Source organism: Kaistella yananensis (assembly GCF_026107505.2).
In the GTDB taxonomy this organism is placed as follows: domain Bacteria; phylum Bacteroidota; class Bacteroidia; order Flavobacteriales; family Weeksellaceae; genus Kaistella; species Kaistella yananensis.
Genome location: NZ_JAPCHZ010000001.1, coordinates 230686 through 461371, shown reverse-complemented (window position 1 = coordinate 461371; position 230686 = coordinate 230686). Strand labels below are relative to the sequence as shown.

General features: G+C 40.0%; 198 protein-coding genes, 5 tRNA genes and 1 pseudogene (2 of these 204 running past the window's edge). 72 read left to right on the top strand and 132 right to left on the bottom strand.

Annotated features, from left to right (window positions below; translation table 11 throughout):
* Positions 1-578, top strand: partial view of a tRNA (adenosine(37)-N6)-threonylcarbamoyltransferase complex transferase subunit TsaD gene (gene tsaD, locus OK344_RS02045; protein ID WP_265143206.1) — the 3' portion only. 466 nt of this gene lie to the left of the window's left edge; the window shows 578 of its 1044 coding nt (coding positions 467-1044); the start codon falls outside the window, past its left edge; its stop codon occupies positions 576-578.
* Position 579: 1 nt separating this feature from the next.
* Complete coding sequence (locus OK344_RS02040) at positions 580-1272, top strand: RsmE family RNA methyltransferase (protein WP_265143205.1); 693 nt, start codon at positions 580-582, stop codon at positions 1270-1272.
* A gap of 8 nt (positions 1273-1280) precedes the next feature.
* Here OK344_RS02040 and OK344_RS02035 read toward each other — a convergent pair whose 3' ends face one another.
* The gene (locus tag OK344_RS02035) at positions 1281-1634 is read right to left on the bottom strand and encodes an SdpI family protein (RefSeq protein WP_265143204.1); all 354 of its coding nucleotides are present in this window, start codon (positions 1632-1634) and stop codon (positions 1281-1283) included.
* On the bottom strand, positions 1634-2296 hold the full coding sequence (locus tag OK344_RS02030) for a TrmH family RNA methyltransferase (RefSeq protein ID WP_265143203.1): 663 nt from the start codon (positions 2294-2296) through the stop codon (positions 1634-1636). Before OK344_RS02030 ends, OK344_RS02035 begins: the two co-directional genes overlap by 1 nt.
* Before the next feature lie 284 nt (positions 2297-2580).
* Here OK344_RS02030 and OK344_RS02025 point away from each other — a divergent pair, with 284 nt between their 5' ends.
* The gene (locus OK344_RS02025; protein WP_265143202.1) at positions 2581-3600 is read left to right on the top strand and encodes an asparaginase; all 1020 of its coding nucleotides are present in this window, start codon (positions 2581-2583) and stop codon (positions 3598-3600) included.
* A gap of 66 nt (positions 3601-3666) precedes the next feature.
* A tRNA-Ser gene (locus tag OK344_RS02020) sits at positions 3667-3753 on the top strand.
* A gap of 35 nt (positions 3754-3788) precedes the next feature.
* Here the strand turns inward: OK344_RS02020 and OK344_RS02015 are convergent.
* From OK344_RS02015 to OK344_RS01980, 8 genes are all read right to left on the bottom strand, one after another.
* Positions 3789-4820: an NAD(P)/FAD-dependent oxidoreductase gene (locus tag OK344_RS02015; protein WP_265143201.1), complete on the bottom strand. Its 1032-nt coding sequence runs from the start codon at positions 4818-4820 to the stop codon at positions 3789-3791.
* A gap of 80 nt (positions 4821-4900) precedes the next feature.
* Entirely contained in the window at positions 4901-5833 is a 933-nt protein-coding gene (gene porN / locus OK344_RS02010) for a type IX secretion system ring subunit PorN/GldN (protein WP_088467823.1), read from the bottom strand.
* A 30-nt stretch (positions 5834-5863) separates the two neighbouring features.
* Positions 5864-7174 (bottom strand): GldM family protein, encoded by a 1311-nt coding sequence (locus OK344_RS02005; protein ID WP_265143200.1) that lies wholly within the window; start codon positions 7172-7174, stop codon positions 5864-5866.
* A 52-nt stretch (positions 7175-7226) separates the two neighbouring features.
* The gene (gene porL, locus OK344_RS02000) at positions 7227-7913 is read right to left on the bottom strand and encodes a type IX secretion system motor protein PorL/GldL (protein WP_088467825.1); all 687 of its coding nucleotides are present in this window, start codon (positions 7911-7913) and stop codon (positions 7227-7229) included.
* A 53-nt stretch (positions 7914-7966) separates the two neighbouring features.
* Positions 7967-9382 (bottom strand): T9SS ring complex lipoprotein PorK/GldK, encoded by a 1416-nt coding sequence (porK, locus tag OK344_RS01995; protein WP_265143199.1) that lies wholly within the window; start codon positions 9380-9382, stop codon positions 7967-7969.
* A gap of 113 nt (positions 9383-9495) precedes the next feature.
* Positions 9496-11349, bottom strand: coding sequence for a glutamine--fructose-6-phosphate transaminase (isomerizing) (gene glmS / locus OK344_RS01990; RefSeq protein ID WP_088467827.1), 1854 nt, complete (start codon positions 11347-11349; stop codon positions 9496-9498).
* Positions 11350-11378: 29 nt separating this feature from the next.
* Complete coding sequence (locus OK344_RS01985) at positions 11379-12926, bottom strand: DUF4270 family protein (RefSeq protein ID WP_265143198.1); 1548 nt, start codon at positions 12924-12926, stop codon at positions 11379-11381.
* A gap of 15 nt (positions 12927-12941) precedes the next feature.
* Positions 12942-13712, bottom strand: a complete 771-nt coding sequence (locus OK344_RS01980; protein WP_265143605.1) for a glycogen/starch synthase — start codon at positions 13710-13712, stop codon at positions 12942-12944.
* Between the two features lie 196 nt (positions 13713-13908).
* On the opposite strand from OK344_RS01980, the gene panC reads away from it, so the two are divergent.
* Positions 13909-14757, top strand: a complete 849-nt coding sequence (gene panC / locus OK344_RS01975) for a pantoate--beta-alanine ligase (protein ID WP_265143197.1) — start codon at positions 13909-13911, stop codon at positions 14755-14757.
* 93 nt (positions 14758-14850) lie between these two features.
* Here the strand turns inward: panC and OK344_RS01970 are convergent.
* From OK344_RS01970 to OK344_RS01960, 3 genes are all read right to left on the bottom strand, one after another.
* Positions 14851-14923 (bottom strand) — tRNA-Lys (locus tag OK344_RS01970).
* Between the two features lie 47 nt (positions 14924-14970).
* Positions 14971-15053: transfer RNA gene (locus tag OK344_RS01965), tRNA-Leu, on the bottom strand.
* A 37-nt stretch (positions 15054-15090) separates the two neighbouring features.
* Positions 15091-15163 (bottom strand) — tRNA-Lys (locus OK344_RS01960).
* Between the two features lie 126 nt (positions 15164-15289).
* Here OK344_RS01960 and OK344_RS01955 point away from each other — a divergent pair.
* Complete coding sequence (locus tag OK344_RS01955) at positions 15290-15826, top strand: shikimate kinase (RefSeq protein WP_265143196.1); 537 nt, start codon at positions 15290-15292, stop codon at positions 15824-15826.
* On the opposite strand, the gene OK344_RS01950 is transcribed toward OK344_RS01955, so the two are convergent.
* Positions 15795-16232 (bottom strand): RNA-binding S4 domain-containing protein, encoded by a 438-nt coding sequence (locus tag OK344_RS01950; protein ID WP_265143195.1) that lies wholly within the window; start codon positions 16230-16232, stop codon positions 15795-15797. The two genes, OK344_RS01955 and OK344_RS01950, sit on opposite strands and share 32 nt — an antisense overlap.
* Positions 16233-16290: 58 nt before the next feature.
* Here OK344_RS01950 and OK344_RS01945 point away from each other — a divergent pair, with 58 nt between their 5' ends.
* Complete coding sequence (locus OK344_RS01945; RefSeq protein WP_265143194.1) at positions 16291-17013, top strand: hypothetical protein; 723 nt, start codon at positions 16291-16293, stop codon at positions 17011-17013.
* 55 nt (positions 17014-17068) lie between these two features.
* Here the strand turns inward: OK344_RS01945 and recO are convergent, their stop codons facing one another.
* The 4 genes from recO to OK344_RS01925 are packed head-to-tail and all read right to left on the bottom strand — an operon-like array spanning position 17069 to position 21757.
* On the bottom strand, positions 17069-17758 hold the full coding sequence (gene recO / locus OK344_RS01940; RefSeq protein WP_265143193.1) for a DNA repair protein RecO: 690 nt from the start codon (positions 17756-17758) through the stop codon (positions 17069-17071).
* Positions 17758-19992, bottom strand: coding sequence for a type IX secretion system anionic LPS delivery protein PorZ (gene porZ, locus OK344_RS01935; protein WP_265143192.1), 2235 nt, complete (start codon positions 19990-19992; stop codon positions 17758-17760). Before porZ ends, recO begins: the two co-directional genes overlap by 1 nt.
* 51 nt (positions 19993-20043) lie before the next feature.
* The gene (locus tag OK344_RS01930; protein ID WP_265143191.1) at positions 20044-20994 is read right to left on the bottom strand and encodes a bifunctional metallophosphatase/5'-nucleotidase; all 951 of its coding nucleotides are present in this window, start codon (positions 20992-20994) and stop codon (positions 20044-20046) included.
* A complete protein-coding gene (locus tag OK344_RS01925; RefSeq protein WP_265143190.1) occupies positions 20987-21757 on the bottom strand; it encodes a 5'-nucleotidase C-terminal domain-containing protein in 771 nt (256 codons plus the stop codon). Before OK344_RS01925 ends, OK344_RS01930 begins: the two co-directional genes overlap by 8 nt.
* A 109-nt stretch (positions 21758-21866) precedes the next feature.
* On the opposite strand from OK344_RS01925, the gene dapA reads away from it, so the two are divergent.
* Complete coding sequence (dapA, locus tag OK344_RS01920) at positions 21867-22739, top strand: 4-hydroxy-tetrahydrodipicolinate synthase (protein ID WP_265143189.1); 873 nt, start codon at positions 21867-21869, stop codon at positions 22737-22739.
* A 48-nt stretch (positions 22740-22787) separates the two neighbouring features.
* Here dapA and OK344_RS01915 read toward each other — a convergent pair whose 3' ends face one another.
* The 3 genes from OK344_RS01915 to OK344_RS01905 all read right to left on the bottom strand — a co-directional run bounded on the left by OK344_RS01915 (position 22788) and on the right by OK344_RS01905 (position 25496).
* Positions 22788-23513, bottom strand: coding sequence for an ABC transporter substrate-binding protein (locus tag OK344_RS01915; protein ID WP_265143188.1), 726 nt, complete (start codon positions 23511-23513; stop codon positions 22788-22790).
* Between the two features lie 8 nt (positions 23514-23521).
* Entirely contained in the window at positions 23522-24841 is a 1320-nt protein-coding gene (mgtE, locus tag OK344_RS01910; RefSeq protein WP_265143187.1) for a magnesium transporter, read from the bottom strand.
* An 85-nt stretch (positions 24842-24926) separates the two neighbouring features.
* On the bottom strand, positions 24927-25496 hold the full coding sequence (locus OK344_RS01905) for a pyruvate decarboxylase (RefSeq protein WP_265143186.1): 570 nt from the start codon (positions 25494-25496) through the stop codon (positions 24927-24929).
* A gap of 174 nt (positions 25497-25670) precedes the next feature.
* Here OK344_RS01905 and rpsO point away from each other — a divergent pair, with 174 nt between their 5' ends.
* Positions 25671-25940 (top strand): 30S ribosomal protein S15, encoded by a 270-nt coding sequence (rpsO, locus tag OK344_RS01900; protein ID WP_088467840.1) that lies wholly within the window; start codon positions 25671-25673, stop codon positions 25938-25940.
* Between the two features lie 69 nt (positions 25941-26009).
* Here the strand turns inward: rpsO and OK344_RS01895 are convergent, their stop codons facing one another.
* Complete coding sequence (locus OK344_RS01895) at positions 26010-26252, bottom strand: GlsB/YeaQ/YmgE family stress response membrane protein (protein ID WP_088467841.1); 243 nt, start codon at positions 26250-26252, stop codon at positions 26010-26012.
* Between the two features lie 476 nt (positions 26253-26728).
* On the opposite strand from OK344_RS01895, the gene OK344_RS01890 reads away from it, so the two are divergent.
* Positions 26729-29071, top strand: a complete 2343-nt coding sequence (locus OK344_RS01890) for a polyribonucleotide nucleotidyltransferase (protein ID WP_265143185.1) — start codon at positions 26729-26731, stop codon at positions 29069-29071.
* Positions 29072-29493: 422 nt separating this feature from the next.
* Here OK344_RS01890 and OK344_RS01885 read toward each other — a convergent pair whose 3' ends face one another.
* Positions 29494-33585, bottom strand: coding sequence for a PGAP1-like alpha/beta domain-containing protein (locus OK344_RS01885; RefSeq protein WP_265143184.1), 4092 nt, complete (start codon positions 33583-33585; stop codon positions 29494-29496).
* A 177-nt stretch (positions 33586-33762) separates the two neighbouring features.
* Here OK344_RS01885 and OK344_RS01880 point away from each other — a divergent pair, with 177 nt between their 5' ends.
* The 3 genes from OK344_RS01880 (at position 33763) to OK344_RS01870 (ending at position 36125) form a co-directional block, all read left to right on the top strand.
* Positions 33763-34098: a HopJ type III effector protein gene (locus OK344_RS01880; RefSeq protein ID WP_265143183.1), complete on the top strand. Its 336-nt coding sequence runs from the start codon at positions 33763-33765 to the stop codon at positions 34096-34098.
* Positions 34099-34155: 57 nt separating this feature from the next.
* Positions 34156-34281, top strand: a complete 126-nt coding sequence (locus OK344_RS01875; RefSeq protein WP_262484627.1) for a hypothetical protein — start codon at positions 34156-34158, stop codon at positions 34279-34281.
* 164 nt (positions 34282-34445) lie between these two features.
* Positions 34446-36125, top strand: a complete 1680-nt coding sequence (locus tag OK344_RS01870; protein ID WP_265143182.1) for a formate--tetrahydrofolate ligase — start codon at positions 34446-34448, stop codon at positions 36123-36125.
* A 3-nt stretch (positions 36126-36128) separates the two neighbouring features.
* Here the strand turns inward: OK344_RS01870 and OK344_RS01865 are convergent, their stop codons facing one another.
* From OK344_RS01865 to mutY, 6 genes are all read right to left on the bottom strand, one after another.
* A complete protein-coding gene (locus tag OK344_RS01865; protein WP_265143181.1) occupies positions 36129-37112 on the bottom strand; it encodes an NAD(P)H-dependent flavin oxidoreductase in 984 nt (327 codons plus the stop codon).
* A 204-nt stretch (positions 37113-37316) separates the two neighbouring features.
* Positions 37317-38684 carry a peptidylprolyl isomerase gene (locus OK344_RS01860; protein WP_407936693.1) on the bottom strand — a complete coding sequence of 456 codons (1368 nt, stop codon included), beginning with the start codon at positions 38682-38684 and terminating at the stop codon, positions 37317-37319.
* A 65-nt stretch (positions 38685-38749) separates the two neighbouring features.
* Complete coding sequence (locus tag OK344_RS01855) at positions 38750-40579, bottom strand: peptidylprolyl isomerase (protein ID WP_265143180.1); 1830 nt, start codon at positions 40577-40579, stop codon at positions 38750-38752.
* A gap of 56 nt (positions 40580-40635) precedes the next feature.
* The gene (locus OK344_RS01850; RefSeq protein WP_265143179.1) at positions 40636-41556 is read right to left on the bottom strand and encodes a PfkB family carbohydrate kinase; all 921 of its coding nucleotides are present in this window, start codon (positions 41554-41556) and stop codon (positions 40636-40638) included.
* A gap of 40 nt (positions 41557-41596) precedes the next feature.
* Entirely contained in the window at positions 41597-42151 is a 555-nt protein-coding gene (gldD, locus tag OK344_RS01845) for a gliding motility lipoprotein GldD (RefSeq protein WP_088467850.1), read from the bottom strand.
* A 227-nt stretch (positions 42152-42378) separates the two neighbouring features.
* Positions 42379-43419: an A/G-specific adenine glycosylase gene (gene mutY / locus OK344_RS01840; RefSeq protein WP_265143178.1), complete on the bottom strand. Its 1041-nt coding sequence runs from the start codon at positions 43417-43419 to the stop codon at positions 42379-42381.
* 47 nt (positions 43420-43466) lie between these two features.
* On the opposite strand from mutY, the gene OK344_RS01835 reads away from it, so the two are divergent.
* The 15 genes from OK344_RS01835 (at position 43467) to OK344_RS01765 (ending at position 57537) form a co-directional block, all read left to right on the top strand.
* Positions 43467-43757 carry an HU family DNA-binding protein gene (locus tag OK344_RS01835; RefSeq protein ID WP_088467852.1) on the top strand — a complete coding sequence of 97 codons (291 nt, stop codon included), beginning with the start codon at positions 43467-43469 and terminating at the stop codon, positions 43755-43757.
* A gap of 404 nt (positions 43758-44161) precedes the next feature.
* A complete protein-coding gene (locus tag OK344_RS01830) occupies positions 44162-45721 on the top strand; it encodes an Rne/Rng family ribonuclease (RefSeq protein WP_265143177.1) in 1560 nt (519 codons plus the stop codon).
* Between the two features lie 163 nt (positions 45722-45884).
* Positions 45885-45995: a cation-transporting P-type ATPase gene (locus OK344_RS01825; RefSeq protein ID WP_306400406.1), complete on the top strand. Its 111-nt coding sequence runs from the start codon at positions 45885-45887 to the stop codon at positions 45993-45995.
* Between the two features lie 29 nt (positions 45996-46024).
* The gene (locus tag OK344_RS01820; protein ID WP_306400405.1) at positions 46025-46465 is read left to right on the top strand and encodes a P-type ATPase actuator domain-containing protein; all 441 of its coding nucleotides are present in this window, start codon (positions 46025-46027) and stop codon (positions 46463-46465) included.
* Positions 46431-48245 carry a cation-translocating P-type ATPase gene (locus tag OK344_RS01815; RefSeq protein ID WP_306400404.1) on the top strand — a complete coding sequence of 605 codons (1815 nt, stop codon included), beginning with the start codon at positions 46431-46433 and terminating at the stop codon, positions 48243-48245. Before OK344_RS01820 ends, OK344_RS01815 begins: the two co-directional genes overlap by 35 nt.
* 115 nt (positions 48246-48360) lie before the next feature.
* Positions 48361-48990, top strand: coding sequence for an NUDIX hydrolase (locus OK344_RS01810; RefSeq protein ID WP_088467855.1), 630 nt, complete (start codon positions 48361-48363; stop codon positions 48988-48990).
* A 24-nt stretch (positions 48991-49014) separates the two neighbouring features.
* On the top strand, positions 49015-49824 hold the full coding sequence (locus tag OK344_RS01805; RefSeq protein WP_265143176.1) for a lysophospholipid acyltransferase family protein: 810 nt from the start codon (positions 49015-49017) through the stop codon (positions 49822-49824).
* A 10-nt stretch (positions 49825-49834) separates the two neighbouring features.
* Positions 49835-50272, top strand: coding sequence for a hypothetical protein (locus tag OK344_RS01800; protein ID WP_265143175.1), 438 nt, complete (start codon positions 49835-49837; stop codon positions 50270-50272).
* Positions 50273-50284: 12 nt separating this feature from the next.
* Complete coding sequence (locus OK344_RS01795; RefSeq protein ID WP_265143174.1) at positions 50285-50830, top strand: hypothetical protein; 546 nt, start codon at positions 50285-50287, stop codon at positions 50828-50830.
* A 90-nt stretch (positions 50831-50920) separates the two neighbouring features.
* A complete protein-coding gene (locus OK344_RS01790; RefSeq protein ID WP_265143173.1) occupies positions 50921-52108 on the top strand; it encodes a homogentisate 1,2-dioxygenase in 1188 nt (395 codons plus the stop codon).
* 221 nt (positions 52109-52329) lie between these two features.
* Positions 52330-53607, top strand: coding sequence for an acetyl-CoA hydrolase/transferase family protein (locus tag OK344_RS01785; protein WP_265143172.1), 1278 nt, complete (start codon positions 52330-52332; stop codon positions 53605-53607).
* Between the two features lie 135 nt (positions 53608-53742).
* Positions 53743-54873, top strand: a complete 1131-nt coding sequence (gene hppD / locus OK344_RS01780) for a 4-hydroxyphenylpyruvate dioxygenase (RefSeq protein WP_265143171.1) — start codon at positions 53743-53745, stop codon at positions 54871-54873.
* The gene (locus tag OK344_RS01775; protein ID WP_306400403.1) at positions 54830-55366 is read left to right on the top strand and encodes a hypothetical protein; all 537 of its coding nucleotides are present in this window, start codon (positions 54830-54832) and stop codon (positions 55364-55366) included. The genes hppD and OK344_RS01775 overlap by 44 nt, the downstream gene beginning before the upstream one ends.
* Before the next feature lie 78 nt (positions 55367-55444).
* Positions 55445-56695 (top strand): fumarylacetoacetase, encoded by a 1251-nt coding sequence (gene fahA / locus OK344_RS01770; RefSeq protein ID WP_265143170.1) that lies wholly within the window; start codon positions 55445-55447, stop codon positions 56693-56695.
* Between the two features lie 20 nt (positions 56696-56715).
* Entirely contained in the window at positions 56716-57537 is an 822-nt protein-coding gene (locus OK344_RS01765; RefSeq protein ID WP_265143169.1) for a flavin reductase family protein, read from the top strand.
* A gap of 43 nt (positions 57538-57580) precedes the next feature.
* On the opposite strand, the gene OK344_RS01760 is transcribed toward OK344_RS01765, so the two are convergent.
* The 11 genes from OK344_RS01760 to OK344_RS01710 all read right to left on the bottom strand — a co-directional run bounded on the left by OK344_RS01760 (position 57581) and on the right by OK344_RS01710 (position 71389).
* Positions 57581-58405: a TerC family protein gene (locus OK344_RS01760; protein WP_265143168.1), complete on the bottom strand. Its 825-nt coding sequence runs from the start codon at positions 58403-58405 to the stop codon at positions 57581-57583.
* A gap of 44 nt (positions 58406-58449) precedes the next feature.
* Positions 58450-59295 (bottom strand): alpha/beta hydrolase family protein, encoded by an 846-nt coding sequence (locus OK344_RS01755; protein WP_265143602.1) that lies wholly within the window; start codon positions 59293-59295, stop codon positions 58450-58452.
* A gap of 238 nt (positions 59296-59533) precedes the next feature.
* Positions 59534-61624 carry a M13 family metallopeptidase gene (locus tag OK344_RS01750; RefSeq protein ID WP_265143167.1) on the bottom strand — a complete coding sequence of 697 codons (2091 nt, stop codon included), beginning with the start codon at positions 61622-61624 and terminating at the stop codon, positions 59534-59536.
* A gap of 76 nt (positions 61625-61700) precedes the next feature.
* On the bottom strand, positions 61701-62363 hold the full coding sequence (locus tag OK344_RS01745; RefSeq protein ID WP_265143166.1) for a head GIN domain-containing protein: 663 nt from the start codon (positions 62361-62363) through the stop codon (positions 61701-61703).
* A gap of 66 nt (positions 62364-62429) precedes the next feature.
* Positions 62430-63683, bottom strand: coding sequence for a CinA family nicotinamide mononucleotide deamidase-related protein (locus OK344_RS01740; RefSeq protein WP_265143165.1), 1254 nt, complete (start codon positions 63681-63683; stop codon positions 62430-62432).
* A gap of 134 nt (positions 63684-63817) precedes the next feature.
* Positions 63818-64357: a lipocalin family protein gene (locus tag OK344_RS01735; protein WP_265143164.1), complete on the bottom strand. Its 540-nt coding sequence runs from the start codon at positions 64355-64357 to the stop codon at positions 63818-63820.
* A gap of 16 nt (positions 64358-64373) precedes the next feature.
* The gene (pdeM, locus tag OK344_RS01730; RefSeq protein ID WP_265143163.1) at positions 64374-65018 is read right to left on the bottom strand and encodes a ligase-associated DNA damage response endonuclease PdeM; all 645 of its coding nucleotides are present in this window, start codon (positions 65016-65018) and stop codon (positions 64374-64376) included.
* A 37-nt stretch (positions 65019-65055) separates the two neighbouring features.
* Positions 65056-67512, bottom strand: coding sequence for a ligase-associated DNA damage response DEXH box helicase (locus tag OK344_RS01725; RefSeq protein ID WP_265143162.1), 2457 nt, complete (start codon positions 67510-67512; stop codon positions 65056-65058).
* Positions 67512-69092: an ATP-dependent DNA ligase gene (locus OK344_RS01720; protein WP_265143161.1), complete on the bottom strand. Its 1581-nt coding sequence runs from the start codon at positions 69090-69092 to the stop codon at positions 67512-67514. Before OK344_RS01720 ends, OK344_RS01725 begins: the two co-directional genes overlap by 1 nt.
* The gene (locus OK344_RS01715) at positions 69089-70111 is read right to left on the bottom strand and encodes a ligase-associated DNA damage response exonuclease (RefSeq protein ID WP_265143160.1); all 1023 of its coding nucleotides are present in this window, start codon (positions 70109-70111) and stop codon (positions 69089-69091) included. Before OK344_RS01715 ends, OK344_RS01720 begins: the two co-directional genes overlap by 4 nt.
* A gap of 15 nt (positions 70112-70126) precedes the next feature.
* Positions 70127-71389, bottom strand: coding sequence for an NAD(P)/FAD-dependent oxidoreductase (locus OK344_RS01710; protein WP_265143159.1), 1263 nt, complete (start codon positions 71387-71389; stop codon positions 70127-70129).
* A gap of 289 nt (positions 71390-71678) precedes the next feature.
* Between OK344_RS01710 and OK344_RS01705 the strand changes: the two genes are divergently transcribed.
* Together OK344_RS01705 and OK344_RS01700 are read left to right on the top strand one after the other, a co-directional pair.
* A complete protein-coding gene (locus tag OK344_RS01705; RefSeq protein ID WP_265143158.1) occupies positions 71679-72188 on the top strand; it encodes a pyridoxamine 5'-phosphate oxidase family protein in 510 nt (169 codons plus the stop codon).
* Between the two features lie 21 nt (positions 72189-72209).
* Positions 72210-72689, top strand: a complete 480-nt coding sequence (locus OK344_RS01700) for a Dps family protein (protein WP_265143157.1) — start codon at positions 72210-72212, stop codon at positions 72687-72689.
* A 70-nt stretch (positions 72690-72759) separates the two neighbouring features.
* Here OK344_RS01700 and OK344_RS01695 read toward each other — a convergent pair whose 3' ends face one another.
* From OK344_RS01695 to OK344_RS01685, 3 genes are all read right to left on the bottom strand, one after another.
* A complete protein-coding gene (locus tag OK344_RS01695) occupies positions 72760-73596 on the bottom strand; it encodes a dienelactone hydrolase family protein (protein WP_265143156.1) in 837 nt (278 codons plus the stop codon).
* Between the two features lie 115 nt (positions 73597-73711).
* Positions 73712-74578, bottom strand: coding sequence for a lipoyl synthase (gene lipA / locus OK344_RS01690; RefSeq protein WP_265143155.1), 867 nt, complete (start codon positions 74576-74578; stop codon positions 73712-73714).
* 45 nt (positions 74579-74623) lie between these two features.
* Positions 74624-75181 carry an RNA polymerase sigma factor gene (locus OK344_RS01685; protein ID WP_265143154.1) on the bottom strand — a complete coding sequence of 186 codons (558 nt, stop codon included), beginning with the start codon at positions 75179-75181 and terminating at the stop codon, positions 74624-74626.
* A gap of 112 nt (positions 75182-75293) precedes the next feature.
* Between OK344_RS01685 and OK344_RS01680 the strand changes: the two genes are divergently transcribed.
* On the top strand, positions 75294-75590 hold the full coding sequence (locus tag OK344_RS01680; protein ID WP_265143153.1) for a hypothetical protein: 297 nt from the start codon (positions 75294-75296) through the stop codon (positions 75588-75590).
* 295 nt (positions 75591-75885) lie between these two features.
* Complete coding sequence (locus OK344_RS01675; RefSeq protein WP_265143152.1) at positions 75886-76770, top strand: DUF72 domain-containing protein; 885 nt, start codon at positions 75886-75888, stop codon at positions 76768-76770.
* A 53-nt stretch (positions 76771-76823) separates the two neighbouring features.
* Here the strand turns inward: OK344_RS01675 and OK344_RS01670 are convergent, their stop codons facing one another.
* Both OK344_RS01670 and OK344_RS01665 read right to left on the bottom strand, forming a co-directional pair.
* Complete coding sequence (locus tag OK344_RS01670) at positions 76824-78479, bottom strand: ribonucleoside-diphosphate reductase subunit alpha (protein ID WP_265143151.1); 1656 nt, start codon at positions 78477-78479, stop codon at positions 76824-76826.
* Positions 78480-78803: 324 nt separating this feature from the next.
* Positions 78804-79778: a ribonucleotide-diphosphate reductase subunit beta gene (locus OK344_RS01665; RefSeq protein WP_265143150.1), complete on the bottom strand. Its 975-nt coding sequence runs from the start codon at positions 79776-79778 to the stop codon at positions 78804-78806.
* Between the two features lie 422 nt (positions 79779-80200).
* Between OK344_RS01665 and OK344_RS01660 the strand changes: the two genes are divergently transcribed.
* Genes OK344_RS01660 through OK344_RS01645 form a run of 4 tightly spaced genes read left to right on the top strand, consistent with a single transcriptional unit; the run spans position 80201 to position 84674 of the window.
* Positions 80201-80893: an ABC transporter ATP-binding protein gene (locus OK344_RS01660; RefSeq protein ID WP_088467883.1), complete on the top strand. Its 693-nt coding sequence runs from the start codon at positions 80201-80203 to the stop codon at positions 80891-80893.
* 23 nt (positions 80894-80916) lie between these two features.
* The gene (locus OK344_RS01655; protein WP_265143149.1) at positions 80917-82146 is read left to right on the top strand and encodes an ABC transporter permease; all 1230 of its coding nucleotides are present in this window, start codon (positions 80917-80919) and stop codon (positions 82144-82146) included.
* A 20-nt stretch (positions 82147-82166) separates the two neighbouring features.
* The gene (locus OK344_RS01650; RefSeq protein WP_265143148.1) at positions 82167-83435 is read left to right on the top strand and encodes an ABC transporter permease; all 1269 of its coding nucleotides are present in this window, start codon (positions 82167-82169) and stop codon (positions 83433-83435) included.
* 42 nt (positions 83436-83477) lie between these two features.
* Positions 83478-84674: an efflux RND transporter periplasmic adaptor subunit gene (locus OK344_RS01645; protein ID WP_088467886.1), complete on the top strand. Its 1197-nt coding sequence runs from the start codon at positions 83478-83480 to the stop codon at positions 84672-84674.
* A 15-nt stretch (positions 84675-84689) separates the two neighbouring features.
* Here OK344_RS01645 and OK344_RS01640 read toward each other — a convergent pair whose 3' ends face one another.
* The 5 genes and pseudogenes from OK344_RS01640 to lptB form a co-directional block, all read right to left on the bottom strand.
* The gene (locus tag OK344_RS01640; RefSeq protein WP_265143146.1) at positions 84690-85232 is read right to left on the bottom strand and encodes a hypothetical protein; all 543 of its coding nucleotides are present in this window, start codon (positions 85230-85232) and stop codon (positions 84690-84692) included.
* 182 nt (positions 85233-85414) lie between these two features.
* Positions 85415-86059 (bottom strand): HD domain-containing protein, encoded by a 645-nt coding sequence (locus OK344_RS01635; protein ID WP_265143145.1) that lies wholly within the window; start codon positions 86057-86059, stop codon positions 85415-85417.
* Between the two features lie 9 nt (positions 86060-86068).
* Positions 86069-86644: a hypothetical protein gene (locus tag OK344_RS01630; RefSeq protein WP_265143144.1), complete on the bottom strand. Its 576-nt coding sequence runs from the start codon at positions 86642-86644 to the stop codon at positions 86069-86071.
* Positions 86645-86704: 60 nt separating this feature from the next.
* Positions 86705-88432, bottom strand: coding sequence for an ABC transporter ATP-binding protein (locus OK344_RS01625; RefSeq protein ID WP_265143601.1), 1728 nt, complete (start codon positions 88430-88432; stop codon positions 86705-86707).
* A gap of 466 nt (positions 88433-88898) precedes the next feature.
* Positions 88899-89624: pseudogene (lptB, locus tag OK344_RS01620) on the bottom strand (LPS export ABC transporter ATP-binding protein); the annotation flags it as partial.
* A gap of 119 nt (positions 89625-89743) precedes the next feature.
* Between lptB and OK344_RS01615 the strand changes: the two are divergent.
* On the top strand, positions 89744-90238 hold the full coding sequence (locus tag OK344_RS01615; RefSeq protein ID WP_088467891.1) for an RNA polymerase sigma factor: 495 nt from the start codon (positions 89744-89746) through the stop codon (positions 90236-90238).
* Complete coding sequence (locus tag OK344_RS01610) at positions 90231-90905, top strand: DUF8845 family protein (protein ID WP_265143142.1); 675 nt, start codon at positions 90231-90233, stop codon at positions 90903-90905. Before OK344_RS01615 ends, OK344_RS01610 begins: the two co-directional genes overlap by 8 nt.
* A gap of 47 nt (positions 90906-90952) precedes the next feature.
* Here OK344_RS01610 and rpoN read toward each other — a convergent pair whose 3' ends face one another.
* From rpoN to OK344_RS01535, 15 genes are all read right to left on the bottom strand, one after another.
* Complete coding sequence (gene rpoN, locus OK344_RS01605; protein ID WP_265143141.1) at positions 90953-92431, bottom strand: RNA polymerase factor sigma-54; 1479 nt, start codon at positions 92429-92431, stop codon at positions 90953-90955.
* A gap of 59 nt (positions 92432-92490) precedes the next feature.
* Complete coding sequence (gene asnS, locus OK344_RS01600) at positions 92491-93936, bottom strand: asparagine--tRNA ligase (protein ID WP_265143140.1); 1446 nt, start codon at positions 93934-93936, stop codon at positions 92491-92493.
* 250 nt (positions 93937-94186) lie between these two features.
* Positions 94187-94729, bottom strand: a complete 543-nt coding sequence (gene rimM, locus OK344_RS01595) for a ribosome maturation factor RimM (protein ID WP_265143139.1) — start codon at positions 94727-94729, stop codon at positions 94187-94189.
* Positions 94730-94858: 129 nt separating this feature from the next.
* Positions 94859-95461: a 30S ribosomal protein S16 gene (locus OK344_RS01590; protein ID WP_265143138.1), complete on the bottom strand. Its 603-nt coding sequence runs from the start codon at positions 95459-95461 to the stop codon at positions 94859-94861.
* A 130-nt stretch (positions 95462-95591) separates the two neighbouring features.
* Positions 95592-96110 carry a hypothetical protein gene (locus tag OK344_RS01585; RefSeq protein WP_265143137.1) on the bottom strand — a complete coding sequence of 173 codons (519 nt, stop codon included), beginning with the start codon at positions 96108-96110 and terminating at the stop codon, positions 95592-95594.
* 87 nt (positions 96111-96197) lie between these two features.
* Positions 96198-98411: a TonB-dependent siderophore receptor gene (locus OK344_RS01580; protein WP_265143136.1), complete on the bottom strand. Its 2214-nt coding sequence runs from the start codon at positions 98409-98411 to the stop codon at positions 96198-96200.
* A 141-nt stretch (positions 98412-98552) separates the two neighbouring features.
* Positions 98553-99944, bottom strand: coding sequence for an APC family permease (locus OK344_RS01575; RefSeq protein WP_265143135.1), 1392 nt, complete (start codon positions 99942-99944; stop codon positions 98553-98555).
* 33 nt (positions 99945-99977) lie between these two features.
* On the bottom strand, positions 99978-101867 hold the full coding sequence (locus tag OK344_RS01570; protein ID WP_265143134.1) for an ABC-F family ATP-binding cassette domain-containing protein: 1890 nt from the start codon (positions 101865-101867) through the stop codon (positions 99978-99980).
* 59 nt (positions 101868-101926) lie between these two features.
* Positions 101927-102790, bottom strand: a complete 864-nt coding sequence (locus OK344_RS01565) for a glycoside hydrolase family 25 protein (RefSeq protein ID WP_265143133.1) — start codon at positions 102788-102790, stop codon at positions 101927-101929.
* Positions 102791-102867: 77 nt separating this feature from the next.
* Positions 102868-103611, bottom strand: a complete 744-nt coding sequence (gene deoC, locus OK344_RS01560; RefSeq protein ID WP_265143132.1) for a deoxyribose-phosphate aldolase — start codon at positions 103609-103611, stop codon at positions 102868-102870.
* 5 nt (positions 103612-103616) lie between these two features.
* The gene (locus OK344_RS01555) at positions 103617-104087 is read right to left on the bottom strand and encodes an Lrp/AsnC ligand binding domain-containing protein (protein ID WP_088467903.1); all 471 of its coding nucleotides are present in this window, start codon (positions 104085-104087) and stop codon (positions 103617-103619) included.
* Between the two features lie 18 nt (positions 104088-104105).
* Positions 104106-105062, bottom strand: coding sequence for an endonuclease/exonuclease/phosphatase family protein (locus OK344_RS01550; RefSeq protein WP_265143131.1), 957 nt, complete (start codon positions 105060-105062; stop codon positions 104106-104108).
* Between the two features lie 65 nt (positions 105063-105127).
* Positions 105128-105802: a tRNA (guanosine(37)-N1)-methyltransferase TrmD gene (gene trmD / locus OK344_RS01545; RefSeq protein ID WP_265143130.1), complete on the bottom strand. Its 675-nt coding sequence runs from the start codon at positions 105800-105802 to the stop codon at positions 105128-105130.
* Positions 105799-107061: an NAD(P)/FAD-dependent oxidoreductase gene (locus OK344_RS01540; RefSeq protein WP_265143129.1), complete on the bottom strand. Its 1263-nt coding sequence runs from the start codon at positions 107059-107061 to the stop codon at positions 105799-105801. The genes trmD and OK344_RS01540 overlap by 4 nt, the downstream gene beginning before the upstream one ends.
* Before the next feature lie 95 nt (positions 107062-107156).
* A complete protein-coding gene (locus tag OK344_RS01535) occupies positions 107157-107513 on the bottom strand; it encodes a T9SS type A sorting domain-containing protein (RefSeq protein ID WP_265143128.1) in 357 nt (118 codons plus the stop codon).
* A 122-nt stretch (positions 107514-107635) separates the two neighbouring features.
* On the opposite strand from OK344_RS01535, the gene hemB reads away from it, so the two are divergent.
* The gene (gene hemB / locus OK344_RS01530) at positions 107636-108628 is read left to right on the top strand and encodes a porphobilinogen synthase (RefSeq protein WP_265143127.1); all 993 of its coding nucleotides are present in this window, start codon (positions 107636-107638) and stop codon (positions 108626-108628) included.
* Between the two features lie 86 nt (positions 108629-108714).
* Here the strand turns inward: hemB and OK344_RS01525 are convergent, their stop codons facing one another.
* The 5 genes from OK344_RS01525 to OK344_RS01505 form a co-directional block, all read right to left on the bottom strand.
* Positions 108715-109008 carry a TM2 domain-containing protein gene (locus tag OK344_RS01525; protein WP_088467908.1) on the bottom strand — a complete coding sequence of 98 codons (294 nt, stop codon included), beginning with the start codon at positions 109006-109008 and terminating at the stop codon, positions 108715-108717.
* A 71-nt stretch (positions 109009-109079) separates the two neighbouring features.
* The gene (locus tag OK344_RS01520) at positions 109080-109589 is read right to left on the bottom strand and encodes a nitroreductase family protein (protein ID WP_265143126.1); all 510 of its coding nucleotides are present in this window, start codon (positions 109587-109589) and stop codon (positions 109080-109082) included.
* A gap of 33 nt (positions 109590-109622) precedes the next feature.
* Positions 109623-110072, bottom strand: a complete 450-nt coding sequence (locus OK344_RS01515; protein ID WP_265143125.1) for a GreA/GreB family elongation factor — start codon at positions 110070-110072, stop codon at positions 109623-109625.
* A 91-nt stretch (positions 110073-110163) separates the two neighbouring features.
* Positions 110164-110907, bottom strand: a complete 744-nt coding sequence (rlmB, locus tag OK344_RS01510; RefSeq protein ID WP_265143124.1) for a 23S rRNA (guanosine(2251)-2'-O)-methyltransferase RlmB — start codon at positions 110905-110907, stop codon at positions 110164-110166.
* 52 nt (positions 110908-110959) lie between these two features.
* A complete protein-coding gene (locus tag OK344_RS01505) occupies positions 110960-111430 on the bottom strand; it encodes a DinB family protein (protein WP_265143123.1) in 471 nt (156 codons plus the stop codon).
* Positions 111431-111693: 263 nt separating this feature from the next.
* On the opposite strand from OK344_RS01505, the gene OK344_RS01500 reads away from it, so the two are divergent.
* The 9 genes from OK344_RS01500 to OK344_RS01460 all read left to right on the top strand — a co-directional run bounded on the left by OK344_RS01500 (position 111694) and on the right by OK344_RS01460 (position 120093).
* The gene (locus tag OK344_RS01500; RefSeq protein WP_265143122.1) at positions 111694-112698 is read left to right on the top strand and encodes an AAA family ATPase; all 1005 of its coding nucleotides are present in this window, start codon (positions 111694-111696) and stop codon (positions 112696-112698) included.
* Between the two features lie 145 nt (positions 112699-112843).
* Positions 112844-113707 carry a DUF58 domain-containing protein gene (locus OK344_RS01495; protein WP_088467914.1) on the top strand — a complete coding sequence of 288 codons (864 nt, stop codon included), beginning with the start codon at positions 112844-112846 and terminating at the stop codon, positions 113705-113707.
* Positions 113708-113745: 38 nt separating this feature from the next.
* A complete protein-coding gene (locus tag OK344_RS01490; protein ID WP_265143121.1) occupies positions 113746-114642 on the top strand; it encodes a BatD family protein in 897 nt (298 codons plus the stop codon).
* Complete coding sequence (locus tag OK344_RS01485; protein ID WP_265143120.1) at positions 114642-115646, top strand: vWA domain-containing protein; 1005 nt, start codon at positions 114642-114644, stop codon at positions 115644-115646. The genes OK344_RS01490 and OK344_RS01485 overlap by 1 nt, the downstream gene beginning before the upstream one ends.
* A gap of 24 nt (positions 115647-115670) precedes the next feature.
* Positions 115671-116678, top strand: coding sequence for a vWA domain-containing protein (locus tag OK344_RS01480; RefSeq protein ID WP_265143119.1), 1008 nt, complete (start codon positions 115671-115673; stop codon positions 116676-116678).
* An 89-nt stretch (positions 116679-116767) separates the two neighbouring features.
* Positions 116768-117511, top strand: coding sequence for a tetratricopeptide repeat protein (locus OK344_RS01475; protein WP_265143118.1), 744 nt, complete (start codon positions 116768-116770; stop codon positions 117509-117511).
* Entirely contained in the window at positions 117511-119247 is a 1737-nt protein-coding gene (locus OK344_RS01470; RefSeq protein WP_265143117.1) for a BatD family protein, read from the top strand. Before OK344_RS01475 ends, OK344_RS01470 begins: the two co-directional genes overlap by 1 nt.
* Positions 119248-119290: 43 nt before the next feature.
* A complete protein-coding gene (locus tag OK344_RS01465) occupies positions 119291-119887 on the top strand; it encodes a MarC family protein (protein WP_265143116.1) in 597 nt (198 codons plus the stop codon).
* Positions 119888-119898: 11 nt separating this feature from the next.
* On the top strand, positions 119899-120093 hold the full coding sequence (locus tag OK344_RS01460; protein ID WP_265143115.1) for a hypothetical protein: 195 nt from the start codon (positions 119899-119901) through the stop codon (positions 120091-120093).
* An 11-nt stretch (positions 120094-120104) separates the two neighbouring features.
* On the opposite strand, the gene OK344_RS01455 is transcribed toward OK344_RS01460, so the two are convergent.
* From OK344_RS01455 to OK344_RS01420, 8 genes are all read right to left on the bottom strand, one after another.
* A complete protein-coding gene (locus OK344_RS01455; protein ID WP_265143114.1) occupies positions 120105-121157 on the bottom strand; it encodes a diphosphomevalonate decarboxylase in 1053 nt (350 codons plus the stop codon).
* A 21-nt stretch (positions 121158-121178) separates the two neighbouring features.
* A complete protein-coding gene (locus OK344_RS01450; protein WP_265143113.1) occupies positions 121179-122942 on the bottom strand; it encodes an AMP-dependent synthetase/ligase in 1764 nt (587 codons plus the stop codon).
* A 1-nt stretch (position 122943) separates the two neighbouring features.
* Positions 122944-123957: an NAD-dependent epimerase/dehydratase family protein gene (locus tag OK344_RS01445; RefSeq protein ID WP_265143112.1), complete on the bottom strand. Its 1014-nt coding sequence runs from the start codon at positions 123955-123957 to the stop codon at positions 122944-122946.
* Between the two features lie 125 nt (positions 123958-124082).
* Positions 124083-125120 carry a phytase gene (locus OK344_RS01440; RefSeq protein ID WP_265143111.1) on the bottom strand — a complete coding sequence of 346 codons (1038 nt, stop codon included), beginning with the start codon at positions 125118-125120 and terminating at the stop codon, positions 124083-124085.
* 62 nt (positions 125121-125182) lie between these two features.
* On the bottom strand, positions 125183-127999 hold the full coding sequence (locus OK344_RS01435; protein WP_265143110.1) for a TonB-dependent receptor: 2817 nt from the start codon (positions 127997-127999) through the stop codon (positions 125183-125185).
* A 107-nt stretch (positions 128000-128106) separates the two neighbouring features.
* On the bottom strand, positions 128107-128895 hold the full coding sequence (locus OK344_RS01430; protein ID WP_265143109.1) for an alpha/beta fold hydrolase: 789 nt from the start codon (positions 128893-128895) through the stop codon (positions 128107-128109).
* A 97-nt stretch (positions 128896-128992) separates the two neighbouring features.
* Positions 128993-129712, bottom strand: coding sequence for a pyridoxine 5'-phosphate synthase (locus OK344_RS01425; RefSeq protein ID WP_265143108.1), 720 nt, complete (start codon positions 129710-129712; stop codon positions 128993-128995).
* Between the two features lie 2 nt (positions 129713-129714).
* The gene (locus tag OK344_RS01420) at positions 129715-130980 is read right to left on the bottom strand and encodes a mechanosensitive ion channel family protein (RefSeq protein WP_265143600.1); all 1266 of its coding nucleotides are present in this window, start codon (positions 130978-130980) and stop codon (positions 129715-129717) included.
* A gap of 69 nt (positions 130981-131049) precedes the next feature.
* On the opposite strand from OK344_RS01420, the gene OK344_RS01415 reads away from it, so the two are divergent.
* Both OK344_RS01415 and OK344_RS01410 read left to right on the top strand, forming a co-directional pair.
* Positions 131050-131535: a DUF456 domain-containing protein gene (locus OK344_RS01415; protein ID WP_265143107.1), complete on the top strand. Its 486-nt coding sequence runs from the start codon at positions 131050-131052 to the stop codon at positions 131533-131535.
* A gap of 10 nt (positions 131536-131545) precedes the next feature.
* Positions 131546-132199, top strand: a complete 654-nt coding sequence (locus tag OK344_RS01410) for a hypothetical protein (RefSeq protein ID WP_265143106.1) — start codon at positions 131546-131548, stop codon at positions 132197-132199.
* On the opposite strand, the gene OK344_RS01405 is transcribed toward OK344_RS01410, so the two are convergent.
* On the bottom strand, positions 132186-132827 hold the full coding sequence (locus tag OK344_RS01405; RefSeq protein ID WP_265143105.1) for a uracil-DNA glycosylase: 642 nt from the start codon (positions 132825-132827) through the stop codon (positions 132186-132188). The genes OK344_RS01410 and OK344_RS01405 overlap by 14 nt on opposite strands.
* Positions 132828-132921: 94 nt before the next feature.
* Between OK344_RS01405 and OK344_RS01400 the strand changes: the two genes are divergently transcribed.
* Together OK344_RS01400 and OK344_RS01395 are read left to right on the top strand one after the other, a co-directional pair.
* Positions 132922-135072 (top strand): endonuclease MutS2, encoded by a 2151-nt coding sequence (locus OK344_RS01400; RefSeq protein WP_265143104.1) that lies wholly within the window; start codon positions 132922-132924, stop codon positions 135070-135072.
* A gap of 266 nt (positions 135073-135338) precedes the next feature.
* On the top strand, positions 135339-136004 hold the full coding sequence (locus OK344_RS01395; protein ID WP_265143103.1) for an ATP-binding cassette domain-containing protein: 666 nt from the start codon (positions 135339-135341) through the stop codon (positions 136002-136004).
* Between the two features lie 212 nt (positions 136005-136216).
* On the opposite strand, the gene OK344_RS01390 is transcribed toward OK344_RS01395, so the two are convergent.
* The 3 genes from OK344_RS01390 to OK344_RS01380 all read right to left on the bottom strand — a co-directional run bounded on the left by OK344_RS01390 (position 136217) and on the right by OK344_RS01380 (position 139459).
* Positions 136217-136289 (bottom strand) — tRNA-Phe (locus OK344_RS01390).
* Positions 136290-136375: 86 nt separating this feature from the next.
* Positions 136376-138214 (bottom strand): bifunctional lysophospholipid acyltransferase family protein/GNAT family N-acetyltransferase, encoded by a 1839-nt coding sequence (locus OK344_RS01385; RefSeq protein ID WP_265143102.1) that lies wholly within the window; start codon positions 138212-138214, stop codon positions 136376-136378.
* Positions 138215-138220: 6 nt separating this feature from the next.
* The gene (locus OK344_RS01380) at positions 138221-139459 is read right to left on the bottom strand and encodes an aspartate kinase (RefSeq protein WP_265143101.1); all 1239 of its coding nucleotides are present in this window, start codon (positions 139457-139459) and stop codon (positions 138221-138223) included.
* A gap of 230 nt (positions 139460-139689) precedes the next feature.
* Here OK344_RS01380 and fbp point away from each other — a divergent pair, with 230 nt between their 5' ends.
* The 9 genes from fbp (at position 139690) to OK344_RS01335 (ending at position 149584) form a co-directional block, all read left to right on the top strand.
* On the top strand, positions 139690-140703 hold the full coding sequence (fbp, locus tag OK344_RS01375) for a class 1 fructose-bisphosphatase (RefSeq protein ID WP_265143100.1): 1014 nt from the start codon (positions 139690-139692) through the stop codon (positions 140701-140703).
* Between the two features lie 21 nt (positions 140704-140724).
* A complete protein-coding gene (menC, locus tag OK344_RS01370) occupies positions 140725-141732 on the top strand; it encodes an o-succinylbenzoate synthase (RefSeq protein ID WP_265143099.1) in 1008 nt (335 codons plus the stop codon).
* Between the two features lie 457 nt (positions 141733-142189).
* Positions 142190-143863, top strand: a complete 1674-nt coding sequence (locus OK344_RS01365; protein WP_265143098.1) for a glutamine--tRNA ligase/YqeY domain fusion protein — start codon at positions 142190-142192, stop codon at positions 143861-143863.
* 107 nt (positions 143864-143970) lie between these two features.
* Entirely contained in the window at positions 143971-145143 is a 1173-nt protein-coding gene (locus OK344_RS01360; RefSeq protein WP_265143097.1) for a thioredoxin family protein, read from the top strand.
* Between the two features lie 8 nt (positions 145144-145151).
* Complete coding sequence (locus OK344_RS01355; protein ID WP_265143096.1) at positions 145152-145775, top strand: DUF3575 domain-containing protein; 624 nt, start codon at positions 145152-145154, stop codon at positions 145773-145775.
* Positions 145775-145978: a hypothetical protein gene (locus OK344_RS01350; protein WP_088467961.1), complete on the top strand. Its 204-nt coding sequence runs from the start codon at positions 145775-145777 to the stop codon at positions 145976-145978. Before OK344_RS01355 ends, OK344_RS01350 begins: the two co-directional genes overlap by 1 nt.
* 94 nt (positions 145979-146072) lie before the next feature.
* Positions 146073-147071, top strand: a complete 999-nt coding sequence (gene dusB, locus OK344_RS01345; RefSeq protein ID WP_265143095.1) for a tRNA dihydrouridine synthase DusB — start codon at positions 146073-146075, stop codon at positions 147069-147071.
* 239 nt (positions 147072-147310) lie between these two features.
* The gene (locus OK344_RS01340) at positions 147311-148225 is read left to right on the top strand and encodes an ABC transporter ATP-binding protein (protein ID WP_265143094.1); all 915 of its coding nucleotides are present in this window, start codon (positions 147311-147313) and stop codon (positions 148223-148225) included.
* 42 nt (positions 148226-148267) lie between these two features.
* Complete coding sequence (locus tag OK344_RS01335) at positions 148268-149584, top strand: ABC transporter permease (RefSeq protein ID WP_265143093.1); 1317 nt, start codon at positions 148268-148270, stop codon at positions 149582-149584.
* 93 nt (positions 149585-149677) lie between these two features.
* Here OK344_RS01335 and OK344_RS01330 read toward each other — a convergent pair whose 3' ends face one another.
* The 10 genes from OK344_RS01330 to OK344_RS01285 form a co-directional block, all read right to left on the bottom strand.
* Positions 149678-150343, bottom strand: a complete 666-nt coding sequence (locus OK344_RS01330) for a porin family protein (RefSeq protein WP_265143092.1) — start codon at positions 150341-150343, stop codon at positions 149678-149680.
* 90 nt (positions 150344-150433) lie between these two features.
* Positions 150434-151306, bottom strand: a complete 873-nt coding sequence (gene sucD, locus OK344_RS01325) for a succinate--CoA ligase subunit alpha (protein ID WP_088467966.1) — start codon at positions 151304-151306, stop codon at positions 150434-150436.
* Positions 151307-151333: 27 nt separating this feature from the next.
* A complete protein-coding gene (locus tag OK344_RS01320; protein WP_265143091.1) occupies positions 151334-151939 on the bottom strand; it encodes a hypothetical protein in 606 nt (201 codons plus the stop codon).
* A gap of 50 nt (positions 151940-151989) precedes the next feature.
* Positions 151990-152895, bottom strand: coding sequence for an LpxD N-terminal domain-containing protein (locus OK344_RS01315; protein ID WP_265143090.1), 906 nt, complete (start codon positions 152893-152895; stop codon positions 151990-151992).
* A gap of 42 nt (positions 152896-152937) precedes the next feature.
* Positions 152938-153501, bottom strand: a complete 564-nt coding sequence (gene efp / locus OK344_RS01310; RefSeq protein WP_088467969.1) for an elongation factor P — start codon at positions 153499-153501, stop codon at positions 152938-152940.
* Between the two features lie 76 nt (positions 153502-153577).
* Positions 153578-154366 (bottom strand): acyl-ACP--UDP-N-acetylglucosamine O-acyltransferase, encoded by a 789-nt coding sequence (gene lpxA, locus OK344_RS01305; protein ID WP_088467970.1) that lies wholly within the window; start codon positions 154364-154366, stop codon positions 153578-153580.
* Complete coding sequence (locus OK344_RS01300; protein WP_265143089.1) at positions 154367-155764, bottom strand: bifunctional UDP-3-O-[3-hydroxymyristoyl] N-acetylglucosamine deacetylase/3-hydroxyacyl-ACP dehydratase; 1398 nt, start codon at positions 155762-155764, stop codon at positions 154367-154369.
* On the bottom strand, positions 155757-156788 hold the full coding sequence (lpxD, locus tag OK344_RS01295; RefSeq protein ID WP_265143088.1) for a UDP-3-O-(3-hydroxymyristoyl)glucosamine N-acyltransferase: 1032 nt from the start codon (positions 156786-156788) through the stop codon (positions 155757-155759). Before lpxD ends, OK344_RS01300 begins: the two co-directional genes overlap by 8 nt.
* Positions 156789-156862: 74 nt before the next feature.
* Complete coding sequence (locus tag OK344_RS01290) at positions 156863-157537, bottom strand: hypothetical protein (protein ID WP_265143087.1); 675 nt, start codon at positions 157535-157537, stop codon at positions 156863-156865.
* A 50-nt stretch (positions 157538-157587) separates the two neighbouring features.
* Positions 157588-158799 carry an HD domain-containing protein gene (locus OK344_RS01285; RefSeq protein ID WP_265143086.1) on the bottom strand — a complete coding sequence of 404 codons (1212 nt, stop codon included), beginning with the start codon at positions 158797-158799 and terminating at the stop codon, positions 157588-157590.
* A gap of 222 nt (positions 158800-159021) precedes the next feature.
* Here OK344_RS01285 and porX point away from each other — a divergent pair, with 222 nt between their 5' ends.
* From porX to OK344_RS01250, 7 genes are all read left to right on the top strand, one after another.
* The gene (gene porX / locus OK344_RS01280; RefSeq protein ID WP_265143085.1) at positions 159022-160563 is read left to right on the top strand and encodes a T9SS response regulator signal transducer PorX; all 1542 of its coding nucleotides are present in this window, start codon (positions 159022-159024) and stop codon (positions 160561-160563) included.
* A gap of 137 nt (positions 160564-160700) precedes the next feature.
* Positions 160701-161465, top strand: a complete 765-nt coding sequence (locus OK344_RS01275; RefSeq protein ID WP_265143084.1) for an exodeoxyribonuclease III — start codon at positions 160701-160703, stop codon at positions 161463-161465.
* 258 nt (positions 161466-161723) lie between these two features.
* Positions 161724-162803 (top strand): glycosyltransferase, encoded by a 1080-nt coding sequence (locus tag OK344_RS01270; protein WP_265143083.1) that lies wholly within the window; start codon positions 161724-161726, stop codon positions 162801-162803.
* Positions 162800-163942, top strand: a complete 1143-nt coding sequence (glf, locus tag OK344_RS01265) for a UDP-galactopyranose mutase (RefSeq protein ID WP_265143082.1) — start codon at positions 162800-162802, stop codon at positions 163940-163942. Before OK344_RS01270 ends, glf begins: the two co-directional genes overlap by 4 nt.
* Positions 163920-165044: a glycoside hydrolase family protein gene (locus tag OK344_RS01260; RefSeq protein WP_265143081.1), complete on the top strand. Its 1125-nt coding sequence runs from the start codon at positions 163920-163922 to the stop codon at positions 165042-165044. The genes glf and OK344_RS01260 overlap by 23 nt, the downstream gene beginning before the upstream one ends.
* 19 nt (positions 165045-165063) lie before the next feature.
* The gene (locus tag OK344_RS01255) at positions 165064-165537 is read left to right on the top strand and encodes an adenylyltransferase/cytidyltransferase family protein (RefSeq protein WP_265143599.1); all 474 of its coding nucleotides are present in this window, start codon (positions 165064-165066) and stop codon (positions 165535-165537) included.
* Positions 165538-165619: 82 nt separating this feature from the next.
* Positions 165620-166309: a YciE/YciF ferroxidase family protein gene (locus OK344_RS01250; RefSeq protein ID WP_265143080.1), complete on the top strand. Its 690-nt coding sequence runs from the start codon at positions 165620-165622 to the stop codon at positions 166307-166309.
* Between the two features lie 63 nt (positions 166310-166372).
* On the opposite strand, the gene OK344_RS01245 is transcribed toward OK344_RS01250, so the two are convergent.
* The 30 genes from OK344_RS01245 to OK344_RS01100 all read right to left on the bottom strand — a co-directional run bounded on the left by OK344_RS01245 (position 166373) and on the right by OK344_RS01100 (position 214745).
* Entirely contained in the window at positions 166373-166744 is a 372-nt protein-coding gene (locus OK344_RS01245) for a septal ring lytic transglycosylase RlpA family protein (RefSeq protein ID WP_265143079.1), read from the bottom strand.
* Positions 166745-167266: 522 nt separating this feature from the next.
* Entirely contained in the window at positions 167267-168568 is a 1302-nt protein-coding gene (rimO, locus tag OK344_RS01240) for a 30S ribosomal protein S12 methylthiotransferase RimO (RefSeq protein ID WP_265143078.1), read from the bottom strand.
* Between the two features lie 115 nt (positions 168569-168683).
* Positions 168684-169541, bottom strand: a complete 858-nt coding sequence (rfbA, locus tag OK344_RS01235; protein WP_265143077.1) for a glucose-1-phosphate thymidylyltransferase RfbA — start codon at positions 169539-169541, stop codon at positions 168684-168686.
* Position 169542: 1 nt separating this feature from the next.
* A complete protein-coding gene (gene rfbB, locus OK344_RS01230) occupies positions 169543-170622 on the bottom strand; it encodes a dTDP-glucose 4,6-dehydratase (RefSeq protein ID WP_265143076.1) in 1080 nt (359 codons plus the stop codon).
* Between the two features lie 95 nt (positions 170623-170717).
* Complete coding sequence (rfbC, locus tag OK344_RS01225; protein ID WP_265143075.1) at positions 170718-171263, bottom strand: dTDP-4-dehydrorhamnose 3,5-epimerase; 546 nt, start codon at positions 171261-171263, stop codon at positions 170718-170720.
* Complete coding sequence (locus OK344_RS01220) at positions 171263-172270, bottom strand: MraY family glycosyltransferase (protein ID WP_265143074.1); 1008 nt, start codon at positions 172268-172270, stop codon at positions 171263-171265. The genes rfbC and OK344_RS01220 overlap by 1 nt, the downstream gene beginning before the upstream one ends.
* Positions 172270-173175, bottom strand: a complete 906-nt coding sequence (locus OK344_RS01215; protein ID WP_265143073.1) for an NAD-dependent epimerase/dehydratase family protein — start codon at positions 173173-173175, stop codon at positions 172270-172272. The genes OK344_RS01220 and OK344_RS01215 overlap by 1 nt, the downstream gene beginning before the upstream one ends.
* 152 nt (positions 173176-173327) lie before the next feature.
* Entirely contained in the window at positions 173328-174380 is a 1053-nt protein-coding gene (locus tag OK344_RS01210; protein ID WP_265143072.1) for a glycosyltransferase, read from the bottom strand.
* Between the two features lie 80 nt (positions 174381-174460).
* The gene (locus OK344_RS01205; protein ID WP_265143071.1) at positions 174461-175711 is read right to left on the bottom strand and encodes a glycoside hydrolase family protein; all 1251 of its coding nucleotides are present in this window, start codon (positions 175709-175711) and stop codon (positions 174461-174463) included.
* Positions 175690-176496: a glycosyltransferase family 2 protein gene (locus tag OK344_RS01200; RefSeq protein WP_265143070.1), complete on the bottom strand. Its 807-nt coding sequence runs from the start codon at positions 176494-176496 to the stop codon at positions 175690-175692. The genes OK344_RS01205 and OK344_RS01200 overlap by 22 nt, the downstream gene beginning before the upstream one ends.
* Positions 176474-177511, bottom strand: coding sequence for an EpsG family protein (locus tag OK344_RS01195; protein ID WP_265143069.1), 1038 nt, complete (start codon positions 177509-177511; stop codon positions 176474-176476). Before OK344_RS01195 ends, OK344_RS01200 begins: the two co-directional genes overlap by 23 nt.
* Positions 177511-178659: a glycosyltransferase family 2 protein gene (locus OK344_RS01190; protein WP_265143068.1), complete on the bottom strand. Its 1149-nt coding sequence runs from the start codon at positions 178657-178659 to the stop codon at positions 177511-177513. Before OK344_RS01190 ends, OK344_RS01195 begins: the two co-directional genes overlap by 1 nt.
* Positions 178660-178672: 13 nt before the next feature.
* A complete protein-coding gene (locus tag OK344_RS01185) occupies positions 178673-180166 on the bottom strand; it encodes a lipopolysaccharide biosynthesis protein (protein ID WP_265143067.1) in 1494 nt (497 codons plus the stop codon).
* Entirely contained in the window at positions 180166-180678 is a 513-nt protein-coding gene (locus tag OK344_RS01180) for an acyltransferase (RefSeq protein WP_265143066.1), read from the bottom strand. The genes OK344_RS01185 and OK344_RS01180 overlap by 1 nt, the downstream gene beginning before the upstream one ends.
* 84 nt (positions 180679-180762) lie before the next feature.
* Positions 180763-181266 (bottom strand): GNAT family N-acetyltransferase, encoded by a 504-nt coding sequence (locus tag OK344_RS01175; protein ID WP_265143065.1) that lies wholly within the window; start codon positions 181264-181266, stop codon positions 180763-180765.
* Between the two features lie 5 nt (positions 181267-181271).
* Complete coding sequence (locus OK344_RS01170; protein WP_265143064.1) at positions 181272-182333, bottom strand: DegT/DnrJ/EryC1/StrS family aminotransferase; 1062 nt, start codon at positions 182331-182333, stop codon at positions 181272-181274.
* Positions 182333-183421 (bottom strand): DegT/DnrJ/EryC1/StrS family aminotransferase, encoded by a 1089-nt coding sequence (locus OK344_RS01165; RefSeq protein ID WP_265143063.1) that lies wholly within the window; start codon positions 183419-183421, stop codon positions 182333-182335. The genes OK344_RS01170 and OK344_RS01165 overlap by 1 nt, the downstream gene beginning before the upstream one ends.
* Before the next feature lie 6 nt (positions 183422-183427).
* Positions 183428-184450 carry a polysaccharide biosynthesis protein gene (locus tag OK344_RS01160; protein ID WP_265143062.1) on the bottom strand — a complete coding sequence of 341 codons (1023 nt, stop codon included), beginning with the start codon at positions 184448-184450 and terminating at the stop codon, positions 183428-183430.
* A gap of 327 nt (positions 184451-184777) precedes the next feature.
* Entirely contained in the window at positions 184778-187147 is a 2370-nt protein-coding gene (locus tag OK344_RS01155; RefSeq protein WP_265143061.1) for a GumC family protein, read from the bottom strand.
* 15 nt (positions 187148-187162) lie between these two features.
* Positions 187163-187951 (bottom strand): polysaccharide biosynthesis/export family protein, encoded by a 789-nt coding sequence (locus tag OK344_RS01150; RefSeq protein ID WP_265143060.1) that lies wholly within the window; start codon positions 187949-187951, stop codon positions 187163-187165.
* 44 nt (positions 187952-187995) lie between these two features.
* The gene (locus OK344_RS01145; RefSeq protein WP_265143059.1) at positions 187996-189936 is read right to left on the bottom strand and encodes a polysaccharide biosynthesis protein; all 1941 of its coding nucleotides are present in this window, start codon (positions 189934-189936) and stop codon (positions 187996-187998) included.
* Positions 189937-190027: 91 nt separating this feature from the next.
* Positions 190028-191170 carry a DegT/DnrJ/EryC1/StrS family aminotransferase gene (locus OK344_RS01140; RefSeq protein WP_265143058.1) on the bottom strand — a complete coding sequence of 381 codons (1143 nt, stop codon included), beginning with the start codon at positions 191168-191170 and terminating at the stop codon, positions 190028-190030.
* Positions 191157-191774, bottom strand: a complete 618-nt coding sequence (locus OK344_RS01135) for an acetyltransferase (protein ID WP_265143057.1) — start codon at positions 191772-191774, stop codon at positions 191157-191159. The genes OK344_RS01140 and OK344_RS01135 overlap by 14 nt, the downstream gene beginning before the upstream one ends.
* A complete protein-coding gene (locus tag OK344_RS01130; RefSeq protein WP_265143598.1) occupies positions 191771-192379 on the bottom strand; it encodes a sugar transferase in 609 nt (202 codons plus the stop codon). Before OK344_RS01130 ends, OK344_RS01135 begins: the two co-directional genes overlap by 4 nt.
* Before the next feature lie 57 nt (positions 192380-192436).
* Positions 192437-192721, bottom strand: a complete 285-nt coding sequence (locus OK344_RS01125; protein WP_265143056.1) for a hypothetical protein — start codon at positions 192719-192721, stop codon at positions 192437-192439.
* 766 nt (positions 192722-193487) lie between these two features.
* Entirely contained in the window at positions 193488-193697 is a 210-nt protein-coding gene (locus OK344_RS01120; protein WP_265143055.1) for a hypothetical protein, read from the bottom strand.
* A gap of 11 nt (positions 193698-193708) precedes the next feature.
* Positions 193709-197155 (bottom strand): RemA C-terminal-like gliding motility protein, encoded by a 3447-nt coding sequence (locus OK344_RS01115; protein ID WP_265143054.1) that lies wholly within the window; start codon positions 197153-197155, stop codon positions 193709-193711.
* Positions 197156-197547: 392 nt separating this feature from the next.
* Entirely contained in the window at positions 197548-201981 is a 4434-nt protein-coding gene (locus OK344_RS01110) for a RemA C-terminal-like gliding motility protein (protein ID WP_265143053.1), read from the bottom strand.
* Between the two features lie 451 nt (positions 201982-202432).
* Positions 202433-209362, bottom strand: coding sequence for a RemA C-terminal-like gliding motility protein (locus tag OK344_RS01105; RefSeq protein ID WP_265143052.1), 6930 nt, complete (start codon positions 209360-209362; stop codon positions 202433-202435).
* An 838-nt stretch (positions 209363-210200) separates the two neighbouring features.
* Positions 210201-214745, bottom strand: a complete 4545-nt coding sequence (locus OK344_RS01100; RefSeq protein WP_265143051.1) for a RemA C-terminal-like gliding motility protein — start codon at positions 214743-214745, stop codon at positions 210201-210203.
* A gap of 490 nt (positions 214746-215235) precedes the next feature.
* Here OK344_RS01100 and lplA point away from each other — a divergent pair, with 490 nt between their 5' ends.
* Complete coding sequence (gene lplA / locus OK344_RS01095; RefSeq protein ID WP_265143050.1) at positions 215236-216219, top strand: lipoate--protein ligase; 984 nt, start codon at positions 215236-215238, stop codon at positions 216217-216219.
* Between the two features lie 369 nt (positions 216220-216588).
* Here lplA and OK344_RS01090 read toward each other — a convergent pair whose 3' ends face one another.
* The 4 genes from OK344_RS01090 to OK344_RS01075 form a co-directional block, all read right to left on the bottom strand.
* On the bottom strand, positions 216589-216993 hold the full coding sequence (locus OK344_RS01090; RefSeq protein ID WP_265143049.1) for an endonuclease domain-containing protein: 405 nt from the start codon (positions 216991-216993) through the stop codon (positions 216589-216591).
* 884 nt (positions 216994-217877) lie between these two features.
* Positions 217878-219185 carry a glycosyltransferase family 4 protein gene (locus OK344_RS01085; RefSeq protein ID WP_265143048.1) on the bottom strand — a complete coding sequence of 436 codons (1308 nt, stop codon included), beginning with the start codon at positions 219183-219185 and terminating at the stop codon, positions 217878-217880.
* A gap of 99 nt (positions 219186-219284) precedes the next feature.
* Positions 219285-220355: a hypothetical protein gene (locus OK344_RS01080; RefSeq protein ID WP_265143047.1), complete on the bottom strand. Its 1071-nt coding sequence runs from the start codon at positions 220353-220355 to the stop codon at positions 219285-219287.
* Between the two features lie 268 nt (positions 220356-220623).
* Complete coding sequence (locus tag OK344_RS01075; RefSeq protein WP_265143045.1) at positions 220624-221421, bottom strand: helix-turn-helix domain-containing protein; 798 nt, start codon at positions 221419-221421, stop codon at positions 220624-220626.
* 249 nt (positions 221422-221670) lie between these two features.
* Here OK344_RS01075 and OK344_RS01070 point away from each other — a divergent pair, with 249 nt between their 5' ends.
* The 3 genes from OK344_RS01070 to OK344_RS01060 all read left to right on the top strand — a co-directional run bounded on the left by OK344_RS01070 (position 221671) and on the right by OK344_RS01060 (position 224085).
* On the top strand, positions 221671-222057 hold the full coding sequence (locus OK344_RS01070; RefSeq protein ID WP_265143044.1) for an HU family DNA-binding protein: 387 nt from the start codon (positions 221671-221673) through the stop codon (positions 222055-222057).
* 764 nt (positions 222058-222821) lie between these two features.
* A complete protein-coding gene (locus OK344_RS01065) occupies positions 222822-223265 on the top strand; it encodes an endonuclease domain-containing protein (RefSeq protein ID WP_265143043.1) in 444 nt (147 codons plus the stop codon).
* Positions 223266-223641: 376 nt separating this feature from the next.
* Complete coding sequence (locus OK344_RS01060) at positions 223642-224085, top strand: endonuclease domain-containing protein (protein ID WP_265143042.1); 444 nt, start codon at positions 223642-223644, stop codon at positions 224083-224085.
* 357 nt (positions 224086-224442) lie between these two features.
* On the opposite strand, the gene OK344_RS01055 is transcribed toward OK344_RS01060, so the two are convergent.
* The 6 genes in view from OK344_RS01055 to OK344_RS01030 are tightly spaced (at most 24 nt apart) and all read right to left on the bottom strand, a layout consistent with a single transcriptional unit that may run on beyond the window.
* Positions 224443-225657 carry a hypothetical protein gene (locus OK344_RS01055; RefSeq protein ID WP_265143041.1) on the bottom strand — a complete coding sequence of 405 codons (1215 nt, stop codon included), beginning with the start codon at positions 225655-225657 and terminating at the stop codon, positions 224443-224445.
* A gap of 24 nt (positions 225658-225681) precedes the next feature.
* On the bottom strand, positions 225682-226737 hold the full coding sequence (locus tag OK344_RS01050; protein ID WP_265143040.1) for a glycosyltransferase family 4 protein: 1056 nt from the start codon (positions 226735-226737) through the stop codon (positions 225682-225684).
* 20 nt (positions 226738-226757) lie between these two features.
* Positions 226758-227942 (bottom strand): glycosyltransferase family protein, encoded by a 1185-nt coding sequence (locus OK344_RS01045; protein ID WP_265143039.1) that lies wholly within the window; start codon positions 227940-227942, stop codon positions 226758-226760.
* Positions 227939-229054: a glycosyltransferase family 4 protein gene (locus tag OK344_RS01040; protein ID WP_265143038.1), complete on the bottom strand. Its 1116-nt coding sequence runs from the start codon at positions 229052-229054 to the stop codon at positions 227939-227941. The genes OK344_RS01045 and OK344_RS01040 overlap by 4 nt, the downstream gene beginning before the upstream one ends.
* Before the next feature lie 18 nt (positions 229055-229072).
* Positions 229073-230143 carry a glycosyltransferase gene (locus tag OK344_RS01035; RefSeq protein ID WP_265143037.1) on the bottom strand — a complete coding sequence of 357 codons (1071 nt, stop codon included), beginning with the start codon at positions 230141-230143 and terminating at the stop codon, positions 229073-229075.
* Positions 230140-230686: the 3' portion of a glycosyltransferase family 2 protein gene (locus OK344_RS01030; protein ID WP_265143036.1), read on the bottom strand. Its footprint extends 395 nt past the window's final position; the window shows 547 of its 942 coding nt (coding positions 396-942); its start codon lies off the right edge, out of view; it ends in the stop codon at positions 230140-230142. The genes OK344_RS01035 and OK344_RS01030 overlap by 4 nt, the downstream gene beginning before the upstream one ends.

The window sequence follows — 230686 nt, the reverse complement described above, 5'->3', positions numbered from 1 at the left end:
AAATTATCGGAAAAACAATTGATGATGCTGCAGGAGAAGCATTCGACAAAATTGGAAAAATATTTAATCTTGATTATCCGGCTGGACCTATTGTTGACCGGCTTGCAAAAACAGGTGATAAAAATTCATTTAAATTTAATAAACCGAAACTTGAGCAATACGATTATTCTTTCAGCGGTATAAAAACGTCTGTACTTTATTTTATTCAAAAAGAAGTGAAAAAAAATCCGGATTTTATTAAAGAAAATCTTGCAGATCTTTGCGCTTCTGTACAGAAATCTATTGTTGAAATTTTAATGGATAAACTTGAAAAAGCTTCAAAAGAATTAAATATCAACGAAGTGGCAATCGCAGGTGGCGTTTCAGCAAATTCCGGACTTCGGGAAGCAATGCAGCAAAACGCCGAAAAACTGGGCTGGAATATTTACATCCCAAAATTCGAATACACCACAGACAACGCAGCAATGATCGCTATGGTTGCCAAACTGAAATTCGACCGGGGTGAATTTGCTGACCTTTCGGTTTCTGCTACTGCAAGATATGATATTGAAGAAGGTTTTAAACAAAAATCCGAATGAAATGAAGCTATTTTTTGGTGAAATTTTCCCTGCCGTTCACATCAATGAAGAAGAACAGCAACATATCGTAAAAGTCCTGAGAATGCGCGATGGCGAAGAAATTTCCGTAACCGACGGAAAAGGAAATCTTGCCTACGGAAAATTGGTTTTTGAAGGCAAAAAAGCTTCTTTAAACATCGATGAAATCAAAGAAAATATTCCGGAATTTTCGCCAAAACTTCATATCGCAATTGCGCCTACCAAAAACATCGACAGAATCGAGTTTTTTTTGGAGAAAGCTACCGAAATGGCAGTTTCCGAAGTGAGTTTTATTCATACCGAAAAAACGGAACGAAAAAATCTAAATATCGATAAACTCAGAAAGCAGAGTATCGCTGCGTCGAAACAAAGTCTGAGATTTCATTTCCCGGTGGTTAATGATTTGGTGAGATTCTCAGATTTCATAAAAAAGCTTGATCCGGAAACGACATTTGTTGCACACTGTAATGAAAATCTGGAACGAATTGATTTAAAAGAAATCAATCCTCAGAAAAACATCACCTTTTTAATCGGTCCTGAAGGTGATTTCTCGGATAAAGAAATCCAACTTTTGGCAGAACGCGGAATTAAAGCAGTTTCGCTGGGAAGTCAAAGACTGCGAACGGAAACAGCCGGTGTTTTTGTCGCGGCGTGGAATTATTTTAAGATGATGTAAAACGTTTATTACACGGAAAAACGTTTCTTAATCGCCTTTTCAACTCTTACCAGAAGAACTATAACTGCCAAACCAACCATTACCAGACCAACCAGAAGCTTTACGGAAGTTGCAAAATCTGTAATTAATGTAAGCAGGCCGCTTGTTGCTAATACAATTCCGGTCAACATCATTTCCTTGGCTGCATAGCTCTGCGCGAAATCCCACTGATCCTGATTTTTCATAGACGCACTTGTTCTATAGCCGTATAGATAATTTATTTTCTTTGGTGGAAATTTCAACATAATAAATCCTGCGACTACAAAAACTCCTCCTACAAGTGCCGTTATAGTGAAAAACGGATCGTCAAAAAGCTGATTCATTATATTTTCTGTTCTTTTAAATATTTCGCTAAAATCTGCGGACCGCTGGGAATAGAATTCACCGCCCATCTTACTTTCATCTTCCCTATTTTCTCTTCAGAAAGTTTGTAGTCGAGTCCGGATTTGATCAGTTTCTGCTTCAGTTCATAAAAACAAATTGCGGCAGCAACCGAAACATTAAAACTCCGGGTAAATCCATACATGGGAATTGCTAACGTTTCATCAGCAAATTCCACAATTTCTTCCGTAACGCCTTCTTTTTCCGTCCCGAAGACCAACGCTACAGGTTCTTTGACCTCGTAATCCGGAAGCATCGTCGCATTTTTTTCGGGTGAAACCGCCAGAATTTTGTAACCACGGTTTTTTATTTCCATCAAACTCTCCAGGTTATGCGGAAGTTTTTCAACTTCCACCCAGGTTTCAGCTCCTTTTGTTACACGAAGATTTGGGTTGAACTCGTTCTCGCTTTCCATCGCTACAATCTTATGAAATCCGCACGCTTCTACCGACCTTACAATCGCAGCGGCATTGCGGAACTGAAAAATATCTTCCATTACCGGCAATACAAAATCTGAACTTTCCGGTGCAAAATGTTCGATTTTTGCGAGTCTTTCATCGGTTAAAAATTGTTTGAGATAGTTGAAAGTATGCTGATGATTCATATTTCAAAAATAAGAATTTTTGCAGGAGGCGCGAGCCAAGCGAGCGCCAAAAAGTGTTGAAAGGTGCAATTAATAAATTTTGAATAATTGGTAAATCGAATGATTTTTAAAACTTTACCGCGCCCCGGCTTGAACGGAGCTCTTTTTGTGTAGCGAAGCGGAGCAAAAAAGCGGGAGTGGAAGACGGAAACTGGCGCCCAAAAAAAAATTAATTTCAATGGCCTCGTTCTGAAACAAACTTTCAAACAAAAGAAATTAGCTTGAAAAGATGTATTTTTGAAGCTATGAAAAGAAAAGTACTCCTGATCTACACCGGTGGAACCATCGGCATGGAAAAAGATTATGAAACAGGCAGCCTGCGGGCTTTCGACTTCGGAAATATCTTTCAAAAACTTCCGGAAATGAAACTTATTGAATGTGAAGTTTCTGTGCATCCTTTCAAAAAGCCACTGGATTCATCGGATATGGGGCCCCAGGAGTGGAAAATTATCGCGAACTATATCGGTAAAAATTACGATCATTACGACGGATTTTTGATTCTTCACGGCACCGACACCATGTCTTATACGGCTTCTGCTCTGAGTTTTATGCTGAAAAATCTCCGAAAACCCGTTGTGCTTACAGGATCGCAACTACCAATTGGTGACTTACGAACTGATGCGAAAGAAAATCTCCTCACAAGTCTTTATTATGCAAGTCTGTACGAAAACAACGAAGCGGTAATACAGGAAGTTACCATTTATTTTGAATATAAACTGCTGCGGGGAAACAGAACCTTGAAATATTCTGCGGAATATTTTGATGCTTACCAAACGCCAAACTATCCTGTTTTGGGACAATCGGGCGTTCATTTGAATATCGAGAAAGATTTCCTGTGGCGTTCTGAAACCGAAGAAAATTTCAGCGTTGATGACCACATCTCAACGGATGTATTGTTCTGGAGGATTTTTCCCGGAATGCATCTTGAGCATTTGTTACAGATGCCCAAAATGAAAGTATTGATTCTGCAGGTTTTTGGCTCGGGAACGATTTTTAACACCGAGAAAACACAACAGACGCTACAGCTGCTTCGCGACCGGGGAACCGAAATTGTGGTGGTATCGCAATGTGTTTCGGGTGGAATAAGTTTTGGCAAGTACTCAAATTCCAATATTTTTACTAAAATAGGGGCCATCAGCGGGCATGACATGACTGCTGAAAGTGCCATTACCAAAGCAATGCATTTGCTGGACAACCCAAAATTTGAGGGTAATTTTGCAGAAATATTTTCCAGAAATATCTGTGGTGAAGTTTCTGTGAATTAAACTTCAAAAAAATGAGTTTCAATTTTCAGTTCTCGATTAAATATTCTATTTTTGCAGTCTTCAATTAGAGAGGTGTCCGAGTGGTTGAAGGAGCTAGCCTGGAAAGCTAGTATACGGGTAACTGTATCGAGGGTTCGAATCCCTTCCTCTCTGCTAAAAAATCTCTGAAGTTTTCTTCAGAGATTTTTTTATTTACTAAACCTATTTAAATCTACTTCAGGCATTAAAGGTTTTTGATTTTCAATATGTTCATATAATTCTTTTGAAAAGAAACATCCGTTTAAAATTCCACGTGCGCCCAAGCCATTGAAAACGTAAAAATTGGGATGTTCGGGATGACTTCCCAAAATGGGTCTTCGGTCTCTTACGGTGGGCCGGAACCCAAAGTTTACTTCATTAATTTCGAAGTCGTGAGGATAGAATTCCGAAAGTCCTTCTATTAGCTGCTGCTTTGCGAAATCATCAATTTCGTTCGTCCTTTCGTTGGGGTCGTAAGTTCCGCCGTAATAATAGCTATCTCCGTTTAAAGGAAAAAGAAAATGTTTTTTCTTCAGCGTAAATGAGTTTGTGAGTGGTTTTGATAGCTGCACTTTCAGGTGATGCCCTTTATTTGCCATTACAGGAATTTCGGAAAAAAATGGATTATTTTTCACTCCTATACCTTCACAAAAAACAATATGTTTAAAACTGATTTGTTCATATGAATTATCCGCAATTATTGAATAATCAAAATGTTGCTCCCTTAGATGATTATTTTCCTTGAGAAAAGCTTTAAAATCATTAAAAAATTCTTCCACATTAAGCCTGGCAGATAAATTTACAGATCCAGCCGCAAACGGGTTCAGAACAGTCTCCAGATTCTTAAATTCTGGGTTTAAGAAAGGCTCCAGTTGTTCTGTTTCAGATTTTGATAGCCAGAGTTCCTGCTCTTTTTTATCGTGAAAAATCCGGTGAATATTTTCGTTGATTAAGTAGTTTTTACCAGTATATTCTTCAATTTCTTTTAATGTACTTTTCAGAAAACTGATCTGTTCCTGAGCAAGCCAAAAGGTGGTAAATTTCTTTAAAACAACAGGATTCACGATGCCTGCAGAAACCTGAGACGCACTTTTACCGTTTTCAGAAAAAATGAGGAAAGTTTTATTGTTCTGTATTAACTGATGGGCGAAAAAAAATCCTGCATATCCGCCCCCAACAATGATATAATCTACATTTTTCATCCTGATATATTCTTACAATTAAAGCTTAAAAAAACCTGAGTAAAAATACTCAGGTTTTAGTATATATTCAAAGGAAATGATTAGTAATTCCACATATCATTTTCCATCTGAAGAATCTGTGCTTTGATTCGCTCGCTCTCTTCAAGCTGTGCGTCAGCATCACGTGGGATATAATCTTTGATTACACCGTTTCCTAAACCATTGTCAGATTTGTAGATAATCGATGAAAATCTCCTTGCATTCATCACATCATCATAAGTAATATCCGAGGAAAGGTTTTTACCGTTGAATACGACGTAATTGGCTAAAAGTGGCCGTACATTTGGGTAATATACCCAAAATAAGTCGATATAGTCGTCACCAGAATCCACCAGTTCTCCATCACCACCAATTACGCCCATTGTCTGTGGATCTTTCCCCATTGCCGCGATTCCCAGCAAGCGGTATTTCATTTGGGAATCTCTTTTGTCAATATACCACATTCCCTTAATCTTGAGGAGTTTCACATCCTCAGACTTGGTTTCGTACACGTCGGTACCGGCTGCTCTATCTGCTTCTGTCACTTTAGCTCCGGAATTAATTTTATCAATCAGATCATCAGAAATTACCAATTTACTGGTTCTCTTCTTGATTTCTTCCGGCTCTAATCGTGTGGTAAAATATTCGTCATCATACACTTCGCTGATTTTACCTGAGTTAATTCCATCTATTAAAATTTGGAAAAGCGACTTGTTCTGGGTAACGAGACCGTCGGAATTATGGTATAATTGCTGGTTGAGTTTATCATTCATATCAATGATTTCCCAAACTACGATACTTTTCAGCACGTCTTTCTCATCGATATACCCGTAAGAAAGCGGTACCACTTCTTTGGAGATGATGCTGTCTCCTTTCATCATCTTATTTTCTTCGCGCAGTTGCCGGAACTCTTCGGGAGACTTCGAATTAAGAATGGTTTGTGCCTGCGAGAAACCTACTGATGCGAGGAATATACTTACTATTAACTTTTTCATTATGGTAGATGAATTTAATTTTATCTCATATTAATTCGTCACATTTATTGTAACGTTGCTTGGCGTTTTCGGAATGCTGTTCCCCATTCCGGTTGCAGTAACCTCGATGTCGTGGATGGTCACTTTATCACCAGCTCTCAGGTTCGCAAATAAGTTAGCCACTTCAGCTAAAGAATTACCTGTTACCGATACCGATGGTTTATTTGGAACTTTCACTTTAAAACCGTTTACCGCAAAACTTACCGGATATACAAATCCTGGCATATCTACCGCTACAGTTTGATTTTTGATAGACGTTGCAGGCATTGCTACTGCACTTTTGCCTCTAACTGTTCCTACCACTGGCGGTAATTTCTTAACCATATATTTGGTTGATTTACCTCCCACTGTAAGGGTTACCTCATCCACCGGACCAGGAGTTACTGTCCATTTGCCACCGCCACCTGATACCGTAGCACCTGATGCCGAAATGGAAGTTGAGGAAGTCGCACCGTCAACATTAACCGGGTTCGGAAAGCCCTGATATAATACAGTTCCAGAGGTAATTGTTGCGGTAAAATCTTCTTTTTTATCTTCCTGATGAGTAGAATTGGAAATCATCGGAGGAACTGTTTTAGGCGTATCAGTTACTAGAGTTGCGTTAGGATCAGCCATGACACTTTTCCCCTGCAGATAAACGGATAAAACGTCTGACTGGATGTTCCGTATCTCGGTTTCTAATACTTCTAAATTTGCCAGTGCAGCTACCATAGGTTGGTTGTAGAACTTGTGAACCAGCCATGATTTGCCGTTCTTCTTCTTTGGATATTCTGTAATGATATTCTGCTTAGCGCGGGCTACTACGTTTTGGAAATTTTCTTCTCCCTCAAATTTCTGAACAATAAAATTTCGAAGTACATCAATCTTTGACATCATTGATTTTGCTTCGGCTGAAGGTTTAGACTCTTCCCCTCCCTGGAAAAAAAGAGAGGTAGCAGGATCTGCACTGTTTAAAGTGTTGTAATCAAAATCTGTTTCACTATACTTAAAGCCGGAGAGTGCGACCATTTTCTGTTTTTTACCTTCGATATCACCAATGAGATCGTCGCCGAGCTGCTTAAGCTGCATATAATTGTCGTAAGATGCTTTATCTTCAGGTGAAATTTGTGCTTTTTCCGAGAGATTATATTCAAATAACTGGTTTTTTGCATCTGTTAATTTACGGGTTTCGGTAAGTGAAACCTGTGTATCATAAAATGATCTCACGATTTCCTGATCGATCTGCAGTGCAAGCATTGCAATAAAGACCAGGTACATCAGGTTAATCATCTTCTGACGAGGGGTCTGTTTTCCTTGTGCCATTTTAGTAAATTTTGTTAATAATCTTAAATTTTAATTATAAATGGTTAGAAAACTATGATTTCATTGCACTAAGCATGCCGCCGTAAACTCTGTTAAGACTGTTAAGGTTTGCTGTTAATCCTGTTAATTCTTCATTGAATTTTTCTGAATGTGCTGCAGATTTCTGCATATCTTCAACATATTTTTTGCTGTACTCAGTTTGCGTTTTACCATGCTCTAACTGAAGTGCATATAAAGCGTTCATACTTTCTAAGTGACTTGCAGCTAAAGTTAACTGATCGTTATATTTCTGCGTAGAAGTGGTAACATCAACAGTTTGATTGATCTGATCAACTGAGCTTGAAAACTTATCAATACCGGTTCTTAATCTTTCGAATAAGTTTACATCTAATTTTGCATCAGCAAGCATTTGATCTAATTTATCGGATAGAGAAACTTCCAGTTCTTTAACTTCTGCAGATTGAATGCCTAATGTAGAGTGTTTAGGGTTTGGGTTTGCATCTTTGTCTAATAATTCAGGATATACATTTTCCCATGCATAAGATTCTTCAGTTTTCGGCGGATCGAATGCGAAAATAATAAAGATAATCGCTTCCGTAATAAGTCCTATTGCCAATAAAGTATTGCCGGAAAGTGGACCTAAACTCCAGTGCGTGATTTTAAATAGTGCACCAAAAATTACGATTGCAGCTCCTATGGAGTAAATAAAATTATAAATAGCTTCTTTAGTCTTAAACATGTCAGTTGAATTTTTAGTAGTTAATTATTTGTTTAGTTTTTTTATCGCTGAATTTAGTTTGTTCTTTTCTTGAATTTTGCAGTTCCCTCCGGAATATCCTGAACCGTTCTGAAGCCAATATAACTTCTCGCCGAATCTTTTCTTTCGTAATCTCTGGCGCCCGTCATCAGGAGGTATCCTACATCTTTCCAGGAACCGCCACGTACAGATTTTCTTGGCTCTTTGTAAGCTTCATTTGATAAATAAGGATTTAAAGTTGAAGCAAACTGATAAGTTGAATTGTTGTAAGGAGACTCGGTCCATTCAGCAACGTTACCAGCCATGTCATAAAGACCAAAACCATTCTTCTGGAACTGTTTTACAGGTGCTGTATAAGTATAGGTTCCTTTCTTCTCGTCTTCAATGTAATTACCACGTTTTGGTTTAAAGTTGGCGAGGTAACATCCTCTGTCATCCTGAAGGTACGGACCACCCCACGGATATGTTGCATTTTCTCTACCTCCTCTCGCGGCGTACTCCCATTCCGCTTCTGTAGGCAGACGGAAGGCCATTGGTTTTTGTTTTTTCTTTTTCAGTGCTTCATTATAATCAGATTTCAGTTTTGATCTGAAGTCACAGAATGCTCTTGCCTGATCCCAAGTTACCCCAACAACAGGATAGTTTTTGTAAGCACTGTGCCAGAAATATCCATCATATAACGGTTCGTTATAAGCGTAGTTGAAATCTTTGATCCAAACAGTAGTGTCCGGATATACAGCAATACTTTCTTTCTTAAGATAGTTTGCACCTCTCGATTTATCTTTAACCGCTGATTCTATATCTTCCCAGGTGTAAGCATAAAGAAGTTTTCTACTATCTAAAATTCTTTCATTATTAATTCTTTCAGCTGGTGGAAGATACATAGATTCCAGAATCTCTGCATACTGTGCATCCGGATAGTCAGAAGTTTTCCAGCGGAGAGGCACAGACCAGTCGAGTTTTTTAGATTCATCATAACCTTCTCTCCCGCCCTGAGATTCCATAAATTCCTGATAAGCATTCTTCTCGTCAGCTGCTTTTTTTGAAGCATAGGCAAAATCTGCTATCGACGTTCCGTCACCATCAGAACCACCTTCTCCAGCAGCTTCTGCTAGAAGAGAACGAGCAATAGAGTCTCTTACATAATTAATGAAAACACGATATTCCGCATTGGTAATTTCTGTTTCATCCATAAAAAATGAAGAAACGGTAACTGTTTTAAGAGTTGCTTTTTCCGGAGTATTGGTAAAGTCCTGATCAGCCATACCCATCACATAGGAACCTGCCGGCACAGCTACCATTCCGTAAGGTCTTTCGGCTACGAAAGATTTAGATTTTCCCTTTGGGACAAGTTCTCCTTTTATTCCGGGCTTACCTGCAGAGGCACCACCACCTTTGGAACAAGAGATTACTACAGATGCTGATATTAATATAAGAAATATTCTTTTCATGCTATTTTTTAGAAATTAAGCGGTAAATATATATAATTTTTTAGAAAACAATTATGATTTTTTTTGCAGAACGTAAAATTGCTTGGATTATTTTACAAAAATTAACATTTATTTTACTCTACAGTCACAGATTTTGCAAGATTTCTCGGCTGATCAACATTTGCTCCCCTGTAAACAGCAATGTAGTAAGCCAGTAACTGTAATGGAACTGACGCAATAATTGGAGAGAAACATTCTGAAGTTTCGGGAAACTCGATAACATAGTCTGCCATGGAAGCTACCTGGGTATCTCCTTTGTTAACTACCGCGATTACTTTCCCCTTTCGTGCCTTAATTTCCTGTACGTTGCTTACAATTTTATCATAATGTCCTTGTTTTGGCGCAATGATCACAATCGGCATGTTTTCGTCGATCAGTGCAATTGGTCCGTGTTTCATTTCAGCAGCCGGATATCCCTCCGCATGAATATAAGAGATTTCCTTAAGCTTCAGAGCTCCTTCCAACGCTGCCGGAAAATTGTATCCTCTTCCTAAATAAAGGAAGTTTTGTGCGTCAACAAAATTCTTAGCAATATTCTGGGTAATTTCATTGGTAGATTCAAGGACTTCTTCAACTTTTTTCGGAATAGCATCTAGCTCAGTAATAAGTTTCATGAATTCCTGATTGCTCAAATGTCCGTTGTGTTTACCTAATTTCAAAGCGATAAGCGAAAGTATCGTAAGCTGGGCTGTGAATGCTTTTGTAGAAGCCACACCAATTTCAGGTCCAGCATGAGTATAAGATCCTGCATCGGTAATTCTTGCGATTGAAGAATCTACTACATTACAGATTCCGTAAATGAAAGCACCTTTTTCTCTCGCCATTTTAATGGCTGCCATGGTATCTGCCGTTTCACCGGACTGGGAAATTGCAATAACCACATCTTTTTCGGAGATAATTGGATTTCTGTAACGGAATTCTGATGCGTATTCTACCTCTACCGGAATCCTTGCAAACTCCTCTATTAAATATTCACCAATTAAACCTGCATGCCAAGAAGTACCGCACGCAATAATCGTAATTTTCTGTGCCTGGCTGATTCTGTCAAGGTGATCCCAGATTCCGGCCATTTTAATGATTCCTTCATCAACAAGTAATCTTCCTCTTAAAGTATCATGAATAGATTTAGGCTGTTCGAAAATTTCTTTAAGCATAAAATGCTCGTATCCACCTTTCTCAATTTGCTCCAGACTTAATTTTAGTTCCTGAACTTCAGGGATAACTTTTTCATTGTCTTTAATGTTTCTAATGTCAACTCCTTTTTCCAAAGAGATTGTTGCCATATGACCTTCTTCAAGATAAACAGCTTCCTTGGTAAATTCTACGAAAGGTGAAGCATCTGAAGCAATAAAATACTCTTTTTCGCCAAGACCAATCGCCAACGGAGAACCTAATCTTGCTACTACAAGTACACCTGGGAAATCATCGTGCATTACCGTGATTGCATAGGCACCATAAACTTCATTCAAAGCGAAACGTACTGCCGTAGGAAAATCGATTTCCGAATTGGTATCCATAAAATACTGGATCAGGTTTACCAAAATTTCAGTATCGGTTTCTGACTGAAAAGTGAAGCCTTTATCGGTAAGCATAATTTTAATGGTATCGTAATTTTCGATAATCCCATTATGAACTAATGCTATTTTGCCGTTATTTGAAACATGCGGATGCGAATTTCTGTCACTCGGCACGCCATGGGTTGCCCATCTTGTATGGCCCATTCCTACATTTGCCTTGCCGGAAAGATCTTTGGAAATGGCAACTAAATCATCAACCTTGCCTTTGGTTTTAGCTACAGCGAAATCTGAATTTTCACTGTCGAGTACAATCCCTGCACTGTCGTATCCGCGGTATTCTAAACGGCGAAGACCGTTGATTACCACTTCATATGCATCCTGAAAACCGGTGTATCCTACAATACCACACATATAATTATATTTTATTTAAAATTCTTAATCTATTTTTTTCCGTAAGTAATAATGAGCTGCGCACTTCTGGCATTACCAGGATCTGTTCCTACGAATACAGCTCTGTGAGGTGTATAAGACCTCGTATTGAAGTTTTGCGCTCCAAGATCCGCATAAAATGAACCCAACAAAGCACCGGTCTGATCATAGGTATAATTACCTACGTTCAGGATGAAATGGCGGGACTTAGCTTCTTTCTCGACAATATTTTTCAAAGTCTGCGTAATACCAATCTCGTACTTAGCCGGATTTTTATCTAGATCATAAGACTTCACTAGATTATAAACTCCAGTATAGGCAAGCATGCTCATATCCTCAAGATAGGTGTTAAGATCTTTTTGTTTTACTACAAAATAAGAAGGTTTCTGGTAATTATTGCTCCAGCTCGCTACATCGGTGTAAAGCCTTAATTTTGCTGAAATAATTCCTGCTTTTTCGTTGTTATATAAATCTTTAATCGTTGCAATCGTAGTTTCAGGAATTTTAATTCCGATTCCCGGACCTCCCATTCCCTGCGCATATAGTTTTGGCATTCCATTGATAGTATCCTGAACTGAAACTACAGATGCGGACGGAGTATTCGTCCTGTCATATACAATTTGGTTAAAGTGGGTGTTTGCAGAGCCTAAATCAAGAGGAAACACACCTTCTTCTCTCGTTATGGTGCCGTTTTCAACTTTATCCTTCTTATAATAAAGATTGATTACAACACTGTTGGGATCGAAATTGAAAATATACCCATCGTTCTGTTCCACAGATAATCTTACTCCTTTAAAATATCTGATAAAGGATGCAGCGTCAGCAAGTTCAGGTGAAGAAGCTTTGGCAATAATTTTATTCTGAAAAAAAGCACTGTCTAAAGAAATTCTAAGGGAAGCCTCGCGTATATAAAGATCTGAATTATCTGAATCTTTTGTAATTTTAATAGAGTTAATCGTACCGTTGAAAACCTTATTTGCCAATAAATTCCCGGTCGTAACAGCTTTGTTTGAAAAAATCTTATCGGTATTAGAGCCTAAAAAGTCGTTAACTTCATTAACTTTTATATTAAACAATGTTTTTCCATCGATTTTGGTTTTGCCGTATTTGGTCACCGGATAAGTCACAACCACCTTTTTTGCAGGCACTGCTCCCACAGGATAAATATAATCATCTGCAGTTGTAGTGGTAGCAGAATCTGAAGCATAAGACGGCTTAATAACCAAAACAGCTGAATCCAGAACGGCGTTTGTCCCAAAATCCGGGCTGTAAGAAGAAAGTCTGACCTGCGAAACGTAAGCTGATTTTTGAAGACCGAACTGTGGCTCATTGAAAGCTCCTAAAGTAGCGCTTTGGAGTCTTGTCGCATCTGTACGTATGGTGTCGTTATTATTTACGCTATAAGCAATTACGCTATATGTTGAATCTATCCCCTGAGCTCCGTTCTGAAAAAACTGTGAACCCAGTTGATCTGCATCGGGTTCACAATTCCATAAAATTAAACTTCCAATTACCAGCGAAGCTGTAATATTGAAGAATTTCTTAATATTTTTTGTCATTAAATTTTAAATTGATTAGTATAATTTTGCGATTGATTCAGCGTCTAAATATTCAGATTTTGCAGTTTTTGTCTTATTGAAGGCCGCATCCAGTTCATCCTGCAGAAATTCATCACCTTTTACCACGACATCTACCATGTCCATGCTTTCGATAACGAACTGCTGAAAACTAGGCTTCTTAAACGCTTTTAGTGAAGTAATATTGTCGAAATTCAATTTTTGTTCTACAGAGGGTGAAAGCGCTGCATCTTCCTCGTTATAAACAGAAAGTACAAGCTTTGAATCTTTAAAATAAGAATCGTTCTTGTAAAAAGTTTTTAAATAAACCGGGATGAAAGAAGCCATCCAGCCATTAAGATGAATTACATCCGGAACCCAGTTGAGCTTTTTGATGGTTTCAATTACGCCTCTGGCAAAAAAGATCGCACGCTCATCATTATCCGGAAAATAATTTCCTTCATCATCTGCGTAAAATTGCTTTCTCTTAAAATACTCATCGTTATCTATAAAATAAACCTGAAGTCTTTCGCCCGGCAGAGAAGCCACTTTAATAATCAGCGGTTGATCCAGATCATTAATAATAATGTTCATCCCAGAAAGGCGGATAACCTCATGGAGCTGAAACTTCCGTTCGCTGATCTGGCCAAATCTTGGCATAAAAACGCGTACATCGTTGCCTTCCTGGTGCATCTTTAGCGACATTTTGTTAACCATGGCGGCCATATTGCTGTCTTCCTGGTACGGAAACATTTCTGTAGTGACGTATAATATTTTTTGGTTCGGCATAAAATCTATCGTTTCTTCAATTATCAAGCAGAATATTCTGTCGGGCAAAATTACGAAATTTTAAGCTAATATTTTTCAATTAACAAATTTTAATAATTATAATTGAATTTGCTCTGTTTATGCGTAAAAAACATTTTTTTACAAGTGTATTATTTTTTCTCAGAAATAACTATTTTTACCATTACATTAATAAACTATGGAAATTTTTAAAACAAAGAAAACACTTCTGGATTATATAGAAAGGCAGAAAGAGATGGGTAAAAAAGTGGGTTTTGCTCCAACTATGGGCGCATTACATGATGGACACATCTCTCTGTACGAAGCCGCAAGAAAAGAAAACGACTTGGTAATCTCCTCGATCTTTGTTAATCCCACCCAATTCAACAACGCATCAGATCTTGAAAAATATCCGCGTACAATTGAAAAGGACATAGAAATTCTGGAAAAATCCGCATTCGTAGATGCTGTTTACATCCCTGAAGTCACTGATATTTATCCCGAAGGACTAAAAAGCAAGGAATATAACTTCGATGGTTTAGAAAATGAAATGGAAGGCAAATTTCGTCCAGGACATTTCAATGGTGTCGGCACTGTGGTAGAAGAACTCTTCCGCCAGGTAAAACCCGACAACGCTTACTTCGGAGACAAAGATTACCAACAGCTCGCCATCATAAAAAAACTTGTTGAGAAACTCAATTTACCAATAAAAATCCATGGCGTACCGATCTACCGTGAAAAAAACGGGCTCGCGATGAGTTCCAGAAACAAAAGATTAGATCATGAGCAGTGCGAAGCCGCAAAAGTTATTTATGAAACACTGGTAAAAGTAAACGACTGGTTCCGGATCATCACCGTTTCTGAAATATACCAAAGGGTTAAAGATATATTCGAAGATCAGCGGGGAATGGTTTTAGAATATTTTGAAATTGCGGACGAAGCCACCCTGAAAGAAACGGACTTTTTTTATAAAGACCGCAATTACCGCGCATTCATCGTCGTATTTGTTGGCGACGTACGGTTGATAGACAATATGCACCTGGATTAATAAAACGTCAAAAGTCTTCCTTGAGGGAAGACTTTTGATCACCAAATCACAAAATATTAATATGAAAAAAATTTACTCCTAAGAGTAAAATTGTGACCCGGCTGGGATTCGAACCCAGGACCCATACATTAAAAGTGTATTGCTCTACCAGCTGAGCTACCGAGTCTTAGAAAATGTAAACAATAAAATTTACTTTCTAATAAATTTAACTTGTGCCTGCGACTGGACTCGAACCAGCACATCCTTAGGAAACCACCCCCTCAAGATGGCGTGTCTACCAATTTCACCACGCAGGCAAAAAAAATCCGTAACAGTTACGGAATTTTTAGCTAGTGACCCGGCTGGGATTCGAACCCAGGACCCATACATTAAAAGTGTATTGCTCTACCAGCTGAGCTACCGAGTCGGCCACTCTCTAAAACGAATAATTAAAAACCGAAGTCTGTAATTATTTTCCCTTTTTGAGTGGTGCAAAGATAGGCCTTTTTTTAAAATCTCAAAATTTTTTTAGTAATTTGTACAAAATTCAAAAATGATTATTTCACTCATAGGATACATGGGAAGTGGTAAATCTCACATTTCCAAAGTTTTGAGCCAAAAGCTACATTTAAAATTAATTGATCTCGACAAAGAAATTTCTTTGAAAAATAATTTATCCATTCACGAAATCTTTCAAAAAAAGGGTGAAATCTACTTTAGAAAGCAGGAACGGGAATTACTTGAAGAGATTTTAGCAACTTCTGAACACTGTATTTTAAGTCTCGGTGGCGGCACACCAGCTTACTATAACAATATGCAACTTATCAATAAGCATACGCAAAGTATTTTCCTCCGAACTTCTGTAAAAACACTTGCTGAGAGACTTTTAAAACAGAAACAGAAAAGACCGCTTATTGCTTCGCAAAACGATGAAGATCTCCCCGAATTTATCGCCAAACATCTTTTTGAAAGAAACGTTTATTATTCACAGGCAAAATTTACTGTAGATACCGATGGTAAAGAACCAGAACAGATTGCCGATGAGATTGCTGCGTTTTTTAATCCGCAGGATTTTCGTTCACATCACTGAAAAATAAATCCCAGTCATCATCAGCCATTTCGGAATTTGCATCTCCGGCTACATATTCATCCATATCCCGGCGGTCTTTTTTCGTAGGTCTTCCCTCGCCTTTTCCTCGGTAGTAATCCTGGGTAAGCTTACGTAGTTTAAGGATTTCGTATTGTTCTTTATCTGTTTTGTCTTCAATATGAAGGGGAACCAACTTCGCACCTAACCTGCTTTTCGGGATCTCAAGAACCTTAAGCTGATAATCGATTTGATTTTTGCGAATTTTTATCACATCTCCCGGATTCACCTCTTTGGATGATTTCACCACATTATTTCCCACAGAAACTCTGTTTTTCTTGATTTCATCGGCCGCAATACTTCTTGTTTTGTAAAACCGTACACACCATAAAAATTTATCGATTCTCATATTTTATTTATACTTTTGCTGGATTGAAAATTTTAGCAATTTAATGATAATATTAAAAATGAAGAAAACATTCTTATATCTCGCATTAGCATCTATAGCCCTTATATCTTGCAGAAACGATGATGATCCCGAGACAATAGAGGAAGTAAGCATACAAACGCAGAATACATATGATGACCAGGCAGCACAACACTTTCTGGAGACTCATTACCTTGATGCGAAAGGAAATATAAAGGATTTTGTTGCTACAGATACGGTAAACGTAAAGTTAGCAGATTTGAACCCTGTAACATTGCCGTCCGGTGTTATTTATATCGTAAGACCCGGTGCACAGCCAACCGCTGGAGCAAATGTCGGCCAATATGATTTGCTTAGATTAATGAGTAAATCGACAACTTATGTTGCTACAAATACCGATAATAAGGTTACTTTTACATCACCATCAACCTTCAGAAATACCATCGACGGTGCTGGGGTTCCGGAAGTAGATCCTTCTTATTTCTACGTGAAGAAATCTGTTCTCACAAGTGCAACAGTTGCCGCTGCCAAAGAGAGAAGTTATTATGAAATTGAAGGATTTCAGGAAGCGATTAAAAAATTTCAGGCATTTGATATGCCCGATGACAGCAATTATAATCTTCAGGGTGTGATCATTGTTCCTTCCAGAGCAGCTTTTGCAAGAGATGTACATTTCAATTATACCGGTCTTGCATACAGAAACAGGAGTTTTGTATTTAATTTCCAAATTTACAAAACAACACATTTTGATGCAGAAAGATAATATCTGAGCATAAATTATAAAGTTCCTCAAAAATGAGGAACTTTTTTTTATCCCGTTATTCGTAAATCTGTCGCAAAACAGCCAAAGAATTAGGGGTATAGAATCCCGAAAAATGCAAGTGATAATAAACCATCAGCGAATCGAGAAAAGCATTTCTTTCTGCTCGCTGAAGCTTAATTGAGTAGGTTTGGGGCGCAGTTAAAAAACGCTTCCAAAGCTGTGAAATTTCTTCAGTAAAAAGTGGATGAGAAATTTGGTCTCTGAAAACTCCTGATTCGGGGTCCAAATATTTTTCGTCTTTAAAAAGCGGTGCAATTCCAGAAATTTTTAAAAAATTAAAAATTAACGATATATGCGAATTATGGTTATTGAGGGCAATTTCATGCATGAACTCTTCTATTTCATTAAAAGCCAAGTCATTCTGATCTTCTTCCCTTAAAATCTGATGAAGAAAATCTGCAGTAAAGAACAGGACTGAGTTGATCTTCACATCATTAAAATCGTGGATACCGGCAGAAAGTTCGATTTTTGATGCCGTTGAAATTCCTTTTTGAGCATTGGGTTTTGAGACCGTGATGTTTAGAAGATTTAATGGAAGAAGATAAGGTTTCTTTTTATTTTTTGAAGAATAAATGCCCCGTGCAAAAAAACTCTGGTAGCCTGTATCTGCCGAAAAACAATGCAGCACAGCACCATTATCTCCATATTTCACATACGAAAGTAAGTAGCAGGTTTGGGTAAACATTAATTTACTACAGCAATTTTTGCAGTCGCAGTATCGGTTCCGTCTGCATTGGTCATCAGGACAAAATAAATCCCGGACGCTACCCGAACTCCCCGATGGTTATTGAGATTCCATTCGTAATATCCTCCTCTGGAAACAGCCTGATGAACAAGGTTTCCCGCAGCATCTGTAATCCGGATATTGGTTTTTTCAGCCAAACCTCTAATCCGTACATTACCTTTATATTTGGAATAAACCACAGGATTCGGATACACCAATACATCCCCGAAATCTGAAGTGACATTCAGTACATCACCCTGATAAACCATCACTCCATCGAGCGTTACAAAATATACTTTTCCGGTTTTATTGTCAACTTTTATATCGGTTACGCTGTTACTTGGGAGAGGTGAATTTTCTTTTGTAAAATGCATCAGCGTCTGTTCGCCGGTTGAACTCAGATAAAAAACACCGCCATCATCAATTGAAATCCATTTTTGGTTTCCGGCATCCACCTCGATCTGCAAAATGCTGCTGTCGCGGAACAGTTCTTCACCAAGACCGTTTTCTTCAATAATCACAGGTTCTGTCTGTGGATTTTCTTCACTGATAAATGAAGATGGGTTACTGATGATACGGAGACCTATTCTTGTCCCAATCCAGATATCATCATTTTTATCAATATTCGCAGACACCACTCCATCCGCAGGAAGATTATTGTTTTTTCTAAGGATTTTAAAACGGTCATCGCCTGTAACTGCAGGTGTATTTTTGTAGTCGTAAACCAGTAAACCACCTGATGAAAAGAAAGGAGCCGGAATATATAAAATTCCTCCTTTTGCAAATGGCTTCTGCACGAGTCCTGCGGTTACAGAAGAAACGAAGCCAAACTGGTCTGTAGTGGGATTATAGTGATAAAATCCAATTTCCCCGGAACTTCCCTTGGCACTCCACTGTGAAATAAGGAGCTGATTATTTTCGTCGAAAACACAGCCCACAACCCGGTTGTATGCACCACCGGTGTTTGCGTAAATTTTTGCAAACTGATTATCATCCATCCGGTAAATCCCTTTGCTTCCATCTTGAAAAGTATAATTAGTGAAGAAGATTTCTGTAGGTTTTGAAGGATTGATCACGGCATCCAAAACATTGAAAGGAACAGTAGAGTTTCTGAACAGTTCAGGATATACCCAACTCGTTCCGTTAAAGTGATAATATCCTAAATTCCTGTAAATTGGTGTATTAAAACCATCCCGACCTCCGGTAGAAATTACGATCTGGTTTTCGTGAAGATTGATTTTATACGAGGTATTGCTATATGGTCCGTCTGGTTTTAAACTTTCTCCCGCTTCATTTTTTATTCCTGAAATCCTTGTTCCTGCATAAATTTTTGAATCTGCATAAATTGCGGAATTCAGTAGTTCACCGGCATCATAGGATTTAATAAAATTTCCCGCAGTGCTAAAAAGAGAAACTGACGAAATATCTGTAACCACAATATGTTCCGGGGTTACCAAAACATCCTGTATATTAGAAAAACTCCTCGGTAGATTTGAAAATGTAGTACCGTTTCCATATCTCACCGTATTTGTATTAGAATACGCAATAACGCTTCCATTGCTGATATGGCTGTAACTTTCTCCCACTATGGTGTTCCATGTTGAATAGATGGGGAAGGTTACATTTATTTCGTGCGATTTTAAACCGGTTGCGGTAACAGCGTACACCACATTATCTTTAATCACAGCTTCGCGGGCGGCCTCGTATACACCTCCACTGGTGAAAAAGGCAGAGTCACCGAATTCTTTTCTGTCTAAACGGAAAATCGAAACACCATATCCCACAGAAATTACTGCCAAATTTCCTGTAATCGAAATATGATTAATTTTTTTATCTCCAGCGTATCCTGTAGCAATCGGAATATCGACTACATAAGTTATCCCTTCCGGTGTAATTACGTCCATCGAACCATTTTGATAACCTACTAAACCTATTTTGGTTTGTGGATTATAATCAAAAGCAGAAATCTTCACTTCATGCAAACCATTTGCTTTCGAAAGTTTGCTAAGTTCGCCGCTTGCAGGGGTGTAAAAAAATATCCCGTTTTCTGTAGCCGCGATCAGTCTATTTCCATCTTCCCGGATCGCCAAAACATTGTTATAGGAAAACAAATCGCTCCACTTACTGCTCGAAATTACCTGTGCAGAAATTTGTAGCGTACATAAAAGGATTAAAAACGGTAATATCTTTTTCATCGTTCAATTCGTGTTGTAATTTAAGGTCTCGCCTTTTCTTAATATCTCTTATCAGACCAGAATGCTGTCATCTATAACTTGATTATTCCAGGAAATATTTTTTACATTCTTATTTTTGTCGAAATAAAAATTAATTTTCCCTAAAAGCAGTCCGGCCCAACCTACCTGATTTACAAGTACATTCTTGCCGGATTTATTAATAAATGACTGTGGTTCGGGTAAAAAAGTATGGGTATGTCCGCCCAAAATCAGATCAATACCATCGGTCTTTGCAGCCAGAATTTTGTCTGAAATCTTCTTAGGATCATCTTTGTAATCATAACCGATGTGCGAGAGGCAAATGATCATATCACATTTTTTTTCTTTCCGCAAAAATGTAGCATAATGCTGTGCAGTTTCCACAGGATCAAGATAAAGGGTTTCGCCATAGCTCTTTTTGCCAACCAAACCTGAAAGTTCAATACCTACGCCGAAAATCCCGACTTTTATTCCATTTTTATTAAAAATTTTGTACGGTAATGTATGCCCGTCCAGAATGGTATTTTTAAAATCGTAGTTGGAGCACAGAAACGGGAATTTAGCATTTGGCTGAACTTTTTTAAAACCTTCCAGACCATTATCAAAATCATGATTGCCCATCGTCGCGGCATCATAACCCATCATCGACATGAGTTTAAACTCCAGTTCACCGCCAAAAAAATTGAAATACGGTGTTCCTTGAAAAATATCACCGGAATCCAGTAAAAGCACATTTTTTTCTTCACCGCGGATTTTCTGAATTAAAGCTGCCCTTCTTGCAAAACCTCCCTGATTGGGATTTCGGCTGTAGCTGGAATCAAACGGCTCAATCCGGCTGTGCTGGTCATTGGTATGGAGAATTGTAAGTTTATAGTCTGAATTCTGCTCTAAAAATTTAAAGTTTTCCGCCAGCAGCAGATTCGGAGCAAGGGTGAGCGCCAAAGTTCCACCTCCTATCGTTTTCAGAAATTTCTTTCTATCCATCGGTTCTGTTTTTTTTATTTTTAAAGTTTAAGCGGATGTCTTTTGGGGCTGTAATCTCAGGATTTGCCTTGAATTTGTCCAAAAATAAATCCCGAAGCCTTAAACCTGTAGAAATCACTTCTCCCTTCCCGAAAAAAGCCATATTATCTCCGCCCAAAGCCAAATAATCCGAAGTTGCGATATAATAATCCTGCGTCTCGATTACCTCTTTTCCTTTTACAAGGCCTTTGATAACTTTGTCATTATCAGTTTCAATATAGAGATGAGAAACGGGGTTGTTTTTCTGGGTTTTCAGATAATAATCAAAAAGTTCCTGCAGATCCGAACCTTTCATCTTTACAATTACCACTTCGTTTTCGAAAGGCATTACTTCGTACACATGTTTGGTAAGGATATCTCCTGCGCCAATGCTGGATCGTATTCCACCAACATTAATCACCGCGGCGTCAACACCGGCGGGGATTCCGTTTTTTTTCGCCCAGTCATCAGCACCTTCAAAAGTATAATCTGCCAGAAGATTCCCCAGATTGCTGTTATCGCCCTGTTTGTTGAGATCTACCGCAGTGTGCGAAATCTTTGTGTTCATTTTACCTTCCACTTCCTGTTTGTAAGGCTCAATAAAATCTTTAAAATTTTGAGCTTCCGGTAAATCTTTGGAAAGTGAAATATTTTTTTCGGGGCTTACTTTGGCAATATTCAGCGGTGTTTTGCAGGCTGTAAAAGACAAAAACGCTGATGCTATAAGCAGGAATTTAATTTTCATGAAAATAAAATCTAGTGTTGCAAATATAAAGATATGAATATAAACTTATGATTGTTTTTCATAAATTCTTGTTTTAAATTTTGTAATTTTGACTGATAATTATACAACAATGAGCAATTTAAAAGGAGTTGGTGTTGCTTTGGTTACACCTTTTAATGAAGATTTATCCGTAGATTTCGATTCACTTACCAAACTGGTAGATTACAACATCGAAAACGGAACCAACTATCTTGTGGTTTTGGGAACTACCGCTGAGGCCGCAACGCTTTCGTCCGAAGAAAAAAACCAAGTTATCAACCACATTATAAAGGTTAATAACAAACGCGTTCCGCTTGTTCTGGGAATTGGTGGAAACAACACAATGGAAGTAAAAAAGCAAATCGAGGCAACCGATCTTTCAGAATTCGATGCGGTTCTTTCTGTCTCTCCTTACTACAATAAACCGAATCAGGAAGGGCTTTACCAACATTATAAAGTTTTAGCCGAAACGGGAAAAAAAATCATCATTTACAACGTACCTTCCCGGACAGGACAGAACATTGAAGCTTCCACCACACTTCGTTTAGCTGAGGAATTCCCGAATTTAATCATGATTAAAGAAGCTGCACCGAATATCCTGCAGTATTTCGATATTTTGAGACTGAAACCTGCAAATTTCAATTTAGTTTCCGGTGACGACGAATTTACGCTTCCTGTAACACTGGCGGGCGGAAACGGCGTAATTTCGGTGATTGGACAAGGTTATCCGAAAGAATTCTCAACAATGGTTCAGCTGGCTTTTGAAGGAAAAGTGAAAGAAGCTTACGAAATCCACAATAAATTGGTTGAAATCACAAGATTGATCTTCGCGGAAGGAAATCCGGCAGGAATTAAAACCGTTTTGGCAGAATTAGGAATCATCAAAAATTATTTAAGACTTCCCTTGGTGGCAGCAAGCGCAGGTTTGCAGGACAAAATTAAAGCTGAAATGGCTAAATTTTAATCTTATTCTCTAAAATAAATTGAAGGACTTCTTTTTGAAGTTCTTTTTTTATTGGCATTTTTCAACCAAATTTTGAAAATAACCTTCGCACTTCGCAAGTCGGGTTCCGTACCAGGAAAATGATTCACCATCTACCAAAAATATTTTGGCGTCTGGAAGCTCTTTTTGGAGTTCATCAATATGTTTTTGCCGAAACGGAAACGGTTCCGAAGAAAGAAAAATATAATCCGCAGTTTTCAAATCTTCCACTGAAATTTCCGGATATCTTTTATGATCTTTAAAAATGTTTTGAAAACCTATTTTATCCAAAATATCATGGATAAAAGTATCGAAGCCTACGGTCATATAAGGATTTTTCCAAATCAAATAGGCGCATTTTTTCTTTTCTAAAGTGGAAAATTTAGCAAGAATTTCATAGATTTTCAAATTAAATTTCTGAGCGATTTCTTGTTTGCCAAGTAAATTTCCCAATGTTTTTAGAAGGTAATAATTATCTTCTAGATTAGAAACATTGGTCACCAGAACTTTAAAATATTTCTGAAGCTCTTCCACATCTTCTTTTATATTCTCTTCTTTATTGGCGATGATCAGATCAGGTTTCAGGGCCTTAATCTTTGTAATATTAAGGTTCTTCGTGCCGCCAATCACAGATACATTTTTAAGCCGGTTTGCAGGATGAATACAGAATTTTGTTCTTCCGATGATTTCATTTTCAGATAAACCCAAATCAAAAAGGGTTTCGGTAATACTCGGAACCAGTGAAATGATTTTCATAAAAGTTTTTATAGAAGTTTGCCGCTCAAAAGCAGTCCTGCCACAGAAAAATAAATGACCAAACCGGTAACATCAACCAGAGTTGCCACAAAAGGTGCCGAAGAAGTAGCCGGATCCAGTTTAAAACGCTTCAGGACAAAAGGAACCATAGACCCCGAAAGCGTTCCCCACATAACGATCATCGCCAGTGAAATCCCAACGCTTAATGCAATAAATGCCCAATATTGGCCATAGTTGAACCAGCCTGCGTATTGCCAAAGCATGATTCTGAAAAATCCGAAAATGCCTAACATTCCACCAAGCACCATTCCCGTAACAAGTTCTTTTTTAATTACAAGCCACCAGTCTTTAACGGTAATTTCCTGAAGTGCCATCGCACGGATAATCAATGTAGCTGCCTGTGAACCCGTATTCCCGCCACTTGAAATAATCAGCGGGACAAATAAGGTAAGCACTACAGCTTTCTGAATTTCATCTTCGAAATAACCCATCGCCGAAGCCGTTAAAAGCTGAAAGAAAAATAAAAGAATAAGCCAAAAACCTCTTTTTTTAATCATTTCAAACCAGTGCGTTTGGCGGTAAGGTTCGTCAAGCGCTTCCATACCCCCGAATTTTTGGATATCTTCGGTGTTTTGCTGCTCGATTTGGTCTAGGATGTCATCAATGGTAACAATTCCAACCAAAACTCCGGCTTCGGTTACAATCGGAAGCGCAGTTCTGTCGTACTTTTCGAAATACTGCACCGCATCCTCTTTACTCGTGGTGGTGGTAATGGCTACAAAATGATTGTCTGTAATTTCGGAAATTAAAGTATCTTCTTCCGCTAAAAGTAACGAACCGATCGCAATGTCATCAATAAGTTGGTTTCTTTCATCCACCACGTACAGATGGTTCATTGTTTCCATCTTTTTACCGACTTTTTTAATCTGCTGCAGGCATCTTTTCACCGTCCATTCTTTTCGGATCTGGATGTAATAAGGCGTCATGAGCCTCGCAATGGAATCGGAATCGTAACCCAAAAGTTTCAGGGCAATTCTTCTTTCCTGCGGATTAAGGTGATTGATGGAATATTTGATAAGTTCGTCCGGAAAATCCTCAAACAAAGCCGTACGGTCATCCGGCGTCATGGCATTTAAGATTTCTGAAACTTCTTCGCTGCCAATGTTTCTGATGGTTTCTTCCTGAAAATCGGGATCCAGGTGCGAGAACACCTCTGCCTTGTACTGTTTCGGAACTTTCAGAAATGCCAAAACGCGCTCTTTAACGGGAAGTTCGCTGAGCGTTTCTGCAATATCTGCCGGATTAAATATGAGGTCCTGTGTTTCCAAAAAACAATAAATTTTCTGTTGAACTGCAAAAATAGTTCAAAAACTTGCAACTAACGAAATTAAGAATGATTAAAGCGAAGGAATATCAGTTCGCCCCAGAAATTGAATATGTTTTGGATTTACGCAGGTTCTTCCCAAGATTCGTCATTGCACCGGTGGCGCCAATTTTAATTGAATTTTCTGCCGAGCCCAAAATTCTGGCATTTTTGCGGTAGGTGTCGTAATTGGTTTCTGCCAGGAAATTGCCGAGAGAATCGTATAATTTCATACTGATGATCACCTGATTCGAGAAAACATACTTCCCTACTCCTACTTTAAAATACTTAACTTTCGGAATCACCGCGAGTTGCGCATTGTTATTTTTGCAATACTCAACAACTGAATCAACATCCACCGCATCGTAAGGCATGTATGAATCTACCCGCAACATATTATAATTGCGGAAATACTGCGTTTTTTCGGAAACAGCAGCATAAAAAGCGGTGTAAGTGGGCTCTTTAATTTCATCAATATCGGGAAAAACTTCAGGATTGAAATAGATGATATTCTGGTTCTTCAAATCTTTTGCAGCAGTAATATTTTGAGCCGGAAGTGACTGGCAGCCAGTAAAAAACAAAAAAGTGCCTAAAGCAAACAGGTAAAGATGATTCATCATGATTTTGTGTTTACAAAAATACTGCCATTTAACGGAATTGCAATAAGAAAATTAAGATTTTTTTAACATTTATATCTAAGTCTTTACCCTCATTAATGCAATAATATTTTCGTGGAAAAGAAAATTATTGTACTTTTGCACCCGTTACATAATAATCATTAAAATAATATTGGAATGTACTTAACAACAGAAAAGAAGAAAGAAATCTTCGCAAAACACGGAAAGTCTGATGCAGACACAGGAAGCGCTGAAGGACAAGTTGCCCTTTTCACTTACAGAATCAATCACTTATCTCAACACCTTAAAGCAAACCGTCACGATTTCAACACGGAGCGTTCTTTGGTAGCGTTGGTAGGTAAAAGAAAAGCGCTTTTGGATTATCTTAAGAAGAAAGATATTAACCGATACAGAGCGATTATCGCAGAACTTGGTTTAAGAAAATAATCATTTTTCCGAGAAAAATTAAAGCAACTCAATTGAGTTGCTTTTTTATGCTTAAAAGTGTATAATTCATTATACCCTTCTGCCGGAAAAAAGATTAATCACCGCTAGTAAGATAATAGATCCCACAGCTCCGGTTAAAATTTGACCTATAACTGCAGTTCCGAAAGTGGTGCCCAAAAGGTAATATCCTATTACACCACCAATGATCCCTACAATAATGTTTCCGATAAGGCCAAGGCTTCCTCCTTTAAAGATCTGTGAGCCCAGCCAGCCTGCGATTGCGCCTATAATAAGCGTCCATAAAATTCCCATAATAATATTTTTTTAATGATTTCCGGGTTAAATTCCAATATTATGCCACCGGAGACAGCTCTTCTGAGAAAAAATATAATTTCCGCTGCTCAAAATTATTTGTCAAAGGCAACTTTACTGATACGAGTATAAAGAAATCTGCGGGTATATTTCAATCTGTGACCAAACATCCTGCAAAAAAACGCAGTAAAAAAGAATAGTGCAGTCCTCATAACGAAATCAATGCTTTCTATAACGGTGAAACTCTGGTAAGAAGTAAAAAAGAAGACTTCTGTTTTAATATAATTTTCAGGTTTATCGTTTTCTTATCTACCGGAAATTTATTTTACCGGCACGCACCCTTAATGCATTAGTCTTCATTAAAACGGTTTAACATCTAAGATTTTCAGTGATTTTAACTATCTTTGCCTCCGATAATTTAAAACGATTAAATATTAACCGCACTCAATACGGAGTGCCAAAGACGAACAAATTTTATGAATGCTCCACAAGCAATTATTGAAACAATTCAATTAAAAGATGGTAGAGAAATCACCATCGAAACGGGGAAACTGGCAAAACAGGCCAACGGATCCGTAGTAGTAAGAATGGGCGGCACCATGCTTTTAGCAACCGTTGTTGCCAACAAAGAAGCAAGCCCGGGCGTAGATTTTCTTCCGTTAACGGTAGATTACAGAGAAAAATTCTATTCAGGAGGTAAAATCCCAGGAAACTTTTTCCGAAGAGAAGCAAGACCATCTGATGAAGAAATCTTAACGATGAGACTGGTAGACCGCGTTTTGCGTCCGCTTTTCCCGGAAGATTTCCATGCAGAGGTACAGGTAATGATTTCATTGATTTCTTACGATAAAGAAGTAATGCCGGAAGCCCTTGCAGGTTTAGCCGCTTCTGCAGCAATTGCCATAACCGATATCCCTTTCAACGGACCAATGTCGGAAGTAAGAGTGGTAAGAATTGATGGCGAACTTTCGGTAAACCCAAGTATGGTAGATCTTGCAAAAGCTGATCTGGATATTATGGTAGGTGCAACCAAAGATTCTATCGTTATGGTAGAAGGTATTATGGACGAAATTTCTGAGCAGGAAATGATCGAAGCAATCAAATTTGCGCATGAAGAAATTAAAGTTCAGGTTGCAGCACAGGAAAGACTTGCTGAGAGAGTAGGAAAAGCTTTCCCTAAAAGAGAATACAGCCACGAGACTCACGACGAAGAAATTCGTGCTAAAGTGTGGAAAGAAACTTTCGATAAAGTATATCAGGTTGCAAAAACCCCTTCTGCAAAAGAAGAAAGAGGTGAAAACTTCAAAGCTGTTTTAGATGAATTCTTAGCACAGTATTCTGAAGAAGAACTGGAAACAGTGAAGCCTTTCGCTAAAGTATACTTCCACGATGTGGAAAAAGAAGCGATGAGACAGATGATCCTTAACGACAAAATCCGTCTCGATGGCCGTACACCGGAAACCATCCGTCCGATTTGGTCAGAAGTTGATTATTTGCCAGGAGCGCACGGGTCCTCAATCTTCACAAGAGGTGAAACCCAGTCTTTAACAGCAGTAACTTTAGGTTCTGTAAAAGACGCTAACATGGTAGATTCGGTTGCTATTAATTACGACGAGAAATTCTTCCTTCACTACAACTTCCCGCCGTTCTCTACCGGTGAAGCAAGACCTTTAAGAGGAACTTCAAGAAGAGAAGTAGGCCACGGAAACCTTGCACAGCGTGCATTACAGAACATTATCCCGAACGAGAATCCTTATACGATCCGTATCGTTTCTGATATTCTGGAATCTAACGGTTCATCTTCAATGGCAACCGTTTGCGCCGGAACTTTAGCTTTGATGGACGCAGGTGTACAGATTACAAAACCGGTTTCGGGTATTGCCATGGGATTGGTAACTGATCCTGAATCAGGTAAGTTTACCGTACTTTCAGATATCTTAGGTGATGAAGATCACTTAGGTGATATGGACTTTAAAGTAACCGGAACTGCAGACGGAATCACGGCTTGTCAGATGGATATCAAAATCCAGGGACTTTCTATGGACATCATGGAAACTGCTTTGAGACAGGCAAGAGAAGGACGTCTACATATCCTTGGAGAAATGTTGAAAACCATCGACAAACCAAGAGCTGATGTGAAGCCACACGCTCCGAAAATGGAAGTTCTTGAGATTCCAAAAGAGTTTATCGGTGCGGTTATCGGGCCTGGTGGGAAAATTATCCAGCAGATGCAGAAAGATTTCGATACGGTTATTGCGATTGAAGAAATCGGTGAGATCGGTAGAATTGAAATCTCCGGCGTTAGCAGAGAGAATATCAATGCGACCATCGCTGCGATCAACGAAATTACTTTCGTACCAACAGTTGGTGAAGTTTATAACGGTAAAGTAGTGAAAGTTATGGATTTCGGTGCGTTTGTAGCAATTGCCAAAGGTACTGAAGGTCTTCTTCACATCTCAGAAATCGAATGGAGCAGATTAGATAAAGTTCCTTACAGCGAAGGTGATGAAGTGGAAGTGAAATTCATGGGTTATGATGACCGTAAGAAAATGAAACTTTCAAGAAAAGTGCTTTTACCAAGACCTCCGAGACCGGAACGTAAAGAAGGTGAAGGTGACAATCGCGAAAACCGCGAAAACCGTGGCCCAAGAAACGACAGAAGAGACGGTGGCGACAGAAGACCGGGCGGTAATAACCGAGGCGGTAACGACAGACCACAGCATAGTGGCCGACAAAACGAGAGACCTGCCGGCGAAGACACTTTTAAGCCACTGAACGAAGGCGAAAACACTGAAGATGTGAAGCCGGAAGGATTCTAATCTTAGAGATTTATAATAATGAAACCACCTCGATTGAGGTGGTTTTTTTTTATGAGTCCAGGGAATGTGGTGAATGGTGTTGGGTACGGGCGGATTGTAGAGGGTGTACGCCGTGATCTGCTGGATGAGTTTCCGGAGGTTCGCGACATTACGCGCGTGCCCTACTTCTGATTGTGATGCCATAGTTTAAGTTTTTTAGGTTGTTGAGAATCAAATATATTTGAAAATCTGTGACCGCACACGGGTGAAAACACCTAAAGTTGGGATTTTTGTTTTGGAGGGAAAAAGAAACCTCCGAAGCTGGGGGCTTCGGAGTTGTGATTAATAAAGGCCGTTTTTTTTTAGTAGGCTCAAAGTCGGGGGACTTTGCGCAGGGGGGGGGGGGGGGGGGATAATTTAGCTTTCAAGAAGAAATTATTTTTCTACTCGTATTCGTAATAATAATCTTGGAGCCAGGATTTATCATTTTCTGATAAACTGTATCGTAAACTTTCTGAAATTAATGCAAATAATGCTTTTATTTGAAACTGGTTTTTCAGTTCAGTTACCTTATCTATATTTTCCTTTAATTTTTTAACGTTGTGAAATCTGTCCGGTTCCTCATCAATTTTCAATTTCCAATATTCTATAAAGAAAGGCATCATGATGTACAACATAACACTTCCAGAAAAGACGGGGAAGAGATCTTTTATAGCAAAATGACATTCGATAGCCTGTTTTGCGGGCATGGTTATCGAACATGCCATATAACCTAGAAAATGAACATCGTTTAATTCATCTACGTCAAGAGCAGAGATTTTTGCAATCAGATTTTTCGATTCAGCAAGGTTTGATGGGAAATTATCAATAATTTCAAATACATTTTTTATTAAGATATCACTATTAAGAATTTGTTCAAATTTTGAAAACAGATCCTTAAATATCAAGTTAGCCTCGTCAATTTTTATTTCATCTCTTAGAACTCTATATAGCAAACGTATATAGATTGAATTAAATGCTAATAAATTAACTGTGAAACTTAATGAAGACCCATTTACATACTTCTGCAATTCCTTAATTTCCTCCTTTTGCGACTGGGCGACATTATTTTCATAGATTTCGATCTGCTGCTGCACAGCATCTTCATATTCATCTTTAATAATTTTATATCCAATCAAGCTACTAAAGATCATTTTGAAGTGGGTGATTTTTATTTTTTTTTCTAAAGAAAAAACTAAATCTGCCCAATAGCATGCCCGTTCTTTATTATGGATTTCCTCGTAAAACCAAATGAGGTTAGCAATTATAATAACTAGTTTTTCGTCGAAATATAACTCTGAAATATCTTTTGAATTTTCAAAAAACCCTCGATATGGCTCAGTGTGCGTGTCAGATTTTTCTAATTTTTCATTATAGCGAAAATGTTGATAAATATATGAGATTATATTCCCATACCTTAATTGTACATTTTTGTAAGAATTATTATCTTCAAATGTATTAAGTAACTTTTCATAGCCTTCTGATAATGCTATCAGTGAGGCACTTATTTGATTATCCAAATATAATGAGATTGCGTATTCACCCACAATCTTCAAGTACCATAATTCACTAACATATACATTATTTTTTGCAAAATAGTAAGCTTGTTTGGCATATTCTAACGCCTTCTTACTATCGTCTTGGCCATGCAATTTTGATAGAGTCATATACGTATCAATGTAAGTGATATTGTAACGTGGAACTTCAATGCTTTCTATAGATAATAAATATTCAAGGGCTTTATGATTGTTACCTTTATAGAAAAACTGTCTTCCTAGTTCATCAACCATCAAATAAACCGCAATATCCTCTGTAAAATAGGATTTGTATTCGTTATATAAACTTTCAGCTCTTTCGATGTTATGTAGCTTCTCAGATAGAATTCTTATCTGGTATTTAATAGCATATGACTTAAGTATTTCCAGATGAAGTTGATCACTTTTTTCGAAAATAATCGTCAAAGTTTTTATTAACTCTTCCCAATTTTGTTTTGGTTTTTTTTCTTCGACCGAAATAAAATTAGCATATAACCTTTCTGATAGTAAATCAACTTGTTCTCTTTCAAAATTATCAATAGGTATAGATAATTTTGTAATGCTTTTAAACCAATCATCCAAGGAATCGAGGTCATAAATATCCATTAATAACAACCATATCATAACCTCATTGCTCTTGTCAAAATCTTCTGGGAGGGATTGCAATAATTCATTCGGTATGTTGTTGTATGTGTGGCTATTTAAATAATATGAATAATATTTTAGTGCTTTTTTTCCATTCTCCTTTAAATAGCTGTAGGACAATATTAATGAGGGAAAATAAACATCTGTATTTTCTTTAATAGCATTATTCACTAAAACTTCTAAATCATCTCTTAAAAATTTTTTTTGAACTTCGTCCTCTGTTTGACTATATGATTCTAAGAGTAAATGCTGACTTCTGATAAAAAGACGTAGTTGTAAAGACATCTCTAATGGTAAAGCAGTTTTATACCAAAAAAGATCGAATTGCCAATTAATAAAGTAATTATAATTAGTATTTATATACTGTAAAAAGCTCATTAAAATAAATCCTGCATCATCAAACTTTTTGGCAGAAAGATAATACATGATGATATTGCATGCATCAATTTGATTAATTTTTCCCTTACTTAAAATTGATTTACCAAGTTTGTAATTTATATCAAGCACAGTACTTTCAGATAAATCATTTGTTCCTAATCTCTTAATTAGTGGGGATATTAAGTATTCTCTATAATTTAATTGTTGTATCCAGGTTCCCTCAATAAGATTAATTTTCTCCTGTGGATGAGCAATTGTGGGCGAAGATTCGGCGACTATCCTTATTTCGGCAGTCGAAATTTTTGTCTGAACTATGTTAAGCCTATACAAAAGTTCTCTTGTTTCGTGGTCTTGAACTTTGTTGAGTAGTTTTTTTACAGTATCCTTAGTTAAATCTGTGAATATTTCGCCTCTAAAAAACTTTAAAAGTTGATCTTCTTCTACCACCCAGTTGTTGGTTTCTAAATATCTGCATATTATCTGAGTATATATGGGATATCCTTTTGCTATGGTATAAATGAGAGATTTAAAATCAAAATCTTTACTTTTTGGATAGGAGTCAATAATCTCCAGAGTTTCCAACTCATTTAATAGTTCTACTTCTTTTTCGCAAATATTATCAAAGTGAACTGAGGCAATATTATTATGAATCTTGTAATTAGAAGTGGAGATTATTTTTATGTTGCTTTCGAAACAAATATGGACAAAGTCAATAAAGAATTGATCAACTTTAGCATTGGTTCCAAATTCAAATAGATCATCTAAAATTATTAATTTATTCTTCTCTGATTTTAGGGCAATTATTTTTAGATGTAGTTCCTTCTCATCTTTTGAGTCAAATGTTTGCAATATTTTTTGTACAAAAAGATGAGATTTTATGGTTGCACAATTAATCCATATATGTTCTACCTTTAGGTAATCAATTATTAGAAGAACTAATTGTGTTTTTCCTGTGTCATACATTCCATAAATTGCAAGCCAACATTTTTCACAGCCTTCTAAAATATTTCTTACTGTTGCTTCTCGTTTGGAATTGTGTGATGATAATATAGGAGTACTATCTTTTGATATAATGAATTCTTCAAAAGTAGGTACATTAAGTTCTAGTTTCGTGCTAATTTTTTCTATCTCACTTTTTAGATCTTCGGTAGAAACTGATTGCTTAACTGCTTTTTTTTTAAAAGTATCTAATATTGCCTTTTTTATCGAAATGATTAGGGTTGAGTTTTTATTTTCGGGTTGTAATATGCTTGAATGATCGTCATCCGTGTATACGATATCAAAGTCTTTTCCTTTCTCTCTAGCATCATAACCAGAGGAGGAATTATTAGGGACAATGTTATCATTTTTTCCTTGAAAATAAATCGTCATTGGAAGAGATGACCTGTTTGCAGTATTTATCCACTTTCGAGTGACATTATCAATTATTTCGCTTAATGGTGCTAAATCCTTAACATTAGGGTTATTTAAAATTAATTTACCTATGTCAGCTAGTTTAGATCCATTATGGGGAACCGCTAAAGAAATGAATAAGGAAATTTTATTTTTGTTGTCACTAATAAGTTTAAGAATTGCAGCCTTAGCTATCAATCCGCCCATGCTATGTGCAATAATAACTATATTCTCATAATCATTAAACTTGACATCAATATCAGAGTAAAGAATATCTTTTATATCTTCAATAGAAATATTTTTTTTAAATTTCTTTTGCTTTGTAAAAAAAGATAAGCCCCATCTTAGTTTTTTAATTTTATCAGTCAGTTGTGTATAATAGTCAAAATATTCAAAATCAAATTTATCAGATATCGATGAGTCTTCGGTCAGAAAATCTGGAATTCTTTTTTCACCACTAGCCCTATTCCATGTTTCAATACCACCCGTGAAGCCATGTACGAATAAAATTAAATTTTTCTTTTTCTCTGATGCAGAATTCTTCATAGATGTATTACTTTCAACAAATTTAATTTAACTTTTTAATATTTAAATTTTAATTAAATCATATTACAATCTAAAACAATATTTTAGTTATATCAAGTAATAAATACTAATCATAAGTGCCGTAATATAACGTAGAATGTACTTTGATGAATAAACATTATTTTAAAAAAAATTATCATGATCTTAGACCAACTCAAAACCTCCCCGGAAACCATAGACTTTAAAGAAGTTATTGCCTTTATCGACGGAAATTACAGCTTTAAGCCTACCCGATTTACGAACGGTAATACGGTGAATGAGGCGGGGGAAAATAACGGTTCGTGCAAGGTTTTCAGTTTTGCAAAGCTGAAGGGCCTTAACGAAGAGGAAACGCTGGCGCTGTTCGGGGATTTCTACAGAACTGATGTGCTGAAAAATCCTGAGGGCAGCGACCACCAGAACATCCGCAACTTTATGCAATATGGCTGGGACGGAATTGCTTTTGAGGTCCAGGCGCTGGAGGAAAAGGAGTAATCTGCAGAAATGTTTGGCGTAATTCTTGAAACAGGTATTTCATAAAAAATAATTATTATGAATCCAACACTTTTAAGAAGACTCCTGATGTGGGTCGCGCCAATTGCAATAGGTTACGTCGTAAAAAAATACGAAGAGAAACAAGCCAGAAAAAAACAGGCAAAAGCACTGACCACAAACTAGTCGCTTTGAACAACAAAAAATATCCAGCTTACTAACAGGCTGGATATTTTTTTTTGCGCGCACAAAAATTTAAGACAAAAACAGTAAAACTGACGAATCGCATTACGGAAAATTGAGCAGAGAAGATTCTTATGATTAATTTTGAGTACCTAAATTAAGTAAAAATGAATTTCCCTACCGACTTAGAAATTGCATCCGAAGCCAAAATTCAGCACATCAAGCATATCGCTGAGAAAATTGGAATCGACCACGATGATCTGGAATACTACGGAAAATACAAAGCCAAAATCCCTTTATCATACATCGATGAAGAAAAAATTAAGAAGGCAAAACTTATTTTAGTTACCGCCATTAACCCTACTCCAGCGGGCGAAGGGAAAACTACCGTTTCTGTAGGCCTCTCTGATGGTTTGAATAAAATCGGTAAAAAAGCCATCGCGGTTCTGCGTGAACCGAGTCTGGGACCGGTTTTCGGGATGAAAGGCGGCGCGGCGGGCGGCGGTTATGCGCAGGTGATTCCGATGGTGGATATCAACCTGCATTTTACCGGAGACTTTGCGGCGATTGAAAAAGCCAACAACCTGCTTTCTGCACTTATCGACAATAATCTGCAGAACAAAAAACATAATCTGAACATCGACCCACGAACCATTACCTGGAAGCGTGTAATGGATATGAACGACAGAAGTCTGAGACAGATTGTAATCGGTTTGGGTGGCTCGAACAACGGAATTGCGCGGGAAGAAGGTTTCAATATTACTCCGGCGTCTGAAGTGATGGCGATTCTCTGTATTGCGAAGGATTTCGAAGATTTAAGAGAAAGACTGGGTAATATTTTCGTGGGTTATACCTTCGATAAAAAACCTGTTTACGCCAGAGATTTAAAAGCGGAAGGCGCGATGGCGATTCTGCTGAGAGATGCCATAAAACCTAATTTGGTTCAAACTCTGGAAGGCAATCCGGCGATTCTTCACGGCGGTCCGTTTGCGAATATCGCGCAGGGAACCAATACGATTATTGCAACCAAAACCGGACTTTCGCTGGCTGATTTTGTCGTTACCGAGGCAGGTTTCGGAGCAGATTTAGGTGCTGAAAAATTCTTCCATATCAAATGTCATTACGGAAAACTAAAACCTGACGCTTTTGTTCTTGTCGCTACCATCCGCGCGCTTCGTTATCATGGCGGCGCAACGAAAAAAGGGGAATTCGACAAACCTAACCTTCAGTTTGTGAAAAACGGCATCGACAACCTGAAAAAACATATTGAAAATGCCTTTAAATTCGGTTTAAGACCGATTGTAGCCATCAATCATTTCGCAAACGATGCTGAAGAGGAAATACAGTTTGTAAAAGATGAATGCGAAAAATTGGGTGTAAAAGCCATTATTGCTGATGAGTTTTTACATGGCGGTGCCGGCATGACCGAACTTGCAGCAGAAGTGGCACGATGTGCTTTTGAATGTGGAAACGATTTTCAGCCTTTGTATAAAGTAACCGAATCGGTTGAACATAAGCTTGAAACCGTAGCGCGTGAAGTGTACGGTGCGGACAATGTGGTGTATTCGCAGAAAGCAAAAAACCAGCTGAAAACGATTTACGATTTAAACCTCGATAAACTGCCGGTGTGTATGGCGAAAACGCAGAAATCCCTCACCGACGATGAAACGAAAATCGGACGCCCAAGCAATTTCAAAATCACGGTAAGGGAATTCGAATTTGCGGCGGGAGCCGGATTTATTATTCCGATTTTGGGTGATATGATGAGGATGCCGGGCTTGCCAAATGTTCCGGCTGCCGAAGGAATGTCGATCGACAAAAACGGGGTTATTACGGGGTTGAGCTGATGACTAAAAATCTGTATAGCCTGCCTGTCTAAATTCTTTCAGCAAGTTCTGGAAGACCTTTTCTACAGGCAGGATTTCTTTAATCAACGCTGAAACCTGCCCTATTTCGAGTTCGCCTTCTTCCAGATCGCCTTCGAACATGCCGCGTTTTGCACGGGCACGGCCGAGCGTTTCTTTTAATGCTTCGGCGTTTCTGCCGGTTTCGTAAAGCTTTTCCAGGTCATAGAAAAATTTATTCTTCACCAAACGCACAGGAGCAAGTTCTTTCAGCGTTAAATGGGTATCGCCTTCGCTGAGCTGGGTTATTTTGGTTTTCCAGTCGGTATGTGCACTGGCTTCTTCTGTCGCGGCGAACCGGGAACCAATCTGCACACCATCGGCACCGAGAATCATGGCGGCTTTCATCTGAGAACCGAGGGCAATTCCGCCGGCTGCGATTAAGGGTTTTGAAATATGCTGTTTTACATTCGGGATCAGCACCATGGTGGTGGTTTCGTCTCTTCCGTTGTGGCCGCCCGCTTCGAAACCTTCGGCAACAATAGCATCCACACCTGCATCTTCGCACTTCATAGCAAATTTGGTCGAGGAAACCACGTGGGCAACTTTAATTCCTTCTGTCTGGAGGGTTTCGGTGTAGGTTTTGGGATTTCCGGCGGAGGTGAAAACAATCTTCACTCCTTCTTCCAGAATAATGTTGATAATTTCTTCTAAATTTGGATAGAGCAATGCCACATTTACCCCAAAAGGTTTATCGGTCGCGGCTTTACATTTGCGGATATTTTCGCGCAGAATATCGGGATACATACTTGCAGACCCAATAAGTCCCAAACCGCCGGAATTAGACACCGCAGAAGCCAGACGCCAACCGGAATGCCAGATCATGCCACCCTGGATGATGGGATACTTTATTTGAAATAATTCTGTGATTCTGTTTTGCTCCTCGCGGTACATTTTTTCGGCGATCCCGAAATGGTTAAAATTGCTCATGCGTAAATTTAAAAAAATACTGAGAAAGGCGGAAATCTGTGGGAAGAAAATCCGTCCCTAAATCCTAGCCCCGATGGAAGCGGCATCCTTTTCTGAAGCGAAGCGGAAGAAAAGATACAGCGGACAGCGGGTAAAGTTTTCGGAGGAAGCGAAAAACCTATTGCTCCCGAAACAAAAAACTCTGCAAAAATGCAGAGCTTAAATTTATTTTCCGTCGGTATTTTTGCGCCAGTCGGTTTTGAAAGTGCAGTCTTTGTAACGGTTGTTGATGGAGATAAATACGTTGGGCAGTTTTTCTTTCACCCATTTTTCTACCATCTCGTTTTTCTTTTTGTTGAGTGCCATCTGCTTGATTCTGTCGTAATCTGTAGCGATATCGAGCTGGTGTGCGGCAATTACATCGTCGATTTTAATGATGGTCACCACTTTTCTGTCCTGTGCCTGGGTATCCTGAAAGACCTCGGTAATATCACCTTTGTTCTGCCCAGCAATCTGGTAAGAAATGGTTGGCGGCAGGTTGAGCTTCTCCATTTTATCGGAGCCGTCTTCGGAAGTGATAATTCCGGCGTTGAATTTTGTTCTTTTATCATCTGAAAAACGGAAAGCCGCTTCTTTGAAGGTAAGTTTCCCATCGAGAATCAGGGTTCTGATACTGTCGAGTTCCTTTTTTGCGGTTGCAATTTCATCGGCATTGGGTTCGGCTTTGAGAAGGATATGGCGTGCATCGTACATTTTTCCGCTCTTTTTCACGAGCTGAATAAGGTGATAGCCGAATTCAGATTCTACAGGTTCGGAAAGTTCGCCTTCCTGAAGGTTAAGTGCCGCAGCCTCGAAAGGCTTCACCATTTTGCCTTTTGCAATGTTGGTATAAAGTCCGCCATTGGCAGCAGATCCCGGGTCATCGGAATAAATCCTTGCCTGACTTTCGAAAGATTCGCCAGCTAAAATATCCTGTTTGATTTTATTCAGACGTGCGATAATTTCGTTTTTATGTGCGTCGGTAAGTTTGGGATACATGACGATTTGGGATAAGCTCACCTCATCATTCACCTGTGGAAGCTGGTATCTGTAGGTATTGAAAAAATCGGTTACTTCGTTTGGAGTTACATCGGCTTTTTCGGTAATTCTCCCGAATTTCATCTGTCCGTAATAATTATCGGCATCAATTTTCTCGATGGCGTTTTTCATTTCATAAGACGTACGGAATTTATAGGCCGCAAGCATTGTTTTCTCGTCGGGAAACTGGCCAAGAATCTGGTTGTATTTCTGGGCAGCATTTTCTTTAATTGCTGCAGAACGGTTTTCGATGAGGGTATCTCTTTTGGCTTCGTAAATCAGAAGTTTGTTATTGATGATGCTTTCAACAAACTCGCATTTATCGGCAACGGTTGCGCCCTGCTGCTTGGCATAGTTTGCCTGCTCCTCAATATCTGATTCCAAAATAATTTCATCTCCTACCACCACTGCAATGCCGTCGACCAAATCGCCGGTTTTGAGCTGTGCATTCATTTTAACACCGAAAAAGGCGAAAATAAAGCTCAATAGAAGTGCAAATTTTATATTCTTGTTCATATTCATTTTTTAACGATTTGCAAAATTATCATTCTAAACGAAATAACCTGCATTTTTTATTATAATTATTTCTTAAAGTTCTTTTCCAAATCCTTTCTGAATTCGGGCTGAATGACAATATTGGTTTTTGCTTTCTGCTCTGCAATAATAGCCTTCAGTCTTTCTTCATTTACTGCATCTTTTAACAGTTCTGCCGCTTCATCCTGGGTCATTTGAGTGGGCGGTAAAATCTGGTCGATTGCGATAACTAAAGTTCTTTCTTCCATTTTTGTCTGGTGCACTCCGGTTTTGAAAGGAACTTTGTATTTCGTAAAAACATCGGCATCTTCAGACATTTCTCCTTTTTCAAAATTGACAAGAATCTGTTTTTTATCGTTCAGTTTTCCGTAAAATTTTGCTTTCAGGGTTTCCCAGTTTTTTGGATTTTTAATGTCTTTTTCGATTTCTTTGGTGAGTTTGTCATCAGCAATGATTGCTACACGGCCATCGGCACGGTTGCCCCACATGTATTTCGATTTGTTTTTGTTGTAGTAATCGGTAAGCCATTCGGGATGCTTTGTGATTTCCTCGTTCAGATATTTAGAAAAAATATAATCTGAATAAAGTCCTTTGCGGAATTCATCGAGTTCTTTTTTGATATGTTTCTGGTTGGTGAAATCTGCGGAATAAAATCTCATCACATCCTGAGCATTGACTCCGGAAAGTGCTTCTGACCATAAAGCAGGTGTAAGTTTTTCGGCATCAGCTTTTTTGTCGCCAATCAGCTTTTTAAGATCCCCAACCGTTGTTTTATCTTTTTTATACTGGTAAAGAACCGTATCGTCTTTTGCAGTACTAAAAGCCTGGTAGGATTTTTTTACATTCTGAAATGCCGGAAACTCTTTATAAGTCGGGTCAGATTTCAGATAAGCCAACATTCTATCCTGAAGATTTTCGTTGTAAAGAGAACCATTCATATCTCTCAGGAAAAAATCTCTGTTCTTATCGGTAAGAATGTAAGGTTCTATATTATAAATATTGAACACGAAATAATTTTCACCGAAAAGCAAAGGTTCCGGCGTGTAATAACCTGCCTTTTTTCCTTTGAAGAGTTCGTAAACTTCGTCCGGAAGCGTTGGAGAACCCATCACTACTCCACCATTATTTTTTTCGTGATCGTTTGCGCCGTAAAGTTTGGCTACTTCCTGGAAGCTTTTGCCAGCTTTCAGATCGTTGTAAATCTTTGTTTTAACAGTTTCGGAATTATCATCTTTCGGGAAAGAAATGGTACCAAAAACCACATACCCGAGACTTGGTCTTGAACTGAGAACTTTTGCAAACGCAATATATCCCGGCAAATCCTGAAGTGCCGTGAATGAGTTGTTTGGTAAAGTCTTTAGTTGGTTATAAAGAATATGATCTACACTTCCGGGTTTTATAAAAATAGGTTTAGGAGAAGCTTTGGTATATTTGGAGATTGCATCTTCCATTGTAATTTTTCCAGCCTTAACATCGCTGTAAATCTGCTGGTAATTGTTGTTGTCGCCGGCAGTTTTTGCAACCATAAAAATCTGAACCTGCTTTTCGGTCTGGCTGTCCTTCATAAAATCATTTAAAACAGGATCTAAGACCTGCTTCGGATAGAAATACTGCTCGCGTAAATCGGCTTCTTTTTCCATCATTCTTTCGCGGAAAGACGCAGTGGTATCTGCTTTTTTATCTGCTGCAAATTGCTGAAGCAGGATAAAATCTTCGGTAGAACGCAGGGTTTTTTCGATCCCGCTGTTCTGTAAACCATACTGATATTCTTTTTTATAATCGGCCAGTGAAATGCTGTCTTTCCCGATAATCATGTACTGGGCTGACATAGCACTGCCCAATCCTGCCAACATTGCGAAAGCAAATATTTTCTTCATACTTAAATGTTCTTTTTAATTTTAAAAATGATTGTGATTGTTATTAGTTTTCGAAATCAAACCTCAACTTCAAAAGTTGTTAAATCTTTAAAATTCTTGATTCTGGCAATCATTTCACTTTCGGTTACTTCCTGTAGTTTTTCGGTACCGAATTTTTCAACAGTGAAAGAAGCCATGGCAGAACCTACGATGAGGGCAGATTTCATGGTTTCGAAACTGAAATCTTCTTTTTTCGCAAGATAGGCCGCAAAACCTCCTGCGAAAGTATCTCCGGCTCCGGTTGGATCGAAAACTTCTTCCAGCGGAAGCGCAGGAATTGCAAATATTTTACCGTCGTGGAATAGCAATGCACCATGTTCGCCTTTTTTAATAATAACGAACTCCGGTCCCATATCATGAATTTTCTTCGCAGCTTTCACCAAAGAATATTCACCGGAAAGCTGTCTTGCTTCTTCATCGTTAATCGTGATAACATCGGTTTTGGCAATCATCTGCATTAACGTATCCCAGGCAGAATCCATCCAGAAATTCATGGTATCCAAAATAACCAGCTTCGGGCGGTTTTTCATTCTTTCAAGGACTGAAAGCTGAACGCCGGGGTGAAGGTTACCCAACAACAAAATCTCTGCATCCTGCATAGATTCAGGAATTTTTGGGTCGAAATTTTCCAAAACATTCACTTCAGTGACCAAAGTATCTCTGGAGTTTAAGTCGTTGTGATATTTACCGCTCCAGAAAAATGTTTTTCCTTCTTTTACGATTTCAATTCCTTCAATATTTACTCCTCTTGCGGTAAGCATGTCTAAATCTGCCTGCGGAAAATCGCCACCAATTACGGAAACGATACCGGATTCAACATTAAGGATAGAAGATGCAATGCCAATATAGGTTGCCGCACCTCCCAAAATTTTATCTGTTTTCCCGAAAGGGGTTTCAATAGCGTCAAAAGCGACAGAACCAACAACTAATAGTTTCATTTATATTTTGTTTAAAGTTTTTAATTTATCTCGGGGAAACTTATTTCCATTCAAATGTATCGATTAAATGCTGTAAATCATTCTTTATATAAGCAACAGCTGGTGCCAGAGAATCGGGTTTTGGCCTGGAGTTGAAATACAGGTTTGCAGTTACGTAATGCCTGGTAGAATCTGTAACAAAAAACTGAAGATTGGAAGCTGTAGGACCGCTGAGTTCGTAAAAATTCCCGAAAACATTGCGTTCCGGATAGGTAAAAGATTTCGTATCGATGCTGCTTGCCTTAATAGTATGTTCATAAACCATCTTCTCAGACTCTTTTACATGAAGTGCAAAATCATTTTTCACAGGGAAATAAGTGACGAAGACTTTGGCTTTCATTTCCGGATATTCAATATAGTACCAGCAGTCGTTTTTTGCATTTACAATTTTAGCAAAATCCGAGTATTCGAAACTGAAACCGCACGGCGAAACGTATTTCTGGTACTTGGCCTTTGGATATTCTAACCGGAGCTCGCCCGAAGGTTTTGGCTGGGCTTCTTCAGCACATGAAAACAAAAAAAATCCTAAAAATGTGAAAATGAGTTTTTTAAACATTGCGCAAAAGTACAAATTTGATTTGAAATTTTATAGAGAGATTTCGCTGCCAAAAAGTGAAATTCTTTAAAGGAAAAATAAGTATTTATTAAGGAAAAAGGATTTAGGAATCTTCTTTTTATTTTGCATATCAATCATTTAATTCTAAAAGATTCCTAAATCCATTTAAACAGTTACAGTGGTTAACTGCTTTGTAATTAGAGTTCATAAAACGTGAAATGTTAAATTCAAATTTCATCTTCGATCCATTTCATATAATTTTCCAGTGGTTTTGGGAAAGATTTCTGGTGAGATTCTTCCAAATCTGTAATAATAAAACCATTTTCCTCAGCGAATTTCTTAAATATTTCCTCCGAATTTAAAATCACTTTGTATATCTGCACCGTTAGATTTCTGTGCGTGAGCTTGTGCAAAACCGTTTTATGATGAACGATTTCTGTTTTAAATTCGGCAGGAACCTCTGTAGGAAATTCGTAAAGTCTTTTCCAGATAAAATCATCGCCTCTTCTTTTAATGAGAAATCTACCGTTAAATTCCACATAATGATAGGTAAGCTCTAAATCTGTGGGTTTTGTTTTCTTTGACTTTACAGGAAATTCGTGAACTTTTCCCAAACTGAAGGCTAAACATTCCTTATTTAAAGGACAGATTTCGCACTTCGGATTTTTTGGTTTACAGATTTCTGAACCAAGATCCATCATCGCTTCGTTAAAATGCCCCGCTTCGTTTTCAGGCATCATCCTCAAGGCCAGTTCAGAAAAGTATAAAAACGCTTTCGATTTTGAAATATCGAAATCATCAGCAAAAACCCGGGATAACACGCGGTAAAAATTACCGTCTACCGCTGGGATCTTTGTTCCGAAACATATGCTTGAAATGGCTGCCGCAGTGTATTTCCCTACTCCTTTCAAGCTCAAAATATTGTTATAGTTTTCCGGGAATTTACCCTGGAATTCCCGTACGATCTGAAGTGCTGCTTTGTGAAGGTTCAACGCTCGGGAATAATAACCGAGTCCTTTCCAATATAATAAAACCTCATCATTTTCGGCCTCAGCCAAAGTCTGCACATCCGGAAATCTATGGATAAACCTGCTATAATGATTCAAACCCTGTTCGATTCTGGTTTGCTGAAAAATTATTTCGCAGATCCAGATTTTGTAGGGATCATTTGTATTTCGGAACGGTAAGTCCCTGCCGTGTATTTTGTACCATGCCAAGAGCAATTCACCAACGTGAAGAAAATCAGCATTTTGTTTTTTACTTTTCAAAAAATGTTCTTATATTTGCACACCAAAAATATAAATAAATAAAGGAAATGACAAAGGCAGAATTGGTGAGCACCATCTCGAATAAATTGGGAACTGAAAAGAATGAAACTCAGAAAGTTGTAGAAGCATTCATGCAGGAGATCAGAACTTCAATGTATAATGGCGACAATGTTTATTTAAGAGGTTTCGGTTCATTTGTTATTAAAACAAGAGCAGCAAAAACAGGAAGAAACATTTCTAAAAATACAGCAATCGAAATCCCGGCTCACAATATCCCGGCGTTTAAACCATCTAAAACTTTTGTTGAGAAGGTAAAAACCAAAGTAGCGATTAAATAATTAACTGAGAGAATATATAAGTTACAAATTAAAAATTTTTAAATTATGCCAAGCGGAAAGAAAAGAAAGAGACACAAGGTTGCAACTCACAAAAGAAAGAAAAGAAGAAGAGCGAACAGACACAAGAAAAAATAATCTATTCGCGATTTACAATATAACAATATAGTTGGTGTTTTTATATTTATAAAATTTCACCGACTATATTTTTGTTTTGTCCCAAAATTTAACCTACAGATTGAAGGATTTAGTTATACCGGCTTCAGCATGGTATACGCCCCACAAATACACATTCTTAGTCGGTAAACATTATTTAAGTACCAAAAACAGTTAAAAATTTTAGATAATATCCGCTGGAATTTCTGTAAATTCCCTTGTCTAAATCTTTTTAATTCCCCAATACAAGAATGAAGAAAGAACTTATTATATCACATGAAGATGAAAGGTCTAAAATCGCCCTTCTGGAAGACGGAAGGCTTTTTGAGCTGCATGAACAGGAAGACAAAAGCGACTTTGTAGTTGGCGATCTGTTTATAGGTAAAGTAAAAAAACTCGCGCCCAACCTTAATGCCGCATTCGTTAGCATCGGGTACGAAAAAGATGCATTTCTGCATTATCAGGATTTAGGTCCGCAGTTCCTCACTTATAAAAAATTTCTGAAAGACACTGTTTCAAAAAAACAGCAGAACTCTTCTCTCAAGAACTTTGAAGTTCAGCCCGAGATCAATAAAAACGGTCTGATTGACAAAGTACTTGCAAAAGACGACAGCATAATTCTGCAGATTACCAAAGAACCCATTTCTACCAAAGGTCCCAGAATATCCACCCAAATCTCCTTAACAGGACGATTTCTCGTTTTAATCCCTTTCGATAAAAGCGTTTCGATCTCAAAAAAAATTGCAAATGGTGAAGAAAGAGAGCGACTTAGGACTTTAATTGAAAGCATTAAACCCGAAGGTTTTGGCGTAATCATCCGCACAGTTGCCGAAGGTAAAAAAGTAGCTGAACTGCATAACGATATGAACCAACTGGTTCAAAAATGGGAAACCACCTTCAAAAACCTTCAGAAAAACAAGGTTCCAAGCCGGGTTTTAAGCGAAGAAGACAAAGCTTCAGCAATTCTGCGCGATAATTTCAATGCAGATTTCGTTTCTATTATCTGTGATGACGAGCAGATGGTTGACGACATGAAAGCCTATATTGAAGTCATCGCTCCGGAACGCAAAAATATTGTTCAGTTCTACGATAAGCCCATTCCGCTGATGGAATATTACAATGTTGAAAAACAGCTGAAACAGAGCTTTGGCAAACATGTAAATATCCCAAGTTCCAAAGGTGCTTACCTTGTCATCGAACACACGGAAGCGCTTCACGTGGTAGATGTAAATTCAGGAAACAACATTTCTTCGGGAAGTGCCGGAAACAAAGAACATGCGCTGACCGTAAACAAAATGGCCGCCACCGAAATTGCGCGACAGTTACGGCTACGCGATATGGGAGGAATTATTGTGATCGATTTCATCGACATGATTAACGCAGATCACCGCCGGGATTTATACGAACACCTGAAAAAGGAAATGAGCCGCGACAAAGCCCGTCACAAAATTTTACCTCCAAGTAAATTCGGATTAATTCAGCTTACGCGACAAAGAACCCGCCCGGAAAACATCATCGAAACCAAAGAAGAAAACCCTAATGCCGACGGCGAAATCCTTGCTCCCATTGTTGTGGTTGAACGAATGGAAGAAGTAATAAAAGGTCTCATTCAGAAAGAAAAAGGAAAGATTTTTCTTCATGTACATCCTTTTGTTGAAGCCTATCTTACCAAAGGTTTGGTCAGCATACAGACAAAATGGTATCTGAAATACAAAAAGTGGGTCACTATTATTCCGCGCGATTCTTTTAAATATCTGGAATATAAAATTATCAACTCCCAGAAAGAAGAGCTTATGAGCTATTCTAATTAAAACCGAAAATACAAAGCAGATTTTACGTAGAATTTGCATTTACAAATTACAACTCCCTCCTGTAGGGAGTTTTTTTATTACGAAAAGGATTGTGTTAAAATTTTATCCGGATAATTTCGTAAATTACAGTTCGTTTAACAACCCACAGCTTAAAATCTGAACTATGCCGGCAAATCCTTTTAACATTCAAGGTTTATCAGCTGAAGAAGTACTTCTCGCCCGCAAAAAATTTGGCGACAATACCTTAAAATATAAAAAGAAAACACTTTTTTAGATGCGTTGATAAGCCTTGTTAAAGAACCCATGATTATTCTGCTTCTGGTGGCAGCCCTAATCTATTTTGTGAACGGTATGGTGAGCGACGCGATATTTATGGTTTCGGCCATTGTGGTGATTTCGCTGATTTCGCTCTACCAGGATTCCCGCAGCCGAAATGCGCTCGAAAAGCTTAAATATTTTACACAACCTAACTGCAAAGTCATTCGCGACGGAGAAATAGTGGAGATCAACAGTGAAGAGCTGGTTGTTGGCGACAACCTGATTATTGAAGAAGGAACATTGGTTGTAGCCGATGGAACCATCGTTCATTCGAACGATTTTTCTGTTAATGAATCAATTCTCACCGGGGAATCGTTTGCGGTCTTTAAAGATAAAAGCAAAGAAGACAACTTTGTTTACAAAGGTACAACGGTAGAAAGCGGCCTTGCAATTGGTTTGGGGAATCAACTATTTTATTTCTCATGATATTCTCGACAGTTTGCTGAAAGCCTTAACCTTAGCAATGAGTATTCTGCCTGAAGAAATCCCGATGGCATTCACCGCATTTATGGCGATTGGCGCCTGGCGGCTTATGAAGATGCAAATTGTGGTAAAACAGATGAAAACCGTTGAAACTCTAGGCAGCGCCAGCGTAATCTGCACCGACAAAACCGGCACAATTACCGAAAACAGAATGAGTTTAGCTAAAATTTTCGCACACGGAACCCAACAGATTTCAGAACCTGGAAAAACTTTAACAACCGAAGAAAAAGAACTCATTACCTTCGCGATGTGGGCAAGCGAACCGATTCCTTTTGATCCTATGGAAACTGCGCTGCATGAAGCTTACCGGAATTTAGGAGCCGAAGATGAACGGCCGCATTTCAAAATGGTTCACGAATATCCTTTGGGTGGAAAACCGCCTATGATGACACATATTTTCAGCAACAGTGCCGGAGAAAAAAAGATTGCAGCCAAAGGAGCTCCTGAAGCAATAATTAAGGTCTGCAACCTGTCTGACGAAGAAACACAAAAAATCATCAACGCCATTGAAACCATAACTAAAGAAGGTTACCGCGTTTTGGGAGTTGCAAAAAGCGATTTCGCAGGTGACAGTTACCCCAAACATCAGCAGGAATTACCTTTCACATTTTTAGGAATCGTCGGCTTTTATGATCCACCGAAAGCAAATATCAGTAAAGTTTTGGAAGATTTTTACCAGGCAGGCATTTCTGTAAAAATAATTACCGGCGACAATGCTGCCACAACACAAGCAATTGCCAAGCAAATTAATTTTAAAGGTTCAGAGAAAAGCATGAGTGGTGATGAACTCATGCAGGTGTCAGATGCTGATCTCCAGAAAACCGTAATGGAAACCAATATTTTTACACGAATGTTTCCGGAAGCAAAACTTCGTATCATTAACGCTCTAAAGACCAAAAACCAAATTGTAGCAATGACCGGAGACGGTGTGAATGACGGACCGGCCTTGAAAGCCGCTCACATCGGCATCGCAATGGGAAAAAGAGGTACGGAAATTGCCAAACAGGCCGCGTCTTTGATCCTGATTGAAGACGATCTCTCGAAAATGGTAGATGCGGTCGCCATGGGCCGGAAAATTTACACTAACTTAAAAAAAGCGATTCAGTACATTATTTCGATCCATATACCGATTATTCTTACGGTTTTCATTCCGCTTGTTCTGGGTTGGATTTATCCAAATATTTTCTCACCGGCACATGTTATATTTTTAGAATTAATCATGGGTCCCACCTGCTCTATCGTTTTTGAAAATGAACCGATGGAGAAAAACGCGATGCAGCAGAAGCCCCGCTCCTTCAAAACAACTTTCTTCAACAGCCGGGAATTACTTACAAGCATCATTCAGGGTCTCGCGATCTCCGCAGGAACATTGTTTACCTATCAGTACGCAGTACAGAATGGTTTTAACGAAGCACATACACGCACGATGGTTTTCACTGTTTTGGTTGCTGCTAATATATTTTTAACGTTACAAAACAGGTCATTTTACTACTCCATCTTCACGACTTTAGGTTACAGAAACAACCTCATTTTACTGATTATTTCGATCACTACAGGCATAATGGTGCTTTTACTTTACGTACCAACATTCACCGAATTCTTTTTATTCGAAAGACTTTCAGCTAGTGACCTTGGACTTTGCATCCTGATCGGTTTAATCTCTGTCCTTTGGTACGAACTGGTAAAACTAAGGCTGAGATTGAAAAACAAAAAACAAGTTTAACTTATTTTAAAAACCAAGAAACATCAGCTTAAAAACTGCAATAGGAAAAGTGTTTCAAATCAATTTTAACTTTCTTTTAAAACACTTTCGGTATTCAATTTCCTAAATTTGTGACATGGAAGTTTTCGGGAGAGATCTTATCAAAAAAATTCAAAGTGCAGAACTGTTGGGCGAAAACGCGCACATGATTTATTCGCCACCTTACCGTCCGCTTTTTTCTTACGATGAAATTATAGCCAGAAATCCAAAATTTGCGGCAGTAAACATTGTACTTTATCTTAAAAATAACGAATGGTATTTCCCTCTGATGGTAAGGAGTACCAACGAACGCGACCGTCACAGCGGACAAATCTCTCTTCCTGGCGGAAAAAGAGAAGAAACCGACCGTAGTTTCGAAGAAACTGCAAAACGTGAAACCGCAGAAGAAATGGGAATCGAAGAACATTACATCAGGATTATCCGCGAAATGTCGCCCATTTATATCCCGCCAAGTAACTTTTATGTAAGACCATTTGTGTCGTATACCAAAAAAAATCCACAGTTCATTCTTCAGGAAGCTGAAGCCGTGGAATTAATAGAATTCCCTGTTTCTTCGATACTGGAACTTACCGAACAGCCTGAAATGATGGCCTTACCAAGCAGCAGAGGCGTGGAAGTTCCGGTGATTAATTTCAACGGATATATTATCTGGGGTGCGACTTCAATGATTTTAAGTGAATTCAGCACTTTGATGAAAAATTTGTAAATTCGCGGTCTATGTAAATTGATAATGGCGAAGAAAAATATTTTCACAGATGCATTTGGCAATCTTTATTTCCTGAAAAGATTAATCATTTTCATTTTAGGAATTGTTTCTTACAGAAGATTCAATGGCTTCAACAAACTGAAAATTTCCGGCACCGAAAATCTGGTTGATTTGCCCGACTCCAACGTACTTTTTGTCTCTAATCACCAGACGTATTTTGCTGATGTAGCCGCCATGTATCACGCATTCTGCTCTGTGAACAACGGTTATCTGAACACGATAAAAAATCCTGTTTATCTACTGAATCCTAAAGTTGATTTTTATTACGTGGCTGCGGAAGAAACCATGAATAAAGGTTTAATGACTAAAATCTTTAAACTTGCCGGAGCCGTAACCGTAAAAAGAACCTGGCGGTCGGAAGGTGCAAACGTAAACAGAATGGTGGATTTAACCGAGGTAGAAAACATCATGAAAGCGCTGGATAACGGCTGGGTAATTACTTTCCCGCAGGGAACAACCTCCGCATTTGCACAGGGCAGAAAGGGGACCGCCAAACTCGTGAAAAATCAAAGACCCATCGTAATTCCTATAAAAATCAATGGATTCCGACGTGCATTCGATAAGAAAGGACTTCGGGTAAAAGTTACCGGTGTGAAACCAACCATGGAGTTCAAAAAGCCTTTGGATATTGATTACGACAATGATGATGCCCAAACAATTTTAACAAAAATAATGGTCGCGATAGAACAAACCGAAGATTTCAACGTTCTACATGAATACGACCAGGAATTAAAAGCTCAAAAAACTGAAGAGAAATCTACCTTAAAATCATAAAAAATTCTGAATGAAAAGATTTATTGCATTTTTCGTTTTACTGGCACTCGCCTCTTGTACGACACAGAAAAAATATACCGATTTCGATTACAGTTATTCCCGCAGCGGCGGTTTGTCACCAATTTACGAAAACCTTTGGATCAAAGGTAACAACGCCCATTATTCCTTCGAAGGACAGGGTAAAAACATTAAAAAAGATTTTACACTTTCAAAAGAAGAGCTCAATAAAATACGGAATGTTCTGGAGCAGAACAATTTCCGAATGATTCAGGAAGATTATAAAAAACTTTACGATTATATTTCAACTTCTATTGTTGTAAAAAAGGGAAGCCAGTCTGCCAGTAAATCAGATGCATCTTATATCATGGAAGCCGATAAAACCCGTTGGGAAAATGTGGCAAACACCTTCCGCCAGCTTATTGATTCCAAAACTGCCGAAGCAAAATAACGATAGCTAATAATGACCGATTTTTCAGAAATTACTGCGTATTCACAACATAAAACGCGCGTATTAATTTACAGCTCATATCCTAAAACCGCCGAACTGGTTTTGCATGTCCTCGATTTCTTCGGAAAAAAAACCGATTATATTCTGGCAAACGGCACTAGTAAAACTACGGATTGCGATTTTGTAATTTTAGAAACTTCGGATCATCAGAAGGCTACAGATTTTAAAGCTAATATTGCGCTGATTTCAGATGAAATGAACAGCGAAAACCTGTCATTAATTCTTAAAAACATCACAGCAGGCGGCGTTTTGGTTTATCCTGAAAATAAGGAAGAAACGGTAAGTGAAGCCGAAAATTATTTCCGGAAATTATCTTTTTCCGACGCTGAATTTAAAACTGAAGGTGAAAAAATTCTTATCAATACTGAAATGGGTGAAATTCCACTTGGTTCCAGTGACGCAAATTTGGTAAAGAATATCAACGGAATTAAACTGCTCTGCCAGCAATTTGGTATTATGGAAGAAGATTTCTACGAAGCGATGATGAGTTTCGAATAATTGCTGACCAGCATTTTACGCATTCAACTTTTACTTTCATTCAAAGTCTGAAAATTTATTTAAATTTACCTTGAAACAAAAAGTAAAACAATGCGCTATCACCAATCCGGTAAAATTCCTCAGAAAAGACATACCGTTTTTAAATCCGAAAACGACAATTTTTATTACGAGCAGCTTTTCGGAACTGAAGGTTTTCACGGAATTTCCTCACTACTCTATCATATTCACCGCCCGACGCAGATAAAATCCATCAGCGAGCCCAAAGACGTATCGCCTAAAATCGCGGTCGGAAAAAATGTGACGCCAAGGATGTTTAAAGGTATGAATGTTACCGCTGAAGACGATTTTCTCGATAGCCGGAAAATACTGATGCTGAATAACGACCTGAAAATGGGTCTCTCAAAACCCAGAAAATCAACAGAATATTTTTATAAAAATGCAGAATGCGACGAAATGCTTTTCGTGCACGAAGGTACCGGAGTCCTGAAAACTTTTGTTGGAAATCTGGAGTTTGGTATGGGTGACTATCTTATCATTCCGCGCGGTACAATTTATCAGCTTGAGCTGCACACAGAAAACAATGTTTTTCTGATTGTAGAAAGCCACTCCCCGATTTATACGCCAAAGCGGTACAGGAACGAATTTGGGCAGCTTCTGGAGCATTCACCGTTTTGTGAAAGAGATATCGTAACGCCAACTTTTGTAGAACCGAAAGATGAAAAAGGCGATTTTCTCATCAAAGTAAAAAAGGAAAACCAAATATGGGATTTCATCTACGCAACGCATCCTTTTGATGTCGTGGGTTGGGACGGATTTTTCTATCCTTTCAAATTTAATATCAAAAATTTCGAACCTATTACGGGCAGGGTTCATCTTCCGCCACCGATTCACCAGACTTTCGAAGCGCATAATTTCGTAGTCTGCTCATTTGTAGCGAGAATGTACGATTATCATCCGCTGGCCATTCCGGCGCCTTACAACCACTCCAATATCGATTCAGACGAAGTGCTTTTCTACACGGAAGGTGATTTCATGAGCCGGAATCATATTGATTTGATGGATTTCACGCTGCATCCGGGCGGCATTGTTCACGGTCCGCATCCAGGGGCGATGGAACGCAGTATTGGAAAAAAATTTACGGAAGAATACGCGGTAATGGTAGATCCTTTCCGACCTTTACAACTCACGGAAGAAGCTCTGAAAGTAGAAGATCCTACTTATATGACTTCCTGGCTAGAAAATGCTGAGAATCACCTGGAAGACCGTTCTCAGGAATAAATTAAAAGCTAACATAACGTTAGCTTTTTTCATTTAAAATCAAGTAAATTATCTGGCGACAGAAGGAGTATAGAACATTCCAGCGTAGTTCCTAAATCGCAATCATATTATTCCAGGAAAAAAATTTTAAATATTTTCAAAAACTGAGTTTCCTCATTTCGAATCTTAATTGAAATGGCTAAATTTGATGAAATTAACAACAGTAATCTAATTTCAATATTATGGTTCAATACGTAAGTGCCGAAGAAGCAGTTTCGATGATTCAGAGTGGTAACCGGATATTTTCTCACGGCAGTGCCTGTACTCCCAACCTTTTCATTGATGAACTTGCAAGACAATCCTCACGGCTTAAAGGTGTGGAATTTGTCTCCATCACCCAACAGGGAAATGTGGAAGTAGCCAAACCTCAGTACAAAGGCAGTTTCTATATCAACTCTTTATTTGTTTCAACACCTGTTCGCGACGCCGTAAATTCGGATCGCGGAGATTTTGTTCCTGTTTTTTTAAGCGAAATACCTACGCTTTTTAAAAAAGGCTTGCTGCCTATCGATGTGGCTATGGTTACTGTTTCTCCACCGGATCAACACGGTTACTGTACCTTGGGAACCTCTGTGGATGTGGCAAGAAGTGCTGTCGATACCGCAAAGATCATCATCGCTCAGGTAAATCCGAGAATGCCGAGAACCCATGGCGACGGGATGATTCACTATACCAAAATCCATAAAATGGTTTGGCATGAAGAAGAGCTGCTTACGGTTGATTACGGCGCAAAAGTAGGTGAAGAAGAACTGCTCATCGGGAAAAACGTAGCAGAACTTATTGATGATAAATCCACACTCCAAATGGGAATCGGAACGATTCCTGACGCGGTGTTGAAATGTCTCAACAACCATAAAGATCTCGGAATTCATACCGAAATGATCAGTGACGGAATTGTAGAATTGGTGGCAAACGATGTAATTACCAATAAATACAAAGGAACGCACTCCAACAGAACCATTACCAGCTTTGCTTTCGGAACAAGAAAATTATACGATTATATCGACGACAATCCTTCCTTTGCTTTTATGGATGTGGAACACGTAAATTATCCCATCAACATCATGAAAAACAAAAACATGGTGGCCATTAATTCAGCCATTGAAATCGACCTTACAGGCCAGGTTTGCGCAGATTCCATCGGCACTTTCCAGTTCAGCGGAATTGGCGGACAAATGGATTTCATGCGGGGAGCTGCACTTTCAGATGGTGGGAAACCAATTATCGCGATTTCGTCAAGAACTAAAAAAGGAGTCCCGAGAATTGTTCCTTTCCTTAAACCCGGAGCCGGCGTGGTGACTACAAGGGGGCATATTCACTATGTCGTTACTGAATTCGGTACCGCTTACCTTTACGGAAAAAGTTTAAGACAGAGAGCGAAAGCACTGATTGATATTTCGCACCCAGACGACAGAGAAATGCTTGAAAAAGCAACCTTCGAAAGATTTAAATGTCTTTAAAAATAATCCAATCCCGAAATTTTCGGGATTTTTTTTGGAATTCTTTGAACTGATTTCCGCTTTAACTGTCGCATCTATTACATTTTATCTGTCCTGAAAAATTTTTGTAATTTGCCGTATCTAAAAAACAAACTCATGTCTACACTTACTTTTGCCGAAAAAATTGCACAGGCAGAAAATTTTTTACCCATCAACGGGACCGATTATATCGAATTTTATGTAGGAAACGCAAAACAGGCTGCACACTTTTACAAAACCGCCTTCGGTTTTCAGTCTGTAGCGTATGCGGGTCCGGAAACAGGTGTTCGCGACAGGGCTTCCTACGTGATTCAGCAGGGAAAAATTCGTTTGGTGTTAACTTCCGGACTCAACTCTGATTCGCCAATTTGTGAACATCAGAAAAAGCACGGAGACGGAGTGAAAGTTTTGGCTCTTTGGGTTGATGATGCATATTCAGCATTCGAAGAAACCACAAAGCGTGGCGCAAAACCTTATCTGGAACCTCAAACTTTAACAGATGAACATGGTGAAGTGCGTATGTCGGGAATTTATACCTATGGCGAAACAGTTCACATGTTTGTGGAGCGGAAAAATTACAAAGGTGATTTTATGCCTGGTTACCAAAAATGGGAAAGCAACTACAAACCAACCGAAACCGGACTTTTATACGTAGATCACTGCGTGGGTAACGTAGACTGGAACCGCATGATTCCTACTGTTGAATGGTACGAGAAAGTAATGGGATTTGTGAATATCTTAAGCTTCGACGATAAACAGATCAACACCGAATATTCTGCGCTGATGAGTAAAGTAATGAGCAACGGAAATGGTTTCGCTAAATTTCCAATCAATGAACCGGCAGATGGAAAAAGAAAATCCCAGGTAGAAGAATATCTGGATTTCTACGAAGGCGAAGGCGTTCAGCATATCGCAGTAGCCACCAAAGACATCATCAGAACAGTAACCGAACTGAAAGCCCGTGGAATTGAGTTTTTACCAGCTCCACCAAATGCTTATTACGAAATGGTTCCGGAAAGAGTAGGCCAAATTGATGAAGACCTTAAAAAACTGGAAGAACTGGGCATCCTGATCGACTGTGATGAAGAAGGCTATCTCCTTCAAATCTTTACAAAACCTGTGGAAGACCGCCCTACCCTTTTCTTCGAAATCATTGAAAGACACGGCGCACAAAGTTTCGGCGCAGGAAATTTCAAAGCGTTGTTTGAAGCACTGGAAAAAGAACAGGAAAGAAGAGGAAATCTTTAAAATAAAGACTTCAAAATCCTTCAATACCATGATGATGAAAAAAATATTTTTAATTGCTTTAATCTTTACCACCGCGGTCGGCATCAGAGCCCAGTACGGCAGCATCAATGCAATTCTCGACAGGCTGGAGGAAAAACGCGGCGTCAATAAAAACCTTAAAGATATAAATATTGACGATGCAAAGTTTGTTCTGATTAAAGATTTTGAAGATCACACCGAAAGAAGTTTTGTCATCATCAAAGGTAATAAGGCAACTTATGTGGAAATGTTTGATGACAAACAGACCGGCGAAACTTCTTCTAACGTTTTTTCCGGAGATGTTGTCCGTTCGAAGCATAATATTATTTCGCTCCGCGCTGATAAACTCGAAGGTAAACAAATCGCGTTGGCGATTACCAAAACCTTTCTCATGACGATGCAGAAAAAGGTTCTTTACCTCATCGACGTCAACACAAAAGAACGCTGGATTGCAGAAAGTGCTTTTAACAAATAACAAATCTTAAATAATAACGCAGGGTTCAAGGTGTAATAAAATTATTACTTTGAACCTTTCTTTTAAACAAAATATATTATGAAATCTTTTGTAAACTACGATCAGAACTCAGATTTTTCAATCTACAATATTCCTTTTGGAGTGGCAGTTTTCGAGCAGGAATATATCGCTTGCTGCACAAGAATCGGTGATCTGGTAATCGATTTGGCTACCATGTACGACTATGGCTTTTTCGACGAGATCGAAGGATTGAATGAAAATGTTTTTGAAGCCTACACACTGAATGAATTCATCGAACTGGGGAAACCGGTTACCAATGCCGTACGTTTGAAAATCCAGGAACTGCTTGATGAAAATTCCAAACTTGCCAACGACGAAAAAACAAAAGAAGAATGTTTTTACGACCTCGATAAAGTGAAGATGATGATGCCGGTTCACATCCCGAATTATACCGATTTCTACAGCAGCATCGAGCATGCAACGAATGTTGGGAAAATGTTCCGCGATCCCGCCAACGCACTTTTGCCAAACTGGAAGCATCTTCCCGTAGGTTATCACGGGCGGGCTTCCTCCATTGTAGTTTCAGGAACCGATATCATCCGTCCGAAAGGCCAGACTAAACCTGCAGATGCTGATTCGCCTGTTTTCGGCCCATCGAAACAGCTGGATTTTGAGCTTGAAATGGCTTTTATCGTAAACAAACATACCGAAATGGGCGAAAGCATTACCACGGCAGAAGCAGAAGACGCGATTTTCGGAATGGTAATTTTCAACGACTGGTCGGCCCGCGACATCCAAAGTTGGGAATATGTTCCGCTTGGGCCGTTTTTAGGCAAAAACTTCGGCAGCTCAATTTCACCTTGGGTGGTCACTTTGGAAGCGCTGGAGCCTTTCAGAACACCGTCTCCAGCTCAGGAACCGGCAGTTTTAGATTATTTAAAATTTGAAGGAGATAAAAATTTCGACATTAATCTCGAAGTTTATCTGAAACCGGAAAATGGCAGAGAAAACCTTATTTCACAGAGCAATTACAAATTTATGTACTGGAATATGGCGCAGCAGCTCGCACACCATACCATAAACGGCTGCAATGTTGAAGTTGGCGACGTGTATGCATCGGGAACAATTTCAGGCGAAAATCCGAGCTCTTTCGGTTCGATGCTCGAATTAACGTGGAGAGGCCAAAATCCTTTGAAACTGAACAATGGCGAAGAAAGAAAATTCATCAATGATAACGATACGGTAATCATGCGAGGATATGGGGAAAAAGACGGAATCAGGGTTGGTTTTGGCGAAGTTTCAGGAAAAATATTACCGGCAACCTTATAATTTTTTACAGAATTTAAGCAATGAAAACGATTTCTCCTCAAGATTTGAATAATGTACAATTACAAACGCTTTTGCAGACGGCAATTGCTCCCCGTCCGATTGCGCTGGCTTCAACTATTGACAAAGACGGAAACGTAAATTTAAGTCCGTTCAGTTTTTTCAATATGTTCAGTACAAATCCGCCGGTGGTTATTTTTTCACCGTCCCGAAGAGTGCGCGACAACACGACAAAACATACGCTGGAAAATGTTAATCAAGTTGCCGAAGTCGTAATTGGTATCGTAAATTACAGCATCGTACAGCAAATTTCACTGGCTTCTACCGAATATGAAAAAGGAGTTAATGAATTTGTAAAAGCAGGTCTCACGATGAAAGAGGCAGATTTGGTAAAACCGAAACTCATCGAAGAATGTCCGGTAAATCTGGAATGCAAAGTTCTTGAAATTAAAAGTTTGGGAACGGAAGGCGGCGCAGGAAACCTGATTATTTGCGAAATCATTAAAATTCACCTCCGCGAAGAATATCTGAATGAAGAAGGAAATCTTGATCAAAAAAAACTCGATCTTGTAGCAAGATTAGGCGCAAACTGGTATTCCCGGAACAACGAGAACAATCTTTTCGAAGTTCCGAAACCTCTGGCAACCAAGGGAATTGGTTTCGATCAATTGCCGGAAGCGATAAAATATTCAAAAATTTTTACCGGAAATGATTTAGGAATGCTCGCAAATGTAGAGCAGTTGCCGGAAGGTAGTTTTTCTGCGGATGAGAACACACATTCCGAAGCCCGAAAATTTCTTTCGGAAAACAAGATCGAAGAGGCCTGGAAAGTTTTAACGGTTTAATTTTAAATAAAAAAAGAGTGAATTGCATTCACTCTTTTTTATTTTATTCTTCGTCTTTAATACTTAAATCTTTATTGAGATCAGGATTCAGTTTCAGATATTTCTGGTTCTGCTTATTCCGGAATCGGATATTGAGCATTTCTACCGCCAAACTGAAGGCTAAACATGAATAAATGATGTTTTTACTAACATGCTGGTGGATTCCTTCTGCTACCAACATTACTCCAATTACCACAAGGAACGCCAGGGCGAGCATCTGCAGACTCGGATATTTATTGATGATGGCAGAAATTGGTCCGGCAAATGCCATCATAATTCCAATAGAAATCACCACCGCGATAATCATCAGTAAAACGTTATCAACCAAACCGATAGCCGTTAAAATAGAATCTAAAGAGAACACCATATCGATTAGGATAATCTGAAGAATCACCATCGTCATTAGACTTGACGCGCCTGATTTTGGTTTTGGTACTTCGTCGTGTCCGGACATTTTTCCGTGGATTTCGAACGTACTTTTTGCGATAAGGAAAATACCTCCGCCCAACAGAATAATATCTTTCCAGCTCAGGGCCAATGGCAGCTCGCTTCCAGGCTCGTTAAACCATTCCAGCGTGAGCACCGGCTCTTTCAGTCCGATAATCCAGTTGATCATAAGCAACAGTACTACACGGAAAATCATTGCAAATGCAAGTCCCAGGTTTCTGGCAAAACGCTGTTTTTCTTTCGGCAGTTTGTCGGAAATAATTGAAATAAAGATGATATTGTCGACGCCCAGTACAATTTCAAGAAAAGTAAGGGTAAGAAGACTGACCCAAATTTGTGGATCGGCAAAATTCGGCAAATCGATAACTGATAAAAATTCCATTGTTTAATTTTTGGGGTTAAAAATACATCTTTTTTCTAAAAACTTTATTTAAAATTTTCGAAGATAAACGTAATGGAACGCAACACCGCATTATCGAGATCCGGCGGCAAATCATCAGAATGCCATGGCTCTTTTGCACCAAATGTATGGTTTGCACCATCAATGATATAAAGTTCAGAATCTTTGCACCAATCATTGAGCAAAAACGCCTCCTTATCTTTCACCGCATCATCTTCAGTACCCTGAATAATGAGTACAGATTTTTGCAAATGCTGCGCGCAATACTGAATGGTAAACCGTTCCTCGTTTTGCTTAAAATCTTCGTAAAACTGGTAATAGTGAGGCATTTGCTGCTTGGTTCTTTTATTTTCTGAATACATGACGCCGGAATTTTTCCAACTCTCCAGACGCTCGCCTGAAGGAAACCTGTAGTTGAAATTACTTACTCCAGCCAACGTTATCAAAACCCTTATTCTATCGTCTTCGTAAGCTTTGATGAGTGAAATTCCCCCACCGCGGCTATGTCCTATAATGGTAATTTTACTGAAATCAACCGACGGATGTTCTGAAAAGTACGCCAAAAGCGCATCAAGATCCGACATTTCTTTTGAGAAATTATTATTTCCAAAAGCTTCCAGATCATCAAATTCTGTAGGGTTTTCAACAGTGGTTCCGTTGTGCGAAAAATTGAATTTAACAAAGAAAAATCCGCCTTCGGCAAATTTATTCGCCATCAAATCCCAGGCGCCCCAGTCTTTATAACCTTTGTAACCGTGTACGAAAATCACAAGCGGAAGCTTTTCTGCTCCCTCAGGGTAATAAGCATCTGCAAGAAAATCGCGTGTTTCCGGATTCTTAATGCGAATATTTTTCTGAATATTTATTTTCATGAGATTGAGGTTAAGGTTGCGGTTGAGATTTTCAAATTTAGTTAATTTGAGTGAGTGTTTCCAGATTGGGTCTGGTTTCGCGTGAGCGATGGTAGTGGAAATCCTTTTCTTGGGCGGCGGCTTCGCCGCCGCCCAAGAAAAGATTGCAGCGGACGTAGCGACCCGCGCAGCTGCAGATGCGCAGGCGAGGGACACGCCCAAAAAAAATCACCCAAATTAATGAGTGATTTTAAATATTTTACCAGATTTTAATTCTTTCTTCCGGTGCTTTATAGAGTTTGTCTCCCGGCTTCACATCGAACGCTTTGTAAAAAGAGTCCTGATTAACCAAAGGTCCAAAGGCCCTGAAATAACCCGGCGAGTGCGGATCGGTTTTCACCTGATTTACCATATATTGCTCGGTAGATTTGGTTCTCCAAACGGTAGCCCAGCTCATGAAAAATCTTTGATCCTGAGTGAAACCACTGATTAATCCAGGGTTTCCGTGATCTTTCAGATACATCTGCAATGCGGTGTACGCTACGGCAACGCCACCCAAATCACCGATATTCTCTCCGCTGGTAAATTTCCCGTTGATAAAACTTCCTTTTACCGGTTCGTATTTATCGTATTGCGCAGCAAGCTGCCCCACTTTCGCATCAAAGTTCCTACGGTCAGCATCGGTCCACCAGTTGTTAAGGTTTCCGTCCCCATCGAATCTTGATCCTGAATCATCGAAACCGTGAGAGATTTCGTGACCGATTACCGCGCCAATTCCACCAAAATTTACCGCAGGATCTGCTTTGAAATTAAAGAAAGGCGGCTGAAGAATTGCTGCAGGGAATACAATTTCGTTGTTGGAACCGCTGTAATAAGCGTTTACGGTTTGTGGCGACATTCCCCATTCGGTTTTATCAACAGGCTTCCCTACTTTGTCTAAATTTTTCGCGTACTGCCATTCTGAAACTTTCTGGAGGTTTGCATAATACGTTCCGCCGTCGGCAGGCGCGGTTAGCTGAAGCTTTGAATAATCTTTCCAGGTATCCGGGTAAGCGATTTTCACACTGAATTTCGAAAGTTTTTCCTGGGCTTTTACTTTGGTCTCAGCCGACATCCAGTCGAGGTTGGCTATATGATGTTCGAAACCTTTTTTCAAATAACTGATATAAGTTTCCATCTGTGCTTTTGCTTCTGCGGGGAAATATTTTTCAACATACAGTTTGCCGAAAGCTTCGCCCAAAGTTCCGTTGATTACGCCCAAACCTCTTTTATCCATGGATCTTTGCTCTTTCTGACCCTGTAAATATTTTGAATAGAAGTTAAAGTTGATGTCATCAAGCTTCTGATCCAGATTGCTCGCGTTTCCGGCAACCAGTCTTGCTTTCATGTATTCTTTAATCAAAGGAAGCGTTCCCTCATTCATCCAGGAATCCATGGTCTGAAGGTATTTCAGCTCGCTTACGATTACCTTATCGGTATTTACACCGGCTTTTTTAAGATAATCAGCAAGGTTGATGTTTTTTACCAAAGCCGGAAGTTCTGCAACTGTTTTCGGGTTATAACGAAGGTTTGCGTCACGGTTCTGCTCGTTGGTCAATAGGTTTGCAGCTAGCTGTTTTTCGAAAGCAACAACTCTCTGTGCGGTTTGGTCCGCATTTTTATATCCTAAAACCGTGAAAAGCTGCGCTACATAATTTTTGTACTCGTTTAAGGTTTTTGTGTTGGCTTCGTTTTCTTTCTGGTAATAATCTCTACCTAAACCCAGACTTGGACTGCCAAAATAAACGGCATTCATTTTAGAATTTTTCAAATCTGCACCTACACGCCATGCGTATAAAGGATTGTCGCCGGTTTTTGTAGCTTCGATTAAATACTTCTGTAAATCTGCAATCGTTTTCAGTTGATCGATTTTAGCAAGATCAGCTTTAATTGGGGAGATTCCATCGGCATTTCTCTTGTCCCAGTTCATGAAAGTGCCGTAAAGTGCCTGAATTTTCTGGCCTTCAGAGCCCTGAGCAAATTTCTCAGTCAATATTTTATTTAAAATTTCTAAAGAAGCCACATCTACATCTTCGCGAAGTGCATTAAAACTTCCCCAACTTGCTTTATCGGATGGTATTTCTGCAGTTTTCACCCAGTTTCCGTTCACATAGCTGAAGAAATCATCCTGAGCACGAACTGAAGTGTCCATATAAGAAAGGTTAAGACCTTCTTCTTTTACAGGTTCTGCTTTCACAACTGCCTGTTCTTTTGGTTGCTCGGTAGTCGAATCAGCTGATTTTGTGGTTCCGCACGAATTAAGGAAAACAATTCCCGAAAATGCCAGTGCGCTTATCGTTATTCTCTTCATAGATAAATATATTTCTTTGTTAAGTCGTAACCATTAACAAATTGTTACAAAAGCCCTGAAATCTCAGCGGATTTGTTTAGTGAAAATTAATTTTTCCACCAATTATGTTTTTTACTTTCCGGTCTTCCGGATCACCATGAATTTCAATAATTCCACCGGCTCTTGTAGTTGCATTTACTGATTCTGAGACATTTACTTCGGCTACTCCACCAGCATTTGCGGTAACTTTTGTATTTTTCGACTCGGTGTCTTTACCATAATATTTTCCACCGGAGTTTACCACAACATCCTGATTATCGGCAGTTCCTGAAATTTTTATTTCTCCGCCGGAATTGGTTTTAATGTTGAGTTTTGATGCATCAATATTGAGATTAATTTTTGAACCTTCATTTGACGTTAAAGAAAGCATATTGGCATCCAATTCATCGGTTGAGGAAATCGTGGAACCCTGGCTTGCCTGAATATCATTCAGTTTTTCATAAAAAACCTTTACCGAAATCTGATCACCTGACAGAATTTTAGCCGGAGAAAGTTTAATTTTCAGCTCCCCATTTTTGTTAACGGTCTCAATATCCGGATCGTTATTTTCAATTTCCACCTTGCTTTGATTGGATGGAATAAGTGTAACATTTATTTTGTTATACACCTTCAGTGACGAAAAATCACCCACATTTCTTGTTGATTGTGCAAATGCCAACTGACATGCTACAAGCATTAAGCTTCCTAATATTTTCTTCATAATGATATAGATTTACTTCTGACAAACGTTTTCAGAAGATATTTATTCTTAACTGAGTACGAATTTTTACACTTTCTGTTTTACAAGAATTTCTACCAAATCCTGCAGAACGCGCTGCGAAACGAAATTTGCAAAATCATTCCGCTCAAAATGAGGGAGATAAAGGCGGTTTGCTTTCTCAAAATCATTTACCCTGATGGAATAAAAGACCGTTCCTATTTCGTTATTAAAATCATCGCTGTTCGGACCGGCAACTCCGGTGGTAGATAGTGCAATATCGGTTTTAAACAGTTTCTGGCAGCCCAAACTCATTTCCTGCGCCACTTCTTCAGAAACCACGGTTTTCTTTAGAATTGTTTGTTCTGAAACGCCGAGAATTTCTATTTTTTTGTGGTAATCATAAGGAATTATACCGCCCAGAAAATATCGCGAACTTCCGGAAACTGAAGTAATCAATCGGGAAAGTTCGCCACCCGTACAACTTTCTGCAACACTTAGCGTGAGTTTCGTTTGCAAAAGAACCTCTTTCAATATTTCCTGAATATCATTTCCGTCCCAGGATATTACTTTTTCGCCGATTAATGGTTTCAGTTTCTCAACCTCATCGTTTAACTGGTTTTCAATTTCCTGTAAGTCGCTTCCTACAGCTGTTAATCTCAGCTTAATACGGTTACCAACGGGCAGATAAGAAAGCGCGATGTTAGCAGGCAAGGAAAGCTCCCACTCTTCAATCGTTAAAGAGAGCAGACTTTCCGGAAAATCGACCACCGAAATTATGCGTGCTGCGATATGATTTAAAGACAATTTATCTTTTAGATAAGGAATGATTTTATCGTTGATCAACGGTTTTACTTCATAGGGAACGCCAGGAAGACAGATGGCAATTCTTTCATTTTTTTCTACCATCTGGCAAGGCGCGGTTCCGTTTTCATTCTGAAAAATATGGGCTTTCGACAGAACAACCGCCTGGTTTTTATTGATTTCCAGAAGATGCTCGCGCTTTCTTTTGATCATGAGTTTTTTAAGATGTTCAAAGGTTTGCTCATCCAGTATTAGATCATCGTTAAAAAATTCCGCAAAAGCAGTTTTGGTTTTATCGTCCTTCGTAGGGCCCAAACCTCCTGTGGTAATCACAATATTTCCAATTTCGAAGGCAGATTTAAGGGTTTTTTTGATGGTTTCAATTTCATCAGAAACGGTAAAAATCTGAGCTACCGAAATTCCAATATTTTTGAGCTGTGAAGCAATAAAATTTGAATTTGTATCGACGGTATTGCCGGATAAAATTTCGTCGCCGATGGTGATGAGTACTGCTTTCATGTAAATATTTGAAGTGTAAAATTACTGAATTTTAGAAAGAATCGCCTTTAAAAACTCATTAAATTACAGTCTTGGTGGGAGGACAAAAAAAGCGGACCAAGGCCCGCAGTTATTGATATTCTTACACAATTGTCTTAATCCTGTTTTGTCCAGATTAAATTTTCGGTTTTGTAACCCAATCGTTTTGCTTCCTGCAAAAACCGCTGCTTTATGTCTTCCGGAATGGTTTTTTCGCGCGACAGAATCCACAGATAATCCAGATTATTTCCCGCGACCAACGCGTAACGGTAATTTTCATCAAGATCGATCACGTTATAACCTGCCCAGATAGGTTTGAAAAACGACACTTTCAGACGCGCAGTTTTTTCATCTTCTACAAAACGGGCTTCGCCTATACTTTCTTTCCATTCTTTTTTTACATAATTGTAACCTTTGTTATCCACTTTGATGTGGCCGTTTTCTTTCATAGAATATTCTGCGGTCACATTATTCATATCCTTCTCAAAGCGAAAATCAAAACGTGCGATTTCGTACCATTTACCTAAATATTTTTTAGAGTCGAAATTTTTCACCGCTGTCGCACCGTCGGGAATCCCTACTGAACACGAATTAAAAATAAATAAACCTAAAATTCCCAGAGAAAGTGGAATCGCAATTTTTGCCATCTTTTTCATTTGATAAGTTTTCCGACTAGTAATCAAATATAATGCCTTTGGTAAAGGCGATTTTTTTAAAATTCTGATTTAAAGTTTTCGTGTCCAGACCTGTGAATTTGCTGAAGGCTGGCAGAATCAACTGTTTTTCAGAAACAGCAAAACACGGAAGTCTTACCGCCTGCCGGGCTTTTCCCTGAAAAACAACTCCGGGATGAATATGACCGGAAACAGTGAAACGGTTTTCCATATGCTGGGGTTCGTGAACGAAAGTGAAAGGACCAATTTCCAGCGTATCTTCAACAATTCCGATGCAGTAATCTTCATAGAATTTTTTCGGAATCCTGTCGTGATTACCTTTAATTAAAGTAATTTTTAAATCCGGAAATCTGTTTCTCCAATCACAAAATATTTCTAAATCACTATTGTGCCCGGCATGAAAAAGATCGCCGACAATGAGCAGACTTTCGGCACCGAAAAAAGAAATCAAATTTTCCAAAACCTCCAAATCGTCGAGCAAAATCTGAGAAGTAACCGCGATACCGCTTTTTCTGAAATGCGCGGATTTACCGACATGCAGATCGCTGATTATCATAATTTTCTGGCTTTCCCAAAACACCGCTTTTTGGTTGGTGAAAATGAGTTTTTCGTTTTGGATGTTTTTTTCTAAGGTTTTAATCATGTTTTTTTGTAACACCTGGCTTTTTGAATTCCGTTCTTCAGCTGCTGAGGTTTTTCTTCATCGATTCTTTCTGAAGCCGCAGAATCCGTGAATCCAAATCTTCGCTGGTTAAACTCTGGCGCAAACTGTCGACTTTAATCGGAAAACTGAGTGGCGTAAATGCGTTGGCAAATTTCAGGATAATTTTAGAATTTTCAATTCTTTTAAAGGCATTCATCAGTCGGTTTTCGTCGATTTGCTGATTGAATACCTCTGCATAAGCCTGTTTCAGCAGTAAATTTTCGGGACTGTAGTCTTCCAGAACATTAAAAATTAAACCTGAACTCGCCTGTAAACTTTTATTGTTTTTCTGAATTCCGGGATAATTCTGCACCACCATGCCGGAAATTACAGCGATATCACGGAATTTCCGTCTTGCCATTTCGGTAGCGTTCACACTGCTCAAAACATCTTGAATTAAATTTTCTTTGGAGAGAATTTTCTGTAAAACCGCTTCATCGACAGGAATTGGCTGCGAACTCAACAGTTCGAAACCATAATCATTCATTGCCATTGAAAAGGAAATCGGCGTAATTTTCGAAATCCTGAACGCAATTAAAGCGGCCATTACTTCATGAATCAGCCGGCCTTCAAACGGATACATGAAAAGATGATGACCGTCGCGGGTTTCGATCATTTCTACCAGAAACTCATCGTCTTTCGGGATATGAGAATTCTGCTCCTGACTTACCAGCAAAGGATGCAGAAATTTGAGTTCCTTCTCCGAAGATTTTGCCTGCAGCGAATCGGATAATTTCAGTCTTAAAAAATGGCTTAAATGCGACGTAAGCGGCAATCTTCCGCCAAGATAACTTGGAATAATGGCTTTTCCTTTGGAGTTTCTTACGTAAACGGTCATTTCTTTAATGTGAGAAATCTCAAGAACACGGCCCGCCAAGATAAATTTATCTTCAGGTTTCAGTCTTGTAATGAAATATTCTTCAATCATCCCGATATAACCGCCGCTCACAAATTTAACTTTCAGCATCGCATCGCTCACAATAACGCCGATATTCATCCGATGAAGCATTGCAATCCGGCGCTGGGTAACTTTATAGATGCCGTTTTCGATGATGGTTTTGTGATATTCCTGATAATTTTTCAGCGCGCCTCCTCCCACGGTGATAAACTGCAGTACACTCTGCCATTCCTCAGGAGTAATTTCACTGAAAGCAAATGTTTTTTTAATTCGCTGAAACAACTCTTTCTCCTCAAACCCATCTCCCACCGCCAGGGTCATTAAAAACTGAACGAGAACATCAAAAGACATTACTACCGGTGTTCTGGGTTCGATAATTTTCTGTTTTACGGCTTCTTTCAACGCTGAAACTTCGATTAATTCCAGCGAATGTGTGGGAACGAAATAGATTTTAGAAGTTTCAAACGGTGAATGTCCGCTTCGGCCGGCACGCTGCAAAAACCGCGCAACTCCTTTACTGGAACCGATCTGAATTACCGTATCCACCGGCTTAAAATCGACTCCCAAATCCAACGATGATGTTGAAATTACTGCTTTTAAATATCCTGAACTTAAATTTTCTTCGATCCATATTCTTAAATCCCGGTCGATGGAACTGTGGTGAATCGCGATTTGGCCGGCAAAATCCGGATATTCTTTGAGCAATAACTGATACCACATTTCTGCCTGACTTCTGGTGTTGGTAAAAACCAAAGTGGTGTTGCTCTGAAGAATTACCGGCACCACTTTATCCACGAGTTTTGCGCCCAAATGCCCTGCCCACGGAAGAATTTCAACCTCGTCAGGGAAAATAGGGAAAATATCGATTTTCTTTTTTTCTTTCGCAACGACTTTAGTTTTTTTAATGGAATAAGGAATTAAAACTTCCATGGCTTCATCAAGATTGCCGATGGTTGCTGTGATTCCCCAGATTTTAACTTTCTTCTGATAACTTAAAATCTGTGAAAGCGCAAGTTCCACCATGACGCCCCGTTTGGAGCCCAAAAGTTCGTGCCATTCGTCGATAGCGACACATTTCAGATTTTTAAAAAAACGTTGGTTATTCTTCTGTGCTAAAAGCAACTGCAAACTTTCTGGTGTAATGATGAGAATTTCGGGCATTTTTTTGGTCTGGGAAGCCCTTTCTTTTTGTGGCGTATCGCCGTTTCTTACAGAAACTTTCCAGTCGAGGCCGATTTCATCAATCGCTTCGGTCATTGCTTTTGCGATGTCTTTTGCAAGCGCGCGCAGCGGCGTAATCCACAACAGCTGAAGACCGTCTCTGTACTGTTCCGGATGGTTTAAAAAATCAATGATTACCGCTAAAAAAACCGAATATGTTTTACCAAAACCTGTTGGAGCAATCACCATTCCGCTGTAATTTCTGCCAAATTTCTGCCAGGTTTCCAGCTGAAAACCGAAAGGCTCGAATCCTTTTCCGGCGAGCCAATTCTGCACTATTTGGTATCCTTGAGATTTCAGAAAATTCTCTGCCATTATTTTATCAGTTTTTTCACTTCTTCAATGTCATCAATTTCGTCAGCTTTCTTATCGCGGCGCCATCTTACAATCCTTGGGAAACGGAGGGCTACTCCACTTTTGTGCCGGTTGCTGAATCCGATTCCTTCAAAAGCGATTTCGAAAACCAGTTCCGGTTTCACGGTTCTTACAGGACCAAATTTTTCCAGAGAATTTTTGGTTACAAACCTGCTGACTTCCATGATTTCCTTGTCCGTTAATCCAGAATATGCTTTGGCGATGGTAACCAGCTGTTCATCTTTTTTTACCGCAAAAGTGTAATCGGTGTAGTATCCGCTTCTTCTTCCGCTGCCTTTTTGGGCGTAAATTAAAACGGCGTCGATGGTTAAGGCATCCACTTTCCATTTCCACCAGTCGCCTTTTTTACGGCCGGAATGATAATGGCTGTTTTTCTGTTTCAACATTAACCCTTCGCTGTTATTTTCGCGGGAATTTTCACGGATTGCGATTAAATCGTCCCAGTTTTTAAAAGGAACGCTTCCGGAAATTTTAATATGTTCTACAGGATATGTTTCTATTAAATTTTCAAGAATTTTTCTCCTTTCGGAAAGCGGTTTTTCCCGAAGGTCTTCATCATTAAATTCCAAAATATCGTAGACGAAAACTTTTACAGGTATTTCGCGGAGCATTTTCGGGGTGATGGTTTTCCGGTTGAGACGTTTCTGAAGTTCATTAAAATTTAAAACCTCATCATCATTTACCGCCAAAATTTCGCCGTCAAGGACAAAATTCCCGGGAATATGCTCCAGCGCGGTAACTAATTCCGGAAACTGCGGCGTGACCAGTTCTTCGCCCCGTGACCATATAAAAATTTCGGTATTTCTTTTAATGAGCTGTCCGCGGATTCCGTCCCATTTGTATTCAGCCTGCCATTCTTCAGGCTTGCCCAGTTCCTGCGTTTCTTTTTCCAACGGATATGCCAGGCAAAAAGGATAAGGCTTTGAATTATCTGGGTTGATATTGGTGCCCGTAATTAAATCATCGAAATTCATCTCATCCACATTCCATTTTCCCATAATACTGTGCATCAGCTGGCTTGAATCAATGTCGGAATATTTTGACAGCGCAGTAATCAGAAGCTTTTTTGAGACGCCGATCCTGAAACTTCCGCCAATTAGTTTATTGAAAATGAAACGTTCGGTATAATCCAACCCATTCCAGGATTCCGTTACATATCTTTTCTTTTCTTCGTCGGTTTGGTCTTTCAGATGAATAAGTTCTGTCATCCATTGCGAAAGTGATTTTTGAATATCGTTTTCCGGCGGCGGTAAAATCAGGGAAAGTGTTTCTCCCAAGTCGCCAACTGAGGAATAACTTTCCAAAAAAAGCCATTCCGGTAGCTGAATGATTTCCAACGCCCACTGCTTCAGAAGATTTGTATTGACGGGCCTTTTCGGCCGTTTTCCCGTGAAAAGGGCAAGAAACCAGAGTTTATCATTTTCAGGCGCGGTATTCAGATAATGAACCATCGCATCAATCTTCGCGTTGGTTTTGTTGGTGCTTTCCAGGGTTGATATGAGTTCTGCGAAATGTTTCATTTTGTATCCTGTTGTTCAGAATTTATCGTTTCGTCCGCTTCATCGTCGCCAAAATTGGTTTTCACTTCGTACGCTTCAATACCAAGTTCATTCAAATATTTTGAAAAAACTGCGGTTTGTCCGTGGGTGACATGCACTTTTTCTGCGCCCGTAGCTTTTACCGTCGCTAAAAGCCCGGACCAGTCGGCATGGTCGGAAATCGCAAAACCGGCATCGGCAGAACGCCATCTTCTGGAACCGCGCACCTGCATCCAGCCGGAACACAACCCTGTCGCACGGTTCGGAATTTTCCGGATCATATTGGAATCGAGTAACGCAGGTGGAACAATGACGATTTCGCCGTTAATTTTTTTTAAATCATCATTAAAATAAACTGTTTCGTACTCTGGCAAACCGATTCCTACAGACTCAATGGCTTCATTGATTTTCGAAATTGAACTGTGGACGAATATTTTTCCGCTGCCTTCTATTGCTTTCATAATGCGCTGCGCTTTTCCCAAAGAATATCCTATAAAGACAGATGTTTTTCCCTGTTCGCGGTTCTTTTCATGCCATGTTCTCATCTGTTCTGCATACTGTTCCGGAGAAAGCCAGTTGTAAATGGGTAATCCAAATGTACTTTCGGTAATAAATTCGTTGCATTGTACTACTTCGAAAGGGGTAGAAAGCCCATCATCCTGAACTTTATAATCACCGGAAAAAACAGCAACATAACCTTTATATTCCATTCGGATTTGGGAGGAACCTACGATATGCCCTGCCGGAAAAAAAGATACTTTAACACCATTGATTACGATTTCTTCATTATAACCCAAAGACTGAACCTCGATATCAGGACCAATGCGGTGTTGAAGAATCGGTTTTGTAAAATGATGGCAAAGGTATTTTTTCATTCCCCATTTTGCGTGATCACCATGCCCGTGAGAAATCACAGCCAAATCTACCGGCCGCCACGGGTCGAGATAAAATTTTCCGGGGACACAGTAAATCCCTTTATTGGTGAATTCGATGATCTTCAAAACAATGGTGTTAAATTATCTTCCAAATTTGAAATATTCTTTTAATTGATGGTTTTCTTTTTTCATAAAAGCGGAAGCCATTTCCATTCCGGTCACAGAAAATGTAATGCCATTACCGCCAAAACCCAGTACGAAATAAGAATTCTTGAACTTTTCGTGCTCACCGATGTAAGGCAAACCGTCTTTGGTTTCGCCGAAAGTTCCGGCCCAGGTAAAATCGGTATAAAACTGATATTCAGGTAGAACTTTTTTCAGATTGCGGAGAATTTCCTTTTCTTTTTTGTCTAAAAGTGCGTCGCGTTTCTCCGGGTTCTGAAAATCTTCGTCCCCACCGCCAATTAAAAGCCTGCCGTCATCAGTCGTCCGCATATAAAGATAAGGTTCATCGGTATTCCAGAAGAGCATTTTATTTAGGCTTGCAGGAAGTGAATCTTCTCTTTCCGAAACGATTGCAAACGTACTTTTAAGCTGAACAAAATCTTCTTTAATTAAGTTTTTGCTTTCGTAACCGATGCAGTAAATTATTTTTTTGGTGGTGATTTTAATATTCTCTGCCGTGAAAACTTCATTATAACCTGAATGATATTTCACCGTTTTCATTTCTGTTTTGTCAAAAATTTTCAATCCCTTTTTTTCATTGAATTGCAGCAGTTCATGCGCAAAAATAAAAGCATCAATGCTGGCTCCCTGGTCCGACAATATTCCGCCATAAGTTTTCTGGAAGCCGAATTTTTCCTGAATTTCTTCCGCTTCCAGCCATTTTACATTAAATCCTGCAGACTTCCGCGCGTCGGATTCTTTTATAAGCCATGAAACATCCTTCTTTTTGGAGGCAAAATACAATGATTTTTTCCTTTGAAAACCTGCGGTAGATTTTATTTCTACAGCGATTTTTTCAAGATCATCAATTGATTTTGCACAGGCTTTATAACTTTCAACAGCCCCTTTTTCACCGATCATTTCCGAGAGTTCATAAAGCGGAACATCGATCTCATATTGCAGCATTGATGTCGTGGCAGAAGTGCTTCCGTTGGCAATTTCGCGTTTATCAATTAAAATAGTTTTGTAACCGTCTTTTACCATCTGGTGGGCGATTAAACTGCCTGTAATGCCGCCGCCAACAATAAGCACATCACAGCTTTCATTGGATTTCAGAGATGGATAAGATTGTAAAATTCCGTTTTTTACGAGCCAGAAAGGTTCATTAGATTTAAGATCCATACCGTTTATTATTTTGCCAACCGAATCAAAAACTGCGCCTTCTTCTGGAGCCATCATGTCGGATGATGGAAGTCTTTATTTAAGAAAGTTTAACAATGGCTTAATAAATATTGACACGGTGATGGTTCAATTCTTGTTTAAAAACTGCGACAAACATTTTCGGAAACAAACTGACAGTTCGTTATAGCCCCGATGGAAGTGGAAATCCTTTTATTGCAAAACCCACTTGTTCATTATCATACTTCCATACAATAAAAGATTGTAACGTACAGCGGGTCGAGTCCTGTAAGAATACGGGATTTGTTGCTCCTAAAAAATACACCAAATAACATTAAAAAATACGATTATGTCAACAGAAAATTTAACCCAAACAGAAGCGATAAAAAAACTGAAAGAGCTTTCGGAAAAAGCAGGAACATGCATGTTCTGCACAGATTTAACGACGCTTCCTATCGCTGCAAGACCCATGAGTCTGCGCGAGACTGACGAAGAGGGAAATCTTTGGTTCCTGAGCAGTTCCGACAGTAATAAAAATTTCGAAATCGCCGATGACAACCGTGTTCAGCTGCTTTTTATGAATAACAGCGATTACCAATATCTTTCGGTTTTCGGGAAAGCATACGTTTATAAAGACCGCGCTACCATTGAAGAAAAATGGAGCCGCATCGCAAATGCTTGGTTTGAAGAAGGTAAAGACGACCCAAAAGTTTCGGTAATACGGGTTACACCAGATGAAACGTATTACTGGGATACGAAAGCGGGAAAATTAGTTTCGTTTGTGACTTTTGCCGCAGCAGCTCTTACAGGAATAAAAACAGATAACAGCGACGGTGTAGAAGGAAACTTACATTTATAACACTAAACAGAATATATTATTATGAAACCAGACTTAGGGATAAAGGAGAAAGACCTAACAGAAATTAATGATTTATTGAATCATGTATTGGCAGATGGAAATGTACTCTATATAAAACTGAGAAAATTTCACTGGAATCTTTCCGGAGACAATTTTATGGAACTCCACAAACTTTTTGAAGAACAATATGATGCTGTTGCTGAAGCTATAGATGAAGTTGCAGAAAGAATAAGCACTTTAGGCGGAGTTGCAATCGGCACCACCACAGAGTTTGCGGAACTTTCTTTACTCATTGAAAATCCGGGCAAAATCCCGACCAATCAGGAAATGATTAAGGAACTGGTAAATGACCACGAAGCGATTGTAAAATCCTTAAGAAAGTTTGTGGACGACACCGAAGAAAAATATGGTGACAAAGGAACATCGGATTTCTTAACCGGTTTGATGCAGGCCCACGAAAAAATGGCCTGGAAACTGAGAAAATACTTTAAAGGATCTTAAAACGGTTCTGATATTTAAAAAAAGCTCCGGCACAACTTCGCTGTACCGGAGCTTTTTATTGAAAGAATATTTACTTCAAAACCTCAGCAAGAAAGGTTTTCATTTCCTGCCATGATTTCTCATCCGCTTCTTTATTGTAGGCAATCGGAAGATTAAATTTCTTTCCTGTTGCAGTTGCATCCGGATTGGTAAAGGCATGCAACGCGTTGGGATAATCGATGAATTTATAATCAATCTTCGCACTGTCCATTTCTTTTTTGAAGGCCGCAATTTCTTCTTTTGGAACAAAGGTATCGGCCGCACCGTTCAGCACAAGATACTTCACTTTATTGTTTTTAGCACGGATTCCGGTTTGCAGATTTCCGTGGAAACTCACTACTCCTTTGAAATCACTGGAAAGCCTGCCCATATTCAGTGCCTGCGCACCGCCAAAGCAATAACCGATAATGGCCATTCTGCTGTAATCTGATTTTTCGGCCAAAATCACCTGATGTTTTGCTGCATCAAACATTCTGCGGGCATCGACACGGATATTATAAAAATGCGAAGAAAGCTTCTGTGCTTCTTCAGGAGTTTCCACCACTTTCTGATCGCCGTAATAATCAACACCCACTGCGTAATAACCCAAGTCAGCAAGTTGTTTCACTCTGTTTTTTACGTAATCATTAAGTCCCCACCATTCCGGAAGCACAAAAACTACAGGCAATTTCCCTTCAATATCCGGATTATAAGCCGCAAAAGAGCGGTGCGTAACCCCGTTGATTTCAGTTTTCAGTTCTTCAGTCTTAATATTTCCGCTTACTTTTTCTGTGTTTACAGTATTTTCTTTTTTGGTGGCAGTTTTTTCTTTACAGGCAATTGCGAACAGCGAGAGCGAGAGCGCAATAGTGAGAATTGGGAGTTTCATAATTTATTTTTGTTTAAAAATAATGAAATATTTTGAATGCTTTAATGGAAATAATAAAAAGCACACCTAAAAAATGGTGTGCTAAAATATTATTTTGTAATAATTTCTTTTGAAATTAATGAATATGTTTTTCCGCATGATAAGAACTTCTTACCAGCGGCGAACTTTCTACATGTCGGAAGCCTAAATTTCTGGCAAAATCACCAAATTCATTGAATTCTTCAGGAGTGATAAATTTCTTCACCGGCAAATGTTTCTTGGTAGGCTGCAGATATTGCCCGATGGTAATGACGTCGACATTTGCATTTCTTATGTCTTCAATGGTCTGAAAAACTTCATCTCTTTCTTCTCCCAAACCTAGCATTAAGCCGGTTTTCGTACGGTTTTGCCCCGCTTCTTTCATGTAACGCAATACTTCAAGGCTTCTTTCGTATTTCGCCTGAATGCGGACTTCACGCGTGAGTCTTTTTACAGTTTCCATATTATGGGAAATCACTTCCGGCGAAACCTCTATTAAGCGGTCGATATGTTTTGTAATTCCCTGAAAATCCGGAATCAAAGTTTCCATTGTGGTTCCGGGGGAAATTCTTCGTACCGCATTCACGGTTTCTGCCCAAAGAATAGAGCCCATATCTTTCAAATCATCACGGTCTACAGAAGTAAGGACTGCGTGTTTTATTTTCATTAATTTGATGGAGCGCGCCACTTTTTCGGGTTCATCCCAGTTCACATCCAAAGGTTTACCCGTTTTTACGCCGCAGAATCCGCAGCTTCTCGTACAGATGTTCCCCAGAATCATGAAGGTAGCAGTTCCTTCGCCCCAACATTCACCCATATTCGGGCAGCTGCCGCTTTGGCAAATGGTGTTGAGCTTGTATTTATCAACCAATGTGCGGAGTTCGCGGTAATTTTTCCCAGTCGGAAGTTTTACGCGGATCCATTTTGGTTTCTGTACTGTGGTATCGATAGTGGCTTGGTTCATTTTTTATAATAAAGTGCAAATTTACGAATTAAGAAATTGGTTTTATCAATCCTCGAATTCTTTGTTTTTTAATAATTCTGCCAGAACTTTCTTGGCCCTCATAATCCTTACTTTGGTATTGGCAACGGTTAAACTGAGTTCTTCAGCAATTTCTTTAATGCTTTTTTCCTCGAAAAATCTCAAGCGGATAATCTCCTGATAATTGGAATCCAGGCTTTCGATGATGGTAATAATTTGCTTCTGATCTTCTTCGGAAATTAAAAGTTCCTCGGGTGAGAGCGCAAACTGATTCTTAAAACCATCAAAACTCTCCACAGAATCTTCGTTTTCACGTTTTTTTTTGCGCCAATAATCGATCACTGTATTCTGCGCAATGGTAAGAATCCATGTTTTGAACTGAAAATTAGGATCGTACAGGTCGAGTTTTGCAAGAACTTTGGAAAATACTGAAACCGTAAGTTCATCGGCAACATTTTCGTCCTGAACTTTCTTCATCACAAAACTGAAAACATCCACCCAATAAAGATTAATGAGCTTGGTTTGCGATTTCTGGTTTTTCTTCTTCGCAAGCGAAATCAGGGATAGAAGTTCGGTTTTGTTCATTGGGAAACAAAGATAATGAAATTATTGCGCCGAGTATATGGTTGAAAATCAGTGGTGAATTTTAGGTGATTAATTTTAAAATCCTTACTTTGCATCACCCAAAATTTACGATATGAAAACCAAGAAAAAATATAAAAAACAGATTCTTAATTCTTTGAAAGACATGGCACAAGCCGAATATTCGATGCTTGAAACAATGACGAATCTAATGCTTCTGAAGGAAATGAAAGAACGCAATATTTCATTTAAAAAAGGAGATACTTTTTCTTTTGAAGATAATATCTTCGATTACAGCGAAGACAAAAGCATCCGCAGGATTGCCAAACTCCGAAAGAAAATGCTTAAAACCATGAATAAACTTGTGGAGAAAGGTAATTTCAAGGATAAAGAGATTGAATTTTTGGCGTAAAATCACCGCGTTAGTTCATTGAGGATTTCCATTTTTATAACTTCAACCTCTGTTTTTTGTATGGGATTTAAATGGTGATAATTTGCTTTAATAAGCGTTAATGCTTCCTTATTTTGAGAATGAGAAACCTTCTGTTCTATACTGGTTTTCAGCCTACTATAATGGTGCTGCCCGAAAGTAAACGAATAAAAAAGAAACAGAAACAGAAAAGTGTAAATTTTCATCATTACTCAAATCTAATTATTCTGTTATAAAATTTCAGTAACTTTAAAAATATTTTTTTAAAGCAATATTTATGAAATTCGGACAAGTTGAAGATCCTTCCCAGATAGATTTTACGCTCCCAAAAGATCACGAAAATACAGTGCAGATTTTAAGAAAATCAAAATCTAAAAATCTGGAAATCTGCGTGGGTTGCGCAAAATGGAACAAAACCGACCTTAAAGGATTTTATCCGAAGGGAACCAAAGACGAACTTACGTATTACGGCACCCAGTTTAATTCCATTGAATTGAATGCTACTTTCTACGGGATGCCAAGCCCGGAACAGGTACAGACCTGGAAAGAAAAAACACCGGCAGATTTTAAATTTTTTCCTAAAATCACCAATACCGTTTCGCATTTCCGGAGGCTGCTGAATATTACCGACGTGGTAACCCAATTTGCAACCGCTGTTTTAAATTTTGAGGAGAAACTCGGGATGGTTTTTCTGCAGCTTCACGATAATTTCAAGCCAAAGGATTATGAAAGACTGGAAAAATTTGTTCAGGATTGGCCGAAAGAAGTTCCTTTGGCTATTGAACTCCGTAATAACGAATGGTTTACTGATGAAGAAATTTTCAATAAAACCTGCGAACTTTTTGAAAAGAACCAAATCACAAATATCATTGTAGATACCGCAGGACGGCGAGATATGCTGCACATGAGGCTTACCACGCCGGTGGCATTTATCCGTTATGTGGGAGCCAATGCTGAAAGTGATTACACAAGACTCGACGATTGGATCGAGAGAATCAAAATATGGAAGGAAGAAGGTTTGGAAAAACTTTATTTCTTTGTTCATCAGAATATCGAGAAAGCCTCGCCGCTGCTTTCAGCTTATTTTATTGAAAATTTAAATAAAGAATTTGGGACCTCAATTCATATCCCGGAAATGGCAGAGGTGAAAAATAAATTTTAAAAAACAAAAAAGCCTCAGAAAATTCTGAGGCTTTTTATCTAAACTATTTTTGTTTAAGCTTCACAACTCGAGCAGGTTACAAAATTCACCATCATTTCCTTGGAAACAGACGAACTTCTTTGATAATACAAAGTTTTTACGCCTTTTTTCCAGGCTTCGATGTAAAGGTAGTTGACGTCTTTTACAGGCATGGTTGATGGAATCTGCAAATTCAGAGATTGTGCCTGATCGATATACTGCTGTCTTTGCGCTGCCTGAGAAATAATTTCCATCGGAGAAATTTCTCTGAAGGTTTTGAAAACTGCTTTTTCTTCTTCCATAAGCTCATTTAAATGCTGTACAGAACCGTGATTCAGCATGATTGTTCTCCACGTTTCCTCGTTATCGAGACCTTTTTCCTGAAGGAGTTTTGCCAAATATTTGTTTTTACGCATGAAATTTCCTTTTGCCAAACCTGCTTTGTAATAATTCGAAGCAAAAGGTTCAATTCCTGGGGAAGTCTGACCCAAAATCGCAGAGCTTGAAGTGGTAGGAGCAATCGCCATGGTGGTGGTATTCCGCATTCCGTAACCTTTCAGCAATTCCGGTTCGCCATAAATATTGGCCAGTTCCTGTGATGCCGCAATCGACTGTTCTTTAATCTGTCTGAAAGCCCTTGCGTTAAACTGTGTTGCTTCAAAACTTTCAAACGGAATCATGTTTTTCTGCAGATAAGAATGATAACCTAAAACGCCCAAACCAAGCGCTCTGTGGCGTAAAGCGAAGTTTCTGGCTCCTGTGAGGTAATAATTCCCTTCAGTTTTTTCAATAAATTCAGATAAAACCGCATCAAGGAAATAAATGGCAAGTTTTACGGCGTCGGTATCTTTCCATTCGTCGTATAACTCGAGGTTCATCGAAGACAGACAGCAGATAAAAGATTCTTCCTTGGAAGACGGCAGCATAATTTCCGAGCAAAGGTTACTCGCATTGATGGTCATTCCCAAATCTTTGTAAACCTGAGGCTTGTTTCTGTTCACATTATCGGAGAAAAGAATATACGGCAAACCTTTCTGCTGACGGCTTTCCAGAACGCGCGCCCAGATTTTTCGTTTTTCGATATCGCCATCAATCATATCCTGCATCCAGTAATCAGGAACGCAGATTCCCGTAAAAAGGTTCTGAATCGGGCTTCCAATATCTTTAATTGATAGAAATTCTTCAATATCACCGTGATCAATATCCAGATAAGCGGCAAAAGCTCCACGTCGGACACCGCCCTGTGAAACCACATCCATCGCGGTATCATAAAGTTTCATGAAAGAAACAGCACCGGAGGATTTTCCGTTGTCGGTTACGGCAGTTCCACGGTTTCTCAGTTCCCCGAAATAGCCGGAAGTGCCGCCTCCAATTTTCGTCTGCATGATGACTTCTCCCAGTTTGTGGGTAATTCCTTCGATATTATCAGGAACATGAACGTTGAAACATGAAATCGGCAAACCGCGCTGGGTTCCCATATTCGCCCAAACCGGCGAGGAAAAACTGATCCAGCCTTTGGTTATCATTTCCTCGAAAGCCGGCTGAAGTTCAGGTTTGTATAATCTTTTTGCTGCGGCAGTGGTAATTCTTTCGATGGCACCTTTTACGGTTTCGCCTTTCAAAAGGTAACCACGGTTCAGCATTTGTTCGGACTCTTCGTTGAGCCACCAGATATTTGTATTTTCTTCCATTTGTATGCTTTTTGGCAGTTGGCTTTAAGCTTTCTGCGTTATTATTTTTTTTATTTTTAGGAGCAGCGAGATTTTCGCTTTTTTTCAAAACCTGTCCCGCTTTCCGCTGTATCTTTTTTGTTGATTTCGGCTCCGCTCAATCACCAAAAAAGGATGCCGCTGCAATCGGGGCTAAAAGTTCTGTCGTTTTTCTTTCGAAGGTTTTCAGCGTAAAATAGGTTTTGGCTAAAGCCGATTATGCTTTCTTCGACATAAACGGGCTAAAGCCCGTTCTATTGATAATAATTAGCTGTACTGACGCTCGCTTCGCTCGCGCCACTCAACTTAGAACAAGTCGTTCTCCGTAATACTCTTGTCATGCTTGGTATAATCTACCGGTCTTTTCGCAAAGAAATCATCCATCGAATTGGCGAAAACTTCTTCTTCAAACCAAATCATTGGTCGGTACTGTTCCGGCGAAATGTTGTAGCGGGTTTTCATTCCGATTTTCTTCAGACTGTCGTCTACGCGGTATTTCATAAAGTTCAGTAGATCTTCTTTCGTGAAATTATCAATGTCGCCGAGTTCGAAAATCCAGTCCAGTATTTCTTCTTCCACGGTAATCGAATGATCAACCAGCGTGTAAATATCTTCAATATCAGAATCTGTTAGTAATTCCGGCTGTTCTTCACGGATTTTGTTGATCAGATAAATTCCTGCATTGGCGTGAATCTGCTCGTCAACGGAAGTCCACGCAATAATGTTGCTTACATTTTTCATGTAACCTTTGAATCTTGTGAACGACAAAATAATCGCAAACTGTGAGAAAAGAGATACGTTTTCGATCAGGATACTGAAAAGCAGAAGTGACGAAACATATTCTTTCGGCGTAGTAGAATTGGCATGCCTTAAAACGTTCGAAAGAAAATCGATTCTCTTTTTAATCGCAGGAATCTCGACAACTTTTGAAAACTCGTCGTTATATCCCAACACTTCCAGCAATCTTGAATACGCTTCAGAGTGGCGGAATTCACATTCTGCAAAAGTAGATCCCAATCCGTTAAGTTCCGGCTTGGGCATGTGGTTATAAAGATTTCCCCAAAATGTTTTTACAGAAACTTCGATCTGGGCAATCGCTAAAAGAGCGTTTTTAATCGCGTTTTTTTCATGAGGCTCAAGCTGCGAGTGAAAATCCTGTACATCTGCCGTAAAATCTACTTCAGAATGCACCCAAAATGATTTGTTAATCGCTTCTACGAACTGCAAAACCTCCGGATATTCAAATGGTTTGTAACTTACTCTTTTATCAAAAATCCCCATAACGTATTGTATTTTAAAAATTGATCAATTTAAGGCTCAGGAAACATTTCAATCCCAATCAACTTACTGCTTTACAGCTAATTGATTTATTTATTGGGCTTTAAAACTTAGATATTGTTTCCGGTAAGCGTGAAGCACAAAAGTAGAGAATTGAATGTGATATTAAAAGCGATAAAAATTAAATCTCTGACTTTAAGCAATAAAAGTTTTCCACAATCACACAGACCTCGCACTGCTACCTATTTTGCCGGGAACAACAAGACAAATACGACATCAACAGTCTTTTTTCATTAAACACATGCCTGAAAACATCTTATAACAAATACATATTTATTAAACATATGGTTTATAAAAAACAAAACCACAGTTGTAACAAACCGCAGTTTCTATCTACTTATCTTTTAAATAAACTTCTGCGCTCCATGGTAGTAATAAAGGACTTACATAAATCTTACGATACGGGAAAGAGCAAGCTTCATGTTCTTAAAGGAATAAACCTCACCATTGAAGAAGGTGAGTTTGTTTCGATTATGGGAAGTTCGGGTTCCGGAAAATCTACCCTGCTTAATATTATTGGTATTCTGGATGAAAAAGATTCGGGTGTTTACAATCTCGACGGAATCCCTATTGAACATTTATCCGAAGTAAAAGCCGCAGAATATCGGAGCAAATTTCTGGGATTTATCTTCCAGTCGTTCAACCTTATCGGTTACAAAACCGCGCTGGAGAATGTTGCGCTCCCACTCTATTACCAAAATGTCTCCAGAAAAGAACGCAACCAGAAAGCCATGGAATATCTTGAAAAAGTAGGTCTTGCCGAATGGGCCAGTCACCTTCCGAATGAACTTTCAGGCGGACAGAAACAAAGAGTCGCCATTGCACGGGCTTTAATTACAGACCCAAAAATTATTCTTGCCGACGAACCTACCGGAGCGCTGGATTCTAAAACCACTTACGATATAATGAAACTGCTTCAGGAAATCAACCGAAGCGGCAAAACCATCATTGTGGTGACTCACGAACCCGATGTAGCCGCAGAAACCAAAAGAAATGTAATTCTAAAAGACGGAATTATAGAGAGTGATGAGTTCATTACCCAACGCGTTCTCGCTTAATCCAAAATCCTGAACATTAAATCATGTTTGATATAGACCGCTGGAGAGAAATTTTTGAATCAATTCGCAGTAATTTATTGCGAACGGTGCTGTCGGGATTTACGGTGGCGTTGGGACTCTACATCTTCATTGTACTTTTCGGAATCGGGACCGGGCTTAAAAACGCTTTTACAGAAGGCTTTACCCGCGATGCAGCCAACTTAATCTCAATCTTTAGCGGCAAAACTACAATAGCTTACGGCGGACTTCAGTCGGACCGACAGATCATCCTCAAAAATGATGATTACGAACTGGCAGTAAGTTCGGATTCCACCAAAGTTGAAAATTCAACTCCCCGATACACAACCAGCATGACCGTGAAATACGGCAAAGAAAGCGGCAGCTACCAGATCAACGGTGCCAACCCCGAAGAAATCGTTATCGAAGACCGCAAACTAACGGAAGGCCGGTACCTCAACAGCAGAGATTTAAGCCTCAAACAAAATGTGGCGGTGATCGGAAGAATGGTTCAGCGCGATTTGATAAAAGATGGCGGCGCGATCGGAAAAGATCTCGACATCAACGGAACCTTCTTCAAAGTAATCGGTGTATTTTCTGATGATGGCGGCGATTTCGAAGAACGCGTTATCACAGTGCCCATCACCACTTTGCAGCAAATGAAGAAAGGTTCGGATACCGTAAGCAACATTTACATTACATACGACAGCAAACTTTCGCCAGATCAGGCGATAAAATACGGAGACCAGCTTCAGAAAGAACTCAAAGCAAAAAACAAAGTTTCGCCGGATGATGAAAACGCAATTATCGTACGGAATAATGCTAAAAACATGGGTGATACCATTCAGTTTTTGTTCATTATCACGCTTATCGTTGGCTTTATCGGAATGGGAACTTTGCTCGCCGGAATTATCGGAATCAGCAACATTATGGTGTATATCGTAAAGGAAAGAACGCAGGAAATCGGTGTCAGAAAAGCCATCGGCGCAAAACCAAGCAGTATTGTAGGATTAATTATGCAGGAAAGTGTTGTGATTACAGTAATTTCAGGGATTATAGGTGTTGCTTTAGGCGTAATGTCGCTCGCACTTATTGGCGACAGTTTAGAGAAATATTTCATCAAAGACCCATCCGTGGGCTGGGGATTAATTATTGTGGCCTTTATAAGCTTAGTGATTTCCGGGCTTATTGCCGGATTTGTGCCGGCGTACCGCGCGAGCAAAATTAAACCTATTGAAGCCTTGAGAGCAGAATAAAAATTAACAAGAAAAGCAAAATGAACATCATTTTCAAAATAGACACCTGGCAAGAAATTTATCATTCCCTCCGGAATAATAAGTTACGAACCTTTCTTACCATGATTGGAGTGGGTTGGGGCATGTTTCTGTTTGTCGCCCTTCTTGGCGCCGCAAAAGGAATGGAAAATGGTTTCGACAAAATATTTTCAGGGTTCGCTACCAACTCGATTTTTCTTTGGGCACAAAACACTACGATTCCGTATGATGGATTTGCGAAAGGCAGAAAAATGAATCTCCATTTAAGCGATCTGGAAATGCTGCCCCGAAAAATTCAGGAGATTGATTATATCTCGCCCCAGAATTCTCGCGGAAATTTCGGAAGTCCGGGCGAAAGCTTTTCACGAAACGGAAAAAAAGCTACTTATACCTTAACCGGAGATTACCCGATCGGAAACAAAATTTCCCAGAAAAAACTCATTTACGGAAGATATATTAATGACGCAGATGTTACAGGAAGCAAAAATGTAATCGTTATTGGTGAAGAGATTTACAAGAACTTTTTCGATGCCAAAAAGAACGAAAATCCACTGGGAAAACTGGTGAATGTGAAAGGGATTTTCTTCCACGTAATCGGAGTTTTCCGGGCAAAACAGGGCGGCGGTCCCGAAAATGACCAGTCAGCCTATATCCCGCTTTCTACCTTTACGAAAATGTATAACGACGGCGACAAAGTAGGATTCTTTGCCATTGTAAGCAAGCCCGATGCGGATTTGAGTATTGTTGAAGAAAAAGTGAAATCCGAACTCAAACAAAAATATCATGTATCGCCCGAAGACACCAATGCTTTCGGGAGCTTCAACCTCGGGAAAGAATTCAAGAAACTTACCGGATTTTTGACCGGAATGCAGCTTTTAACAATAATCGTGGGAACTTTGACCATCCTGGCAGGGGTTATCGCCATTTCTAATATATTATTAATTACAGTAAAAGAAAGGACCAAAGAAATCGGCATCCGCAGGGCTTTAGGTGCAAAACCCGCGGAAGTACGAAATCAGATTCTGCTGGAAAGTGTGGTAATAACGCTGGTTTCTGGCTTATTAGGATTTATCATCGGGATTTTTCTGCTGATGATTCTTAATATTTTAACCAAGGATCAGGACAAATTCCCTTTCTATAATCCAACGGTAAATTATCTGGAAGTTTTCGCCGCCATGTCGGTGATGGTGATTCTAGGTTTAATTATCGGAATGATCCCGGCACAGAGAGCGGTGAGAATCCGACCGATTGAAGCCTTACGTTCTGAATAATTCATTAACAAAAAAGAAAAATATAAAAAAATAAACTACAATATGAAAAAGAAGTTCACTTTAAAAAAAGGAATTTACATTTTTTTGGGACTGATTTTAGCGGTTGCATTAATCTCCGGAATCTCTTACCTCATCAAATCAAACAGCAAAGAGAGCGAAACATTCCTCACCAAAAAACCGGTAGTTCAGAATATGGACGATAAAGTGATGGCAACGGGAGACATTGTTCCGCGCGAAGAGATCGAAATTAAACCGAATATGTCGGGAATTATCGATAAAATTCTGGTTGATGAAGGTGATCAGGTCACTGCAGGACAACTCATTGCCACATTAAGAATTGTACCCAGCGTTCAGAACGTGAATGCCGCCCAGCAGGAGATCAATAACGCCAACCTCCAGATTAGCAATGCACGAGCTAATGTAAACAACCAGCAACAGCAGTTTGCCATGCAGCAGAGGCTTTATGCGCAAGGTGTAATATCTAAACAGGAATATATTTCTGCTCAGCAGCAACTTCAGTCAATGCAGCAGCAGCTGAGAAATGCCCAGCAGCAACTGCAGACTGCTCAGAAAAACTTGCAAATCGCCAGAACCGGTGCGACTCCCGAACTTGCAGGTTTGGCTACCACACAAATCCGCTCGAAAGCTAATGGAACTGTACTCGAAGTTCCTGTAAAAGTCGGAAGCCAGGTTATTGAAGCAAACTCTTTCAATGCGGGAACAACGATCGCATCTATTGCGGATCTAAATTCACTGATTTTTCAGGGAACCATCGACGAGGCACAGGCCGGAAAACTAAAGGAAGGCATGGAAATGAATGTGGTCATCGGTGCCCTGCAGAACAAAACATTTCCCGGACGCGTTACCATGATTGCGCCAAAAGGTAAAGATGAAAACGGAACGATTAAGTTCCCAATCGAAGGCGATGTTTTCAATAAAACCAACGAATACATCAGAGCCGGTTTTTCTGCCAACGGCGAAATTATCCTCAGTTCGCAGAAAAATGCGCTGCTCCTGGATGAAGCTTTAATTCAGTACGAAAAAGTGAACGGTAACGACAGTCCTTTTGTGGAAGTAAAACAGCCCGATGGGAAATTCAAGAAAGTTAAAGTTAAACTCGGTGCAAGCGACGGAATTAATGTTCAGATTTTATCTGGACTTACCAAAGATTCTGAAGTGAAAGTATGGAATCCTTCCGACAAAGATAAAGAAGCACTGAAAGCGCAAAAAGAAAAATAAAAGTTGAAAACTGTATTAAATCCCGGAATTTTTCGGGATTTTTTTATTAGATTTTTTCAGAAGAACGGCAATATTCAGAAAAAGAAGGAGCAAATCAAGGGTAATCCATATTGCTGTTTTCATGTTTTCTAGTTTCAGAATTTCGATCTGTTTTCCTGCGATTTCCGAGAGTTTCTGGCTTTGGTTAATGTAATTCTGGATTTCAATAATCTGGTCTTCATTCTTGTTCGGAACCGCATGCTGGGAGAAATATACCATGTTTTTTTTACCCATAAATCCGGCGATCCAAAATTCATCAGAATTGGTCATGTCCAGATATTCGATTCTGTAGTAATTACTGCGGATACTTCCCACGTGTCCTGTTTCATAAACCTTAGGAGTATCTTTTTCAGTATTGATTTTAATCAGATAAAAATCCAGCGGGAAAGGCAGTTTATTGATCATCTGCACGGTTAAAGCATCTGCACGGAATGTAGAGAGGCTTTTTTTCACAAAATAATACGTAAAAATACCGATGCCCGCTACCACAACAAAAATCCGGAATGCGTTGGTCCACATTTTAAAAATTCCGGTCCTAAAAACCGACAGCATTAAACCCGCACAAAGTGCAATAAACAAAAGAAAAAACACGTAAAACATTTGGTAAAGATAAAGAAAAATTGGCGCAGTTGATTCACTGCGGAAGAACAGGTTTTTGTTTAAATTATTTCAGATCCTAATTTATAATTCCATGAAAAACTTTACACATTCCACTCTTTGTAAAATTGATCCAGGAATTGCAGCATGAAATTATGTCGTTCTTCAGCGATTTCTTTTCCCTTTTTCGTATTCATTAAATCTTTCAGCAACAACAGTTTTTCGTAAAAATGATTGATTGTGGTTCCCTCATTTCTTTTGTATTCTTCCTTTGACATGTTCAGCTTCGGCGGAATGTCGGGATGATACATTAAATTATTTTTGAAGCCTCCGAAACTGAAAGTACGGGCGATTCCGATCGCACCAATCGCATCGAGGCGGTCTGCATCCTGCACAATTTTCAGTTCCAAAGCTAAATTCTCAGGAACTTCACCTCTGTTTTTAAAGGAAATATTTTTGATGATGAACAAAACCTGATCAATAATTTCTTCGGAAACGTTTTCCTTTTCAAGAAATTCACGTGAAATTTTCAGGGCTAATGTTTCGTCGCCACCGTGGAATTTGGGATCTGCAATATCATGAAGCAAGGCAGAAAGTTCTACAATTTCGAGGTTACAGGTTTCAGTCTCTGCAATTTTTTTTGAGAGTTTCCAAACCCGTTCAATGTGAAACCAATCGTGGCCGGCTTCGGCACCGTAAAGTTTTTGTTTTACAAAATCAACAGTGCGTTCAATTAAAACATTGTTCATTACTGCCTTTTATTTTTTCACTTCCACAAACTGGTAAACCATCTGTGTTTTCGGGTTATAAATCACCGTACTGGCATTGGGGAAGCGTTTTACTTTGTAGTATTCAATGCTTTTATCATTTTTAATGTCATCCAGAAAACTCAGATCAAACGTATTTGCGGGTAGAAATTTCTCAAAAAAAGTAATTTTTTCTACAATCGAAGCGCCATCAACTTTCTGAAAATCTTTATTAGATTGCGCTTCATTGGTTGTGGATTGAGATACCAGGGTATTCAGCAATAAATCTTTATCGTTGGTTTTATATTTAAAGACATAAAACGGTGTACCGTTCGGAAACGCGACTTTTTTCCCTACTTCATTTTCGAGAACCAAACTATTCTGGTGCGGAAAGACAGAACTGAAAGTTACAGCCTCAGCGTTAACCAGTTTTGTAAGTTGCTCGTTCACAGTTTCCTGAACCAGTTCATTTGTTTTTTGCTGTGCTTTTTCCTTCGCAGAAGTTACGGTTTGTGTCACGGTTTCCTCGATTTTATTACAGGAAGTTATGGTGAATGCTCCAAGCATGATGATGGATATTTTTTTCATATTTTAGATTTAGCTAAAGTCTTTTTATTTTTTTGCGGGTTAAAGTTCGGCTTATTTTTTTTAATTTTCTCTGTATGAACTCACCAGTTTGTCGAGATTAAGACTTCTTGCAGAAGCATCAAAAATTTCCCGGTAAATCCCGTGCATACTGATCAGTTCGTCGTGGGTGCCGCTTTCTACCACTTCACCTTTTTTCATGACATAAATTTTATCTGAATCCAAAATCTGAGAAAGCGAATGCGAAATAATAATCACCGTTCTACCCTCTTTTATCGCATCCAGGGAGTTTTTGATCTGTTCGGTAGCAATTGCATCCAGGCTTGCGGTAGGTTCATCCAGAAAAATGATGGGCGGATTTTTCAGAAAAAGTCTCGCGATGGCAATTCTTTGCTGCTGTCCACCGGAAAGTTGCGTTGCATCGTGAAGATACTTTTCCGGAAGATCCATAATCTGGTCGTGAAGATACGCTTTCTTCGCAGCATTTTGAATTTCCTCAAAACTGGCATTCATATTTCCGTACCGGATGTTATCTTCGATACTTCCCTGGAAAATATGATTTTTCTGTAATACCAAACCGATATCATCTCTCAATGCTGTATTTTCAAACTGATTAAGATTCACCTTATCGAGTAAAATTTCTCCGGAATCGGGAAGGTAAAATTTACAAAGAAGATTAATCACCGTAGATTTTCCGGCACCGCTTAAACCAACCAGTGCGGTAGTTTTTCCGTTTTCAATCAACATGGAAACATTTTTCAATGCTTTAGTACCGTTCGGATAAGAAAAATCAACATTTTTGAGTTCGAAAGAACCTTTTATATTTTCTTTAATGAAATTTCCGCTCGGTTCGGTTTCTTCATCTGCATTCAGGATATCAAAAAATCCTTCAGCGTAAATCATTGCGTCATTCATATCATCATAAATCCTGTGAAGCTGGCGGATTGGCGCTGATACATTGTTGAAAAGAAGGATATGAAGCATAATCGCACCAATCGTCATCTGCTGATCGAGCACCAGAAAAACGGTCAACAGAATGATTAACACCACACCGAACTGTTCGATAAAAGTCTTTAAGCCGTCGTAAATAAAATTTGTTCTACGCGTAAACAGCTGACTTTCCATGAGCTGCATCTGAAGATCGTACTGTTTTTTGCCTTCAAATTTTTCGCGCACGAAACTTTTAATCACCATAATCGAACTGATGAGATTTAAAAGTCCCGAAGTTTTCTGTTCTCTCTGGTTTCTTAGAGTTCTTCTTACGCCCGATAATTTTTTCGCCTGTAACGAGCTTACATAAAAATAAATAGGAACAACAATGGTGGAAACCATACCGACATATACATTCTGCATGTACATGATGATGAGGGCAATAATAGCATTCGAAAAAAGCGGTAAAATATCGATGAAAAAATTCTGAACAAGTTTGGTTAAACTCTCGATTCCGCGGTCGATACGGATCTGAAGCTTGCCCGACTCGTGGTTTTCGTCATTAAAATAGGCGACTTTATAAAGAAGAATTTTATCAATCACCGATTGCGCCAACACAGAACTTGTGCTGATGCGTATTTTTTCGCCGTAAAATTTCTGCCCAAACTGAATGAAGATATTCAGAAGTTCTTTACCCAATAAAATTGCGGAAATAATGACCAAAATATGAATCCCTTCTTCCATTGGATACGGAAGTTTGGTGAGTTCGGTTACCTCATCAACCGTATATTTCAAAACCAGCGGATTTACCTGCGCCATCAACGCACCCAAAAAGGTAAGAAAAAGAGTCCCGTAAATCATCAACCTGTAAGGTTTTATGAACGGAATAAGCTGTTTGTAAATGTGATAAAGCGTGATGCTTCGCTTGAATGGTTGTGCCATGATGATTAACCTACGAACGCCTCAAAATACAAAAAACGTGCGAAAACTGCTACCCTTCGTAAGCGTAGGTCGTTAAATAATGCAATTCGGGTTTGCTGAGCGCTTTGGCGTCGGTTTCTGCCTGGTCTTTTCGGTAAGTTTCGCCGATATGCTTTTTCTGAAAAAGAAATGCATTATTCGCGTTTTTATCTACAACTTCATTAAAGATATATTCAATTTCCGAATTTGAAAGTGAAGCAAAGCTGATGTCTTCAAAACCGTACATCAAACGCAGATTGTCGACACCCTGAAAGTTTTCATCCACAAAATCCTGGAACTGCTGCTTGGAATCGAAATTTCCGGCCCAAATATTATAGACGAAAGATTTTTTCTTCGGTTTGTTGAGAATATCCTGATACACGAAATTTTCGCCAAGATACGCTTCCCGAACCATAGGATCATTAGCCAAATCGTGCGGAAGACCTTCTTTCAAAATACGGCCTTCAAACATAATGTAGGTTTTATGAGTAATGGCTAAAGTCTGCTGAACATTGTGATCGGTAATTAAAATCCCGATATTTTTATCAACAAGACTGCGCACAATTTTCTGAATATCTTCAACCGCAATAGGGTCAACTCCGGCAAAAGGTTCATCCAAAAGAATAAAATCGGGGCTTGTCGCGAGACATCTTGCGATTTCGGTACGTCGTCTTTCACCACCGGAAAGCAAATCTCCGCGGTTTTTGCGGACATGCTGGAGAGAAAATTCCTCGATCAGCTCGTCACATTTAATCTGCTGTTCGCGTTTCGAAAGTTTGGTAAGCTGAAGAACACCCAAAATATTATCTTCAACAGAAAGTTTACGGAAAACCGACGCTTCCTGAGCCAGATAGCCAATTCCCTTTTGCGCGCGGCGGTACATGGCGTCATTGGTAATTTCTTTATCATCGAGAAAAATTTTCCCGGAGGTGGGCTTCACCAAACCCACAATCATATAAAAAGAGGTGGTTTTTCCGGCACCATTGGGACCGAGAAGCCCGACGATTTCGCCCTGTGAAACTTCCACTGAAACACCTTTTACGACTTTTTTAGGGCCGTACTCTTTAATTAAATTTTCTCCGCGTAGAATCATGGAACAAATATATAATTTTTGAATGAGAGTTACAGAATACGGTAGGTGATGTTGAATGGATAAGGAATATAAATTTCAGGTGAAAAAATGTTATATTCGCTACTTCAAACTGAACAAAATTGAGCGCCAAGGAACAGGAATTTTCGAAACTGATTAAAGATAATCAAGGCTTGATTATTAAGGTTTCCCGGCTTTATACCAATTCGCTGGAAGACGAGCAGGATCTTTTCCAGGAAATTGTGTTACAACTCTGGCGTTCTTACGACTCATTCAAAGGACAATCGAAAATATCGACGTGGATGTACCGCGTTGCCCTGAACACTGCCATTACGCTTTTCAGAAAAAAAACCAAGTCACCACAAACCGATGAACTGATGGATTTTCACCACAGTGGATATATGGAAGATGATGACGAAAAGCAACAGCAGGTTTCGCTTCTTTATAAAGTGGTAAAGATGCTTCCGCAGGTGGAACGGGCAATTGTAATGATGTATCTGGATGATTTGCCTTACCGTGATATTTCTGAAAACCTTGGGATAACGGAGGTAAACGCACGCGTGAAAATGAACCGACTGAAAAAAACGTTAAAAGAGTTAATGGAAAAACATGCCTGAATTTGATTTAGACAGCTTCAAAAAAACCTGGCAGGAGCAGAAGGTAAAGCCAAAATATAACAGCACCGAAATCGAGGCGATGCTGAATAAATCGTCGCGGAATTACGTGAAATATATCCTTTGGATCAGTATTGCAGAATTCCTTATCATTCTGGGCGTGAACATTTATTACTCCTTCCTTGGCGATGACTCCAACAGTTTCATCAGAATCCTGGGGAAACTTGGCGTGCAGAATTCTACCGATTTACAAACCAGTTTTGGGAATCTTTATTTAGTGCTGAAAACTATCAGTTTAATTATTACCGCTTTCTTTGTGGTACGGTTTTACCGAAATTATCGTAAAATCAATATAGAATCTAACCTTAAAAAACTGATTCTGCAGATCATCAGATTCAAGAAAACAGTAAACCTGTTCATCTTAGCCAATATTTTGCTTTTAATTGTCTTCACGGCGGTTTTAACGGTTTTCACCTTTACGGTTTTATCACAGCAGAACATTCATCTCACGCATCCAACTTTAATAGGATTTGTGGTGGGAATTATTGTAATGACGATTATAAGCATCGTACTGATCTGGATTTACTACCGCGTCGTTTACGGAATTATCCTTAAAAGATTAGGGAAAAATTTGGGTGAACTACAGAAAATAGATTCACAACAGGAATAAAAAAAAGGCCAGTTTTCAGTAACTGACCTTTTTGCTTATCATTTAAATTACAATTCTTTTCTTAGCCTTGCAACCGGAATATTCAGCTGTTCGCGGTATTTTGCAATGGTTCGTCTTGCGATGTTGTACCCTTTTTCTTTCAGTAATCCTACAAGAGCATCGTCGGTTAACGGTTTGCGCTTATTTTCGTTATTGATGACTTCCTGAAGATGATTTTTAATCTCCTTGGTGGAAACTTCTTCGCCGTCATCATTTGTAAGCGAATCGGAGAATAGGCTTTTCAGGTAAACAATTCCGTTTGGTGTGTCGGCATATTTGCTTTTTACCACCCGTGAAATGGTTGAAATATCGAAACCTGTAATATCTGCCACATCCTTCAGGATCATCGGTTTCAGGGATTTTTCGTCACCGGTAATGAAGTAGTTTTTCTGCAGTTTTACAATTGCCGTAATCGTTTGCAACAACGTATTCTGCCTTTGGTTAATCGCATCGATATACCATTTTGCAGCATCGAGTTTCTGCTTAATGAAAAGCGCTGCCTGCTTGTGATCCGGCGAGTTTTTATCGTGAGAATAAGTCGTAAGAATGTCTTTGTACTCATCGGAAACGCGGAGTGTAGGCGCATTTTTGCTGTTGAGTAAAGGGATAACTTCCGATTGGCCGTTTTTCCCTTCTTTGATCTGAATCACAAAATCCGGAATAATTTCCTGATTGATGGTGATGGTTTGCGTATCGAAATTTCCGCCAACCTTTGGAGAAAGTTTAGAAATTACTTCCAGGGCGTCCTTCAGATCCTCTTCTTCGATATCGTATTTCTGAATAATTTTGTTGTAATGCTTATTGGTAAGCGCATCGAACTGGTTTCTAAGGATATTTCCGGCGAGGCTTACGGCTTTGTCGGCACTTACTTTCTTTTCGATCTGCAAAAGCAAACATTCCTGAAGGCTTCTTGCGCCAACTCCCGGCGGATCGAGTTTCTGAACATAATTCTCTAAAATATCCTCTACTTTTTCTTTGGTGGTATAAACTCCCTGCGAAAAAGCCAGATCATCAACTAATTGTTTGCTTTCTCTTCGCAAATAACCGTCGTTATCCAGGTTTCCGATGATGTATTCGGCGATTTTAAGATCGTCACCTTCAATTGAAATCAGACGAATCTGCTCCAGTAGATAGTCGTAAAGTGACTGACCTTCCGTTAAAAGCGATTCATTATCAAAATCTTCGTCGTCTGCGGAATAATTGTTTGATGCTGTTTTATAAGCAGGTTCATCATCAAATATATATTCATCAACATCAAAATCGGTAGTGATGCTGTCGGTTCCTTCCTCTTCAAAACCTTCGTCCAGAGAGGCATAATCTTCTTCTTTGGATTCTTCCTGAACTTTTTCGAGTGCAGGGTTTTCCTCAAGCTCACGCTCGAGTTCTTCTTCAAATTCCAGGGTGTGAAGCTGGATCAACTTCATCAGCTGGATTTGTTGTGGAGCAAGTTTTTGCCCGAGTCTAAGTTGTAGGTTTTGTTTTAACATTCTTGATTTGGTCTTACAAAAATTTAATTTCTGTGTGTATATTTTTTTCTGTGAGTGGGTTAAAACTCAGCATTGTGTGGTGTTCTTGGGAATGGAATTACGTCTCTAATGTTCGTCATTCCTGTCACAAAAAGAACGAGTCTTTCTAAACCAAGCCCGAATCCTGCATGCGGAACCGAACCGAATTTTCTGGTATCCAGATACCACCAGAGCTCGTGTTCATCAACATTCATGGCTTTCATTTTGGCCGTAAGCACATCGAATTTATCTTCTCTCTGCGAACCGCCGATAATTTCGCCGATTCCCGGGAAAAGTACATCCATTGCAGCCACTGTTTTGCCGTCTTCATTAAGTTTCATGTAGAAAGCCTTAATTTCTTTCGGATAATCAAATAGAACAACCGGACTGTCGAAATGTTTTTCAACCAGATATCTTTCGTGCTCACTCTGCAAATCAGCGCCCCATTCTTCGATCGGGAACTGGAATTTGCCTTTTTTGTTTTCTTTTGAATTCTTCAGGATATCAATCGCTTCGGTGTAAGAAACTCTTTTGAATCTTTTCTTTATAACGTTTTCAAGTTTTTCAATTAAACCTTCCGCAGCTCTGTCTTTTTCAGGTTTTTGCTTTTGTTCTTCGGCAAATCTTTTGTCTAAAAACTCCAGATCATCTTTGCAGTTTTCTAAGACATAACCGATGACGTACTTTAAGAAATCTTCTGCCAGATCAATATTGTCTTCAAGATTATTGAAGGCAACTTCAGGCTCCACCATCCAGAATTCTGCGAGGTGACGTGTGGTATTAGAGTTTTCTGCACGGAAGGTCGGTCCGAAAGTATAAACGCGTCCCAATCCCATCATTGCAGTTTCTACGTTCAACTGTCCGGAAACGGTAAGGTTGGTTTTTTTACCAAAGAAATCCTGTTCATAATCGATATCACCATTTTCATCTCTCGGGATGTTATTGATATCGAAATTCGTAACGCTGAACATTTCGCCTGCTCCTTCTGCATCGGCACCGGTAATAATCGGCGTATTCATGTAAAAGAACTGGTTCTGGTGAAAGAACTGGTGAATCGCAAAACTTACCGCACTTCTTACTCTGAAAACAGACCCGAAAAGATTCGTGCGGAAACGCAGATGTGCCTGCTCACGCAGCAATTCCAGGGAGTGTTTTTTAGGCTGAAGAATGGTTCGGTCTCTTTCTTCGGTAAAATTATCTCCAAGAATCTGAATTTTCTTTGCAATAATCTCGATGCTTTGTCCGGCTCCCTGGCTTTCAACCACTTCACCTACAATCTTCAGCGACGATGCCGTGCTGATATTTTTGATGGTGTTATCATCAAAATTCTCGAAATCTACAACAACCTGTAAGTTGTTGATCGTTGAACCATCGTTCAAAGCGATGAAACGGTTGGAGCGGAACGCCCGAACCCAACCCTGAACAGTAATATCGTGATGTAAAAGTTTTTTATAATCTGAAAGTAATTCGTTAATCGTGGTTCTCATTGCTGATCTTCGTTTTTTTTAATGATCTTGCGAAGCATTTTTTCCGCAGATATCTTATCAATAGTTACAAATGTAATAAAATTTGGCGTAATTTTTGCTACTAAATTAAAATAATTCATCGAAAAAATCCCAAATTTTTCTTTTTTATTCTTATTAGAACCTGCCTGAGTGGAGCTATTTTTGTGCAGCGAAGCGAAACAAAAAAGCGGGAACGGAGGAAGGAATCTGTCGCCAAAAAAACCTCAAGTAATTATTCGTCTTTCTTTGAAGGAATCAGGAACACATCCATTAAGCCTTCCGGCAGCGCCATTCTGATGTATTTTTCTTCGCGGTTAAGTTCAATAATCCAGTCTTTGATGATGGGGATTACGATCTGTTTGTCTGCCAGATTCAAAAGGAAATAATGCTGACCTGTCTGGTCGTTTACAGATTCGATTATGCCACAGCTTTTGCCGTCTTCTTCACGGATTTCGAAACCGATAACTTCGTGGTAATAAAACTTGTTTCCGGTAAGTTTTGGCAGTGTGGAAAGCGGAAGATACACCTCTTTGCCCAGCGACTGGTCCACCAAAGCCTCGGTGGAATTCTTGAAGGAAATAATGAGCGTGTCACCTTTGCTCCAGGATTGTTTTGCCACAAAAAACGGCACGAGTAACCCGTTAATCTCTACAAAAATTGAATTTAATTTATTGTACATTTCGGGCTGATCGGTATCGAGTTTTAAAAATACATTCCCGTGAAGTCCGTGTCGGCGTGTGATTTTTCCTAGGAAATAACAATCTTCTTTTTTCATGCGTAATTTTTATGATTGATGAAACACAGTAAACTGCGTTAGCACTGCAAATATAATGGGTTTTAAAATAACAGAGACGCCAATATTGGCGTCTCTGTAGGATATTTTTTGTAAGTTATTACAGAAAAATTAAGCTTGCGCTTCTTCAGTACCTTCTGCTTCAGCAGCTGGTTCTTCTGCAGTTTCTTCAGCAACAGGAGCGTTTGCACCTTCTTCAGCAGCTTCTTCAGCAGCTTTTTCTTCTGCCAATTTAGCTTCAGCTTCCGCTTTTGCATCAGCTTCTAATTTAGCAGCTGCATCTAATCTTGCCTGGTTTACTTTTGCTTCTGCTTCTAAAGCTGCTTTTTTAGCATCTTCTTTTGCTTTGCTTAAACCGTCTTTTTTACCAAGAACCTGTTTTTCTTTTTCTTCTAACCAAGAGTTGAATCTCTTCTCAGCTTCAGCCTCATCAAATGCGCCTTTAGCAACACCACCAAGAAGGTGTTTTTTGTAAAGAGCTCCTTTGTAAGAAAGAATTGCTCTTGCAGTATCGGTAGGCTGCGCACCGTTGTTAAGCCATTTTACTGCAGAATCAACGTTTAATTCGATAATCGCAGGATTTGTAATTGGATTGTAAGTACCGATTTTCTCGATAAATTTACCATCTCTTCTTGCTCTTGCATCTGCAACAACAATGTGGAAAAAAGGCTTTCCTTTTTTACCGTGTCTTTGTAATCTGATTTTTACTGACATAAATGTTTGATTTTGTGGGAACTCGTCCCGATTAATTATGAGGTTGCAAAGATAATTAATTTATCTGAACTGAAAATAAAAATCCATATAAATTTCTACTGCATTTTCAGCCTCCCAATTAGAAGAAAATCTATTGAAAGAACACCATTATGAGTGCCAGAATAAAACCGAGTCCGGCGTAAATCATTCCTCTTCTGAAGGCCTTGGATTTATAATTGAACATCCAGAACGACGAAATCACAAAGAAAAACAAAACCACTCCGAAAACAGCATTTAATGTTGCATAACGGTGTTTCGAGGTCGATTTGTGCAGTTCGTTGAATTTTTCCAGAACAAATGGCAGCTGCATTTTCGAATATTTTGTTTCACCGGTTTTCATATTATAAGTCCCCTGTTCAAATTTCTGAACATCACCTTCGCTACCTTTAAATTCTACATTACGCATTTTAATTTCTTTCGCCAGCTCCTTTTCTGTAAGATTTGGCTTAAGAACGATTTCGTACTTGTTTTCCTTTTTCAGAAAATTGGTGTCACGGTAAATCAGCAGAACGCCGCTAATTGCGTATACCGCCATTATTCCTGCTGCAAAATAGCCCAAATAGCGGTGTGTAATCCGCATGAATGTTTTTGTATCCTTAATTTTTGCCATGGTTTATTTGATTAATTTGTTTTTTGAGGTTCACGATAAAAGTGGAAACGAGTTTCCACTCTTTGGTAATATTTTCACCTAAAACGATTAAAGTTTGTACGTTAACGTGAAGTAATAATTTCTTGGAGTAATTGGATTCACGGAGTAGTTTTCATGATAGTTATAATTCACGGTATCAAAGAGATTTCCTACTTTACCCATTACAGAAAATTTCTGCCATTCATATCCAACTGACAAAGCAACAGTGGTATAATCATCAACCGGCAATAACCTGGAAACCCCATTTCTAGTGTCTAATGTTTCCTTGGTATCATTCCATCCCGCGATACGGTCGCCTACAAAGTACACGCTGGCCCCTAGCTTAAGTCCTTTTATATAATTTGGCAGGGTGTAAAATACCGATGCATTTGCTGTGGTTGCAGGTGTACGGACCAACCGTTGGTTCTCAACATACCCAAACCCTTCAGGCGTATCCAAATAAACCGCGTGATTGTAGGAAGCACCAGCAATAATCATTAAATTGGGAGTTGGATTTCCGGTAATGTCGAGTTCCACACCCCGGCTGCGCATCTTACCTGCAAATTCTTTTATGGTAGAATCATTGTTCACCTGTCCCTGGGCATTAAATTCTGCCATCTGATAGAAGTTTCTGTTTTCAATCTGATAAAGGGACAAGTTCAACGCTACCGCATTTTTCCAGAAATTCTTTTTCATACCAACCTCGAACTGATCAATTATCGATGGCGTCAACGAGTTATCGTAAATGTCCCGCCCCGTATTTGCTGAGAACGAATTGGTGTAAGTTGCAAAAAGCGAAAGATTGTCGTTTGGCATATAAATAAGTCCGGCTTTTGGCGAAAAAGCTCTGTCTACGGTACCTGCAGTATTGTTTACATCATTGGTTACAAACGATTTCTTTTCGGTTTCGAGGTTTTCGATATAAGACCATCGTAATCCCGCCAAAACTTTAAACTGTTCGGTGATACTAATGAAATCCTGGGCATAAATACCAAATCGCTGCGTTGGGATTCGGGTTCTGTCTCTTTTTGTAGCTGTGGGCATTGCGCCGCTTGCCCACGTGGATGGATCATCAAGATAAATGGTTCCATTCGTGCTGCCATTAGTTCCGTAAGCTGTTTGTGAAAGATTGTAAGCGTACGCATCTGCAGTTCCGTAATCGCCATCTGTACCGATTAAAATTTTATGGTTAATTTTTCCGGTATTGATTTCTCCATTCAAATTAAGCTGTAAGGCCGTATAATTCTGCTCGTTGTATGTTCTGTTGACGGGTCGGTTCCATTTCAGGCGCCCTGCATTGTCGTAAGTCCAGGTGATTCTTTCTGTAGAAAAATAATCTTTTGTATAATTCTGGAAAGAAGCTACAGTATTCAAAGTCCAGAACTCACTGAACTGATGATTAAAGGTTATTCCCGCCGTTGCCTGCTCTGTATTTTGATATTGCCAATCTGTTCCCAGGAAAGCGTTTCTTGGCAAAAATGTATTTAAACGGTAAGATTTATCATTGTTTTCAATGGCGCCAATCCCAAAATCCGGAGTAAATTCATTCTTTAAATAATCTGCTTCCACAATCAACTGTGATTTTTCACCAATATTGAAGAGGAAAGAAGGATTAAAGTAATATTTCTGAGATTCCACCACATCGCGGAAACTTTCAGCTGTCTCGTATGCTCCATTTACACGGAACGCAATTTTTTCGGAAATCGGTCCGTAAAAATCAACGGTTGGTTTATAAGAATTCCAGCTGCCGGCGTTCAGTCCAACACTTCCACCAAAATTAAAACGTGGTTTTTTGGTAATTAAATTTACCACACCACCGGCGGAAACATTCCCGTAAAGCATGGCGTTTCCTCCTTTCAAGACTTCTACCCTTTCCAGACCTGAAACTTCAGGAAAAACACCACTGTTTACCCGTGCACCATTTTTAAAGATATTATCGTTCCCGAAATTAAAGCCTCGTCCGCCAAAACTGTCCTGCGAATTTCCCCGGGAAGAGGTGATGTACAAACCATTTACATTCTGAAGAACTTCACCCAACTGTTTCGCCTGTTGCTGCTCGATTACCTCGTGAGTAACAATTGCAATAGGCTGCGGATTCTCCATCACCGTAAGATTCGATTTAGCAGTTAGTGCCTTTGCTTTGTTCGGATTACCGGTTTTATGAAGGTTTATATCTTCAATTTCCTGAATCCTAATGGTATCATTAACCGGATCGAATTTCATTTGCGCATTTGCTGACATGCTAATCAACAAGACTCCCAACGACAATATCTGCTTTTTCATTTACAAGTTTTTATTTAGAATGAATTAAAATAACGGTGCAAATGTAAAAAAGCCTTCGGGAAATACAAAATCTATTTTGAATTATTCTAAATAAAATTCAGTGCCACTGTTTAACTGTTTGAAAATGAATGAATTTATTTATTACTGATTTTTATCATTATCGCTCATAAATAAGATTCCCGCTCCTATGAAAAGGAGATTTACGATAAAATACATCATTCCGTTCGGTGCAGAAGCAGTACCGAAAAGCACCACCACAATTCCCAATATCGCAATTACAGACATGGTAAGTTTAAAAAAACGGTTGCCGGAAAACACATTTTTTTTGAAGAGCCTGAACAACCCAATGAAAAGCGCACCATTAACAAGGTAGATAAATACAATAGGAATTGCAGAAAGATCAAAATTCCGGGCTGTAAAATATGAATGCGTATTGGTGATATAATAAATAATGATATAAAAAATAATAATTCCCAGTCCTAAAAAAGCGCTGTTTACAGGCATTTTTGTTTTGGGTTCAATTACATCCAGGTTCAGGAATTTTCTGGATTTTTTAAGATTCGCAAACTGGTAAGGTACACGGATTGTCGCTAAAAGCAAACCATTGGAAGTTCCCAAAACCGATACGATAATAAAAAGCTGCATCAACAAAGCTCCGGAATCTGACGCAATTTTGCGCGAAAATTCGGTGATATAGGTATCTTTCAGCTGAACGATCTCATCACCGCTCATCCTGAAAACAATTCCCATGTAATACGAAATATAAATTACCATCACAGCGATGGTTCCTAAAATTAATGCTTTCGGAAGGTTTTTACTTGAATTTTTAATTTCACCGGAAATTTGTGTCGCGATATACCAACCGTCGAAGGCAAAAGAAATAGGGATAAAACTCGCAGCGATTAAAAATAATAAAGACTGATTTTCCCTAACATTTTCAGCAGCGTAAGTGAAGTGATTCGCTTCTTCGACATCACCTTTCACCAAACTTAAAATTCCCAGAGAGGCAATAAATATCAATGGAAGCACTTTCAAGACTGTAGTAAACTGCTGAAAGATGCCGCTGCTTTTCGGTCTGAAAATATTGAAGGTAAAAAAGATCAGCAGATTTACAAAACCAATGAGCGCAAAATGCAGTGTGGTAGGTTCAAAATTCAAAAATTCTGCACAGAGATGCGCAATATAAATGCCGGAAACTGTAAATAAAACCGCAGTCAGCAGAGGATAAAAAAGACTCAGATACATCCATCCTACGAAATATGCAGCTTTTTCACCGAATCTGTAATTCACATAATTCAGGATTCCGCCGTCTTTGGGGAGCAACTCCGCGTAATTTGCCATAGAAATTGCCCCGAAAACTACGCTTACACCAACAATAATAAATCCTACAAGTCCAGCAAGAATATTTCCCTGGGTAGAGAGCAGTACATCATCAACTTTAAAGAAAATACCGGAACCGATGACCTGGCCAATAACCATTGAAATTGCTGTGAACAGGCCGTATTTAGCCTCGAGTTTCTGCTCCTTTTCCATAATTTTACTATTGGATTTTATGTATCATGCTATCTATTCCTGCAGTTCCAGCCAGCGCATTTCGAGTTCATCCATTCTATCGGAGATTTTCTCCAGATCTGCTGAAAAAACTGAAATTTTTTCATAATCAGTTTCGTTATTCAGTTTTTCAAGAATCTCCGTACGCTTTTTTTCCAGTTCCGGAATTTCCTTATCGATCATTTCGAGTTCGCGCTGTTCTTTAAAAGTAAGTTTCTTTTTTGTATTGGGTGCAGCAGCAACAGAGGCTGTTGAAACGGTTTCAGTTTTTTTAGGAACTTCGCGCACTTCAACCTGAGTTTTTTTATTCTGATCCTGACTTTTAGCCTCGCGATATTCTGAAAAATTGCCGACAAAGTCTTTAATAACACCATCACCTTCAAAAGCCAAAACGTGATCTACAATTCTGTCCATGAAATATCTGTCGTGCGAAACGATAATTAAACTGCCCTGAAACTGAAGAAGAAAATTCTCCAGAACCGTTAATGTCGGCAAATCCAGGTCATTCGTCGGCTCATCGAAAATTAAGAAATTTGGGTTTTGGTAAAGTACATACATCAAATGGAGCCTTCTTTTTTCGCCACCCGAAAGTTTAGAAATCGGCGAATACTGTGTTTGGTCATCAAAGAGAAAAAGCCTCAAAAACTGTGATGCAGAAATGGTTCTTCCGTTCGCTAAAGGAAAATTCTCGCCAATTTCCTTAATAAAATCAATTACTCTCTCCTCTTCTTTATACTGCAAACCTTTCTGGGAAAAATAACCGAATTTAATGGTTTCACCGGTTTCGATCGAGCCACTGTCGTACGGTTCAAATCCCTGAATGATATTTAAAAGCGTAGATTTACCTGCACCGTTTTTGCCGACAATTCCTACTTTTTCGCCGCGCTGAAACTGATAACTGAAATTTTTAAGCAAAACTTTATCACCAAAACTTTTATTGATATTTTTGAGTTCCAGAATTTTGTTCCCCAAACGTTTCATTTCGAAATCGAGTTCCAGTTTCTCTTTTTTCGTATTGGTTTTCGCTACCTTTTCGGTTTCGTAAAAATCATCAATTCTTGACTTCGATTTTGTGGTTCTGGCTTTTGGTTGTCTGCGCATCCATTCCAACTCTTTACGGTACAGGTTTTGGGCCTTATCGATGGTCGAATTTAAGTTTTCTTCGCGGATGATTTTATTCTCAAGATAGGTCGCATAACTTCCGTTGTGGAAATACAGATTCTGGTCTTCCATTTCCCAGATTATATCGCAAACTGCATCGAGAAAATACCGGTCGTGAGTCACCAAAAGCAGTGTTACCATTGCTTTTGAAAGATAATTCTCGAGCCACTCAACCATATCAACGTCGAGGTGATTGGTCGGTTCATCCATAATTAAAAGGGTGTGGCGGTGCTGCGCGCGGGTTTCAACCAGAAGTTTTGCGAGTGCAACTCTTTTGATCTGGCCGCCTGAAAGGTTTTTCATTTTCGCCTGTAAATCAGTGATTTTCAATTGCGTGAGAATCTGACTCATTTCATTTTCCAAATCCCAGGCTTCATGAATTTCCATTTCATTCAACGCTTTATCCATATCATCGGCATTTTCGGTTAAAAGCGCGTGATGATAGTTTTTTAAAGCCATAATGGGCGGAGAATCCAGCGTCATCATAAATTCTTCCACATTTAGTTCGCCTTCAAAATCGATTTCCTGATCGAATAATACAACCTGAATGTCTTTATTAATAATTACACTTCCGGAATCTGCGATTTCTTTACCCATTAAAATTTTAAGCAAAGTCGATTTCCCGGAGCCGTTTTTGGCAACGATGGCAATTTTGTCGCCTTCGTTGATGTTGAAGGAAATATCTTTGAATAAAACTTTTAAACCATAGGATTTGGTAAGGTTTTCTGCGGAAACGTAATTCATTATGAGTTGTTGTTGCTGTTAAATGCTGTTTTGAGACTGCGAAAATACGATAATTGGACTTAATCGAGGGTGAGTCTTTTTAATGACCAAAGACTACCGTTGTACACATCAATATCCACCTTGGTGTTGATTCCGTAGACGATTCCTTTTTCGGTGAACTGCCAGAAATCCCACTTTCCGTCGGGCATTGGCTGCGGAACATCATTGTAATTGGCGAGCCAGAGCGGATACTCATCAAATTCGCCTTTCAAAAAATCTTTGTAATAATGATAATAGGTGTAAATAATAGGTTTTTCGCCATATTTTTCTTCTACAATGCGGCACCAGACCTTTAAATCTTCAACGAGTTTTTCGTTCGATTTTCGTCTTGGGATTTTTTCAATATCGAGAATTGGAGGCAAATCGCCCTCTTCCAGTTTTACATTATCGAGAAAATTATTAGCCTGACGCACAGGATCTTCATCGGCACGGTAAAAATGGTAAGCCCCACGAATTAGCTGATGTTTTTTGGCCAGCTCCCAGAATTCATCGAAATGCCTGTCGGCACTGCGGTTACCCATCGTAGCACGTAAAACCACAAATTCTATCGGTATTGCGCGGTTTCCGATGCTTAAACTGTCCCAGTTGATGTCTTCTTTTCTTTGATAATGAGACATATCGATCCCGAAAGTTTTATCGGCATAATCTCCAATAATTCGATTAATACGCTGTTCTTCAAATTCGGTGTTCGAAAGCTTTTTATGCTCGAATTTATTAAAATACATAGCATAGTAAAAAGCGATTTTTTCTTTTAGATAAAACCCCGTACCCAGTAATGCCAACGCCAGAATCAACAGGAGAATCTCTCTTCTCAAAAGGAAATTTCTTCTGCGTTTTTTGTGGATTTTTTTGGAAACTTTTTTTTGAACAGGTTTTTTTGGCATAGAACTGCAAAAATAGGATTTAAACATAAAAAAATCGCACCTTATGCGCGATTTCCTTATTGTTGGATTTATATATTTTAATATCCGTCCTTCGCTTTTTCGTTTGAAACCAAAGCTTTTGCTGAAGAAGTTCCGATTCGTCTTACACCCATTGTAATCATTTTTTCAGCATCAGCCGGAGTTTTTACGCCGCCGGCAGCTTTTACGGAAAGTTTTCCGGAGTTTTCAAGCATAAGTTTTATTCCTTCGAAAGTAGCTCCGTTTGGTTTACCGTCTTCGGTTGGATAAAACCCTGTGGAAGATTTCACAAAAATATTTTCGAAATCATTCTCGCCAAAATTTTCTTCTGCCCAAATTCTCATGTTTTTAGTAATATCAACAATCTGCTCATCGGTTAAAGCAGCGATTTCGATGATCCATTTTACGATCTTTCCGTTTTTCACCGCCAATTTGGTGCCTTCTACGAATTCGTTTTTCACCAAATCGGTATTTCCAGCTTTGAAAGCTTCATAATTAACTACATAATCCAGCTCATCAACACCGTCGGCAATCGCTTTTTCAGCTTCAGAAAGTTTATCTGCAGTACTGGCTGTTCCTTCATGAAAACCAATGACTGTACCTACTTTTATCTCTGAATTTTTTGACTTTAAATAGTCTTTAATTTCCTTCACATAATCCGGACGGATCATTACTTCAAAAAAATTATGCTCAAGAGCTTCATCGGTAAGCTGATACACTTTTTTCAATGTTTCTTCTTCTGATAAACCAGCCTGCTGGGGAGTTTTAAGATAAGTAGAATCTAAATATTTATTGATTTCCATTGTTATTATACTTTCAATTGTCGGTTAATACTCTGCTCCAAAGATATGAAAGTCTCGGTTCGCGTTACGCCTTTGAGTTTCTGAAGTTTGTTAAGAATTTCCATCAAATGATCGTTATCTCTGCACAAAACCTTCAAGAAAATGGTGTAATTACCTGTGGTATAGTGCGCTTCCACCACTTCATTCACTTCTTTCAAAGCCTTCACTGCATCATGATAATAGCTTGGCTGATCCAGAAACACGCCGATATAAGAAACCACTTTGTAGCCGATTTTTCTGGGATTAAGAAAAGAAATGGAGTTTTCAATCACCCCTGCCTGCTCCAGTTTTTTAATTCTCTGGTGAACGGCAGTGGTGGAGATTCCAACATTTTTAGAAATGTGCGCCAATGAGGTTTTGGCATTATCCATCAGCATGTAAATTATTTCTTTATCTACAGAATCAAGGTGATAGCTTGAGTTTATTGCGCTTTTCATATATATTCTATCTGTTCTTTATTGAGTTGTTGTAAATGCTGTAATCACCGGGAAATGATCGCTGTAACCTCCCAGATATCTGCTTCCTGCGTATGTTCTGAACGGTCTGCCGGCAAATTTCTTATCCCAGTTGCTTAATTTATAGTGGTTGAAAATTTTTGCCGAACTAAAATTCAGCGGAAAAGAAGTCTCGAAAAACTGCTTTGATAAGAGAATTTGATCAAAAAGCAAGCCGTGTTTATGGTGATATGTTGAATAATTTTTGTTGAGATACAAATCCAGAAACGGGTTTTCAAGCAATTTATCAGATTGATCGTCATAAACAAGATTTCTTACATTATCATCATCCGGATTTTCATTAAAATCGCCACAGATAATAATCGCCTCGTTTAAGTCGGATTTTATTTCGATCACTTTTTCACGAATATCATTTAGGATAAACTCACGCTTTGGCTTGTTGATATTTTTTTCTCTTTTTGACGGAAGATGAAGCACAAAAACATTGATTATTTCACCGGAATATCTGAATTTACATCTTAAAATATCGCGGGTTGTATCGTAATTCGCGGGATTATTATCTTTAATTTCAAAAAAATAAGTGATGGGATCTGATGATATGAGCTCGAGTTTATTTTTGTCATAAAGTAGCGCTACATCTACTCCTCTTTCATCCATAGAATCATAATGCACAACAGCATAATCTAAATTAAAAGGTGCCATTGCAGCGAGTTCATCCAAAGGCGCCTGCCCCTGGATTTCAGAAAAACCAATAATCATTGGCAATGCATTTTCTGCTTCCCGCATGAGTTCAAAAACCTGGGCAACTTTCTGTACTTTATTCCGGTATCTTCTTTCGTCCCAGTTTCTTAGACCCGAAGGTGTGGGATCTAATGGGTGTACCGCCGGCGGATCCGGAGAAAATAGATTCTCTACATTATAAAAAGCAACCAGTTCCTGCACTACACGATCTACCATCAGCAAATTTATCTCCCTGTTTTATTGGAATTGTAAATTTATAAAAAATATCGATTATGAATGAATTATTCTAAAAGATCGGGTCTTTTTTCCTGAGTTATTTTTACCGATTCCTCATGCAGCCAGTCCTGAATTTTCTGAAGATTACCGCTGAGTAAAATTTCGGGTACCTTAAGGCCTTTATATTCAGCAGGTCTTGTGTAAATAGGTGGTGAAAGAAGGTTATCCTGAAAACTGTCGGTCAAGGCACTTTGTTCATCATTTAGAACTCCCGGAAGCAGCCTGATTACCGAATCTGCCAAAACACATGCAGCCAACTCTCCTCCGGTTAAAACATAGTCGCCAATGGATATTTCTTTGGTAATATGAAGTTCGCGAACCCTTTGATCAATCCCCTTGTAATGCCCACAGAGAAATATAAGATTACTTTTTGTTGACAGACTGTTCGCAATTTTTTGGGTTAAAGTTTCCCCATCGGGGGTAAGATAAATCACCTCATCGTAGGTTCGCTGTTCTTTCAGTTCGGAGATGCAACGGTCTAAGGGCTCAACCATCATTACCATGCCGGCACTTCCGCCATACGGAGCATCATCTACCTGGCGGTGTTTCCCCAAACCGAAATCGCGGAGGTGATGAAAATAAACTTCTGCCAAACCTTTATCAACTGCTCTTTTCAGGATAGACGTTTTGAACGGACTTTCCATGAGTTCCGGCAAAACACTTATAATATCGATTCTCATTGCTCGGTATTGTTCTTTTTATTTGGGATAATAATGAGGCGCAGTGAAGAGTCCTTATTCAGATAACTCCACATCCAGTTAAAGAAAATGGCGATTTTGTTTCTTACGGAAAGAATGAGCATTAAATGCAGAAACATCCAAAAATACCACGCCAAAAAACCCTGAAATTTAAAACCCGGCAAATCGACTACAGCGCGGTGTTTACCGATGGTAGCCATGCTGCCCCGGTCAGTATATTCATATTCTTTCCAATCATTCTCTGATTTTCTCAGAAAATTTCTGCCAAGGTTTTTCCCCTGGTTAATGGCAACATTTGCCACCTGGGGATGTGCCTGAGGGTATTTTGGCGTTTCCATATATGCTATATCGCCGATAGCGTAAATGTTTTGGTAACCTAACACACGATTAAACCGGTCTGTTTTATAACGGTTTCTTATCATTACATCAGGGTTCAGTCCCTCAATGATATTTCCGATTACACCAGCTGCCCAGATGACGTTGTTGGAAGAAATTGTTTTACCGCTTTTCATATATACTTTATCCCCGTCGTAATCGGTTACAAATTCGTCGCTCATAAACTGCACGCCCAATTCTTTCAGATATTTCTCCGACATCTGCTGAGATTCTTCACTCATCACACTTAACGGTGTGGTGGTAGAACTAACAAGAATTATATTGAGGTTATCGAAGTTCATGTGAGGATAATCGCGTGGCAGGATATCTTTTTTCATTTCAGCGAAGGCGCCGGCAAGTTCTACACCAGTGGGCCCGCTTCCTACAATTACGATATTCCAGTTTCCATCGTCACTTCGCTTGCGCTCGATAATGAGTTTTTCGAAAGTGAGGAGAACGTGATTCCTGATTGCGATAGCTTCCTGGGTATTTTTCATCCCGAAGGTGAGATGCTCCATCTTTCCGTTTCCGAAAAAATTGGTTTTACATCCTGTGGCAATGACTAACTTATCGTAAGTAAATTCAGCATCTTCAGTTATAATCTTATTCTGTTCCGGAAGAATTTTCTGTACCTCCGTCATACGGTATTGAATATTTCGGGACCGCTGAAAAATTTTTCGGAAAGGAAAAGAAATATTACTGGGCTCAATTCGACCGCACGCCACCTGATAAAAAAGAGGCTGAAACATGTGATGGTTTACTTTATCAATCACAATCACCTTTTTTCTCTTATTGTTCAGTGATTTTGCGAGCTGCAAACCTGCAAATCCCCCGCCAATAATAACTATTTTTTCGCGTGTTTCCATTTCAGCAAAATTAGGGATTTTTTTACAGTTAAGATTTCCCAGACGTATAAGAAGACACAAAAAATCCTGAAAGTTAATTTTCAGGATTCAAATTTTTATTGTTTTACGATTTGTGTAACTTTCTGTGTGTTGTCGCTCATGGTATAGCGCATCAGATACTTTCCAGGTCTTAACCTGTCGAGTCTTATCTCTGCCGAATTTTTATTAAGGGTATATTCTGCAACTTCCATCCCGAGTATAGAATACAAGGTAACGGATTTTATTTTTAAAGAAGCATCTTTAGATTTTACAACAATAAAATCGCGGGCAGGATTGGGATATGCTACCATTACTGCTTCCTCTGGTTTCAGAGAAGTTGCTATCGGCTCTTTACTAACAGACTGTGCGGAAATTTTTTCCGAAAAAACTGTTAAACTGCCGATTAATATGATAGAAAATAATAATTTTTTCACCTTATAGAACTTATATTTATAAATATCCTTACAAATGTAAGAAATTGAATTTTATTTTAAGAGCTTTTTTTGTAAAACTATAATTAAATTTGCATGTTTAAATCCAAATACCATTCCAAAACATGATTATATATTCTAGAAACCGCAGATTACGAACCAACGCCACCATTAGATCCCTCGTGCAGGAAACAGTACTCACCACCAACGATTTGGTAATGCCGATTTTTGTTATGGAAGGTTCAAACACGCAGGAACCTATTCCGTCAATGCCGGGAATCTACCGCAGAACCCTTGATCTTACCGTGAAAGAATGTCAGGAATTATACAGAATGGGTGTAAAAGCAGTAAACCTTTACATGAAAGTTTCTGAAAATTTAAAAGATAACAAAGGCACCGAATCCTGGAACAATAATGGTCTGATGCAGACGACAATCAAAGCCATTAAGGACGCTGTTCCGGGCATGATTGTAATACCGGATGTTGCTCTGGATCCCTACTCGATCTACGGACACGACGGAATTATTACCAACGGAAAAGTTGATAATGACGCAACAAATGATGCACTGGTAAAAATGTCGCTTTCACACGCTGAAGCCGGAGCAGACATTTTGGCACCCAGCGATATGATGGACGGCAGAGTTGCCGCTATAAGAACCGGCCTTGAAGAAGGTGGTTTCACCGATGTTGGAATCTTAAGTTATGCCGCTAAATATGCGAGTTCTTTTTACGGACCATTCAGAAGCGCATTGGATTCTGCACCAAAGGAAAATGCCGATATTCCAAAAGACAAAAAAACTTACCAAATGGATTTTCACAACTCCCGTGAAGCCATGGATGAAGTGCTGAAAGATGTTGCTGAAGGCGCCGACATCATCATGATAAAACCAGGAATGCCTTATCTGGATATTGTGGCTAAAGTTCGTGAGGCAATCGACTTACCAATTGCGGTTTACAATGTGAGTGGCGAATATGCGATGCTGAAAGCTGCTGCCCAAAACGGCTGGCTCGATAATGATAAAGCGATTATCGAAAGTTTAACCTGCATCAAAAGAGCAGGAGCAGACATGATTTTCACTTACGCCGCAAAAGAAGCGGCGATATTACTTAATCAGTAAGAATTTAAGTTTTTTAGCGTCCGGTTTGCTGAAAAATCAAAAAAATCTTTCAAATTATTTGAAAGATTTTTTTGATCACTAAATTTTTAAAACCAGGTTTTTCTGCCCTGAATATATGTCCGGTCGAACTGCTCATCGCTCATGGTAAGATAAATAATTCCCTCGATAAATGGAATCACAGTGGCGATTCCGCACGTTACAATATTCAGAACAATCTGGATGATTCCCTCGTTGATGTAACCCATATAAAATTTATTGGCACCAAAAGTCCCGAGTAAAATCCCCAACAATCCTGCTGCGAGTTTCTTTTCTGAGCGGTAATTTCGGTTACTGAAGTTTTGGTTTTGGGATTCGGGGTCGTTGTAGCCGTAAGTTTCCATTGATTAAAGTTTTTTATGATTAATTGTTTGGAAATCAGTCGGCCTGCCAAATAAAAAGTTACAGCTTTAATTTATATTTTTCCTATATAAAACAATCCGTAACACTTTTGATTCTCTTCCAAATTTAAAAATTCATCAAGATGTTTAATCATTCCTGGGCTGCTCCAGTAGCTGCCAATTCCGTGTGCGGTGCAGGTAAGATACATATTCTGAACCGCCATCGCTGTAGCAGCAATCTCTTCCCATTCCGGGAGTATCCCACTGAAATTCACAGAAATTGTAACAATTACATTTGCTTTCGCTGCTTTTTCAGAGATACTTAAATATTTTTTTTCGAGAAAATGCTGCGGTGCAACTGTATTTTTATAAATCTCGGCCAGTTTTTCTCCCAACCTGGTTTTTTCTTCACCTTTAAATATTTTAAAACGCCACGGTTTGGTACGTTTGTGATTTGGAGCGAACGTGGCGGAGCGAAGGATCTCATCCAGAATTTCCTGTTCTATCTCTTCGCCAGTATAATCCTTTGGAAAAATACTTCTTCTGCTTTCAATGATTTCCTTTAATATTGCTGCTTTTCCCATTAAATTATTATCTCTGATTTTTCATATTAACTTTTACATAACATTTTCGATAGTCTGGGCAATATTGTTCAGTACAAATGAGTCGCCCGCTTTTTTTCCGAATAAAATTTTTGCCATGGGACTTTCCTCAGAAATGGCATAGAAACGGTCGCCTTCATAGAAAAATTCGCCCAAAGACACCGAAATATAAAATCGCGCTTTATTCGTAAAAACCAGAGATCCTATCGCGACACGCTGCGTAGAATTATTCAGGACTTTAGTCATGTTTCTTTGCAGATCCTTAAGTGAAGCCAACTGTTTCTGCATCTGGTAAATCTCTTCCTGCATTTCCTCGCGGATGGAATCATACTTTGGAGTTTTCTTGATTTCACGGCTGGCTTCCAGAGTAAAATCAAGAAACTTTTCGAGTTTTTCTATCTTCCCCCGAATTATTTCTTTTACATGATTGCGCACCTCGCTTTTTGAAACCGTACTGCTCCGCATAAACTCCTAATTTTTAATAAAGTTAAAAATTCTTTTGAATTCAAATTTGATGCTAACCGATAAAAACTGAGAGATACTGGAGTTAAATACGTTATATCGGCATTGCGATTTTCTGGCGAACCGCTTCATATAAAATAGCGCCGCAAGCTACGGAAACGTTAAGCGACTGTGTTTTTCCTTCGATCGGAAGCTTAATTTTCTCATCGGAATGATGTAGAACTTCTTTAGAAATTCCGGTTTCCTCATTTCCCATTACGATTGCACAGGGCTGCGTGAAATCTACATCATAAATAAGTTTCTGCGCCTTTTCGGTAGCCGCGAAAACCTGTACACCCGACTGCTGAAGAAAATCTACGGTATGCGCCAGATTTTTTTCTTTGCAGATTTTCAGGTTATAAATTGCGCCTGCAGAGGTTTTTATCGCATCAGAATTTATTGGCGCTGCGCCTTTTTCAGGCAAAATAACGGCGTGAATCCCCACACATTCTGCTGTCCTGCAAATCGCACCGAAATTTCTTACATCGGTTAACCGGTCCAAAATCAAAATAAAGGGAGTTTTTCCTTCTTCAAAAAGTTGCGGAAGCACATCTTCAATCTTCTCAAAAGGAACATCTGAAATAAAAGCGACCACGCCCTGGTGATTTTTCCTCGTAAAACGGTTGAGTTTTTCTACCGGCACATAATTCGGGCGGATCTTATGTTTCGACAAGAGCGTTTTGAGTTCTTGGTAAATCTCGCCCTGTAACGCATTCTGCAGAAATATTTTGTCTATGGTTTTTCCGGCATCTATTGCTTCCATCACAGGTCGCAAACCAAAAATAAAGTCGTCTTTCATTAAATTGAATGTATGGAATAATTAAAATTAACTATCCGGGTTGATATAGGTTTTAAAATTTTTCGCCAATAATAGCTCTTTTCTGGGCCATCGCGTAACCATAATGTAAGGTCTCGTGCATGTTGTTGAAAATAATTGCATCCTGAATATTCTTCAGATCCAACCCAAAACTTGTGGTGTAAGGTGTATAATCTGCAAAGAAATCTGCATCGTAATCTTTCATTAAAATTTTTGAGGTTTCTGTGAGCAAAAAAGCCAAATCATCAACTTCAGACTGCTGCACATTGAGGTTCGGCAGTGTGCCCTTTTTATAGGTTTCAATCCAGTATTTATCGATTCTGAATGGATTTCCGCTAAGATAATAACACAGCAGCTGTTGTGTCGCTACCGTGTGCGCGATATTCCAGTAAATATTATTGTTAAAACCGTCGGGAATCAGCATCAAATCACTGTGTGATGTATTCTGAAGAATTTCCAGAAGATTTCTGCGGACTTGCCTGTGGGCCTGAAAATGATAGTTCATTTTACATTATTTTAATCCTCAAAAATAGGGTAATTAACTGAAAGAGACAAAAATGCATTTTCCAGGGAAAAAGCATTTTAAAAGATTCTAAAAATATTTATTTAAAAAATGCTTCAATTTGTAATCACGTATTAACAATTCGAATTCCTTCACCAATCTTTTGTATAGAGGGTTTAACAAAACTTTAACTCATTCTTGGCACCAATTATGTTGACTGATGAGGGTATTTATCAGAAATTTACACATTAAATTTTAAAATCACTATGTCAGAATTACATCAGGCCGAAGATATAAGACAGCTCACCGAAAAAGTAAGAGAACAGAATTATTTTTTCACCCTCCTGAAACAGGAAATCAACAAAGCAATTATCGGACAGGAACATATGGTAGACCGTTTATTGATCGGTCTTTTGGGCAACGGCCATGTTCTTTTGGAAGGTGTTCCTGGTTTGGCAAAGACACTGGCGATTAAAACACTTTCAGATGCTGTGCAGGGCGATTTTTCACGGATTCAGTTTACACCGGATCTTTTGCCGGCAGACGTTGTGGGAACCATGATGTACAATATAAAAGACAACGATTTTACTATAAAACGCGGACCTATTTTCGCCAATTTTGTACTCGCTGACGAAATTAACCGTGCACCTTCGAAAGTACAGTCGGCACTTCTGGAAGCCATGCAGGAAAAACAGGTAACCATCGGTGACGAAACTATGCCTTTACCAAAACCTTTCCTGGTTTTAGCGACACAGAACCCAATTGATCAGGAAGGAACTTACCTTTTGCCGGAAGCGCAAAGCGACCGTTTTATGCTGAAATGCACCATCAGTTATCCGGATTTCGAGGATGAAAGAAAGATTATGAAAATGGTAGCCACATCGCACCAACCGGAGATTAAACCGGTGATATCGCTCCACAATATTATGGAAGCCAAAAATCTTATCAACCAGATTTATCTTGACGAAAAAATTGAGAAATACATCCTGGATATGGTTTTCGCAACCCGGACACCGGAAAATTATGGCCTGGCAGAACTTAAAAATTACATCAGTTTCGGTGCGTCGCCAAGAGCATCCATCAACCTGGCAATCGCTTCCCGTGCGATGGCTTTCCTGAAAAACCGTGCTTTTGTACTTCCGGAAGATGTGAAGGAAATTGCAAAAGACGTTCTGAGACACCGAATCGGACTGAGTTTTGAGGCGGAAGCTGAAGAAATTACTGCCGATGAAATTGTAAACAGAATCTTGGGGAAAGTTCAGGCACCCTAATTATCGGGATAAATCCTAAAATAAACTTATAGCCCCGATTGAAGCGGCATCCTTTTGCGAAACGAAGTGAAGCAAAAGATACAGCGGAAAGCGGGACCGCAGATCAAAGAAAAACAAAATCTTCGGGCTCCTGAAAAAAGAAATCATGCAGATTAAAGACATCATCAAAAAAGTAAAACAGATTGAGATTCGGACTAAAAAAAAGTCGGAAGCAACGTTGATGGGTCAGTATCACAGTGCATTTAAAGGTCAGGGAATGACTTTTTCTGAAGTAAGACCTTATCAGTTCGGCGACGAGATTAGAAGAATCGACTGGAATAAAACCGCACGTTTCCGCGAACCATTTGTAAAAGTGATGGAGGAAGAACGTGAACTCACGCTGATGCTTTTGGTGGATATTTCTGCATCGATGGATTACGGCACCAAAACCCAGCTGAAACGTGAATTTGTCGCAGAAATTGCCGCAAGTTTGGGTTTTTCAGCAGCTGGAAACAATGATAAAGTCGGCCTTATTTTATTCGCAGATAAAGTTTATAAAGTTATCCCGCCGCAGAAAGGAAGAAAGCATATTCTGGCCATTATCAGTAATATTTTAACTGCAGATTATGTTCCTGCGGACTCGAAAATTGATGGTGCGCTGCAGTATATGATGAATATCTTCAAGAAAAAATCGCTGGTTTTTATGTTTTCGGATTTTGAGGATGATTACGATTTAAAGGTCCTTCGGGTGGCTGCACGAAAACACCAGCTTCTTGGAATGCGGATTTATGATGAAAAAGACAGCGAAATTCCGGATATCGGATATGCGCTCTTTCAGGATTCCGAGACAGGGAAACAGGTTTGGGCAAACACTTCCAGCGCAAGATGGCGTTATGAATTTGCAGAGAAACAAAAACAGAAAGTTCGCAGCGTAACCGAAGATTTCGAAAATTCTGCCGCCAGTTTTATGAATATCAATACCGGCGAGGATTACTCGAAATTCCTTTATCAGTATTTCAGAAAACGCTAATCAACATTCACGAAGTTTATAAAAACAGGAATCAGATTTTGAAAAAAATATATTTTATCTTATTTGCCCTTTTATATGTTTCCGTATTTTCGCAAACGCTGGGTTCACGCCTCGAAAAAAAGACTTTGGCGCTGGGCGAAGTTGGTCTTTTCAGGATTAAGATCTCCAATTTACAGGGGAAAGATGTAATTTCTGCGCCTCAAAACGAATTGTTGCCTTTTCATTTTGAAGAAATAAAAGACAGCATCAGCAACAGACCCGATTTCTACGAAAGAGTAATTGAATTTGCCATTTTCGAAGAAGGAAAATATACGATTCCCGCACTCGATTTCAATATTGGCGGGCAGCTCTACCACACCATACCTTACGAAGTTGAAGTCATCAACACCGCTCAGAAAGGTGATGAAATCAACGACATCATGAAAAACAAAGAGGTAAAACTTGATGTTAAAGATTACTGGGAACTTTACAAATGGTATATTTTAGGTGTGCTGATTTTACTGGCTTTAATCTTCATTATTTATTATTTGGTTCGGTATGCGAAACGCAGAAAAAATTTGCCGGCGGTAATGACCAATCAGACGCTGAAAGATCTCGAAAATCTTAAGAAGAAAAAATTTATTGAAAACGGAGATTACCGATCTTTCTATGTAGAATTAATAGATATCTCAAGAAATTTCATCACCAAACAGTACAAAATTCCAGCAGATGTTTTGCTGACTGATGACCTGATTGATGTGATGAAAACGAACAATACCATCTCACCAGAAAACGAAAAAATTGTTGAAGATATCTTTCTACGCGGTGATTTGGTGAAGTTCGCAAAGACGTTCCCGGATCAGCTTACCATGCAGACCGACTTCAATGATATAAAAACCTTTGTAAAACGTTCTTCCAAAGATCTGGAAGCCGAACAATTAAGAACAGGCGTATAATGACATTTGACTTACTTAATTTAGAATTTTACAGTCCGTGGTTTTTACTGCTGTTCGCTGCTTTCATTCCTTTAATTGTTTTGGATTTAAGCAAGAAAAAACGAACAGGAATTCGTGTTCCCACCATTCGGAACATGCAGGAAAACAAGGGAATTCTTTTTGTTCTTTTTCTTCTGAAAATTTCAAAGTACATCATACTTTCGGCATTGATTATTGCGATGGCACGCCCGCGAACCTTCACAATTTCTCAGGATAACGACGACAGTAAAGGAATCGACATTATGCTATCTGTGGACGTTTCACTCAGTATGCTTGCTAAAGATTTAGAACCCGACCGCTTAACGGCACTGAAAGGAATTGCCAAAAATTTTATCGAAAAAAGACCCGGCGACCGTATAGGCCTCGTCACCTATTCCGGCGAGGCGTTTACCAAAGTTCCTGTAACTTCGGATCATGCGGTTTTGCTCGAAGAACTTGAAAACTTAAATCCACTGGAACTGCAGCCCGGAACCGCAATTGGTGAAGGACTTTCGGTGGCGGTGAGTCATTTACGACACAGCAAATCGAAATCAAAAATCATCATTTTGATGACCGATGGCGTGAATACGATTGAAAATGCAATGCCGGCTCAGGTTGGCGCCCAACTGGCGAAAAGCAACGATATAAAAGTTTATTCCATCGGTATCGGAACCAACGGATATGCGCTGATGCCAACAGCAACCGACATCTTTGGTGATCTGGTTTTCAATGAAACCGAAGTGAAAATTGATGAGCCTGTGCTCCGTGAAATTGCAGAAACGACTGGTGGAAAATATTTCCGCGCCACATCCAACCAAAGTTTGGAGCAGGTATATGAAGAAATTAATCAGCTTGAAAAATCGGAACTTAAGTCCACAAAACTTTATAACTATCAGGAATATTTCAGGATTTTTCTTTGGATTGCCCTGGCAGTTTTATTACTCGATGCGCTGCTTCGGTGGCTATTTTATAAGTTTTTAAGTTGATGAGAAAAGAATTTGAACACTAATATGAATTGGTATTTAGGAAATAACTGGTATTTACTCTTGCTGCTGCTCCTGCCGCTGCTCGGGATTATTATTGCTGGATACACAAAGTGGAAAAACCGCAAGAAAACCGTATTTGCGGAAGCCAGATTCCAGGAGGAACTCTTCGAAAAGAAAAGTAGATTTTCCCGGTTTCTTCCGGCTTTATATTTGATCGCTACCCTTTTTCTTATTCTTTCGATTGTAGATTTACTCAGCGGTACCGAGGAAGTTAAAACCAGTCAGAAGATGAACAATGTAATTTTTCTTCTTGATGTCTCCAATTCGATGAATGCACAGGACGTGGAACAAAATCGCTTAACTCAAGCCAAAAACATCATCATCAACACGATGTTTAAGATGAAGAATGATAAAGTTGGAATTGTAGTTTTTGCCGGTGAATCTGCTTCAATAATGCCTTTGACCACGGATTTTACTGCTGCAGAAACTTATATCGGAGGAGTGGAAACCAGTGTAGTAAAAATTCAGGGAACTGATTTTTTAAACGGAATGAAAACCACTGCAGATAAATTTAAAAATGTCGCAAAAGGTTCGCGTAAAGTTGTTTTAGTTAGCGACGGTGAAGATAATGAAGGAAACGAAAAAGCAGCCATAAGACTTGCAAATAAAGAAGGAATTCAAGTAGTTTCAGTCGGAATAGGAACTGAGGAAGGAGCGCCGATTCCGGAATACGTATTCGGACAGTTGATGGGGTATAAAACTGATCTCACCGGCCAAACGGTGATTTCTAAACGACAGACGAATGCGCTGAAGAATATCGCTGAAGAAACCGGTGGAACCTATATTGATGGCAATAATCTGGACGATGCTACCTCGCAGATTATTGATGGGCTGGCAAAAACATCTTCGTCATCTGAAACCTTGGTAAAATCCCAAAACGCTATTCATTACTATCAGTATTTTTTAGGCATTTCTATATTTCTTTTTCTTTTAATTTTTCTCTTAAATCCAAAGAGAGAGTTTAATATTTAACTAATATTCAGGTATTTCGGTCTATATTTAACCGAATTTTAACAGAAACACCTACTCGACTTAACATTAAAAGAGATAATTTTGCAGTAATGAATCGCAATTTACTTTTCACCTCCATATTATTAATTTTTTGCACTGTCTTTTTCTCGGCACAGAAGAGTTACAACACCCTTATTTTTGAAGGAAATAAAGATTTCGATAAGAAGAACTACGAATCTTCTTCATCAAAATATATGGAAGCCATTAAGGTTAATGAAAAAGATTTCAGCGCACACTATAACCTCGGCAATTCACTTTATAAAAGAAAAATGTTTGCAGAAGCCACTGCGGAATACGAAAAAGCTGAAAAATTAGCTATAACGATTCCGGATAAAGCTGCCGCGCTTTATAATTTGGGAAATGCTCACATGCAGACAAATAATTCGAAAAAAGCAGCTGAATTTTACAAACAGGCTCTGAAACAGGATCCTTACAACGAAACCATCCGCAAGAATTACGAAATCGCGATGCTGAAGGAAAAAGAAAAGCAGGAAGAGAATAAGCAGAAAAATAGTTCCGGCGGCGGTGGCGGAAACGACAAAAACCAGGACAAAAACCAGGGCGATGAAAAAGGCGACACGCCACAAAGCCAGTCCGGACAAGGGCAGCAAAACAAAGGCGAAGGCGAAGGCGACGATCCCAACAAAAATAAAAACGACAACTCCGGCAAATTGCCTAAAGACCTTGAAAATTCAATCCTTAACCGTGTAGAAAATAAAGAAAGAGAAACCGCAAAAAGGATTCTCAATAAGAATTCCTATTCCATGCCACAAAGCAACGAAAAGGATTGGTGATGAAAAAAAGAATTCCATACATATTATTTCTTTTCTCGACGATATTAATTTATGGTCAGGTAACATTGGCTGTATCTGAAGTGAAGGATCAGAAAGTAAACCAGCCGTTTAACCTAACGGTTTTACTTGAAATTGCCGGCGAAAACATGCAGCAGGAAACCCCGCTCAGAATGCCCGACACTTCAAAATTCGATATCATCGGGACCGCATCTGAGCAAAACACAATTGTTCTCGATGCAAAAAAAGGTAATGTCTTGAATCAGATGGTTTACCAGATGGTTCTGAGTCCGAAACGCGCGGGTAAAGTTACATTCGGATCAGTACTGGTCACCGTAAACGGTAAGATTTACAAGACCGAGCCTTTCGAAATTAATGTAAGGGAAAACGATAAAAAATCTTCAGTTGCTGCAACTTCTCATTCGGATGAAGTGTATCTCAACATGGAGGTAAAGGATAAAGAGGTTTATAGAAACGAACCTACCATCGCAGTTCTGCGCGCTTATAGCCGGGATTACAATAATTTCAGAAAAGTTGGTAACATCCATTATCCACGAGATAGAAATATCCGGATTAAACCAGTGAGTTTTGCGAAATCCGAAATCGAATCCCATTCAGATATTGCGTCGCAGGTTATTGCCGTATTTATGATTTTTCCATCAGAGACCGGTTCTGTTGATGTACCGCCAGTTTCTGCATCAATTTCGGGTTCTTCAAAGGAAGAAAAAATAACCTCCAATAAAGTAAGGCTCAATGTAAAGAAACTTCCATCGGGAATGCCCGTGCATTTTAAAAACGCCGTCGGAAATTTTGCGGTTTCTGTGGCAAATAACAGCACAGTTGAAGTTGCGGAAATCGACAAACCTGTAAACATCTCGATACAGATTTCAGGATCCGGGAATTTTGGTACGCTTCATTTACCAAAAATGGTAAATTCTGCAGATTATGTGTTTTTTGAACCTAAAGTTTCAGTAAAAACCAATGCAAAAGACAACAGACTAAATGGCATTTTGAAAGCAGATTATGTTGTAATCCCAAAGCGGCCGGGACCTATCAGCATCAGTTTTGAGAACTTTTCTTACTTCGATCCTGAGACTAAAAAATATGTTGATTTGGGATCTCAATCTATCGCATTAAACGTAAAAACACCTCAACAGATTGCAGACTCTAAAACGACACTTGAAAAAGTTCACGATTATACCAATAACGTTCTGGAAACCGTAAACACCCCGGTTCTGCAGACTCATAATTTAAAAATAAAAGATAAAAGCAGGATTAACTGGAAAATAGTTTTCGGAAACTTGGCTTTAATGGCTGGACTACTTTCTCTCTTCCTTGTGATAAAGAAGAAAATGACACACCGCAATTTAAAACCGGTGATCACCACAAAGCCAATCACTACTATCGCCGAAACAGAGGAACTGATTCGCAATAAATTGAGCGTTCAGTTTGATGACAATATTAAATATTTAAAAAAACTGGCTGAAAATAAAGATTTCTCGAAATTTATTTCGGTGTACGAGGAATTAAATGCCGAAACAAAAGAATACATCGGCCTTCTTACAGAATCAGATTTTAAAAAATATCTGGAAACACATAAAGGTCAGAAGTTTGCGGACGAATACAGAGCACTATCAGAACAAATTCTGGTCGAAAAATACGCGCCATATCATTCCGATGAACATATCGATGAGCTTTTAAAATCTATCGTCAGAATATATTCTCAGATTAGACAATAATCAATTAATTTTTCTATTTTTGCGAAATTAATAATTTTAATAAATGCTTGACTCTTTCTCTTTAAAAGAAACGCTTACCACTACTATGGTTCTTTTTGCTGTAATCGATATTGTAGGCTCAATTCCAATTATTGTCACTTTAAAGCAGAAATTTGGGCATATTGAATCAGAAAAAGCCGCGATTGTATCGGGTATGCTGATGATTTCTTTTCTTTTTATCGGGAATAAAATTCTTAAATTTATTGGTGTTGATGTGAATTCGTTTGCAATTGCTGGTGCTTTTGTAATCTTCATCATCGCTGTGGAAATGATTCTGGGTATCGAAATCCAAAAGCATCAAGAAGCAAAATCTGCCTCGATTGTTCCTATCGCCTTCCCACTCATTGCAGGCGCCGGAACATTGACTACCACCCTTTCTTTACGTGCGGAATATCATGATATAAATATTATTTTGGGAATCATCCTCAATACAATTTTCGTATATTTGGTGCTGAAATCGGCGAACTGGATCGAGAGGAAACTGGGCGACGGAACCCTTCAGGTTTTGCAGAAAGTTTTCGGAATTATTCTTCTTGCGATTTCGATTAAGTTGTTTACAACTAACTTTGCACAGTTGATCACCACTTACGTTAAATTTTAAAGACCCATAAAATGCATCTTTTTTATAAAATATTCTTAGTATTATTCGTAATTTTCATTGGCTTCAACCTGTATGCAATGGAATGGCAGCTGGGTTTCTGGCACGAAGAAAATGCTAAATTCATTTTGTCAATTTCCGCAGCAATTGTGGGAATTCTGGTAGTTTTTGTAATGCATACCTTAAGCAGGTTTGCGGCGAAAAGGTAATTTTCCGGGATTTAAAACCTCATCACATCCTTCACGACACCGTTATTTTGAGTAAACTGTAAAAGCTCTTTTACAATAAATTCCTTGATTTGGTCTTCGTCCTTATCGGCCGGAAATAACAAATGAACGTTTGCACCCGCATCCAAGGTGAAAAACAGCGGTAAACCTGTTTCCCTGCGGAAATCCCAGATTTTATTAATGACTGCAAGCGTGCCGGTTTTCATAAGAATAAAGGCAGGATCACTCATCATCATCATGGCGTGAAGCGTAAGTGCTTCATGTTCCACCAATTTGATGAAATTCGACATATCACCAGATTTCAAAATATCCTTTAAAAGCGCAAAATTTTCGTGCGCTTCCTGAAATCTTCTTTCAGCGTACGGATTCGTGTTCATTAAACCATGACCAACTGTGGAACTTACGGATTTTTCTCCTTCATGAATCAGAAGAACCCAGTCGTTGAAACTTTTAAAAACTTCATGAATCTCATCATTCGGGTATTGTACCGCATAAAAATCAGAACTGTCTTCTACTTCTTTTGTTCTTCCCCAAACCACCAAACCGTCGTACAGACTCCGGCATGCACTTCCGCTGCCTAATCTTGCCAGAAAACTTGCCTTCCGCACTTTAAAATCACCATCCTGAATACCCGAAAACTGCTGCTCAAGCTCCATTAAACATTTGGCTATCGCACCGAATCCTGAGGCAGAGCTTGCAATTCCGGAACTGTGGGGAAAAGTGTTCTCGGTTTTTATAATGTATTTCCCTTTCAGAATCCAGGGAAGATACTCTTCGATATTTCTAAAATATTTTTCAATTTTTTCAGCAAATTTGGGTTCTTCATTGCCTGCAAGAAACGTTTGTACAGAGAATTCTTCATCTGCCAAAAACTCCATAGAAGTATTTGTTTTGCAGTTATTTAAGGTATAACTGATGCTTGGGTTTGCGGGAATCTGGCGCTCATATTTTCCCCAGTATTTGATGAGTGCAATATTCGAAGGACAGCTTGCCGAAACCATTTGGCTGGATATAGCGAAGTTTTTTTTACCTGTAAAATCGTTCATGTTGTCTAATTTAAATTTGCGCTAAGAAGTGTACATTTTATCGATTAACGCTGCATATTTCTGCATTACTACATTTCTTTTCACCTTCAAAGTTGGTGTAATTTCTCCTGTATTGATTTCGAATTCTGCCGGCATCAATACAAATTTCTTCACTTTTTCGAACCCCGAAAGGGCTTTCTGAATTTCCTCGAGTTTTTCGCGGTAAAATTCTTTTACTTTTTCCGAATCCACGATTTCCTGCCAGTTGGTAAACGGAATGTTCATCTTCGGAAGCTGTTCTTTCAAAGCCTCAAAATTAGGAATAATCAACGCAGTTACAAAAGGCTTATCTTCCGCCACGATCATCGCCTGATTGATAAAATTATTGTTTGAAAGTAAATTTTCTATGGGTTGAGGTGTGATATATTTTCCGTTAGCCGTTTTCATTAAATCTTTAATTCTGTCGGTAATGTAGAGATTCCCATTTTCATCAAATTTACCTGCATCACCGGTTTTAAACCAGCCATCTTCTGTGAAAACCTCGGCAGTTTCTTTTGGTAATTTATAGTATCCTTTCATCACACCGCTTCCTTTTGCAAGGATTTCGTCGTTTTCGCCAATTTTAATTTGGGTATCGCCAAGCGGAATCCCGGCGCTTCCGTGTTCATATTTAGTAAATGGAAAAGCTGTTAATGTAGCAGTAGTTTCCGTAAGTCCATAACCCACCGTCATATGAATACCCATCGCATCGAAGAACTTTGTTACTTCCGGGGATACTGAAGCTCCGCCGCAAGGCATAAACCAAAGTTTCCCGCCCATTTTTTTCTTTATTTTGTTAAAAACCAGCAGATCAGCAATGTTATTTTTAAATCCAAGACTAAAAGGAACGGGTTTTTCCAGCCGCTTTAATTCTGAAACCTGAGTTCCTACATTTATTGCCCAGTTGAAGATTTTCTTTTTGGATTCGGAACCGTTCTGTACCATTTCGTTGACTCCTGCATAAATTTTCTGGTAGAACCTCGGCACCGCGCACATCATGGTAGGTTTTACTTCGGTTAATGCGTGGGCGATAAGCTTGGTATTTTCCAGGAAATATACTTTTGCACCGCCGTACAGTGCCAGCAATGTCCAGCTTCGTTCAAAAACGTGGGTCAGCGGGAGAAATGCAAGTGAGGTCTCGTTCTCGAAGTTTTTAAATTTGAAAAAACCGAAGTGCGCCCTGATCGCATTGTGAAAATTTCCGTGCGTCAGCATTACTCCTTTCGGTACGCCGGTAGTTCCGGACGTGTAAATAATGGTCGCCAGATCATCGTCTTCTTTTTGAACAATATCAAAATGTTCTTCCGCTTTCTTGATGAAATCTTCAAAATAAATGCTTCGGTCTTTTTTAATCCAGATGGCTTTTTTTGAAACGACAATCTGCTGCAACGTGTTCTCTTTATTAAGAATTTCGAAAGCGGCATCATACTGTTCCTGGTTGCCGACCAATATAATTTTAGCTTCAGAATTATTGATGATGTATTCTGCCTGCGAACCGTTGTTTGTAGAATAAATCGGCACTGTAACTGCGCCAAGAGCGAGAATCGCAAGATCGAAAGTAATCCATTCAGCAGAGTTATCGGAGTAAATTGCTACCCGGTCGTTTGCAGAAATTCCGGCTTCTTTCAATGCGTTTGCGGTTTTGAAAACCATCCTGCGGAAATCGAGCCAGTGGATTTCTTTCCATACGTCCTTCTTTTTAAAACCTATCGCAGGTTTTATGGAGAACTTCTCTGCATTTGTATTCAAAAATTCTGCGAAATTCATCTTACTCTTTTTTACTTTTTTTATCAGTTCTGTAATTTTCCAGGTGGAAATCGATGCTGTCATTCACCGGAATGAACTTAAATCCCAGCGTCTTTACAATTTTATCATTACTTACATTGCTCATATTGGTAACTGACTCTGTGTTAACTTTATCTACCATTCTTAAAGGCGAAAAAAGCCATCCAAAAACAAAGTTCAAAACTCTGCCGACCGTAAGCACCGCTGAAGGAATAATTTTCGGGGAAGAAAGTCCCATTTTTTGTCTTACATACGACGCTACTTCAGCGTAGCGTTTATTTTCGGAAATCAGGATAAAGCGTTCATTAAAAACATTGTTATCCATGAGTTCGATGGATGCCTTTGCCACATCGCGCACATCTACATAAGAAGCTCCTCCGGAAAAGGTGTACGGTTTGGCAAGATTTGCAAACAGCATTCCGCTGCTTTGCGTCCAGTTTCCGCTGCCGATGATGATTCCCGGATTTACAATTACGGTGTTCAAACCTTCCGCGGCCGCGCGCCAAACTTCCATTTCAGAAAAATGTTTGGAAACGGCATAGGCAGAATGATCTAATTTCTGGTTGTAATCTGAATTTTCATCGGTTTCATCTTTTTCATTTACACCATCAAGCACCGCAATAGAACTTACAAAACAGAATTTCTTCACCTGACTTCCTTCGCACGCATAAAGCAAATTTCTGGTTCCTTCGATATTGGTATGATACATCCTGCGCTGATCGGCGGGATGAAAACTTACCGTCGCGGCGCAGTGATAGACTTCTTCAACACCAATCAACGCATTTTGCAGCGAATGAATGTCTTCAAAATCAACATTCATCCATTCAATTTTATTAAAGTAATCGTCAGGATTTTCGGTATAAAACTGAAAAGAATGGCGAACCTCCTCCAAATTACTGGATCTCCGCTTTGCTGCACGCACGATTTTCCCGCGTTTCAGCAGTTCTAAAACGATAACTTTTCCGAGAATTCCTGTTGCGCCGGTGACCAGAACCATAAATTTGGATATTTTACAAAAATACTCATAATAAATTCAAGCTCAAACTTAAAAATAGAATAAAAAACCCTGCAAAAGTTTTTTTTGCAAGGTTTCTATTATTATTAAAAATTAAATTCTTTTAATTACTTGGACTGCGACTGCTCATCAATAATTTTCTGGAATTCGCGCCAATCGTAGTAATGAAATACTTTTCCGTTAGTCATCGCTACAAAAACGCCGTTAGGAAATTTGGGTCCGAGATTGACATTAACCACTTCTGAACCGTCACTTTCCTTTGTAGAAACCGGAATTTCTGCAATTCTGTAATGTTGGTTCGCATTGCCATTGTCGCCTTCGCGCCTGTAAACGTTGAAGGTATCGGCTTGCTGATTTGAAATCAAAATGTAGCCTTTTCCGTTGCCTGTATCATAAATCGAAATTCCCTCCACATCTTCTTTGAAATCTTTCTGGCCAAAAAGTGCGAGTTCCTGATTGCCTTTTGCCGGATCTGCATAATATTTTCGGACACCGAAACCTTCATCAGAATAATAAATAAAGCCCAGCTCATCATCTACGGCAATGCTTTCAATTTCTTTTTTACCGCTGAAATTTCCGAACTTCCGTACCACTTCGCCAGTAACTTTCCCGTTGTTTTCTGAAAGTTTGTACTGCCAAAGGTAAGTTCCGCCCGGGCCGAATTTTCTGCCCACAATGGCGAAAATTTCTTCAGTATGGGGATTTTTATAGATTGAAATTCCCATCGGGTCGCGATCAGTTTCGCCTTCAAAAACACTGATTGCCCCAATTTCTTCCATCGAGGGAACTTCGTAAATCCTGATCTTGTTCTGCTGTCTTTCCGTGGTAACTGCTATATCGATTTTTTTACCCTGAAAATTAAATCCGTATTCGACATCTACGTTGTTAGGACGCTTTAAACCCGGCACTTTGTTCACGATTTTTCCATTTAAATCAAATACAAAAAGGCCGCCTTCCGTTTCTTTGTCGGTTCCGATAATTAAAGATTGGGAAGCATCCTGTGGATTGATCCAGATCGCGGGATCATCGGTATCAAAATTTACCTGTTCCGTGATCACTGCTGGTTGAACCTTTTTATGCAAATTTAAAGATGTACACTGTACCAATGCGGAGCAAAGTGCAATATAAAAAACTGTTTTTTTCATTTTACGAAATATTAAAGAAAGCGGATTGCTCCGCTCTCCTGTTGAAAAATATAAAATAGTAATTAAAAGTCAAACTTGAAACCGAAAGTATATCTCGGCATATAGTATTCCATCTGTGCCGTTCTGCTCTTCACACCCTGATAATATCTCAAAGGTTGGTTGGTAAGGTTGTTAGCCTCCACGAAGAACCTCATCCATTCCTTGATTGCGTAAGATGCGTTGAAATCCACAAAAGTCTGCTTATCATAGTAGCGGTCCTCGAAAGCATCTGCACCAAGTTCATAAAGATAAGCTGCAGCATGGTTCAATGAAATCCTTGCGGAGAATTTCTTGTTTTCCCAAGCCAATGAAGCATTGAACATATGTGGTGCCGTACCAGGCAACATAAGGCCTTCTCTTAAAGTTCCGTCCGCAGCGTAAATTCCTTTTGCTTCAGATTTGGTGTAAGTATAGTTGGCGTAAAGATTAAAGAATTTACCAAATCCAGGAAGGAAATCGAGCTGCTTTTGTACAGCCACTTCGAAACCGTAAACGTTAACACTTTCTCCGTTTTTCGACTGAAGAAATGTATAATCCTCTCCCTGCACCAAAACATTGGCAACATCCGGAAATTCTGCAGAGAATTTATCGTAACTGAATTTATTGTCCCTGTAATCGTAGATGAAATCATTGATCTTTTTGTAGAAACCACCCAATGAAATCAAACCTACAGACTTGAAATATTTTTCAGCCATCACATCAAAATTGTGTGCATAAGATGCTTTCAGGTTCGGGTTACCTGCAGAAATATCGTTGTCTCCCGGAATAATGCTTACGAAAGGCGAAAGTTTGTAATAGCTCGGCCTCGCCAAAGCGGTGGAATACGCTGCACGAAGAACCAGATTTTCAACTGGCGTATATTTGAACGCTAAGCTTGGTAAATAGTTGGTATAATCGTTTTCGATCTGGCGCGTTCCTGTGAGATCTTCTTCATCCTGAATTACGTTACCCGTATAATCGATCTGAGTATTTTCAAGCCTTAAACCGGCAATCATCGAGAATACATCGCTAAAATTCTGATCCCAACGCAGATATCCGGCGTAAATATTTTCTTTTGCTTTGTAATTAACACCTAGATATTCTGCGGGTTCGTCACTCTCCGTGAACATGGCTGAGTTTTTCAGATTTAAACCGCCCAAGTGCTCTTTGCTTGCAAACCATCCCGGAACGTATTTTTCGCTTGGATTATAATTTTTCCCGTTCCAAAAAACGCGGTTCACCTTATCCAAAGTAGAATATAAAGTATTGGAAGCTACAGGTTTGTAATCGAAGAAATTATTATCTCTTTCTTTAGTTTTGATTCTCGCCTTACCACCGATTCTCAAACGGCCTTTCTGTTCGCTGATGATGGAGAAAGGGAATCTGAAATTCAGTTTACCTGTGATTTCGTCTTCAAACGTCATCCCGTTTTGCTCTGTTAGGGTTCGGAATTTAAAATCTTTCAAAGCGGGCTGAGTCAGCGGTTTAAGTAAAGGCTGCTCCTCGCTGTCGAAATTTTTATCAAGCGCAACGCCTTTCACCTGATAATCTGTATATCTTTCGTTTGGCCTTTGTTCTTCGGCTCTGGAGAAGGATGCTCCCCAATCCATATCGATTTTTGAGCCGATGATGTGATCACCTGTAATGAAATAATTCTGCATGATCTGGCGCTCAAGCCTTGAACCTTTGTTCAGATCATTCCCGATTCCGCCTTTGGTTTGCGCTCTTAAATCCGCTGTATAACCCAGAAATTCACCGGTATTTTTGTCGAAATTTTCTTTTACGCTGTTAAAACGCAGCCTGTAACGGTTTTCCAGATCGTCTCTCCAGTTGTAAAGTGCGCCCAAAGTAAGGGCATTCTTACTGTTGATCTTGAAATCAAGGTTTGCACCTACAGATTTCCGTTCACGCTTTACATCGTATTTTCTGATGTCCATTTCACCGATGAAAGCTTCTGAAGTTTTACCTTCTTTCCAAACCGCTTCTACATTATCAGAACCGTAATCCTGTAGGTTATAAGAACCGTTCAACGCAAGCCCGACAGCGCCGCCAAAGAATCTGTTTCCGTAGAAAAACCCGTTGTTGAAGGCAAATTTGTTACGGATTGGGTTGAAGCCTGAAGCAGTCGTTAATGAAAGTCTTTCCTTATTGGTCGGTGTTTTGGTATTCAAGTTCACCGAACCACCGATGGCATCAGCATCCATATCTGACGTCAGAGTTTTGTTCACCTCTATCAGTTGGATCATATCTGAAGGGATAAGGTCCATCTGAACTTTTCGGTTATCGCCTTCCGCCGAAGGAATTCTGTTTCCGTTCAGTGTTACAGAGTTCAGCTCCGGTGAAAGACCGCGGATGATGATGTCGCGCGCTTCGCCCTGGTCGTTCTGCATCGTGATTCCAGGTACACGCTTTAAGGCATCACCGATATTGGAATCCGGGAACTTACCGATTTGCTCCGTAGAAATAACGTTGGTGATATTAGGATTGTTTTTCTGGGTATTTAACGCTCTTGCCTGGCTCTGACGACCGAAACCCACGACATTTACAGCTTCTATGGTTGTCGCTTTCTGATCCAGAACGATGTTCTGCACGATACCCGATTCATTTACCGTTACTGGATAACTCGCTGTACCGTAACCCAAATAATCAACCGTCATGCTATAGTTTCCTTCAGGAACGCTCAGGAAAACGAAGTTACCGTTTGCGTCTGAAGTGGTGAAGATGTTTCCGGGAGTTAATTTTATTTTTGCTCCGGGTAAAGCAATTTTGTTTTCATCATTAATCTTTCCCGATATGGTTCCTGTCTGCGCAAAAATATAGGCTGAAGCACAAAACAGCACCGAACATAAAACTCTTTTCATTACTTAAAATTTAGTTGGGCAAATATAGCCAAGGAAGTGTTGAAAGGAGTTTTCGGGTAATTTAACAGTTTATTAACAAATTGTTACCGAAATTTTTAGTTTTTGCACTAGACTATTGGTGTTTCGAAAATAAAATCTTTTACCGCTTCGTTGAAATCTTTAGGATTTTCTGCCTGAACCCAATGTCCTGCATTTTTTATTTTGATGATGGAAGCGTGCGGGAACTGCTGCTTGATCTGAAATTCGTCCTGTGGCAAAATGTAATTTGATTTTGCACCGGCAATAAAAAGAGTTTCTCCCGAAAACACACCGAATTTTATTGCATTAGAAACAAACTCGCTGTATTTTTCAGAAAGGGTTTTCAGATTAAAACGCCAACCGAGTTTTTTATCATCTTTCCAATAAAGGTTTTTCGCAAGAAACTGAATGACGGATTTTTCCGGAATATACTGCTGCAGGATTTCTTCCGCTTCCTGCCTTGTGGTTATTTTTTCAAAATCTACACTTTCCAGGGCTTTCAGAATCCCCTGGTGGTGCGGTGGGTACGCTTTTGGAGCAATATCTACAACGATTAACTTCTGTACTTTGATGGGATATTTAATAGCAAACTGCATCACGGCTTTTCCGCCAAGAGAATGCCCCAGAAGATTGGCTTTTTCGATGTGATGAAAATCCATGTAATGTGAAATATCATGCGCAAGATCGTCGTGAGACATTTCTGTAGAATGGAAACTTTTCCCGTGATTTCTTAAATCGATAAGGTGAACAGGAAAAAACTCGCCCATTTCTTTGCCGAAACTTCCCCAGTTATCGAGCATACCAAAAAGGCCGTGAAAAACAAGGAGCGGAGTTCCCGGTTTGTCCTGCCCGTAGATTTTAGAGTGTAGAATTTCCATTTATAATAATTTAAAGGTCAAAATTAACATAAATTTCGGCGAAAAGCCAATTAATACTGAATATAAAAAACGGGCTAAAGCCCGTTTCACAATACTTTTACCATTTGGCCAATCTCTTCAGATAAGCTTGAACCGTATTTTCCAGGCCCATATACAACGCTTCAGAGATTAAAGCGTGACCTATTGAAACTTCGAGCAGATTCGGGATTTGATCTGAGAAATATTTCAGGTTTTCCAGACTTAAATCATGTCCTGCGTTAACGCCAAGACCATATTTTTCCGCTTCTTTTGCTGTTTCTACATATGGTTTTATAGCTTCTTCTTTATCTCGACTGTAGTTTTTAGCGTACGCTTCTGTGTACAGCTCAATTCTGTCGGTGCCGGTTTCTGCGGCGAATTTTACCATTTCCAGATTTGGATCAAGGAAAATTGAGGTTCGGATTCCTGCTTTTTTAAACTCTGAAATTACATTTTTCAAAAAACCGAGATGCATTTCGCAATCCCAGCCTGCGTTGGAGGTAATCGCGTCATCAGCATCCGGAACCAGCGTCACCTGCTCCGGCTTAATTTCGAGAACCATATCGATGAACGGCCGGTGCGGATTTCCTTCAATATTAAACTCTGTACTGACCAAAGGTTTCAGATCATACACATCTTTTCGGGTAATATGTCTTTCGTCCGGCCGTGGATGAATCGTAATTCCCTGCGCACCAAATTCCTGAAGTTTTACCGCAGCTTCTACTACACTGGGCAGGTCGCCACCGCGGGCATTTCGGAGCGTGGCAATTTTATTGATATTTACACTAAGTTTTGTCATAGTTATTGAATTTTTGCAAACTGTATGACTTCAAGGTCAAATTCCTTGGAAGCGACAAGCAGATGATCGAAAATATCGGCCTGAATATCCTCATAATTGGCCCACTGTGAGTCGTTGGTGAAACAGTAAATCTCAAGTGGCATTCCCTGCGGGGTATTCTCCAACTGTCTTACGAGGATGGTTCCTTCCTGATCGATATGTTGGTTATTTTTAAGATAATTGAAAACATATTCCCTAAAGACGCCGATATTGGTGAGTTGCCTTCCGTTGATCAGCAGTTCGGGATTTTCCATCACTTTTCTTTCCTCGACCATTTCCGCTTTTTTAACCTCCAGATAATGCTTAATCAGATTTACTTTTGATAATCGGTTGAGCGTATAATCATCGAGAAATTTAAAGGAATTGATATTGAAAATAATCGAGCGTTTGATTCTTCGGGTATTGCTTTCGGACATTACCTGGATATTCTTTATTTCCGTTGTAAGAAAATCGTAAGTAGGAATCGTAGAAATAGTTTTATCGAAGTTCTGGATTTTCGTTGTCAAAAGATTGATATCCTGAATATTCCCTTCCAGATTATATTTAGGAATTCCGATCCAGTCACCTACTTTCAGGTTTTTGGAAGTTGCCACATGAATTCCCGTCACAAATCCTAAAATTGTATCGCGGAATACAAGAACCAAAACTGCAGTAATCGCTCCCAAACTTCCCAGAATCGCTGAACCGCTGATTCCGAATATCACACTGATGGCGACAATTGAAGACACAAAAATTCCAAAAATCTTTACACTCTGCGAAACCGCATTCAGGGCAATGATATTATAATAATCCTGCTTAATGGTAAAGTAATTTCTGAAGGCGCTTAAACCACGGTAAAGCATTCCTGCCACGACGAAAACAATCACTAAACCAATAATCCTTTCTAAAAATATAAAACTTTTAGGATGTCGTCCATAAAAAAAGGAATCAACAGCAAAACTGGCAAATAAAACTGCAATAATATGAGCAAAAGAATTGGTGATTTTAGCTACATAAATTGATTTCATCACCGGATATTTATTGTTGTCGTACAACAATTTAAAAATACTGTTGATGATTACTTTAACCACTAAATCAACCAGATAAATTAGCCCAGCAAAAACCACGAATTTTGCCAGAATCTGGAAGAGTGTCGCCCAGTTACTTGAAACATTATTCTTGATAAAAAAATGAATAGTGTCGCTTATTGCCTGTAAAAAATTTTTGGTATTTGTAAGTTCGTCATTCATTACAGCAAAAATAAGAAATCCGATGGTGTTTATAGGATTAATGCGTATTTTTAACAAAATTTATCATTCATGGATACTACTTTAATTCAGCTCATCAGTATTGTATTACTCATTTTGGGAATTCTAGGAACTTTCATTCCGGTTTTACCCGGTTTGCTTCTGAGCCTTTGCGGACTTTTAATTTATAAATTCGGGACCGATGCACCGCTGGACATGGTTTATATCTGGATTTTCGTGTTTCTTACCGCAGTTTCAGTAATTTTAAATTACGTAATTCCCGCAAGAACCAACCGCAAATATGGCGGCACGCGCTGGGGAAGCGTAGGATCAGTAATCGGAACCTTGGTTGGAATGTTTTTTATTCCGGTTCCCTTCGGTTTTTTAATCGGAATGTTTCTGGGCGTTTTCGTAGGCGAATTGCTGCATGATGCTTCGGATAAAAAGAAAGCCTGGAATTCAACCAAAGGAGCCTTTATCGGATTTCTTTACGGTACAAGTTTCAACTTTATGGTGGGTCTGGCAATGTTTTTGGTCGTGTTATTCGACATCCTTTAAATTTAACATCATGATACACAGACTTATCCTCACTTCCTTTGGCATTTTAACTTTAGCGACCTGCCAAAACCCGAAAATTTCAGAAACTACTGCTAAACAGGAAACTGTAAAGACAGAAACTTCAGCGAATTCAGCAGAACCAAAAATTTCAGATGTGACGACAAACCAAACATCAGGTACAACAAAATCCAAGTCGAACGGCGAACCCGAAATGTCGGTAGGCTTACCACCGGATAAAGAAGCTGTGGAAACCGCTAAAAAAGAACAGCAAAATTCAACCGTGAAAAACACAGCCGGAATCGTTTATCTGAAAGAAGGTGAAAATAAATTCTATAAAGAATATGAAATGAATGTTACCTTCAAAAAAATGACTGAAGACAGCCGCTGTCCGAAAGACGTCAACTGCATCTGGGCCGGAGTTGCGACCGCAGAAGTAGAAGTGATGGGTCTTTACACACGACCTGTAACCCTGAAACTGAGCACAATGAGCGATGCAAAAAAAGGATACACCAAATCTCAGGAATTTAACGGTTACACCATATCTTTAGTGGAAGTAACTCCTGAAACTACTTCAGCTAAAGGCTTTAAGGCACTTCAGGGGTCTTACCGTATCGGACTTCAGTTCTCCAAAGGAAGTACAGGTAGCGGAACTACCACGAAATAATTTCTGAATTTTTCGATTTCAGATAGTCGTTTATTTTAGAAAAAGGTTTGCTTCCATAGAAGCCGCGGTATACCGAAAATGGCGATGGATGCGCAGATTTAATGATAAGATGTTTAGAGGAATCAATAAATTCCTCTTTTTTTTGTGCAAAAGCACCCCACAGCACAAACACTATATTTTCTTTTCGGTCAGAGATCGCTTTAATAATAAAATTGGTAAATTTCTCCCAACCCAGATCTTTATGAGAATTGGGCGAATGCGCCCTCACCGAAAGCGTGGCATTCAATAACAAAACACCTTGTTGCGCCCAGTCGTCGAGTTCCTTTTTTGTTCTCTCAATTCCTAAATCATCCTTAAGTTCAGTGAAAATATTTTTAAGTGAAGGCGGTGCAGCAACAGTTTCAGAAACCGAAAAGCACAAACCATTTGCCTGATAATCATTATGATACGGATCCTGACCGATAATTACAACTTTCACCTCATCGAAAGGCGTAAGTTCCAGCGCACGGAAGATTTGGTTTTTCGGCGGAAAACATTTACCTGCAGCGTATTCTTCTTTCACCTTCTGCCAAAGATGTTCGAAGTATTCGGTATTTTTAATTGGGGCAAGAATTTCGTTCCAAATCATGTTCTAATGGCTAACAGATTTTTACTATTAAAGACATCAAATATAAATAAATATTGCATTCCCAAGTTCCCGAAAATCTCATTAAATTTGCTCCGTGCATATTACTAAAGATCAATTAGAAGAACTGGAATTTCCCGAATTACTCGCGGAAATTGCTCCTTTTGCGTACTCCGCAAAAACCGCATATAAAATCACCCAACTCAGGCCTTTTTCCATTGATGAGGCCGAACTGTCATTAAGAAAAGTGGCGGAATTCCTTTCGAGTTTCGAGAGCGACAATGCGATTCCTTTCAGCGAATATGAAGATATCGAGGAAGAACTGAAGCTGATGGTTATTGAAAATTTCAGGTTAGAAAACGCGGCATTTATCAGAATAAAAAGTTTGACCGAGCAAATCGGCAGGCTTCAGAAGTTTTTTCCGGTGTACGGCGATCTCTTTCAAAATCTGAACAACGATATCAGCGGTTTGGAATACAGAAAAGAAATCAGCGACAAAATAGACAAGGTTTTCAACCGTTTTGCTGAAGTAAAAAGTGAAGCATCACCTGTTCTTAAAACCTTGAGAACAGCAATTTCCCACGCCCGAAAAGCCATCCAGGAAAACTTCAACCGTACTTTAACGGCGCTTTCCTCCACAGATTTTCTTGACGATATCCGTGAAAGTATTATTGATGACCAAAGGGTTTTAGCCGTAAAATCGGGCTATAAAAAAAGAGTTCCGGGAAGGGTTTTAGGCGTTTCAAAAACCGGATCGATTACCTACATTCAGCCCGAATCAGTGGTGAAACATCAGTTTAAACTCCGCGAAGATATTGAGGAGGAGAAGAAAGAAGTTGATAAGATTTTAAGAAAACTTACCGCTGAAATTGCAGAATTCCAGCCCCAGCTTTCAGACTACCAGACTTACATTTTCGATCTGGATTTAACGAGAGCGAAAGCTAAATTCGCCGAAAACATTGGCGGAATTTTACCCAAAATCAACCGGCACAAAACACTCAGACTCGTTAATGCTTACCATCCACTTTTGCTGCTGCAGAACCGTGAAGAAAAAAAACAGATTTTTCCGCAGACCTTTACCTTAACCGAACACAACCGCATCCTGTGTATTTCCGGGCCAAATGCAGGCGGAAAATCAATCACGCTAAAAACGGTGGGATTGCTGCAGTTAATGATCCAGAGCGGAATATTGGTGCCCGTACACCCGAAATCTGAAATGTTTTTCTTTGACAGAATTATGACCGACATTGGCGACAACCAATCCATTGAGAATCATCTCTCAACGTATTCGTCCCGTCTGAAAAAAATGTCCGGAATTATTCGTGAAGCCGATGAAAACACGCTTTTGCTGATTGATGAATTCGGAACCGGTTCGGATCCTGAACTGGGTGGCGCACTGGCAGAAAGTTTTCTTGAATTTTTCTATAAAAAGAAAAGCTTCGCCATCATCACTACACATTATACGAACATCAAACTGGTGGTGGAACAACTCCCCAATGCTCAGAACGCCGCGATGTTATTCGACGAAAAAACGCTGGAACCACTCTACAAACTTGAAGTGGGGCAAGCCGGAAGTTCCTTCACTTTTGAAGTGGCTCAAAAAAATAAGATTCCGAATTTTATCATCAATTCCGCCAAGAAAAAGGTGGAACACGACATCGTAAATTTGGATAAGACGATCGTGAAGCTTCAGCAGGAAAAATTTGAAGTTGAAAAACTTAAATCCAACCTTACCGAACAGAAAGAATCGACTCAAAACAAGAAGGAAAACCTTGAAAAACTGAACGAACAGCTGCAGCAGAAACTCTTCAATTTCCAGAAACTATACGAAGAGGAACACCGCAAACTGCAGTTCGGGAACAAGATCGAAGGATTTATTGATTCTTATGTGAAAGGGAAATCGAGAAAAGATGTAGTGAAAGATTTTGTGAAAATTCTGGAACAGGAAAAATTCAGGAAATTGGGATCTGACAAAGACGAAACCAAGAAACTTCAGGTGGTGAAACGAAAAATCACCCAACAACTGAAAAAGGAAAATGTGCAGGAAAAAATTGCGGAAACCAACGAAAAACTGGAAGACAAAAGAGTGAAGGAACGTGCGCTGTGGCTTAAAGTAGGCCAGCGTGTACGGATTTCGGGAAGTACAAGCGTAGGAACGATCGAAAAAATAGACAAAAACCAGAAAGTGACCGTGAACTACGGCATGTTTAAAACCCAAATTTCTGCGGAGGAACTGGAGCGGATTTAAAAGATGAGAGTCTTAAAAGCATATTTCTATTTTTATCAAAAAATATTTTTGATCAGTTTTTTGGTTAGTGTTTTATTATCTTTTATAGCAGGGTTTAATTTTGGAAATCTAGCACTTTCCTATCTCTTGTTTTCTCCATTTTTCCATTATATGATTTATGAAATTCGCAATAAGAGTGAATATGATTTTTACGGTAACTTTGGTCTAAGCAGAAGATTCCTCTGGATGATGACTCTTTTAATAAGTTTAATTTTAGAAATTTTAGTGTGGAAATTTTAAAATTACACGTCGACAGCATTGAGAAATCATTAGATAACCAAAAGATTTTAAAAGATATTTACCTGTCTTGCGAAACAGGGGAGATTGTAGGAATTCTTGGTAGAAATGGAAGCGGAAAATCTACCCTTTTAAAGATTATTTTCGGAACAATGACATCAGAAAATAAATTCGTAAGAGTGGGAACAAAAGTAATTAAAAAAATTTCCGACAATAAAAACCTTATTCATTATTTACCCCAAAATCATTTTTTACCAAATCATATAAAAGTGAAATCGCTCATCGCTTTACTTTGCACTAGTGAAAATGCCGTGATCTTAAAAACCAATGAATTAATCAAAAGGTTTCTCAATCAAAAAACACAAAATCTTTCGGAGGGTGAAAAACGCTTGGTTGAAATCCTTATAATGCTCTTCTCTGATTGTAAATTTTTAATACTCGACGAACCTTTTCATTCTCTTTCTCCGAAGATTATTGAAGAAATAAAAAATTTGATAAAGGGTCAGTGTAAAGATAAAGGAATCATAATTACAGATCATCAATATAAAAATATTATTGAAATTTCTGACAAAACTATCTTACTGAAAGAAGGCTCCACCAAAATTATAAATGGAATTGAAGATTTAAAAAAGTTTGGGTATTTAAGGTTTGATTAATTGGCAAACCTGTTACAATTACAGCAGGACAAAACCAAAGAACTTATGACAGAAAACTTCTTTCTTCCAAAAACTTCATTGGGTGTGTTTAGTGGTAATTTTTTGTATATGTACCATGCTAATGATCTATTATTGTAGCCACAACTATAGACAGAATCACAAATAAAAAACCCTTAAAAAACTGCAAGTGAGTTAATTAAGGGTTTATGAAGTGGTTTCTCCAGGAATCGAACCAGGGACACATGGATTTTCAATCCATTGCTCTACCAACTGAGCTAAGAAACCGTTCCGTTATTGAGTGGTGCAAAAGTATAACCTTTTCCCTTACGATGCAAGTGATTTTATGAAAAATATTGCATCAAAGCCCAAATTTACTGATTCTCAGACGAATTATTTTCTTCTCTCTGGATCTGTTCACTCATTTCTTCAAGTACCGGTTTTATTGTACTCTCCGGAAGCTCGCTGATCCGGATGTACATCAACCCGTCAATAGCATCATTAAAACTTGGATCCACGTTGAACGAGATCACTTTTGCATTCTGCTTGATGTATTTTTTAATGAGAACAGGCAAACGCATTTCGGGTTCCAGATCATCAATAATTTTATCGAGTTTGTTGAGATCAGATTCTACTTCATCGAAAAACAGGTGCTTATCGCGGTCTTTCAGCTTTACTTTGAACTCTTTTTTCGGATGAATATACTGCGCTACGGCAGAATCGTAATAATGCGAACGCATAAATTCAATCATCAGGGATTTTGAGAATTCTGAAAACTTATCAGAAATACTCACGCCTCCCATCAGGAATTTATGCTCCGGATTTCTCAGACATACATGCACAATCCCTCTCCACAAAAGGAAAAGAGGCAAAGGCTTCTGCTGGTACTCTGCCGAGATATAAGCCCTTCCCATTTCAATCACTTTTCGGAAGAAGGGCCTTAATTCAGGATCAAATTCAAACAACGAACTGGTGTAAAAGCCTTCAATACCGTGCTTTTTCATCACTTCACTGCCCAGGGCCATGCGGTAAGCACCCACCAGTTTTTTCGCAGCATTATCCCAAAGAAAAAGGTGATGGTAATGCTCATCGTAATGATCCAAATCGAAAGGAAGATTGCTGCCTTCACCAATTTTTCTGAACGTGAGTTCCCGCTGTCTGCCAATTTCGCGCATAATCGATGGAATTTCCGAATAGGTACAGAAAAACACTTCGTAATTTCCATTTCGGAACAACATTTTATCTTTCTTGTAAAGCCCGTTAATTTCCTGCTCTATATCCTCCTGCGGCGTCTCGTCGATGATGTTCTGCACTACATTTTCCTCTTTAGTGAGCGGAAAATTAAGCTTCAGGTTGGGGAGTTTGAGTTGTTCTGCGATGGATTTTCTTTTCTCGTAATACGACTTCAGCATATAAATCTTCTTCTGCAGAAACTCACCCATTTCTTCAACCGAATCATGATCTTCCAAAACCTTTACCGAAACAGGCTTTCCGATTCTGATGCGGATGGGCTTTTCTCTCTTATGCATCATTTCAGCCGGCAGAAGCAATGTCTGAAGATCAGGATGCACTTTGGCGAGCTGGTAAAAAAGACGGCTGTTTTTCGCATGAAAATACATAGGAACAACCGGAACCTTCGCCATCTTTATAAGTTTCAGCGCTGGTTTTTCCCAGGGTTTATCGAGAATTTCGCCGAACTCATTGTTTTTATTTGAAACTTCGCCCGCCGGGAAAATCCCTACACAGCCCCCATTTTCGAGATGTTTTAAAGTTTCCCGCATTCCGGTGGAACTGTTTCTTACTTCTTTTCTTGTACCGAAAGGGTTTACAGGAATTACAAAAGGTTCCATGGGTTCAATCTTTTCCAGCAGGAAATTTCCCATGATTTTAAAATCCGGCCGGATTTCCGTAAGGATTTTGGTCATCAGAATTCCGTCGATCGCGCCCAGCGGGTGATTGGATACTAAAATAAATGGACCGGTTTTCGGGATTTTAGCTAAATCTTCTTCGAAGACAATGTATTTCAGATGTCTTTCACGCACAAAAGAATCAAAAAAATCCTTTCCCTTTTTGTCCTTCAGAACATCGTAAAGTTCATTGACCTTATCAATCTTCGTTAGGCTCATGATGGCAGAAGCGACGGGATTTTTTAAAAATCCGATCCGGCTTAAACCCGACACTTTAATTAAATCACTCCTTGAAATAAGACTCATTAGTTATCAGTTTATTACAACTTGTATTGTTTTCTTGGAAATCTGTTCGAGCAGAATATTTTTATTCTCGTAAAATTTATTAATATCCTCTAAATTAGCATTTCTTACGGTAAAAAGCGAAACATTTTTTACCATTTCGCTATCGAAGCCCATTTGCAGCTCCTTATTCAGCTCATCAATATTGTTATATTTATCTTCAAGGCAAAGCGCAAGGGAAATCGCAGAATTCTGCATGAGCGAAATTTTAATTTTGTATTTAGCAAGCAAGGCAAAAATCTGGCTTAAATGCTCTTCCGCAATGAAGGAAAAATCGCGCGTCGCAATACGCATTAAATGTTGATTTTCTTTGAGAATATAAGATTCCTCGAAGCGGTTTTTATCTGTATTTCCAACTTTGGTTCCGGGTTTTGAAGGATCAAGAAAAGATTTTACATAAAACGGAATATTTTTCTGCTGAAGCGGCTGCAGGGTTTTTGGGTGAATAACCGACGCTCCATAATAGGCCATTTCAATCGCTTCTTCGTAAGAAATATTAGACAGGAGCGAAACATTTTCAAATTTTCTTGGGTCGCCTGTCATTACGCCGGGAACGTCTTTCCAGATCGTCATGGCTTCAGCATCCAGACAGTACGCAAAAACCGCCGCGGAATAATCGGAACCTTCTCTGCCCAGGGTCACCGTAAAATTGTTGCTTTCGGAACCGATGAAGCCTTGTGTCACGTAAGAATTCTGCGGATTAAGAGCTGAAATATTTTTTTGTGTTTCTTCCCAGTCTATGGTACCCTCACGGTAATTGCTGTCGGTCTTAATATAATCTCTCGCGTCGAGCCACGTATTTTTAAACTGAATATCATTCAGGTATTCACTTAAAATTTTGGATGAAATCATTTCACCGCAGCTCACTACCTGATCATAAACAAAATTATAGTTAGGCGACTTGTTTCTTCGCAGAAAAGACTCTATATCATCAAAAAACAAAGAAATTTCAGCAAAAACCGGGTGATTTTCCTGAAAAAGACCATTAGAAATATCTAAATGATTCTGTTTTACCTTTTCAATTTCTGCGTGGTAATCTTCCTTGGCAAAATAATATTCCACCACCTTTTCAAGTGCATTGGTCGTCTTTCCCATCGCCGAAACTACCAGCAGGCATTTTTCGAAGCCCTGAGATTCCAGAACAACTGCAACATTCTTCACACTTTCCGCATCTTTTACCGATGCACCACCGAATTTGAAAATTTTCATTTAATTATTTAGATATTAATAAATTATATTACAAAAACCACTGATTTTTTTCACAAAATAACAGCGGGTAAAATTATTAATTTACAGCGACATAAAAAAACGCAGAAATGCATTTGTCAATACATGGGAGAATTAAATTGTGGGTGCATAAATTCTGTCATTTATCACCCGAAAAAGCAGGCAGAAGTCAAAGATTTTTCCGAAATTTGTAAAAATCCAAAAAGTATAAAATGTCGGAAAAAAACTTTCAAACCCTGGGTGAATTCATCATTGATAAACAGGAAGATTTTCAGTATTCAACCGGGGAGTTTTCGCGTCTCTTAAGTGCAATTCGTCTTGCTTCAAAAGTGGTAAATCGCGAGGTAAATAAAGCAGGCATCGCAAACATCATCGGAAAAGCAGGAAACGAAAACATTCAGGGTGAAGAGCAGCAGAAACTGGATGTACTGGCCAACGAGATTTTCATTGAAGCACTTTCCCAACGGGAAGTAGTGTGCGGAATCGCCTCGGAAGAAAGCGACGATTTTATTGAAATAAAAGCCAGTGCCAACGCCCATTTAAGTAAATATGTGGTGCTTATCGATCCTTTGGACGGATCCTCAAATATTGATGTAAATGTTTCTGTAGGAACTATTTTTTCGATTTACAGAAGGGTTACAGAGCCTGGAACACCGGTTACTTTAGAAGATTTCTTACAGAAAGGCGTAAATCAGGCAGCTGCAGGTTATGTAGTTTACGGCTCCTCAACGATGATTGTATACACGACCGGAAATGGTGTCAACGGTTTTACACTCGACCCCAGTTTAGGTACGTATTACCTTTCCCACCCTTGCATGAAATTCCCCGAAACAGGAAAAATTTACTCCATCAACGAAGGAAACTATATTAAATTCCCACAAGGCGTTAAGAATTACATCAAATACTGCCAGCTCGAAGAAGGCGACCGACCTTACACCTCGCGTTACATCGGAAGTTTGGTTTCAGATTTTCACCGGAATATGATTAAAGGCGGAATTTACATTTACCCTTCTACCTCACAGTCGCCGAACGGAAAACTGAGATTACTATACGAATGTAATCCTATGGCATTTCTGGCAGAACAGGCAGGCGGAAAATGTACCGACGGATTCCAGAGGATTCTTGAAATTGAACCTACCGAACTTCACCAGCGGGTTCCGTTCTTCTGCGGAAGTCTGAAAATGGTGGAAAAAGCGGAAGAATTCATGAAAATGGCTGCGGAATAAATTTATTCTAAAAATAGAACTTTGACGGCAACTTATATCCCCTACACGCTTCACTTCAAACGTCCGGGCGGCACTTCGCGTGGCGTTCTGAATACAAAGGAAACTTTTTTGTTGAATATTACTCAAAACGGGAAAACCGGAACTGGCGAATGTGGGCTTTTCCGTGGGTTGAGTTATGATGATGTTCCCGAATATGAAGAAAAAGTCCAGTGGCTCTGTGAAAACATCAATACTGATCATGATTTTCTGAAAGAGGAATTGAAACATTTTCCGTCAATTTGGTTCGGATTTGAACAGGCGGTTTTAAACCTCGAACATGGGAACGACCTCTATTTCCCCAGCGATTTCACAGCAGGTAAATCATCCATAAAAATCAACGGATTAATCTGGATGGGCGATTCGGCGTTTATGGAAGACCAGATTGAGGAAAAATTAGCCTCCGGGTTTGATTGCCTGAAACTGAAAATCGGTACCGACTGGAATTCCGAGAAAAGAATCCTTCAGGAACTGAGAAAAAAATTCCCGGCGAATCAACTTGAACTGAGAGTTGACGCGAACGGCGGATTCAGCTTTAATGAAGCCAAAACTGTTCTGGAGGAACTTTACGAACTGCACATTCATTCGATTGAGCAGCCAATTAAAGCAGGAAACCGGAAAGAAATGTACCAACTTTGTACAGGCACAAAAACTCCGATAGCCCTCGACGAAGAATTAATTGGCATTGTAGATTATTCAGAAAAAAAGAAACTTCTGGAAGAAATACGTCCACAATACATCATCCTGAAACCTTCTTTAGTCGGAGGTTTTTCAGGAAGCAACGACTGGATTTCGCTTGCTGAAAGCCTTGGAATCGGCTGGTGGATCACTTCTGCACTGGAAAGCAATATCGGCCTGAATGCCATCGCACAATATACCTTCACCAAAAACCCGCAAATCCCACAGGGATTGGGAACAGGAGGACTGTTCACCAACAATTTTGAAACCAGACTGGAGCTTTCCGGCGATCGCCTTTCCATAAAAAAAGTCTGAAATTGCTTTCAGACTTTTGAAATTTAATCCCCCACAGATTAAATTACGTTTTCTATAAAAATGTTTTTTTTAAGATTATGCACCATAAGTGCAAATTTCTTTTTAATCGTTTTCATAGAAGTAAAAAATTAAGTGTTAATGAATGATGTTTTTCGTACAGCCATTATTGTACCAAAAAACACCTTCGAAAAAATTTTTTTTTTAGATTTCACCGATATTTTTTTTAACCTTTATTATAATTGATTCATCTAAAGCAACTTCCGGAAAAACATTTTCCAATTAATTGTTTTTTTTTACTACAAACGATGGTAGAAGCAGGAAATTCCGCATCGGGTACAAAATACAGCTTAGCATATCTAATTAAGACCTGTATTCGCAGGCCAAAAGGCGGGGTTAATAAAAGTAGTTCCTTTTTTTAGCAATTATCCGTAAATTTGCGTTCTACAAAGAATAGAAAATGGAAGAAGAAAAAAAATCACTCAATTTTATTGAGCAAATTATAGAAGACGATTTAGCGAACGGTTTCCCGAAGGACAAACTTCGCTTCCGTTTCCCGCCGGAACCCAACGGCTACCTGCATATTGGCCACACAAAAGCCATCTGCATTAATTTCGGTTTGGGCGAAAAATACGGTGCTCCTGTAAATCTTCGTTTTGATGATACCAATCCGGAAAAAGAAGAGCAGGAATTCGTTGATTCCATTAAAGCAGATATCGACTGGTTGGGCTTCAAATATGACAGGGAGCTTTACGCTTCAGATTATTTTGAAACGCTTTATGAATGGGCAGTTCAAATGATTAAAGACGGGAAAGCCTATGTTGATGAGCAGTCGTCAGAGGAAATTACGGCCCAAAGAAAAAACCCATTTGAAGACGGTATCGATTCTCCTTTCAGAAACCGACCTGTAGAGGAAAGTCTTGAACTTTTCGAAAAAATGAAAAACGGCGAATTCGAAGAAGGATCTATGTCACTGCGTGCAAAAATCGACATGAAATCACCGAACATGAACATGCGTGATCCGGTGATGTACAGAATTTTGAAAAGACCGCACCATAGAACCGGCGAAAAGTGGAAAATCTATCCAATGTACGACTGGGCTCACGGCGAATCCGATTATATCGAACAGATTTCTCACTCTTTATGTTCGCTGGAATTCGAAAACCATCGTCCGCTTTACGACTGGTATCTGGATCAGGTTTATGACAAAAATCGGGTAAGAAACAAACAGCGCGAATTCGCAAGAATGAATGTTTCGTACATGATTACCTCCAAAAGAAAATTACAGCGCTTGGTTGCAGAAAAAGTGGTTACCGGCTGGGACGATCCAAGAATGCCGACCATTTCAGGGATGCGCAGATTAGGTTTTACGCCCAAAGCCATCAAAAACTTTATTGAAAGAGTGGGTGTTGCCAAAAGAGAGAATTTAATCGACATTCAGCTGCTGGAATTTTTCGTGCGCGAAGATTTAAATAAAATTTCAACACGCGTAATGGCCGTAGTAGATCCGGTAAAACTGGTAATTGAGAATTATCCGCAAGATGCTGAAGAATGGCTGGAAACAGAAAATAATCCTGAAGACGAAAACGCTGGTACCAGAGAAATACCTTTTTCCAGAGAACTCTATATTGAAAGAGAAGATTTCAAGGAAGAAGCGGGAAATAAATTTTTCCGTCTGAAACTTGGCGGCGAAGTACGACTGAAATCTGCTTATATCATCAAAGCTGAACGTGTTGAAAAAGATGAAAACGGAGAAATAACCACCATTTATGCGACTTACGATCCGAAAAGTAAATCCGGAAGTGGTACCGAAGAAAGTCTAAGGAAGGTGAAAGGCACGCTGCACTGGGTTTCAGCAAAACACGCTTTGCCGGTGGAAGTGAGAATTTACGACAGACTTTTCACTACCCCGCAGCCGGATGCTGAAAAAGAAGCAGACTTCATGGACTTCATCAATCCTGAAAGCTTGAAAACCGTTCAGGGATTTGCAGAACCTAGTCTGCAGAATGCGGAAATCGGCCAGCCTTATCAGTTCCAGAGAATCGGATATTTTACAAAAGACAGAGATTCCACACCGGAAAAACTGGTTTTTAACCGAACTGTAACCCTGAAAGACGGCTATAAACCGGAATAATTGATAAAAACCCCTTCTTCACCGGAGGGGTTTTTATATTTCAGAATATCAGTAAAAGTTTTTTCCCGTTATATATTATATTTATATTCGCATCACATTTTAATTTCATGAAAAAATTATTTTCTCTACTTATAGTATTTATTTCTTTGTCCGTATTTTCTCAGGAAAGCATAAATTTCGAAAAAGGCACATTCAAAGAAATTCTGGCAAAAGCAAAAAAAGAAAAAAAGCTTGTATTTATGGACGCTTTTGCGGTTTGGTGCGGTCCGTGTAAGTTAATGGAAAAGAATATTTTTCCCTTACAGGCGGTAAAGGAATATTATAACGCTAACTTTATCAATGCCCGGTTCGATATGGAAAAAGGTGAAGGACGCGAAATTGCAGCAAAATACGGAGTCCGGTCCTACCCTTCATTCCTTTTTCTGAATGGTGATGGCGAAGTGGTGATGAACAGTTACGGTTACATGGGTGAAGAAGCCTTTCTTGCGATGGCCAGGGAGGCCAATAATCCGAAATTCCGCACCGCATCCAATAAAGAACTTTTCGAAAAAGGCGAATCCGATCCGGAATTTTTACTCAATATGATGAGGCTTTATGCAGACAGCGATTATGAACTGGCAAAAAAAGCTTCCGAAAGATATTTCAATGTAAAGAAAAATCAATCTTTTACTAAAGACGAAGTTGGGCTTCTTCTTTATTTCACCAAATCGACAACTGATCCAAATTATCAGATTTTCACAGCAAAAAAGAATGAAATTGCAGCACTGATGTCTAAAGAGATCTATAACCAGTTCGATACGAATATTAAAATTTCTAAAGTATTGGAAAATTCGCTGGACCAGAAAACGGGAATCATCAATGACGATTATTTCTACAAAAACGCAATCCCACTGGTTGGAAAAGACGAAGCAGAAACCGCATTGAACCGCATGAAAGTGATTCTTTATCCCAACCTGGGAAACTTCACAGAATATGAAAAAGCTGCTTTGAAATACTACAGTAATGCCGATAATTTTGATCCTGAAGAATTGCTGAAAGCGGCCTGGATCTTCAGCGAACACGTATCGAATCCCACTTCCCTGAAAAAAGCTGAAGAATGGGCGGAAAAATCGGTAATGCGGTCTGAAAACCCTGAGAATACCTACATTTTGGCAAAACTTTATTCCAAAACAGGCAAGAAAGACAATGCGAAATCCTACGCCGAGATTTCAAAAAAGTTAGCTGAAAGCCAGGGAAAAGACGCCACACTCGCTGATAAATTATTACAAAATTTAAAATAAGCGTTGCTTTGAAAAAACTTTTACTTCTTTTTGCCTTTGCAGCTCTTTCTTTCAGCAATGCACAGCAGACGGATACGCTCCAAAAAAAACTTTACGTTAAAGCTAATGCCCTCTTTTTGCCGGTGGGTGTATTAAACGCAGGACTCGAATACCAGTTAAATAACAAGATGACCGTTCAGGGCGACATATTCATTTCACCCTGGAAATCTTTCGCAGGTAAATATGCTCAGGTGTATATGGCTGGGCTGGACGGACGCTATTATTTTAAAGAAGCTTTTAAACATTGGTACGTGGGAGGCAACTTTTCGTTTGCGCGGTATAAAATCCAAAAGTGGAATTACTGGGGAGGTGTATTTCAATATGAACCAGGATCTCCGATTTACGACAGCGCTGACCTCTACCAGAACGGGTTTTCATTTTTTTTGGGTGCAGTTGTGGGCTATCAGGTTCAGTTAAATGAAAAATGGAATATGGATCTCTATCTCGGTGGCGGAACAGCCCAAAGCTATTATAAAGGATTTCATAAAAAATTGGGAGTCCGCTATGATACAGACCCCGACCGCGTATATAACCAAAGTGGCGAATGGATTCCCTATCGCGGCGGAATAATGATCTCTTATCAACTCAAATAATGGATATAAAAAGTAAAAAATTCATGGTGGTTGCCGTAATCACCTTTCTGATTCTCTTTCTGATGAATTATATCGGAAACGACATGCCCGACAGACTCGAACGCGCCCTGATGACCGCCGTGGCCGGCGTGGTAGGGCTCACCATTGGGATGTGGTTCGTTCATAAAAACTCTAAGGACGACACCCATCACGATTTTGATTAAAAATTTCAGCATGCAGACAGATCAGAAAGATCTGTTTTTTTTGTTCTAAGCAATCATGTTTCCTTCTTCCATTCAAAAAAATTATCTTTGCACCATGATAAAAATCGGGAATATTGAACTTCCGGAATTCCCTCTTCTGCTCGCCCCGATGGAAGATGTTTCGGATCCGCCCTTTCGCAGGCTGTGCAAAATGCACGGTGCAGACATGATGTATTCGGAATTTATTTCTTCTGAAGGCCTTATTCGTGACGCCATGAAAAGCAAAAAGAAACTGGATATTTTCGACTACGAAAGACCGGTGGGAATCCAGATTTTTGGTGGCGACGAAGAAGCGATGGCGCTTTCCGCAAAGATTGTAGAAGCCGTAAATCCGGATTTGGTAGACATCAATTTCGGCTGCCCTGTAAAAAAAGTGGTTTGTAAAGGTGCCGGTGCCGGTGTTTTAAAAGATATCGACCTGATGATCCGGCTTACAAAAGCGGTGGTAAATTCTACCCATCTACCTGTTACCGTGAAGACCCGTTTGGGCTGGGACACCGAGACCATCAACATCATGGAAGTTGCAGAACGCCTGCAGGATGTCGGCATCAAAGCATTAACCATACACGCCAGAACACGTTCGCAGATGTATAAAGGCGAAGCCGATTGGAATTATATTTCGAAAGTGAAAAACAATCCGAATATTGAAATCCCTATTTTCGGGAACGGCGATGTAGATTCTCCCGAAAAGGCTTTAGAATACAGAGAGAAATACGATTGCGACGGCATTATGATTGGCCGAGGTGCCATCGGCTATCCCTGGATTTTCAATGAGATTAAACATTTCTTTGAAACAGGTGAAAAATTACCGGAACCCACCGTTTCGCAAAGACTGGAAGCGGTTCGCCAACATGCAGAATGGAGCATGGAGTGGAAAGGTGAACGCCTTGGTTTAATTGAAATGCGCCAGCATTACAGCAACTATTTCCGTGGAATCCCTCATTTTAAAGATTTCCGAAGAAAATTCCTTGAAGTTTTCACGCTCGACGAAATGGATGCGGTTATTGCTGAAGCCGATCATTTTTATAAAGAATTTCAATTCGAAAGTAATTAAGGTCTAAATTTTTCCCGAAAATACCGGAACAGATTTACCTCATCAAGATTTCGACTGCAGAACTTTGGATTCGTTTGATCAGGGAAAGTGAAATTTTTTGAAGTATAGTCAGCGGATAAAAACTATGGATTTCAAATATTTAATTTTGGATTTCTGCAAAACTCTTGACTTATTTTAGATTGCCTTTAATCCGTAACATTCAGCTAGTTTTGAAGACTAATTGATTAAATTGATTTTTGATGCTTAAAGCAGAACATGTAACCAAAACTTACAACGCAGGCAAAAAGCTTGCGCTCGAAGACTTCTCCATCAACGTTCCCGAAGCGAGTATTTACGGCCTTCTTGGACCGAACGGCGCCGGAAAAACTACCTTCATCAGAATTATCAATCAGATTACGCAGGCAGATTCAGGCGAAGTTTTCATCAATAACGAAAAACTGAACCCTAACCATATCCGCCAGATCGGTTATATGCCTGAAGAGCGCGGACTCTATAAAAACATGTCGGTGGGTGATCAGATTCTTTATTTTGGTGAACTGAAGGGAATGAGCAAAAATGATGCGCTGAACCAGGCAAAATACTGGTTCGAGCAGCTGGAAATCGACCAGTGGTGGAAGAAAAAACTCAGTGAACTCTCCAAAGGAATGGCGCAGAAAATTCAATTTGTGGTGACCGTGCTGCACCGCCCGAAACTGTTGATTCTTGATGAACCGTTTTCGGGTTTCGATCCGGTAAATGCCAATCTCATAAAAGACCAGATCCTCAATTTAAAAAACAACGGTACCACCATCATCCTCTCTACGCATCGCATGGAAAGTGTGGAAGAAATGTGCGATTATGTAGCATTAATAGATCATGCGAAGAAAGTGCTTGACGGAAAAGTGTTCGATGTGCGCGAGCAGTTCAAGAAAAATATATTCGGGGTAACTTTGGCAGACATCAATAATGACGCATTTGAACAGTTCAGAAACCGTTATCAGATTCAGGAATATGCAACAGAGAACCAGTTGGTTTCCTTCGATTTGAAAAACGATAATGACCAAAATATTTTGTTGAATGAATTGATGAAAGTCGGCAAAATACGGTCTTTTGATGAGAAAATCCCGAGCATGAACGAAGTTTTCATCAACGCAGTTTCTGCCGGTAAGCGGTAAATTTCTCTTTTAATGTTTAAAAATTAACCTGAAAATCAATTCATGAAAAATATATTTTTAATTACCAGAAGAGAATATCTTACCCAGGTAAAGAAAAAATCTTTTATCATCCTTACCCTTCTCGCGCCGGTGCTGATGATCGCTTTTGCGGCGTTTATCACATTTCTCTTCAAGGCAAACGAAAGTTCGAGCACGTTTAACGTCATTGATAAAAGCGGACTGTTTGTAGGCAACCTGAAAAGCGACCAGTCGATAAAATATGTTTTCGTACCTCGGGAAAACGAGAAAGCACTTACCTCGACTTTAAAGGACATGGACGGAATCGAAGGACTTCTGATCATTCCCGAACTTAAAGATAACAACTTTGATGAGCTTGAGAAAAACTCGAAATTACTCATTAATAAAAAGATTGGTTTCGAGACTAAAATGAGTGTGGTAGCTGATCTGTCGAGAATCATAAAGCAGGAAAAAATTAAAAAACTCGGAATTTCTGAAGATCAGATCATCAGTCTGGATAAAAATTTCGACCTCAATACCCAGAATGTTGTAGATAATAACAAAGCAGATTCAGATCTTGATTTCGGGATAAAATCGGGGCTCAGCATGGTTTTGATGTACGCGGTTTTCATGTTCATCATCATTTATGGCGTGCGCGTGATGCGCAGTGTTCTGGAGGAAAAAAACAACCGCGTGGTAGAAATCATCATCTCTTCCGTAAAACCGTTTGAACTCATGATGGGGAAAATTCTGGGTGTAACACTGGTTGCATTAACGCAGTTCAGCATCTGGATTACCATGTCGGTTTTGGGCGCGATATTTCTGAATACCGGTTTTTCGGCGATGCAGAAGCAGATCCCCGGCGGCGAACAGTCGGCAGAAATGATAGAAAAATTTGATATTCAACAGACCGCCTCAGAAGTTTCGCATATTCTGCTGGACATGAATTATCCGCTGATCATCTTCGTTTTCATCATATTCTTTCTGTTCGGGTATATTTTTTACAGCTCGATGTACGCAGCCATCGGTTCAGCAGTGGATAATGAAACCGAAACGCAGCAGTTTACTCTTTTCGCCATCATTCCGCTGATGATCGGCATGTACGGAAGTTTTACGATTATGAATAATCCTGAAGGACCGCTTGGTTTTTGGCTATCGATTATTCCGTTCACCTCGCCGGTGGCCATGATTGCAAGAATTCCGTTTGGGGTTCCGGGCTGGCAGATCGCACTTTCAATCTTCCTGCTGGTGATTTCAACGTTACTGATGATTTATATCGCGGCAAAAGTTTACCGGGTAGGAATTTTAATGTACGGAAATAAAGCAAGTGCTAAAGAAATCTGGAAATGGATCAGGAGTTAAGCCCGTTCAGGTTAAGGTTAAGCTTACGCTTAAGTAAAAATAAATCCCGTCAAATTAATTTTGACGGGATTTATTTTATAAGTTTAAAAATTTTTACTGGAAAATATAACTCAAACCTACGCTGAGTACCTGTTCAGATTTTTTCTTGCTCACGTTGGGATCATTCGTCTGCTCGTTCATCAGTCCTTTATACGTGTTGGTTAAACCGATATCGTAGCGGCCGGTAACCTCAAGCATTCTTTTGTAAGAAAAACCGATGCCCAAACCTACGCCGAAATTAAAGCTTGCAGCCTTGCCGTTAATCCCCGTTTCAGGATCACCTTCTTCAGTATATCGTAATGGTGCATTTTTTACGTTCTGATTGATCAGAAAATTGAATTTAGGACCTGCGAGGCCAAAAAATTCAGATTCTGCTTCCGAAAAATAGCCTTTAAAATAAAGAGGGACACTGATATAATTGTTGGCATATACCGCATCATAACCTACTGCACCCTTCAAATCCTTATCTTTTCCGGTTTCGCCGGCACCCAGATATTCGATTCCCGGCTGGATATAAAACTGGTCGTTATTGTCTACCGGAATTAAGGCCAAAACCCCGCCAAACCCCGAATAAATGGGTCCTGAAGGATTATGGGCATTGCTCACGCGCGAGTAAGTACCTCCTCCGGTAATACCAAATCTGGTATTACGCAGATCAATCTGTGCTGAAAAAAACGTCGCTGCGCATAGTGCGGAAACAACAAATAGTTTATTTTTCATAATAGTGTTTATCGACAAAGATAAAAAATATTGATCAAAAAAAGATTCTGTAAAAACTTACAGAACCTTTTTATATTTTGATGAGGAAAATTATCCTAAAACCTGAGCTACAGTAGAACCAATTTCAGCAGGTGAATCCACCACATTGATTCCATTTTCTCTCATAATCGCCATTTTCGCCTGTGCAGTATCTTCGGCACCACCTACGATTGCTCCTGCGTGACCCATTGTTCTACCTTTTGGTGCAGTTTGACCTGCGATAAAACCAACAACTGGTTTTTTAGAACCGCTTTCTTTATACCATCTTGCAGCTTCAGCTTCTAATGAACCTCCGATTTCTCCGATCATGACTACAGCATCCGTTTCAGGATCGTTGATGAACAGTTCCAAAGCTTCTTTGGTTGTAGTACCGATGATGGGGTCACCACCAATTCCGATCGCGGTAGAAACTCCGTAACCTGCTTTCACTACCTGGTCAGCAGCTTCGTAAGTAAGGGTTCCTGATTTTGAAACGATACCCACTCTCCCTTTTTTGAAAACAAAACCTGGCATAATTCCGATTTTCGCTTCGTCGGAAGTGATGATTCCAGGGCAGTTTGGCCCGATCAATCGGCAATCTCTGTCAGCAATATAAGCTTTAACTTTCACCATGTCTTCCACAGGAATTCCTTCGGTAATACATACAATTACTTTAATTCCGGCTTCCGCAGCTTCCATAATGGCGTCTGCAGCAAATGCAGGCGGAACAAAAATAATGGAAACATTCGCGCCCGCTTTTTCTACCGATTCAGCAACGGTATTGAAAACCGGTTTTCCCAAATGCTCAGTCCCTCCTTTTCCCGGAGTTACACCGCCTACTACGTTGGTTCCGTATTCAATCATCTGACCTGCGTGGAAGGTTCCTTCGTTTCCTGTAAAGCCCTGTACGATTACTTTAGAATCTTTGTTTACTAATACTGACATTTTATATTTTTTTTAAAATTTATTATACTATTTTCTTGATTTAAGAGATTCGTATTTCTCTAATAATGATTGCATTACAAAATCTATACTATTCTCAGCTTGTCTCAATGAGCTGGTTTTCGCTTCTTGAATTAGGTTTTCCATTTCGGGCTCGTCACTGAAAAATTCAATTAATTTTTTCTTTGGCAAACCGGTAAAATATCCAACTCCGATTCCTTTTTTGGCAACTTTATTAAATAAAAAATCGGCGGCTCCTTCGCCCCCAGGTCCGGAAGCATAATAATCTCTGAACCATTCTATTGTATCTCCATTAAATAATCTCTCCTGCAAAGTTTTCTTATTTTCGGAACGATTAAGGAAATATCTTTTTTTCCCAACAAAATCCACAAATGAAAGTTCCTTTACATTAGAAGCCTCCATTTTAGACTTATTACCGCTTTCATCAACAATACTTATTTTTTCGTTTAAACTTGATCCATAGATAAGCGTCGGGTCTATCATATTGACCGTCACTCTTATCTTTACATTCAATGTATCGTTGTCTTGAGTGATGATTTTAGCATCTACCACCTTTTTCTGCGAAAAGCAAAAAGAGATCAAAAACACCAAAAAACCCGATAAAAACTTTTTCATATTTGATTGATAAGCAAATTTAGTGTTTTAAGAAATTTTATCGGTTATCTTTACTTAAGATTTTTCAGTTTCACCTCTTTTCTTAAATATTCTCTAAATTCTTCCGCCAACTGTCCGAAATAGGTTTTTCCGCCTTCCAGGTCTTTATTGACGCCGGTTTTGCCTAAAAGAACGGCTCCTTTTCCCACTCGGTTACCGGAGGCCATACCTACTTGTCCCCAAACCGCTACCTCGTCTTCGATGACGCAACAACCTGCAATCGCAGCGTGGGAAGCAATAAGCACTTTTTTACCGATGATGGTATCGTGACCGATTTGTATTAAATTATCTAAAATAGAACCTTCGCCAATAATGGTGGAATCCGTTACGCCACGGTCGATGGTGCAATTGTTTCCTATTTCAACGTTGTCTTCAATAATGACATTTCCCACAGAAATCAGGCGGTCGAAATTTCCGTTCAGTTTTCTGTAATAGAATGCGTCGCCGCCCAAAACAGTTCCGCTCTGGATAATCACGTTGTCGCCGATGATGGTTCTGTCGCCTATTACAACATTCGGGAAAATGATACTGTTTTTGCCGATTTTCACTTCGTTTCCGATCACTGCGGAAGGATGAATGCGTGTTCCTTCGCCGACTTCAAGATCGTGAAGTTCTTCTGAAAAATTGTAAATCCGCGTGAAATGGATATTGATTTTATTGAAATCCCTGAAGGGATCATCGGAGACCAACAAAGCCTTCCCTTCCGGACAATCTACCACTTTATCGATGAGAATAATGGTCGCCGCGGAGTTAAGCGCTTTGTCGTAATATTTGGGATGATTCACAAAAACGATTTCCCCGGCTTTTACGCGGTGAATTTCGTTGGTCCCAAGAACAGGAAAGTTTTCGTCGCCAATCATTTTGGCGCCGATGAGATCTGCAATGTTCCTTAGGGTCTGCGGTTGGTTGAAGGTCATATTTTAATAAGCAGATGGAAGATTTTCACCTTCCATCAATTTTTATTTTACGCGTTCCAGATAATTCCCGTCTTCGGTGTTTACTTTAATTTTGTCACCTGCTTCAATGAAAAGAGGGACCATAACTCTTGCTCCGGTTTCTACGATGGCGTTTTTCAGGGCGTTGGTTGCAGTATTTCCTTTCACTCCAGGATCTGCTTCAATTACATCCAGATAAACCGTTGGTGGGATTTCTGCTGAAAGTGGAGATTCATCTGCTTCTTTCAGAATAATGGTAACTTCTTCACCTGCTTTCATGAACTGTGAGTTCTCGATCATCTCTTTGTTCAGGTAGATTTGTGAGAAATCATCATTGTTCATGAAGTGAAAACCATTGTCGTCTTCGTAAAGATACTGGAATTTTCTGGTGATTACTTTTACTTCATCAATTTTGTGACCTGCGGAAAAAGTGTTTTCAAGCACTTTGCCGTTGGTTACCGATTTCATTTTGGTTCTTACGAACGCTGGACCTTTTCCTGGTTTTACGTGTAAGAAATCGATAATTTTGAAGATATCGTTACTGTATTCGATACACATTCCTTTTTTAATATCGTTGCTGGTTGCCATTTAATGTTTGAATTTTTAGTTATCGTCTGAAGATGCATCTCCGGACTTATCAGTGTTAATTAAAGTTGTATTGTGTCTATTCTTTTCCTGTGCCGTAGCCTTTTACGATACCTCTGGGCGAATTCTTGATGAATTCTAAAATTTCGTCTCTTTCGGCAGTCGGCAGCATTTCTTTTTCAATATAGCTTGATGCCTGCGAAACATTCATCTTCATCTGGAAGATGGCTCTGTAAATTTTCTGGATTTCGAAGATCTTGTCGTTGGTAAAACCTCTTCTGCGCAGACCTACCGAATTAATTCCTGCATAAGTCATGGGCTCCCGTGCTACTTTCACATAAGGCGGAATATCTTTTCTTACCAAAGTTCCTCCGGAAATCATCACATGTTTACCGATTTTCCCAAACTGGTGAACCGCTGAAAGTCCGCCCATTACGGTGTAATCCCCGATTTCAACATGCCCTGCAATACCGCAACCGTTCACGATGATTACGCCGTTCCCGAGAACACAGTCGTGCGCAATATGTGATGTCGCCATAATGAGACAGTCGTTTCCTATTTTGGTGTAACCCAAAGCTTTGGTTCCGCGGTTTACGGTAACACATTCTCTGATGGTGGTATTGTCACCGATAATCACCTGGGTATCTTCACCTTCGAATTTCAGATCCTGCGGAACTGCGGCTATCACTGTACCTGGGAAAATACGGCAGTTTTTCCCGATTCTGGCACCATCCATAATCGTTACGTTAGGACCGATCCACGTTCCTTCGCCAATTTCTACATCACCGGCAATGGTAGTAAACGGTTCTACGATTACATTTTTCTTTATTTTTGCGCGTTTGTCAACGGCAGCTAACTGGTGTACCATTTAATCCGGTTTATTTTTTGCGACCTGCGCCATCAATTCAGCTTCTACTACAACGCTGTCGCCTACATAGCCATAGCCCTGCATGTGAACAATCCCTCTTCGGATTGGGGAAATAAGTTCTATTTTAAAAACCAGGGTATCACCCGGAACCACTTTTTTCTTAAATTTTACTTTATCCATTTTAATAAAATAAGTGGAATAGTTTTCGGGATCAGGAACGCTTGCCAGAACGAGGATTCCACCGGTCTGTGCCAGAGCCTCTACCTGTAAAACGCCCGGCATCACCGGTTCTTTAGGGAAATGCCCCACAAAAAACGGTTCATTCATGGTGACGTTCTTCAGCCCCACTACGTGAGAGTCTGAAAGCTCAAGAATTTTATCAATAAGGAGGAACGGCGGCCGGTGTGGCATAAGTTTCATGATTCCGTTGATATCGAAAACGGGTTCTTTGTAGATGTCGATATCGGGAACATTTTTCTTTCTCTGCAGTTTCCACTGTCTGTTGAGTTTTTTTGCAAACTGGGTGTTTACAAAATGTCCCGGTTTGTTGGCGATCACTTTTCCTTTAATTTTTACTCCTACCAAGGCTAAGTCACCAATCACGTCTAACAGTTTATGGCGCGCGGCTTCGTTGGGATAATTCAGGGTAAGGTTATCTAAAATCCCGTTCGGGCGGATGGAAACATCATCTTTACCGAAGGCTTTTTTCAGTTTTTCTGAAGTTTCTGCAGTAAGTTCTTTATCCACATAAACAATAGCGTTGGAAATATCGCCACCTTTAATAAGACCGGCATCCAAAAGCATTTCGAGTTCATGAAGGAAACTGAAAGTACGTGCGGATGAAATTTCGTCTTTAAATTCTGAAATATCTTTTAAGGTGGCATTCTGGGTTCCGAGAACTTTCGTCCCGAAATCTACCATCGTCGTCACTTCATAAGTATCGGAAGGGATGATGGTAAGCTCGGATCCGGTAGTGGGATCAACATAATTCAGAACTTCCTTCACAACCAGATATTCGCGGTCTACATTCTGTTCCACAATCCCTGCTTTTTCAATGGCATCAACGAAAAACCTTGAAGAACCGTCTAAAATTGGAGGCTCTGCACTGTTCATTTCCAGAATAGCATTATCGATGTCGCAGCCTACCAAAGCTGCCAGAAGGTGTTCGCAGGTATGAATTCTGACTCCTAATTTTTCAAGGGTCGTTCCCCGTTCGGTTGCAGTGACGTAGTTTACGTCGGCCTCAATATGAGGATGCCCCTCCAAATCGGTACGTACAAATACAAAACCGGTATTCTCCTTGGCCGGTTTTATTGTTAATGTTACTTCTCTTCCGGTATGAAGCCCAATCCCACAAAGGGAAACTTCTTCCTTTAAAGTTTTTTGTTTATCACTCACTGGTTTTATCTTTAGTGCTGTTTTCAATAGTATTGATGCGTTTCACGATTTCGGTGAAATTTCTGAAATGCACATAATTTCTTCTGTATTCTCCGGCATTAATGGCAGGTGATCCGTAAAGAATTTCCCCGTCTTTGGTATTGGAATTTACGCCACTCTGGGCCTGAACTTTCACCTGATTTCCGATTGTAATGTGTCCGACAATCCCCACCTGACCGCCAATCTGATTCCAGTCACCAATAACGGTGGATCCTGCAATGCCTGCCTGAGCTGCAATTACATTGTTCTCCCCAATCTTAACATTGTGGGCAATCTGAATTAGATTATCGATTTTAGTTCCGTTTCCGATCACGGTTGAACCAATTGTTCCTCGGTCGATACTGCAGTTGGAGCCAATTTCAACATGGTCTCCCAAAACAACATTACCCAGTTGCGGAATTTTCTGATAACCGTCTTTGGTCACCTGAAAACCGAATCCGTCTGATCCTATTACGGTATTGGAATGGATGACGCAGTTGTCGCCAATCACGCAGTAATCATATATTCTTACCCCACTGTAAATAATACAGTTTTTGCCGATTTTTACATTTTTGCCTATGTAAACGTGAGGGTAAATCTGGCTTTCGTCACCAATTTTTACTTTTTCGGAAACACAGGTAAACGCGCCAACATACACATTTTCACCAACTTTGGAGGTTTCATGAAATACAGCACCCTGCTCGATACCGGTCTTTCTGCCCTGCAATTCCTTATAAAGATTCATCAAAACCTGAAAAGAAAGATAGGCATCTTCTACGGCAATAATGGTCATAGGATAAGTGTCTTTGGTTAAAAGTTTTTCGGAAACGATAAGTACCGAACATTTTGTAGTGCCAATATAGTCTGCAAATCGATCCTGCGCGATGAAGGAAAGATGGCCTTCTTCACCACTCTCAATAGGGGAAACACCGCTGATAGTGGCATTTTCGTCGCCTATAATTCTTCCGTTGATAAAACCTGCGATCTGCGATGCTGTAAATTCCATATCCTGCAAAGATAAGAAAATATGGTTTACACAAAATAATTTTCAGAATTTTAGACGCCTAAAAACGTGTGTTTTTACTGCAATATAATTCCGCTTGATTTCACAAATTTAATAGCGGGGGAATTATGAATGTGTGCTTTGAATTCCTTTATTTTTTCCGGACTGTTGTCCAACAAACCCATTTGAATGTATCCTTCTTTTTCCATCACCCACCAAAAAGACATGTTTTTCGCATACTTTTTGTTTGCGGGATTCTGAGCAAAATCGTTCAGAAAAGTCATTAATTTATTGAGCTCATTATAAGAATATTTTTGCGTGTTGAAATGCACTTTTTCACTGCCAATAATCTTAATAATTTCCCTTTTACCTTTAGCCGTATCTCCAAATAAATTTATTTCCAGGGCACCGGAATCGTTGATAAAAGCTCCACCATAATACCCGGGAATATTTTCGCCAAAGTGTTTGAGTAATTTTTCCAATTTTTGATTGGCTTCCCACTGAAAAGCTGCATCGGCTTCGCCCGTATTTTTGTCTTGATTTTCTTCTACGTTTACTTCCCGATTTCCCTTTTCCTCCTTAACGATTTTTATTTCTGCTGTATTCTCTATAGTCGAACTATCAGAAACTTTATGTGTTTTAACAACTACGGAATCCTTTTTTACTGATTGTTGAATGGTATTTTGTATAGAATTTTTCTTTATGCAGGAAATGGCAAAAAGACCACTCAGAACCAACAGAATTTTTCTCATCACTTCCAATTTTGAAAGTAAGGGCAAAAACTGAACCGATTCGGATCTAATTAAATCTCTCTGGGAAAAGACAGAATATATTTAGTATTGGGTTGATTTATAAATGCGGAAAGAATCTGATTTTCAGAATCTTCGAGCCTGAATTTCTCGCCATTTTTTGGAAGAAGATGAATTGGCTGTTTTTCTGTATTGTACGGAAGCAGCGTTCTTGAAATTTCATCCACGAGTTCCGCTCCATTTTCAATATTGAAGAAAGCGTTTGTTTTGGCAATTTTATCTTCAACAAAATCTTTTTCGAAAGGTTTTGAAGAAATCATGGTCTTCGGAAAATTCCTTTGAATAACACATTTACACAGATAAGAAAGAATAAAATCATCACTTTTTGTCCAAAATTTCATCGCCTGAATTATATCGTTATCATCCAACTCTGTAAATCTTTGGATGTCTTCTTTTGTGGCACGAACGAACTTATTTTTTTCGAGGAAATATTTTAAATTATCGGAAGCTTTGAGTTCTTTTCCTTCCGAAACTAAAGTTCTTGCGCGGTCCAAAATTTTCACCAAAAGATGCTCTGCCAAAGCCGATGTCTTGTGATAATAAACCTGCCAATACATAAACATCCTCGCCGTTAAAAAATTTTCAATGGAATAAATTCCTTTCGCATCAATTACAAGTTTGTCATCCGCAACATTCATCATCGAAATAATCCTTTGCGTATTGACATTTCCTTCCGAAACCCCGGTGTAGAAACTGTCGCGTTTTAAATAATCCAAACGGTCTACATCAAGTTGAGAAGAAATCAATTGATTGAAAAATTTCCGGTGATATTTCCCTTGAAACATTTCTATTGCCATCGTCAGTTCACCGTCCAATTCTTTGTTCAAGTCATTCATTAACAACAATGAAAGCTTTTCATGATGCCAATCTTCCATCAGCATATTTTCCAAAGCATGCGAAAAAGGACCATGACCAATGTCGTGAAGCAGAATCGCGAGCATGGCAGATTTTTCTTCCTCTTTGGAAATTTCAGTGCCTTTCAGTCTCAATGTTTCCAGAGCGGTAAACATCAGATGCATGGCGCCCAAGGCGTGATGAAAACGGGTATGGGTAGCGCCGGGAAAAATTAAATTCAGCAGGCCGGTTTGGGAAATCCGCCGCAGACGCTGAAAATAAGGATGCTCAATGACATCAAATAAAATTTCGTGAGGTATTTTAATAAAGCCGTGAACCGGATCGTTGATGATTTTGAATTTATTCGTCATTGTTTAATGGCTGTCTCTTAGATAGGAATCAGTTTCGCACTGCAAATTTAAGTTTTTATACGGTGATACCGCTTTTTTTAAAAATATCTTACCGCAGCCATTCAATTATTTAACGCAACTTTAACGTGTTTTTAAAAGAAATTTGGCAATCTTTGGTTGTACTTTTGACGCCTTACAGTAGGCCTGAAAAGCTCAGGCAATTAATCAGAACAATTGAAATAAATGGCAAAATTAATATGGATTGATGATGAAGTGGATTTACTGAAACCTCATATTGTATTTTTAGAGAACAAAGGATATACGGTAACCCCGGTAAACAACGTAAATGAAGCACTGGAAATGATCGAAAAAGAAAATTTTCAGCTGGCATTGCTCGACGAAAATATGCCCGGCATCAGCGGTCTGGAAGCGATTCCGATGATTAAAAACATCGATTCTGCCATAAAGATCGTGATGGTAACCAAAAACGAGGAAGAAAGAATCATGGAACAGGCCATCGGTTCACAAATCGCTGATTATATACTGAAACCCGTAAATCCGAATCAGGTGCTGCTTTCTTTAAAGAAAAACCTTCAGGAAGAAACCCTCGTGGAGGAAAAAACAATCCTCGAGTATCAGCAGCAGTTCCGCAACCTTTCCATGGAACTTTCTTATCTGAGAACGTACCAGGACTGGGCAGAATATTATAAGAAAATCCTGAACTGGGAAATAAAATTCGATAAAGTGTTCGATAACGAATTTGCCGATTTACTGCAGTCCCAAAAAGAAGAAGCAAACATTCAGTTCTCCAAATTCATTGAAAACAACTACGAAGACTGGCTCCACACCAACGAAAAACCCATGATGAGCCACACTTTGTTTAAAGACAAAGTAAAGCCTGAACTCGAAAAAGAAAAGGTGCTTCTCCTGATGATCGATAATTTGCGTTACGACCAGTGGAAAGTAATCGAACCGCTTTTCACCAAGTTTTACAACAAAACCTCTGAAGATTACTATTTCAGTATTTTACCCACCGCAACACAATATGCAAGAAATTCGTTTTTTGCCGGTTTGCTCCCTTCGGAAATCGAAAAACGTTTTCCCGATAAATGGTTTAATGACAATGAGGACGGAAACAAAAACGAACATGAGCGCGATTTTCTGGAAGACCAGATGAAACGGCTCGGACTTTCCGGCAAATCAATGAAATACCTGAAAATCCTTAACGCAGATTTTGAGAGAAAGATTCTGGATGATTTCAACCAGCACAAAAACAACGATCTGCTCGTGATCGTCTATAATTTCATCGACATCCTGTCGCATGCGAAAACCGATAACGTGATTGTAAATCAGCTCATCCGGGACGATAAAACTTTCCGATCACTTACTTACAACTGGTTCGAGAATTCATCACTCATGAAAATCATCAAACAGGCTGCTGAAAACGGATTCAAGCTGGTAATTACCACCGATCACGGAACGGTATATGTTAAAAAACCCAGCAAAGTGGTGGGAGACCGAGAAACCTCAACCAATATCCGCTACAAAACCGGCAGAAGCTTAACGTATGAAAACAGCGATGTATGGGCGATCTCTAATCCTGAAAAATTATTTTTACCGAAAGGAAATCTGAGTTCCAAATATATTTTCGCGAAAAACAACACTTTTTTAGCGTATCCGAAAAACTATAATCATTTCGTGAATTATTACAAAGAAACCTACCAACACGGAGGAATCTCTTTGGAAGAAGTGATTATCCCGATCAGCATTATGGAGCCCAAATAGTTTTTTTTCATAGTTTATTTAAATTTGGGATCCAATTGGGCGGAAGAAACATACTGTTTTTTCCGCCTTTTTTGTGCGGTAAATTTCGGTGGAATCAAAATCGCTTTTGTAATTTTGGGAAAAATAAAAAATATTCAATGAAAATTATTTCATACAATGTAAACGGAATTCGTGCTGCTTTTACCAAAGACTTTCTGGGCTGGCTAAAAAATGCGGATCCCGACATTATCTGCATTCAGGAAAGTAAAGCCGGAAATGACCAAATCGATATCGAAAGTTTAGAGAAAATCGGATACAAAAGCTATTGGCATTCTGCGCAACGAAAAGGGTATTCCGGTGTAGGAATCGCCTCTAAAATTGAACCTCTTCTTGTAAAATATGGTTGCGGCATCGAGCGTTACGACAGCGAAGGAAGAGTGATGAGAGCAGATTTCGACGGCTTCTCGGTGATTTCCGTGTACGTTCCGTCCGCTTCCAATATCGAAAGATTAGAATTCAAAATGCAGTTTTGTGAAGATTTCTTGGTTTACATCAATGATTTAAGAAAAACCGTCCCAAACCTTATTATTTGTGGCGATTTTAATATTTGTCATAAAGCCATCGACATTCATAACCCAGAAGGATTAAAAAATGTCTCGGGATTTCTTCCGATGGAAAGAGAATGGATGACAAAATTTATTGAAGAATGCGAAATGATAGACAGTTTCAGGTATTTTAATGACCAACCCGACAACTATTCCTGGTGGAGTTACAGGCAAAATTCCAGAGCAAGAAACAAAGGTTGGAGGTTGGATTATAACTTTGTTTCATACAGTTTAAAGGAACGTTTGCAGCGAGCCGTCATCTTAAAAGAAGTGTTCCATTCCGACCACTGCCCTGTTTTAGTCGAATTAGAATTTTAAAATTTTGACTGCTACATTACATTAAATTTACATTAATATCTATTTTAGTTTATAAATTTTTCAGTAATGTTATGATTACCACACCATTGGTATAATCTTTGATTTTTAAACAATAGCTCAATAATTTATTCTTCGATGGATATTTATGAGCTTTTACCTATTATTTAAGCTAGAAAAATTTCGGAATTACTCATGTTGAAATATCAACGAGAAACTCTGTGCTTTTTTATTTAAATCCAAATCAAAAAAAATAAACTAATGGAAATTAACCCAAAAAGCAATCATTTAGATTATGACATGATTGTATTCTGCCATCTTAGATGGGATTTTGTATATCAACGGCCCCAACATTTAATAACCCGCCTAGCCAAAAACTACAGGATTTTAGTCGTAGAGGAGCCACAACCAACGACACTCAACGGTCATTCGCCATTTGTAGTTCGGGAGGTACAACCCAATATCCACGTCCTTCGTCCACCTGTCCAAAGCATGGAATCAATTGGACCTTTCTTGAAAAAACATTTGAAAAACCGAGTATTTCCTATTGGGTGGTTCTATTCTCCCTCTTTCATCAGCGTTTTGGAAACTTTAGATTTTGGCACCGTTGTTTATGACTGCATGGACGAACTCTCCTTGTTCCGAGGTGCGCCGGCGCAGCTTATTGATCAGGAAAATCAACTTCTAGCAGCTGCGGATATCGTATACACTGGCGGTAAATCACTATTTGAATCAAAAAAACTTAAACACCATAATGTCTTCTGCTTTCCGAGTTCTGTTGATATTAACCACTTTTCTAATGTAAGTGACATATCCATGCCCGATGATTTAAAAGACATTCCGCAACCTATCGTAGGGTATTATGGCGTTATTGATGAACGTATAGATCTAGATCTTCTGCGGAAAACCGCTGCCAAATCTCCTGAGACCTCTTTTGTAATGATTGGTCCATTATGTAAAATCAGCGAGAGTGATTTACCGCAGGCAGACAACATTCACTATTTGGGAATGAAATCCTACGGCGAGCTTCCACAATATCTTCAACATTTTAAAATAGCAATGATGCCTTTTGCTCTCAACGATGCAACAAAATTCATCAGCCCTACCAAAACTTTGGAGTATATGTCTGCCAGCAAGCCTATCATTTCCACCAGAATTAAAGATGTGGAACGCGACTATAGCAATTGCATCCTCCTCATCAACGATGAGAACGATTTCTGCGAAGCAATTAACAAAGCTTCCAGTCAGGTTTTGGGCGAGTATCGAAAAATTTTGGAGAAAACTTCCTGGGACAACACCGCCGAAAGCATGAAGAACATCATTGAAAAAGTAACAGCATGAACAATGTAGACATTTTAATAGTAGGAGCAGGCATTTCGGGAGCAACTTTGGCGGAACGTTATGCCAGCATTGGTAAAAAAGTGGTGATTATCGAAAAAAGAGATCACATTGCGGGTAACTGTTATGATTTTTATGAGGAAAACGGAATTTTAACTTCAAAGTACGGAGCTCACTTATTTCATACCAACGATAAAGAAGTGTGGGAATACGTGAATCAATTTGGCGAATGGTATCCTTGGGAACATCGTGTGGTTGCAAGAGTGGATGATAAAACCGTCCCCATTCCTGTAAACATTACTACAGTGAACACGCTGTTCGGGACGGATATCAAGACTGAAGAAGAGATGACAAGCTGGTTAAACTCCAGCCGTATACATTTCGATAAGCCAGCCAATGGTGAAGAAGCAGTACTTAACCGCGTAGGAACCGTTTTGTATGAAAAAATGTTTAAGCATTATACCAAAAAACAATGGGACAAATATCCCGCAGAACTTCATGCTTCTGTCTTGGAAAGAATACCGGTGAGAAACAATTATGATGACCGATATTTCTCTGATGAGTACCAGGCACTTCCTAAAGAAGGATATACCATGATTTTCGAGAAAATGCTTGATCATCCAAACATTACCGTCTTATTAAATACGGATTATTTTGATGTAAAAGAACAGTTTGAAGGTTATGAAAAATTATTTTACACCGGACCGGTAGATCGTTTCTTTGAGTTCAAAACTAACTTGGAAAAACTGGAATATCGCTCCATCAATTTCGTTACAGAGCATCTCGATCAAGAATATTTTCAGGAAAACAGTGTGGTCAATTATCCTGGAAATGAAGTAGATTTTACACGTATTGTGGAGTACAAGCACTTTGGCAATCAAAAATCTGCGAAAACCACTATTGTAAAAGAATATACTGTTGATCATGGAGAGCCTTACTACCCTGTCCCGAATGAAAAGAACCAACTGATCTACGACAAATACAAAGCAGAAGCCGATAAACTTACCGACGTTTATTTTGTTGGCAGATTAGCGAACTACAAATACTTTAATATGGATCAGGCTTTTAAAAATGCTTTAGATTTATTTTCATCACTAGAAACTCCAAATCGAAAAGATCATGAAGCCAAGACAACTGTTTAAAAGTTATTTAATGGGTGGCTTCGAGTGTGCGGATCATCTCAATCGCTCAGGAAATCGTGTAAATCTACTCCAAAATACACAACACGACATCCGCGCTGCGGAAGATTACCAGTTAATATCCGAATTGGGAATCAAAACGGTACGCGAAGGCATCTGTTGGAGTGAAGTTGAAAAAGTTCCGTACCAATATGATTTTTCTGAAGTTTTAAACCGAATGAGAACTGCAAAAGAATACAATTTGCAAGTGATTTGGGATTTAATTCACTTTGGTTATCCGGACGGATTATTTCCAACGCACCCACATTTTTCCCAGCGATTTGCTTCGCTGTGTGAAGCATTTGCAGCTTTCTACAAACAAAATTCGGAGGAACATCTAATGGTTGTTCCGGTTAATGAAATCAGCTTCCTTTCCTGGTTTTCCGGTGAGGCGCGAGGAACTGTTCCTTACGCTGTTCACAACGGTTGGGATATTAAATACCACCTGTGCAAAGCCGCCATTAAAGGCATAGAAGTTTTAAAGCGAGAACTTCCATCTTGTACAATTGTTATGGTAGAACCATTGGTGAAAATTCACTGTGACGGCGACGATCCTGAATATTTAGCTCGTCGAAATGAATATCAGTTCGAAGCTATGGACATTATTGGTGGCAGACTATGCCCTGAACTCGGTGGCCAAGAAGATTATCTGGAAATCTTGGGATTTAATTATTATTGGAATTGTCAGTGGAAAGGTGAGGACGAAAGTTTGTGCTGGCCTGATCCTGAAGGAAAAAGAGTTCCGTTACGACAACTTCTCTCCGATGCTTTTCGGCGTTACCAAAAGCCGATATTCCTCTCGGAAACTGGGCATTTCGGCGAAGGTCGTGCTTCCTGGTTAAAAGAAATTTCCGAAGAATGTAGCGAGGTTGTGCGAAGTGGAATAGATTTTCAGGGTATTTGCTTATATCCAGTGACAGACCGTACAGACTGGGATAATTTTGAACACTATCATAATTCGGGAATCTTTGATCTCGACGATAAAGGCAACCGAATTCCGGTCGCCGACTACATAAATGCAATACGTGAGCATCAAGAAGGGTCAATAGCTATTTCTGTGTACTAAATATTAAAAATTTTACATGATGGAAACAACAAAAAAAATAGTAGGAATTACGTTCAGTTGCTTCGATTTATTACATGCAGGGCATGTGCAGATGCTGGCAGAAGCTAAAGAGCAGTGCGATTATCTCATTGTGGGTCTTCAAACCGATCCCACTATTGATCGACCTGAAAAAAACAAGCCTACCCAAACTGTTGTAGAACGCTACATTCAACTAAAGGGTTGCCAATATGTGGATGAAATTATACCTTACACCACAGAAGAAGATTTAGAAGATATTTTAAAACTCTTAAGTATTGATGTGAGAATCATCGGAAACGAGTACAAAGACAAAAATTTCACCGGAAGAGCATACTGTGAGCAGAAAAACATCCGGCTTCATTACAATGAAAGAAACCATCGGTTCTCAAGTACCAATCTAAGAAAAGAAGTTTACCAGAGAGAGCAACTCAAATTAAATGAAAAGGAAGCTCCCAAACTTGAAAAAATCAGCTAGATCCGAATCAGTCTTACTGGTATAGATTTGATAAAACCAGAAAACCAATTCACAACATATTAATATTAAAAAATTAAAGATTATGGCAAAGACTACAACAAAAGCCGGCTCCTCCAAGTCAACGGCTGCTAAAAGTTCCGCTGCAAAATCCACTGCTGGAAAAACTTCTTCTAGAAAAGCATCTTCTACGAAAACAGCTGCAAGTACAAAAAAAAGTACCACTTCCAAAGCTACATCCGCAAAGACTTCTACCAAAGCAACCAATAAGGTAAAGCCTGCAAGTGATGCTGCTGAAAACTTAAGAGAATTCTTAATGGATGGTTTAAAGGATATTTATTGGGCTGAAAAAGCGTTGGTAAAAAACCTTCCAAAGATGGCTAAAAACGCTACTTCAAAAAAACTTACTCAAGCTATCAATAAACATTTGGAAGAAACCCAGAACCATGTTACAAGGCTTGAGGATGTGTTCAAAGCGCTAGGCGAGAAAGCAAAAGCTGAAAAATGTGATGCGATGGACGGTTTACTGAAAGAGGCTGAAAGCATTTTAGAAGAAACAGAACCAGGAGCGGTTCGAGATGCCGCTATTATTGCTGCAGCGCAAAAGGTAGAACATTACGAAATTGCGTCTTACGGAACCTTAGCGACATACGCTAAACATCTGGACGAGCCTGAAGCAATGGAACTACTTGTGGCCACGCTTAACGAAGAAAAAAACTGTGATTTAGATCTAACAGAACTCGCAGTATCAGAAATTAATTTAGATGCAAAATAAAAATCTAAAATAAAAAGCCGTCCCAAAAATTGGGACGGCTTTTTTTGTTTTCCTAAGTGGATCTTAATCGACAATTTCGTATTCAATTGGCATGGTTCCTTTAGCAATGTTTCCAATTGAATCGAACGCTGCTTTGGATAAATCCAACGCTCTGGAAGAGTTGAACGGACCGCGGTCGTTAATTCTCACTTCTACACTTTTCCCTGTTCTCAGATTCGTAACCTGAATTACGGTACCGAAAGGAAGCGTTCTGTGCGCTGCGGTAAGTTTTCTGTTGCTGAAAATTTCTCCGCTTGCTGTTTTCCTACCATTAAACTTATCGTGGTAGAACGATGCAAAACTTGTTTTGGCATCATTGGCATTAAACTTGTTAAAAGAATAAATACCAAGTGTTGAAATCATCATTATGATTACGAGAATCGCTCTTTTCATCATTTTGAATTATTTTATTGGTTTTGACTCTGCAAATTTATCCCGAAAACATCTTTTCCAACAATCAAACTGTTAAATTCTGTTAACAAACTCTTAATTATATGTTAAGACACTTGGCTAATTCCCTATTCATGGGAAATAAGCACGTTTGTTAAAAAGTGTTAAAAACATCCATAAAACGTTAACAAAATTAACTAATTACTGCATAGTTTCCCATTTACAAAACACACAAAATACTTATAATCAACCGGTTAATAAAATTGTAAATTTCGTTGAACGTCTAGAAAATCATTAAAAAGGAAAAAAAATTATTAAGAAATAAAAAGAAGAAAATTAAAGTGATTTTAGAATAAAAAACTGCTTCAATCCTTTATTAATGCACGTTTCAGGGAAAAGCGATTTTTAGCATCAAGCCCTGAAATTTATCAATCAATGAAAATTTTAACTAAATTGAAATGGCAAAATTCCTTGAAAATGAAAAAACCAATGAAATTCATTGGCTTTTTTGTTGATTTCATGATCAATTTAAACAAGTTCTCCGTACAAATCAAATTCTTCAGCGGAAGTAATTTTGATATTGGCAAACTCACCGATCGATAAATAGGTGTTTTCTGCAGAAACCAAAACGGTATTATCTACATCCGGAGAATCGAATTCTGTTCTACCTACAAAGTAGTTTCCTTCCTTTCGGTCAAAAATACATCGGTACGTTTTCCCGATTTTTTCCTGATTTTTCTCCCATGAAATCTGCGACTGCAGTTCCATAATTTCTTCTACTCTGGCTTCTTTCACTTCTTGTGGTACATCATCTTCCAAAAGATAGGCGGTTGTATTTTCTTCATGCGAATAAGTGAAGCATCCCAATCGATCGAAACGTTGTGTACGAACCCATTCTTTCATTTCCTGGAATTTCTCTTCGGTTTCGCCCGGAAACCCCACAATTAAAGTTGTTCGGATGGCCATATCCGGCACTTTCTCTCTGAATTTATCCAGAAGCGCGTTGGTTTTTTCATGCGTCGTTCCACGCTTCATTGCTTTCAGAATATCTGAATTGATGTGCTGCAACGGGATATCAATATAGTTACAGACTTTTGGTTCGTTTTTAATGATTTCCAATACATCTTCAGGAAATCCGGTCGGGAAGGCGTAATGCAGACGGATCCATTCAATCCCTTCCACTTTTACCAATCTCAGAAGCAAATCTCCGAGTGCACGTTTTTTATAGATGTCTAACCCGTAATAGGTAAGGTCCTGCGCAATTAAGATTAATTCTTTAACGCCTTTTTTTGCGAGCTTTTCAGCTTCAATCACTAAGTTTTCAATCGGGGTGGAAATATTTTTTCCTCTCATCAAAGGAATCGCGCAGAAGGAACAAGGTCTGTCGCAGCCTTCAGCGATCTTCAGATAAGCGTAATGTTTCGGGGTGGTCGTCATTCTTTCACCCACCAATTCATGTTTATAATCTGCACCCAAATGTTTGAGCAAAATCGGCAAATCTCTGGTTCCGAAATATTGGTCTACATCTGGAATTTCTCTAATCAAATCCGGTTTATACCTTTCAGAAAGACAGCCGGTTACAAAAACTTTTTCTACCTCACCACGGTTTTTTGCTTCCACGAAATCGAGGATGGTATTGATGCTTTCTTCTTTCGCATTGTCAATAAATCCGCAGGTATTAATCACCACGATGTCGCCGCGATCCTCGTGAACCACCTCTTTTCCGTTAGCCTGAAGCTGACCCATTAAGACTTCGGAGTCGTACACATTTTTGGAGCAGCCTAAAGTAACGATATTGATTTTCTTTTTTCCGACGGATTTCGTGCGCATTTTTATATTGAATTTGAAATTGAAGACATTTAATTTTACAGGGTGCAAATTTAGGAATAAAAAAAGACTTTAAGTTTCTGCTTAAAGTCTTTTTAAATATTTCATTTAAAACAGTTTAGATGATTCCTTTCAGATAATCACCGTAACCGCTTTTTCCGTATTTCTTGGCAGATTCCAGCAGTTGCTCTTTATTGATGAAACCTTTTTTGTACGCAATTTCCTCAATACACGAAATCTTGAAGCCCTGTCTTTTCTCCAGTACTTTTACAAATTCCGAAGCTTCATGTAAAGAATCGAACGTTCCGGTGTCGAGCCACGCGGTGCCACGGGACATTACGCCAACTTCCAACTGACCTTTTTCCAGATAAATTTTGTTAACATCCGTAATTTCGAGCTCACCACGTGGTGAAGGCTTCAGGTTTTTGGCAATTTCAACCACAGAATTATCGTAGAAATACAAGCCGGGAACCGCAAAATTGGATTTTGGATGTTCAGGTTTTTCCTCAATGGAAACGGCTTTAAAATTTTCATCAAATTCTACCACACCATATCTTTCAGGATCAGAAACCTGGTAAGCGAAAACGCAGCCTCCTTTGATATTGGTTTTTGAAGATAAAAGTTGAGGCAATCCTGCTCCGTAAAAAATGTTATCCCCTAAAACGAGCGCAACCGAATCGTCACCCACAAATTCTTCTCCCAAAATAAAAGCTTGCGCCAAACCATCCGGACTGGGTTGAACTTTATACTGAATATTACAGCCAATAGAAGAGCCGTCACCTAAAAGTTTAATAAAACCTTCCTGGTCATGCGGAGTTGTGATAATCAAAATATCTTTAATCCCGGCAAGTAATAAGGTGGAAAGCGGATAATAAATCATCGGCTTGTCATACACCGGCATCAACTGCTTGCTCACAGCGATGGTTAATGGGTAAAGTCTGGTTCCAGAACCTCCTGCAAGAATAATCCCTTTCATATTAATTATATTGCTTGTTGTAATATTTTTGGTAATCACCTGAAGTCACGTGATCCAACCATTCTTTGTTTTCAAGGAACCAATCAATAGTTTTTGATAAGCCTTCTTCGAAAGTTACGCTTGGTTTCCAGCCTAAATCATTGGCAAGTTTTGTAGCATCAATTGCATAACGTTTATCGTGTCCAGGTCTGTCTTTCACAAAAGTGATTAGTTTTTCTGAATAACCTGCAGGTTTACCGATTTTCTCGTCAACTTGCTTGATTAATTCTTTCACGAGGTTAATATTCTGCCATTCGTTCCAACCACCGATGTTGTAAGTTTCTCCCGTTTTTGATTCGTTGAAAATTTGGTAGATTGCTTTTGCGTGGTCGATTACGTATAACCAGTCTCTTGTATATTTCCCGTCACCATAAATTGGAAGCGGTTTTTCACTCAAGATGTTATGAATACAAAGCGGAATTAATTTTTCAGGAAAATGGTTCGGTCCGTAATTGTTGGAACAGTTTGAAATGATGAACGGCATTCCATATGTATTTCCGTACGCTCTCACCAAGTGATCAGAAGCAGCTTTTGAAGCGGAATAAGGAGATTTTGGGTCGTAAGAAGTTTCTTCAGTGAAGAATCCTGTTTCACCTAAAGCACCATAAACTTCGTCGGTAGAAACGTGGTAGAACAAGTTGGTTCTCGGCTCATCAGGAAAATTTCCGTGTTGATGATCTGGGTTTAATGTCCAAAATTCTCTTGCTAAATTTAAAAGATTTGCAGTTCCAATAACGTTTGTGTTGATAAATGCGTTTGGATCGGTGATACTTCTGTCCACATGAGATTCTGCAGCTAAATGTACGATCGCATCGGGATTGTATTCTTCAAAAACTTTTCGTAGCTCGTCAACTTTGGTGATATCTGCTTTTTCGAAAACGTAATTGGGTTCGTTTTCGATATCCTTCAAATTTTCAAGATTTCCGGCATAAGTTAGGGCATCAAGATTGATGATTTTGCTTTCTGGATTATTTTTGACAAATTCTCTTACGACGTGGGAACCGATAAATCCGGCGCCTCCGGTGATGATTATGTTTTTCATTCTTTTATGTTGGAAAGTTAAAAGGTGATAGGGTTAGAAAGTTATGAAGATTAAAAAAATTAACCTCAAAAATAAATTTTTATATTGCTACACTGCTAAAAGTTCTTCTCTGCGAAGGTAGGCAACTGGCTGTCTTTTTCTGAAAGGAGAACCTTATCTGCCGGTAATTTCCAGTCGATATTGAGATCTTTATCATTCCAGATCACACTACCTTCAGACTCTTTATGGTAGAAATTATCGCATTTATAGGAAAAAATTGCAGTTTCACTCAATACGGAAAAGCCATGACCGAACCCTCTTGGAACGTAGAGCTGCAATTTATTTTCCGGAGTCAATTCGACCCCGAACCATTTTCCGAAAGTTGGCGACTCTTCGCGCAAATCAACCGCAACATCAAAAACTTTACCTTCAAGACAAGAAACCAATTTCGCCTGTGCATGCTCGCCTTTTTGCAAATGAACACCACGCAAAACTCCGTAGGAAGATTTGGAAATATTATCCTGCACAAAATGACCGTTCATTCCGGTAAGCTCATTGAATTTTTGCTCATTGAATTTTTCATAAAAATAACCTCTTTCGTCTTCGAAAACGGTCGGTTCTATGATGTAGCAGTCTTTGAGTGGTGTGGATTTTATTTTCATTAATTAATGTTTTGTGTGATTTGCTTTTTAATCGTAAGTTTGGTGTAAAGATAAAAAATTAGCGCAGGTAATAAAATAATTACGAAAATTACATTTTGTGACAAGTTTGAAAAAATAACTATGGCATTGATAATCAACTGTACAACTGCGTAGAGTGTACTTACCTTCAAATGAGATATCTTTTTCTCATTAGCTAAAAGCTGATAAAGGTGACGGCGGTGCGCTTCGAAAATATTTTCTTTGAGTTTCAGTCTTTCTAAAATAGTGAAAATAACCTCTACCCCGTAAACCGCAAGAAAGAGAATCCATTTAATTTCGCCGGTTTTCATCATTAGCAGACCAATTAAGGCCACAACCCAAAACGCAATTCCCATACTTCCAATATCGCCCATAAAGCATTTTGCCTTTTTTCTAAAATTGAAAAAGAGAAAAACCAGACACGCTAAAATGGGATAGATAATAAAATCACGATCAACAAAACTCACCATATTCTGATTCACGTACAATAAAGAAAGTAACGTCACTAAGCTGTAAAGCCCGGTAATGCCATTAATGCCGTCCATGAAATTATAAGCGTTTAGAATTCCGATAATTAAAATATACAAAACCGGAATCGCCCAAATCGGGAGCACGACAAATGCATTGAGAAAAGCGAGTAAGAAACTCACACTGATGACATGAAAAACAATCCGGATTTTACTTGAAAGATCATAGAGATCGTCCAGAAAACTGATGGTACAAAGCGATAGAAGCCCGATTCCGAAAAGCAAATAATTATGGTTTTCTGCTGCCTGATCATGAATTGGAAGATGAACTAACTTGCCCCATGTGCTGATCATCAAAAACAATAGAAAAGCGATCGGAAAGACAATTCCACCACCACGCAAGGTGATTTCAGTATGAGCACTTCTGTGATTTGGTTTATCAATAATATTATATTTATCGGCTATTTTGAAATAGGCCAACATAAATACTAGAAGTAAAATTACAACAATAAAATATTCCATTATTTTTTAAAACTTTTGATTGTTTTTTCTATACCTTGTTGCGCTGTAAAAGGTAATTTATCTATTTCTAAAAGTGTTTTTATTTTTTGATTTGATACCAGTAAATTATTAGTCAATTTTTTAAGTTTTTTAGTATTGAGCGGAATTGGAACAAAATCTCCGATTCTTGCTAAACCCTTTATCATTGATTTTGGAAGATTAATGTTGAGAATTCTTATATTTTCAACTCTCTTAATGATATCAATAATTTCGTTGGTGGCAACAGACTCATCATCAGAAATATGGTAAATTCCGTTTTCTAAATAATTACTTTTTTGAATGATTTGCTGAATGTAAAAATTAAAATTATCTATCGAAATAAATGATCTTTCATTATTGAATGCTGCTAATGGGTAAGGAATTCCTTTTGATATAATTTTATACAATAACCCTAAATTCCCTTTATCTCCTGAACCGTGGACCATTGGCGGGCGAATTATTATCAATTTTTTATTGGTTGCCAAATATTCTTTCAACAACCATTTTTCTGCTTCTCTTTTGCTTTTTCCATAGAGAGAAATTGGGTTGCACTTATCGGTTTCTGCGAGTGGTCGGGAGGATTCAAATTCTTCTAGAGCCGCTAATGAACTAATATGAATATATAATTTAGCGTCAGATCTTTTAAAAATTTCAAACGTCTGCTGGGTCAATTCTACATTTGCAAAATGATAATCCTGCTCTGTTGCTGTGCCTTTATGATCGTGTGCTTTGCCAATGAGATTAATGAATACTTCTGTTTTTGGACCAATGTCATTTTTCCAAAAAGGATTTCTTAGAGAAATTTCCTGAACTTCATTATTATGCTGTAAAGATTTTACCAAATTTTTACCAATAAATCCAGAGCTTCCAAAAACTGCTATTTGCATATTATTTATTTAGTATAGATTTCCAATGTGAAATTTTTGACAGCCCAAGAACGTCTTGAACACAATTTAAAAAAAAATACTTTTTCTTACGTCATTATTCATTTCTCTTAAATCAAAAGTTAATATTTTATAGTGCAATAATAGAATCCATATCAAACGTTTGTCTTATAAAGTTTTAAGTAATTATTATACATCTGATCAATAGTAAATTGAAGCTCGTAAGTGCTTCTGGCATTTATGCAGAATTGACTATATCTCTCTTCATCTAAAAGTACATATTTTATTTTATCGACAAAACAGTCTACATGATTTTCAATTGCAAAACCATTTTTCCCGTTCAAAATCTCAACAATACCTCCGACCTTAGATGCAATTATAGGTTTTTTGTAAGCTAATGATTCAATGATTGAAATTGGTAAGCCTTCATAATTACTTGGCAAAATAAATAAATCTGCATATCTGAGATAATCTTGAGCGTTGGCAATCTCCCCGAGCATCAAAATATTGTCCTTGGTTAATTTAACTTCCTCTTTATTACCAATCCAAATAAATTTCACTTTTTCATTTGACATTTTTTCTGCGATTTCACAGAATAGTCCAAACTTTTTTTGTGGACTTAGTCTTGCAATACACATCACTATTTTAAAGTCCTTTTTCAAGGAATCAAAATTTATATTTGGAACTATCATCTTGGCAGTATCAACGTCTTGAATTCCATTGTAAATGGTGACTACGGATTTTTCAATACCTTCTTTCTTTAGAATATTCTTATCATATTCGCTAACTGCGACGATATTTTTTACTCTACTTTTTAAAAGTTTTTCAATGATTAAAAATTTAGGATTAGCATGTCTTACAGAATCAAAACCGTGAACTGTGTAAATTATTTTATTTGTTGGGAAAGCTAAACGTCCCAGTGCTCCCATCTTAGAGCTGTGCAGGTGAACTATATCCGGTTTAATCTGTTTGTAAATTTTTCGCAGTGCTACGAATGCCTTAAAATCATTTGTTACGCTAATACTCCTTTGTAGTTCTTTGATTTTTATTTTATGAATTTTTGGAGATAGCAGATTCCACATTGCGCCATGTTGTTCGGAAACAACGTACACTTCGTGTCCATTTTCAACTGCTTTGTTGGAAAGATTTATTAAGACACTTTGTGCTCCCCCTAGATCTGCTAAAGTTATAGCTTGTAATATTTTCATACTTTACAATAATTTCGAACATTATAGTTGACTTAGCAAGATCTATTTTCTGATCTGCATTACAACTTAGAATTAAAATTTTATTTTACATTAATGTAATCATATTTATCCCAAGAAAAAAGATTGGATTTTTCTGATGTACGCTGCTTGTAAGTAAGGTTACTCACATTATCCAAAAGACCTTGGATGTGGTCAGTTTCATTGATGATTTTAGTATTGCTGAGATCTATATCGTTCACAGATCTCAGCAATAATTTGCCATAAAGTGTACAATTCAGAACTTTAACTCCAGAGAACAGTTTGATTTTGTTTTTCTTATGTTCTATTGTACTAGAGAAAACGAGAGCAAAATATCCCGTAGGATTTTTGACACCAGCATCTATTTTACAATTATCAAGAGTGATGTTTCCTCGACCTATGAAGTTACCATTTCTACTGTCTGCAATGTCATAGAATACAATACCGCCTCCCATATTTTTTGTGAACTCTGTATTAATTATCTCAATATTTCTCATTCCAGACCCAAGTCCATAGCCTTCCATATCCCAGCCATTACCGTAAAGGTTACCATTATAGATAGCTCCTATATCGCCTTCTACTTTGCCTCCGTTGATTGTCAGTCCATTATTCTGAAACTTACAGTTTTCCATGATCAATCCGTCAATAGATTCGCCAGAACCACCATGTCTTCTGTTGTATGAGGATGTCACGTTTCTTAATGTTACATTTTTGATAGCAAATAACTCTTTTCCACTATCAAGGTTTGTATGCAAACCTCTGTATAGCGCAATACCATCTGTTGCGCAGTTTTTGATATTAACATCAATAATATTTAGATTGGTACAAAACCCTTTGACAATGATTCCATGTTTGCCTCCATCCCGGGATGCAAAATCCAATTTTTTTTGGGCGGAACGATTACCATCTATTTTGATATTCTTGATTGTTATATTCTTAAAACCACCGTTAATACGGGAAATTTCAATACTGGATCTTGCGACGCCTGATTTGTTATATATATTGGATTCTAAATCATTCCCAATATTAATAACGCTGACATCTGAGATAGAAGTTGGTATGGATATCAGTGTCATATTCTGTATCGTCATATTGCTTTTTAACCATAATGAGGTCACGTGATAGGTTTTGTTGCCTCCATCTAAAATACCATTAGAAGCAAGACCGTTGATCTTGTCCTGAAGTGATTTGGTATCATCTTTAAAATTACTTCCGTCTATAGCACTATATTTTGATAGAGTGGAGCAATTGACAAATATCAAAATCAAACCTAGTAATAGAGATTTTATCTTCATTTTAAATACACTATGCATAATCTTCTGAAAAATTTTAAATTTGAAAATAATATAGTTTTAATCAATGTACCAAAGCCAATTACTTTGTTTTTGAATAGAGATTTGTAGTTAGAAATTTCTCCTTTCTGCATTTGAAAAAGATTGGAGGACAGTCCACTTTCACCAAAGTTTGCTTTTCCTAAAGCATTCTTGGCTAAAATTTCATTGATGAAAATAGCGTCGCGCTTGGATACTAATCGAAGCCATAAGTCATAATCTTCACTGTATTTTTTTGCAGTATCGAAAAGATAATCCATCTCAAACAGATATTGTTTCTTTATAAAAACAACAGGTGTCGCAAAATAATTCTTGTACAATAATTTTCTAAATGTGATGATTCTAAAATACTCAGAAGCGGGATCTACCTCATGATAAAATGCACCTCCAATAATACCAATGTCCGGATATTCTAAAGCCAAATCCAATTGTTTTTGCAACTTGTTGCGAATCCAAACATCATCAGAATCTAAAAAAGCTATATACTCACCCTTTGCTAAAGTGATGGCTTTATTTCTTGTCTTAGACGGACCTGCGTTTTTTTGATCTATTAATCTGAATTTTGATTTAACATCATCTGTTTGAGATTTAATAAATTGCTCAACAACTAATTTACTGTTGTCACTCGATCCATCATTGATAATAATGACCTCCCATTGGGTATACGTTTGTTCTAAGATAGACTGTAGACTGAGTACAATTGTATCTTCAGCATTGTATAATGGAACAAGTACGCTTACCAAATTATCTTTCCCAATAGAACTCATAAGGCAGAAATGGTGTTGTTACTTCTTTTTCCTCACTCATAAAGTTTCTGATTTTCAATGAAAAACTTATAAAACCAATAACCATAAAGAAAATCAGATATCTTTTTTTGAATGTCTTCAGTTCTTGGAAAAATGCAATGAAAATCAGCAGTGTAAAGATAAATAAACTTTGGAATCTAAGTCCTGAGTAAGAACTTAGGGACAATACAAATGACGCCATTTGCAAGGCGAAGATGATAAATAGTATCTTGCTTATTTTCTTATTCAGAAACCAATTGAGCCCAAAAATAAGCGTAAATAATATTAGAGGTGTTACTCCGGAAAGTCCCGATGGTTTTGTCAAGTCCTTATATGCATCCACTTTATTGTCAAAATATCCAAAATCCAAAATATTAAAAACCGCATAGCCAACTACGACAAGTAGTATTAGATGAATTTTTTTAAAATTAACCTGCGAAAGATAAAGTAGAATAATAATAATAATAGAAGAATACTGCATACTAACTCCCACCAGGCCGACTATGATAAAGGATTTGAATTTCTTTTCCAAAATAAGCCTCGCTGCATAAGCACTGATTGCAAAGCTCAATCCATATCTCAAACCATTCATCGTCATATCAAAATAGAAATACGGAAATAGGAGAAATGTAAAAACAATCAACTGCCATTTATTGCCGGAAAAAGCCAACCAGAGAAAAAGACTTGTAATAAGAGATACAACGGGAATTATAAAATATTCACTCGAATATATCATAGACAAAGCATATGTCAAGAACTTGAACCCTGGCTCATAAACTACCTTTTCCATATTACCATTGAAGGTATTGGAAATCCAAGTATAATAACTTGCTTTATCTGTTCCCGTATCACCGCTGAGGACAGCAACGGCTAATGCTGGCAACAAGCCAAAGAATAGTATAGCCTTGTAGGATTTGAAATTGGTCTTCGAGACATACGTCATAAACGTGATGCCTACTAAGAATAAAAATGGTAATAAATAAATTAAAAAATTCATTACGTTTTATTTACCGTTTGGCTATATAATTTAAAAGCCTGAAGAATATCTTCTACATCTTCTATCACTATAGATTTCGAAGAGCCAGAATTTTTGTATATTCTACGCATCTTATCTACGCATAGGCTAAATATGGAACAGGATACTTTACTCCAAAAAACCAATTTATTGATACTTCTTTCTTTTCGCAATTTTTCACATTTTTCCACCATGTAGTTTAGAATCTGCTTTCTATTCATCAGAATTGCTTGTGCTACCAATGGATAGATGTTAAAATGTTTCCGGTATTCAGGCATTTTCATAGCATCTATACTATTGAGTCCGCTGTCACCCCATATTGTGGTGACACTATAAAACTCCGGTATGTCTTTGTCCCAAACATAGGGTACTTTGCGATTTTTCAAGTGTGGCATATCCTTGAGTTCCCCACTGTGCAAACCTAGGAACTGATCTGCTGTGGTACTTTTTCTACAGACTCCGGCAATCGTTAAAGGTTTATCTATGATGTAATGATTTTTGCAAGAGAGAGCGATGGCTACTACAGAAAATATATCTGGACTTAGTGCACCGTAAAAATCGCCAGACCTTTCCTTGATTTCTAGCATGACGTCTTTTTTCACAAAGCCATGATACGATTTTGGAAGATCGAAAAACATATAGTTCACAATTCCAGCTTCCAGAAGTTTTATCAATTCCTTTTTTGAATCAATTTTTCTTTTGCCTTCGGTAAATTTGCTCACAATCAGACCACCATTTTCATAGTTAGGATGCGCTCCTGGCCAGAAGTATGGAATTGTGTCCTTGCAACAAAAAGAATCTACATTGTTTTGCTTTGCCCACACCAAATAATCCATAGCCTCTGGCAATATGCCATCATCATCGCCCAATAGACAGATGTATTCACCTGTGGTCATTTCCATCGCCCGGTTAAAATTATCGATTGATGAGATTGGACTATTATCATAGAAATAGGTAACTTTTGGTGATGCTATAATGTCAACAAATTCTTTAACCGCAGTTGTACCACTATTGTCTGCAACAGCAATTTGTATTCTGTCGTCATCAAATGAAAGTATGGATTGAATTGTCTTTATACAGTATTGCTCTCTATCCTTTGTAGCGATAGCTATGCTTAATAATGGTCGCATTGGTAATTGTGTATTATTTCTTTTTCAAATTCACTAATTGCTTTAATTCTTTAATGGAAACCAAAACAAACAATGATATCATTAAGGTTGCAAAGGTAGCAATACCAATCCAAATTAAAGAAAAGATTCTATTATTATCTACCAGGAGAGGAATTTTGGAAAATAGAAAAGCAACGATTCCAGCGATGCAAAAAGGTAGAATAAATTGTTTCCAATATATATCCGTGATGATATTGCTCTTGATAAATTTCTTATTAATAAAGAAAACGTAGATGAATGTTGTGATAATCTGAACACCGCAAAAGACAGAAGCCGCTCCCATAGCACCATAATATTTTGTTGCAAAAAAATATCCGGGAATAGTTATTAATAAACTTGATATACCAAGTATGTTATTTAATTTCGTATATCCATTTGCAATTGCGAGTTGATATGGCAATGTTGCCAATGCTAACATTGACATGGACAATGATATTACGGGCAGATAAATTTTAGCTTCATCAGCCAATGCTAAGTTTCCTGTCCAAATCCAAATTAAATCCTTAGCAAAAAAAGACATATTAGCCATCACTGCAAAAACCAATATTGATACAAGTATACTGGATTTATTGAAAATCAGTGATGCCTTTTCATTATTTCCCTGTGAATATTCAGAAGTAAATTTTGGTAACAGTGCTATTGAAATAGGATTTGCAATTGCTATTAAAACCTGAGAAATTGATAGTGCGAGGGTGTAATAACCAAGACTTTTTAGAGAAAGTAGTTTTGTAATTACAATTTTATCCATCTGAGTATTGAAGGCCGCAATAATTGCAATAAGCAACATTCCCCCTGCAAAGCCCCAATTTTTTCTTAAAATCACTTTTTCAATTTTGGTCGAAAAACCTATAGACACTTTACCGATCAAATCCTTTTCGAGAGAAAGTTTTATTAGTAATGTGAAAAGAATTGTTGAAATGGTTTGCCATAAGAAAAAAACATCCAATCTCGGATAAAAAATAATTATGAGAACAACCAAGCCGTTTCTTAAAATTCCCAATCCAATTTGGTAAAAATTTGTTTTTACTTGTTTTTCAAGCCCTAATAATCCACCACTATAAAATCTATATAAAAGTTGAAAACCTATATCAAAGCTAATAATTTTTAAAAAAACTGCCACTTCTGATGATTGATAACCATCCAAGTTTATCCATTTTTCGGCTAGAAAATTGGACAATAAAAACACTAAAAGTATACTCGTAAATGTAATTAAAAGATATGATGCCTCAAGAGTTTTGAAGGTCCTTATCTTCTCTACATGTGTAATATCTTTTCGCGCAAATTCACGAGATAAGGTAGCCGACAATCCAGCATCAAGTACGGCCATAATTCCGGCAATCAATAGAGTAAAGCTGATTATGGAGTAACTTTCGAACCCTAGGAATTTAATATAGAGTGGTATAAACAAGAAATTCGAAATCAGCGCCCAAAATCTTCCTATAAAATTAGCTATAATGTTTTTTTTCACTAAAGTCTACTTTTAATAAATTTTGCAGGAACACCTCCAACAATTGTGTAAGGTAAAACATCCTTATTTACGAACGAATTGGCACCAATTATCGCACCGGTTCCTATCGTAACGCCCTTTGCTATAGTAGTATTAGAAGATATCCAAACATTATCTTCAATGATGATTTTGCCTTCCACATTTGGTTGAGAAACCATTGGCGCATCGATATTGCTGATTCCATGATTAAAAGCAACAATTACTACATTGGGGGCAATCATCACATTTTTACCTATAAAAATCCCAGCATTTTCACCGGACATTGTACAGTTTTGGGCAATTGAGCTTCCCTCTTTCATCTCGAAAACGCCTGTAATTCGTACGTTTGATGCAATCGCTGTATTGGGATGGATTTTACAACCTTTTTTATTGAAATTTCGAACCCTCAACTTACTAAATTCATTTGGTAAAGCAAGTAATAAAGAATCCCACATAAGTGAGATGAAAAATTTAATTTTTAAATATTTATTCATTACATATTTGTAATTTAAATGAATCTTAAATAGTATCGAAGCTGAAAAAATTAGGTCAATGCAGCTAGTCTTAATCTAACAAAACTAAAAATTCCTATCAGCATATTCCAACGATGTCACTACATCTTCAAAATTGTAGATCATGAAATTGATATCACTGAATTTTTCAGTTTTGATGGTATTTTTGTCAACCAATTTCCAATCGAACTTTTCGTAGTAAGGAACAAGATGATCTATGCAAAGCAAAATTCCCTTCCAGTCATGCGCAACCAAAACTTTGTTTACTTCTTCCATCAAAACATTTCCAAAACCTTTTCCCGTTTCTGAGGTGCAAACATTGCCAATACCTCGTACGCTGACATTTTTAAAATTGATGATAGCAGTTATGTCAACCAAATTGGTATAAGCAATGGATTCTTCTCCATCTTTAATCAATACATGAAAATCATTGGGTCTGATGTTCTCAGCCATCCATTTTTTATGCTGTTTTAGTGTGTATTCCCATCGTATTGCCTTCAGCTTACAGATTTCTGTCAGTTCTTCTTCCGAAATATCAGAATGTTTAATGATCGAAGTTGTAAATTTCATTGGAATTATAAATTTACCCACCAACCGGATGGTATTGCTACATATTTTTTCATGAACTCGTTCACTCCTGGCAAGTTTTCATTATTCTTAAAGACAGAATAAATATTGTTATTGATGTGAACTCCGGTTGCGTAGAAGCCTTTGTCTTTCATTTGTTGCAGAAACTCTGTTTTGTTTTCTGCCAAAACACCGTACACCCAATAATTCGGGTTTACATTTTCATTCAAATGCAGCGGTTTTGCATTTGTTTGTTTTGCAAAAAATGTATTCCATTTTTCTGCATTGGCTTTCTGTTTGGTAAATAGGACTTCTATTTCTTGCATTTGCTTAAACCCGATGTAAGAATTTATTTCGCTCATTGTGGCGCCATATCCTTCTATAGAAATATCGCAATTGGGATTGATTTCGCCATTCTCCAGACGGAAATTGGCTCTTTCGATGCCGTAATCTCTTACCAACCTTGCTTTTTCAAAAAAAACTTTGTTGTTGAAAGCGATTGCACCACCATCAATGGTATTTGGTAAACGAACCGTTTGGAAAGAAAAAACCGTCATATCTGCACCGGTGTTTCCTGTTTTTTTTCCTTTGTATTCTGTCCCGAAAGCTTCTATACAATCATCTATCACAGGAATTCCGAATTCTTTTGCGATGTTGTACACTTCATCCAATTCTCCTGCATAGCCGCAAAAAAGATTGTTGAAAATTGCTTTTGTATCTTTTGTAATCAGTGAATTCAGTTGCGAAACATCCATTGCGCTGGTTTCTGGGTCAACATCGATCCATTTGATTGTAAGATTTTTTACGGCAAATGGTTGATTGCTCGCTAAACAACTGACAGGGCTTGCAATAATTTCGTCTCCAGGTTTTAAATCCAAAATCGACAAAACCATTAATAAAGCTTGGTTATACGTTGCTGTAGTTAGTATATCTGGGTTGCCAATAAACTGAGAGAGAGTTTTTTCAAACTCTCTGCCATATTTTCCGTAGGCCAATTGGCCTGAATATAAAATTTCGTTTATGCCTTCTGTAATATGCTCCGGCATAAATGGTTTGTAGATAGATACCATTACCAACCGCCTTTTATTATATCGACCATTTTATCACAATCTTCTTTGGTGACCCACCATCCACACGGGAGGTGCACCATTTTGCTGTAGAATTCATCCAGGTTTGGCAATTTTAAATTAAAATCATTCAGATAAGTATGAGAATCGCTTCTTTTATGCAGTTCCGACGCCATGATATCGTTGTCTGCCATTTTTTTGATGAATGCTTCCCTGTTTTCGACCTTGATGGTGTAAAGCCAATAAGAAGGTTCTGTATTCGGGTAGTATTGAATCAGTTCAACGCCTTTTACGTCTTTCAGTTGCTCATCTAGATATTTCCCGTTTGTAATATATTTTTGTACAAGCTCTTCGATGTTTTCTAATTGAATCAATCCTATTGTGGCATTCACATTATTCATGTGATACTTATAGCCTTGCATTGTAATATTATTCTCCATTCGGCTCAGTTTTTTGTCTAAACCAAACCAACGAATAACTTTTCCTTTTTCGTACAATTTTTTGTCCTGAATTTGCAAAGCACCACCGTCAATAGTGGTTAAATGCTTAATTGCCTGAAAAGAATAGACGGTAAAAGGGAAATGATTTCCTGCTTTTCTACCATTAAATTTCGAACCTAAAGCGTGTGCTGCATCCTGAACTACCGGAATATTGTGTTTCTCAGAAATCTCCTGAATACGTTTTATATCAACCGGAATTCCAGCGTAATCGACTACGATAATGGCTTTTGTCTTGGGATTGATGTTTTTTTCGATAGAATCTGGTGAGATATTTCCAGTAGCAATATCCACATCTGCATATCTGATTTTTGCACCAACTGCTTTGATGGAAGTATTGGTAGGTTCTGCTGTTAAAGCAGTACTGATGACTTCGTCGCCTTCTTTCACCCCTGACAATATCAGCGCGATATGCAAAGCCGCCGTTCCAGAATTGAGTGAAAGCGTGTGACCGCCGCCAATATATTCTTCAAATTTTCTTTCAAACTGTTCTACAGCTTCACCTTGTGCAACATAGCCGCTATATAAAATTGCTTCCAATTTTGGCATCAAAATCTCTCTTGGCGGAATGGAAGTCTGAACTAATGGTAGCATCTTGTATTATTTATTGTGAGTGGCTAATTCGTCTTGTACATAATCTAAAGTAAGAAGAAGTTCTTTCAATTCTTCAACACTTAGTCTTTCTGTGTTATCAGAATTATATTCTTGATTAATTAATTTTGGACCATCTTCTTGTACATATTTGGTATAATTTAAATCTCTAAAATCAGCAGGAACTCGATAGAATTTACCTAAATCTTCTGCTTTCGACATTTCTTCTTTGGAACACAGAGTTTCATATTTCTTTTCAGCATGTCTTTCCCCTATAATCAAAATTTCGTTCTCCGCATTAAATAATTCTATCAATGCTTGTGCTAAAACTTGAATGGTCGCTCCCGGCGATTTTTGAACAAAAATATCTCCCGGATTTCCGTTGGTAAAAGCGAACATTACTAATTCAACCGAATCATCTAACGACATCATAAATCGAGTCATTTCAGGATTAGTAATGGTTAATGGTTTTTTTTCTTTGATTTGTTTAATAAATAATGGAATAATAGAGCCTCTAGAACACATTACATTTCCATAGCGAGTTGCTGTATAAATTGCATCTATACTTTTAACCCGTGGATCTCTAGCTTTTGCAACGGTCATCTTTTCCATCATAGCCTTGGAAATCCCCATTGCATTGATCGGATAGACCGCCTTATCCGTACTCAACACCACTACTCTTTGTACATTATTATTTGCAGCAGCTTCTAAAACGTTTTCTGCTCCCAATATATTAGTTTGAACTGCTTGCAATGGATAAAACTCACATGAAGGTACTTGTTTTAGGGCAGCAGCATGAAAAACAAAATCTACTCCTTTCATTGCAGCGTTTATACTGTTATAATCTCGGATATCACCAATAACGAAATTGAGTTTATCATTTTTGTACTCAATTCGCATATCCTCCTGCTTCTTTTCGTCCCTGCTGAAAATCCGTATTTCTTTCAATTCAGAATTCAAAAAACCCTTAAGCATTGCATTTCCAAATGATCCAGTACCACCCGTAATTAAAAGTGTTTTATCTTTAAACATTGTTTTATATTAAGTAAAGTTGTCAAATTAAAAAGAAGTATTTTACTATCCTTAATTCCCAATATCAATTCTACCAAAATAATTATATAACCAGAATTATCAAAAGCTCACGTGGTATTATAATCAAAACTAAAATGAACTTTTATCAGGAATTTCTAATTATTAATAAGTGATTCTGCAGTCACAACTATAATTATACAGAATTATAATTCTGTCAGCAGGTAATAAGTGATGAGGATAATTGATCTATAGTTGTTTATTACAAATTGATTTGTACTATTATGTTCAATAAAACTTTCGTCTTCTCTTTAATCTTATCTCGTGTTCCTATAAGAAAAATTCATCTTTAATCTTCTGCCAGATTGTTCTTTCCTCTGCCTGATAACCATATCCATATTTATTTCCATACCCGAAATAGTCTTTGTTCACATCGTTCAGTACGAAGGCCACATTTTTAATCTTGTTTGTATCAATCTGCTTATTTGCAAAATCAATCAGACCTTTTTCAGTGTATCCGGAACGGGTAACGTATACCGTAGCATCTGCCATTTCTGCAAAGAGGAAGGTATCTGTTACAAGCATCAGCGGCGCAGTATCAAGAATAATATAATCGTACAGTGGTTTTACCTCCTCAATAAGTTGCTCATATCTGCCGTTGGAAAGCAGTTCCGTAGGATTTGGAGGGATGCTTCCTGAATAAATAACATCGCAGTTAGGATTGAAACTGGAAACATGGATGATGTCCTGAAGGGTCGTCTGGTCATCATGCAGATACTCCGTTAAGCCGGCCAGCCCTTTTCGGGAAGGATTATAACGCTGAAGCTGCGGATTTCGGACGTCTGAACCTATAATCAGGACCCGGTTTTTGCCACTTGCCAACGTAAGAGCTAAATTAACCGAAACGAAAGTTTTACCTTCACCCTTTACGGAGGAAGAAACAAATACCGTTTTCCCTTTTTCCTTCTTCGGAAGCAGGAAGTTCATATTGGTTATAATGATCCTGAAGGCCTCGGCCATTGGTGAGAGATCATTCACCTCTACAAGTTCACTCTGTCCTCTTGCTACACTTGGCAGTTCGCCGAGAATAGGTGCATGCGAAAGTTTCTCCAGATCATGTTTAGAGCGAATCTTATTATTGAAGAGTTCTCTTATATAAATAAAGGCAAAAGGAATCAGCATACCAAACAGAAGGGCTGCGCCCAGAATAATCATTTTTTTGGGTGCTACAGGTTTCTCCGAAGCAAAAGCAGTATCAATAATTCTGGCTTTTGGTGCCGTAATGGCCAAAGAAATCGCAGCTTCCTCCCTTTTCTGTAAAAGAAGGAGATAAAGATTTTCCTTAATTTGCTGCTGCCTTTCAATACTTCTGAAGAGCTTTTCCTGAGCCGGCATTTTCGTGATTTTGGAATTGATTACACTCTGCTCGCCTGCAATCTGGTTTCTGGCAGTCTCGAGCCCTACCCGGTGTTTCACCAGACCGTCAAGCACCGAAGAGCGCAGCACAGCAATCTGTCGGTTCAGATCTGCTACCACAGGGTTCTGCGGGGTTGCGTTCTCGAGCAAACTGTTTCTTTCCAGAATGAGCTGGTTGTAGGCATTGATATTCGCCGAAGCGGTAGGATTGCTGAGCCCGACACTTGAAGGCAAAGTCTGGTTGCTACCCAGCCTCGACATATACGAAATCAAGTCGTTTGTAAGCTGCAGCTGCGTATCCGTTTCCAAAAGTCTGGCCCGCGCGGTCTCCGAACTTCCCAGCGTTAGCGAAGCTTCCGTTGGAATATCCGTTATCTTATTCGCTACTTTAAACTGTTCTTTCTGGCTTTCCACTTCGCCTAATTCATTGGCAATAATGCCTACCCTTTCATCGATGAAATCCTTAGTCTTTTTGGACTCGGCGTTCTTATCGCTGATCGCATCATTATTATAAGCCTGTACCAATCTGTTGATGATATTGCGTGCCTTATCAATGTTTGAATAATTGATGGAAAGCTCCAGAACCGTGGCGTCCTTGTTCACCAGATCCACCTTGGTCATTTTCTGGTAGCTGTTCACTGCCGCCGGCGTGGGCATGTACGTGATCTGCAGTTCGCCCAGCTTCTCGTTACGATCAGGTTCGTACGCCGGATTCTTCAGAATCATGATATTGGCATAAGGCAGATTCACGGTCTTCTTATAAGTGGTAACAATGGTTTTCGGGAGCTCTTCAGAACTGAGTTCCAGCTTGTCGCCTGAAATCTTCAGAATAAGCGGTTCTTTGACCGGCTCATCATAAGGCTTTTCGCTGATCAGTTGAATGATGACCGGTGCACTCTTGCCATAGAGTTCCCGCTCGGTAAAGCCGTTCTTGCTCTTGAGCGAGGTCTGCAGTCCAAGTTCGGTCACCACATCGTTCATCAGTTTCTTGCTCTTCAGCACCAAAATCTCATTCTCAATGCTGTTGGTACCCATGCTTCCGAATCCTCCAAGCTCAGAGAGCATTCCCATTTCCCCGGAAGGCGTCTTCTTGGTATCCTTGATCAGTGCAGTGGATTTAACACTGTACACCGGAGTCGCTGTTTTGATATAAAATACTGCAAGCGCTATAAAAACAAGCACCGACAGTACAAACCACCACCGCTTTCGCAGATACGGTTTTATAATTTCATTTAAATTGATATCGTTAGAAGCTTCAGCTTCCGCATTGGGGATCTGGCTCATTATTCTGGTCTGAAGTTATTTTTTAAAGATCGTGATGAAGATTCCCGCAAGTCCGATAACAGTACCGGCAATCGCAAGGTAAAGACTGGTATTGGGGTCCTGACGCGAAATCTTTTCTTTCGTCTGGTTGGCAGATACATAAATCACGTCTCCCTGTTTCAGCTGGAAATAAGGCGAATTGATGAAGTTGGCATCCATGAGGTTAATGCGTTCCTTCGTGATGGTACTGTTTTCATTTCTTACCAGGAGAATGTCATCGCGTTTTCCGTAGATGGTTAAATCTCCCGCTAAACCTATCGCATTCAGAAGCGTGGTCTGACCTTCGGGAATGGTATACTGTCCGGGTCTTGTTACCTCGCCCAAAACGGTGACTTTAAAATTGCTCAGCCTTACTGTAACAACAGGATCTTTAATATAAGTAGAAACCTTATGTGTAAGTTCAGCCTTTACCTCCTCCAGGTTTTTGCCGGTGGTGGAAATCTGCCCGATAATCGGAAAATCAATATTCCCTTCAGAATCTACGAGATAGGTTTTCTCGGTGTTCGGGGCCGTAGTGCCTGCCGGGTTCTGGGTGGTATAGTATGCCTGGTTGAAAGGTCTTGCGACTTCCATATTTTTTGCGGAAACGAAAATCACCAGCTGGTCCCCTTTTTGGATCGTGGAAGCGGAGTTTTTCAGCGCAGCTTCCGTCGCCGCCTGCTCCACATTCTGCATATAGTTGATATCACCAGCCTGACTGCGGGTTCCGCACGAAATAAGCAGCACTGAGACAAGGAAAAATAAGGAGAATATGTTTTTTATCATGAGTCTTTTAAAAATATCGAGGATTGCAAATATACAATTCTATCTTACTTATCCAAAACTTCGTAAACGGAATTGTTGCTTTTGAATTCAGGCACAATATCTTTAAGAATCTTTACCACTTCTGTCTTCTCCCTTCTTAAAGCTGCTTTGATGATCTGACTGGTAAACTGCTCAATGGCTTTAAACTCCATATTCGGGTCTTTTGAAATCAGGATTTTCTCGTTGTGGGTCGGCAGGGTCTTGGCATCGTCGCTCAAAAGCTCCTCGTAGAGTTTTTCTCCAGGCCTCAATCCGGTGTAAATGATCTTGATGTCGGTATGCGGTTCAAAACCGGAAAGCTTGATCATCCGGGTCGCCAGATCCAGAATTTTCACCGGGTCGCCCATGTCGAAAACAAAGATTTCACCTCCCTTTCCCATGGTTCCGGCCTGGAGGACCAGATCACAGGCTTCAGGAATCGTCATGAAATACCTTACGATATCGGGATGCGTAATCGTTACCGGACCACCCTTTTCAATCTGTTTCTTGAAGTGTGGAATCACCGAGCCATTCGACCCCAGAACATTCCCAAAACGGGTGGTAATAAATTTCGTGGTATTGTTTTCGGTATTCTGAAGGGCCTGTACAAAGAGTTCTGCCGCCCTTTTCGAGGCACCCATTACATTGGTAGGTTTTACTGCTTTATCCGTAGAGATCATTACGAAACGGTTCACCTTATATTTGCTCGCAAGGGTCGAAAGGTTCTTGCTGCCCAGGATATTTACCAGAATGCCTTCATGCGGATTTTCCTCAATCAGCGGAACATGCTTATAGGCCGCCGCGTGATACACCATCGAAAACTGAAACTTCTGGAAGAGCGGTTCGATTCGGTGACGGTTCGAAATGTCGGCCAGAATGAACTTAAACCGGATCCTCGGAAATTTAGCGGTCATTTCCATTTCAATGTCGTAGAGCGGCGTTTCGGCCTGATCAAGTACCACAATAAGGTCTGGTTCCAGCATAGCTACCTGCCGCACGATCTCACTGCCGATGGAACCTGCCCCACCAGTGATGAGAATCGATTTTCCGGCATGCCGCTTTTTCAGGTCCTCATTCTCAATGCGGATCGGCTTACGGTTCAGCAAATCCTCAATCTGAAGGGATTTAATGGAACCTTCAATATCATTATCGCGGAGCTTCTGTACCGAAGGGGCTTTAAAAACCTGCAAGTCTTTCTCCAGGAAAAGATTCACCCACGAATTCATTTCCTCTTTCGTCATCATCTCTTTTACCAGAACCACACCGTCCAGCATCAGGTCATCTTTGCTGTTTTTCTCAATCCGCTCTTTGCCGTAAATGGGTTTGCCTAATAAATTGGCCCTGCGGTAATCATGTCTCTGGGTAAGAAACCCCACAATATGGTAAGGCACATTGGGATTGTCGAGAATGGCACGCGCCACCGCTACCGACTGTTCATCGATGCCCAGCACCAGAATTCTTTTCCTCAGCGTACTCCTGCGGAATTCGCGGATGATGTGGAAAAATTCCTTTACAAAAAGCCGGAAAAGGAAAAGCAGGATAAACGACGTCGCGAAAAAGATCGCCAGGAACGGAATAGACATGTGGATGACGCGCTGCCCGGTCACAAAATAATACCCAAAACTTCCGAATCCTACCACCACCGTCGTGCTGAGGGTCGCCAGAAAAAGCTTGAATAAATCGATAAAAGTGGAATGCCGGATGATGCCCGAAAACGTACGGAACATAAACATGAACACCACACTCACCCCCAGGATCAGCAGGTACATGAGACCCCGGTGCGAAAACACCTGAATGGTGCTGTAACTCAGTTTTTCAATAAGGTAGCACGAAAAAAAGATCGCGAGCGAAATAAAGAAAATATCGATAAAAAGAACAACCCAGCGCGGCAGGTACCTTACATCCGACAGGTTCATCAGGTTATCGCCGCTGTACAGTTTAGTTTTCAGATTCTTGCCAAAGCCCATAGCTTTAAATAATAATTAGGATACGATCCCAAACTCAGCCGGAAATCGAGTTGTAATAATACGAAATATTATACAGTTACAGATATTTAATTTAAGATAAACTGAAGATTTCAGCAAACAGGTGACTGATCCGGGCAAAATCATTTTCGGTGAGATTAGAGCCGGAAGGAAGACAGAGACCGGTCTCAAAACACTTCTCAGCGAGATCAGAACCAAAATACAAAGAGTTTTTAAATACCGGCTGCAGGTGCATGGGTTTCCAGATGGGCCTGGTCTCAATATTCTCCTTCTGTGCCGCAAGCCTTACGGCTTCAGGAGTGATTCCACAGGCCGAATCCACACAGACCACGCTCAGCCAGTGATTCGAATAATAGTCACTGTTCGGTTCAGCATGAAGGGCAAACCCCTGGAAGTCTTTAAAGAGTTCCGCATAAAAACGGTGGTTAGCCCTGCGCTGTTCCACCCGCTGATGAAGCACCTCCATCTGTCCGCGTCCGATTCCGGCACAGATATTACTCATGCGGTAGTTATAACCGATATTGGTATGTTCATAGTGGGGAGCGTCATCTTTTGCCTGGGTAGAAAGGAAGACGGCCTTCTTTTTAAAAGCTTTGTCTTTCAGAATCAGGGCACCGCCACCCGAAGTGGTGATGATCTTGTTTCCGTTGAAACTCAGTACCGCCAGATCACCGAAGGTTCCGCATTTCTGGTTTTTATATGAACTTCCAAGGGCTTCAGCACTGTCTTCAATAACCGGAATATCATATTTTTCAGAGATCGCTTTAATTTCATCGGCCTTATAGGGCATCCCGTAAAGAGCGACCGCGATAATGGCTTTCGGTTTTTTTCCTTTCGAAATTCCGAATTTAATGGCGTCTTCCACGGCGTTCGGACAAAGATTCCAGGTATCCTTCTCACTGTCCACAAAAATCGGGGTAGCACCCATATAAACGATAGGATTCGCGGAAGCAGAAAACGTCAGCGACTGGCAGATGACAAAATCGCCGGGCTTCACATCCAGCAGAATCAGGGAAAGATGCACGGCTGCAGTGCCGGAACTTAGCGCCGCTACATAAATGCCTTTTTCATCCAGAAAATGCTCCAGATCCTGCTCCAGCCCGTTCACATTGGGCCCCAGCGGGGCGATCCAGTTTTCGTCAAACGCCTCCTGGATATATTTCATCTCTCCTCCGCCCATGTGGGGCGACGAAAGCCATATTTTAGATTGTTCCATGTTCTTCTCTCATTTTTATAATTTTACCGGGATTTCCTACCACCACCGCGTGGGGCGGCACATCCCGCAGCACCACGGCTCCTGCGCCGATCATGGCATTTTCACCGATCGTTACGCCCTGAATAATACAGGCACCGATACCGATATGGGCGCCTTTCTTCACCATAATGTTTCCTGCCAGCGAGGCTTTCGGGGAAATGTGCACAAAATCCTCAATCACACATTCGTGCTCCACCGTACATGCAGTATTGATGATGCAGTGTCTGCCAATGGTCACTTCTGCATTGATGCACACCTGAGGCATGATCACCGTACCCTCGCCTACCGTAGAAAAACGGGAAACGTAAGCGCTGGAATGCTGCAGGGTTTCAAAGTCGCACCAGTCTTTGATCCGGTGGTAAATCTTTTCACGCGTAGTGTTGTCACCAACAGCGATAATGACTTTCTTATTCCTTATGAGTTCCTCTGCGGGGGCATACACGGGCAGATGGTGCGGAAAGTTTCCGTTCGGCCGGTCATCTACCAGATACTCCAGCAGGTGATTATTCGAAAGTATGAGGTCGTAAATGACTTTCGCCTGACCTCCGGATCCATATAAAATCATGCTTTATTTCCTTTAAAAGCTTCCATCGTCATATTGTTACCGGCATTCACATCCTGCCTTTTCAGCACTTTCGCTATCGTAATCAGGAGGATTCTGGCATCCAGCGCTAAAGATATATTTTCAACATATTCCACGTCGTAGGCAAATTTCTCTTCCCAGGAAATGGCGTTCCTGCCGTTCACCTGTGCCCAGCCCGTAATACCGGGTTTCACGTCGTGTCTTTTCTGCTGTTCTGGGCTGTAGAGCGCAAGGTATTCGGGAAGCAGGGGACGCGGCCCCACCAGGCTCATGTCGCCCTTCAGCACATTAATCAATTGCGGCAGCTCGTCCAGCGAAGTCTTCCTTACCAGCCTGCCGAAAAAAGTAAGCCGGCGGTAATCAGGCAGCAGCCTGCCATATTCATCCCTTTTATCATTCATCGTCTTAAACTTGATGATTTTAAAAAGTCTTCCGTTCCTGCCCGGTCTGGTCTGAATAAAAAAGGAACTTCCACCATTGACCAAAACCAGAATCAAAGCAACTCCACATAAAACCGGACTCAGCAAGACCAAAGCTATAAGTGCGGCAATAACATCTATAACGGGTTTCAGAAACTTTTCGTACACATCGATTTCATTAATAATCCAAGGCAAAAACCCGAAACTGATTTCGGGTTTGCGGTATCATCTGGACAGGGATTTCCTGCCGTAAGTTTTGTAGGCAATAAGTCCCACTGCGATTATCAGCAGCAGGAGGATGTAATCATCGATGGGGATCGGGTCAGACGGGTTAGGTGGAGCACAATCCATGTCATCATCTACGATATCTAGAATACCGTCGCAATCACAATCTTCTGCAGTCGTTGTACTTTGGCCAGAACAAGGAATACCGGCAGGAGCTGCTTCAGTTTCGATATACTGTTCCTGTCTAGGCTCCGGAGCACTGGAGGAGGGAGATCCCTGTTCCACAGTTTCCGCCTCGGAGAATGATGTATTGGACCATTGTGAATAAGTGATAGCTGATAAGAATATAAAGACCGCAGCAATAATTTTCCGCATGAGATTCGTAAGTATTAAAAATTTTGACAAAGGTATAATAATTATTTAAAAAACGGGAAAACTCAATTTTAATAATTTTCTGTTTATACAAATATATTACTATTAATTTATTAACATAATACTTAAGGAAATTTTATAACAGTTGATTTGGAAACTGGGACACCCGGGAAAATAAGATGTCAATGCAGTGCCTGTAGCAAACGTTAGCACAACATATACGATAATACTCATTAAGGGTTAAAAATTCGGAACTATATGGTGATTCTCTTTGCTTTGCGTCGTTAATACTGTGCTTTGTCACACCTTAGGAAACCCAGCGAAGCGGTTCTACCGAGTCAGTCTCTCCAAAGTTACTTACTTTCACTGTGGGGACGCTTACAGCATGACAAACTATCTAAACAAAATGTAGAATTAAAATCTAAAGTCTCTGGCCGGAATTTACTTCTTTTCCAAGCCTTTGTTCCAGCCCTTTGTCACTCCTCAGCAAACCTAGCGAAGCGGTTCGATCGAGTTAGTCTCCTCAAAGATCGTAACCTGCGATTTGGAGAGACGCTTATAACTTTTCTTAACAGGTATTTATACCCAGCGCTTTGCCACTAAGTAGGAGTCTCTCCCAAGTTGCTAGCTTCCACTATGGAGACGCTTACAGCGTGACCAACGGCACGTATAGAATGACCTAATCACTACTCGCCATTTGCTCTGCTACAATTGCTTTTGTCACTACTAAAGTCTCATTATCCATCGTTGCACGGTGGAGACGATTAATTCTTGACCCACAAATGTGATATAATGCAGCATAATCGCTTATGATTCTTAAAAATTCCCTGAATTCTGCCACCGTAAAAACCAAAAAAAGAAGCGCTTTTTCAAGCGCTTCTCCTGTCACATAAATTTCAGTTATTTTCTGATTTTCTTCGTGAAATAATCACCGTCTTTAGCTTTGGCTTTGAGCAGATACATTCCGTTTAGCAGCGACTCGGCGTTGAAACGGATTTCATTTGATTTACCCTTTACCATATGCAGCAGTCGGCCCGATGCATCATAAAGCTCCAGGTATTCAAGATTCTCGGTCTGAGAACGAACCACAAAATCATTTTGATCCCGGTACACCTCGATGCCGTTTTTCACAGACTGCACTGTAGCCAGTTTCTGCTCTTTAACATACACAATTTCGAAACGGTTGGTAAACTCGCCCGCTTCACTGCTGAAAACATAATCACCCTCCGTAAGGTCGGCGATCACTCCCAACTGTTTGTCTTTAAGATAAACCGACTGTCCCCCGGCGAAAACCCCTTCTCTGTCAACCGCCTGAATTTTATAGGTTCCCGCGGTGAAATGACGAAGTCCTAACTGCACAATGTCTCCTGTTGTAAATGCACTTCTGCCGTTAATCACCACTTTCGCATCACCGGCAAAAGAGAAGAGCGCATTCGAAGCTGAGGAATTCGGAATTCTGGAATCCTCTTTTCCGAAATCTGTTTTGCCCGCCTCAAAATAGGCAATGCCGTTCTGAATGGTAAGCCCGTCAGGTTTTACGAGCTGAAGACGGTAACGATTCCTGTCTGATGATTTTCCAAAAAATACGGTATCGGTGTTGGATGTTCTTCGCATGCTGTTATTGTAGTTCAGCTGGGCTCCCGCTCCCGTAGCCCGTACCATAAATGCCTGACTTACTTTGATAACTCGGTTCGGAATCTTGGTGCCTTTTGGTCCTGTACCGTTACCCGGTGCGGCAATCCCAAAACCGTCCGTATCTGTGGCTGCATTGAAGAGTGCGTAACTGTAGCCCTGGTAAGCCCCTCCCATTTGGGTGTAAATATCATTTACACTGTTGTCCCAGAATCTGAAGGTCGGATCAATCAGCCCCGTGGTTGAATTGGCATAGAGCTCTATAAGATCCAGGTTAGATGGATAAGGGTTACCGGCAAGATTATAACCGCGTCCCGTGGTGTAGGTAGGGAATACCAGGGAGATATCGCCGTTGTTGGGAACTCCTTTATACTGAGCGACATCCACCGGGAGGTTATCTCCTGAAAGATCCACGTAAGCCAATCGCGGCTCCCTTACCGAAAATCCTTTGGCGACCACCCCATAATCAGAAGACGTAGCATTAACAAAAGAGTTGGTACTTTCTCTGAGTACCGTAACGAACGGAACGTTGGCTGCATTGTTACCGTAAATCATTTTCATATTCTGTCCTGCGACCGGCGAAGAGACAAAATTGTATTCTTTGCGGGCTTCGGTCAGGGTATGATGGCGTCTTACGGTGACCGGTGTCGTATTGGTTACCTTATTGATCTGCTTCAGGTTACCGTCCGACATTACAATCAGGTTACCGTTGTTAATCACGTCGGTAAGGACTTCTACAAAAGTATCCGGCGAAACAGTCAGTGTAGCGCCAGGGTTTACCGTACAGCTGCAGGCCGCAATGCTGCCGTTGGCGGTATCATAATCTGCGGCGATCACCGCGCTCAGGCCATTATTGCTTGGCAGACCGTTGCTCCATCCAGCAGATGAATAAGTCGAGGTTCCGCCAATCGTAATGGTTGCAGACGATGGAGTGGAATTTGTACACGACCCATTGGTCACGTTGATGATTCTGAGCGTCTGGTCTGTGGTGGCATTAAGAATAGCGATCTGTGAAGATCCGCTCGCCGGAATGCTCATCATTTCCACAGGGCCGTTATTAATGGTGTACACCACAATATGACCCGGTGTTCCGGTGATGGTAAATATCGCGGAAGTGTTGCTGCATATCTGTCCGCTGCCTATTACAGATACCGTGGCAACCGGTAGTGCGGTGACCGTCACCGGCTGAGAAGCCGACATTACAGTGCCACATCCGGAATTTAAAGTATAGGTAATGATGGCGGTTCCTTCTGAAACTCCATAAACAATTCCGGTACTGTTCACAATGGCCACCGCAGGATTACTGCTGCTCCATGTTCCGCCTGGGGTTCCGTTCGAAGTATATACTACCGCCGATCCTACGCATACCACATTATTGCTGTGCGAAACCGTACCGGCATTCACATCAGGATTTACCGTAATATCAGCGGAAGCCGAAGTCGGCGTTCCACAGCCGGAATTAATCGTATAGGTAATGGTCGCTGTCCCGGGAGCAATACCGGTTACAACCCCGGCATTACTTACCGTAGCGACATTGGTATTGCTGCTGCTCCAGGTTCCCCCTGGTGTTCCGTTGCTGGAATAAGTCGCTGTTCCGCCGATACACACCGAATTGGAAGTGTAGGAAACAGTCCCCGCTGAAACGGGAGGATTTACCGTCATGGTAACGGTATTCGAAGTGGCCGGCGAACCGGTAAGACACGGACCTGCATTTGAAGTCATGATTACCCTTACCTGACTGGCATTAGCCAGGGAAGATGGGGTAAAGACCGAAGCGGTAGCGCCCGGGACATTTACGCCATTGATTTGCCACTGGTAAGCTGGGGCGGTACCCCCGTTCACAGGAGTGGCGGTGAACGTAACTGGAGTTCCTGAACACACGGTAGTTCCGGGGTTGGCAGAAATACTTACACTGGCTGGTAAATTTGGATTAACGGTTACACTTACCGGGGTTCTCGGAGAAGTAAGTCCACAGGAATTGGTCTGGGAAACATAGTAGGTTCCGGTTGACAACAAAGCCGCAGAAGAGAGCGGCGTAGTGGAAACTGCGGAGTCATACCAGTTCAGGGTATTCGCGGGCTCCTCTTTCGTGGCCACAAGACTTGCTACCGTAGCCCCGGCACAGAAGGTCTGTGGCGATGAGGCTGCCGGTGCAGATGGCGCTTTACATCCGGTAATCTTAATATTATCAATTTTTACATCGGACGAACTTCCTTTAATATTAAAGGCAGCAATGTAAATGGTAATAGGAGCGGCGCTGTCGTTAAAATTAGCATTCTTTGTGGTGGAAAGCACCGCACTGTAGTTCGTCCAGGTCGTCTGTGCGATATTCAATGCACCTGCATAATCAGTAGTCGGAGCTACCGTATTAAATGAGGGCGCCGCACCGGTTTTGTTGGCAAAAACCTGCCACCCGGTATTAGGATCTGTGGAATACCCAGCAAAAGAGAGGGTAATATTAGTATAACCGGCAGTAGGAATCTGCAGTTTAATATACCTTACTGCACTCGATTTACTGAGATTTGTTACGAGTGCCTGACCCGGATTACCCGCAGTATAGCTGAAATTCACAGCGTTTACCAGCGAAATAACCGGACTTCCCAGGGCACCTGCATCGGGACTAAGGTTACCCTCCAGCTGATACTGGACCAGCGTGGTCTGGGCCTGCGTAAATACTGCAAACAGAAGGGTAAAGAATAGATTAATTTTTTTCATATAAGTTCAATTTTCAATGGGATTCATAAAAATAGCCGTTCCGGATTACCTCCGGAATTCATTATTTTTTTTCCATCAAAATTTGTGTTGTTTCAGCGGACATCAAAAATTGAACCGTAGTGCTATGTAAGCGCGCCTGTGTATCAATTTCATGGGCAAAGATATAAAAAAATGTTAATGATTTTAACATTCAGACATGAGGTGATGTTAATAATTTCATTCTCCAAATTAATGAACCTTAAAAAAAGTAAGCAGCACCGGAGAAAATAAATCACCGCTGAAAAGGATAAAACATTCACTAAAGAAAACGCGTGCGGCAATAAAAAAGTCGGAAGAAATCTTCCGACCATGATTGATTATGATAAAAATGAATTGTTTTTTCCGCTCAACTTTTATTTTCTGATTTTTTTCGTCAGTTGCTCACCATTTTTCAGTTGAGCCTTGAGAAGGTACATACCGTTCAGGAGTCGTTCTGCGCTGAAACGGAGTTCTTTCGACTGTCCGTGGACAGTGAGTACCAATCTTCCTGATACGTCATAGACCTCTATACGGGCTATAGGATGCTCAGAAGAGCTGACCACAAAATCCGTTGCGTCACGGTACACTTCCAGCTTACTTTTCACCACGGTGTCTGTGGCCAACACCAGTGCCGGAGTATAGACGATCTCGAAACGGTTGGTATATTCTCCGGCCTCACTGGTGAAGGAATAATCTCCCTTGGTAAGGTCGGTGATGATGCCCAGGGTTTTGTCTTTCAAATAAATCGCCTGTCCTCTGGCAAATTCCCCTTCTTCATCTACGGCCTGAATGGTGTAGTTTCCGGTAGTATAATGCCTTGTACCCAGCGTAAGCACATCTTCCGCAGTAAAACTGCTTCGACCGTTGATGACCACTTTAGCATCTCCCGCATAGGTGAATAAAGCGTCGGAGGCGGAAGAATTGGGGATTCTGGTATCCTCGATTCCGAAATCTGTTTTGCCGGCATCGAAATAGGCAATGGCGTTCTGTATGGTGAAGCCATCGGCTTTTACAAGCTGCAGTCGGTAGCGGTTTCTCGGAGACTCTTTTCCGAAAAATTGAGTACCTGCATTGGTTGTCCGGCGCATGGAGTTCCTGAAGCTAAGCTGTGCTCCTACCGCATTTGCCCTTACCATGAAACCCTGGCTTACTTTAATGATGCTTCCCGGTATTTTAGTTCCCGCAGGACCGCCTTTATCATTCCCCGGAGCCGCTACTCCATAACCCACACCGGGCTCCGTTGCCGCATTGAAAATGGCGTAACTGTACCCCTGATAGGCACCTCCCATCTGCACATAAGTGGCGTTTACCGTATTATCCCAGAATCTGAATTCCGGATGGATGTTTTTGGTAAGCGGATCATTGTAAACTGCATTGATATCTATGTTTGACGGATAAGGATTTCCTGCAAGGTTATATCCTCTGCCCGGGGTATAGGAAATTGGCAGAATGATATCGCCGTTGTTGGGTTTGCCTTTAAACTGGGCTTCATTAGGAGCAATACCATCTGTCCCCACACCATCATATGTATATCTGGCTTCGCGCACCGCAAATCCTTTACCAGCACTGTTCTGATAATCAGAAGGAACTGCATTGACGAAACTGTTGGTAGACTCACGGAGAACTGTCACCACCGGCACATTGTCTGTATTGTTACCGAATATATGTTTCATAGTAAAAACCGAAGTTAGCTCTACAGGTGATGAAAGATAATTATACTCTCTTCGCAATGTCCCTAGAGACCATGTAAATTCTCTTCTCACTTTGATGTCATTGGTATTCACGGCGTCTTTATTGATCTGCTTAAGGTTTCCGTCGCTTTTCACGATGATTTCCCCATTGTTGGTGATATTTCCCTGAACCTCCACGTATGAATCAGGCCCAATGGTTAAAGTTTTTCCGCTTTTCACCTCGCATTCACAGGTTGAGAAACTTGTAGCCGGAGTAGTCGTAAGATTACCGTCGATAATGGCCTTTTGCTGGAAGGTAGGAGGACTGGAATCAACACCATTCCAAGAGGTTCCGTTCCAGGTTTTGCTAGACGTATTATCCACAATCATGACGTTGTCCAAAGCCCAAATACTTTGATTATCCTGGGAATAAAGCTGTATCCGAACATATAGCGTTGCAGCTTTTGGTATTCCGGTTATAATATATTTTACATTTGCAAAATCCAAGGAATTATTTCCCAAGCCAATGGTACTCACAGGTCCTGTTGAATATGCCCGTTTAAAAGTTCCCGGTAAACTATAATTCCAGTTGGTGTTATTACCCGCGTTTAAGCGAATCTGAGGCTTCCAGTCTAGGCCATCGGTACTCATCTCAACAAGTACATAATCTCCCGATTTTAATCCGGATGCGCTGGTATAACCAAAAGCAGCCAAACTCAATTCGAAATTAGGATCCGTCGCAGTACTTAAATTGACAGGCGAAAATTTAACCAGTGAATTCGCACTGAATACCTGGAGAGACTGGCTTCCTATAAATTTATCGAATTTCAAATTACTGTTGGCAAATGCCTGCCCTCCCGCAATTATGGCATTGCCATCTGGATTAAGTTCCTCTACCGTATAGGAATAATTTGGTGAAGGGGCCGATGGTTCAAAATTCTGGTTGGCTAAAATTCTGAATCCATTACAGGAAACATATTCATTTACATTACCCTTTATTCTGAAAGTATAGTCAGATTCATTCGCATCATTATTGTCAATGAACAAATCAGCAAATTTATCCCCCACCGGCATTTCTCCGGTAAAACTTACAGTGAGGTCGACATAATCACCCACTGTTCCTGAAGGTTCCAACGTTCCGCTAAAACTTCCGTTAAATGGAGCAGATGTAGTGATAAGGGAAAACGGTGCCGGTACAGCTGGAATCTGGTTCAGAATTGAAATATCACGAATAATCAATTTTTTAGTACCTGTATTTTTGATCCTGAACTGTTTTTCAATAATATTACCGGGAGATGTTGAACCAAAATCTGTATTATCGAGCAATTCGGGAGTGGTATCACCAGAGAAAATTTCAATACCATTACCGCTGACGGAAATTTCATTCTTCTTCAGTTTTTCAGTTGCTGTAATCCAATTGGTATTACCGCTCGCTAAATTTATTCCAGAGTTTACTACGATGGTAGATGTCGTAACATTACCAGCCTTATACCAGACATCAAGGCTCACATCTTTATATGCACCGTCTTTTAGTACGCCGACAACATCAGTGGGAATAAAGGTTGCAACAACATTATATTTGGGATTTGTAATCCCATCGTTTTTTACAGACCAGTATCTCGATAAGTAATTATCCTCCACTCCCGGGATAGCAGGCTCATCATTAACCTGTACATCCAAATAACCTCTGTTAGAAGCAAGCGTTAAAGGCAAATCAGCTTTTTTTATAGCGATTGCAATAGGAGAATAATTAATTCCGTCTGCACTGTTCTCCTCGTCACCAATGGGAAAATGGAAGGAAAAATCATTTTTTCCCAGCGGAAGATATTTACGTAAAATTCCTCCAGTACTCTTATCCGCGATGATAAAGTTTCCTGATGTAGGTAAGGCAGGAGTGATCGATGCAGTTCTGTCAATACTGATAATGTTTCGGGCATGTATAATGCCTCCCTGCAAACCGAGCAGTCCCATTATCTTTAGGTCTGTTGAAATGGTCACCCCAATCGATCCAGTGCTTCTGCTTACCGTAAAATCTCTTAAACTTCTTCCTATTACCGGCACCGAAATAAAATTCAAATATCCCAAATCTCCGGTTCCGCGCAATTCTAGATTGGAATCATTTCCTCCGACGATATAGGTAGTACCCCTCACCACGGATCCATATTGGATATAATTCTCAATTCCGGTAGAGCCAATCGTGAGTTTTCGCGCTCCGATACTTATACGGCTGCTGCTTCCGGAGGCATGACGAATAACCGCCCCGCCATTGGGTGCCGAAATATGGTAGTTCGTAGCGCCCAATAAATTTACAGTGGTCGCACCGCTGGTTGGCTGATACACCAAATAAGGAATAACAAACGGATTAACAGCAGTGTTATTATTGGTTACATTATGAATACTACCATTAAGACCGGTAAAAATTACCGCTCTGACTTTTGGAAAAAAACGCCCGCTGTTTTCGCAAGTAAAATCCCCATTGATTTTAATATCTCCTCCCGCATTATTGGAAAGCATTAACTGACCATAGACGGTGGCATTGCCTTTAACAAACAGCGGCTGATTCATCTGGTCGGTTCCGTAATCCATATAAAGATTCCCATTTGGCTGAACGGTTAAATTGCCCCTTACCTCCAGTTCCTGATTCGTTGCCCCATTTGCTCCGATATTGACGGAGGTTCCGGTTTTAACAGTAACGTTAAAAGGTTTATAAATATCAGCACCCCAACCCCATTCGATACTTCTGCCGTAAACCCCTCCCGACGCATAATAGAGTTCTGAACCCACGTGATATTGTGGACCGTTTCCGGTAAGGTAACCGCCAGCGCCAATTTCCAGCACACCGGAAACATCAGGAAAAGCTGCGGGATTGGTAAACTCATGCTGAATCCCCTGATTCAAAACCAGCCGGGCACCTGCCACAACAGTGGTTTTCGCATTGCGGTACGTAAAATTGGAGAGAGTGACCTGATGATTTATTTGAACCTCATCATTCTGACTGGGCACGATATTGCCGACCCAGGTAGAGGGCGTGTTCCAGTTACCATTTTGGAAAGACTGGATCTGTGCCGTAATAAGGGTTGAAGCCAATAAAAGCAGAAGGAATAGTCCTGCTTTAAGCGAAGATAATTTTTCATTCATTGTGTTTGTTTTTGTGTTTGAAGCGTATTGGGACACGCTCTTGTAAAGGTAACGAAAACCAAATTCATTCTTACCGTGTATTCACCCTTTTTAAGAAAAATTTTAATAAAGAAGCGATTCTTGAAGCATGAATTCAATTATTAAGACCATTTTTTACAAAGTTTGTTCAGTGATGTGACAAAAGTTGACAACCACTGGGTTTTTGAGTTGTTGAATGGTTGAATGGCTGAGTGGTTGAGTTCTTGAGTTTTTGAGTGCATAGTGATTAGTGGACTCAGCCCGTTCCGAAGTGTCCTCACTTCGGAGTCCTGCAGTGACTATACAACTGTCTGACGCTTACCACGTGATTACACGCAGGGCATAAAAAGGAACAGAGTACCCAAACTTGCACTCCGCTTTCAACAAAAAAGCCCGGGAATTCCGGGCTTTATATAGTATGATATCAAAAGGTTTACTTCCTGATTTTTTTCGTAAACTTGTCACCTCCTTTCAGACGGGCTTTCACGACATACATTCCATCGGTAAGCGGGGAAGCACTGAAGCGGAGTTCCCTGGCAGAGCCATTTACCGTGATCAGCAGTCTTCCGGAAGCATCAAATACCTCCACCGTTTCCACGGTACGGTCTGCCCGTACGACAAAATCACTGCCGTCCCGGTACACTTCCGTTGCGTTACGCCCGGAATCATCTGCAGCCAGGACCACCGCGGGTTTGTACACAATCTCAAAACGGTTGGTAAAGTCTCCCGCTTTCGTGGTGAAGACATAATCACCCGCGGTAAGGTCGGTGATGATGTTCAGGACTTTGTCTTTCAGATAAATGCTTTGCCCGTTGGCGAATACCCCGATACGGTCAATGACCCGTATAGTATAGTTCCCCGAAACATAATGTTTGTTTCCTAATGCAATTACATCCGTATCCTCAAATGCCGACCGGCCGTTGATCACCGTCTTATCGGTACCGGCAAAGCTGTAGAACGCGTCCGACGCTCCGCTGCTCGGGTGGCGCGAATCTTCAAGCCCGAAACTGTTGATGCCTCCTTCAAAATAGACCACAGTATTGGTCAGATACAGATCCGACGGAGTGATGAGCTGCAGGCGGTAGCGGTCTTTCAAAACCTCGCTTTTTCCGAAGAATCCACGGTCCGGCTGGTTAACGGTACGCTGGGTATTTCTGAAGTTAAGGTCTTGGTCCCCCAGTTTTACTGCACGGATCAGGAAGCCCTGACCTACCTTGGCATAGCGGTAAAGACCTGCCACTTCTGTAGGCGTTCCCGGTGTTCCCGTATTGTTCCCCGCATCACCACCCGGTGCCGGGTTGCCTTCGTCGCTCAGCGCATTGTAAATCGCATAGCTGTATCCGTTGTAGGCACCGCCGTACTGCACGTAGGTGTTGTTCACCCTGTTGTCCCAGAACCTGAATTCCGGCAGCATATTGGCGTCATTCTGTTCATAATAAAGTTTAAGATCGAGGTTCGACGCATAAGGATTCCCGATAAGGTTCCAGCCCCTTCCTGCGGAAGTTTTTGTTACCGTAACAGGTTGGCTGCCGTTGACCGGCTTTCCTTTGAAATGCGCCACCGAATCGTTATAGGTATCTATTGCCTCTTTCACGGCGAATCCCTTTCCTATGATATTATAGTCTGCAGCGGCGGCATTGACGAAAAGATTCGTGGATTCCTTCAGTACCAAAACATAAGGGGTATTGGAGGCCGCCCCGAAGAGCATTTTCATGTGCTGCCCTTCCACTGGTGAGGCAACGTAATTGTATTCCTTTCTGTCAACGGTAAAGGTCATGTTTCTTTTCACCGTAATTTTTCCTGTATTCTGCACATCATCCACCTGCAGCAGCTGCCCGTCGTTCTCGATGGTGAAATTGGTTTCGTTAGCTTTGTTGCTTACTTTGTTCTGAACCCTCACAGGGAAACCTTTTTCAATGACGAAATTCCCTGAATTAACCGTCAGTTCACAGATATCGAGTGCACCGTGGGTTTTGGTATTGTAATCTGCCTCGATGATCACTTTGGAGTAGGTTTGAGGGATTCCTTTAGACCAGGCAGTTCCGGTCCATCGCGTCTCAAGGTCTTTAATCTGTACCGCATCTGATGCTCTGTAGCACGTCACCCCATTTTCCCTCACCTGTACATAGAACTGATAATCGTCCAGACCGGTCACCGAAGAAACCGTCAGCACGGGAGTCGCTGCACCTGAATACACCCCGGTATCAGAAACTGCAGTCCATGCAGCATCTCCCGGTGCCAGGCGGTACCACTGGTAAGCAAGATCATTACCTCCGGAGAAGCCTTCCGCAGCGGTAACACTGAGGACAATGCTTTGGCAGTCGGGCGTAAAGACAGGCTGTGAAGTGATTGCAGGCGGATTTCCTCCAGGCATAACCGGCGGTACACCGGCCGGTTCACAGTCGCCTTCATTCAGATTCAAGATTTCCCAGTTCGCAGGAACAGGTACCGTAGTACCGGAAAACTGACCAGCTTTTCTTTTCATATAATATCCTTTATCGAAAGGGGCATGTACTGCATCGTAAATGATGGCTCCATCGGAACTTCTTAACTCGAAGACATCATCCCCGTTAAAACCGCTTCCAAAAGAACCGTTTCCGGTAGAAGCAGGGGTCGCACAAGCATTTTCACCTGAATACCTTATGATTTTAAGCTCGCCGGGTAAGATCGATCCCGTAAGCCCTGTCGTGTACGCTTTCGGAGTAATTGTCGGATCTCCGGCCCGGTAGATCTCATAGGAAGAGAGATTCTTAGCAGAGGAAGTACCATTATAAATGGACACGAAACCACCGCTTCCTTTCTCGTCATCATACACTTCATAAATAATAAGGTCGGTTGGAAGTGTTCCGGTTGCTGCCCCTTCGCAGGCTGTATTTTCATAAGTCACCACATCAAATACCTGGGTAAATACGCAGCCCGTCTGCAGTCTCACGGTAAGATCCCCATCCTGCGCACCGGCAGGAATTTTTATTTTTATTTCGCCGGCATTTACTGACAAAGGAGTGAGGGTAACACCGTTAAGTTTTACCTCTGCGCCCGTTAAATCATTAACCGCGGAGGTTAAGGTCACCACCGTATTGGCAGGACCGGCTGCGGGTAACATCGTTATAGCAGGCAATGCAGCACACTGTCCCTTGCCCTGTATTCTGAACGTGTAAGGATTTTCACTGCCTGTAGGGTCATCATTACCGATGGAGACCACCGCCGACCTTACGTCCGCAGTCGTAGGATTGAATTTCACTTTAAACGTCAGGGACCCATTGATGCCGACCGTGGTTGCAGCAGGCTGTTCAGTAACGGTGAAATCTGCCGGATGGTCGCCTTCCAGTTTTACAACAGGAGAACCGGTCAGATTCAGAACCGTAAGCCCCAGGTTCTCAATGGTGAAGGTTTTTTCAACGGAGGAGGACCCCAAAGGAGTAGGTGCAAAAAGCGTATTGTTGAGTGCATTCACCGCGGTGGAGCCTGACGGAATTGAAATACTGCCCCCTTTTATGTTAATTTCGGCATTGGCTGGCTTTACGATTTCAATTGTATAATCTTCTACCTCCCCGTCATATCCATTTTCACATGGCGTGGCTGCTAAATCGTATTTATTGCTGACCCGCATTCGGGTCATGCCGGGTTGCGCTGATGCTGGTACCGTAACGATCAAAGGGGAATTTGTAGTATATCCATCTGCAACATTCAATGCAGTCCCAAGGTCGTATTCCTCAGTGGAAACCTCAAAAGTTCCACTGCGGTTCCAGTCGATCCAGACTTTCGCAGCGGTTGTATAATCTCCATCGGTATTCACCTTTACAGACAAATCATAACTTTGTCCAATAGAAACAGCTGTTGACAAGGTAGTATAATCCGAATAATCAGGCTGATTTCCCGCTGCTGACAGATTATTGATGGTATTGAATTCTACACCGGTGATGCCTGTACCGAAATCTGTATTCCCGTACGAATCGCAGTAACTCAGCCCTGTAGTCCGGCAAACAGAAACCCCTTCACTCCATTGGCTGCTGTTCACTTCCCGGACAAAAATCTTGTAACAGTACTGCAGCCCCTCGGTAAGTCCCGTCACGGTTACCTTATTTCCTATTCCCTTATACACGACCTGATTATTACCCGAGAACACATCATTTGCGGAATATGCAGAACCATCTCCTGACGGCGTAAAAGTAACCGCTCCCTGACTGGCTACCACCATATATTCATAACATCCCGGGGAGGCAGGAACCACATTCCAGCTCACCACAGAGGAGGTCGGCGCAACTGTTGCCGCAGGATTGCCTACTTCAGGCGCTTTAATGGTGTAGGTTGCATTCCAGCTTCCGCCAGTATTGATTCCTGATGCCCAGCCTGTTGCTGTTTCTCCGTTATACGCCACGACTTTGAACGTGTATTGCTGACCTTGGATAAGTCCCGTAATGGTCGCGGCAGTGCCGTTGCCTTTATACACAGCTTTGCCTAAGGTCCCGTAAGAAGTGGCGGCGCTGAAATCTGAATTAGCGGTGTACGACGAGGCATTACCCGCTGATGCAGCTGCGATGGCGGGAGCAGTAGTTCCTGCAAGAGCATAAACAATATATCCTGTAGGTGTCGTGCCTGAAGAAGGCGCTGTCCACTGCAGCATAAGCTGAGTATTGCCCAGACAGCTTTTACTGATGGACGCGTTATAGGGGGCGCCATTAAGTGTACCGGTACCGGTGATATTAAAGGTAAAATTGGTATTATCGTTGTTCGGAATGGTAACGGTGGCGGTTTTGGCACCGGCACTTGAAGGACTGAACGTACCCGAAAAAGTAGTGGAACTACCTGGGTCTAAAGAAGCACTTCCCGCTGGGGTAACCGCAAACTCTGATGCATTAGTTCCCGATAAAGCAATCGTTCCCAAAGTGAGCGGCATGGTGCCTGTATTTTCAATGGTAAAAGTGGTGGCCGCACTGCTGGTGCCCACGAGCTGATTACCAAACCCGAAACTTCCGGTGTTGTTGGGAATGTTGACCGTATTTTGTTTTACGGCGATTCGTGGTCTTGGAGAAGCAGTAATAACATAACCATTTACTCCGATATTATCAAGACGCCAATCTCCTGTGCTACTTCCCCCCCAACCATAAATACGGAAAGTAACAGGTGAATTAAGGTCTGCAAAAACCGAAGTCAGCGTAACTGTTTTCGCACTTAGAGTTGTCGTCACCGAGCCCGTCCCCAAATCACTAGTAAAACTATCCAAACTCGATCTGACCGTGTAATTATTTGCTCCCGCGCCAGAACGCCAAACATCAAAAAATACAGAAGTAGCGGTTAAAGTATAACCGCTGGCAGGTGTTACTGTAAATTCAAGGTATTTTCCTGTATCTATTGCATTTCCCCAGGATGCTGAGCCTCCAAAAATATTTGTTGAAACATTTGTATTACAAGTAATGCCAGTCGGCGAAATATTGGAGAAACTAAGGTTAGCAGCTACACCAGAAGCAACGTAATTGGTACAGGTATTTCCCGTAAACAAATAATTTCCAACATTAGCAGCAACTATATTAACCACAATATTTCCGCTCGTGCTTCCTGTTAAACTTCCGGAGCTGGCGTTTAAAGTGTATGTTCCGGCGGCATCAAATTTTGCAGTGTTAAAGGTCGCTACACCGGCTACTGCAATCACGCTTAAAGTTCCGGTCAGGTTGCCGGGACCGCTTGCTTTAGAAATACTAATTGATCCTGTAAAGGTATTATCTACGGTATTATCCGGACGTCTTGCTTCGACCGTAAAGGCTGTAATATTATTCCCCACGGTGCCCGAAGCCGGTACCCCCACAAAAACCAAATGGTCTGCCACCTGCAAAGTGGTAAAGGTTTCCACGGCACCATACGCATAATCAGTTCCGTCAAACACATAAGCACGGTAACTGTATTGAGTGTTTGCCGCTAAACCGGTCAGCGGCAGACTATAATTCCCGGTGGCTAATCCGGCAACCGGTGTATTGGTTACCGCGGTTCCACCATGGGTTGGGTTGTTGTTGGATGCTGTTACCGAATACACAAATCCCTTTTGGGTAGAATTGGGACAAACCCCCAAAGTTGCTATATTTCCGTTGAGCGTACCACTTAAAGTTCCCAGCGCAGAAGCTGAACCGGTAGTTACCGTTGGAGTTACCGATGCAATACCTGATCCCGAAATGTTATACGTTGCAGTATTACTTCCCGAAGTGGTACTGGTCAGCGTAAGTGTTGCGTTTTGAGTACCCCCTGCTGTTGGCGTAAACACCACATCAAAGGTGATCGTTCCTGCCGCTGCAACAGTCGTGCTGGAGATATTGCTGACCACAAACTGCGGATTACTGCTGCTCACCGCAATTCCCGATGCGACACTTCCCCCCGAATTGCTGATGGTATATGTTTGTTTTGTTGCGGGAGTTCCTGTACAGCTGCTTCCATTATTGGCAGTACCGGTAACCGCCAGGACAGGCGATGCAGAAGTAACATTTAAAGTATAACTGGAGCTCACGGCACAGTAGGTCGCATCGGCGACCTGTGTAACTCCGATAGTGGTGGTACCAATACCTAAGATGGTAACCTGACCGCTGCTGTCCACGGTAGCAACAGACGCGTTACTGCTCGAATATACTTTTGCTGAGGTGTTTTGTGAAGTAAATGTATTGGTAAAAGGGATATCTGTTGTAAGTTTATTTACTGTGACACCGTCAGCGAAAGAAAAGGTGGGAGTGGTGCAGGTTGGAGCGGTCCCTTTAACTGCAATATCATCTATAGACCAAATTTCATTAGCATCATCATTTATTGTCTCTATCTTGATGTAAACCTGACTCCAGGTATCAGGAATATTAACTACAATTTTAGAGTAAGCGGCATTACCAGTTTTAGTACCACCCGTAACCGTTTGTGTCACAGATGTTCCAGCTGTTGTAGAAACTACGCCGGTTCCACTCATACCCCATCTCGAATTAGCAGCAGTTGAGATAATCGTCACATCTGCAGTAGTACTAAAAGTTGTGTTATTAGATACATATACCTTTATATACTCGCCCGTATCAATCCCATTACCTGTCGTAGATGAAATTGAAGCGTTCCACACTTCAACAAAGTTATTTACAAAACCCGTTAAAGGCACAGCTGTCGAAATAAAGGTCGCAGCACCATTTGATTTTTGAAAAGATTTTGAACCATTTTTTATTCTATCAGCTGGAGTTCCAGTATTAGTAGTGGAAGAACCAAAACCATTTGATTGTGCAATTAAAGTGGTTCCTGAATCTTCTGCACCATTAAATGCAATAATCGTCTGCCCCCAAGCCGCGACAGAAACAAAAAAGAATAAAGCCGCAAAAAGCGATTTAAAAAACGAATATAAAGCTGTTTTCATGGTCTAACAAATTTATTAAGAGACGGTTGCCATTATTTGGGAGAGCAAAATTACAAAATATTCAAATCGCTTTGCTGAAATTTTAAAAAATTTGCAAAGAATTATCATTTGGTTAACATCATTTCAAATAATCGCTTTCTAAGGTTGAAGCATCCTCAAATATCGTATCATTATATTCTCTATACTTCATCAGGGTTTCGGGTGTTTCTTTTTCTGCATCTGCTGCTACATTCCGGATTTCTGCAGGGTGGCTTCGGGAGCCTCAGCCACCAAAGCTTACAGGGTTACAAAACCCAGGATGTTGGGTGCGGGATGTTTGTCTGACTGATTCGTGATTGAGTAATGGAGTGGTTTAGTGGTTTAGTGGTTTAGTGATAAGGTAGTTTAGTGCTCAGGAAGCGGAATGACCAAATGATAAAGAGAGTTCCGTTCCCCTTCTTTATAGGGACGCTTACAGCGTGACAAAGGCTTTCTTTGAAAAACCCGAATTACTAACACAGATTCTGTCACTCCGGAGGAGCACCACCTCGGCCAAGCAGTAACGGTGCAGGCACCCAGTCCAGCGGTCAATCACCGAATTACTCAATCACTAACCCACCAAATCACTCCGCCACTCCAGTCTCCTCCGCCTTCGGGAGCCTCAGCCACCGGCAGAGCATTATTGATAAGTGATGACCCATAAGTGATAAGTGATTAAGGGGGTGCTCCGGTCGGTTTGGAGATACTTCCAACATCCAGCTTCCAGCACTCAACCATTAACCCACTTGACCACTTACCCACTATCCCACTAAAAAACCCCGGCTAAACCGGGGCTTCTGTATGAATATGGACAGGACTGCTATTTCCTGATTTTCGCTGTCATCACTTCACCATCTTTCAGGTTGGTTTTCAATACATACATTCCATCTGCGAGACGGTCGGCGGCAAAACGGAGTTCCTTAGCGCTGCCTTTCAGCGTGAAGATCAAACGGCCCGAGGCATCGTAAAGTTCCAAATAGCTGATTGCTTTATCCGAAGAACGGATGACGAAATCAGCGGCATCGCGGTAAACCTCAACCTTCGCAAGCTCTTTGGTGTCAGTGGCCAGCACGACACCAGGTCTGTACACGATTTCAAAACGGTTGGTAAATTCGCCGGACTCACTCGTGAAGGTATAGTCACCCTGAGTAAGGTCGGTGAAGATATTCAAGGCTTTATCTTTCAGATAAATGCTTTGTCCGTTAGCGAAGACTCCTTCGAGGTCCACTGCCTGAATCCTGTAGGTTCCCGCTGTAAAATGACGGGTACCCAGCGGAATCACATCACTGCTGTCGAACATGCTTCTGCCGTTGATGACCACTTTGGCGTCGCCCGCATACGTAAAGAGCGCATCCGAAGCAGTAGAGTTAGGGATTCGGGCATCTTCAGGACCGAAGGCATTATTGCCCTGAGGGAAATACGTCACGGCATTCTGCACCACGAAATGCGCCGCAGTACTCAGCTGAAGCCGGTAGCGGTCATGCGGCGACTCTTTGCCGTAGAACACCGATCCGGTTTGGGTGGTTTCACGCATGGTATTGTTGAATTTCATGCTTGCTCCTCCCTGAAGGGCCCGGATCATGAAGGCCTGGTTCACCTTTATGATCTTTCCGGGTGCCTTCAGCGTAGTATTTCCTCCTCCCGGATTTGGATCCAGACCCGGAGCCGCTGTTGACGTCTGACTGATGGCATTGAAGATAGCATAACTATACCCCTGATAGGCACCGCCCATCTGTACATAAGTCGCATTCACGGTGTTGTCCCAGAACCTGAAGTTGGCATCGATTTCAGGAGTGTCTAAGTTGGTCACTGAGTTTGCATACAGCTTCACAATATCGATATTGGAAGGGTAAGGATTTCCGACCACATTATATCCTCTTCCGGCGCTGGTCCAGTCGAGGTTAATACTGATGGTTCCGTTATTCGGCACCCCTTTGTATTCTGCCTCATTGGCTTCAATTCCCTGGGTCGGTACACCGGTAAAACTTGTTTTGGGTTCTCTCACCGCAAAACCTTTTGCTTGTTTGGTGTAATCCGCTAAGGTTGCGTTTACAAAAAGGTTGGTGCTTTCATTGAGTTTCGTTACATACGGTACGTGCGATGCTACGCCGCCATAGATTTCCTTCATGTTCTGGTTGTACACCGGAGATGAAAGGAAGTTGTATTCTCGGCGGGTGGCATCCGTCGATCCGGACCAGGTAAACAGACGGCGTACCGATATTGGTGTCGTGTTAAGATTCGGATTCTCGTTAATCTGTAATAGATTGGCATCGGATTTTACAATAAAATTTTCGGCAAGTCCCGTATTGGTGATCCCATCGGTTACCGTTAAAGAACCGTTCACCGTAAGTTTTCCGGTAGCCCCTGCAGTGGTTTCAATTCTAATATTTTTGGCGAGGGCGTTAGTTGTATTAGTTATACCTATTGGTGTCTTGATCAATACACATTTATCCTGATCCGGTATACCGGAAGGTGTCCAGTAATTTTGATTCCAGTTGGTTCTGGCAGTATTATTCCAGGTTCGGTTATTATTGATAATGTTAACACTACCCGTTGCAGAGCACCCATTTGAAAGTGAGGCTTCGGCTTCTATTGTCCATGAAGGTTTGGTCTCCAAAAGCGCAGAAGACGGTTTTACACAGATTGAATTGGTGGCACCGTTATATGGCGTAACACAATCATCATTATAAAGAATAGCATCACCACCAACTACAGACCAGCTGAAGGCAGCGGTTAGCGGTTTTTCACCATACAGCCGGACTTTATCCACAGCTCCAATATCACCCGACCACTGACCCGATGTTGCGAATGCGTATATGGAAAATCTTACCTTTAATGCGGCCACGTTTATAAATGCATTAAGATCGAGCGTTTCCTCCATAAATTTATTCGGAAGACCTACATTACCGGTACTTGTGGGACTATAAGTTTTCAATACGACCCAATTTACTCCGTTATCCTGTGACACCTCTACATTCACTTTTTCAACGTCCGGCTTAATCCCTTCAAAAAAAGTATAAATATTATAATCAAGATGCAAATTCAAGAAACCGGTGGTATTAAAGGAAGCCGTAGTCGTCAGATGATTGGTTCTGTTGGTTCCGGGCCCCACATCTGTTACCGAAGCGGCAAAACCATCTCCACTTATTCCGGAAGCAATAGCAGGCTGTATCACCGATGGACTTCCCGGAATAAAATTCGAGGTACGGTGGATCCACGCCGCAGCCGCAATATTTTGTCCTGCCTGGGTAGCGGTAAAGACTCCTAAATTCGTATTAAAATTTTCATTTACCAATTCTACGGTTTCTTTATCACCTAAAGCCGCAAACTGAAGGGTTTGGGTACCAGAAGCATCTCCACAGAACTCACGGACCGTATTGTCAAAATCAATATTGGGTAGAGGATTTACTTTGGCAATGATTTTTACCCGGTTGCGAGCCTCACAAGTTCCGTTAGCTGCGGCAACATAATAAACTGTGGTTTCTGAAATCAATGCTGTGGTATATGTTGCGCTATTGTTAGTCACATTCACACTGGCAATCGGATTGTTAGCATTCTCAGCAGTATAAATCTTAACGCTGGTGGCGTTCACCGTATTTATTGTTATCGGCAATTTTGCTGGTCCACAAACTTCTGACACGGCAAAAGAAGTTACCTTTGCATCACAAGCTTTTAGAACCTGAAAAAGATAATCTTCTGTTTCTCCGTTCGTAAAATCCTGACAGTTCGTTGTCGGATTATTTGAAATTGGATTTGCGGAAACTCTGATTCTTATACGGTAATACCCTATCGCCTGCGCTGCTGGTACTGAAAATCCTATGATCGTGGAACCAACACCGCTTCCTGCTGTATTATATATCTGTTCTCCCGCTTCAAAATTCCCGTTATTATTCCAGTCCACCCAGGCAGCCATCACACTTTCCCTGGAATTTTCAACGGCTAAATTAATTGCGCCTCCCTGTTCTTGAGACGCATACGTTCCTAAACCGGTCCAGTCCTGATATCCTTTTGGATTATTAGAATATCCGTTGTTTAAATTTTGCACATCGTTTAACGTTCCTAAAAATCTAACCCCTTTTATATAATAATCATTATTGATGAATGATGCAGGGTCGCAATAGGAAGGTGAATAAATCGTATATTCTGCTGCATTAGAATTTCTGCTGCTTCCCGAGTTGACACAGGTAATCTTTCTGCGGTAGTAAATCTTCGTCCCCGGCGGTTCGTTTGGTGCAGTAAGTTGGACCGACGCCGTAGTTGCGCCCGGAATGGCAGTCCACGGACCTGTAGCAGAGCCAACAGACATTTCCCATTCATAAGTCAAGCCCAGCGCTCCAATGGTCCCTCCGGTTACATTTGCTGTGAATAAGCTACCCACCGTACCAGTATTTGGCGTAAGTACCGCCGAACCACCAGTCGGATTATCGGTACATTCACCTTCAGTATAGGTAATGACAATCAGCCCATTTCCTCCACTATTACGGTTCGCACCTCCACGTCCCACACCGGCAATATACCCGCTGTCAGTATTTCCTGGTGCAGAAACCCAACCTCCTGTGCTCCCCGTATTTCCAGCGGTCAATAATACAGAGGTTGCTAAAGTTGGGTGAGTATAGGAAGATCCACCACCCCCGCCCGTGGAGTCATACGAAAACCAGCCGTTACTTCCTACACCACCGCCGCCGCCACGCACACCGCCACCGCCGCCGCCGCCGCCGTTGTCATAAGCGACTTCCCAAGGCCCGATCGAGTAGGTCGTGGATCCTTTTCCGCCCTGGTATGGTGTACCCGCAGTGGCCCCCCTGGGATCATTATTATAACGGCCAGATGCGCCTGCTGTCTTACCTCCAGTAATGGTAGAGCTCATATTGGCAGCATCTGCGCCATCCCCAGCACCTCCGTAAGTACTTTTACTTTCATAAGCGCCACCGCCACCGCCGCCGGCGACTATGCGGACATTACTTCCGATTGTATTACCAAAAAAAATAGCACTGTAACCACCACCGGAACCAGACTGTCTTCCTCCGGTTCCACCACCAGCATAACCCCCAGCTTTGATGTCTTCACCGCTTCGTCCGCCACCCCCGACTTGTATGGTGTATACCTGGCCAGGAATTACGGTAAGGCTAGTAGTGACAAAGGCTCCGGATCCTCCGGATCCACCTTCATTAAATGCATTTGAGCCACCCCCTCCGGCTCCCCATGCTTTGATTTGAAGCGAGGTTACGCCTGCAGGTACGGTAAACGTTTGGGTATTTCCTGTATATGTAAAGACTTGAGTAACCTGCGCCTGTAAAGTTGTCGCCAGGAAAAACAAACAGGTGATAAATCCATGATAAATCAATTGGGTAAATTTTTTTTCCATAACTGTAAATTTATGTGGTTATTATGTTTTTATAAAAAAGCAAAACTTTAATTCGCAAAGGTAAAAATTAATAACTTATATTTCACAAAATATGTTAAAAAACAAAGTTTTTTTTCGCTAAAATATTGTCTATTTAGTGCGAAAATACATAACATCTTGTCTGCAACCGAAAATAACCTAAGTAATTAAATTCCTCTATTAAGTTTTCCATTATAATTTTTACGAAACAATCAGTCACATCAATGGCCAAATTATTTTTTAAACTGTCCACTTTTCTGTCGCCATTAAAACTGCTGTCGTCCAACTCGCGGAAAAATTTTGCAGATCCTTGCCATTACCGAACGTGGTTCAGGATGGCCATCAGTTTTATGACCGCGTGTAGTTCAGCTGCAGTGCTGTGTCTTGGAGAGGAAGCATGAACATTAAGATGCCTTAGTTTCCCGAACCAGCACCCAACATTTTTCCCTATTTTTGCCAAAATATTTTTTATATGCTCATCATCGATTCCCCTTCGCACAACGCCTATTTCAATATCGCCACCGAAGAATTCCTCCTCCACCGGTTTCCAACCGAAGATATTTTCCTGCTGTATGTAAATGCGCCCTCGATTATTGTAGGGAAATTTCAGAATACCCTGGCTGAAATCAATCTGGATTATGTACAGGAAAAGGAAATTAAGGTGGTAAGAAGAATGTCGGGTGGCGGTGCCGTGTACCACGATCTGGGGAATCTTAACTTTTCCTTTCATACCCTGTTGGCGGATCACGATTTTGGCGATTTCTCGCAATTTACCCAACCGGTACTTTCTTTGCTGAACCGTCTCGGTGTTCCGGCAGTTCTCGAAGGGCGCAATGATTTGTTGGTTGATGGAAAAAAGTTCAGTGGCAATGCGAAACTTGCCAAAAACGGGAAAATGATTCAGCACGGAACCATCCTGCTGAACTCGGAAATGGAGGTATTGGGCGATGCCCTGAAAGCCAACCCCCTGAAGTTCATCGACAAAGCCACGAAATCCAACCGGTCACGGGTGACCAACCTCATCCATTATCTTCCGGAAGGCACGACCACGGAGCAACTCAAAAATTTGCTGACGGACGAGATCATAAGCAACAATCCGGGTGCGGAACACTATGAACTCACCACCGACGATATTGCCGGCATTGAAAAACTGATGCAGGAAAAATACGAGACCTGGGACTGGAACTTCGGCTTTTCCCCGAACTACAGTTTCCAGAAAGCGACCAAGGTGCCCGCAGGATTCATTGAAGTGCACCTCGATGTCGTGAAAGGCACCATCGAAAAAGCCAAGATCTTCGGCGATTTCTTCGCCCCAAACTCTATCGAGGAGCTCGAAGCCCGTTTGGTGGGGCTTAAACATGAAGAAGAGGAGCTGCGTAACGTGCTCAGCAGCCTGGACCTAACAGATTATTTCGGGAAGGTGACGGTTGAGGAAGTGCTTACCGTTTTTAAATAATGCTTACTAAAAATTTCCATCAGCCTTTTACCTCTACCCCTAAAGGGAGTCTGCTGGAAATTTTACAAATGGAATAGAGGAAATCAAATTCACACCCTTTAGGGTTGGGGAAAATGGATTTGATTTCTGACAGCGTTAACCCTTCTCCAAAAGTCAGACAAAGAAAGAACATAAAAATTTCCAGCAGTCTTTTACCCCTGCCCCTAAAGGGAGACTGATGGAAATTTTATTAACGAAGTGGAGGAAATCAAGGGAGTCTGCTGGAAATTTTACTAACGGAATAGAGGAAATCAAATTCAAACCCTTTAGGGTTGGGGAAAAATGAATTGATTTCCGGCTTGCCAAGAGGAACAAATTTTATTACTGTACTTATTTAATCACAGTCAGATCGCTAATAAAATCCCTTATCACCTGAAGGACACGGTCAATATGACTTTCAACTTCATGATTAGAGAATCTTAATACATAAAGTCCATTAGAGGCTAATGCTGCTGTTCTTTCGCTGTCTTTTTGTTTCTGCTGCTCAGACAGATGATACTCACCATCAAGTTCGATAACCAGTTTGAGTTGATGACAATAAAAATCAGCGATGTAAAGACTAACAGGATGTTGTCTTCTGAATTTGTAATTATCCAGCTGCTTATTTCTCAACCTTTCCCACAATAGTCTTTCCGCCGCGGTAGCATTGCGCCTTAAGTCACGGGCCTTGTCAAAACTTTCTTTGGGAGCCCCTTTCCACATTCCATCGTCGTAATTGGGTTTAAGCGGTTTCATAACTTTAAAATTAAAAAATAAAAATGATAATTTCTTACTGAAAAAGAAGAAATCAGGTTTAATAAAATTTCCATCAGTCTTTTACCCCTGCCCCTAAAGTGAAACTGATGGAAATTTTACAGACGGAATTGAGGAAATCAAATTCACACCCTTTAGGGTCGGGGAAAGGAATTTGATTTCTGACAGCGTTAACCCTTCTCCAAAAGTCAGACAAAGAAAGAACAGAAAAATTTCCAGCAGTCTTTTACCCATGCCCCTAAAGGGAGATTGATGGAAATTTTACAGACGGAATTGAGGAAATCAAATTCACACCCTTTAGGGTCGGGGAAAGGAATTTGATTTCTGACAGCGTTAACCCTTCTCCAAAAGTCAGACAAAGAAATAACAGAAAAATTTCCAGCAGTCTTTTACCCCTACCCCTAAAGGGAGACTGATGGAAATTTTATCAAAGGGAGTAGAGAAAATTAAATTTACACCCTTTAGTGTTGGGGAAAGGAATTTGATTTTCGGAGGATCTGCTTAAAAAATTTAACTTCAAGAAAAGGGTTTTGCAATTTCCGGCAGTTTTACCTAAGTTTTGGGCGGGAATAACCACCCCGTCCGCGTGCAAAGCACACGACACCCCTCCGGGGGAGGGGAATGTATCGGTATTTAATAAGGGATGGGATAAGGTGGTACTGTGGAACAATGGCTAAGTCTCTGTTATCAACACCGGAAGGAATAAAATTACAATGTGGAAAAATGCCAGTTGCTGACTTATTAAAACCTACCCTTCCAAAAGAAGAAACGCATATTCCCCTCCCACGGAGAGGTGTCAGCCGCGGCAGCGGATGACGGGGAGGTATGGGATCCTTAGTTTTCCCCCTTACCACTCACCTGCCCCACTACTCCGTAACCCTCCTGTACTCCTCCAACAGCGCCTGCCACACCACCTCCTGTCGGTAGCGACTTTCAATCAATGGCCTTGCGTTGGATTTCATGGAATAATAATTTCCGGTATCGTCCATCACTTTTTCCATAGCCTTCTGCAGCGCAGCGGAGTCCTTTACGGGAATAATCATTCCGTTCTCACCGTCTTTAATAATTTCGTTACACCCATTGATATCGGTAACAATGGAAGGGAGTGCCATCGCACCCGCCTGAAGTACCACGTTGGGAAACCCTTCACGGTAACTCGGAAAAACCAGTGCATTCGAGAGTGCAAAGTACGGCCTCACGTCATCCTGGTAACCCACGCTGATGATGTCCGGATGGCTTTGGATTGTTTCCAGCGTTTCGGGAAGGAGCGCATCCAGGTCCTCTTCCAATGGTCCCACAAGAAGCAGCTTGACATTCCTCCCATGGCGCATAAAGTCACTCTCAGCCTCAACCTCAACTTTAGCCTTACCCTCAGCCTTAACCTTAGCCTCAACCTTAACCTCAACCTCAACACTGTCATTCCGATCAGCCACAGACGGAGAAGCAAACTCTTTTGCGGCGAAAAAACCCTTAACCTCAGCCTTGACCTTACCCTTAACAAACGCCTCAACAAGTTCGTTGATGCCCTTATCACCTACCAGCCGACCTACGAATATAAAAACGAAATCATCATCCGTAATCCCCAGTTCTGCACGGAGCGCAGTGGTTTTTACGAGAGGAATGGCCGACGGAGAGAAATACTCGGTATCAATACCGTTGCTGCTGCCATTGCCTAAAACCTTAAGTTTTCCGGCGGCGCAGAAACCTTCCCTGATGATAATATCCCGCATGGCAAAGGAGTTGGGATAGACCTTCGTGGCAAATGCGTACGTAATCTTTTCGACAATATTCAGTATTATTCTTTTTATACCTGTAGCTTCCAGCAATGGCAATCCGGCAACCGTGTGCATGCGGACTGGCACGCCCGCAAAATAAGCAGCCATCATCCCCACAAGGCCTGCTTTGGGAGTGTGGGAGTGCACCATCTCCGGCATTTCTTCCCGTAAAAAACGGTAAAATTTCCAGACCGCTAGCAGATCTTTAAATGGAGTGATGGCTCTGGTCATTTCAACGTGATGGTGACCAACTCCGTATTTCTTTGCCACTCTTTCAAGCTCAGGCTTGTCGGCCGAAACTGCGGTAACCTTATAATATTGGTTCATAAAACCAAGCTGCTTCCCCAGAAGTTTGTCGAGGGAGAGGGGAACAGTGGTAATGCGGATAATTTTTTTCAAAAGAATGTCGGATATTGCCTGATGTTGACTGTTGATACTGATTGCGCATTGCGCATGATTTGCAAATATAATAAGATCTCCAGAAAGAAGTCCGGGGGTTTATGTATTTGAATAATTTCTGGAAATGCTCATATAGAACACCTCCATAAAAAGCAGGTACAGAATCGGGACCGCCATGACCCGCGTCCTCATAATGATGCCGTAATTGGCGTAGGCGTAGACATACATGAGCGAAAAAATAAAAACTAAAACTACAGGCAGCACGAAAAGCATCCTGTTTTTTAGAACATGGAAATATTTTACCGCGTACACGGACACCCACACAGAAAGGAGAAGCAGGAACATGTTTTCAATACTGAGGACTGTATAGAGCACTCCCACTTTCTCAAAAGGCAGCGGCCTGAACCAGAAGGTAAAAATTTTATACGGCAGCTGATATTCGTCAAGCGGAATATAGCCATCGGTAGTTTTAAAATGCCGGATATGGGCTTCATACTTTTGCAGGACCCGCTGAAATCCGCCACTGAAATCCTGAAGCCGGGTCAATAGAAAAGCAAACAGGGCGGTGGCTCCGAAGAGACCTCCAAGTATTATTGCTTTGTATCGATTTGGCAACCGGAGCGTCCAGAGGAGACTCAGCACATAGCTCAATAAAAGAATGAAAGCGATATGCGGACGGATCAGGGCAATAAAAAACACAGAGCCTAACAGCAGGAAGCTGAAATATTTTTTCAGAGAAACTTCGCGGATAAAAAGAGCGATAGGAATGATGAGCACGGCCTCCTTCCCGATCAGGGAAGTCCAGAAATGAAAGTTGGGCAGCAGCATCAGAACCATTACCAACAACTGATGGCGGGGGCTTTCACAGGCGCGCTGCATCAGCGTTCGGTAAAGAAGTGCTATTCCCGAAAAACTCAGGAGACTGAAAATAAAAAACCCGCCCCAAAAGGGCATCCCAAAAAACTTGACGAGCGGAAAAGTAAGGAACCTTACCACATCAGTCCCGGGTTTTAGAAAATCAGTCCAGGAAGAAGATGCAAGATCCTGTCCCAAAAACCAATAGCGTTCCGCATCCCCGTGATGGGTAATGATATATTCATAGCCCACCCAGGCAAACGCCAGATGATAGGCCAACAGCAGAAAGGGAAAAATACGGTGGAGGATTTTCATTCGGGGATAAAAATAGGGTATTTTAATGAGATGGGGTATTTTATTAACGGATTGCTTCGTCGCTTCGCTCCTCGCAATGATCTTGGTGAACTTTCATCTGGCTCCTCGAAATGACTTGGAATAGTAACTCAGGTACGACTGTAATCTGGCTCCCCGCGATGACAAGGTCCCCAAACTCAGCGCGTTCTTTATTGCGAGCCGCCGAAGGCAGCGAAACAATCCTTTCAGCGCGACCCAGCCCACCTTATGCACCCCCGTCATTGCTGCATTACGGGTTTCCGAAGAAAAAATGCTCTTTCTGATAATAGTGACTTACCTCATCCAGCGCGTCAGCCTGCCGCAGCAGGATCTCAAACTGCCTCAACAGCTCCTCCCGAGAACTGTAGAGCAGTTTACTGAGCGGGGTGGTAAAAAATATAAGTTCTCCCAGTTGTGGGTTTCTTTTTTTCTGCTCTGCCACCCAGTCCAGAACAATACCGCCATCACCATAGGCGAAACTCCAGATTTCATCCATAATGCTGTCTAAATGCCGCACAATGTCCGGAGAATCAGGCGTGCGGAGCAAACGGTCATCATGCTCTTCTGCGCTTTCGCGCTGCTTTCGGAGTTTATTCGCATACCGTTTCAGCGGATCCATGAGCAGAAACTCCAGCTCAGCGGTGATCGACCTCAGAACGATATAAGCCTCATAAAACTTCAGCAGAAGATCTGCTTTCTCGCGGTCCGGATAGGCCTCCGCAACTTGCTGAACAAGGCGTTCCTCCAGAAGTTCATTATACCTGAGTCCGTACTGTTCATCATAAAAAGCCATGATCTTCTGCACTCTTTCTCCGATTTCCTGGACATTATCCAGTTTTTTCTTTTCAGGCACCGCCGTGTTAAAAAAAATGGATACATCAACGTCATACTGATCAATGAGTTTCTCAAGAACATCAAAGGAGGGTTTGGTATGTCCCGCTTCCAGCTGTGTAAGGGCACTGCGGCTGATTCCCAGCGATGCCGCAAACTCATTCTGGGTCATATCATGCTGTATGCGGATTTGCTTTATTTTTTCATTGGTTTCCATAGTAACTTAATCAATATGTATTTTTTTTAAAACAATTGTATTTAATTAAAAACAATTTATTATATTTGTAGTGACGTAAAGATAAACATATTTTATTTCAGTACAAAACAATAATAATAAAAATATACCCAATGACGTAAAAACTCATGAACCGACCACCATTCCAGGTTCAGCAACCAGCAAAGTCCGCCCAGCCAAATGGTAAAGCCAGGGCATTCAAAAATTGAATTTAATTTTAAAAATGTTATTATGATTAGTTTTAAAGCCGTCGAAAGACGCAACCCACAATTACCGGATGATCCTAAGAAGTTTTATCCGCTGGTGAAAAGCACCGGAACCATTGATGTAAGAACCATTTCCGAAGAGCTTTCGGATGCTTCTACGCTGAACAGCGTCGACATCCGTGCGGTACTTTTCGGGCTGGAGAAATCCCTGCTGAAGTATCTGCAGGACGGATACATTGTGAAATTCGGAGATTTGGGAACCTTTCGCCCTTCAGTGAGCGGAACAGGAGCCGATACCGCTGATGAGCTTACCGCGTCGAGTGTGACCAAGAAGCGCATTCTCTTTTCCCCTTCACCGCTTTTGAAACGTACGGTGGCTACGGCCCCGGTAAAAAAAGTTCAGGACGTGTAGCCCCACGACCTGAACAGATGGTTTTCAATAAGTCCCGGTTTTGCAGCCGGGGCTTTTTTGTGCCGTAAAGTTACCGATTTTTACCTTAATTCTGTACTGACGAAATTTTTTTTCGTACCTACGGACATATTTTACCGTACTTACACAATATTTTTTCCTCAGTACGCGCAAAGTTTTTTGTTCTTACGGATGTTTTTGACCGTAAAAAAGGTTGATTTTATGATGCAAAAAGGTTTTTTTTAAGGTGCGAATACGTAATTTCTTTGCCCAAAATCACATTTTTCCGGAGGCAAAAACTGAAATTTCCTGCCAGTTTTTACGTCAGTTTTGGCGCTAAATTAACCACTCTTTAAGTGTGCAGGAAATAACCACCCCGTCCGTGTGCAAAGCACACCGACACCCCTCCATGGGAGGGGAATATCCCGGTGTTTAATAAAGGATAGGATAAGATTGTACTGTGCAGCTATGCCGAAATATATCTTGTCAACACCGGAAGAAATAAAATTACAACGCGGAAGAACACCCGGACCCGGATCATTAGAAACCGCTTTAAAAAATGACATACTGAGTATTCCCCTCCTCCTGAATGATTCATCAATCTCCCTTTCCAGTTCCTCATTCACAAAAGAAAAACCGCGTATTCCCCTCCCTCGGAGGGGTGTCAACCGCGCCAGCGGATGACGGGGTGGTCATAGATGCAGTAAAAACAAGTCGGGTGATTTTACCACCATTCCACAATTTCCTATCTTTATTTTAAAAACACCGTGAAAATCCTCACCCACATCCGGGGTAATCCCATCCGAAAAAACAGAATTGAAAATCTGCCTTACAATAAAAAACTTAAATCATTGCTTTCGGATAAAAGGAAAGCCGGACTCCTCTGTGAAGTACTGTTCTGGAAACAGGTTCACCGCGGAAGATTCCACCAAATTGATTTTGACCGGCAGAAAATCATTGGAAACTATATTGTAGATTTTTATGTTAAAAGCTTAGGCCTGGCTATTGAAATTGATGGCTGGAGTCATGATTTTAAACAGGAATATGATATAAGGCGACAGCGTGATCTTGAAAGTTACGGTGTAAAAGTATTCCGGATTTCAAATGATGATATTAAGAAGAGTATGGAGATTGTGCTGAGAGATTTGGAGAACTTCATCATGGAGCATTATGGAGTAAGAGAACCGGATGAATTATCAGGAGCAGAATGAACCACCCCGCCCGTGTGCAAAGCACACGGACACCCCTCCAGGGGAGGGGAACATCCCGGTGTTTAATAAAGGATAGGATAAGATTGTACTGTGCAGCTATGCCGAAATCTATATGGTCAACACCGGAAGAAATAAAATTACAACGCGGAGAAACAACCGGACCCGGATCATTAGAAACTGCATAATTAGAAGAAAAACCGCGCATTCCCCTCCTCCTGAATGATTCCTCAATCTCCCTTTTCCAGTACCTCACTCACAAAAGAAAAACCGCGCATTCCCCTCCCCCGGAGGGGTGTCAGCCGCGAAAGCGGATGACGGGGTGGTCGCCCCGGCTGGTTATTTTCCATTATTTCTTATCTTTATTTAAAAGAAACACATGAAAATCCTCACCCACATCCGGGGTACTCCCATCCGAAAAAACAGAATTGAAAATCTGCCTTATCATGCAAAGCTGAAATCTCTACTTCCGGATAAAAGGAAAGCCCGGATTCTTTGTGAGGTACTCTTCTGGAAACAGGTTCACGGCGGCAGGTTCCACCAAATTGATTTTGACCGGCAGAAAATCATTGGAAATTATATTGTAGATTTTTATGTTAAAAGTTTAGGTCTGGCTATTGAAATTGATGGCTGGAGTCATGATTTCAAACAGGAATATGATAAGAAGCGACAAGCTGAACTGGAAAGTTATGGAGTAAAGGTGTTCAGAATTTCAAATCATGATATTAAGAACAATATGTTGATTGTCATAAGAGATCTGGAAAATTTCATCATCGAGCATTATGGGGTAAGAGAAGCGGATGAATTGTCAGGAGCAGAATGAACCACCCCGTCCGTGTGCAGACAATAACCACCCCGTCCGTGTGCGAGGCACACGGACACCCCTCCAGGGGAGGGGAATATCCCGGTGTTTAATAAAGGATAGGATAAGATTGTACTGTGCAGCTATGCCGAAATCTATATGGTCAACACCGGAAGAAATAAAATTACAACGCGGAGAAACAACCGGACCCGGATCATTAGAAACCACTTAAATAAGAAATACCGCACATTCTCCTCCCTGAAGTATTCCTGAATCTCCCTTTTCCAGTACCTCATGCACAAAAGAAAAACCGCGTATTCCCCTCCCCCGGAGGGGTGTCAGCCGCGCAAGGGGCTGACGGGGTGGTCTCCCCAGTGCTTATTCCTTTAGCAGTTGCTCCTTAGGCTTCGGCCTCTGCCTCAGCTGCTCCCGGTACGCCAGCAGCTGCTCCTTTGCCACCTGCTGCTGGTAAGAAAACACCCACATGAGGTAGATCAGCATTCCGGGCAGGAACATATTCCGCATGCGGATCATGATGCCGACATTTCCCAGAGACTGGGAAAAGGCAAAAGACCCGAAGATCAGGAAGAAGACCAGCCCTTTAATAACAAAGGGAGCCTTTCTGAAAGCGGTTATGGGCTTGGTGCGCATGGCTTTAATAAAGACAATGACGAAAATAAGATTCTCAATAGAGGCGATTAACCCGTTCAGGTTACGGACATCAAAGAAAAAAGGCCTGAACCAAAAGGTAAGCACTTTCAGCGGAAAAGGCATTCCGCTGACATCAATCCGGGAACCAGTTCCGCCCCGACTTAATACTGCAGCCTTGCCTTCCGCAAACTTATCAAATCCCTCCGCGGAAGCTTCCTCAATCTTGGCGAACTCCATCACGGACGGCAGGATTGCCAAACCAATTCCTATAAGGACGCCGGAAAAAAGTACCCGCTGAAACACCGAGACTTTACCTCCGAAGATATAGGCCAGACCAAACCCTGCCATCAGGAACAGCACGATATGCGGCCGAATGGCCATAGCCAGGAGGACGCTGATTACAAGGAGTGGGATGCGGGTGATGGGTTTAAGGATGCCATAGGCAAACATGCCGATGCAGAGAAACAAAGTGGTGTCCTTCCCCACCCCCGCACTCCAGAAATGCAGGTTCGGCAGAAAGAAGATGAGTGGAAAGAGCACATATCCATTGATCATTTTATTATAGGGAATGGTTTTCACCACGACCATATAAAAAAAGGTCAGCCCCATAAACCCAAACAGAGAATACAGCAGGGTATTGGAGAGGTAGGACATGTTCAGCACATTAGAGAACATGAAATTAAAGGCATACATAAACATCGTTCCCTCTCCATTGAACAGCCCTTCCTTAAAAGTATCGAAGGTATAGGCTTTCGGTACCCGCCAGTACCCGATGGCATCACCTTGAATAAAAAAACAGTAATAAGTACCAAGGAGCAGATGAAAGAAAAACAGTTTTTTTAGCATGCTTTGGTCACGGTCTGTCAGCTGGCTGCTGAACAGATTGATGAAGCCGAGACCCAATATAATAATTAGAGGAATGTAGATTAAATCCAATATCATAACTGCAAAAATAGTTTTTTATGCCTAATGGTTAAGGATTTCTTTCCATTTCGTGGAAGTCTGCTGAATGCAATAGCGTTCCTCGACTTTCTGTCGGGCGTTGCGTCCCATTTGGTGTCTTAATTCGGTATTGGATTTTAAGGTTTTAATGGCTTGTATCCACTCTTCATCCGCAGAAGCTAAAATCCCGGTTTCCCCCGGAACCGCAACTTCCCTGTTCATTCCTACATCCGATGCTACGCCCGGAATTCCACACGCGGCATACTGAATGAGTTTATAGGCGCATTTGCCCTTTTCCCATTTGGAATCCTGCAGTGGCATCAGGCCAATATCCATTTTCAGAATCTCAGCAACTTCTGTCTCTTCCGTCCACCGGATATATTTTACATTTTTTCCGAGATCCATATCCTCTGTGATTCCCACAATATGGAAACGGATATTCGGTTCTTGATTCTGCAAAGCTTTAATCCAGTCTTTGCAGGGTAAAAGATGTTTTTCAAAGGTTGTTTTCGTCCCAATCCATCCCACGATGCATGGATCAGTATCTGTAGTTTGTTTAACCGGATACCTGTCCAGATCGATGACGGTTGGAATAATTTCTATGTTTTTTGCTCCCGACCGGGCTGCATAGTCTGCCAGATATTGATTTCCTGCCACCACCGTTCCGCTGAAACGCATCACATAGGCAATTTTATTTCCGAGAAAATTTTTAATCATGGGATTTGCACTTTGGTCATAGTTATGAAAAATCGCATCATCATAATCTACAATGTATTGGATTCCCAACAGTTTTAACATCCACTCCGCCAAGGCTGGCAGAAAAGGAAAAATCTCTTTCTCGATAACTACTCTGTCATAACTGAATACTGAAAAAAGCACCCCTAACCTTTTTACATAAGACTTTAAAACAGCCCTGATATTTTTTTTTCCTGCATAAAAATCTTTCAGGTACGCATCGTCAAAGAAGGGTTTTACGGTCACCTGCATCCCCGCCTTTTCCAAATAAGGAAAATACTGATAGCTGCGCATTCTGCTGCTGCCCGCCAGTCTCGTGTATTTGGTTAGGTAAAGGATTTTCATTGATGGGTGATGGTTGGTGGTTAGTTTGTGATTGCTTTGATGTAGGATTCTGCTGCAGCTTCCAAAGAAAAATAATCCTGCGCTTTTTGAGCGATATTGTTTCTATTGGCAAATATAGCTTTTTCTACAAAATTTTTGATCTGCTCTGTCTGTGGTAACAAACCGATGGAATGATCGTAAAGGTAACATTCTTCAAAATTCTCCAAAATGTTCTCTGTGTCGCCAATACCTTTGCTGGCAATTACGGGCAGTCCGCAGAGCAGATACTCACCTAATTTTATGGGTGCCACCCCCTGCATACTGAAGGTGGGTTTTCTGAGTCCGAATGCTACATCACCGCCGTTGAGGTAAAACGACACCTTTTCCGAAGGCACCGATTTTAAGATAACGTGCGCTTTTAGCTCCGTTGGAATGTTTTGTTCCGCAAATTCTATATTTCCAGTTAGGATGAGGAACTTTGCCTCACGCTTTTCCGCGTATGCCTGGAATATTTGCAACATTTCATTCAGGCAGTATTGCGGTCCCAAAGATCCGGCATACACAAACAACAATTCGTCTTTTAAGCCCAATTCCTGCCTTACTTCTTCTCTTAAATGTGGCCGATAAGCAAATACATTCTTGTCCCTTCCGTTAAAAACCACAGAAAATTTTGATCGGTAGGATTCACCGATATGGGTGGTATGGATGTCTATTGCTTTCTGAGATCTGCTAATGACGGCATCCGCAGACTTCAGCATTTTCGTTTCTGCCGACTTCATCAGTTTATATTGAAAAGATTCTTTTTTTAGTCCTGCAAAATCAATGCGTTCTTCGATGGGTAAACCGTCGGCATCGAAAATGAGTTTAAAGCTTTTGTTTTTGATTTGATTCACGATCATCGCGGGGAAAGTACTCCTCGGCATTACCATGTGAATGTTATTTTCCCTGATGTATTTTTTGATTTTGGCTGAAGAGGTAAGCACCGTCAAAAGACTTCCTATGGAAACATTAGGTCTCCTAAGAACAGGCCAGGCCGTATAGGTGATTCCCATTTCATCTGCCGCTGCTTGGATATGCGCGATTTTTTGAGCATCCGCCCAGGTGAACTGTATCACGTGGAATTGATAATATCCCCGCTTAGCGATTTCCTGAAAAATGGGCATAAACAATCCTTCCATATAGGAAGTCTGCGGGCCGTCCCAGGTGATGAAGAGGAGGTTTTTCATATTCCTTTCTTTTTCAGCAACTCCAAATATAGTGCTTCTACTTCCTTCACATACCTTTCCTCGGTGTAATTCTGAATCGCTCTTTGGTAACCGGATTCTCCCATGTTGGCGGCGGCTTCAGGATGATGGTAGAAATAGTGTATTTTTTCTGCCAACATTGACGGGGTATTGGGCGGAACCAAAAAACCTGTTTCTCCATTCACGACTACATTCTGTAACCCTCCGACTTGGGTTGCCAATACCGGAAGATGATGCAGCATCCCTTCCGCAGCGACCAAACCAAAACCTTCTCTTTGTGATGCGATACAGAATATATTCATTAGTTTATAATAGGGCGCTGTATCAAAATGGTAGCCCGTAAAAATCACCTGTCCCTCAATACCCAGTTCCCGGGTTTTGTGTTTCAGCAATTGTTCATCTCTTCCCCCTCCAACAAGCAATAGTTTTAGACGAGGGAGACCCAATTGTTTTATTGCTTCTAAGATATCAGTAAATTTCTTAACCTCATTCTCTAACCGTCCCACAGTACCCACAATAAAATCATCTCCGGTAATAGCATATTGATTTTTTAAATTCTGAATTTCTATTTCTGAAACCTGTCTTGGAATTTGAACGCCATTATTTATGGTGATGACCTTTTGAGGAGATATTTTAGCAGTATTCCTTAAATAATCTGCGACATTGGGTGCAATGGCGATAAATCTGTCTGCTGTCCAGGAAAAAATCCGCAACAGAAAATCTGCTTTTGCACTTCTGTTTTGCGGATCTGATGTTTCTTCCAAAATCACCACAGGAACTCTTTTTATTAAACCATTGATGGCTGCCATCGTTACGCCTTCAAAGACTGCACCGTGGATGATATGCGGTTGGAACTCATCGATGATTTTTTGAATTTTCCGATGTTTCTCCCAATGAAAAGGTCCGTTAAAATCTCCGACTTCTATAATTTCTACTCCGTTTTCTTCAATCTGTTCAGCAATAGCACCACCTTTGAAAGTCCCTGCGAGTTTCATCTGAAAATTGCTTCCTTTGAAAGCTTTCGCCAAAGAAAGACGTCGGCGTTCTACGCCACCGCCAGTAATTGTGGACATGATATGTAATACTCTAATCATGGAATTATTTAATTTAAATTAATGGTATATAGACATTAATTGTTCGATATGATTATTTAAAGAATATTTTTCTATAATTGATTTTTGACCATTGCTACCGATTTTGGCCAGTACTTCTTTGGGGATATCTACAATTTTCAGCAGTTTTAAATACAGTTCTTCCTCATCATTAACAGAAGTCAAAAAACCATTTTTAGAATCCTCTATAATGTCTGCGGCTGCACCAACAGTCGTACTTAGAACTGGCGTACTACTGTACATAGCCTCTACCAAAGAATTTGAAAAGCCTTCGGAATTTGAATTGAGCACATATAGATCGGCATTACACAAATGAGGGTAAGGATCAGTGATAAATCCCAGAAAGTAAACGTGGTTCTGGAGTCTCATTTCTTCTACTTTTTTCTCTAATTCCTGTTGTAGAACACCTGAACCGGCAATTGTCAGTCTAATGTTTTTAGAAGTTGTAGCCCATAGTCTTGCTACCACATTGATTACCCCTTCTATATTTTTGACCTTTTCTAAACGGGAAATCATTACAATATTAAATATGGACTCCTCTTTTTGAACAATCAATTTGGAAAGGTCATATTGGAACAAACCGAAATTTGATACTACTTTTGCTTTGTCGGGATTAAGGTGATATGTTGAAACAAAATGATCAACAACTACTTTGGACTCTCCCACTGCAAAATCTGCATTATTAAAGATCAAACGAAATATCTTCTTTGCAACAGAAGACTGATTAGGAATACCAATTTCTTCAACGATAATCTTAGGTACTCCTGCTAATTTTCCGGCAAAAAACCCAAAAAAATTAGCTTCGGCACCAGAGGTATGTAAAACATCTGGCTTTTCTACTTTCAAAAATTTGTAAAATTTCCAAATAGTTCTAATAGAAGGTATTTTGTAATCAAACCCAAGTACTTGAGTTCGTTTTCCGTTTGCACGGATCTTTTTTTCTGCCTCGCCGCCTTTTCCAAGGGCAACAAAAACCCATTCATTCTCTTTATCTTTATAAGTTGAAAGATTGGCCATTTTAGTTTCTATTCCGCCGAAATCAAGCAGTGTAGTGAGGCGTAGAATTTTCATATATAAATTTTTATTAGAAAGAATTTCAGATACCAGCGTAATAATCTGCTAAGTTTTTTATTGGACATGATTTTTTCTCCAATACATAAAGGGAGATAATATGGAAGATGCAAAAAGAAATAATAATGTCTGTTGTTATTTAGATTTTCTTTTGCTTTTTGATGATGTTTCTTATTAAAAAAATAGGGGTATAAGTTAAAATAAACATATTTTGAAACAAAATGAGAGAACGCTTGGTTTTCATTTTGCCTTAACTCTTTTTTATAATATTCATTGATGGTGCCCACTAAAGAATTTGCTACTTCCCCTATAGAAGAAGTAGCCTGCTCGGAATCTTCATCAGAATAATACACTAAGGTGTTATTGATATAAAATGCTTTTCCACTACTTGCAACCACTCGTAGCCATACATCGATATCTTCCCCTCGTTTTAAATTAGAATTAAATCCGGGATTTTGTTCAAAAAAGTCTCTTGTTACGACAGTCGCTGATGTTAAAAAAAAAGTATTTCGAATTGCAATTTTAAAATAATTTTCAAACTTA

Coding starts and splice junctions, on each gene's coding strand:
- OK344_RS01515 (WP_265143125.1), bottom strand. CDS start 110,072: ATGCGGAGCAGTACGGTTTCAAAAAGCGAGGTGCGCAATCATGTAAAA.
- rpsO (WP_088467840.1), top strand. CDS start 25,671: ATGTACTTAACAACAGAAAAGAAGAAAGAAATCTTCGCAAAACACGGA.
- OK344_RS01460 (WP_265143115.1), top strand. CDS start 119,899: ATGCATCTTTTTTATAAAATATTCTTAGTATTATTCGTAATTTTCATT.
- OK344_RS01410 (WP_265143106.1), top strand. CDS start 131,546: ATGATACACAGACTTATCCTCACTTCCTTTGGCATTTTAACTTTAGCG.
- OK344_RS01100 (WP_265143051.1), bottom strand. CDS start 214,745: ATGGAAAAAAAATTTACCCAATTGATTTATCATGGATTTATCACCTGT.
- OK344_RS01480 (WP_265143119.1), top strand. CDS start 115,671: ATGAATTGGTATTTAGGAAATAACTGGTATTTACTCTTGCTGCTGCTC.
- dapA (WP_265143189.1), top strand. CDS start 21,867: ATGAGCAATTTAAAAGGAGTTGGTGTTGCTTTGGTTACACCTTTTAAT.
- OK344_RS01745 (WP_265143166.1), bottom strand. CDS start 62,363: ATGAAGAAAATATTAGGAAGCTTAATGCTTGTAGCATGTCAGTTGGCA.
- OK344_RS01255 (WP_265143599.1), top strand. CDS start 165,064: ATGGAAACAACAAAAAAAATAGTAGGAATTACGTTCAGTTGCTTCGAT.
- OK344_RS01450 (WP_265143113.1), bottom strand. CDS start 122,942: ATGAATTTCGCAGAATTTTTGAATACAAATGCAGAGAAGTTCTCCATA.
- OK344_RS01705 (WP_265143158.1), top strand. CDS start 71,679: ATGTCAACAGAAAATTTAACCCAAACAGAAGCGATAAAAAAACTGAAA.
- OK344_RS02015 (WP_265143201.1), bottom strand. CDS start 4,820: ATGAAAAATGTAGATTATATCATTGTTGGGGGCGGATATGCAGGATTT.
- OK344_RS01650 (WP_265143148.1), top strand. CDS start 82,167: ATGAACATCATTTTCAAAATAGACACCTGGCAAGAAATTTATCATTCC.
- OK344_RS01500 (WP_265143122.1), top strand. CDS start 111,694: ATGTCAGAATTACATCAGGCCGAAGATATAAGACAGCTCACCGAAAAA.
- OK344_RS01685 (WP_265143154.1), bottom strand. CDS start 75,181: ATGAACAAAACCGAACTTCTATCCCTGATTTCGCTTGCGAAGAAGAAA.
- lipA (WP_265143155.1), bottom strand. CDS start 74,578: ATGAACCAAGCCACTATCGATACCACAGTACAGAAACCAAAATGGATC.
- OK344_RS01315 (WP_265143090.1), bottom strand. CDS start 152,895: ATGACCTTCAACCAACCGCAGACCCTAAGGAACATTGCAGATCTCATC.
- OK344_RS01550 (WP_265143131.1), bottom strand. CDS start 105,062: ATGGTAGATCGTGTAGTGCAGGAACTGGTTGCTTTTTATAATGTAGAG.
- OK344_RS01825 (WP_306400406.1), top strand. CDS start 45,885: ATGCCGGCAAATCCTTTTAACATTCAAGGTTTATCAGCTGAAGAAGTA.
- OK344_RS01075 (WP_265143045.1), bottom strand. CDS start 221,421: ATGGAAACCAATGAAAAAATAAAGCAAATCCGCATACAGCATGATATG.
- hppD (WP_265143171.1), top strand. CDS start 53,743: ATGTCTACACTTACTTTTGCCGAAAAAATTGCACAGGCAGAAAATTTT.
- OK344_RS01655 (WP_265143149.1), top strand. CDS start 80,917: ATGTTTGATATAGACCGCTGGAGAGAAATTTTTGAATCAATTCGCAGT.
- gldD (WP_088467850.1), bottom strand. CDS start 42,151: ATGTTTAAAAAACTCATTTTCACATTTTTAGGATTTTTTTTGTTTTCA.
- OK344_RS01145 (WP_265143059.1), bottom strand. CDS start 189,936: ATGGGCTTTGGCAAGAATCTGAAAACTAAACTGTACAGCGGCGATAAC.
- OK344_RS01285 (WP_265143086.1), bottom strand. CDS start 158,799: ATGACGAATAAATTCAAAATCATCAACGATCCGGTTCACGGCTTTATT.
- OK344_RS01165 (WP_265143063.1), bottom strand. CDS start 183,421: ATGCTACCATTAGTTCAGACTTCCATTCCGCCAAGAGAGATTTTGATG.
- OK344_RS01055 (WP_265143041.1), bottom strand. CDS start 225,657: ATGATATTGGATTTAATCTACATTCCTCTAATTATTATATTGGGTCTC.
- OK344_RS01070 (WP_265143044.1), top strand. CDS start 221,671: ATGATTAGTTTTAAAGCCGTCGAAAGACGCAACCCACAATTACCGGAT.
- porN (WP_088467823.1), bottom strand. CDS start 5,833: ATGAAAAAGTTAATAGTAAGTATATTCCTCGCATCAGTAGGTTTCTCG.
- OK344_RS01720 (WP_265143161.1), bottom strand. CDS start 69,092: ATGAAACATTTCGCAGAACTCATATCAACCCTGGAAAGCACCAACAAA.
- OK344_RS01635 (WP_265143145.1), bottom strand. CDS start 86,059: ATGAACAATGTTTTAATTGAACGCACTGTTGATTTTGTAAAACAAAAA.
- OK344_RS01795 (WP_265143174.1), top strand. CDS start 50,285: ATGACCGATTTTTCAGAAATTACTGCGTATTCACAACATAAAACGCGC.
- OK344_RS01435 (WP_265143110.1), bottom strand. CDS start 127,999: ATGAAAAGAGTTTTATGTTCGGTGCTGTTTTGTGCTTCAGCCTATATT.
- OK344_RS01250 (WP_265143080.1), top strand. CDS start 165,620: ATGGCAAAGACTACAACAAAAGCCGGCTCCTCCAAGTCAACGGCTGCT.
- OK344_RS01160 (WP_265143062.1), bottom strand. CDS start 184,450: ATGTTTAAAGATAAAACACTTTTAATTACGGGTGGTACTGGATCATTT.
- OK344_RS01750 (WP_265143167.1), bottom strand. CDS start 61,624: ATGAAGAGAATAACGATAAGCGCACTGGCATTTTCGGGAATTGTTTTC.
- OK344_RS01140 (WP_265143058.1), bottom strand. CDS start 191,170: ATGGAACAATCTAAAATATGGCTTTCGTCGCCCCACATGGGCGGAGGA.
- OK344_RS01575 (WP_265143135.1), bottom strand. CDS start 99,944: ATGGAAAAGGAGCAGAAACTCGAGGCTAAATACGGCCTGTTCACAGCA.
- sucD (WP_088467966.1), bottom strand. CDS start 151,306: ATGTCAGTATTAGTAAACAAAGATTCTAAAGTAATCGTACAGGGCTTT.
- panC (WP_265143197.1), top strand. CDS start 13,909: ATGGAAATTTTTAAAACAAAGAAAACACTTCTGGATTATATAGAAAGG.
- OK344_RS01405 (WP_265143105.1), bottom strand. CDS start 132,827: ATGATTTGGAACGAAATTCTTGCCCCAATTAAAAATACCGAATACTTC.
- OK344_RS01800 (WP_265143175.1), top strand. CDS start 49,835: ATGAAAAGATTTATTGCATTTTTCGTTTTACTGGCACTCGCCTCTTGT.
- OK344_RS01630 (WP_265143144.1), bottom strand. CDS start 86,644: ATGAAAAAAATATCCATCATCATGCTTGGAGCATTCACCATAACTTCC.
- OK344_RS01570 (WP_265143134.1), bottom strand. CDS start 101,867: ATGAATTACGTTTCCGCAGAAAACCTTACCAAATCCTATGGTTTAAAA.
- OK344_RS01380 (WP_265143101.1), bottom strand. CDS start 139,459: ATGAAAATTTTCAAATTCGGTGGTGCATCGGTAAAAGATGCGGAAAGT.
- OK344_RS01445 (WP_265143112.1), bottom strand. CDS start 123,957: ATGGTTCTGGTCACCGGCGCAACAGGAATTCTCGGAAAAGTTATCGTT.
- lpxD (WP_265143088.1), bottom strand. CDS start 156,788: ATGGAATTTACAGCATCGCAGATCGCAGGTTTTATCAACGGAAGAATT.
- OK344_RS01580 (WP_265143136.1), bottom strand. CDS start 98,411: ATGAAAAAGCAGATATTGTCGTTGGGAGTCTTGTTGATTAGCATGTCA.
- porK (WP_265143199.1), bottom strand. CDS start 9,382: ATGAAAAGAATATTTCTTATATTAATATCAGCATCTGTAGTAATCTCT.
- rfbC (WP_265143075.1), bottom strand. CDS start 171,263: ATGAAAATAAAATCCACACCACTCAAAGACTGCTACATCATAGAACCG.
- OK344_RS01035 (WP_265143037.1), bottom strand. CDS start 230,143: ATGAAAATTCTACGCCTCACTACACTGCTTGATTTCGGCGGAATAGAA.
- lpxA (WP_088467970.1), bottom strand. CDS start 154,366: ATGGTACACCAGTTAGCTGCCGTTGACAAACGCGCAAAAATAAAGAAA.
- OK344_RS01320 (WP_265143091.1), bottom strand. CDS start 151,939: ATGAAAAAGTTTTTATCGGGTTTTTTGGTGTTTTTGATCTCTTTTTGC.
- OK344_RS01860 (WP_407936693.1), bottom strand. CDS start 38,684: ATGAACAAGAATATAAAATTTGCACTTCTATTGAGCTTTATTTTCGCC.
- fahA (WP_265143170.1), top strand. CDS start 55,445: ATGAAATCTTTTGTAAACTACGATCAGAACTCAGATTTTTCAATCTAC.
- dusB (WP_265143095.1), top strand. CDS start 146,073: ATGATAAAAATCGGGAATATTGAACTTCCGGAATTCCCTCTTCTGCTC.
- OK344_RS01640 (WP_265143146.1), bottom strand. CDS start 85,232: ATGTGGACCAACGCATTCCGGATTTTTGTTGTGGTAGCGGGCATCGGT.
- OK344_RS01915 (WP_265143188.1), bottom strand. CDS start 23,513: ATGAAAATCATTTCACTGGTTCCGAGTATTACCGAAACCCTTTTTGAT.
- OK344_RS01180 (WP_265143066.1), bottom strand. CDS start 180,678: ATGAATAAATATTTAAAAATTAAATTTTTCATCTCACTTATGTGGGAT.
- OK344_RS01590 (WP_265143138.1), bottom strand. CDS start 95,461: ATGTCAGTAAAAATCAGATTACAAAGACACGGTAAAAAAGGAAAGCCT.
- OK344_RS01735 (WP_265143164.1), bottom strand. CDS start 64,357: ATGAAAAAGATGGCAAAAATTGCGATTCCACTTTCTCTGGGAATTTTA.
- OK344_RS01335 (WP_265143093.1), top strand. CDS start 148,268: ATGAAAAATATATTTTTAATTACCAGAAGAGAATATCTTACCCAGGTA.
- OK344_RS01905 (WP_265143186.1), bottom strand. CDS start 25,496: ATGATGAATCATCTTTACCTGTTTGCTTTAGGCACTTTTTTGTTTTTT.
- OK344_RS01610 (WP_265143142.1), top strand. CDS start 90,231: ATGCCTGAATTTGATTTAGACAGCTTCAAAAAAACCTGGCAGGAGCAG.
- rfbB (WP_265143076.1), bottom strand. CDS start 170,622: ATGAAAAACATAATCATCACCGGAGGCGCCGGATTTATCGGTTCCCAC.
- rimO (WP_265143078.1), bottom strand. CDS start 168,568: ATGCGCACGAAATCCGTCGGAAAAAAGAAAATCAATATCGTTACTTTA.
- rpoN (WP_265143141.1), bottom strand. CDS start 92,431: ATGTTAAAACAAAACCTACAACTTAGACTCGGGCAAAAACTTGCTCCA.
- OK344_RS01665 (WP_265143150.1), bottom strand. CDS start 79,778: ATGGGGATTTTTGATAAAAGAGTAAGTTACAAACCATTTGAATATCCG.
- OK344_RS01215 (WP_265143073.1), bottom strand. CDS start 173,175: ATGCAAATAGCAGTTTTTGGAAGCTCTGGATTTATTGGTAAAAATTTG.
- porL (WP_088467825.1), bottom strand. CDS start 7,913: ATGTTTAAGACTAAAGAAGCTATTTATAATTTTATTTACTCCATAGGA.
- OK344_RS01385 (WP_265143102.1), bottom strand. CDS start 138,214: ATGAGTCTTATTTCAAGGAGTGATTTAATTAAAGTGTCGGGTTTAAGC.
- OK344_RS01835 (WP_088467852.1), top strand. CDS start 43,467: ATGACAAAGGCAGAATTGGTGAGCACCATCTCGAATAAATTGGGAACT.
- OK344_RS01565 (WP_265143133.1), bottom strand. CDS start 102,790: ATGCCAAAAAAACCTGTTCAAAAAAAAGTTTCCAAAAAAATCCACAAA.
- OK344_RS01850 (WP_265143179.1), bottom strand. CDS start 41,556: ATGAAACTATTAGTTGTTGGTTCTGTCGCTTTTGACGCTATTGAAACC.
- OK344_RS01195 (WP_265143069.1), bottom strand. CDS start 177,511: ATGAATTTTTTAATTTATTTATTACCATTTTTATTCTTAGTAGGCATC.
- asnS (WP_265143140.1), bottom strand. CDS start 93,936: ATGAGAACCACGATTAACGAATTACTTTCAGATTATAAAAAACTTTTA.
- OK344_RS01985 (WP_265143198.1), bottom strand. CDS start 12,926: ATGACAAAAAATATTAAGAAATTCTTCAATATTACAGCTTCGCTGGTA.
- OK344_RS01260 (WP_265143081.1), top strand. CDS start 163,920: ATGAAGCCAAGACAACTGTTTAAAAGTTATTTAATGGGTGGCTTCGAG.
- OK344_RS01585 (WP_265143137.1), bottom strand. CDS start 96,110: ATGGCAAAAATTAAGGATACAAAAACATTCATGCGGATTACACACCGC.
- OK344_RS01830 (WP_265143177.1), top strand. CDS start 44,162: ATGAAGAAAGAACTTATTATATCACATGAAGATGAAAGGTCTAAAATC.
- OK344_RS01855 (WP_265143180.1), bottom strand. CDS start 40,579: ATGAAGAAAATATTTGCTTTCGCAATGTTGGCAGGATTGGGCAGTGCT.
- OK344_RS01470 (WP_265143117.1), top strand. CDS start 117,511: ATGAAAAAAAGAATTCCATACATATTATTTCTTTTCTCGACGATATTA.
- OK344_RS01275 (WP_265143084.1), top strand. CDS start 160,701: ATGAAAATTATTTCATACAATGTAAACGGAATTCGTGCTGCTTTTACC.
- recO (WP_265143193.1), bottom strand. CDS start 17,758: ATGTTTACCCAAACCTGCTACTTACTTTCGTATGTGAAATATGGAGAT.
- efp (WP_088467969.1), bottom strand. CDS start 153,501: ATGGCAACCAGCAACGATATTAAAAAAGGAATGTGTATCGAATACAGT.
- glf (WP_265143082.1), top strand. CDS start 162,800: ATGAACAATGTAGACATTTTAATAGTAGGAGCAGGCATTTCGGGAGCA.
- OK344_RS01475 (WP_265143118.1), top strand. CDS start 116,768: ATGAATCGCAATTTACTTTTCACCTCCATATTATTAATTTTTTGCACT.
- OK344_RS01740 (WP_265143165.1), bottom strand. CDS start 63,683: ATGAAAGCAGTACTCATCACCATCGGCGACGAAATTTTATCCGGCAAT.
- OK344_RS01340 (WP_265143094.1), top strand. CDS start 147,311: ATGCTTAAAGCAGAACATGTAACCAAAACTTACAACGCAGGCAAAAAG.
- glmS (WP_088467827.1), bottom strand. CDS start 11,349: ATGTGTGGTATTGTAGGATACACCGGTTTTCAGGATGCATATGAAGTG.
- OK344_RS01980 (WP_265143605.1), bottom strand. CDS start 13,712: ATGCCGAACCAAAAAATATTATACGTCACTACAGAAATGTTTCCGTAC.
- OK344_RS01710 (WP_265143159.1), bottom strand. CDS start 71,389: ATGATGGCTCCAGAAGAAGGCGCAGTTTTTGATTCGGTTGGCAAAATA.
- OK344_RS01765 (WP_265143169.1), top strand. CDS start 56,716: ATGAAAACGATTTCTCCTCAAGATTTGAATAATGTACAATTACAAACG.
- OK344_RS01555 (WP_088467903.1), bottom strand. CDS start 104,087: ATGAAAAGCGCAATAAACTCAAGCTATCACCTTGATTCTGTAGATAAA.
- OK344_RS01520 (WP_265143126.1), bottom strand. CDS start 109,589: ATGGGAAAAGCAGCAATATTAAAGGAAATCATTGAAAGCAGAAGAAGT.
- OK344_RS01505 (WP_265143123.1), bottom strand. CDS start 111,430: ATGAACTATCATTTTCAGGCCCACAGGCAAGTCCGCAGAAATCTTCTG.
- OK344_RS01820 (WP_306400405.1), top strand. CDS start 46,025: ATGATTATTCTGCTTCTGGTGGCAGCCCTAATCTATTTTGTGAACGGT.
- OK344_RS01760 (WP_265143168.1), bottom strand. CDS start 58,405: ATGGAATTTTTATCAGTTATCGATTTGCCGAATTTTGCCGATCCACAA.
- OK344_RS01755 (WP_265143602.1), bottom strand. CDS start 59,295: ATGAAAATAAATATTCAGAAAAATATTCGCATTAAGAATCCGGAAACA.
- OK344_RS01625 (WP_265143601.1), bottom strand. CDS start 88,432: ATGATTTACGGGACTCTTTTTCTTACCTTTTTGGGTGCGTTGATGGCG.
- pdeM (WP_265143163.1), bottom strand. CDS start 65,018: ATGATTAAAACCTTAGAAAAAAACATCCAAAACGAAAAACTCATTTTC.
- OK344_RS02040 (WP_265143205.1), top strand. CDS start 580: ATGAAGCTATTTTTTGGTGAAATTTTCCCTGCCGTTCACATCAATGAA.
- OK344_RS01495 (WP_088467914.1), top strand. CDS start 112,844: ATGCAGATTAAAGACATCATCAAAAAAGTAAAACAGATTGAGATTCGG.
- OK344_RS01290 (WP_265143087.1), bottom strand. CDS start 157,537: ATGAGAAAAATTCTGTTGGTTCTGAGTGGTCTTTTTGCCATTTCCTGC.
- OK344_RS01950 (WP_265143195.1), bottom strand. CDS start 16,232: ATGAGAATCGATAAATTTTTATGGTGTGTACGGTTTTACAAAACAAGA.
- OK344_RS01205 (WP_265143071.1), bottom strand. CDS start 175,711: ATGCATAGTGTATTTAAAATGAAGATAAAATCTCTATTACTAGGTTTG.
- OK344_RS01440 (WP_265143111.1), bottom strand. CDS start 125,120: ATGAAAAAAACAGTTTTTTATATTGCACTTTGCTCCGCATTGGTACAG.
- OK344_RS01330 (WP_265143092.1), bottom strand. CDS start 150,343: ATGAAAAATAAACTATTTGTTGTTTCCGCACTATGCGCAGCGACGTTT.
- OK344_RS01350 (WP_088467961.1), top strand. CDS start 145,775: ATGGATATAAAAAGTAAAAAATTCATGGTGGTTGCCGTAATCACCTTT.
- OK344_RS02035 (WP_265143204.1), bottom strand. CDS start 1,634: ATGAATCAGCTTTTTGACGATCCGTTTTTCACTATAACGGCACTTGTA.
- OK344_RS01245 (WP_265143079.1), bottom strand. CDS start 166,744: ATGATGAAAAGAGCGATTCTCGTAATCATAATGATGATTTCAACACTT.
- OK344_RS01875 (WP_262484627.1), top strand. CDS start 34,156: ATGAATCCAACACTTTTAAGAAGACTCCTGATGTGGGTCGCGCCAATT.
- OK344_RS01695 (WP_265143156.1), bottom strand. CDS start 73,596: ATGAAACTCCCAATTCTCACTATTGCGCTCTCGCTCTCGCTGTTCGCA.
- OK344_RS01810 (WP_088467855.1), top strand. CDS start 48,361: ATGGAAGTTTTCGGGAGAGATCTTATCAAAAAAATTCAAAGTGCAGAA.
- OK344_RS01425 (WP_265143108.1), bottom strand. CDS start 129,712: ATGACAAAACTTAGTGTAAATATCAATAAAATTGCCACGCTCCGAAAT.
- OK344_RS01725 (WP_265143162.1), bottom strand. CDS start 67,512: ATGGCAGAGAATTTTCTGAAATCTCAAGGATACCAAATAGTGCAGAAT.
- OK344_RS01115 (WP_265143054.1), bottom strand. CDS start 197,155: ATGAAAAAAATTAATCTATTCTTTACCCTTCTGTTTGCAGTATTTACG.
- OK344_RS01105 (WP_265143052.1), bottom strand. CDS start 209,362: ATGAAAACAGCTTTATATTCGTTTTTTAAATCGCTTTTTGCGGCTTTA.
- OK344_RS01420 (WP_265143600.1), bottom strand. CDS start 130,980: ATGAATGACGAACTTACAAATACCAAAAATTTTTTACAGGCAATAAGC.
- OK344_RS01675 (WP_265143152.1), top strand. CDS start 75,886: ATGAAATTCGGACAAGTTGAAGATCCTTCCCAGATAGATTTTACGCTC.
- OK344_RS01930 (WP_265143191.1), bottom strand. CDS start 20,994: ATGGATAGAAAGAAATTTCTGAAAACGATAGGAGGTGGAACTTTGGCG.
- OK344_RS01945 (WP_265143194.1), top strand. CDS start 16,291: ATGAAGAAAACATTCTTATATCTCGCATTAGCATCTATAGCCCTTATA.
- OK344_RS01360 (WP_265143097.1), top strand. CDS start 143,971: ATGAAAAAATTATTTTCTCTACTTATAGTATTTATTTCTTTGTCCGTA.
- OK344_RS01525 (WP_088467908.1), bottom strand. CDS start 109,008: ATGGAAACTTACGGCTACAACGACCCCGAATCCCAAAACCAAAACTTC.
- OK344_RS01700 (WP_265143157.1), top strand. CDS start 72,210: ATGAAACCAGACTTAGGGATAAAGGAGAAAGACCTAACAGAAATTAAT.
- OK344_RS01050 (WP_265143040.1), bottom strand. CDS start 226,737: ATGAAAATCCTTTACCTAACCAAATACACGAGACTGGCGGGCAGCAGC.
- OK344_RS01365 (WP_265143098.1), top strand. CDS start 142,190: ATGGAAGAAGAAAAAAAATCACTCAATTTTATTGAGCAAATTATAGAA.
- OK344_RS01270 (WP_265143083.1), top strand. CDS start 161,724: ATGGAAATTAACCCAAAAAGCAATCATTTAGATTATGACATGATTGTA.
- rimM (WP_265143139.1), bottom strand. CDS start 94,729: ATGAAAAAAGAAGATTGTTATTTCCTAGGAAAAATCACACGCCGACAC.
- OK344_RS01865 (WP_265143181.1), bottom strand. CDS start 37,112: ATGAGCAATTTTAACCATTTCGGGATCGCCGAAAAAATGTACCGCGAG.
- porZ (WP_265143192.1), bottom strand. CDS start 19,992: ATGAAAAAGATATTACCGTTTTTAATCCTTTTATGTACGCTACAAATT.
- OK344_RS01135 (WP_265143057.1), bottom strand. CDS start 191,774: ATGATTTTATATGGATCCGGAGGTCAGGCGAAAGTCATTTACGACCTC.
- OK344_RS01040 (WP_265143038.1), bottom strand. CDS start 229,054: ATGATTAGAGTATTACATATCATGTCCACAATTACTGGCGGTGGCGTA.
- OK344_RS01925 (WP_265143190.1), bottom strand. CDS start 21,757: ATGAAAATTAAATTCCTGCTTATAGCATCAGCGTTTTTGTCTTTTACA.
- OK344_RS01200 (WP_265143070.1), bottom strand. CDS start 176,496: ATGAGTTCTATTGGGAAAGATAATTTGGTAAGCGTACTTGTTCCATTA.
- OK344_RS01170 (WP_265143064.1), bottom strand. CDS start 182,333: ATGGTATCTATCTACAAACCATTTATGCCGGAGCATATTACAGAAGGC.
- OK344_RS01090 (WP_265143049.1), bottom strand. CDS start 216,993: ATGAAACCGCTTAAACCCAATTACGACGATGGAATGTGGAAAGGGGCT.
- OK344_RS02005 (WP_265143200.1), bottom strand. CDS start 7,174: ATGGCACAAGGAAAACAGACCCCTCGTCAGAAGATGATTAACCTGATG.
- OK344_RS01785 (WP_265143172.1), top strand. CDS start 52,330: ATGGTTCAATACGTAAGTGCCGAAGAAGCAGTTTCGATGATTCAGAGT.
- OK344_RS01175 (WP_265143065.1), bottom strand. CDS start 181,266: ATGAAATTTACAACTTCGATCATTAAACATTCTGATATTTCGGAAGAA.
- OK344_RS01885 (WP_265143184.1), bottom strand. CDS start 33,585: ATGAAGAATTCTGCATCAGAGAAAAAGAAAAATTTAATTTTATTCGTA.
- OK344_RS01790 (WP_265143173.1), top strand. CDS start 50,921: ATGCGCTATCACCAATCCGGTAAAATTCCTCAGAAAAGACATACCGTT.
- OK344_RS01540 (WP_265143129.1), bottom strand. CDS start 107,061: ATGGAAACACGCGAAAAAATAGTTATTATTGGCGGGGGATTTGCAGGT.
- OK344_RS01955 (WP_265143196.1), top strand. CDS start 15,290: ATGATTATTTCACTCATAGGATACATGGGAAGTGGTAAATCTCACATT.
- trmD (WP_265143130.1), bottom strand. CDS start 105,802: ATGAGAATCGATATTATAAGTGTTTTGCCGGAACTCATGGAAAGTCCG.
- OK344_RS01430 (WP_265143109.1), bottom strand. CDS start 128,895: ATGGAAATTCTACACTCTAAAATCTACGGGCAGGACAAACCGGGAACT.
- OK344_RS02025 (WP_265143202.1), top strand. CDS start 2,581: ATGAAAAGAAAAGTACTCCTGATCTACACCGGTGGAACCATCGGCATG.
- OK344_RS01110 (WP_265143053.1), bottom strand. CDS start 201,981: ATGAATGAAAAATTATCTTCGCTTAAAGCAGGACTATTCCTTCTGCTT.
- fbp (WP_265143100.1), top strand. CDS start 139,690: ATGTCGGAAAAAAACTTTCAAACCCTGGGTGAATTCATCATTGATAAA.
- rfbA (WP_265143077.1), bottom strand. CDS start 169,541: ATGAAAGGGATTATTCTTGCAGGAGGTTCTGGAACCAGACTTTACCCA.
- OK344_RS01150 (WP_265143060.1), bottom strand. CDS start 187,951: ATGATAAAAAACATATTCTCCTTATTTTTCCTTGTCTCAGTGCTGCTT.
- OK344_RS01080 (WP_265143047.1), bottom strand. CDS start 220,355: ATGAAAATCCTCCACCGTATTTTTCCCTTTCTGCTGTTGGCCTATCAT.
- OK344_RS01660 (WP_088467883.1), top strand. CDS start 80,201: ATGGTAGTAATAAAGGACTTACATAAATCTTACGATACGGGAAAGAGC.
- OK344_RS01680 (WP_265143153.1), top strand. CDS start 75,294: ATGAAAACCAAGAAAAAATATAAAAAACAGATTCTTAATTCTTTGAAA.
- OK344_RS01220 (WP_265143074.1), bottom strand. CDS start 172,270: ATGGAATATTTTATTGTTGTAATTTTACTTCTAGTATTTATGTTGGCC.
- OK344_RS01465 (WP_265143116.1), top strand. CDS start 119,291: ATGCTTGACTCTTTCTCTTTAAAAGAAACGCTTACCACTACTATGGTT.
- OK344_RS01155 (WP_265143061.1), bottom strand. CDS start 187,147: ATGAGCCAGATCCCCAATGCGGAAGCTGAAGCTTCTAACGATATCAAT.
- OK344_RS01455 (WP_265143114.1), bottom strand. CDS start 121,157: ATGAACGATTTTACAGGTAAAAAAAACTTCGCTATATCCAGCCAAATG.
- OK344_RS01415 (WP_265143107.1), top strand. CDS start 131,050: ATGGATACTACTTTAATTCAGCTCATCAGTATTGTATTACTCATTTTG.
- OK344_RS01060 (WP_265143042.1), top strand. CDS start 223,642: ATGAAAATCCTCACCCACATCCGGGGTACTCCCATCCGAAAAAACAGA.
- OK344_RS01805 (WP_265143176.1), top strand. CDS start 49,015: ATGGCGAAGAAAAATATTTTCACAGATGCATTTGGCAATCTTTATTTC.
- OK344_RS01870 (WP_265143182.1), top strand. CDS start 34,446: ATGAATTTCCCTACCGACTTAGAAATTGCATCCGAAGCCAAAATTCAG.
- OK344_RS01485 (WP_265143120.1), top strand. CDS start 114,642: ATGACATTTGACTTACTTAATTTAGAATTTTACAGTCCGTGGTTTTTA.
- OK344_RS01645 (WP_088467886.1), top strand. CDS start 83,478: ATGAAAAAGAAGTTCACTTTAAAAAAAGGAATTTACATTTTTTTGGGA.
- porX (WP_265143085.1), top strand. CDS start 159,022: ATGGCAAAATTAATATGGATTGATGATGAAGTGGATTTACTGAAACCT.
- OK344_RS01210 (WP_265143072.1), bottom strand. CDS start 174,380: ATGAAAATATTACAAGCTATAACTTTAGCAGATCTAGGGGGAGCACAA.
- OK344_RS01895 (WP_088467841.1), bottom strand. CDS start 26,252: ATGGGAATTTTATGGACGCTTATTATAGGCGCAATCGCAGGCTGGCTG.
- lplA (WP_265143050.1), top strand. CDS start 215,236: ATGCTCATCATCGATTCCCCTTCGCACAACGCCTATTTCAATATCGCC.
- OK344_RS01190 (WP_265143068.1), bottom strand. CDS start 178,659: ATGCGACCATTATTAAGCATAGCTATCGCTACAAAGGATAGAGAGCAA.
- OK344_RS01880 (WP_265143183.1), top strand. CDS start 33,763: ATGATCTTAGACCAACTCAAAACCTCCCCGGAAACCATAGACTTTAAA.
- deoC (WP_265143132.1), bottom strand. CDS start 103,611: ATGGAAATCAATAAATATTTAGATTCTACTTATCTTAAAACTCCCCAG.
- OK344_RS01045 (WP_265143039.1), bottom strand. CDS start 227,942: ATGAAAAACCTCCTCTTCATCACCTGGGACGGCCCGCAGACTTCCTAT.
- rlmB (WP_265143124.1), bottom strand. CDS start 110,907: ATGAAAGACGACTTTATTTTTGGTTTGCGACCTGTGATGGAAGCAATA.
- OK344_RS01890 (WP_265143185.1), top strand. CDS start 26,729: ATGAATGCTCCACAAGCAATTATTGAAACAATTCAATTAAAAGATGGT.
- OK344_RS01670 (WP_265143151.1), bottom strand. CDS start 78,479: ATGGAAGAAAATACAAATATCTGGTGGCTCAACGAAGAGTCCGAACAA.
- hemB (WP_265143127.1), top strand. CDS start 107,636: ATGATTATATATTCTAGAAACCGCAGATTACGAACCAACGCCACCATT.
- OK344_RS02030 (WP_265143203.1), bottom strand. CDS start 2,296: ATGAATCATCAGCATACTTTCAACTATCTCAAACAATTTTTAACCGAT.